Here is a 230,686-nt window from a genome sequence, read left to right as displayed (position 1 = left end):
ACATAGGAGTAAATAGCTTAATGAACAACCATAACTTTTGTAATATAGAATATGTTTGATACATACTTACCTCCCTTATTAATGATATATTATACGATATCATAAAGTAGTCTAATTTAATAGATAAATTCCTTGAGAATTGGGAATTAAATATATAGTATTGATTAGTCTATTATGGATCTATAATTAATGATTTTTTATATCCTAGAACTTCTATTTGTAGTGTTATGCTTCTCATATTAATATGAATGGAGTATGCTAAAAATGAATATATATTTTACAAATTGAATTTTACACTACTGAATTATATCGATTATAATATATATACTATAGTTATATTCTAAGGAGGATACATTGGACATCTTATCTGTACAAGGTTTATTAGCGATGCTTCAGATCATCGTTATCGACATCTTACTTGCTGGTGACAATGCCATTGTAATTGGTATGGCAGCTCGTAACTTGCCAGCACATTTACAGAAGAAAGCTATCTTCTGGGGCACAGCCGGTGCCATTATTTTACGCCTTGTTATGGCATTCCTATTTGTAGAGGCATTGAACAATATTCCTGCACTTCGTTTAATAGGTGGTATCCTCCTCTTATGGATTGGATACAAGCTGGTTGCTGATGATGAAAGCGAGCATAATATCGAAGCTAAGGATAATTTACGCGCAGCCATTACAACTATTGTTATTGCTGACGGTATCATGGGTATCGATAATGTTATCGGTGTAGTGGGTGCTGCAGGTGGTCATATGACAATGGTAGCTATTGGTATGCTCATAACTGTACCAATCATCATTTATGGCAGTACTTTATTTGTGAAAGTTATCGAACGCTTCCCAATTATCCTATACGTTGGCGGCGGTATCCTTGGCTGGGTAGGTGCTGGTATGGCAGTAGAGGATACATTGATTGCTCATAGTGTTGAACCATATGCACTGTTCATCAAAATAGCTGCAGTAATCCTCGTAGTAGGGGCATCTTTGATAGCTAAAAAACTCAAGAAATAATGAAACTTATCTCTTCTCCTAATCATAGGAGGAGAGATTTTTTTATGTAAACTCATACCTCTCTTTTTAGGTGAGAAAATAGAAAAATTATGGTATAGTTAAGGGATAGTTATTGAATTAGTAGACTGAATTGAGGTACGTACAGAATGGAATTTTTAGAAGTTGCCACGTGGGTAACCATTGGTAAGATTATTTTAATTGATATTTTGCTGGCTGGTGATAATGCTGTAGTAATTGGTATGGCAGCAGGTAAGCTAGCTCCAGAACTACAAAAGAAAGCCGTAATTTGGGGTACAGTAGGTGCCATTGTAATGCGCCTTGTATTTGCTACTCTTTTAGTTGAGGCGCTTACTTTAATTCCTCTTATTCACTTAGGTGGCGGCCTTGTACTTGTATGGATTGCCATTCAATTATTAAAAGGTGGCGATGAAGATGCACATATCGAAGCTAAGAATTCATTAATGGGTGCCATTTGGACGATTATTGTAGCTGACGCTATGATGAGTATTGATAATGTCATCGGTGTAGTAGGGGCCGCTAGAGGTCATTTAGAGCTTGTTATTGCAGGTATGTTAATTACTGTTCCAATTATCGTATTTTGCTCTACATTATTTGCTCGAATTATTAATAAATTCCCTGCCATTCTTTGGGCTGGTGGTGCACTCCTTGGCTGGGTTGCAGGCGAAATGATTGTGGAAGATCCACTTCTTATGCCATATATTCAAGGTGAAGAATTACTCGTTAAATTCGGCACTGTATTCTTCGTACTCATTGTGACTGGTATGATTAAAATTTGGAAGAAAAGAGACGCGTAATGAACGGTACAAATCGTACATCTCGTAAGAAGAAATCTAAACAACATAGAAGAAGTAATCGCTCTAATTCACAGCAAGCTATAAACGGCCAATTATCTAAAAAACAACAGGCTATTTTAAATGCGCCTGTTAAGTTTGGTGATGAAGTATTGGTAACTATTCATGGCATCGGTAGTAGCGGTGAAGGGGTAGGTCGTGTAGATGATTTTACAGTTTTTGTTCCTTTTGCTTTGCCAGGGGAAACTGTAAAAGTATCCATCAATATGGTTAAAAAGACGTATGCTACAGGTAAACTCTTAGATATTGTTACTATGGCTCCTAATCGTATCGATCCTAATTGTGACCTTTATGGATTCTGTGGAGGCTGCCAACTACAACACATTACCTATGAAGGGCAGCTTTCACTAAAAACACAAAAGGTAAAGGACGTTATCGAACGTATTGGTCATCAAAATCCAGACCTTGTTAAGCCTACATTAGGACCTAAAGAACCATGGGCATATCGCAATAAGATGCAAATGCCTGTAGGCGGCACTAAAGGCGATATTCAAATGGGATTCTATGCGATGGGATCTCACGATATCGTACAAGGTACAAACTGTCCTATTCAAAATGAAGGAAATAATATCATCGCTCAAGCGTGTTACCAAATCGCTAAAGAATTTGATATTGAACCGTATGATGAACATACAGGAAAGGGTGTGCTGCGCCATATTATTGGACGCATTGGACAATCTGGATGGATGATTATCCTTGTAACGGCAACAGAACAATTACCGCATAAAGAGAAGTGGGTAGAAAAATTAACAGAACGAATTCCTCAAGTAGAAACTATTGTTCATAACGTAAATGGTAAGCGTACTAATGTTATCTTAGGCCCTAAAAATAATATTCTCTATGGGGATGGGACGATTACAGACCATATTAAGGACTTACAGTTTACATTGTCCCCACATTCATTCTTCCAAGTTAATCCAGAACAAACTACAGTACTTTACGACCAAGCTCTTGAGTATGCGGACCTTAAAGGTGATGAAACCGTTATCGATGCGTACTGTGGTACGGGGACCATTTCATTGTTTTTGGCCCATAAAGCTAAACATGTAATCGGTATTGAAATCGTAGAACCAGCCATTATTAACGCTCGTGAAAATGCGAAACGCAATGGCTATGATAATACAGAATTTATCGTCGCTGATGCAGCCGTAGAAATGCCAAAACTTTACAAGGCTGGCGTACGCCCAGACGTGATTGTATTCGATCCGATTCGAGCAGGCTGTAAAGAAGAAGTACTAACCTCTGCGGCTGGCATGGAACCAAAACGTATTGTCTACGTATCATGTAACCCAGCTACCATGGCGCGAGACATTGAAATCCTTACAAATTACGGCTATGAACTAAAAGAAGTACAACCAGTAGACATGTTCCCAATGACCGCTCACGTTGAGGCAGTGGCTTTGCTTACTAGGAACGCAGTGACGCAGTAAGCATTAGCACTGCCCATGTGATTGGAAACGCCGAACCACTGAGGCTAGTGGCTTTGCTCACTAGGAGCGAAGCGACGCAGTGAGTGATAGCACTGCCCATGGCAGGGATGTCCAAGAATTCGAGCGAAGTGAAGAATGATTGGAAACAGCCTACGGCTGAGGCGGTGGCTTTGCTTATTAGGAAGGAAGATTGAATGTATGTTTAAACCTATTCGTAAAAAGATAAATGAAATAGATCGTGCTGCTACAGAAGCTTTATTATAATCTAATCGCAGAGGTATTTTAGCTATGAACGGCGATAATGGGTACCCTTATGCTATTCCTATTAATTATTTTTATGATTGCCATAAGAAGAAAATTTATTTTCATGGAGCTAAAGCTGGTCATAAAGTAGATGCATTGAAAACTTCAGATAAGGTATGTTTTACCGTATATGGTAATGAGCGTATTGATAAATCTGAACCATGGGCGCCGTATGTACAAAGTGTAGTCGTATTTGGAAGATGTCGTTTGCTAGAGGCAGGTCCAGAATCTATAGATCTATTAAAAGAATTTGCTATGAAATATTATCCTAGTGAGCAACTTGTAGATGAAGAGATTGCTCATGCTGGTAGAGCAGTTCAAATGTTTGAAATTACCATTGAACATATGAGTGGTAAACAAGTACAAGAGAAATAATAGATTGGCCCTTCGCTATGCGAAGGGCTTTTACTATACACTCATACTTATAAATGTAATATAATGTAATTAGTGATAATCATTTTAAATATATAGTTCATGGGAGAGTGACATGATACAGTTAAAAGATTTAGGTACATTTGAATCAGTGCCTCATATCGTAACAGATATTGTAACAGGAAATATTAGGGCTTTAGAAAATGCATTAGCCAATGGTTGGGATATTAATATACCTATAGAAATTGGTGAGTATAGTGAGCATACACCTTTAGAATTAGCTCTTGTTATGTGTTGCTTGCCAAGTATTCAATGGTTAGTCGAGAATGGCGCTGATCTTAATGATGAAGAAAATCCAAGTTTCTTATTAGCTGTACGGTATGGTAATAAAGAGATTATCGACTATGTTGTGACTCATGGTGCTAATGTTCACGCCTTGAACCGTGTGAAAGTAGATGCCTTTCAAGCTGCCTTATATGGCAAGAAATATAATCACTTACAGATTATTCATGACTTAGGCCATACGGTACAGAAGTATGGCGGTAAAGCTTTCAGAAATGCCATTACAGATAGAAATTATGAGGTTCTAGATTTCTTTATTCGTAATGGTGTAGATATTAACTACAATAAGCCTGATTCTGTATATCCCTTTAAGCCAACTCCATTGTGCGTAGCAGCACGGTATGTGGATTTAAAGATGTGTAAGTATTTGGTAGAACATGGCGCTGATGTGACCATCACAGAAAAGGATGGTATGCGTCCCTATAGCATTGCTATTGAAAAAGGCGATATGGAAATGGCAGAGTATTTTAAATCATTAGAGCCTACTGAGTTCCATGATATACAAAATAAAATGGATCAATTAAAGCCATTTAAACTACCAAAGGCGTTAGTATCGTTTCTAGAGGGAGATACTCTCTATTTTGAATTGCCAGACTCCGATTTTATATCTATAGAGTTCTTCTCACTTACAGATACGATTCCATTTAAATTAGGTCGTCGTAATCTATTACGTTTATCTAAAGAACTAGGTGAGTATAATGAATGGCAAATTGTGTGGGACCCTAAGTCTAAAAAGATTTCTTGTTATGATATAGAACATCAAGAACTGCGAGAGCTTTGTAAATTTGATGAGTTTATGTCCGATATGGCAGGTCAATTAGAAACCTTGTTTTAGGGTATATCGTAAAGGAAAGGCAAACATATGACAGATACATTTGAGAAAACATATACGGATTGGTCCATTGATGTAGGCACCTATAAATATGAAGGTATTACACTGAATGAAGTTGAACAAAATCTGTATGCTATTGAGGACCAAGAGCAAGACTTCGTAGTTATTTCTCCATCAAAGGCAATCTCCATAGATAATAAACTGTATAACTTTGTACAGGTTTGTAGTGATCGAGATACCGATTTATTACACATAGAGCTTAGTGTAACTAATGATGGTGACCGAGGCGCCATCATATATGGTAAGAATGAGCTGGGCCATCAAGAGGTATTACAGATAATAGAAGATTTTATTCTACATCGTAAGGTTCCTACATTAGATAGTTGGGAAATCGTGTTAGATTTAAGACCGAAGATGGAAAGCCTGTAAAGGATACTGTGGAGCTTATTATGCTATATACACCGAATAACCTTTTGTATAAGTATATTCGCTATCGATTTAGACGAATTCAGATTCAATGTAATATGGTATATGATATAGCACCAGAGGACGAAGATGAGATTTGCCGTAATCTGTTAAAACAGAGAGCGAAGATATTAATTCCAGTTGGTATAGTATATGCATTAATATTTGCCCTTACTTTCGCTTGGCTATTAGGCACAAGTGAGAAATTGAACCCATTAATGCAATGGGAAGTAAGAGTTATTGACTATGTTATACCATTTTTAAATACCATTGATTTTAAGTGGTATGCGTATTCACTGGATTTATTGTGGGCAGCCCTTATATTGGCCCCTGTCGGGATTATTAACGTATCTCCTTATATCATTTTTTCCTATATTATAGATACCATTTTGATACGGCGTGAGGTGAAAGCTTTAATAAAAAAATATTCCATTGATCAAATAAAATGTGGTTAGATTATATCTATTTGTTTAGGAGAGAGTATTATGAGTCATCTAAAAGATTTCAATTGGACTGGATTTTGGAAAGACACCGATTATGCATTTGAGTCCTATATAGGTAGAGAGGTTACCGATGAGGATATTAAGAATGCTGAAGCTAAACTAGGCTATACATTGCCTACAGCATATATAGAGCTACTTAAAAACCATAATGGTGGTGTAGTAAATAAGAATTGTTTTATTAACGATGATGACGATTGTGTATATATAACAGGAATATATGGCATCGATAGAGATAAAAAATACTCTCTTTTAGGTGAGATGGGTAATGAATTTTGGATTTCCAAAGTAAAATATCCCCCTATTGGTATCGTTGTAGCCGATACAATTTCCGGCGGTCACGACATGGTTTTCCTCGATTATCGTGAGTGCGGTCCAACCGGTGAACCTAAGGTAGTCCGTGTAGACCAAGAATGTGATTATTCAATTACGCCGTTAGCAGATAATTTTGGTGACTTTATTAAGAACTTATATTTCAATATAGAAGAAATTACGGATGAAGAGTTTCAAGAATTAAGTGATACAGAAAAGGTTAAGCTCCTTAATGAACAAGAGGGCATCGATTTCAAGCGTGCGATGGAGTTATTAACTAACATAGGCATTGATAATTTGTCGCCTATATTGTTAAGCTCCTTAGGACGTATGTATAACAATAGTGGCCGCGCAGCAGAGGCTATTGATTTATTTGAACGTATCGATGAGGCACATCGCGATTGGTCTTGGTATTATCGTTGTGGCTATGCTCATGGGATGCTAGGGTATGGTAAAAGCTATGAATCTGAACATGTACAGAAGGCATTACAATTAATAGAAACAGGCATAAAAATTACGAAAGAAGCCCATTTAGATAAACAGCTTGTTTGGTGCTGTGAAGTGGTAAAATATCACCTATTTAAAATTAAGCCCAAAGAGTACAAGGTGGATTATCCTTTGGTATACGAAACTATTAAGAATGTCTTTGATAAGAAAAATAGCAAAGATACTATAGAAGATAAAGTTACTACGGAAGGTAAAGTTACTGGAGATATTAATGAATGCGAAGAAGATAAGTATCCTACATATGATGTAGTACATTGGGTATTTAATAAGCAAACATATAGCAGAGAAGAGTTTTCTAAAGAATACAATAAAGAAGTAGAGAAATATGTAGATGATGAAGCAGACGACGATAGATTAGAAGAACCGGAAATTCTAGTAACCTATGAAGCTTGGATTGAAAGTACAGACCAACTTTTTGATAATGAACGTGTAACCGATGAAGAACTATTTGAAGAGGATAAAGAAGATGGTATGTGGCAAGTAGAAATCATGGCTCATCTTGTAGCTGATAATGGTACATATTTTACAAGAGAAGAGTTGCTCTTTAAATTGCATAATCTAATGGCTAATAAAGAACTGGGTGATCACGTATTCTTTGAAGGTATTGAATACGAAGGTCATGAATGTGAAGGTTACGGGCTTATAGATAACGAAGATGGTATACCTGTATTCTATACATGCTGTGGTAGCTAACTAATAGAGATATAATAGATTAGCCCTTCGCTTATGCGAGGGGCTTTTGCTATATACTTAGAAAGTATATACTTTTGTGCTTTGGGCTACGTTATTTTATATAGCCTTCGTGTAAAATATTGAGAAAGTATTTTAGTAATTTGAAATCGAAGCATTGTGATGAGAGAGAGGATGCCTATGAGTGAAAATGAACTCGTATATAATGAGAGATATTGTGATTATAGACTTCTTTATGAAGGCTTAGAATTTTGTTGGGATGAGAAACCATCAGGTGATTATTTAGATACTGTAAAAGTTCTTGCCAAAAATTACCATAAAAATATTGATAAGATTGCTGCTTTTATGCTTGAAGACATTCGAGAAATGTATGATGAATCTATTACTATAGATGATGTGAAAGAACGGATCGGTATCCCTCAAATTGATCCAGAGCTAGGTACGGTAACCTATTGTGAACAAACCTTTGATTATACGCATATATTTTGCTTTGAATTTTGGGACGATGAGTTTGAAGATTTAAATTACTTTGCTATTGATGGCTGATATATTGCCATAAAATGGCAAAACAGCTACTTTAGATACATAGATTAGTTTGGTGTTGTGAAGTAGTAGAGTATTATTAACCTCTATTAGTTCAAAGGATGACAAGGAGGATTATCCTATGATTTTTGATGCCATAAAAAAACTGTTTAACAAGGATGAGAATACTGAGCAGATTGAATATCTCGGTACTGATAAAGATGGTAATAAAATATATGAAGGTTACTATCATGAGTTTAAGGGAATTCCTTGGGTTTTTAATAAAACTACTTATACTAGAGAAGAGTTCGATAAGGCGTTTTATGAATGCTTAGAAGAGCATAATGTTAATCGTGATAATTTACCGCCATTAGTAGAGCCTGAAATTCTTGTAAGCTATGAAGCTTGGATTGAAAGTAAAAGTCAGCTTCACTCTAATGAATACTTATACGAAGACGATGAATTAGAAGAATACGATAAAGAAGACGGTATGTGGCAAGTAGAAATCTATGCTCGCTTCAAAGCAGATAATGGCCAGTACTTTACTACTGAAGAGATTCTTTTCAAGCTACATAACACAATGGCCAATAAAGAGCTCGGTGATCATGTATTCTTTGAAAACCTAGCCTATGATGATCACGAATTCGATGCTGACGATGCCGACGATGTTTCTGATGATGATGAAGGTACTCCTGTATTTGTCGTATGGCTTGGTAGCTAGTAAATAGCTGTTTTTGTTATAAACTATTATTTTAAAATTAGTCAGTTATTGTTTTGTGATTATTATTTTGTGTTGTTTGTTATTATTATGATAAGATGAGTTCATATACATATTAATGATATGAGGGGAAGTGTATTGTATGTCTATGAGTGTTGAGCAATTTTTATCTTTGTCTGATACTGAACAGTTACAAACTATTAAAGATCTTAATGATATCGGTCAAGAGGAAATTATTATCGATGTATTGACGGGGGTTGGTATCGATAACTTATCTGTACCTTTATTAGGCGAGCTTGGTAGAGCCTATAACAATAACGATAAACCAGAAGAAGCTATTAAAGTATTTAAGACCATCGATACAGAACATAGAGATGCAGTGTGGCATTATCGCTGTGCGTACTCCCATGGCTCTATTGCTTCTACTAATCATGAGGCTTATACATCAGAGAACATGCAACAGATGTTAGCTTTAGTAGATAATGGTGTACGATTAGCGACTAAAGAAGGTCGCAATGATATAAAGGAATATTGCTTTGAAGTCATGGATATGTGCCGTCTACAAATGGACTTTGAAAAATGTGAAGTTGACTATCCTGATTTATGCTTAAACTATAGCAAGTATATAGCAGAGAAAAAGAAGAAACGAGAAGGTGTGCCTCGTCAACGAACGATTACTGTAGAAGAAATTTTAGCTACAGATGATATGTGGACTATAAATGAGCCTGCCTATTGGACTATCAATATTTATGGTTCGTATGATAACTATTTAGAATCTGCAAAAGGGTTCACCGTAGAGCAAAGATATCTTAACGCTATATGCTGGTATTTCGCTGAGGTTAATAATGGCGGGCATCATCAGTTCTTCTATAACTCTACAGGTATTGTATGGGAAGATGCTCTTGCGGGGTTACGCCTTTTCAAGATGGATATACTTGCAGATAATTTACAATCCGTAATCGATTACTTTGGTGGGTCTGTTCCATTTGATAGAGAAGAACGATGGACCATTTTAAAAGATTGGGACGATGAGGTATTTGATTTCCTAGATGGAAAAGACGATGTAGTCTATGAATATGAAGGCATCTTTGAAGATGTATTTGTACATGAACATCCTGAACTATTTGTATTTGATGGAACCTATACAGTCTCAGAATAAGATTGGTGTATAATTAACATGTATAGTTGCTTTTACTATGATGTTTACTTTCACCAAATTATATTAGAGGTACTACATGTTAGATAAACAAGGCGTATATGATTGTTTACGTGACCATCATATCGATTTTGAAATTACGGATCACGTACCGTTATTTAGTATGGATGATAAGCCCAATGTAGAGTTGCCATATCCTGAGTGGGATGCAAAGAATTTATTCATTCGAGACCATAAACGGGAACATTATTATTTGATTACCGTTCGTGGTTCTAAGCGTGTGGATCTAAAGCAGTTCCGTAAGGACCATAAGCTTAAAAAGATTTCCTTTGGTTCCGAAGAAGAGCTATGGGATATTTTGAAGATTAAACCAGGTCACGTATCTCCATTTTGTTTGCTCCACGATGAAGAGCGTAAGGTACATTACTACATTGATGCGGATTATAAAGATAATCTAATCGGTATACATCCTAATCAAAATGATGCTACCGTATGGCTACAGGGAAAAGACTTAGTTAAACTTATTGAAGAACATGGTACAATAGTAGAATATATTACATTGTAATCTTGAAGTACTTAGGAGTATTTAAGAACGTCTATGAATAGAACATTATTAAAACGTATGATAATTACATCTGCTATTGCTGTATTAGGTGTTAGTACATCCTTTGCGGCGCTTGTTATGGAACGTGATGAAGGTTTAGACACAGCACCTAGTGTAGGCATGTATCGCTATCAAGTGCCTACAGAGTTACAAGGCACATATAACAGTGCAGGTGTTGCCAATCTAACAGCATCTATGGAGAAAGAACCTAATACATTATCTATGAATGTAGCGCATGTAAAAGGTAATCCATCTGAGTCTTATGTAGTAGAGGTTTATAAAGATTTAGCTGCCATTGATACACATCGCAAATCCGATCATTATCAAGCCTTTGTTAATGAAGTAGGTTCTAAATTAACAAATCGCAAAATGTATGACGTACAGTCTGTACTATTGTTTGAGAAGAAAGATGCTTTATCTATTGTCAATGATGGTAAAGCAGTAGTGACTTTGATAGAGTTTACTGTTAATAGCAATGATATCGACACAGTACAACGTCAATACCAACTCGATATTGAACGGGCCGTACGCGATGATGCGGGTTATAAGGCCGGTTATGTGCTTCGTGAAAGAAATGTAAAAAATCATTGGTATGTTATCCAAATTTATAGTGATCAAGAGGCCTTAACAAAACATTTAAATAGTCCTGGTTATCGATTCATGATGAGCCAAATCCAAGGTAGTCTACAAAATGTTACCACAAAGGTTTTAGATGGGGATGTCCTCGTCAACCATGGGGGTCAAGCATTTGTAAGACCTTAAAACTGAATATAATATAGTATAATATAATCACAGTAAAGTTACTGCTAGCATATACATATGTGCTAGCAGTTTTTTGTTATATATTAGGTGAACGTATAGTCTATAAAAAAAGGAGTTACATATGACACAGCAAGAACGGTTACGCTATTTGGTTGAAGGCTTAGTAGCAGAATACAATGAGCGGCATAACGAACATATAGATATCCCTATAAATGAAGAAGAGCAATTTACTCTCTTTAGATCTTTATGTAATATTCGTCCTGCTGATGGCATGTCTCTTGAATGGATGAAGATAGAGTCTGAATATTTAAATATATTGGCCCATGAAAAGGGAATCGTAACGATTAGTGATATGGAAGAGCGAGAGCCTCAGATTTATTTGTGGCAAGGAGATATTACTCGATTATCTGTAGATGCTATTGTAAATGCAGCCAATAATAAATTGCTCGGATGTTTTGCTCCAAATCATAAGTGTATCGATAATGAAATTCATACCTTTGCTGGTATAGAGCTTCGCATGGAATGTGCTAGAATGACTGAGTATATGGAGATGCCTGAAAAAACGGGTGTGGCTCGTATGACCTATGGGTATAATTTGCCCGCAAAGCATGTACTTCATACGGTAGGTCCTATTATTTATGAAAGTGTAACAGATAAGGAAAGAATTGAATTAGCTTCTTGCTATCAATCCTGTTTAAAGTTAGCTAATGCTTATAACTTACGCTCCATTGCATTCTGTTGTATTTCTACTGGTGAATTTAGATTCCCTAATGAAGAAGCAGCACAGATTGCCATAGATACGGTACGAACCTATTTGAAAGAAACAAATAGTAAAATACAAGTGGTATTTAATGTGTTTAAAGATATAGATTATGACATCTACAACAAATTATTGGGATAAATAATATACTCCTTTTGAAATTCATAAAAATACTGTATCATTTAATAATGACATACAAAAGGTTATGAATGATTTGTTAGTTTAAGAAGGAGATAATGTACTATGAATTATAAATACACCTATGAAAGCCCATTAGGAACTATGATTATGCTTGGTACATTATCATACTTAACAGATTTGTTTTTTATCGATGAAGATTATGCACCAAGTTATGATGATGCGGAGTATATAGAGCAACTAACAGGTCCATTTGAAGTAACTATTATGTGGCTAGACCAATACTTTAATGGTAAAAAGCCTTTTATTACACCACCGATTCAGTTAGAGGGAACAGAGTTCCGTAAGTCTGTATGGTCTATATTACAAACTATACCTTATGGTAAAGCTACAACATATGGAGATATAGGTAAAGAGATTGCAAAACAGCAAGGAAAAGATAGGATGTCTGCCCAAGCTGTGGGCGGTGCGGTAGGTCATAATCCTATTTCGATCATTATTCCTTGTCATCGTGTTATCGGTAGCAATGGTAAACTAACTGGTTATGCAGGGGGCATCGAACGAAAGAAATATATGCTAGACTTAGAGGCAAAGCATAAATAGTACATATTAGATTGTAAAATCATATTTAAATAGACTTATAGAAAAAGAAGAAAGAGATTACTCATGATGGATAGACACATCATAGGTAATCTCTTTTGGTATATATAGGTGGGACTATTTAAATTGATTTACTAAGGTACCAATGCCACTAATCGATATAGATACGGTATCTCCTGATTTTAACCAACCATATCGTTTTTCATTTTTACCAAGTACAACACCACTAGGTGTACCGGTAAAGATAACGTCACCTTCCTGTAGTGTAATATACTGGGATACAAATTCGATAATCGCGTCCGGTTTAAACATCATTTGTTGTAATTTAGCTTGTTGACGCACTTCACCATTGACTGTTGTGGTAATGGTAGCATTTTCAAAATCAAAATCATCTATAGGAACAATAGTAGGACCGATAGGGGCAAAGTTATCTAGTGATTTGCCGAGAATCCATTGAGAGCCTCTGAATTGTAAAGTTCGAGCTGATACATCATTACCTATGGTATATCCTAAGATATGTCCTTTAGCTTGGGCGCGAGATATATTTTTACCCGCCTTACCAATAACAATGACGAGCTCTCCTTCGTAATCATAATGAAGGTTTTCATCTTGAATAGGAACTATATCTTGATGTGACGCCAATGCATTAGATGTTTTCATAAAGATTTCCGGAAAATCATGTGTAGCAAGACTAGTTTCCTCTATATGGTCTGCATAGTTTAAACCGATACAGATAATGTTTTTGGGATTAGTAATTAGGGTACGGTTAGTAGATTCTTTCATAAGAGATACCTCCTTAAGAGATAAGATACATATATTGTAAGTTAATTATAATATAAATCGGTATGTAAAGAATAATTTTATCCTTATGATTTGAAACGAACTAAATTTATTATAGATAAAGACTTAGAGATTATTTATGATACCAATCGTTATAGATATGATGATCCATATGATTTATAAGTCATCAAAATAAGTGGTATTCTATATTTTGTACTTAAGTATACTTAACTTATTACATGTCTAATCTCTGTCCTCTATAGAATATGTTGAAATAACTTGCTCATAGTGTTAAGATTATAAGTATATTAATAAGCATGGAGGTAATTGTTATGAGCAAGAATATCGATTGGGATAATCTCGGTTTTGGTTATGTAGAAACCGACTACCGTTATTTGACTACATATAAAGATGGTAAATGGGACGAAGGCGGATTAATTACTGATGCTAACGTTGTTCTTAATGAATGTGCTGGTGTATTTCAATACGCTCAAACTGTCTTTGAAGGTTTGAAAGCATATTACACTAAAGATGGTCACATCGTATGCTTCCGTCCAGATTTGAATGCTGTTCGTTTGAATCAATCTTGTGAACGCCTTGTAATGCCTACATTACCTGAAGGTCGTTTCCTTGAAGCTGTAAAAGAAGTTGTAAAAGCAAACAAAGACTTTGTTCCTCCTTATGGTCATGGTGCAAGTCTTTATATTCGTCCATACATGATGGGTACAAACTCCGTTATCGGTGTAAAACCTGCAGATGAATATCAATTCCGTGTATTTACTACACCAGTAGGCCCTTACTTCAAAGGTGGCGCTAAACCAATCAAAATTCGTATCACTGATTTTGATCGTGCAGCTCCTCATGGTACTGGTCATATTAAAGCTGGTTTGAATTATGCTATGAGTTTGTATGCTATCACTGATGCTCATAACAAAGGTTATGCAGAAAACATGTACCTTGATGCGGCTACTCGTACACATGTAGAAGAGACTGGTGGTGCAAACTTTATCTTCATCACTAAAGATGGTAAATTAGTAACACCTAAATCCGATAGTATTTTGCCATCCATTACACGTCGTTCTTTGATGTATGTAGCAGAACACTACCTTGGTATGACTGTAGAAAATCGCCCTGTTCATAAAGATGAATTAAAAGACTTTGCTGAAATTGGTCTTTGTGGTACAGCAGCTGTTATTTCTCCAGTAGGTCAAATCGATACTCCAGAAGGTACTATTAATGTACCAGCTGGTATGGATGATATGGGTCCTATCACTAAAAAATTATATGATACATTACTTGGCATTCAACATGGTGAAATCGAAGCTCCTGAAGGTTGGGTAGTTAAAATTTGCTAATCTTTTAATAGATTAATGTAGTAGATTATATAATTTAACACGTAAATAGAAATGGCATCTATCGTTGGATAGATGCCATTTCTGTTTTTTATTTTGTTATGTTAAATTAGAGATTAGGGTATTGTAAAATTAGTTATAGACTATTATTAAATTAGTTATTAGTTAGACTTTGCTCGGCTTACTACTTTAGCCATGAATTTTTCGTTATTAATAACAAATCGTTCATGAGTTCCTCGACCAATGATACCAACGCCGTCAGATGCTTCAATATCAAAGGTTATTTTACGTCCTTCTACAGCACTAACTGTAGCTTTAGCAGTTACTGTTGCACCAAGTGGAGTAGGGGCCTCATGAGTAATGGATAGAGCGATACCTACAGTGCCTTCGCCATCTTCTAAATATGGTTGTACTGCTGCTTGTGCTGCTTCTTCCATTAATGCACACATAGCTGGTGTGGCAAAGACCTCTAAAGAACCGGATTTCATTGTTTTAGCAATATTAGATTCTGTAACTGTTACAGTCGCTGTAGCTGTTTGACCTGCTGATACCATAATATACCTTCTTTCATTAAGAATATTCTCGTTATAATAGTATTATACATCTTTCGATAATTTTTATGCTAATGTAATTATACATATTTTATAGATACTACCAGTTAAAAGTAATTATTTTTAACTGGTAGTATCTATAAAACTAGCCTATATAACTTATAGTCCTAATATTTTTAACTGGTGGTAATTGAAAAATAGCATATAAAAGTATGAATGGTAATATTTTAACGGGTAGTAATTAAAAATAACATATGAAAGTTCTAATGATAATATTTTAGACTGGTAGTAATTAGATAAATAGAATGTTTAGGTTCTTACCTATAACAGTTCTATAGAATCCGTGATATAATAGAACTAGTTTTTTATAAAACGAGGTATATATGAGTACAAAAAAATTAAAGCCTTCTGGTGAAGGTTGGGTACAGTTAATAGCAGGCATTGGTTTTGTCATTCTATTAATTGCCATCAATATAGTAGATCCTACATTTTATCCTACAATGTGGCATTTAGCGACGAGTGGATCCATGGATGAAATAGCAGAGTATATTCAAGGTTTTGGCCCTATGGCCATGGTCGTAAGTATGCTTCTCGATATTTTTGTTAATGCTGTTGGGTTCTTGCCATCTATCTTTATATCTACAGCAAATGGTTTAGTATTCGGTATGTGGCCAGGGATCATTATTTCTTGGCTTGCAGAAACAATTGGTGTAGTCATTAGCTTTTACATTATGCGTTACTTCTTGCGTGATACGGCGGATAAGCTTATTGCTAAGAGTACAGTATTGATGAAAGTAGATGATTTCTCTGGTAAAAACGGTTTTGTGGTCATGTTATTTGCACGATCCTTACCATATTTTCCATCTGGTGTTATTACGGCCCTAGGTGCTATTAGTAAGATTAAACCGAGAGACTACATCTTAGCAAATTTAATTGGTAAGTTCCCATCTACAGCTCTTGAAGTAGCTATCGGTACAGATATTGTAAATTTCCAAGAGAATATGGGGCGATTAGGAATTATTGTTCTTGTTGCAGGTGTTGTATACTTCATTCTTTGGAAAGTATATAAGAACTATATTAATAAGAAGAATGCTGAACAAGAACATGATCCTAATGCGTAATTTTTTAACGTAGTAATATTTTTAACTTAGTAATATTTTTAACTTAGTATATATGAAAGAGGCGATAGTATGAGCTTTTCTCTTCCTGAACGTGTCACTTTAAAAGGTCCAAATTTTATTCGCGAAGTATTTGAACGTGGTGTTGGCGTAGAAGGTTTTATCAGCTTTGGTATTGGCAATCCAGCGCCAGAAGCGATTCCTGTGGAAATCATTGAAAAGGCATTCGATGAAGTGGTTCACTCTAATCCCATGAGTTTATTACAATATGGCCCAATGCAAGGTGATGCACGTTTAGCAGAATTGACATTAGATCGTCTTGTAAAAGCACATAAGATGAATCCAGAAGGACAAGGCCTTATTATTTCTAATGGTGCAGGTCAATTATTAGGTCTTGTGCCAATTACTGTATTGGAACCTGGCGACGAAGTATACATGGATGAATTTACTTTCACAAGTGCTATCAATTCTGTACGCAACATGGGCGGTAAAGCATTAGGTATTAAGACTGATGAGTACGGCATGATTCCTAGTGAATTAGAAAAAGCCGCTCAGTCTGGTAAGGGTAAATATATTTATCTCATTCCGAATTTCCAAAATCCTACAGGTATTACAATGCCATTGGAACGCCGTAAAGAAATTTACGCTATTGCCTCTAAATATGATTTATTCATCTATGAAGATGATCCATACGGTGAGATTCGCTTTGCTGGTGAGTACATTCCAACATTTAAATCCTTTGATACAGAAAATCGTGTTCTCTATGCAGGTTCGTATTCAAAGACATTATCTGCTGGTTTGCGTGTAGGTTTCTTATTTGGCCCAGCTAAAGTTATTGAAGCTATTCAAGCATTAAAAAATAATACGGCAGGGCAAATGCCATTAGTTACGCAAAAAGTGGTAGCTAAAGTGCTCGATACAATCGATTACGACGCACATTTAGAAAATGTACGTAAAGTTTATAAAACAAAATGTGATGCCTTGTTAAATGCTTTTAACAAGTATGCAAGCTCTAAGGTTAAGTTAACACAGCCTACTGGTGGTATGTTCGCATGGATGACGATGCCTGAGGATGTAAATTGTGATGAATTCTTCGAAGCATGTATGGACAGAAATATAGGGATTATTAAGTGTGGTGCCTTTGCAGCTGATGGAGCAGGGGAAGGACATGCATTCCGTTTGAGCTATACAGTACCAACAGTAGAAGAAATTACAAAGGGCATGGAAATTCTTGGAGCTTTAACTAAAGAATTCTGTGGTGAGTAATATATTGATAAAGTTTGATATGACATGATACAATGTAACAGTAGATACATTGTATTTACCATATAAACAAAAGTTTTTACATATAGATGTGAGGTAGTTCCTCAAAGAAAGTAGGTGTTTACTATGGGTTGCGGTAGCAGCAGTGATTGTGGCGGATGCCCATCTCAATCCTCTGGTTGCGGTGGCGGCGCTCCTCAACAACCTCAAGATCTTACAGCTCCATTACACGAGCTTAGTTCTGTTAAACATGTAATCGGCGTAGTATCTGGTAAAGGTGGCGTAGGTAAATCCTCCGTTACAAGCTTAATGGCTATTACTATGGCGCGTAAAGGTTACAAAGTAGGTATTCTCGATGCGGATATTACAGGTCCTTCCATTCCTAAAATGTTCGGCATCAAGGAAAAAGCATATGCTGACGAAATTGGTATGTATCCTGTAAAATCCAAAGGTGGTATTGACGTTATGTCTGTTAACCTTCTTTTGGAAAACGATACAGATCCTGTTTTATGGCGTGGTCCTATTCTAGGCAATGTTGTAAAACAATTCTATACAGATGTAATTTGGAAAGACATCGATTATTTATTCGTTGATATGCCACCAGGAACAGGTGACGTAGCGATTACAGTTTACCAATCCTTGAAATTGGATGGTATCATCATCGTTACATCTCCTCAAGACTTGGTATCCATGATTGTTGAAAAAGCAGTAAAAATGGCTGATTTAATGCAAGTGCCTATTATTGGTGTAGTGGAAAACTACTCTTACTTCCATTGCCCAGATAACGGTAAGGATTACCAAATCTTTGGTGAAAGCCACATTGAAGAAATCCTTCAAAAATACGGTCTATTATTGTTGAATCGTTTGCCAATTGATCCAACTATTGCAAATCTTTGCGACCAAGGTGATATTGAAGCTATTGAGAAAACAAATTTAGAAAACGTATCTTTACCAGAATAGGATTTATATGTTAATGAAAGCTGTGCATACCTAGTGATGCACAGCTTTTTCTCATTTCTTTTTATGTTGTAATATAATATATTTATCATAAGAAGATATAAATATATTTCTAATTTCAAATACTACTGATATATACTGAAGACACCGTATGATAGGGGGCTTAGTATGTGTTTTATAGTCACCTTGCGATGCCTTGATATTTCAGCAGTTATATATTTTAGTTTTTTCCTATGTAGGAGGTATGTGTATGAAAAAACTGTTAAATTGGATTATTCCAGCGGTCTTTGGTATAGGCCTATGGTTTATTCCAACGCCTGAGGGTTTAACACCTCAATCTTGGCATTTATTCGCCATCTTTGTTGCTACTATCGTAGGCTTTATTACTCAGCCATTACCGATTGGTGGCGTATCTATCATTGTAATTACTGTGGCGGCTTTGACTGGTACTTTGAAAATCGGCGAAGCTATCTCTGGTTTTGCTAACTCTGCTATTTGGTTAATCGTAGGTGCGTTCTTATTCTCTCGTGGCTTTATTAAAACTGGTTTGGGGAAACGTATTGCGTATAATTTGATTGCTGCTTTTGGTAGTAGCTCCTTACGTTTGGCTTATGCATTAGCATTATCTGATTTAATTTTGGCTCCAGCAACTCCATCTAATACAGCTCGTGTAGGTGGTGTTATCATGCCAATTACTACAAGCTTGGCAAAAGCGTTCGGTTCTGAACCTCAAGATGGTCCTCGTAAAATTGGTTCCTTCTTGATGCAATCTATTTATCAAGTTAATACAATTACATCTGCTATGTTCCAAACATCCATGGCTGGTAACACATTGGTTGCAGCATTGGCGCTTCAATCTTTTGGTATTGGTATCACATGGGGTGATTGGGCTATGGCTGCCATCGTGCCAGGTATTATTGCATTGATCATTATGCCGTACTTTATTTACAAAGTATATCCACCTGAAATTACAGATGCCCGCGAAGCACAACAAATGATTAAAGAAGAGTTAAAAGGCCTTGGTAAAATGTCTTTCCAAGAATGGGTTATGCTAGGCGTATTTGTTTTGGCTTTAGTATTATGGGCTACTTCTCAATTTACTAAAATTGATGCTACAACTGTTGCATTCTTAGGTATTTCTATTTTGCTTGCTACAAGTGTTCTTGTATGGGACGATGTTAAAAGTGAAAAAGGTGCTTGGGATACATTAGTTTGGATGGGTACATTAATGGGCTTTGCCGGTTTCTTGTCCAAATTGGGCTTCATCAAATGGGCAACAGTACTTGTAGGCGGTTATATTCCAGAAGGATCTTGGATTATTGCCTTCGTTATAGCTGTACTTATTAATACATATTCCCACTATGTATTCGCATCTTTAACTGCACATATTTCTGCAATGTTCGTAGCATTCTCTGCAATTGCTATCTCTGCAGGTGCACCACCAATGTTGACATTGTTGATGATTGCATTCACATCTAACTTGTGTATGTCTTTGACTCACTATGCTGCAGGTCCATCTCCTGTAATCTTCAATACTGGTTATGTTCCTCAAAATACATGGTGGAAACTAGGTTTCTTCGCATCCGTAATCAACTTAATTATCTTTATGGGCCTTGGTTCCGTATGGATGAAAGCAATTGGTATGTGGTAAGACCAGATATCCAAAATTTTATATACTTGTAATACATTAAAAACTATATATGTCATAGTTTGATTATAGTGTGGTTACAAAATATACGAAAAGCCGTCCCCTTTGGGGCGGCTTTTTTGTGATAAAATAAGAGCAGTTAATATATTATTAATGTATATGTTGTAAAATTATACGTAAATGAACTATTCATGGTGAATATACGAATAGCATCATTATTTTACATAGGAGGAATCTATGAAATTTGATAATGAACAGTTATTGAAATATATTGGTGCTTGTACATCTCCGTATCATACAGTAGATACAAGTTTACAAATGTTATTGGATTCAGGTTTCACAGAACTTAATTTAGACGATGAGTGGCAATTAGACTCTGGTTCTTATGTAGTTAATGTGTTTGGTACTACTTTGTTTGCTTTTCATATAGGAAAGAAACCAGAACACACATTACGTATTGCCTCCGCACATACAGATTTTCCTGCAATTCGGGTTAAACCAAATCCTATTACATCAGTAAAAGGTTATACCAAGTTAAATGTGGAAATGTACGGTGGCCTCATTGAAAATACATGGCTTGATCGTCCTTTAGGGGCTGCGGGTACAGTCGTATTAAAAGGTGATAATGCCTTTGATGTTGATTCTGTATTAGTTGATACAAAACGTCCTATCGCAATCGTTCCTAACTTAGCTATACATATGAACCGTTCCGTTAATGATGGTGTTAAATTAAATCGCCAAAAGGAAATGCTTCCTATATTGATGATGGATCGTAAGGAAAAGGAGAATTCTAGTAAATCTTTAAATGATCGGAATAATCCAAGCTTATTCCCAGAATCTGATATTCAATACGATGAGTGGACTACGTTCTTGGCTGATGAAGTCAACTGTGATCCATCTGAAATTTTATCTTATGAAATGACATTATACCCAACAGAACAAGGCTGTGTATTAGGGACTGAAGGCGATTTTATTAGTGCGCCTCGTCTAGATAATTTAACATCTTGCTTTGGTGTACTATCAGGGATTATTCAGGCTCGTAAGGCTAATGCTGATGGTGTACGTTGTGCTATTCTCTTTGATAATGAAGAGGTAGGGAGTCGTACTAAACAGGGCGGAGCAGGGATGCTTTTACCAAACCTTATTAAACGAGTATATGATGCATTAGGATATTCTAATCAAGAGATGGATAGTTTCATTTCAAAAGGATTCATGATTTCCTCTGATGTAGCACATGGTTTGCATCCAAATTATCCTGAAAAAAATGATATCACTAATATTCCTACACTTAATAAAGGGGTGGCTCTTAAAATAGCATGTAGTCAATCTTATGCAGGTGATGCAAGAGCAATTGCTATAGTTAAGGGACTTTGTGAAGAAGCAGGTGCAAATTACCAAATTTATGTAAATCGTTCTGATATACCTGGTGGATCTACAGTTGGGTCTATTTCATCTGCTATGTTACCAATGAGAACAATGGATGTGGGCTTACCGTTATTAGCGATGCATTCTGTACGGGAATTAATGGGTGCAAATGATCAAGAGCAACTTAATCGATTAATGAATCATTTCTTAGGTGATTAATAACGTAGAATATAGAATTAGTTCGATGTGCATCGATAAAAGACATATGAGTTTTTGTCATGTACAGCAACTAATGTATTTTATGATTTCGTAATTAATATAATCCTTTAAATATGTGGAAAATATTGTATAATAGTTATATGTAATTATGAATATAATGCTCATCATAAAAAATGATGAGATATCCAAATATATTATTTTGACTATAAGTATAGGGAATATTCATATATTAATAAAATTGAAAGCTGATAGTTCACATTAGTGGAAGCTAGTAGGAGGCAATACATGAGAAAAATTAAATCCGTATTGGTTGCCAACCGTGGTGAGATCGCAATCCGCGTGTTCCGTGCATGTAATGAAATGGGCATTAAAACTGTAGCCATTTACTCCAAAGAGGATACATTATCCTTGCACCGTAACCAAGCTGACGAAGCCTATCTCGTAGGGGAAGGTAAAAAACCTGTTGAAGCATATCTTGATATTGAAGATATTATCCGTATTGCAAAAGAACATGATATTGATGCTATCCATCCAGGTTATGGTTTCTTGTCTGAAAACGAAGAGTTCGCTCGTCGTTGCGGTGAAGAAGGTATCATCTTTATCGGACCTCATGTAGAACATTTAAATATGTTCGGCGATAAGGTTAATGCTCGTGCACAAGCTAAATTGGCAGATATCCCAATGATTCCAGGTTCTGATGGGGCATTGCGTGATTTTGAACAATTAGAAGAATTTGCAAATACTCATGGTTTCCCATTGATGATCAAAGCCGTAAATGGCGGCGGCGGCCGTGGTATGCGTGAGGTTCATCGCAAAGAAGATCTTCGTGATGCATATGATCGCGCAAAATCTGAAGCGAAAGCTGCCTTTGGCGATGATGATGTATATGTAGAAAAACTTATTGTTGAACCTAAACATATTGAAGTACAAATCTTAGGTGATGAACATGGTAATGTAGTTCATTTACATGAACGTGATTGCTCTGTACAACGTCGTCACCAAAAGGTTGTTGAAATGGCTCCAGCTTTTGCATTGCCATTGGAAACTCGTAAAGCCGTATGTGATGCAGCTGTAAAAATTATGAAAAATGTTGGCTACGTTAATGCGGGTACTGTAGAATTCTTGGTAACTGCTGATGGCTCCTTCTATTTCATCGAAGTTAACCCTCGTATCCAAGTAGAACATACTGTAACAGAAATGATTACAGATATTGATATCGTTCATTCTCAAATCCGTATTGCTGAAGGTTATGACTTACATAGCCCAGAAGTAGGTATTCCAGCACAAGATGAAGTTCCTTGTAAAGGTACTGCAATCCAATGTCGTATCACTACAGAAGACCCTAAAAATAACTTCATGCCTGATACAGGTAAAATCTTGGCATATCGTAGCTCCGGTGGCTTTGGTATCCGCTTAGACTCTGGTAATGCTTTCACAGGTGCCGTAGTAACACCTTACTATGATTCCTTGCTTGTAAAAGCGACTGCATTCGGTCCTAACAACGAAGAAACTATTCGTAAAATGCTTCGTTGTTTAAAAGAATTCCGTATTCGTGGCGTTAAAACTAATATTCACTTCTTGATTAACGTTCTTGAAAATCCTGAATTCCAAAGCGGTAACTACACTGTTAACTTCATTGAAGACCATCCAGAATTGTTTGAATTAAAACCAGACCGCGATCGTGGTACTAAATTATTACGTTACATCGCTGACGTAACAATCAATGGCTACTCTGGTGCAGGTCCTCAAGTGGTACCTGATTTTGAACCAATTCAAATGCCATCTGATTTAGATGTATCTCCAGCAGCTGGTACAAAACAAAAATTTGATGAATTAGGACCAGAAGGCTTCAGTAAATGGTTATCTGATCAAAAACAAGTATTCTTTACAGATACAACATGGCGTGATGCTCACCAATCCTTATTTGCTACACGTTTACGTACCATTGATATGGCACGCGTAGCTGGTCGTGCTGCAAAAGGCGTTCCTAACTTATTCTCCTTGGAATGTTGGGGCGGTGCTACATTCGACGTATCCTATCGTTTCTTACATGAAGATCCATGGGAACGCTTACGTATGTTCCGTCGCGAAGTGCCTAATACATTACTTCAAATGCTTATTCGTGGCGCTAATGCTGTAGGTTACACATCTTATCCAGATAATGTAGTTCGTCAATTTATCCAACGTGCTGCTGCTAATGGTATTGATGTATTCCGTGTATTCGATAGCTTAAATAGCCTTGATAATATGCATGTAGCTATTGATGAAGTTCGTGCACAAAACAAAATTGCTGAAGTAGCATTGTGCTATACAGGAGATATTCTTGATAGCAACCGTCCTAAATACAATTTAGACTACTATGTAAATATGGCTAAAGAGCTTGAAAAAGCGGGTGCTAATATTATTGCTATCAAAGATATGGCTGGTTTATTGAAACCTCAAGCTGCTTATAATCTTGTATCTGCCTTAAAAGATGCTGTTACTGTACCGATTCATTTACATACACATGAAGGTTCTGGCAATGCTATCTATTCCTATGGTCGCGCTGTAGATGCTGGTGTAGACGTTATCGACTTAGCATACTCTGCATTTGCTAATGGTACATCTCAACCTAGCATGAACTCCATGTACTATGCATTGAGTGGACATGACCGTCAACCTGAAATGAACATTGATTACATGGAAGAAATGTCGCATTACTTTGGCAGCATTCGTCCTTACTACAAAGGTGTAGATAAAGCAGAAGCATATCCTAACACTGAAGTATATCAACATGAAATGCCAGGTGGTCAATATTCCAACTTGCAACAACAAGCTAAGATGGTAGGCCTTGGTGATCGTTGGGCTGATATTAAGAAAATGTACCACCAAGTAAACATGATGTTTGGTGATATCATCAAAGTAACGCCATCCTCTAAAGTTGTAGGTGATATGACATTGTACATGGTACAAAATAACTTGACTGAAAAAGATATTTACGAAAAGGGCGATGTATTAGACTTCCCTCAATCCGTAGTTGAATTCTTTGAAGGTCGTCTTGGCACTCCATACCAAGGATTCCCTGAAGAGTTACAAAAAATTATCTTGAAAGGTGCAAAACCAATCACAGTTCGTCCAGGTGCAGTATTGCCTCCAACAGACTTTGAACATGTTCGCAATGAATTGAGTGAAATGGGTGCTCAAACAACTGATGAAGATGTCAGTGCATACTGCTTGTACCCTAAGGTTTACCAAGATTACAATAAATTTAAAAAAGACTTTGGTAATGTATCTGTACTTGATACTCCAACATTCTTTTTCGGTATGAAACGGGGCGAAGAAATTCAAGTAACTATCGAAAAAGGTAAAACACTTATCATCAAAATGAACGGCTTATCTGAACCAGATGAAGATGGTAACCGTATCGTATTGTTCGAGTTCAATGGTCAACCTCGTGGTATTAAAGTTCATGATAAACATGCTAAGACTACTGGCGTTGTTCGTCGTAAAGCGGATGAATCTAACCCTGGTGAAATTGGTGCTACATTGTCTGGTTCCGTTGTTAAGATTCTCGTTAAAAATGGTCAATCTGTAGCTAAAGGTGAGCCATTGATCGTTACAGAAGCGATGAAGATGGAAACTACAATTACTGCTCCTATCGATGGTATCGTAGAAGAAATCCTAGTTCGTGAAGGTAGCCGCATCGAATCTGGCGACTGCTTGCTTCGCGTTGAAGATGCTCCTAAACGATAGTTAGAATAGTAGATAAAATTAAAAATATTATTTCTAAAGTATTTCATAACATAAAATGCTCTAGAATAATGGAAGAATCCCTAGGAAATCCTAGGGATTCTTTGTATTTTAAAGGCTTTCATGGTACTATATATAGTAGAGAAAATGGGCGTATTATGCACTATTTTAGAGTGATTATTAAAAAAGGAGTAGTAACAGATGAGATGTCCTTATTGCCAACACACAGACACGAAGGTAACAGACTCTAGAACGACTGATGAAGGTAATAGTATTCGCCGTCGCCGCGAATGTATCAATTGTGGCCGTCGCTTTACTACCTATGAAATTATAGAAGAAGTACCACTTATGGTATTAAAGAAAAACGGACGTCGTGAATTATTTGATCGCGGTAAATTATTAAATGGTCTATTGCGCTCTTGTGATAAACGTACCGTACCAATGTCTGTGATGGAACAAGTAGTGAATGATGTAGAGCGCGATATTCGTAATGAAATCAACCAAGAGGTGACTACTGATCGTATAGGTGAACTTGTATTGCAACAATTAAAAGATATCGACCAAGTTGCATACGTTCGCTTTGCCAGCGTATATCGTAAGTTTGATAATATTGATAGCTTTATGGAAGAACTGAAAGCATTAAAAAAACTAGATGCTAAAAAACCAAAACGTAGTTAATTACTAATAGTATATGTGAGGCTTTATGATAGATTTACACTGCGATACGATTATGAAGTTAATAGATTATCCTAGTAATGGAGATTTGTATCGTAATACTTGGAAAATCGATATAGAAAAATTACAAAAGGCTCACAGCAAGGTGCAGGATTTTGCATTATTTATCAATCTTGGTGACACAAATGACCCTTATGGTCGTTATGAAGCGATGCGTAATTTATGTACATCACAAATTCATCACTATGGAGAGCACATACAACATGTGCTCTCTTATCAAGATGTAGAGTCTGTATATGAGACTGGCAAGATTGGAGCTCTCATGTCTATTGAAGAGGGCGGCGTACTAGGTGGTGACTTAGATAAACTTAAACAAGCTTATCAAGATGGGGTTCGACTTATTACGCTTACCTGGAATTATCCAAATGGACTGGGTGAGCCACATTGTGGTGAGCAGCATAAAAAATTGACATCAAAAGGCGTTGAATTTGTAGAGGCTATGCAAGATTTAGGGATAATCGTCGATTGTTCTCATCTGAATGATGCTGGTACTGAGCAATTAGGAGATATTTTAGATGTACCATTTGTAGCATCACACTCCAATGCACGTGAAGTTACAGCCCATACTAGAAATCTACCAGATAATTTGATTAAGCTTATTGCTGATAAGGGTGGTGTGATAGGCCTTAACTTTGCCCAATCTTTTTTAGGCACATCACCGATAAGTCGAATTGAAGATATCGTAAATCATGGTTTATATCTTATCAATAAAGGCGGGGAGGATGTAGTTGCATTAGGAACCGATTTTGATGGTATTAAGCCGGATACAGAAATTAAAGACACTTCTGAAATGTATCGATTATACGATGCATTTAAAGAAGCTGGTTTATCTGTGGAACAATGTGAAAAATTATTCTGGAAAAATGCAGATAGACTGTTAAAGGAGATTTTATAATGACTGATTTAAATCCAATCATTGCAGATCGTTTTACGGAGCATTTGGAAGTCTTTGGTAAGACAATGGAGCATATGGATACCATTCAAGAGATTGCATATCGCTGTAAGGCGGCTCTAGAGAATGGCAATAAAATTTTGTTCTGTGGTAATGGCGGTTCTGCTGCTGATTCTCAACATTTAGCAGCTGAATTGATTTGTCGCTTTAAAAAGGAACGACGCTCTCTTGCAGGTATTGCATTGACTACTGATACATCTGCATTAACAGCTATTGCAAATGACTATGATTTTGAATCTGTTTTTGCACGTCAAGTAGAGGGCTTAGGCCGTACAGGTGACGTTCTCATTGGGATTTCTACATCTGGGAACTCCAAGAATGTTGTAAAAGCTGCAGAAATGGCTCGTTCTATTGGTATGCATACTATTGCTTTCACTGGTGAAGGCGGCGGTAAATTAGCCGAATTATGTGACATTACATTAGCAATTCCTAGTAATGTAACAGCTCGCATTCAAGAAATGCATATTTTGGCTGGGCACATTATGTGCGAACTTATTGAAGAGGATTATTAACCTTTAGGTTATACGTGATACATATATGTGGTGCTGATTTAATTCTTATTTTAATCAAGCGCACATGTCATTGGGGTAAGGAATAGGTGGATTATGATAAATGCTACCATTAATCAATTTTTGACAAAACAACTACCCAATCTAAAGATTGCCGTTATAGGTGATGTGATGGTAGATCGTTATGTTTTTGGTGATGTAAGTCGTATTTCTCCGGAAGCACCGGTTCCTGTAAACCGCGTGGCAAAGATGAAAGAAGTGCTTGGTGGCGCTGGTAATGTTGCGTCAAACTTATCAAATTTAGATTGCACAGTATATCTTGGTGCTATTGCTGGTAATGATGACCATGGTCGTTTATTACAACAATTGCTAAAGGCTGATAAGATTGATACAACAGGTTTATTAACGAGTGATGATCGTTCTACCATTACTAAAATGCGTATCTTAGGTGATCGTCAACAAATGATGCGTCTTGATTTTGAAACCATAACAGATTTGACGTCTCATGAGGAACAGAAACTCTCTACATGGTTAGAAAATCTCTGCAAAGTAGGTATCGACGGTATTGTTGTTTCTGACTATGGTAAAGGTGTTTGTACACCAACATTGCTAAAAAAAATCTTTAGTTTAGCTAAGGAGTATGGCGTACAAACGATTGTAGATCCTAAGGGTTCAGACTGGTCTAAATATAATGGCGCCACCTGCATTACACCGAATGTAAAAGAGCTTGGTGAATGTGTGGGCCGTAAATTAGAAAATGATGATGCCACTATTGTTGAAGCCGCTAAGTCAGTACTGGCTAATGTTGATTTAGAGTACATTGTGGCTACTCGTTCCGCAAAAGGGATTACTGTTATTGCAAAGGATGGCCGTACATGGCATAATCCGGCTACACAACAAGAGGTATTTGATGTAAGTGGTGCAGGCGATACGGTTGTATCTATGATGATGACATGCCTTGCGAGCGGCTTATCTATGCGTTTAGCATTACATATTGCAAATGGTGCAGCAGGCATTGTCGTATCCAAGGTTGGTACATATCCAATTCATCGTTCTGAACTATTGGATTTATGGCATTCCTATAAGCATAGTGTTCAATCGAAGCCTTTATACACAAAAGAAGAGATGAAACAGCTTATTACACAATGGCAAAACAAGGGTGAAACTGTTGTGTTTACAAATGGTTGCTTTGACATTCTTCATCGTGGACATATTACGTACTTACAAGAGGCAGCTCAATTAGGTGACCATCTAATTATTGGTTTGAATTCCGATGCTTCTGTTAGACGTCTAAAGGGCGAAACACGTCCCATCGTAAGTGAAGAAGATCGCGCAGCATTATTAAGTGCGTTGCGTTGTATCGATGGTGTGGTTTTATTCGAAGAGGATACACCAGCTGAACTATTAGCTTATTTACGTCCTAATACGCTAGTTAAGGGCGGCGATTATAAAATAGAAGATATTGTTGGACGTGAGTCCGTAGATCATGTAGAGGTACTTTCATTTAAAGAAGGTTACTCTACATCAGATATTGTAGGGAAAATAGCTACTATGGCTAAGGAGGGTAAATTATGATTATCGTAACAGGCGGTGCTGGTTTTATCGGTAGTAACATTGTAAAAGCATTAAATGACCGTGGTCGTACAGATATTCTTATTGTTGATGATCTTACAGATGGTCGTAAAATCCGAAATATTCAAAATTTAGAATTCTTGGATTATATCGATTGTGATGATTTTGATTGTGCTATCGCTGATGGTACATTTGATGTAGGTCCTATCGAAGTTGTATTCCACGAAGGTGCTTGTGCGGATACAATGGAATATAATGGCAAATACATGATGAAGAATAACTATGAAGGTTCTAAAAATCTATTCCACTATTGCCAAGACCGTCGTATTCCATTTATCTATGCATCCTCTGCATCTACTTATGGTAATGGTACCAATGGTTTCGTAGAAAAACCAGAAGCTGAAGAAGCACTTAACCCATATGCGTACTCCAAATTGTTGTTCGATCGCTATGTACGAAAATATGAAGGTGAATATACAGCTCAAGTAGTAGGCTTACGTTACTTTAACGTATATGGTCCTAATGAGGCTCATAAAGATAAAATGGCTTCATTAGTTCGTCAAATGTTCTACAAAAATAAAGAAACTGGTATTATCAATCTATTTGAAGGTACAGATGGCTACGAAGATGGTGGTCAAACACGTGACTTTATCTATGTTAAAGACGTAGTTAATGTAAACTTCTATTTCTGGGAACACCCTGAAATTTCTGGTACTTTTAACTGTGGTACAGGTAATGCTCATAGCTTTAACCAATTTATGCAAGCTGTTATTGACTACAACGGTAAAGGCAAAATTGAATATATTCCGTTCCCTGAGGTATTAAAAGGTAAATACCAAAGCTTTACTGAGGCTGATACTACTAAATTGTTGGCTGCTGGTTATGACAAAGGGTTCCATAAAATGGAAGATGCCGTTAAAGAATATTGTGAACTACTCGATAATAATGAAGGATATTTACGTTAATGCGTAAGGTATTATTTTTAGATCGCGATGGTGTTATCAATAAAGATGTTAGCTATTTATATAAAATCAGCGATTTAGAATGGGTAGATGGAGCTAAAGAAGCACTAGCTTATGCGTATAGCAAGGGCTATGATCTCATTGTAGTGACAAATCAAAGTGGTGTAGCTAGAGGTTATTATAAGGAATCTGATGTTCAGATTTTACATGATCACATGGCTCATGAACTTGATTATAGTGGGGCACCAATTTTACATTTTTATTATTGCCCTCACCATAAAGAAGGCTCTGTCCCTCTTTATGCTGTCGATTGTGAATGTAGAAAGCCAAAGCCTGGTATGATTAATCAAGCTATTAAGGATTATGATGTAGACCCTAAAAGTAGTTTCCTTATTGGCGATAGTCAGCGCGATGTTGATGCAGCAGAAGCGGCTGGTGTAAAAGGCTATCTATTTACAGGTACAAATTTGTTAGATTTTATTAAGACTATTATTTAGCTCATTATTTATTTTACGCTTACTTTAGAGTAAATCAGATTCAACGGTGTTATGAGGCTTTTTAGTTGTGGTGTTGTATTTTGGGAGGCTATATGAAAGATTACAAGAATATACTCATCATTAAGATGAGTTCTTTAGGTGATGTAATTCATGCATTGCCTACCTTGTATGCAGTGCGTAAAAATTGGCCTAATGCGCATATTACATGGGCTATTCATGAACAATTTGAGAGTCTCCTACCTGGTAAACCATGGGTAGATGATGTAATCATTATCGACAAGAAACAACTTAAAAAGCCTGCTTATCTATGGCAGTTACGTAAGGATTTACATAGCCGTCATTTTGATATGACTTTAGACCTTCAATGTATTGCAAAGAGCGCCATTGTATCATTATTATCTGGTGCACCTGAAAAATATGGTTACTGGGAGCTTCGTGAAGGCAGTAATTTAGTTAATAAAGCACTTGTTGGTGAACATAAATACGATCATGTTATCGAACGATACCTCGATACCGTACGTGCTCTTGGCGGCGATGTAGAAGGTGTAGAGTTTCCTATGCCTGCTTATGTGGAGGCGGAGAAGTCCGTTAAGCATAAGTTACAATCTCATGGTGTAGAAGATGAATATGTAGTAGTTGTACCAGGTGCTCGTTGGATTGTTAAGGAGTGGCCACTTCTTAACTTTGGCGAGCTATGTATCCGCTTATGTGAATCTGGTAAAAAAGTTGTTATTGCTGGTGCTCCAGATGATGCAGAAAAAGGAGCTTTCATAGAAAACTATGTAAAAAATAAGAATCTCATCAACCTAGTGGGATCTACATCCATGCCAGAGCTAATTGAGTTGATTCGTCACTGTGAAATTTTCATCAGTGCTGATACGGGGCCTTTGCATATTGCTAATGCTCTAAAGCGGCCTTTGATTGCTTTATTTGGAACCACATCTCCAAAACGAACTGGGCCATATGGCGGTAGCCACGTACATCTTATTATTTCACCGACTTCAAAGGCTACACCTGAACAGCCATTAGTAGATGATCCTGATTGTATGGCTCAAATTCCTGTAGATGCTGTGTGGTCTGTATATGAGCAAGTAATTGGAAAGGAACTATAATGGAACTAGATTATAAGCGCATTGTGGTCACCTTTCTCATGCACTTAGGTGATGTTATTTTAACGACTCCATTCCTAGAGGTGCTACGTAAAGCTGCTCCACATAGCCATATTACGTATGTAATAGATGAAAAACTGCAACAAGTGATGCAATATAATCCAAATATTGATGAACTGATTGTAGTAGATAAAAAAGGGCGTCATAATAGTATTTCTGGGCTCAATGAGGTAGCTCGAGAGATTAATGCAAAGGGTAAACCTGATATCGTTATCAATTTACACCCCAATGAACGTACTTCCTATTTAGCCTGGAAGATTCATGCGCCCATTACGACTGGTATGAGTCATTTTTTATTTAGACCATTTATGACAAAGTATACGCGTTTAGACCGTAAAACTCGCCACGCTGCAGATATGTACATCAATGTACTAGAACAATTAGGTGTAACGGATATTTCTAACTCTGGTTTACAGATTGAAACTTGTGAGGAATGGCGCCGTGAGGCTCAGGAGTTCTATGTTAGTCATGGTTTAACAGATAGTGATACACTTATCGGTTTTAATATTGGTAGTGCTGTTCCTGAGAAGCGCTGGCCTGCTGAACGATTTGCTCATGTAGCTGATCATTTCGGTCGTTTAGGGTATAAGACGGTATTCTTTGGTGGCCCTATGGATCTCGAAATGGTGCAACCTGTAGTGGAACAAATGGAAACGAAACCGATTGTTGCTACTGGAAAATTCCAGTTAGGACCATTGGCGGCGGCTATGAGTCGCTGTAATTTATTGATTACAAATGACTCTGGTCCTATGCATGTAGCAATCAGCCAAAAGGTGCCAATTGTGGCGCTTTACGGTCCATCAAATCCATTCTTTTATGGTCCGTACCAAGCTCATGCTATCGTTCTAGAAACGATGGATTCATACGAGATTGGTAAAAGCATGAAAAAAATTATTAAAGAAGGAAATTACAAAGGGTTATCTGTAATTTCTGAAGAACAGGTTATTAAAGCGGCGGAAACGTTGCTTTCAGAATCGAAATAAACATATGAACTATATTGTATTTGATTTAGAGTGGAATCAACCCTATAGCAATGACATTAGCTTTATGAAGCGCACAAAAATGCCACTAACAGGGGAAATCATTCAAATCGGAGCGGTAAAACTGAATGAAAAGATGGACATTGTAGATCATTTTACAATGTTCATCAAACCACAATACCTGCCACGGATGCATAAACATGTCCGTGAATTGACAGGTATTACATCACGAGAACTCGATCATGGTGTGCCCTTTAAGACGGCTATGCAGCACTTTCAAAACTGGTGTGGTGATGAGTATATGTTGTTATCTTGGGGGTCTGATGACATTCTCATATTGCGTGAAAATCTAATGCTTCATAGGATGAAAGCTTTATCTTATGATCAATGGGTAGATGCACAGATGATTTATGCTTATCAGCGATATGGTACGAGTCAACAGTATTCTGTGGCTCATGCCATGGAGGACCTAAATATATCTACGGAGCATTTATCTGCTCATAATGCATTACATGATGCTGTATTTACGGCTCATATATGTCAAAAGCTAGATATACAACAAGGTATTTTACATTATGATCTAATTCGAAAGGAAAGTAGTAATCCTTTCTTATATCCACCAATTTTAACGTTCTTTATGTATGAGAACTTCCCTGAAAAGAAGCGCATTGTTCATGATAGAAGGGTTCGATTATCATTCTGCCCGTATTGTCAGACCCGCTTGGAAATGACGCGGCCAGAACGATTGCAAGGTGATAAGCATCTCGCTATAGGCGTTTGTCCTAAACATGGCGATTTTGCAGTGCAACTTAAAGTTGGAAAATATACGATTAAGTCCGGTAGTACTAAATTCTACGTTACAAAGGTATTAACGCATTGTACGGACGAAATTCGTTCTCTATATACTCAGAAGTCTGAAATTAATCGAGAGAAAGAGCGAAAATATTTGGAATTTCGCCGGGCGGAACTAGAAAAGGACCGCCAAAAATAATTTTATTAATTCCTGTTCACATCTATAGTTTCTTAATTATTAGCTTGTGAGCATTTAGAAAGGATAGATTATGGAACGCAAATATGCATGGCATAATTACGACGATGCCACTATGGAAAAGGTATATGCCTTAAGTGATACATATCGTCAATTTTTAGATAATGGTAAAACAGAACGTGAATGTGTTGTACAGGCCGTTGAATTTGCAGAAGCAAAAGGATATGTAAATTTAAAAGATATTATTAAATCCAATACACCAATCAAAGCTGGGGACAAGCTTTATTACACACATATGGATAAATCCATTGCTTTATTTAATATTGGTACTGATGATATTGAATTGGGTATGAATATCTTAGGTGCTCATATTGACTCTCCACGTATCGATGTAAAACAAAACCCACAATATGAAGATAGCAATCTTGTGTTTTGGGATACTCATTACTATGGAGGCATTAAAAAATACCATTGGGTTGCTATGCCTCTTGCTATTCATGGCGTTGTAGTAAAAACAGATGGTACTCGTATCAACATCAATATTGGGGATAACGAAAATGATCCTGTATTCTGCATTACAGATTTGTTACCGCATTTGGGACAAGAGCAAATGCAAAAGAATGCAGCTAAGGTAATTGAAGGGGAAGCTCTTGATTTACTCATAGGCAGTCGTCCTGTAAAAGATGAAGAAAAAGAAGGGGTAACTAAATTTATTAACAACCTTCTTGAAAAAGAATATGGCTTTGTAGAACGTGATTTATTATCTGCAGAGCTCGAAATTGTACCAGCAGGTAAGGCTCGTGATATGGGCTTTGACCGCTCCATGGTTATGGCCTATGGTCAAGACGATCGCGTATGCGCGTACACATCCTTAGTAGCTATGCTTGAAGTAGACAATGTTAAACGTAGTACTTGTTGCTTGCTTGTAGATAAAGAAGAAATCGGTTCTGTAGGCGCCACTGGTATGCAATCTCGTTTCTTTGAAAATGCAGTAGCAGAAGTTCTCACACTTATGGGTAAACCTAATTCTGTAAGTGTACGACGCACATTGGAAAATTCTCGTATGTTATCTTCCGATGTTAGCGCTGGCTATGATCCTTTATATGCATCTGCATTCGAAAAGAAAAATGCATCTTACTTAGGTATGGGGGTTGTATTTAATAAATTTACAGGCTCTCGTGGTAAAGCTGGTTCTAATGATGCCAATGCTGAATATATGGGCTTTATTCGTCGTGTCATGGAATCTAACAATGTAACATATCAAACTGCAGAGCTTGGCAAGGTTGATCTCGGCGGTGGTGGTACCATTGCTTATATCATGGCCTTATACGGTATGAATGTTATCGACTGTGGTGTGGCTGTGCTTAGTATGCATGCTCCATGGGAGGTTACATCTAAGGCGGATATTTACGAAGCAAAACAATGCTATGTGGCATTCTTAAATGCAGCTGATGAATCAATCTAAAATTATGGGGCTTTCACCATTGGTGAAAGTCCATTCTATGTGAGGTATATATGAATCAAACAGATTTAGGCGCAGCCATAGAGGCAGCGAAGGGAGAGGCAATAGAGGTTAAGACTGTAAAAGTCGATATTTTTGATATTCCTGAAACAAAGGCTGAAGAATATATTGCTAATCGTGAAGAGGTAGCAAAAGCTGCAGCACAGGTCATGAAACCATACTGTGTAACGGTAAAGCGTGAAACATTAGATCCTGAAGAAGGGGAGGCTGTAGTTGGTTATTATGTAACGGGTGAAATTTTAATGTGTGTCATCCTCGATCCATTTGAAGTGCCCGTTATGAAGGTAGCTCTTGATAAAGGGACCCTTAAAGACTATATTTTAGCAGCTAATGATTTAACAGAAGACATGTTAGCATCTCTTGAAAAATAAGAGGATTTCACATTTTTATGTGTCCTATAAATGGACAAATGTAAAATACTTTAATCTGCTACATTGATGTAGTAAAGAAATTTGTTTATAATAGATGTATTATAGTCATTGCAGATAGGAAGGAAATCCCCATGAACTTAAAAAAAGGTATTGCCCTAGCGCTCACGGCGGCAGCATTGATGGCATTTACAGGCTGTGGCCCCAATGGAACAACATCTAATGGTGAATACAAGGTTGGTGTAGTACAACTGGTAGAACATCCTGCACTTGATGCTGCAAATAAAGGTTTTGTTGATGCTCTAAAAGAGAAAGGCTTAGCTGATAAAATCACTTTTGACCAACAAAATGCACAAGCTGATCAATCTAATTTGAATAGCATTGCACAGCGCTTTGTATCTGATCGTAAAAACTTAATTTTAGCCATTGCTACACCGGCAGCTCAATCTATGGCGAATGCAACTCATGATATTCCAATCTTGGGTACTGCTATTACTGATTACGAAGCAGCAAAACTTGTTAAATCTAATGAAAAACCAGGTGGTAATGTATCTGGTACATCTGATATGAACCCAGTAGAACAACAAGTTGATTTAATTTTACAAGTATTGCCGAACGCAAAAACTATCGGTACTATTTATAGTTCTAGTGAAGTAAATTCTCAAATTCAAGTTGAAAAAATGAAAGCTTATGCAGCTACAAAAGGTGTTAAGGTTGAAGAGGTTACCGTTTCTAACGTAAACGATATTCAACAAGCAGCACAAAATCTTGTTTCTCAACATGTAGATGCAATTTATGTGCCAACAGATAATGTAGTAGCTTCTGCGATGAGCAATCTTGTAGCGATTACCGACCCAGCAAAAATTCCTGTATTTGGCGGCGAAGATAACCACGTAAAAGGTGGTGCTGTAATGTCCTTGTCCGTAGATTACTACAAACTTGGATACCAAACAGGTTTAATGGCAGCTAAAATTTTAACTGGTGAAGCTAAAGTTGAAGATATGCCTATTGAAATGCAAAAAGAATTTAAATTAGTTGTAAGTAAAGATAAATTACAAAAATTGGGCATCACATTACCAGAAGAGTTGATGAACAAAGCAACTATGATTTAATACAGAACTGGTAAGGAGTTACATATGAACTGGAAAAAAGGTATTGCAGTAGCACTTAGTGCTATCTCTATTATGGCTATGGTAGCTGGTTGCGGTTCCAACACAGCAACTAATGATCAAAAGAAAATCGGCGTTATTCAATTGGTAGAACATCCATCTCTTGATGCCGCGAATAAAGGCTTTGTTGATGGCCTTGCATCTAAAGGTTATAAAGATGGGGAAAACATCAAATTAGACCAACAAAATGCTCAAGCTGACCAATCTAATTTAAATAGTATTGCTCAACGTTTTGTATCTGATAAAAAGGATTTAGTATTAGCCATTGCAACGCCAGCTGCACAAACTATGGCAAACGCATCTCATGATATTCCTATCATGGGTACTGCTATTACAGATTACGTTACAGCAAAACTTGTTCAATCTAACGAACATCCAGGTGGTAATGTTTCTGGGACATCTGATATGACACCTGTAGAAAAAGAGGTTGATCTTATTATTGCGTTAGTACCAAATGTAAAACGTATTGGTGCTATTTACACATCTTCTGAAATCAATTCCCAACTTCAAGTTGAAAAAATGAAAGCCTATGCAGCTACTAAAGGTATCACTGTTGTAGAAGCAACTGTATCTAACGTAAATGATATCCAACAAGCGGCTACAAATCTTGTGAACCAAGATGTACAAGCTATTTATACACCAACTGATAATGTATTAGCATCTGCTATGGCTAACTTAGCTCAAATTACTGATGCTGCTAAAATTCCAGTATTTGCTGCCGATGAAGGTATGACAATGACTGGTGGTGTGGCAACATATTCTGTTGACTACTATAAATTAGGTTATCAAACTGGTTTAATGGCGGCAAAAGTGCTTTCTGGTGAAGCTAAAATCTCTGATTTAGCTATTGAAACACAAAAAGATATTAAGTTAACTGTGAATGAAGAACGTGCTAAAAAATTAGGTATTACAATTCCTGAAGCACTTCGTAAAGATATGAAATAATAGAGGAGATTTTGATGTTAGATTTAGTGGTAGGCACCATAACAACTGGCCTTTTATGGTCTTTGTTAGCGGTTGGTGTTTTCATCACCTTCCGTGTATTAGATGTGGCTGACTTAACTGTAGAAGGTACGTTTCCAATGGGGGCAGCCATTTCTGCAATTTTAATTACAAGTGGTATGAACCCAATCCTATCTATCTTGATTGCCGGCATTGGCGGTATGGCCGCAGGTGCTGTAACAGGTTGGATTCATACAAAATTGAAGATACCTGCATTGCTAGCTGGTATCTTAACAATGATTGCTTTATACTCCATTAATCTTCATATTATGGGTAAAGCTAATGTATCCTTGCTTCGTATGGATACAATTTATACAATCATCGGTAGTGTACTTCACACAGCAAACATGTGGTCTGCAGCTATCGTAGGTATCATCGTAGCTGTTGTAGTTTGCTTATTACTATTCTGGTTCTTCGGTACTGAAATTGGTACAGCATTACGTGCAACAGGTGTTAACCCTCAAATGATTCGTGCTCAAGGTGTAAATACTGACAACATGATCGTTTTAGGTCTTTTGATTTCCAACGGTTTTGTTGGTATGTCTGGTGCATTGATTGGCCAATTCCAAGGCTTTGCCGACGTAGGTATGGGTATTGGTACTATCGTAATCGGTTTGGCTTCCGTAATTATCGGTGAGGTAGTATTTGGTACAAAATCCTTCGTACGTAGCCTTATCGCTGTAGTACTTGGTTCTATCGTATATCGTATCGTTATTGCGGCTGTACTCTATATGGGTATGCCACCAAACGACTTGAAATTATTTACTGCTATTCTTGTTGCCATCGCGCTTTCCTTGCCTACATTGAAAGCAAAATGGTTGGCTCGCTAAGGAGGACACTATGTTAGAAGTAAAAAATATGGTAAAAACCTTCTTTAAGGGCACAATCAATGAAAAAACTGCTCTTCAAGGTATTGATCTTCGTTTAGAAGAAGGCGATTTCTGTACTGTAATCGGTGGTAATGGTGCTGGTAAAAGTACATTGCTAAACTCCATCGCTGGTGTATTCCCGGTAGATGAAGGTTCCATTACAATCAATGATATTGATGTCACAAAAATGCCTGAATACAAACGTGCTAAATACATTGGTCGTGTATTCCAAGATCCTATGGTTGGTACTGCAGGCAATATGCAAATTGAGGAAAACTTGATCCTTGCTATGCGCCGTGGTAAAAACTTAGGCCTTAAATGGGCTTTCAAAGATAGCGAACAAGCTTTCTTCAAAGAACGCCTTGCACTATTAGGTTTAGGCCTTGAAGATCGCTTATCTGCTCGTATGGGCTTATTATCTGGTGGTCAACGCCAATCCATTACATTGTTGATGGCTACTATGCTTCGTCCTGAACTTTTATTACTTGACGAACATACAGCGGCTCTTGACCCTAAGACAGCAGAAAATGTTTTGCAATTGACTGATAAACTAGTTGCTGAACATAACTTAACGACTCTCATGATTACCCATAACATGCGTGATGCATTGCGCTTTGGTAATCGCCTTATCATGATGGATGCTGGCCGCATTATCTATGATGTAAAAGGGGAAGAAAAGAAAAAATTAACAGTTGCCGATTTATTACAAAAATTTGAAGTAGCTGGGGAAAACGCATTGAGCGACCGCATGGTGCTAGGTGCGAAATAATAGAAGAGGGCATAAGCCCTCTTTTATTTATGACATACCTTTACAAGTTAAGGAAGATACTGTATACTAAATAAGGTCGTAAGACATATCGTAAGCGAAGTATTCGAATCTCCAACGGTTACTTAAGCTTATCGGGATTATTTATTTTTTTAGGAGGTAACATTAATGTTAACTACAGAAGCTAAATTAGCAGTAATTAAAGAATACGCTACTCATGAAGGTGACACTGGTTCTCCAGAAGTACAAGTTGCGATTTTAACAAGCCGCATCCAATACTTAACAGATCACTTGAAAGAACACAAAAAAGACCATCATTCCCGTCGTGGTTTGTTGAAATTAGTTGGTCAACGCCGTAACATGCTTGACTACCTTCGTCGTAAAGATATCGAACGTTACCGTTCCCTTATCGAACGTCTTGGTCTTCGTAAATAATAAAATTAGCCGTCCTTTTGGACGGCTTTTTTATTTTATTTCTCTATGTTATAATAACGTTAGGCAAAGGGAAACGAATGCCGATATTCAATTGTGGCAACACAAAAAAAGGACAGAGCGGCAACTCTGTCCTTTTTTATTGTGCTAGTTGCTATAATAATTAGCTTATTTTTTATTGATGATATATAATAAGAAGGTATACATATAAGAAGATTTTTAGGAGGAATAGGAATGGAACAATTCCAAATGGACCTAGCTGGTCGTACGCTTACGATCGAGACTGGGGAACTTGCAAAACAAGCTGGCGGTGCCGTAATGGTTGGTTACGGTGATACTCGTGTACTCGTTACCGCTACAGGTTCTAAAGAGGCGAAGGATATCGACTTCTTCCCACTTACAGTAGACTATGAAGAAAAAATGTACGCTGTTGGTCGTTTACCAGGTGGCTTCATTAAACGTGAAGCACGTCCACCTGAATCTGCGATTTTGAATAGCCGTTTGATTGACCGTCCTATTCGTCCATTATTTGATAAAGGTGTACGTAATGAAGTACACGTAGTAGCAACAGTTATGTCCGTTGATCAAGATTGTGATCCAGCAATCTGTGGTATGATTGGCGCTTCCGCTGCTTTATCTATTTCTGATATTCCTTGGAATGGTCCTATTGCAGGCGTTCGCATGGGTCGTATCAACGGTGAATTTGTTGTAAACCCAACAAAAGAACAATTAGAAGCAACAGATCTTAACATTGTTGTAGCTGGTACAAAAGATGCTATCCTCATGGTTGAAGGTGGTGCTCAAGAGGTTCCAGAAGAAACTATTCTTGAAGTCATCATGGCAGCTCATGAAGAAATCAAAAAAATCGTAGCTTTCCAAGAAGATATGAAAGCAAAAGTGGGCAAGGAAAAACGCGTATTTGAAAGCAAAGACGTACCTTCTGAAATTGCGGATGCAGTTCGTGCCTATGGTCATGATAAACTTGATGCAGCAGTTCGTTGTGCAGATAAACAACAACGTGATGCGCAAGAAAGCGAAGTACGTGCCGATGTATTAGCTCACTTTGAAGAAATCTACCCAGATAACTTGGCGGATGTAAATAAAGCATTTGACGCAATGACAAAAGAAATCGTGCGTCATATGATTACAGTAGAAAAAATCCGTCCAGATGGCCGTAAACTTGATGAAGTTCGTCCAATCTCTTGCCGTACAGGTGTATTACCTCGTACACATGGTTCTGGCTTATTTACTCGTGGTCAAACTCAAGTATTGAACGTTGCTACTGTAGCCCCATTGTCTGAAACTCAAACAATTGATGGCATTGGTTTAGAAACAGAAAAACGTTACATTCACCACTATAATTTCCCATCCTTCTCCGTAGGTGAAACTCGTTCCTCTCGTGGTCCTGGTCGCCGTGAAATTGGTCATGGTGCGTTGGCTGAACGTGCATTGGTACCTGTAATTCCTAGTGAAGAAGAATTCCCATATGCATTGCGCTTAGTATCTGAAGTATTGGAATCCAATGGTTCTAGCTCCATGGCATCTGTATGTGGTTCCACATTATCCTTGATGGATGCTGGTGTACCTATTAAAGCTCCTGTAGCTGGTATCGCTATGGGTCTCGTAACTCAAGGCGAACACTATACAATCTTAACTGATATCCAAGGCATGGAAGATGCTCTTGGCGACATGGACTTTAAAGTGGCTGGTACAGCAAAAGGTGTAACTGCTATTCAAATGGATATCAAGATTTCCGGTTTGTCTCGTGAAATCCTTCATGAAGCATTAGAACAAGCTCATAAAGGCCGTATGCATATCATGGGTATCATGCTTGATACAATTGCTGAACCACGTGAACAAATGTCTCAATACGCTCCACGTATTATTACAATGAAAATTGATCCAGATAAGATTCGTGATGTAATTGGTTCTGGCGGTAAAGTAATTCGTGGTATCATTGACGAAACAGGTGCAAAAATCGACATCGAAGATGATGGCACAGTATTCATCGCTTCTGTAGATCAAGATGGTGCTGCTAAAGCACAACAAATCATTGAAAACCTTACTAAAGAAGTTGAAGTAGGTGAAGTATACCTTGGTAAAGTAACTCGTTTGATGGCATTCGGTGCTTTTGTAGAAGTATTACCAGGTAAAGAAGGTCTTGTACACATTTCCAAACTTGCGAAAGAACGCGTTGAAAATGTAGAAGACGTAGTAAATGTAGGCGATGAGATTATGGTAAAAGTTATCGAAATCGATAAACAAGGCCGTATCAACTTGTCCCGTAAAGATTGTTTAAAATAAGAGGTGTTACATGGATATTCGTGGCTTTGAAGTAGTTTCTGCTTTTGAAGAACAAGATATCAATTTACCGACACGTAAAACAACAGAAAGCGCAGGCTATGATATTGAATGCGCTGAAGCTGTTACTTTAGAACCAGGTCAAGTAGTATTAGTGCCAACAGGTATTAAAGCTTTCATGGCATACGATGAATACCTTGCCATTCACATTCGTTCTAGCATGGCCATTAAACGCCATCTAGCACTTGTAAATAGCACAGGTATTATCGACAGTGATTACTATAATAATGAGGACAATGAAGGTCATATCATGATCGCTTTACTCAATTATGGTAAAGAAATAGTTTCCCTTGAAAAAGGTGAGCGAGTAGCGCAAGGTATTTTCTCTAAATACCTTATCACTAACGATGACGATGCTACAGGCATTCGTACAGGTGGTATTGGTAGCACTGGTGCTATGTAAACAACATACAATTCTAAATAGAATGGTGAAAGCCGCTCAACTGACGTTGGGCGGCTTTTTTATGTGTAAAAATTTTAAGATCATTGCTGATACACACAGATGTGAGTATTATAATTACATCATAAGATGAAAGATATCACCAACATGTAGAACAGAAAGACTTAGATTATAACAGCAATCTTATAATATAATAGCTTGATAGAGATGAGTATAGAATCTAGTATAATTTAATAGTTATAGTTTATAATCGATTCATAAGGTTAGACACTAGCAGCAATCCATCGATTAAATAACCAGAAAAAATGATTTTGGAGACCTTTTGGTCTAGAGTATCGTGTCTAGTTTGACTATTGGAACCTTATTTTTGTGTACATAATTTGTGCTATAATGAAGAGTAGGTTTTATAAGGTAACAATCATTTTATATACGAGGAATCATATATGGCAATTAGCAAAGAGATACAAAAATCTAGCGAAATGAAATTTGATGGTAAACTAATTAAAGTTACTTATGATATAGCTGATGTTAATGGTAATGAAGCGTGGCGAGAGGTAGTTCATCATCCAGGGGCAACTGCGATTGTAGTTGTTACGGAAGATAATAAAATCGTAATGGAGCGCCAATTCCGTTATGCTCTGCAACAGCCTTTGCTTGAAATTCCAGCAGGTAAATTGGATCCTAATGAAGAGCCTCTAACTTGTGCTAAACGTGAGTTAGCAGAGGAGACAGGATATCGTGCTAACGAGTGGATTCCATTAGGTACTATTGCAACAAGTCCTGGTTTCTGTAATGAAGTATTACATTTATATTTAGCAAAAGATCTCACTATGGGTGAAACTAATTGGGATCCTGATGAGTATGTAGAGCTTGAGTATTTTACTTTGCCTGAATTATTAGAGGCAATTAAGGGTGAACAAATTAAGGATAGTAAATCTTTGGCAGCCCTTATGCTTGCAATGCCGTACCTCAAATAGTATTACGTAATAGGGGGATATATGTTTAAACGAATTATCCTATTAGTTATGGACTCTGTTGGTATCGGTCATGCTGCTGATGCTGCAAAATTTGGTGATGAAGGTTCTAATACTTTGGGCCATATTGAATCAACGGCTGGTCAGATTCATTGTCCTAATTTAAAATCTATTGGCTTAGGTCGCATTGCTGATATTTCTGATACAGGTGAAAGCATCAAAGGTGCCTTTGGCCGAATGGCTGAGCTCAGTACTGGTAAAGATACGACTAGTGGTCATTGGGAGATGATGGGGCATCCCGTTACAGTTCCATTTCCAACCTTTTATGAAGGTTTCCCAAAAGAATTGATGGATACTTTCACAAAAGAGACAGGCTATGGTTATCTTGGTAATGAAGTAGCATCTGGTACAGAAATTATTGAGCGACTAGGCGCAGAGCACATCAAAACAGGTAAGCCTATTGTATATACCTCGGCAGATTCTGTATTCCAAATTGCCGCTCATGAAGATGTGATTCCTATCGATGAATTATACCGTATTTGCCAAATTACCCGTGATAAGGTATGCATCGGCGATTACTATGTAGGCCGTATTATTGCACGTCCTTTCTTAGGTGAACTAGGTAGTTTTGTTCGCACCTCTAATCGTCACGATTATAGTCGCATGCCTGAGAAAAAGATGGTACAACAAGAGTTACAAGATGCAGGTGTACCAACCGTAGCCGTTGGGAAAATCGGAGATATTTATGCCCATGTAGGATGGGATGAAAGCTACCCAACAAAGACTAATTCCCATGGCATGAATATGGTTCCATACTTACTTGGCTCCTCTTTTGAGCATGGTCTCATGATGGTTAACCTCGTTGAATTTGATAGTCTTTATGGTCATCGCAGAAATGTAGAAGGCTATAAACGTGCTATTGAAGACTTTGATTACCAACTTGGAGGGTTAATACCAATGCTCAATGATGATGATTTATTACTTATCACTGCGGACCATGGCAATGATCCAACTTGGAAGGGAACCGATCATACTCGTGAATTAGTACCTATTCTTGGTTATAGTCCACGTATTGATGGACCCATAGACCTTGGTGATAGAAAAAGTTTTGCTGATATTGGGGAAACTATATTAGAAAACTTTGGTTTAAAACAATGGGATATTGGAACATCGTTTATGAAGAAACTTAGTAAATAATTTACTAATATATTTTTCGTACTTTTAGGTTCAGAATCTATATTACTACCTATGTACGATACTTATATAATTTCAAAATAACAAAATAATATGCTATATATGAGATACTACCAGTTAAAAATAAATAGTTTTAACTGGTAGTATCTTTAAAATAGACAGTTACATCATAATGAAGGACCAATTTATGTATATCATAAGTTGGTCTTTTTATTTGTACTAACATTTTAATCTATACATACAATCTATATTCAAGTCCATATCTAAATCTATATCAATATTTGTATATATACCTATACCTATATCTATATCTATATCTATATCTATATCTATATCTATATCTATATCTATAGTCTATTTCATGTCTAATATTTAGTACATCAACAGGAGATTTATACATTTATGTGGAAATATATTAGTAAGGAGAGATTATTCACATAAGTATGAGAGGAGGATTTTTTATGTCAGCACAAGTGCAACGTAGTACATTAGACAAGTTATTTAAAATTACTGAACGTGGATCATCTGTATCGAGAGAGTTATTTGCTGGGGCTACTACATTTTTATGTGTATCCTATGTATTGGCCGTTAATCCAGCCATTTTAGGTGCTGCAGGAATGGATGTAGGTGCTGTATTTACGGCAACTGCTGTGAGCGCCATTATCATGACATTATTATTAGCGTTCTATAGTAATATACCTTTTGCCGGTTTATCTGGGATGGGTATTAATGCATTTTTTGCGTACACCATTGTAGTTCAAATGGGGCATAGTTTTGCTTTTGCTTTGACGGCGCAGCTTGTAGCGGGGTTAGTTTTTTTGTTCATTGCAGTAACACCATTAAAAGAATATTTATTTAACGCTATACCGCATACTATTAAACTAGCCGTAACAGCTGGCATTGGTCTATTTATTGCTCTTATCGGCTTAAGTAGTGCAGGCCTAGTAGTCAGTAATCCTGCAACGCTTATCAGCATAGGGGATTTACAATCACCGTCTAGCTTAGTAGCTATTTTAGGAGTGATTTTAATTGCTGTTTTTACAGGTCGAAATGTTAAAGGCGGTATCTTCCTTGCCGTTATTATCGCCGCTATAGTAGGCTTTTTCTGTGGTATCACTAAATTACCAGCTACAGTATTTTCCATGCCACCATCTTTAGCTCCAATTTGGTTCCACTATGATATGAGTGAAATACTATCGGTAGATATGTTATTTGTTATTTTTACATTCTTATTTGTAAATCTATTTAATGTAGTAGGTGTATTGATTGGATTAACAAATCAAGCGGAGGTACCACAAGATCAACAAATGGCTGTTCAAAGTTCTTGTATGAAAGTGGCTGCTATAGGTACGATTGTAGGCAGTGCGGTAGGCACATCTCCACACATTGTGGCCGTAGAGTCTGCAGCAGGCATCGCAGAAGGTGGTCGTACAGGTTTAACGGCCCTAACTATTGCCGGTTTATTTATTGCATCTCTATTCTTGGCACCATTGCTTATGGTCATTCCCGTGGCGGCTACAGCTCCTGTATTGATTGTAGTGGGCTTATTTATGATGTCCTCCGTGAAGGATATTAACTTTGGAGACATTTCGGAAGGACTGCCAGCATTTTTGACAATCATTATGATGCCATTTGCTTACTCTATTGGTATTGGTATTGAATGGGGGCTTGTTAGTTATGTATTAATTAAAGTCCTTATTGGTAAATATCGTGATATTTCTGTTGTTATGTATTTCCTAGCACTTATTTTTATTTTGAAAGAGATCTTTATGTAGGAGGTTCCTTATATGATAACGTTCAATACAAAAGTATCTAGAGAGGCTCAAGGCCTTGAGAAAGCTCCTGTTGTATTAAAAGGGGCCTCTGTTTTAAATGTTTTTACCGAAGAGTGGGATGTGGCTGATATTGCCATTCACGATGATACGATTATCGGTGTAGGTACTTATAGTGGTGAAACTGAATATGACTATAGCGGTAAATATATTGTGCCCGGTTTTATCGACAGTCATCTCCATTTAGAGTCTACTTTGGTGAATCCAAAGGAATTGGTGTTTGAAGCATCTCAAGTTGGAACCTTAGGCTTTGTGGTCGACCCTCATGAAGCAGGCAATGTAGCAGGTATTGCGGGCGTTGAATACATGATTAATGAAACGGCTTCTGCTCAAGGTGATGTATATGTTATGGCTCCATCCTGTGTGCCTGCTGTACCTGGTGAGGACAATGGCGCTATTTTAGATGGTGATATGTTACATAAACTGCAAAGTAATCCTCGCATTTTAGGCTTAGGGGAGGTTATGGACTCTTTTAGTGTTATTGATAGAGATCCATACATGGTAAAAAAATTAGATTACTTTAAAGATATGATTATGGATGGTCATATTATTGGGCTTTCACCAAAGCAATTGGCAAGCTATCGTCTAGCCGGTATTACTACAAACCACGAATGTATTTCCTACGAAGAGGCTAAAGAGCAAGTTAGAAGTGGTATCTATGTATGGATTCGCGAGGGGAGTGCGGCTCATAATTTAGAGGCTATTGTACAAGGTATTGTTCATAACAAAGCTAATACAGAATACTATGGTTTCTGTACAGATGATAAACACATTGAGGATATTCGCTCTGAAGGACATATCAGTTATAATATTCGCAGATCTATTGAACTTGGCTTAGACCCTGTGAAAGCTTATAAGATGGCTTCTACAAATACGGCGCTTTGCTATCATTTGAAAGACTTAGGTGCTATTGCCCCAAGCTATAAGGCAAATCTTGTAGTTCTCGATGATGCTAATAGCGTAGCAATATATGAAGTGTTCTATAAGGGAATACCTATTGAACGTGTTCTTGTTAGGAAAGAGAAAGAAGTTCCTAAGGAATTATTACACACTATTAATATAGGGACTTTCACAAAAGATAAACTGGACATTAATATAGACGGTCCTCAAGCTATTATTAATATTGTACCGGGCCAAATCGTTACACAAAAAACGGTTGAAGACGTTCCTGTAGAAAATGGTCTATTTATACCAAATGCAGAGTATAATAAAATTACTTGTATTGAGCGTTATAAAGCCTCAGGCAGAAATGGTGTAGGTATTCTGAAAGGTTTTAATCTTAAAAACGGTGCCATTGCAACATCCTTTGCACATGATTCCCATAATTTAATCGTTGTAGGCGATAATGATGAAGATATGATGGTAGCCATTGAACGGATTCGTGAAATCGGTGGGGGCTATGTCATTACAAGTGAAGGTAAAGTAGTAGAAGAATTAGCCCTTGAAGTAATGGGGTTAATTACAAATCGACCACATGAGGAAGTAGATGCTAAAGTAGCTAAGATGAAAGACATTGCCTACGGCATGGGTGTACCTAAGGGACTAGATCCATTTATCAATCTGAGCTTTCTTGCATTAACAGTAATTCCAGAAATTAGAATTACCACCACTGGTGTAATGGAGTTTTAAGGTTTGTCTTGATAATTAAGAGTTTAAGCATTATAATTACTTAACTAGTGATGCTACATATGATTTAGTAATACTACCAGTTAAAAATAAATATTTTTAACTGGTAGTATCTCAATGAGGCTTTATTATTAAGGAATAAACTATATTTTCCTATAATAAGTTCTTGCGTCACAATATCTTGTATGATATAATCATTCAGGTATAAGAAACGATTTTTAAGGAGGTGACTCAATTGCCAAACATTAAATCCAGTATTAGAAGCGTAAAAACGGATGCTGAACGTCGTGCGAAAAACGCCGCTGTAAAATCTCAAATCCGTACAGCAGCTCGTAAAACCGTTGAAGCTGTTCAAGCAGGCGCAGTAGAAGAAGCAAAACAAGCACTTGTTCATGCTACTAGCGTAATTGATAAAGCAGCCTCCAAAGGTGTACTTCATAAAAACACTGCAGCTCGCAAAAAATCTAATCTTGCAGCTAAAGTAAACGCTTTATAATTTGAGCGTCAACAACCTCTTGTTGCCTAGCGATACGGGGTTGTTTTTTTATATGTACATTTACAAGGGACTCTCCATTGAGAGTCCCTTTTTGCATATATAATAAGTTACCTTATGTTATAATAAAGGATAGAATTAAGCGAGGTGTATTATGAAAAAATTAATGATTATAGATGGCAGTAGTTTGTTATTCCGTGCATTTTTTGCATTACCACCGTTGAAGTCTGCTTTGGGGACTCCAACGAATGCGGTGTATGGTTTCTTAACTATGCTCATCAAACTATACGAAGAAATTAATCCTGATTATATTGCCGTAGCTTTTGATAAAGGTCGTCAGACATTCCGTACTGAAATGTACAGCGAATATAAAGGCAATCGTCCAGATGCACCAGAGGATTTACGCCCTCAATTTAGTCTTATTCAAGATGTATTAAAAGCTTTAGGTGTTTGTGTTATTGAAGAAGAAGGCTTTGAAGGGGACGATATCCTAGGATCTTTAAGTAAGAAATTTGGTACATCAGAGATGGCTGTTCAAATTATTACTGGTGACCGCGATAATCTCCAGCTCGTTACAGAGTATAGTCACGTGTTCTTAACTAAAAAAGGTATTTCTGATATGTTAGAGGTTACTCTTGAAAACATGGAAGAACTCTATGGCTATGGTCCTGATAAGGTTATCGAAATGAAAGCCCTTATGGGTGATTCCTCTGATAATATTCCAGGTGTACCAGGGGTAGGTGAAAAAACGGCCCTTAAATTGATTACAGAATACGGTAATCTTGAGTCCGTATATGACCATATCGAAGATATTTCCGGTAAGAAATTAAAAGAGCGACTTGTCGAAAATAAAGACTTAGCGTTCTTGTCTCGTGAGTTAGCAACTATCAAAACAGATATGGATTTATCCTATAAGGTCGAAGACTTTGTACAGAATTTCCATACCTCTGAGGTACAGCCTTTATTCGAGACCTTGGGATTTACTAAATTAACGCCTCGTATCGTACAAGTAATGGGCGGAGAGGAATCCGATTTTGGTGATCCTGGTTCTTTGTTTGCTCCACAAGAGGAAATTTCTCTACATGATTTAGCAGATGCTAATGCTTTAACCTCTGAGTTCTATACAGATAAAACGGTGGCAGTACATGTTGTGCTAGATGGTAAAACTCCATTTAGAACAGTAACGAATGCGTATTTATCTAATGGTGATACTATTGTAAAAACAGATGATACTAAAGCTGTATTAGCTGTTTTACAAGGTGCAAATGCTATCGTTACTACTCAAACTAAAGAGATTATTGAAGCCTTTGGTGAAGATGCACCAGCTGAGATTTCTTTATTTAACGATGATAAAACCGCTCGTGTTCATGATATGTCTCTTCTTGCGTATTTGTTAGATCCTACGCGTACTAACTATGGGTATCTATATTTAACAGAACGTTTCTCCGTGCCAAGCATTGCTAGTGGTAGTGTAGATGTAGAATGCGTGTCCATGGTGAAAGCTTTACTCGCTATGAACGAAGTAGCTTGTGAATCTGCACGCCGTGAAGAGCTTTGGTCTCTATATGAAACAATTGAGTTGCCATTGATTCATACTTTAGTAGTAATGGAGAAAAATGGTATTTATATTGATACAGAAAAATTAGCTGAAACTACGGCTCGTTTTAAAGAGGAACTAGCGCAAGTACAGCAAGAGATTTACGATATCGCAGGGGAAACTTTCAACATTAACTCGCCTAAACAATTGGGTGTTATATTGTTTGAAAAGATGAACTTGCCAATCATTAAGAAAACTAAGACTGGCTATTCTACAGATGCAGAAGTACTTGATATGCTTCGTCATGAAAGTCCGATTGTAGAGAAAATCTTGGCATACCGTTCTGTAGCTAAGCTAGTATCTACGTATTGTGAAGGATTGGCGGTTCTTATTAATGATAAGACTAAGCGTATTCATACGACCTTTAATCAAATGGTTACGGCTACAGGACGTCTTAGCTCTTCTGACCCTAACTTACAAAATATTCCTGTCCGTACTGAAAAAGGCCGTGAAATTCGTGCCTTATTCTATCCAGGTGCAGGGTACGACACCTTGGTGAGTGCCGATTATTCTCAAATTGAGTTACGTATTTTAGCGCATCTTTCCGGTGATGAAGCGTTAATTAAAGCCTTCGTTGACGGCAAGGATATTCACCGTTTTACTGCGGCGGAGGTACTAGGGAAATCTCAAGAGGACGTTACGAGTGAAGAACGTTCCCATGCGAAGGCGATTAACTTTGGTATCATTTACGGTATTTCTGATTTTGGCTTGTCTCGTGACCTTGGTATTACACGGGGTGAAGCTAAAAACTATATTGATTTATACTTTAGCCGTTATCCAAAGGTTAAAGAGTATATGGATCGCATGGTGCAAGAAGCTCATGAAACTGGTAAGGTTCGCACTATGTTCGGCCGTCAACGTGAATTGCCTGATATTAACAGCCGTAACTTTAACCGTCGCTCCTTTGCAGAACGTACGGCAATGAATACACCAATTCAAGGCACAGCTGCTGATATTATCAAGTTGGCTATGAACCAAGTTGAGAAAAAGCTAGAAGATGGAAACTTTACATCTCGTCTTTTATTACAGGTACATGACGAACTTGTATTAGAAGTGGTGAATTCTGAATTAGAAGCAGTAGAAGAATTATTACGTACTACTATGCAATCCGTTGTGGAGTTACAAGTACCTCTTATTGTAGATGTACATCATGCGGAAAATTGGGCGTTAGTTAAATAATAGTTTCTTAATATTAGTTTATTAAAAATAGAAGGCATATATGTTTAAAATAGGATTAACTGGTGGTATTGCATCGGGCAAGAGTACAGTCCTTACCTATTTTAAGGACAAAGGAATACCTTATATCGATGCAGATATTGTCGCTCGTGAGGTAGTAGAGCCTGGTACTGAAGGTTTAGAAGCAATTGTGGATGCCTTTGGTTCTAATGTATTGCATGATGACGGTACATTAAATCGTGAAGCATTGGGCGCTATTGTCTTTCACAATGAAGAAAAACGACAATTGTTAAATGGATGTCTAAAAACACATATACGCAATCGTATTTTGGAACAAACATCTCAATATGAATCGGTTAATACACCGATTTTAATCTATGATATTCCATTACTCATAGAGGGGGAATGGTATACCATGATGGATGAGGTTTGGCTTGTTTATGTAAACGAGCCTACTCAGATAGATCGCTTAATGAGTCGCAATGGATATACTAGAGAGGATGCTTTGGCTCGCATCAATAGTCAAATGCGACTAGACGATAAACGTTCTTATGCAGATCTAATTATTGATAATAATGGTACGCCTCAGGCTTTGACCGCAAAATTAGATACAATTTGGAGTGAGCGTCTAGAGCCGATTTTACAAAAACCTCAATAATAACAATAGATGTGTCAAAATTTGTATATAAAAAATAGTATTAAATGGTATAATAAGCCCATGAAATTTAGTATTATAGTATCCTAGCATTTGGTTACAGCTAGATTATGGTAAATGTTATAGTAGTTATATGTAGAAAGGGGGATTTATGAAACGTGCAACGGCAACGGCGTTATCGTGCGTCGTACTTGGGTGGTTTTATTTTACTCATTTAGATGATCCTTTAGCGCGTCAAGTGGCGTACCCCTTTAACTATAGAGATGTAGTGATGGCTGCAGCTGAGAAGGAACAGGTTCCACCATCCTTGGTGGCTAGTGTTATCTTAGCTGAAAGCAAATATAAGAATACTGCTGAGTCTGAAACAGGTGCTCTTGGATTGATGCAGCTCATGCCAGATACAGCACGTTGGGTTGCTCAACAAGTTGGTCATGGTAATTATACAGATCGTCAGCTAAAAGAACCTGAAACAAATATCGAGTTAGGAACATGGTATCTAGGCCATTTGTTAAAAGAATTTAATGGCGATGAGGTGCAGGCGTTAGCTGCGTATAATGCGGGACGCGGCCATGTTGAATCCTGGCTTAATGAGAATAAATGGAATGGCATGGTTGATACTATACCATTTCCAGAAACACGTAGCTATGTAAAAGCTGTTTTACAGTATCAACAGAAATATGAGGCATTATATGGAAACGATTATTGAAGCTTGTAAAGCATTAGATTATTCATGGTTGCCTCAGCAGATTGGGGGATTTACCTTAGTAGCATCCAATGAATCTGATTACACTGCGCTACTTGAACGCCTTACAGCAGGTGAAGAGGTATTAAAGGTACCTATTTTCTATTATCAAAATGATCTAGGGTGGCGATGGTCTGCCTTATATGATAAAGAGGTAGAAGACTATACGGTTCATATTGAAATGCCACTCTTTTCCTTTGTGGATATTTCCTTTGTACGGGCTGATTTAGAGTCGTTCTGGAAGGGGTTACAAGATCGATGTGTCAAAGGTTTAACTAATATGTTAATCGAGCCAGCGAATAACTTTACCTTTACGTATCGTCGCCGAGGAATACCTGAATGGGATTTTTCCGAGGTCATGCCTAAAGAATTGGAAGGTTTTATATGTGATGTTGATCCAGCTCACGGAATTCGGATGATTAATGGTTCTTTTATTATCGGTGAATATCGTAAGATGGATGAATGTACTGGATTATTGCTATATTATAACGAATTACGTGATGAGTACTTTGCAGAGCTTCGTTATAAAAACTATCCTGAAATAGACCATCATTTAGATGCTAAAAATTTAGTTGATTTAACCGCTGTTCTTCGTGAGCACCTAGGACCTATATTAAAAGGGTTAAATGAGCGGGTTGACTAATAATTGTAAAGTGTGACTATGCTATTTTTTGAGTTATTTTATATTATATGAAATAATCTAAGTGGGAATGTTTGGTTAAAGCCCATAAGAAAGCGTAGAATTTGTATATACACAGTAAATGTGATATACTATATATGACTTTTATATAAATCTTTTAAAAGAGTGGGCTTATGTCCACTCTTTCATTTATGATTAGCCTAATTTTAAGGTGTTTGTAATCAAGAGATATATACAAGATGTAGTAATGAAGGAGGCGATGGCTATGAAGAGAGAAGCAGTAGAGGAATTTGTATCCTCTGTAGTTGAAGGTATTATAGCCGGCACCGAAATGGAACTAGTCGATGTAGATTACGTTCGTGAACGCGATTGGTATTTACGTGTCTATCTCGACAAGCCAGGTGGTGTAGATTTGGATGACTGTCAGTTGGTTAGCGAAAAACTAAGTGCTGTGCTCGACGAAAAAGATCCAATTACGGAAAACTATTTATTGGAAGTATCTTCTCCAGGCCTAGATCGAGTTCTTAAGAAGGATAAGGATTTGGTTCGCTATAATGGTCGTGATGTTGATATCCAACTATTTAAACCGATTAATGGCAGTAAGCAATTTACTGGTGTATTAGAAGGTTTTACAGACACAACTATCGATTTTACTATCAATGGTGAAAGCATGACATTCGAACGGACTGCCATTGCACAAATTCGATTACATCTTGATTTTTAATATATGGAGGCATACGAGTGAGTCAAGAATTAATTCAAGCGGTAATGGTGCTTACAAAACAAAAAGGTTTTGCTCCTGAGGTTATTTTTGAATCCTTAGAGGCTGCATTGTTGCAAGCATATCGCAAAGAACCAACATCTAATCCAGATGCGTACGTTGTGATTGACCGTGAAACAGGCGTTTACAAAGTAATGGCTAAAAAACAAGTTGTAGAAACTGTGGAATTGCCAGAAACAGAAATTAGCTTGTTAGAAGCGCGCAAAATTGACAAACGTTTTGAAATTGGCGACGTAGTAGAAGTAGATGTTACTCCAGCTAACTTTGGCCGTAGTGCTGCCCATACTGCAAAACAAATGCTTATTCAACGTTTGAAAGAGGCTGAACGCAGCGTAGTATACGAAGAATACTATAGCCGTGAAGGCGATATTATTACTGGCGTTATTACACGTGTTGAAGGTAAAAATGTATTTATCGATTTAGGTAAAACAGAAGCGATCTTGCCTCCTACTGAGCAAATTGCTACAGAAACATATCGCGAAGGAGATCGTATTAAATGCTATATCGTAGAGGTTAAGAAAACTACGAAAGGGCCTCAAATTATGATTTCCCGCACACATCCTGGTTTATTAAAACGCCTCTTTGAGTTAGAGGTACCAGAAATTTATGAAGGTGTGGTAGAGCTTAAATCCGTAGCTCGTGAGCCAGGTATGCGTTCTAAGATTGCTGTTTATAGCCGCGATGAAAATGTTGACCCAGTAGGTGCTTGTGTAGGTCCTAAAGGTCAACGTGTACAACATATCGTTGATGAGTTACATGATGAAAAGATTGATATCGTTAAATGGGATGAAGATCCAGCAATTTATATCGCAAACTCTTTGAGTCCAGCAAAGGTTGTATCTGTTGATGTAAGTGAAGAAGAAAAATCCTCTTACGTTGTAGTTCCTGATTATCAATTATCCTTAGCGATTGGTAAAGCTGGTCAAAATGCTCGATTAGCAGCCAAATTAACTAACTGGAAAATCGATATTAAGAGTGAAACTCAAGCAGCTGAAGAACCTTTTGCAGGTTTTGGCAATGCTGAGGATGGAGAATAGTCATGAAACCGAAATCCCAACCTATGCGCACCTGTGTAGGATGTGGTGAGCCAAAGGTAAAACGTGAATTGATTCGTGTAGCCTTGAGCCCAGACGGTAATATTAGTATTGATCGCACTGGTAAAGCACCAGGACGTGGAGCCTATCTATGTGAATCCATGTCGTGCTTTGAACAAGCCTATAAGGCAAAACGATTAGAACGGTCATTAAAGCATAGTGTATCGAAAGAGATATACGAAGCGTTACAACGTGATTTACAAGAGCATGAGTAATCACTGATATACATGAATGAAGATAAAATTTTGAATCTCTTAGGTTTAGCACAACGAGCAGGCAAAGTTATTTCTGGTGATTTTATCGTAGAAAAGGCTATAAAGAGAAAGGAACCAAAATTGGTGCTTCTCGCTGGTGACTGTGCAGCCAACAATGAAAAGAAATATACTCAATTAGCAGAAACACATCAGATTCCACTTCATAGTATTGCCAATAAAGAGGTGTTAGGAACAGCTATTGGTAAAGAAGTTAGGGTAGTAGTCGCCGTACTAGATGATGGATTTGCAAAGGCAATAGTAAAAGAGATTGATCGATAATAAGGGGGTATGTAGATGTCCAAAAAGCGCGTCCATGAAATCGCCAAAGAGTTCGGCGTAGAAAGTAAGCAGGTTATTTCTATTTTGCAACAACATAATGTAAATGTTACGAAAGCAGTTAATTCTGTAGATGATTCGGGTTATGAAATTGTAAAAAAACAATTGAGTAAGAAATCTGAAGCACCTAAAGTAGCACAAAAAACAGAACAAAAAGTAGAACAAAAATCTGCTCCAACTGCAGCTCATAAACAAGAAGCTGCGCCACATAAACAACAACATCCAAATCGTTCTAACGAACACAAAAAGGATAATCAAAAACAAGGTGGTCAAAAACAAGACGATCAATCTAAACAAAATGACCATAAAAAGGGCAATGTACGTCATGTACAAATCTCTGAACCTACACGTAAATCCGAAGGTAACCAACAATCTGGTGACCGCGCTAACAACCGCCCTAACAATAATAATCGCAATAATGACAATCGCAATAACAATGGTCGTCCTAATGATGCGCGTAATAATGATAATCGCAATAACGATAATCGAAACAATGATAACCGCAATTCTAATAACAATGATCGTCGTAACAAGAAAAATAAAAAAGGTGGTAATAACCGCCCACAATCCTTGTTATCTACATCTATGCAAAAGAAAAAGAATCGCGTAAAACATCGTAACGAACAATACTTACAACAAAAAGCTGAGGCTGAACGTAAGGCTGAAGCAGCGATTGCTACAGAAATCGAATTGTCTGGTCCTTTAACTGTTAAGGAACTAGCTGAAAAAATGGGCCGTGAAGTATCTGAAATCATCAAAAAGTTGATGCTTTTAGGTGTTATGGCTAGCATTAACCAAGAGGTTGATGTTGATACAGCTACAATCGTAGCTGAAGAATTTGGTGTAACTGTAACTGAAGTAGAACCTGAAGAAGATCCTACTGATATCATTGAAATTGAAGATGCACCAGAAACATTGAAACCTCGTCCACCAGTAGTAACTATCATGGGCCACGTTGACCATGGTAAAACATCCTTGTTGGACGTAATTCGTCAAACTAATGTAACAGCTGGCGAAGCAGGTGGTATCACTCAACATATCGGTGCTTACCAAGTTCGTTATAACGACAATAAAATTACATTCCTTGATACTCCTGGCCATGAAGCGTTTACAGCTATGCGTCTACGCGGTGCTAAATCTACAGATATCGCAGTTCTCGTTGTAGCTGCTGATGATGGCGTAATGCCTCAAACTATTGAAGCCATAAACCATGCTAAATCTGCAGATGTACCAATTATTGTTGCTATCAACAAAATGGATAAACCAGGTGCTAACCCAGACCATGTTAAACAACAATTGTCTGAACATGGCCTTTTACCAGAAGAATGGGGCGGCGATGTAATCATGGTTCCAGTTTCTGCTAAACAAAAACAAGGTATCGACGACTTGCTCGAAAATATCTTGCTCGTAGCAGAAGTTATGGAATTAAAAGCGAACCCTAACCGTAAAGCTTACGGCGTAGTTATCGAGGCTCAACTTGATAAAGGTCGTGGTGCTGTATGTACCGTATTAGTACAAAAAGGTTCCCTTCGTGTAGGTGACACTGTACTTGCTGGTACTGCTTATGGTAAAGTACGTGCCATGACAAATGAACGCGGTGAAAAGGTAAAAGTAGCTCGTCCTTCTATGCCAGTAGAAATATTGGGCTTCTCAGAAGTTCCACAAGCTGGTGAAATCATCAATGGTATGGATGATAACGAAGCACGTGCAATCGCAGAAAAACGTATTGCTAAACAACGCGTTCAAGAATTGCAAGCTACTCACAAAGTTACATTGGATGATATCTTCAATCAAATTCAACAAGGTGAGTTAAAAGATCTTAATATCATCATTAAAGCAGACGTTCAAGGCTCTGTAGAAGCATTACGTCAATCTTTGGAAGGCATTAAAAACCCTGAAGTACGTATCGTTATCGTTCATGCTGCAGTAGGTGCTATTAATGAATCCGATATCATGTTGGCGTCTGCATCTAATGCCATCGTTATGGGCTTCAATGTACGTCCTGATGCTAATGTACGTCGCGCTGCTGAGAATGAAAAAGTTGACCTTCGTACATATCGCGTAATCTACGATGCTATTAATGATGTTGAGTCTGCGATGCGTGGTATGTTGGCGCCTCAATTCAAAGAGGTTGTCGTTGGTCGTGCAGAGGTACGTCAAGTTATTTCTACACCAAAAGCTATCGTTGCCGGTTCTTATGTAACAGAAGGTCGTATTACTAACGATTCTGAAGTACGTTTGATCCGTGATGGTATTGTTGTATTTGAAGGTAAGGTTGACTCTTTACGTCGATTCAAAGACGAAGTAAAAGAAGTTAAAACATCCTTCGAATGTGGTATCTCCTTAGAAGGTTACCGCGACATCAAGGAAGGCGACGTAATTGAAGCGTACTTGATGGAAGAAGTTGCACCTCAAATATAGGAGGTTTATATGAGTGACGTTCGTGTCAGAAAATTACAAGAATTCATCAAACAAGAGGTAAGTCAAATGTTGATGCGTGGATTGAAAGATCCTCGCATCGGCTTTACTACTATTACCGATGTTCATGTAACCGGTGATTTACGAGAGGCTACAATTTACGTTTCCTTGTTTGGTTCCGATAAGGAAAAAGAAGATACTCTTATCGCTTTAAAGCATGCAGCAGGCCATATTCGTACTGAGCTTGGCAAAGTACTTAAGTTGCGCCATATTCCTTCTATCACATTTGATAAGGATACGTCTTTAGACTATAGCATGCATATTGAATCCCTTTTGAATGAAATTAAAAAGGACGAAGAAAAAAATTAACACAAAGGATAGAGAACATGAGTAAGATTACTATTAATCAATTACATGTGGCTCTGTGTGAAGCTAATTCTATTATGCTAACCGTCCATGTTAGACCCGATGGTGATGCTATCGGGTCCATGGTGGCCTTTTACGAAGCCCTTGTAGGGCAAGGTAAAACTGTATATATGGTAGTGGATGATGTAGTTCCTGAAAAGTACTCATTCTTACGATATACGGACCACATCCATGATGTAGCGTATTTTGAAACAAATCCTGTTGATATTGATATGCTAATGGTATTGGATGCTAGCACGTATGAGCGAATTGGCAAAGTAGGTGCACTATGGAGTGCACCTATTTTTAATATAGACCACCATATTTCTAATACGGAGTTTGCGGATCATCTATATTTAAAGCCTAATTTTGCTGCTACTGGTGAAATTATTACCTATTTATGTACAAAATGGAATTGGCCTATCACTGAGTCTATGGGCACTGCATTATATATGGCTATTGCTACAGACTGTGGCTTCTTTAAGTTCAGTAATACCACAGCCAATACTTTAGAAATGGCTGCAAAATGTGTAGCAGCTGGTGCTAGACCTAATGTTATTTCTGAAACGATTGAAGCTGTGTCTGCCAGTCGTCTTGAATTAACAAAACAAGTTATGCAAACTATCGAGTTTTACAAGAATAACACCGTGGCTACAATCGAGTTGAATCGTGAAGCCATGACAATTCTTGGGGATGATACGGATGGTTTTGTAGATATTATTAGAAACGTCGATACTGTTGATATAGCTATTTTATTAAAAGCTGAATCCGATGATAGAACGCGGGTAAGCTTGCGTTCTAAAGGAACTGACGTGAATGCTATAGCTAGCAATTTTGGCGGTGGCGGACATATTCGAGCTTCCGGTTGTACCATTAATTTACCATTACAAGAAGCAAAACAAGCTCTTATTGAGGTGATTAAATAATGGATGGCGTTTTACCATTTTTAAAACCTCCTGGAATAACAAGCCATGATGCTGTTGCCATTTGTCGCCGCATATTAAACGAGAAGCGCATAGGACATAGTGGTACTTTAGATCCTATGGCATATGGTGTATTGCCAGTATTTCTTGGTAAGGCTACGCGACTTATTGAATACACTGATGGTTTTGATAAAACCTATGTGGCAGAATGTAAATTTGGGACTTTTACAGATACTGAAGATAGTTCAGGTCAACCAGTATTGCCTGATAATGACATGGTATTGAGAGATGGCGTTCTATTAAATGAATCATCTCAAAGTTCAGAACTTTCTGATGCTATAGTAAAACCGACTTTTGATGAATTAGTCAATACATTGAATACGTTCTGTGGAGTTCAAAATCAGAGACCATCAAAATATTCCGCTATTAAAGTAAATGGTATTCGTGCTTATGAATATGCCCGTAAAGGTATTCCTGTAGAATTGCCATTACGGAAAATTCATATAAAAAATATTGAGCTTGTAGCGTATGGCTTTCCATATTTTACAGTTCGTGTAACATGCTCTGGAGGCACTTATATTCGTTCATTATTACGTGATATATGTGTTTCATTAGGTATACCAGGAACGATGACATCTTTGGCGCGTACTCAAGTAGGGCCCTTTGATATTGGTTCTGCCAAAATGGCTGAGGAATTGATGATTCATGGTGAAAGCCTATTGTTACCAACGGATACAGCAGTTTCACATCTTTCAAAAGTAACGGTAAATAGTGTACAATTAAAGATGATGGTTCAAGGTAAACAATTATCTATTGATAGTGAATTTTCCTATACCAAACCAGATCATTATTATAGAGCCTATGGTCCTCATGGATTCATTGGTATTATGAAACGAACAAACCACACATTAAAGGTGGAAAAAAATATTTTTATTGAAGGATAAGTATGAAGCAATTACATTCGTTTGATGAACTACGTCAAATCAAAGATACAAAAGTATATGCCCTAGGTACCTTTGATGGCATTCATCGAGGTCATCAACGAGTTATACGGAAGGCTGTTGAAGAAGCTGCATCAGTTAATGGTGTTAGCATTATCATTACCTTTGAACATCATCCGTTGACAATTCTACATCCAGAACGTGTTCCGAAGAGGGTTATTCAAGAAGAGGTTATGGATACCGTTCTTGATGCTTTGAATGTAGATTATATTTTGCGATTACCTATGAATGAAGAACTACTTCAAATGAGTGCTGATGAATTTTTAGATGCTCTTTGTACGGATATGAATGTTCAAGCCATTGTAATAGGTGAGAATTTTACATTCGGTGCAAAAGGATTAGGTAATCCTACATATATGAAACAAGTATTGGCTGATAAACATATACAAGTCCTAGTACAGCCTTTATTGCCTTGTGATGGTCTTAGTACACCTATTTCAAGTACTGAAATCAGAAAAGCGATTCGAGAAGGGCGTTTAGAAGATGCTACTGGTTGGCTAGGAAGACCATTTCAATTTAAAGGGACTGTTATTAAAGGTGATCAACGAGGGCGTACATTAGGGTTTCCTACATTAAATTTATTACTTCCTAATGAAATGGCTACACCTCCAGATGGAGTGTATGCTAATCGCGTGTGTATCGATGGCATTTGGTATGATGGGGTAGGTAATATTGGGGATAATCCTACATTTAAAAATCAGTACCATAGATGCGAAGTACATCTGTTTAACTTTGACCAAGATATATATGGAAAAACAGTCCTTGTACAATTTATTTCCTATATTAGAGGAGAAGTTAAATTTAATAACTTACAAGATCTTATTGATCAAATGAAGGTGGATGAAGAACAGGCTTTAGCTATTTTGGCTAATGCATAATAAGGGGGTTCTCATGGATATTAAAGAAGCTCGTAAACAAATAGATAGCATTGATGCTGTATTAGTCGCTGAATTTGAAAAAAGACTATCTTTAATCAAAGAAATTGGTAAATATAAAGATGAACATCATTTACCACTCGTCGATGAAGCGCGTGATGAAAGTATTGTTGCATTGCATACTGCAAATTGCAAAGATAAAACGTTATCACCTTATGTTGAAAATTATATAAAGACTGTTGTTTCTATGAGCAATGAGTTTTTAAAAGAGCATATGCATAAGCATATTTTTCTCATCGGTATGCCAGGCGCTGGTAAGACTACAGTTGGTAAAATGTTAGCCAAGGAATTGGGCCGAGACTTTTACGACTTAGATCAAACAATTCAAGATAAGGTTGGGAAATCTGTACAAAATATTTATATTTATGATGGTAAAGATGCTTTCACCGAGTATGAATACAGTACAATTAAAGAACTAATTCATAATAAGCCATCTGTTATTGCTACCGGTGGTGGTACGGTTACCTATGACAAAACAGTAAAGTTAATGCGTAATAATGGTCTTGTTGTATTTGTTAATCGCGATGTAAATCATATCCTAGATGATTTGGATCTTGAAATTCGCCCACTTGTTAAAGAAAGCATTGAGTATATCTTTAATGTATATGAAGAACGATACCCTTTATATGAAGAAGTGGCACATATTAAAATAGGTAATGAAGGAAGCATTACCGATGCGGTACAAGAAATTATTGAAGCCTTGCCTAATACGGAGAAATAATGGACGTTATACGAGGATTTGTATACCGAACTATATATGAGAATACACAACGTACGTATTGCGTGTTTGTCCTTAAAGATTATAATGAGGAATACATTACTTGTACTGGTAAATTTGAGTCTCCTAAAGAGGGGGAAGATATCGAAGTTCGCGGCCGATATGTAGAACATGAAAAATATGGTCGACAATTTGATGCTACTAGTGTAGAGAAGTTAAAGCCTGATAATATGGGTGCTGCAAAGACCTACTTATTGAACTTAGGGATTAAAGGTTTTGGTGAAAAGTCCGTAGAAAAGGTACTTGATTATTTTGGTATTCGTATATTAGAAATTTTACGAGAGGAACGTCCTGAAGAAATTAAGGATGTTCCTGGTCTTCGAAAAAGTGTTAAGGATGAATTATTTAATACGTTACTTGGTGAAGGTATTTTGTCCGATTTAAATCACTTTTTTGAAAGTCACCATATTTCGTCTAAATGGAGTCGAACTGTATACACTTATTACGGTGTTCAGTCTGTGGCTGTTATTGAAGATAATCCTTATACTTTGTTACGTGTTGCACCAGATATGCTCTTTGGTACGGCTGATACACTGGCGGAACATTTAGGCATTACTGGCAGTGACTCTCGCCGTTTAGAGGCTGGTTTAGAATGGATTTTACGCAGTTTAGATAATCAAGGTCATACTTGTTTGCCTGTAGATCAACTTATTGGCCGTTTAGATGATCTGTTACAAACTGATGCAGATGATATTGCTAACTTTATTGAAGGTCTTTTGGAGCAAGGTGCTTTATATAGTACTTATTATGAAGATATCTTATATATTTACCCTCCAGAAATGTACGTGTCTGAAGTAGAAAGCGTTCATTATACAAAGGATTTCTTATTAGAAGCAGATCCAATTTCTCTAGATATTTCAAGTTTTATAGAGAAATTTGAAGCAGATAATCACATTACATTTGGGGACGCCCAAAAAGAGGCTATCCATTTATCTTTCTTTGAAAAATTTTCTCTTATCACTGGTGGCCCTGGTACGGGTAAAACGACGATTATAAAGGCCCTAGTAAAAGGATTTCAACTTGGTGGATTAGGGCGTATTATTCTATGTGCACCTACGGGACGTGCTGCTAAACGACTTACAGAGGCTACTGAGTTTGAAGCAACAACGATACATCGTTTGTTGGTACCCGTACAGGGAAGTGACTCTTACGACTTTACTAAGAATGAAGATGATCCATTAGATATTGATGTTATCATTATTGATGAAGCATCAATGCTAAATGTACGGTTATTCTATTCATTAATGGCAGCCATTCCAAAGGAAGCTCATGTCATTATTGTAGGTGATGTTGATCAATTGCCACCTATTGGAGCAGGTTTTGTATTAAAAGACTTACTCGATAGTGACTGTGTTCCTTATGCACGACTTAATCAGATTTATCGTCAAAGTTCTGGTAATACTATCGTCGAAAGCGCCTATGCTATTAACCGTGGTGAAATGCCAAATTTGCATAGTGTAAGTGAAGAGTTTTCCTTTATACCTGTTAAGTCTTACGATATGATGATGAAAGCTATCATCGATGTATATAAGCGAGAACAAGAGCATGTAGAGGATGAATTAGATATTCAAATTATTTCTCCTATGCGACGTGGTGAAGCAGGGAGTACTTTGATCTCTCAATATGTTCAACAAGCAGTAAATCCACCAGATAGCTTAAAGGGTGAAGCACGAGTCAACGGTATTACCTATAGGGTAGGAGATAAGGTTATTCAAATTCTTAACGACTATGAATTAGAAGTGTTTAATGGTGAAATTGGTGTAATTTACGCTATTACACGGACCGATATTTGTATCCGTTTTATCCATAAAGAGGTTCGTTTACCTATTGATGAAGCGCATATGATTATGCCTGCTTATGCTATTACAGTTCATAAGAGCCAAGGTAGTGAATACGGTGTAGTTATCATTCCATTTGTTCCACGTTATGGTGGTATGTTACAACGTAATTTGTTGTATACAGCTGTTACGCGTGCAAAACGGAAGGTTATAATTGTGGGTACTTCAAGTGCTGTAGAACGTGCTGTACGTACCGTAAACGGTGATGAACGATATACATTGTTTAAAGAACGACTACAAGGGAGATGTGATTCGTAATGAGTCTTTGGGATTTCCTATTTCCACCTGTATGTCCTCACTGTGGGACTTCTGTAGCAACGCAAGGGGATTGGTGTGAAACTTGTTTTAAAGATCTATTACATATCCGTCACGTGCCACAAAAATTTTTGCATTATGTAGATGATGTATGTGTGTTGGCGGATTATCGTGGTGGTCTAAAGTCTATGATATATGATGTAAAATTTAATGAAAAAAAGGAGCAGTCCAAAGGGGCTGCTCCTTTTTTAGCATCGTACAACTTTTACATGAAATATGATGAGTTTAATATTGTTAATAACAAGTGCTCTGTTATTTATGATTATATTATTCCTGTTCCGTCTAGCGAAAGGAAAAAAGCTAAGAGAGGATATAACCAAGTTGATTTATTTTTTACCAAGTGGGCTAAATCTTTACAAAATATAGATAATAAACATTTTGCTTGGTTAGACTGTTTGTACAAATTTGACACTTCTAATGATATGTGGGCGTTAACGAATAAAGAACGACATCAAAATATTGAGGAGGCTTTTGTCATTGGCGCTAACTATAAAGATATTGAATTAAAGGATAAGACAATACTTATCGTAGATGATATATATACTACAGGGGCTACGATTGAAGCCGTCGCAAAGGTCATTAGGACATATAAACCTTGTAAAATTGATGCATTAACATTAGCTAGCGGTAGTTTTTAAGTATATAAAAAAGCGTTCACCTTATGGTGAACGCTTAATCATGAGACTAACCAAGAACATCGATAAATGCTTTTACTACATCTGGATCGAAAAGGGAGCCAGATGCACTAAAGAGTTCTTCTTTAGCTTTAGCTTTAGTTTTTGCCCAAAATTCAGTAGAAGGATTCACTGTTGTATCGTAATAATCTGCTACAGCGATAATTCTAGCTCCTAATGGGATATTAGCACCACGTAAATGTTTAGGATAACCAGAGCCATCCCATTTTTCGTGGTGATAACGAATATAAGGCAAGATTTGTTGACAACATGGGTAGTTTTCAATCATATTGGCACCGCTCGCAGCATGTTGTTTATACTTGGACATTTCTTGCTTGTTAAGATATGGAGATTTTTGAATTAATGCATTAGGTACCATTAAAAGCCCTACATCATGAAGTAAAGCTGCGTGGCGAATTTGCTCAATTTCATTTAATGGTAAACCCATTTTAGCAGCAATACTAACTGCATAGTTTGAAACTTGGATAGAATGAGTGTATAGATGATAGCTCTTCATTTGTATCATTTGCAAGAGCTGAGCACTAATGGCTTCTAAACTGTCCTTCTCCAGTTCGTACAACCCTGATGGTTGCATTAATGATAACATAAACATAATAAACCCCTTTAACTAACATGTAGAACATATGGTACAACCCCTCGTACTTATGTTCATATCGTACAACTTTAGGCCGTTCTTATTTAATAGTATACAAATTATACACCATAAATAATGTTTTGTGTATGATACGTATGTTCTGTTATACATGTTGTATTCATATTTAGCATACTAAAAATAATTGACATTTTAGGAATGCACTAAATATAGTACCTTGAAATATTAATTTTATAAATATTAAAATAATATGAAGAATATTTTAGGTTTTCTATTACAATTTTCTATACATCGGAAAAAAGGGGTTGCAAAATTTGTTCTCATTTCAATGAGAAATAAACGTTAATATGTTCGATAAAGATACAAGTTTTGTATATTTTATTAAATTATATGTCTTCGTAAATCTAGACATGAATTATGTTATTCTTTATAATACGTCTATACGGGTCTGTGGTTGAAAGTCGATGCCAGTCGCAGGCAAAACGATCCACATAAGCAACCCAAGGGGTTGTGAGCATGGTGCGGCTTAGGTGTAAGTCCTGCCGGTAAAACCGAGAGGAGTAGTAGTGGGGAGTCTCGGACTTATGAGCGAACCTTCCAGCAGGCGAGTGTGGGGGCAAAGACCAGGTCAGCCGTATACGGGCACATGAGGCTTTTCTCATGTGCTTTTTTCTTTTTATACATCTGTATATTAAAAAATCTATAGAAAACCACTACCTATGGGAAAGTTATTATACATTGATATCATAATTATACAATGAGTGCATAAAAATAAAATGCAAATATAGTGATTTATTGATGTCTAAGAATTTTCTATACAAAATTGTTGACATAATTATACTAAGTGATATACTAGTGTAATAAAAATAGTTAGTTTAGTGAACGAGGATGATTTGATGTTAAATAGGAAGTTAAAAAAATTAATCATTGGTGGTTGTATGTTAGTATTGGCTGGTACTGTAATTGGCGGTTGTGGAACTTCTACACAAACAACTTCTAATAAATTAATCGTTGGTACTAATGCCACATTTGTTCCATTTGAATTTAAAGATGAAAAAACTCAAGACTATACAGGCTTTGATATTGATCTTATTCGTGCCATCGGTAAGCGTATCAATAAAGATGTAGAGCTTAAGAATGTTGCCTTTGATGCTTTAATTCCAGCGTTAAATACACATGATATTGATGTAGCAGCATCTGGTATGACTATTACAAAAGCTAGAAGTGAAAAGGTGTTATTCTCTTCTCCATATTATGAAAATGCACTTGCTGTAGTATATAAAGATGGTGCCAATATTACATCCCTTGATGATCTTAAAGGTAAAAAGATTGCTGCTCAATTAGGTACAACTGGTGCTGATTTAGCTCATAAAATTGAAGGTACTAATGTAAAAGAGTTTGACCATAGTAATGAAGCTTTGTTAGAATTACAAAATGGCGGTGCTGATGCAACTGTAATTGACTTGCCGGTAGCTCAATTTTATAGTACTAAACATCCAGACCAACATATTAAATTTATGGCATATCCAAATACGAAAGAATATTTGGGCTTAGCAATCAATAAAGACAACAAAGACTTGCAAGAACAAATTAATAAAGCAATCGCCGATATGAAGGCCGATGGTGAATTTAATACATTATATAAAAAATGGTTTAATGTAGATGCACCAGCTGATATGCCAGTAGTGTTAGAATTTAAATAATAGGAGAGATTATGAGTTTTAATTGGGGGTTAATTGCGGATAATTTACCGCTTCTATTACAAGGTGCACTTGTAACCGTTGAAATTACAGCTATGTCTGTAGGCTGTGGTTTCTTTATCGGTCTATTAGTAGCCTTAGCAAATTTATCTAAATTTACTGTAGTTAGATTATTAGCAAAATGCTATGTAGATATCATTCGTGGTACACCACTATTGGTACAAATCTTCTTAATTTACTTCGCATTGCCAATGATTACTGGACAACGTATTGATCCATTTATTGCTGCTGTTACTGCATGTAGTATTAACTCTGGTGCTTATGTGTCTGAAATCTTCCGTGCTGGCATTCAGTCTATCGATAAAGGCCAAATGGAAGCGGGTCGATCTCTTGGTTTGACTTGGGGCCAAACTATGCGCTATATCATCATGCCGCAAGCTTTCAAAGCAATTATTCCACCATTGGGTAACGAATTTATTGCTATGTTGAAAGACTCCTCATTGGTTTCTGTAATTGGTTTCGAAGAATTGACACGCCGTGGTCAACTAATCATTGCCAAAACATATGCATCATTTGAAATCTGGGGGACAGTTGCTGTTATCTACCTTATTATGACAGTAACAATTTCACAATTGGTTGGTTACCTTGAAAGGAAATATAGCATTAAATGATTAAGTTAGAAAATGTACATAAATCCTTTGGTAAAAATGAAGTATTAAAGGGCATTGATTTACATATCGAAAAAGGTCAAGTTGTAGTTATTATTGGTCCATCAGGTTCTGGTAAAAGTACAGTATTGCGTACTATGAATTACTTAGAAGAGCCTACATCTGGTAAAGTCATTGTAGATGGTATGGATCTTTCAGATAAATCTAAACTTAATGAAGTCCGTGCGGAAGTAGGCATGGTATTCCAAAACTTTAATCTTTTCCCACACATGACTGTAATGGAAAATTTAACCTTAGCACAAACTAAGGTCCGCAAAACATCTAGTGATGAGGCTAAAAAAATTGGTCAATCTTTATTAGATCGAGTAGGTTTGAAAGATAAAGCAAATGCTTATCCTGACTCATTATCTGGTGGTCAAAAGCAACGTGTTGCTATAGCTCGTGCTTTAGCAATGAAACCAAAGGTTATGCTCTTTGATGAGCCTACCTCTGCGTTGGATCCAGAAATGGTTCGCGAAGTTCTGGATGTAATGAAGTCTCTAGCCGAAGAAGGTATGACAATGGTCATTGTTACTCATGAAATGGGCTTTGCAAAAGAGGTTGCAGACCGAGTATTATTTGTAGATGGTGGATTAATTCTTGAAGATGATACTCCTGAAAAAGTATTTGATGCACCAACAAATGATAGAACAAAATTGTTCTTATCGAAAATTTTATAATAATAATTTCTAACATAAAAGGAAGTAAATTCTGTTTACAGAGTTTGCTTCCTTTTTTGACTATTTTTAAAGTTAACTGAATTTGTACATATTAGATTTTATGATATATGAATCTATTTATATCTATTAATATATTTGATAACTTGATGTCAATTCATTCAATTAGCCCCTATAAATAAGCCATTCTAGGTATTAATTAATCTATGAAATACGATTATTGCCATAAATATTTGTGATATATAAATATTTTATACATACATATCTTATGATAATAATTTTTAATTCATATAATTTTATGATTATAAAATTATGCAATAAATTAATATGCTGTTCGCAAATATTTATAACGTTGATAAATAAAGGGTTTTATGTGATTTTTGTAGGGTGGGATACAAATAAGATATCTTTGTATATTCATTAAAAGTGTTAATATTATTGTTTGATATTTTATACATGCTGTGTTATGATACAAGTGTAGTGCAAGACAGTAAGACAATATATATATTTTTAGGAGGATGTTACCATGTTAGGTAAAGTAAAATGGTTTAGCGCAGAAAAAGGTTATGGTTTTATTGAACGCGAAGACGGTAGCGATGTATTCGTACATTACTCTGCGATCCAAGACGAAGGTTTCAAATCTTTGACAGAAGGTCAAAATGTAGAGTTTGATATCGTTGATGGTAACCGTGGCCCTCAAGCTGCTAACGTTGTAAAAGCGTAATTACATACCAAAAAATACATAAAAGCAACATATAGTAAAACTCTGATATCGCATGATATCAGAGTTTTTTTGCTACTACTGAAAGTAATATTTATAATTCTACAAAAAATATAAAAATTTTTTGAAAAAAAAGAGGAGTTTTATATGTGAATGTAGAAATACTAAATATAACACGAGAGATAAGTAAAAAAAAATACTACACACTCGTATCTCGTGGATGATTTTTAGAAAGGGTGTTGACTTATGAAAGTAGCAATCAGAGGTAAGAACATTGAAGTGACAGATGCTCTAAGAGCATACATCGAAAAGAGATTGAGCAAATTAACTCGTTACTTCGATGATGAGTTAGATGCACAAGCGGTTTTATCCGTTGTAAAAGATAAATCTACTGTTGAACTTACATGCTTCGTTAATAAAATTGTTCTTCGGGGTGTAGAAACAAACGATGATATGTATGCTGCTATTGATTTGGTAATAGACAAAATCGTACGTCAAATTCACAAACATAAAACTCGTTTAGCTAAACGCTTTAAAAAACAAGAGGCTTTCCATCCAGAAGCTTTAGCGGCTCCTGTAGAAGAAGAAGCTATCGAAGTTGTAAAACGCAAACGCTTTGCAGTGCGTCCTATGGATGTAGAAGAAGCTATTTTACAAATGAATCTTATTGGTCATGACTTCTTTATGTTCTTCAATGCTGAAACAGAAGCAATGAATGTAGTATATCGTAGACATGATGGATTCTATGGCTTGATCGAGCCAGAATTACAATAACCTATAATGTCGGCTGACAATAATCCTAACTCCTTTCTACTTTTTTAATCAGCCGATTATTATACTAAGGTGGATGACCATTTTGAGTCATCCACCTTTTTTATAAAAACCTATAAATAATCGTGAAATGCCTTGAATTCTTTGACTATTCAAGGCATTTTCGTTATAATAAATTAGATAAAATAATGTAAGATGTCCTATAGAGGAGTGATTTGTTTGTTAAGCTTTTTACAAAGGCTATTAGGCAATAATAACGCAAAAGAAATCAAGAAAATGCGTGCTATTGCTGATCATATTAATGAAATTGAACCGAATTATGTTAAATTAAGTGATGCTAACTTAGTAGCAAAAACCGATGAGTTTAAACGTCGTTTGCAAAAAGGGGAAACGTTAGACGACATTTTACCAGAAGCATTTGCCGTAGTTCGTGAAGCGTCTAAACGCGTGTTAGGCATGCGTCATTTTGATGTACAGTTGATTGGTGGTATTTGCCTTCATAGAGGTAATATTGCAGAAATGCGTACTGGTGAAGGTAAAACATTAGTTGCTACATTACCAGTATATCTAAATGCTTTGACAGGCAATGGGGTGCATGTTGTTACAGTAAATGATTATTTGGCGACTCGCGATAGCGAACAAATGGGGCGTTTATATAACTTCTTAGGTCTTTCTACAGGTCTTATTGTAGCTAATCTCGATTTTAACCAACGTAAAGAAGCATATGCATGCGATATTACATATGGTACAAATAATGAGTTTGGTTTTGACTATTTGCGCGATAACATGGTATCTGATGTATCACAAATGGTACAACGTCCATTGAATTATGCAATTGTCGATGAAGTTGACTCCATCCTTATCGATGAAGCGAGAACTCCACTAATTATTTCTGGTCCTGGTCAACGTTCCACAGATAATTACTATAAGTTAGCTAAAATTGTTCCTCATCTAGTGAAAGATGAAGATTATACAATTGATGAAAAACAAAAAACCATTGCACCTACAGATTCTGGTATTGCTAAAGTCGAAAAAATGCTTGGTGTTGAAAACTTGTATGATTCAGAAAATATTGAGTTAAATCATCTACTTGGTGCATCTCTTCGTGCATATGCTATGATGCATCGCGATACTGACTATGTAGTTAAAGATGGTGAAGTTGTTATCGTCGATGAATTCACAGGTCGTTTGATGTTTGGTCGTCGTTATTCCGATGGTTTACACCAAGCAATCGAAGCTAAAGAAGGCTTGAAGGTTGAACGTGAAAGCCAAACATTGGCTTCTGTTACATTCCAAAACTATTTCCGTATGTATAAAAAGCTTGCTGGTATGACTGGTACAGCCAAAACAGAGGAAAAAGAGTTTATCGATATTTACGGTTTGGAAGTATTACCTATTCCTCCAAATAAACCATTGGCTCGTATAGATTTGCCTGATCAAATCTTTAAAACAAAGGCAGCTAAATATCGTGCCGTAGTACGTAATGCTGTAGAACGCCATCAAACTGGTCAACCAATTTTGATTGGTACTACATCTATTACTCAATCTGAAGAACTTTCAGATATGTTATTACGTGCAGGGGTACCACATAAAGTATTGAATGCTAAACATCATGAAAAAGAAGCGGAAATTGTTGCAGATGCTGGTCAAATGGGTATGGTGACAATCGCTACAAACATGGCTGGTCGTGGTACTGATATCACACTTGGTGAAGGTGTCCCTGAATTAGGCGGTTTGGCTATCTTAGGTACTGAACGTCATGAAAGTCGCCGTATCGATAATCAGTTGCGTGGTCGTGCTGGTCGTCAAGGTGACCCAGGCTCCTCTCAATTCTTCTTATCCTTAGAAGATGATTTAATGCGTATCTTTGGCGCTGATAATATTACAGGTATCATGGATAAATTAGGCATGGAAGAGGATGAGCCTATTGAGCATTCTTTGATTACTAAATCTATTGAACGTGCTCAAAAGAAAGTAGAAGATCATAACTATAATATTCGTAAATATGTCCTTGAGTATGATGATGTTATGAATCAACAACGTGAAGTATTATACGAACAACGTCGTCGTATTTTACGTAACGAATCCTTACGTGACACAATCAATGAAATGATTGATAAACTTGTTACTGAATCTGTAGATGCTTATGCAGATGAAAAATTATATCCAGAAGAATGGGATTATGAAGGTCTTTATAAGCATTTAAGTCAATATTTCTTAACAGAAGAGATTATGTCCTCTCAAGATATGGAAGAGTATAGCCGTCAAGAATTGTTAGAACGTTTACTTGAAATTGCTCATGCTGAGTATCAAGATCGCGTTGATATGCTTGGTGATGCTATGTTTGGCCAACTTGAAAAGGCTATTATGTTGCGCGTTGTTGATAACAAATGGATGGAACATTTGGATAATATGGATATGTTGCGTGAAGGTATTGGCCTTCGTGCTTATGGCCAAAAAAATCCATTGGTGGAATATAAATTTGAAGCCTTTGATATGTTCCAAAACATGATTGCTGCAATTCAAGATGAAACAATCATGGCGTTATACAAAATTCGTGCACAATTGATTCAAGAGATTGAAGAACCAGTTGACCACTTAGAAGGTGCACAACCCCATCATGAAGATGTGTTGGAGCCACAAAACATAGATTAAGATTTGTGAATGGCACGTTGCTCAATGGGATTTCCTTCTGGGCAACGGCCATTTTTCTATTTTATTAAGGTGATAATTTATCGATGTAATAAGCTAATAAGTAAAAGGTGGTGAACATAAATTGTTAGAAGATTTAAAACCGATTATTTCTAATCTTGAAGAACGTATTTATGGAATGAGGGATTCACTTTAACATCGCTCAGAAAGAGGATCGAATCTTTACACTAGATGTACAAATGAGCGACCCTACATTTTGGGACGATCCTGATAAGGCTCGTGAGATTTCTCAAGAGGCTACACAATTAAAGAATGCTGTAGAAAGCTATAAACAACTTGTTAGTGACATCGAAGATGCTAATGTAATGCTAGAGATGGCTATAGAGGAAGATGATCGTTCTCTAGAAGGAGAGATTAAGGATTATGTTCAACAAATAGAAGAAACTGTAGAAAAACAAGAGGTTCTTTTATTGCTTAGTGGTGAGTATGATGCTAATAATGCAATCTTAACATTTCATGCTGGTGCAGGTGGTACAGAAGCACAAGATTGGTGTTCTATGCTCATTCGCATGTACTTACGCTGGGCTGAAAAAGCAGGATTTTCTATTGAATTGATGGACGAACAGCCCGGTGATGAGGCGGGTACTAAATCTGCTACATTTTTAATTAAAGGTGAAAATGCTTTTGGATATTTGAAATCTGAAAAAGGCGTACACCGTCTTGTTCGTATCTCACCATTTGATGCTGCGGCACGTCGTCATACATCCTTTGCTGCTGTTGATGTAATGCCAGAAATTGATGATACAGTAGAAATTAATATAGACATGAAGGATGTACAGGTAGATACATATCGAGCTAGTGGTGCTGGTGGTCAGCATATTAATAAAACAGATTCGGCTGTACGTATGACGCATAGACCAACTGGTATTGTAGTTCAATGTCAATCACAGCGTTCCCAAATGCAAAATAGGGAACAAGCATTACGTTTATTACGAGCAAAATTATTTGAATTAGAATTAGAAAAACAAGCAGAACTTAAAGAGCAAATAGGTGGTACATACCAAGCTATTGAATGGGGCAGTCAAATTCGCTCCTACGTATTCCACCCATATAATCTCGTTAAGGATCATCGTACAGGGGTTGAAACAGGGAATGTACAATCCGTTATGGATGGTAATTTAGATCAATTTATGGAAGGCTTCTTGAAAAAAGAAGCAAATTTAACAGTTTAGGAGTTCTTATGAAAAAGTTTTTACTATTCCTACTAGTGCTGATTATTGCCTTGGCAGCAGCAACACAATTTTTATTACCTTCTTATATTAGTTCTCGTATTGAAAAACAATTAAATGATTCCCTAAAACCATCTGCTCAAACTGTAAATGTTGAGTCTCAACCAGGATTCAAATTACTTTATGGTGAAGCTGATCATGTGTACGGTTCTTTAGATGATGTAAAACTTGGTAAATTAAATTTTGCAAACTTCAAATATGATGCAACACAAATTCTAGTTAATCCAATTTCATTATTGGCTAGCCAAGAAATAGATGTTGTTAGAGTTGGAAACTCAAGTATTGACGGTATAGTTACTAATGAAGATTTAGCAACATTTTTAAGCACTCAAGCTGGCAGTGAAATTCAAGATGTACAAGTAAATATTAGTAAAGATAATATTAGTTTAACTGGCAAGATGAATGTAGGTATGGTATTTAAAGGCGCTGTTAAATTAGATGGTAATTTAGAATTAAAGGATAATACTTTATTATTTGCACCTAAGAAATTCACCATTAATGGTGCTACTATCCCAGGTTTAACATCTAATGTACTAGAAGCTACTGAAATCTATAACTTCAATAACTTCCCTATTCCTGTAAAAGCAGAAAGCTTAACTATCGATAATGGTGAAATTCACATTAAAGTTAAACCAGTGCTCAACTAGAAAGGATTTGTCGTGAATCATCGGAACACCCAGAAAAGTAAGTACTCTTGGATTCTTATATTATGTATTATTGTAGGCCTTGTATCCTCTTTATACTTAGTATTTGAACGCCATCAGATAGAAAAATCTCAAAACCATATAGAAAATATCGTAGATTATGATGCTGTTTTACGGGCTAATGCTTTTGAAAAACGTAGTCAACAAGAGGCCTTTGATGCGCTTCGCAATGCAGGTGTAACAGCATTTGCTATTTATGATCGCACCTTAGAAAAAGCGAAAGATGCGGGTCAAGTTAAGGTATTATCTTCCGAAGAAATGGATTCTGTCCGTGTTAATGGGGCATCCGTGAAACATGGTGCAACTTATGTAGCTTTGATTTCTGGTAAAGAAGGCTATTATAAAGAAATTCGGGAAGATTTATATCATCGTATTGGTAAAGATAAAGTTAAAGAGCTTAATACAAGTATTGGTCCGGTTCTTGAGTTATATGGTGCTACTGCAGATAGCTATCTAAAAATGAATCTTGGTATTTCCAAGCTTCAAGCTCAAGAAGTTGCTAATCGTGGATTTAATGTTATTGTTCGACCTACAAATTACAGAAATGTAACGTCTGAAGATCTTCAATATCTATTTAAACGCCTTGAAGGAATTCCACATGTTACTGGTATGATTTTTGCTGGCAAAGAAGCTCTTGGTGCGCCTAACTTAACTGATGAAACCTTAGAATTATTACATAAAAATCACATTCCTTTAGTTGGTATCGAAGCTGTTAACCAACTTCAATATGAGCCACAACAAGGTTTCTTAGAAATGGCTGCTAAAGAGAATTATAGCGTTGGTCGTGTATATACAATTGCTAAGGACGAATTAAAGAAAATTACTCCTGAAGAAGCAGCACAACGTTTCTATATTAGTGATATTGAACGAAATATTCGTTTCAATTTATTCCCTATGTATGAAACTGGTGTAAATAATGAAACAGTATTACAAACTACCATTAACTATATTGGTATGACTACTGAAAAACTATCTACAAAAGGTTATGAATTTGGTCCTGCTGATATTTATCCAGCATATACACCTAATCCATTGTTAGTAGTTATTACTATGATAGGTGCTATTGCACTTTTCGTTTACGTTGGTCAAATGTTACTTCCAATGCGTAAACATACACAATTGGTCGCATTCTTTGGAATATCTCTTGTATCTGTAGTATTATTCATCATTACAAGTGGCACACTGATTACTCAAATTTGGGCCTTATCTAGTGCTATTATGGCTCCTGTAGGTGCTATGATCCGTTTGATGGAAGAATGGCGTCGTTATGATGGTGCTCGTCCATTAGGTGCTATTAAATCTACCGTATTAGCAGTTCTTTATCTCGTAATTGCTGCACTCTTTGCAGCTATTGGCGGTATGTATATTGCATCTTTGCTAGGAAATACGAAATTCTTTATGGAATTTGCTATCTTTAGAGGTGTTAAATTAACATTTGTACTTCCAGTTGTATTGGTGATTATCGCTTATTTACAACGTTTCCCATTGTGGAAAGGTCGTATGATTAACTCTAAAGAAGAAGCAAAGAAATTTATAGTTGAATTTTTAACAATGGATGTTAAGTTCTACGTATTCTTTGTAATGGCTGCTCTTGGTGGCGTGGCATGGGTATTTGTTGGCCGAAGTGGTCATACAGCAGGTGTTCCTGTACCAGGAGTTGAACTCATGCTTCGTCGTTTTCTTGAAAATACAATGTATGCAAGACCTAGAGAAAAAGAGTTCATTATTGGTCACCCTGCATTAATGTTGGCTACATTTGCATTCCTACGCAAATGGCCTACAGTGATCCATTTCTTATTAACTATTGCTGGTGTTATTGGCATAGCGTCTATGGTTGAAACATTCTGTCATATTAGAACTCCTGTATTCATGTCTATTATGCGTGGATATGATGGTTTGTTAATTGGTGCGCTCTTAGGTTTGCTTCTTATCATTGCTGTACGTTTTATGATGTATGTAACACAATGGTTCCAAGCTCGGGAGGTTGACCATGAGTAATATTGTTATCTCTGGCTATTATGGTTTTGGTAATGCTGGTGATGAAGCAATGCTTTGTGCCATTATCGATGCCATTCGCAAAGAGGAAGCAGATGCGCATATTACGGTTATTTCTGGTAATCCTACAGAGACAAGCAAAAAGCATAACATTCATGCGGTTGGAACATTTTCTGCATTCGGTATTCTAAAGGCTATTGCCAATTCTGATTTAGTAATCAGTGGTGGAGGCAGTCTTTTACAAGATGCTACAAGTATTCGTAATACATATTATTATTTAAGTATTATGGCTTTAGCTAAAATGATGGGAAAAAAGGTAATGCTTTACTCTCAAGGTATTGGGCCTTTAAATCGTCCCTCTACACGAAGAGCTGTTAGCTTTATATTGCGATTTGTGGATACCATAACGGTTCGTGACTCTATTTCAAAATCTGAATTAGAGTCCTTAGGAATTGAGGATGTAGAGGTTACAGCTGATGCTGTTTTGGCTATGCAACCAGCTGATTTATCTATTGGTAAACGTATTTTAGAAGGATATACATCTAAACTACCTAAATCTATAGAGAATCCAAAACGAATTGGTGTTGCTGTTCGTAGTTGGAAAGATGATACAGAGTATCGTGAGTCATTAGCCAATGTGTTAAGCCGATTACAAGAGCAAGATGATGTAGAGATTATATTTACCCCCATGTCTCATCCAGAGGATACAAAAGAAGCTAAAATTATCGCTAGTTATATGCCAAAGGGCGCTATTGTTCTTGAAGGCCCATTCTCTACTGAGGAACAAGTATCCTTATCGGGGAATGTGGACCTAATGATTGGTATACGTCTTCATGCGCTTGTATTTAGCTCTTTAATGGGGAAACCTGTTATCGGTATTTCCTACGATCCTAAAATTACAAGCTTCTTACATATGATTGGTCAGGAACCAATAGGAACTATGACACATCTTAGAGAAGAGGCGCTATATCAACGATGTCATAAGCTCTTAAATTCTAGAGATGAGTATCAATCCTCTTATGATCGTATTGAAGCATTGCGTATAAATTCTCAACGTAATGCAGAAATCGCTATTTCATTACTTAAAGATTATTAATATATTGGATCCAATCCAGAAAGTGAGGTCTCTATGGCTACATTAACACAAGATGTTAAACAACTAGTTCAAGAGAAGGCAAAAGCTATTCGCGTTAGTATTGTTCAGTCTGTAACGGCAGCGAAATCCGGTCACCCAGGTGGTTCTTTATCTATCGCTGATGTGATGGCCTTGTTGTACTATGTAGAAATGAATGTAGATCCAGCAAATCCAAAAGCTCCAAATAGAGATCGTTTTGTCCTTTCTAAAGGTCATGCAGCTCCTGCTTTATATGCTACATTGGCTGAAAAAGGTTATTTCCCTAAAGAAGAACTTTTGAATTTACGTAAAATTGACCATATGTTACAAGGCCATCCTGATATGAAACATACTCCTGGCGTAGATATGTCTACAGGTTCCTTAGGCCAAGGCATTTCTGCTGCATGTGGTATGGCATTGGCAGGTAAAATTGATAATGCTGACTATCGTGTATATTCCATCCTTGGTGACGGCGAGCTTGAAGAAGGTCAAGTTTGGGAAGCTGCCATGTTTGCAGGTCATTATAAGCTCAATAACTTAACTGCTTTTGTTGATTTCAACGGTCTTCAAATTGATGGGGATATTACAAAAGTACTTTCTCCATTGCCAATTCCAGAAAAGTTTAAAGCTTTTAATTGGAACGTTATCGAAGTAAATGGTCATGATCTTGATGAACTTCATAATGCTATTGAAGCTGCTAAAGCTTTCACAGAAGGCCCAACTTGCATCGTAATGCATACTGTAAAAGGTAAGGGCGTAGGTGAAATGGAAGGTCAAGCAGGTTGGCATGGTAAAGCACCAAGTGCAGAGCAAGGTGAAACCTTTGTTAATGAAATTATGGGGGTACAATAATGGGTAAAGCAACACGTGAAGCATATGGTAATGCGTTAGCTCGCATTGGTAAAGAAAATACAAATATTATTGTTTTAGATGCAGATTTGTCTAAATCTACTAAAACTGACACATTTAAAAATGTTTGCCCTGATCGCTTCTTTAACGTAGGCATTGCAGAACAAAACTTGATTTCTGTTGGAGCAGGTTTGGCTGCGTCTGGTAAAATTCCATTTGTTTCTTCCTTTGCAATGTTTGCAACAGGTCGTGCGTTTGAACAAATTCGGAATGCTGTATGTTATCCAAAATTGAATGTAAAAGTATGTGCTACACATGCTGGTATTACTGTAGGTGAAGATGGTGCTACACATCAAAGCTTGGAAGATATTTCTTGTATGCGTACTTTACCTAATATGACTGTAGTAGTACCTGCAGATGAACGTGAAACAGAAGCAGTAGTTGAATGGGCTGCATCTTATGAAGGTCCTGTATATGTTCGTTTAGGCCGTGCTGGAGTAGATGATGTTACTGCGGAAGGTTATACATTCGTACCTGGCAAATCTACTACATTGGTAAATGGTTCTGATGTAACTATCATTGCTTGTGGTGCCTTGGTTGGCCCTGCTGTTGAGGCGGCAAAAAACTTAGCTGAATCTAATGTGTCTGCCCGCGTTATCAATATGGCTTCTATTAAGCCTATCGATGCAGAGGCAATTGTAAAAGCAGCTACTGAAACAGGTGCTATTGTAACAGCAGAAGAACATAATATCATTGGTGGTCTTGGTTCTGCTGTGTCTGAAGTTGTTGTTGCTAATAAGCCTGTTCCTATGGAATTCGTTGGTGTCCGAGATACATTTGGGGAGAGTGGTACACCAAAAGAATTAATGGCTAAATATGGCTTAACAGCAAAAGACATTGTAGAAGCAGTAAAACGTGTAATCACTCGTAAATAATCAAAGGGGATCCCATGATTGAATTTAAGAATGTTAGTAAAGTCTATGATAATGGTTCTGTTGCATTAGACGATGTGTGTTTAACTATAAATGACGGCGAATTTGTCCTCATTTGTGGTCACAGTGGTGCAGGGAAATCAACTCTATTTAAGTTGTTGACACATGAAGTTGTACCAGACACTGGTACAGTTATCGTTGATGACTTTGATGTTACGCGTATGAAGCGTAGTAAAATTCCAAAATTACGTAGAAAACTTGGTGTTGTATTCCAAGATTTCCGATTATTACCGAATAAAACGGTATCAGAAAACATTGCTTTTGCACTTGAAGTAATTGAAGAGAAACCAAAGGTAATTAAAGAAAAGGTAAGTCATGTACTAGAGCTTGTTGGGTTAACAGATAAGGCAAATGATTTACCAGAGGATTTATCTGGTGGTGAACAACAACGTGTTGCTATTGCCCGCGCCATTGTAAATCGACCATCTGTGCTCATTGCTGATGAACCGACTGGTAATCTAGATCCTGATACAAGTAAAGGTATTGTCGATTTGTTTAAACATATCAATAATTTTGGTACAACTGTTATTATGGTTACCCATAATATGGATCTTGTTTCGTATTTAAATAAACGTGTTATTCGTCTTAAAGATGGTCGCGTTCAAAGTGATAATATGAGAGGTGCTGAAATTAATGAAGCCTAGAACATTGAAATACTTTTTTAAAGAAGCCCTCAAATCTATGAAGCGTAACGGTCTTATGACATTAGCATCTATTTCTACAGTGGCTTTATCCCTATTTATGCTTGGGGTATTCCTTTGCGGTGTTATTAATTTGAATAACATGGCATCTAGCTTAGAAAACCAAGTTCAATTGAGCATTTACTTAAAAGATGGTTTAACAACTGACCAAATTATGGCAGTAGGTAAGCAAATTAAAGCTATACCAAATCTTAAGCATTTGGAGTTTGTTAATAAAGAGCAAGCGATGAAGGAATTCAAAGCACGCCTCGGTGATCAACAACAATTAGTAAATGCATTAGGTGATGTAAATCCATTGCCAAACTCTTATGTATTAACCTTTGATAATCCTAGTGATGTTAAGGCAACAGCTAAATTAGCTACTACATTCCAAGGTGTTGAAAGTACACATTATGGTCAAGATATTGTGGAAGAACTCTTCCGTATAACTCAAGTTATCAGAATTGGTGGTATCGTATTAATTGCATTCTTAGCAGCAGCTACATTGTTCATCATTTCTAATACAATTCGTTTGACTGTGTTCGCTCGTCGTAAAGAAATTGCTATCATGAAATATGTAGGTGCAACAAATGGTTTTATCCGTTGGCCATTCTTGATAGAAGGCATGTTATTAGGTTTAGTTGGAGCTATTATTGCCGTTCTTTGTGTAGGTGAATTCTACCATTTCATTACTATGGAAGTTTCTGAGTCTTTAGCATTCTTCCCATTAGTACCAATGTTCCCATTCTTCTATGATGTGGCTATCTATATTTTAGTTGGCGGTATTATAGTAGGTGCTATTGGTAGTACAATTTCTTTAAAACAATACATGAAGGTGTAATGTTTATGAAATACAACACAATCAAATCCCGTCTGGTAGCAACAATTTTAACTGGTATAGTAGTACTGGGAACACCACTATACATCGTTGCGGAAGATGAGGATTTAACGAATCAATTAGATTCAATTCAACAACAAGTTAATCAACAAAACTCTATTAAAGCTGATGCTGAAACTGTTATTGTAAGCGTATCTGAACAGTTGCGTCAAATTGAAGAGCAATTGCGTCAAGCTCAACAACAGTTAGAGTCTATTCAACAACAACGTGTAGCCGTTGAAAATGATATTACTGTTAATGAAAAGTTACTAGCAGAAGCACAAAAACGTTTAGAAGGACGTGAGTCCGTATTTTATAAGCGTGTACGTGATATTTATATCAATGGTCGTCTAAGTTATTTAGATGTTGTTATTGGTTCTAAAGACTTTAGTGATTTTGCAAATCGACTAGAGATTTTAAAACGCATTATTGATTCTGACATTAAATTAATCGATGAAATCAAAAAAGAACGTGCTGAAATTGCTGCACGTAAGCAAGCTCTTGAGCAATCTCGAGCTAAATTAGTGGAGCTTGAAAAGGCAGCAGTAGCTAAACAAGCTGAAATTGAACAAAAAAAGAAAGAACGGGAAGTCGTTCTTCAAAAAGCACAAAATGATCGTGCCACTGCAATGCAAGCTGTGGAAGAACTCAATGCTTCTTCCGCTCAAATTACTGCACTATTAAAAGCACGTCAAGCGGAACGTGCAGCGGCTCGCGCTGCTGCAGAAGCGGCGGCCGCAGCAGCAGCTCAACAGTCTGCACCAAGTTACTCTTGGGTGCAAGGTTCTGGTCAACTGGGGTGGCCTGTAAGTGGTGAAATTACTTCTCCATATGGTTATCGTACACATCCAATTTGGGGAACAACGATTTACCATTCTGGTATAGATATTGGTGTTGATGAAGGTACACCTGTTCATGCTGCTGATGGTGGTACCGTTGTTTGGTCTGGTTGGATGGGCGGCTATGGTTATGCCGTAGTTATCGACCATGGTAATGGCATGTCTACCCTTTATGGCCATAATTCTGAGCTTGCTGTCTCTGAAGGACAAGATGTATCTAAAGGTCAAGTTATAGCCTATGCTGGTAGCACTGGTAATAGTACTGGACCACACGTACATTTTGAAGTTCGTATAAGTGGGGATCCTGTGGATCCTATGGGATATTTATAATATGAAATTTGATACACGTACGGTGTTATGGAGCCTATTGAAATATATAGGCTCTGGCATCGTTATTATGTGGCTCACGTTTTGGTATCTATCTGGTTCATTCTGGGGGTTACCAAGACTATTTGTAGCCTACTATGCTGCGAGTCAAGTCTTTATGACACCTATGTCTAAAGCTACCCTTTATGATGGTATGTTAAAAGGTTTGATTGGCTCTTTGGGAGAGCCTCATAGTGTTTATTTAGATGCTGATGAATTTAAGTCCATGAAAATGCAAACATCTGGTACTTATGCTGGTGTAGGCATGGTTCTTGGGCATGATGATAAAGGTTTATATGCAGTTAGTATTATGGAAGATCAACCAGCTTTCAAAGCGGGTATTAAACCTGGCGACCATATTATTGCTATCGATGGTCAATCTACAAGTGATATAACTGTAGAAGATGCATCCTCTCGAATTCGAGGTGAGGCAGGTACTGTTGTAGCCCTTGATATAGAGCGCAATGGTGAAACATTGCACTTTGATATCACTCGTGAATCCATTGTGTTACCAACTGTTAAAAGTAAAATGCTCACAAGTACAGTGGGATACATTCGTATCAGTCAATTCGCTGAGAATACAGCTGATGATTTTGAAACACAGTTTAAAGAATTGCAATCTCAAGGTATGAAGGCACTGGTGTTAGATCTCCGAGATAATCCTGGTGGTTTGTTATCTACAACAGAAAAGATTTCTAACTATATTATGCCTCCAGGTACACTAGTAACGGTACAAAATCGAGCTGGTAAAAAAGATGTTTATAAGTCGAATGGCCCAGAAGTAGCTATGCCATTAGTAGTTCTTGTTAATAAAGGATCTGCTAGTGCATCTGAAATTATAGCTGGTGCTATTCAAGACCGTAAACTAGGTACTATTTTAGGTACTAATACATATGGTAAAGGTACAGTTCAAACTATTTACCCTAGCCTTGATAATGAAGGCGTTAAGGTAACTATAGCTAAATACCATACACCAAATGACCGTGTTATTGACGGCATTGGTATTAAACCAGATGTAGAGCTTGATCTACCAAAAGGTGTAAATCCATCTAGTACATTAGATGATATTCAAATTAAAAAGGCATTAGAGTTATTACAGCAATAATGCGTAGGAGTTAAAATATGTTTATAGATAGAGCGCGTGTCTTTGTTAAGGCCGGTGATGGTGGGGACGGCATGTCTAGTTTCCGCCGTGAGAAATACGTGCCAAATGGCGGCCCTAGTGGCGGCGATGGTGGTAAAGGGGCAGACGTTATTTTTAAAGCGGACAAGAATATTAATACTCTTGTAGACTTTAGATATAAACGTCAGTTTAAGGCGCCTGCTGGTGGTAATGGTGAAAGCTCCAATAAGCATGGTCGCGGTTCTGAGCCACTTATTATTCCAGTTCCGTTGGGCACTGTAATTAAAGAAGAAGAAACAGGTAAAATTTTCTGTGACCTCGTTAACGATGGCGATACATTTGTTATTGCTAAAGGTGGTCGTGGGGGCCGTGGTAATGCACGCTTCCAAACAAGTGCTAACCGTGCACCGACATTTGCAGAAAAAGGTGAACCTGGCGAAGAGTTCTGGTTACAATTAGAATTAAAAGTATTGGCAGATGTAGGTTTATTAGGCTATCCATCTGTTGGTAAATCTAGTATATTGCGTAAAGTTTCTAAAGCTCAACCAGAGGTTGCGGCCTATCACTTTACTACATTGACACCTGTACTTGGGGTAGTAACAATCTCTGGGGACCGTAGTTTTGTACTAGCTGATATTCCTGGGCTTATTGAAGGTGCTAGCGAAGGTGTTGGTCTAGGACATAACTTCTTGCGTCACGTAGAACGGACTAATATTTTAATTCACGTCCTTGATGTATCTGGTATGGAAGGACGCGATCCAAAAATTGATTTTGATGCTATTAACGAAGAGCTTCGTAAATATTCTGAAAAATTAGCCAATAAAAAACAAATTGTTGCACTCAATAAGATTGATATGGTCTTTGATGATACAACAATTCCTGATACAAAAAAATATTTTGAAGATAAAGGCTACGAAGTATTCCTTATCAATGCATTGAGTGGCGAAGGTTTACCAGAACTTATGGAACGAGCATACTACTATGTAGAAAACTACGAGCCAGAACCGGAAGCAACTGATGATACAGTAGTATACGAAGCAAAACCAGATGTAGAATTCGTTATCACTCGTGGTGACGATGCTGCATTCTATATTACAGGTAAACGTATTGAACGTTTAGTAGCAATGACAAATTTAAGTGATGATCAATCTCTTCGTAGATTCCAACGCATTTGGCGCTTTATGGAGCTAGATGCTAAATTAAAAGAAAAAGGTTGTAAAGACGGTGATGAAGTTGTAATTGGCGATCAACGCTTTACATTCCAAGAGTAGGAGTAATAATGACAGGAAAACAAAAACGGTATTTACGTTCTTTAGCAGCAACAATGCCACCAGTAGTTCAAATTGGTAAAAATGGTTTAGAAAACAGTGTTATTGATAGTGCTCGCGCAGCCTTAATGGCTCGTGAATTAATCAAGGTGAAATTACACAACAATAGCCCTGAAGATAAGACGATTTTCCAAGAGTTAGCCGATATGTTAGGTGCTGAATTAGTCCAAGTCATTGGTTTTAATGGTGTTTTATATAAAGCTAAAAAAGAACCTAAAATTATTTTACCTAAGTAAATCGTCATATTACTGAATTTTATTATTGTGGGAACTTCATAACCTGTTGGCCTAGGAGGTTAATCTATGCGCAGTGCTATCATCAACGCAAAAAGAATAGTAGTTAAAGTAGGCAGTAGTACGCTATGTTATGCTAATGGACATTTAAACTTAGAGCGCATAGAAAGATTAGTACGCCAATTATCAGATTTAGCTAATCAAGGTAAAGAGGTTATCCTTGTTTCCTCTGGTGCAACGGGAGCTGGCCTTGCCCCTCTAGGATTTAAAGAAAAACCTAGAGACCTTGTTTTGAAACAAGCTGCTGCAGCAGTAGGACAAGGTATCCTCATCCATATGTATGAGCGTATGTTTCGTGAATATGGTCGTACAGTAGGTCAAATTCTATTAACAAAAGAAGATAGTACAGGCCGTCATAGTTATCTAAACTTGCGCAATACACTACATACGTTATTGCAACTCAATGTTATTCCTATTATCAATGAAAATGACGTAGTTGCTATTGAGGAATTTAAAATTGGTGATAATGATACTTTATCTGCTACAGTTGCAGGTATTGTAGATGCTGATTTACTTATCATCTTATCCGATATTGAAGGATTATATACAGCTAATCCAGCAACTCATCCTGATGCAACATTGATAGAAGTCGTTTCCGAAATTACTGATGAAACCTATGCTATTGCAGGTGGAGCTGGATCTAATATGGGTACAGGTGGCATGTATACCAAGATAAAGGCAGCCCATATGGCTACAAACTCTGGCGTACCTATGGTAATTACATCCGGTGAGGTGGAGGATTCTGTGCGCCGCGTATGTAAGGGTGAAAATATTGGTACCCTCTTTGAAGCACATGATGCTGGCTTATCAGGAAAACATCACTGGCTTGCCTTTGGTAAACGGTTAAAAGGGTCAATCACTATTGATGATGGTTGCGCTCGTGCTGTATTAGATAAAGGTGCTAGCATTTTACCAGCTGGTATTATTGATGTAGATGGGGCATTTGGGCCTGGTGATACCATCTCTATTTACCATGATGGTAAAGAAATCGGTCGAGGTCTTATTAACTATGGCATCGAAGATATGAAGGCCATTAAAGGTCATAATACAAATGATATAGCTAAAATTTTAGGAATTAATACAACCTATGATGAAGCAGTACATCGTAATAATCTAGTTTTATTACATTGAGGATATCCTATGAACCAGTATGAAGAAATTTGTAAAGATATGGGTCAAAGAGCTAAAGCGGCATCCTTTGAATTGGCTCAAATTGATCAACACACTTTAGATTCTGCATTATTGGCAATTGCAGATGCAGTAGAAGCACAAACTGATGAAATCATGGCTGCCAATAAGTTAGATTTAGACAAATCTGGCGATTATAATGTGCCACAAACCATGATTGATCGATTAACATTAACACCTAATCGTATTGCTCAAATGGCAGAAGGTGTTCGTCAAGTCGTAACTCTTGAAAGCCCTGTGGGATCTGTTATGGAAACGATTACACGTCCTAATGGCTTGACTATAGAAAAAAGAGCAGTACCTTTTGGTGTTATTGGCATTATATTTGAAGCTCGTCCAAATGTAACAATTGATGCAGGGGTCCTCTGTTTAAAAACTGCAAATGCTACGATATTACGCGGTGGTAAGGAAGCCTTCCATACCAACCAAATCATTGTGTCTATTATGCGCAATACCCTAGAAACTCTTGGAATTACGCCAGATGCGATTCAACTCGTGGAGGTTCTAGAGCGAGAGATGGTTGGCGTATTACTGCAACAACGTGAATATATTGATGTTGTTATTCCACGTGGTGGAGCAGGACTCATTCGCCGTGTTGTTAATGAAAGTAGTATTCCTGTAATTGAAACGGGGAGTGGTGTATGTCATACCTTTGTCGATGAATATGCCAATCTAGATATGGCGTTAGAAATTGCTATTAATGCAAAGGTACAGCGTCCATCTGTATGTAACTCTATGGAGACTCTATTAGTACATCAAGCTGTAGCTGCTGAGTTTTTACCTCGTCTTGATGTGGCGTTACAAGAATATGGGGTACGAATTCACGGCGATAATGCTGTAGCTCAATATATGGGTAATACAATTCCTTTAACAGATGATTCTTTCAATACAGAATATAATGATATGGACTTAAATGTACGTATTGTTGATACTCTTGAGGAAGCAATCGATCATGTGAATTTATATTCTACACATCATTCAGAAGCTATAGTAACAGATGAACCAATGCGTGCAAAAGTATTTATGAACTTAGTAGATTGTTCTACAGTTTATCACAATGCATCAACTCGTTTTACTGATGGTTTTGAATTTGGTTTTGGTGCGGAAATTGGTATTAGTACCCAAAAGCTTCATGCTCGCGGACCAATGGGATTACAAGCACTAACATCATATAAATACTTTGTATTTGGAGAAGGCCAAGTTCGAAAGTGAAGACCGTATATTACTTAATAAGGGCATACTACAGATATATTCAGACTCCAAAAGGTCGATACGAATGGATATCCTATGGAAAGGCATTGCTCTTGTTTATCGTTATCAGTGTCATTGTCATTAAGGGTGTGGCATTATTATGGTAGAGAAACGTCGTATAGGAATCATAGGTGGAACATTTAATCCTATCCATTTAGGGCATCTAATGATTGCTGAGGTGGCTTGTGAAAGCTTTAACCTAGAAAAGGTAATTTTTGTACCTGCCAAGGTTCCACCTCACAAACAACATGATGTAATAGATAGTCGTCATCGATATGCTATGACGGCAGCAGCCGTATCAGATAATCCTAATTTTGAGATTTCTGATGTAGAGATGCGTCGAGAAGGCCCTTCGTATACAGTTGATACTATTCAACATTTTAAGGTCCTTTATGGACCAAATGTTGAATTTTACTTTATCGCTGGTACTGATACAATTCGTGCATTACCAACGTGGAAGTTTATTGAGGAATTATTAGATGAGGTCCACTTTATTGGCGCTACAAGACCTGATGGATCAAGTGCAATTGACGAAACATTAACGATTTTAGGCCCTAAAGCACGTGAAAAAATACATCTTATGGAGGTTCCTGAGATGAAATTATCTGCTACGTATTTACGAGAACGTCTACGCTCTGGTAAAACAGTTCGATATATGTTGCCAAAATGTGTGGTGGAATATATTGAGGAACACCATATTTATGGGAAGGAATAAAGGATGTTATCATTTGATGAAATACAACTTAGAGTGAGTCAATGGCTGAGCAAGAAACGATTTAAGCATACTCTTGGCGTTGTGGAATCGGCTACTCATTTAGCTAAGCTTTATGGCGTTGATGTTGAAAAGGCTAGATTAGCTGCATTACTACATGATTGCGCTAAAGAATTGCCTTTACAGGATATGCAAGATCTTGTGAAAAGTGAATCTTATGATGCTGATCAAGAATTATTAAGTAATGGCAATCTTTTACATGGTTTAGCTGGTATGATTCGAGCAAAAAAAGAGTTTTCTATATCTGATGATGAGGTTTTAGAAGCCATTCGAGTTCATACGACTGGAAAGGTACATATGTCTACGCTAGATAAGGTGATATTTTTAGCAGACTATATTGAGCCTAATCGAAATTTTCCCGGTGTGGATGAGTTGCGTAACGTTTCAGAACTAGATTTAGATAAGGCTGTATTGCTTGGTTTTGATAATACTATTATTCATCTTATAGAGCAAAATTTATCGATTTATCCGTTGACCATTCTTGGTCGTAATGATGTGTTACAATCTTGTAAATAATGGAGTTTATATATGGAAGAACGTGAACGAGCAAGAGCTCGCCGTCGTAGAAGAAGACGTCAACAAAAGTCATCTGTTAAATGGCCTAGATTTATAGTAGCTGTTATTGTAGTACTTGCCCTACTTGGGGGTATAGGCTATGGTTTGTATACTGGGGTATCTTATGTGTATAGAGCTGTTACAGGTACTACTGAGACAACTGATACAGCTGTAGATAATGGAAATAAACAAGATGGTAATACTGTATCTGTAGAACAAAAAGGGTTAGATAAACCATTATACATTCTTGTTGTCGGTACTGATGATAATAATCCTAGTCAAAGTGATAGTCTATTCTTGTTATCCATTAATTTAGATCAAAAAACAATGGATGTTATTGGCATTCCTAGTAATAGTAAAATTGATAATAGAGATCAGACAGATGCAAGTATGCTCAATAGCATCTATGAAAAAGGTGGTATTGATCTAACAAAGGCTGTCATTGAAGATATGTTCCATATTTCTATACCATATTATGTTGTAGTTAATCAAAATGCTTTCAAAAAGACTAACGATGTATTAGGAAATCAACAAATCTATGTAGAACAGACTATGGAACACGTAGATGCAGAGGGAAATAAAGATATTGATTTGCAACGAGGATATCAAACATTAGATAGTGATAAGGCTTTATCCTATTTACGGTATTCTGATCCAAAACACGATACATTTACACGTGTACAACGACAAGAAAGATTTTTGAAACTTTGGGTAGAAGAAGAGCATAATTCGTTCTTCTTAACAAATGCATGGCATATTTGGAGAATTTGGGATCATTATGATAGTAATATTTCTACATTAGATGCCATTAAGCTTGTGTATAATGCTAGCAAAATTAATAAGGAAGAGATTCATTTCTATATTCTTCCTGGTGAAAAAGAGTTAGTTGGCGATATGACATATTGGAAGGTAAATCCAACTGAAGCACAACGATTAGTAGGCATTACGATGGGAAATCTACCAGCCAATGAAATGACACAATTTGTTACAGCTCCAACCAATAGCACAGCTAAGGTTGCACCTGAATCAGAACATAATGGCGGTACTATCACAAAGCCATCAGAACCGGGTGATGAGAGTACTAATAAACGTTAAAAGGGGAATAGTATGAAAAATAAAGAAGAAGTTAAACAAATCGTATTACAATTAGCACAAGCTGCTTTTGATAAAAAAGGCAGAGATATCGAAATTCTCGATTTAGAAGGCGTATCTATGTTAGGGGATTACTTCCTAATTGCTAGTGCAAATAATATTAAGCAGTCTCAGAGTATTGCTGATGAAATGGAAGATAAAGCTGCAGAATTGGGCATGACAGTAAATCATAGAGAAGGTTATCGCGAAGGTGAATGGATTTTACTTGATTTTGGCGATATTATTTGTCATGTCTTTGGTGGTGATGAGTTGCGAGAATTCTACGGTTTAGAAGAATTATGGAATGATGCAGTTCGAGTTCCATTTGAAGGAGTATAGTATGGCTACAGAATTGTTGGAAAATACAATTGCCACATTAAAAGTATTGCGTACTAGTGATCAAGGGGCTTTTCTAGATGGTCAAACTGGCAATACAAATGATGATATTTTGCTCCATAAGGATCAACAAACATCTCCTGTTGCCATTGGTGATGAAGTAGAGGTATTTTTATATCGCGATCCAAAGGGTCGTTTGACTGCTTCTATGCGTTTACCAGCGATGAAGGTAGGGCAAATTGGGTATGTTGAGGTAATCAATACTACAAACTTTGGCTGTTTCGTAGAGGTTGGTACTGAGCGTGGTATCTTCATGCCTCACGCAGAAATGCGTGGTCGTCCTCAAGTGGGCGAAAAAGTTTGGGTTCGTCTCTATACAGATAAATCTGGTCGTTTTGCGGTATCTATGGATGTTGATGACGAAATGCGTCGCGCATCTAAGGCTGCTACAGATGCTAAAGTAGGACAACTTGTTAAAGGCGCTATCTACAACTTGACTAGTGATGGGGCATTCTTCATCACTCCTGAACGATGGATTGCTTTTTTACATCGTTCTGAGATGACTAGAAAATTAAATGTAGGAGAAATGGTTGAAGGTCGTGTTACCTTTAAACGTGAAGATGGGCGTGTCAATGTATCGATGCGTCCCACTAAGGAAAAGGCACTCATTTCTGATGGAGACATTATAATGGAGTACCTTCTTAATCGTGGAGGCAAGATGCCATATAGCGATGAGTCTTCTGCGATGTTGATTAAAGATAAATTTAATATCAGTAAAGCTGCCTTTAAGCGTGCTTTAGGGCATTTGATGAAAGAGAAAAAAATTGTTCAAGATAATGGTTGGACATTGTTAACTGAAACAGGACGTCAATGGACACCTCCTGTTGGTAATGAATCACAAGAAGAGGAATAAAGGCGATGAAAATTGTCATTGTAGGTGCTGGTAAGGTTGGCTATTCCTTGGCACAACGCTTGATACAAGATAATCATGATGTATATGTAATTGATCGTTCTCCAGAACGTATACAAAATCTTGAAAATACACTAGATGTTAGCCTTGTTCAAGGAAATGGCAGTGATATACAATTGCTCAACGAAATCGGTATGGATGATGTAGGAATGTTTATTGCTGTTACCGATTCTGATGAAGTAAATATGTTATCTTGTTCTGTAGCTAAAATTACAGGTGTTCCTACAACGATTGCTCGTGTGCGAGATAATACCGTAGCAGAACATATGGATGATGAGATGCGTGCTAAATTAGGGGTCGATTTATTTATCAATCCTGAAATGGTTACGGCTCAAGAGCTTTTACAAATTCTAGAGACTCCATCAGCTATTGATGTAGAAGATTTTGGCCAAGGTACTGTACGCCTTATGGAATTTAAGATTACAGATGATATTCCATTAATAGGTCAACCTTTAAAAGAAATTAAATTCCCTGAAGGTGTTTTACTAGTAGGGGTTTTACGTTATGGTGAAATGATTATTCCCCATGGTGAAAGTATTCTACAAGTTGATGACAGTGTATTCTTCTTAGGCTTAAAAGAGTCTGTTGAAGAAGTGGAAAATCTTTGGTTCCATAATCACACTACATTTTATAAACGGGCTGTTATCATTGGGGCTGGTCTATTAGGTAGAAATCTAACAGTTCTTTTAGAACAAGCTGGATTCTCTGTTAAGGTCATTGAAAAAGATTTTAACCGCTGTGAAAAACTTGCTAATCTTGTGGATAAGTCCATGGTTATCAATGGAGATGCTACAGACTTTGACCTTTTAGAAGCAGAAGAAATTGCAGATAGTGATGTTATAATTGCTGTTACAGATGATGATAAGCTCAACTTGCTCGTTGCTCTTGTAGGCAAGCATATGGGCATACCAAAGACAGTTGTGCGCGTAGGTCGACCTGAATACATTATGCTTATGGAACAAGTGGGGATTGATGTCGTATTCTCGCCACGTTTATTTACAGCGAGTCAAATTTTACGTTTCGTGCGTAGTGGAGAAGGTGTTTTATCTATTTCGACCTTTGAAGGTGGAAAAGCGGAATCTATAGAGGTTGCCATTACAAGTGAATCACCTGTGGCTGGTAAACAATTAAAGGACATCCGTTTACCAGGGAAGGCGTTAGTTGGTGTAATTTTACGTGGTGATGAAGCTATCGTACCACGTGGTAATACTGAAATCTTAGATGGAGATCACATTGTTCTATTTGCGTTACCTGAATCTGTAAGTAAATTACTTAAATATCTTACTTAGTATGGAGGGACTATGCGCATTCAAATTGTCATGTCCTTAGTGGGGCGATTATTATATATCTTTGGGATTTTTACATTAATTCCTTTTATATATGGTATTGTATTTGAAACTGCATATTGGTCGTTTTTGGTTACTACTGGTATTTCATTTGGCTTAGGTGGACTTTTATCCTATTATGGTCATGAAACTCAAAGCTTTAGTCTTCGTGATGGGTTTTTAGTTGTATCAGCTACATGGATATTAACTATTATCTTAGGTTCCTTACCATTTATTCTCAGTGGTATATTAACTAATGTATTTGATGCTCTATTTGAAGCTACATCAGGGATTACAGCAACTGGTGCTACAATTATTAATAGCGTAGATGATTTACCTAAGACATATGTTTTATGGCGTGGACTAATGCACTGGATTGGTGGGATGGGGATTATTGTCCTTATCTTATCGTTCTTAAAGAACTTAGGTGCAGATGCAGCTCATATGTTTAATGCAGAAGCATCGGTACCAAAACCTGGTGTTGTTATGCCCCGTATTCAATCAATGGCCTCTAAACTTTGGCGTTTATATGTTGCTTTTACCGCCATTTGTTTCGTTATGCTATGGGCTGGTGGTATAGAGCCTTTTGATGCATTAAATTATGCATTTTCCATTATTGCTACAGGTGGTTTTGCACCTACATCTGCAGGTACATTTATTTATGAACAAAGCAACTATATCTGTTTTGTATTTATATTTTTCATGATACTTGCTGGTGGTAATTTTGCAGTATATTATAATGCACTGCAAAGAGGCATTCGTGTTTTGATTGATGATTTTGAAACACGTATGTATTGGCTAGTTATTTTTATTGGAATTGCTATAATATCAATTTCGATGGCAGTACAATCAAATATTAATGATCCAATTCAAATCTTTAGAGATGTTTCCTTTAATTATGTATCGATTCAAACTGGTAGTGGATTTGCTGTAAGCGATTATGATTTATGGCCAGCCGCGGCACAGATGATGTTATTTATTTCATCATTTTTTGGTGGTTGTAGTGGTTCTACAACAGGGGGCGTAAAAATTATTCGCCTCATTATTCTAATTAAGAGCAGCATTATTTATTTAAGAAAATCAATTCATCCTGAGATGGTACAAGTCGTGCGCATTAATGGTAAACCGATGCCTACTAAATGGATACAGATGGCACAGCAATTTTTATTTTTATATTTAATGATTTACGTTATATCTGTTTTCCTTATGACTTGTTCTGGAATGTCTACTTATGATGCGATGCAAATTATAACAGCTTTTCTTAGTAATGTAGGCATTGGATTTGGTGGTTTTGGGCCTACAGATGCCTTTGGTAGTATGTCTGATGGTGCTAAATGCGTAGCAATGGCAGACATGTTATTAGGTCGTTTGGAATTATTTACAATTCTTGTTATGCTTCATCCTCAATTCTGGGAAGGGTATTTTATAAAAAAACAATCTACTAAACGGTATCGTATCCTATAGGAGGGCGAATAATATGAATATTATAAAACGCCCTCTAGGGCTTTATAAAGCAAATTGTTATGTATTAATTAAAGATGGAAAATCTCTTATTATTGATCCCGGGTTTCATAGTAAGCATATAATTGAAATGGTAGGAGATTCTGAGCCTATAGCAGTATTATTAACACATGGTCATTGTGATCATGTATCGGCTCTTGATGAGGTTTGTGAGTATTATAATATTCCTGCTTATTTACATCCTTTGGATCAAGAGTTATTACAACTAATCCGACGTAGACCTAGTGTATATAAAAAGAAGATGTACACGAATTGTAAAGATTTAGTGGCCGGTAAATTAGAAGTAGGGCCTTTTAAAATAATGGTACATCATACACCAGGTCATAGTGCTGGCTCAGTTTGTTTGGAGATTGGTGGACATCTATTTTCTGGAGACACTTTATTCAAACAAAATGTAGGAAATACCGACAACTATAAGAGTAATCCCCATGATTTAATCATTAGTTTGAAGCATATATTAACGTTGTCAAAGGATTTAATTGTCGAACCAGGACATAAAGAATCTACAACATTAAAAGATGAAGAAGAATTCATCAAAAATATTGTAGGATAGTGTTGACAAAAGTCCTGATAACCGATATACTAAGCAAGTACTTTGGATACGGCCCCGTGGTGTAGCGGTTAACATGTCGCCCTGTCACGGCGAAGATCGTCAGTTCAAATCTGATCGGGGTCGCCATTCATGCCTCGGTAGCTCAGTTGGTAGAGCAACGGACTGAAAATCCGTGTGTCGACAGTTCGATTCTGTCCTGAGGCACCATGTACATGCGGGAATAGCTCAGCGGTAGAGCACCGCCTTGCCAAGGCGGGGGTCGCGAGTTCGAATCTCGTTTCCCGCTCCAATTTTATATGGCGGCATAGCCAAGCGGTAAGGCAGAGGTCTGCAAAACCTTTATTCCCCAGTTCGATTCTGGGTGCCGCCTCCACAATCGTTACCCATGCCGGGGTGGCGGAACAGGCAGACGCAACGGACTTAAAATCCGTCGGTTGGAAACAACCGTACCGGTTCGATTCCGGTCCTCGGCACCAATTAAGACTAACTTCGGTTAGTCTTTTTTCTTATGTAAATCTAGATTTTAAATGTGTATAATTTAAAAATATGAGAGTGCGTTTGTTATTAGAATGGCATATTTCAAATACGATTATCTATGTTTAATAAAGTTATGAATAATAAAGCAAAATTATTAATTAGTGAATGTCTATGTGGCGTATCCTGTCGTTATGATGGAAAAGATAATCTTATAGAACAGTTACCACTGTTAAAGGATACTTTTGATCTGGTATCCGTATGTCCAGAAGTATTAGGTGGTCTTACCATACCTCGAGACCCTGCGGAACGACAAGGTAAACGTGTATGTACGGCTAATGGAACTGATGTAACCACAGAATTTTATAAAGGGGCTCAAATTGCATTGCATATAGCAATGCAACAGGGATGTAAGCAGGCTCTAATGAAAGCAAAAAGTCCTAGTTGCGGTTATAAGCGTATTTATGATGGTACCTTTAGTAAAACCCTGCGAGAGGGGCACGGATGTACTGTAGAGGCCTTATTAATGAATAATATAGAGGTTTATACGGAAGAAGATATTGACCTATTAATGGAACAAAAAAAGAGATGAGTTTTTAACTCATCTCTTTTTTTCGTGTTAGTGAAACCTAAACTACATTAAACCTAAACTACATTATACTAACATAATAAAATTTTTATATTACTAGAAATGTTAAAGTTTATTTTCCTGCGTTTACAGGATCATTAGTTAATGGTTGTTCCCCTAGTAAGGTAGTTAGGTTGTGTAAATTGAATCGATACTTACCATTACTAAAGTCTCTTGTTACATCATACCGTTGATTAGGTGCGTGCATAAGACCAATCAATGTGTCATATAGCAAATCATTTGTAAAGTATTGATGTTCGTGTTTAGAAAGTTCTTCTGCTGTTTGAGGATACTCAGCACGATATTGAGGTGATAAATATATCCAGAATGGAATATGAGTCATAACAAAGTCAAATGTATCTGGATTATGAGATTTATCCAGGCTTTCACCATGGTCAGAGAAATACACCATGGCTTGCAAGTTTAATTTTTCCTTACCATAAGTATAAATCTGTTGTAATAACCAGTCTGTATATAATTGGCTATTAGCATATGCTTCTTGGCCATCTGGATATGGACCTTGTTTCCATTTACTAAATTCATGTGGATAACGGTCATTGTAGTAAATATGACTACCCATGATATGAATGACGATGAAGTTATTTTTACTTGGATCAACAGACTGTAATAATGGTAAGAGTGATTCATCATAGCGATCAGAGAAAGCATAGGATTCATGTGACCATTTAGTGGTATCTGCTGTTTTAGCCATTAATGAAATAGCTGTATCATATTCGCCAAATACACCTTGGTTACTAAACCAAGAAGTAGTATATCCTGCTTTTTTAGCAACATCTAAAATATTTGCAGAATCAAGGAACGGTTTATCATCATATTGATTACGTTCAGATAGAGCACGTTCGAGGGTAGGTACTGTTTGTACATACGATGAATATGCGTTATCAAAGAAGACAAAATCTTTATTATCTGCACGCATAGTACCTTGCCATGGCGTATCATCATAAGGGAAGTTTGGATTATATACCTTCATATAATCACGAGAACTAGATTCACCGATGACTAATATGATAGTCCCTGGTGTTTTATTAGCAGAGGTTTCCTTTGTATCCAAATTGAAGGAATCGAATACTAAATGATGGTTATCATTATATTGTTGCATTTGTTTTACATAGTCGCCAGCTGCAATCCAGTTTGCTACAATACATGTTTTCGGGAATAAGAAGAATGGTACGTATACTAAGAATGCTACTATGGATACAATGAGCAATGTGGAGCGCATTGGTCGTGTAGTATTTAAGTTTACTACCGCTTTCATTCCTAGATTAGACCAATAGAGCAGATAGGTCCATATTACAAGGCCAATACCAACAGCGATAAGACCAGGAATACCAGCAGCATTTTTTAAGAAACCAAATGCTTCTTCAGGATTTGTCATGTATACTGCTAGTAAACTAGCTGGCGTTAAACAATGCCATGTAGTTAGATAGTATCCTATTTGTAAGAATGGGATAAGGCTCAATATCATGGTAATAATTGCCATGATTAATGATGTAGTTTTATGGAGACGATTCGTTTGGTTCAGTAAAAATTGAATCCCCGATAAACCCATAAAGATTAATAAGCCAAATAAAAAATCATTAGCAAATTCATAAAAATATAAAGGTTTTACATAGGACCAGTGGAACAGAAGTGGGAATGTAAGGGCCCAAAGAATACCGACTAAGCCATATCCCAAAAATGGTCTATGAAAAACGGTACATCCCATAAAATATTGAAATAAAAAAGTACCTACAATTGTTGGTACTGCTAAAATCGTTATATCTTCAACATCTAGACCTAGTGTAATAGGTTCATAGATGAAAAATAGAGCTATATATAAAGCAATACCAATGATACCAAAGCGAAAGATGGGGTTTCTCCCAATTTGCTTTAAACTAGATGACATAATAAATCCCCTCTTGAAGGAATACACAATAATTTATTTCTATAATATATAATAATTACTATAATAAAGATAGCAGATGACTGTAAAAAAAACAATTATTTGAAAGTACTACTATAAATGCTTTATAATTATATAGTTAAAGTATATTTTCTAAGGATTGGGGTTTATGGGAGATTATAATTACAAGTTGGATGTTTTTGAAGGTCCTTTGGACTTGCTTTTGCATCTTATTGAAAAACATAAAATAGAAATCACCGATATTCCTATCGTTGAAATTACGAGTCAATACTTGGAATATTTAGATAATTGGAATCACTTTGATATTCATTATAGTAGTGAGTTTCTTGTAATGGCTTCTACTTTGTTACAGATTAAATCGCGTATGCTATTACCTAAAGCTGAACCTGAGCCAGAGGATGCTGAAGATCCACGTGATGAATTGGTAGCTAAATTAGTAGAGTTTAAAAAAATCAAAGATTTTACAGCTATACTGATGGAACGTACGGCTGTATCCGCCAATATATTTAGTAGACCTGAAGAAACAAGCGTACTTGGGTTAGATAATGTATATAATTTAGAACTTTCCCGATTATATGAGATTTTTTATCAGACCATAAAACGCGCTAAGGAATTACCTGAAGAGGAGCCTATTCGCGAGGTCAAGGTTGAAAAAGATAGTTATAGTCTAGAGGATATGATTTTGTCTTTATCTAGTCGAGTACGACGTGGTGAAAGTTTATATTTTAGGGAATTATTAATAGCAATTGAAACAAAAAGTGGTATGGTAACAATCTTTATGGCTGTTTTAGAATTGTTGAAGCAACAAGTTATGGAAATGCGCTATGAAGAGAATGATATTATATTCACTGCAGCCTTAGAAGGTACCGTATAGAAAGGGGGCTATATGAGCTTACCAACAATGCATTTAGAGGCCGTGTTGTTCTCAGCGGCAAAACCTATATCAATAGAAATGCTTGAAGAAGTATTTGAACTTTCAAAAGAAGAAGTACAAGATTATATAGATACATTACAACGGGAACTAGATGAGCAAAATCGCGGCATCCGTTTGAGAGTATCTGGAGCAGGTATTGAGTTAGTTAGTGCCATGGAAAGTGCTGACTATGTAGGTCATATCCGTAAGAGAGAAGATAAATTATCTAATGCAGCGATGGAAACATTAGCTGTCATAGCCTATAAACAACCTATAACTAAAGCTGAAATTGAAGAAATCCGCGGTGTAAATAGTGATAAGATTATTAAACAATTACTCACTCGATCTCTTATTGCGGAACTAGGTCATAAAGATACTGTAGGAAGACCTATTCTTTACGGAACAACTGACGAGTTTTTAAGGAGTGCTGGCGTAGAATCTATTGAAGCTTTACATCAAGAAGTTTCAGAAACAGAAGGATAATATGGAACGATTACAAAAATTTATTGCTAGTTGTGGTGTAGCATCACGACGCAAGGCAGAAGAATTGATTACAGAAGGAAAAGTTCAGGTTAATGGTCGTAGAATCACTGAATTAGGTGTGAAAATTGATCCTCAAAAGGATAAAGTTAAGGTTAATGGTCAATTATTAGCTCAAGAGAAACCAGTTTATTACTTGTTAAATAAACCAAAAGGGGTTATTACATCTGTGTCTGATCCTCAAGGCCGTGAAACTGTTTTAGATTATATTAATAATGAATCAAAACGAATCTATCCAATAGGTCGCCTTGACTTATATACAGAAGGCTTATTGTTGTTGACCAATGATGGTGAGTTGGCGCAAAACTTAACTCATCCGTCTAAGGGCGTAGAAAAAACATATGAAGTGCGTATTAAGGGCCGTGTTCGTGATGAAGATTTACAGGTTATTGCCAATGGTGTTGAACTGGAAGATGGTATAACAGCTCCTGCAACAATTGTAGATCTCGGTTTTGATGATCATAATGGTGTTCATGAAGTAGAAATTACAATCCATGAGGGTCGTAATCGACAAGTTCGTCGTATGTTTGAACACTTTGGGTACCGTATTCATAACTTAAAACGAATTGCCTATGCTGGGCTTACCTTAGGTGGTGTTAAACGTGGTGGTTCTCGTCAGCTTACAATTCGTGAAGTAAAAGCCCTAAAAGCGTTAGGAGCAGGTAAGGAATGAAACAAATTGTAGTCATAGGCGGTGGTGCAGCAGGTCTTATGTCAGCTGTTATAGCTGGTCGTGAAGGGGCACGTGTCATCTTACTAGAAAAAATGAATATGGTTGGTAAGAAGATGGGCATTACAGGTAAAGGTCGCTGTAATATTACAAATAGTGCAGATATGACCGAGTTCATTAAAAATACGCCTGGTAATGGTAAGTTCCTATATGGCGCTTATGAACGCTTTAGTAATGAAGACTTGCTTGAATTATTACATAGTTGGGGCTTAAAAACTAAGGTTGAACGAGGGGGACGTGTATTCCCAGAATCTGATTCTGCTTTAGAAGTACGCAATATATTCATGAAAATCCTTAAAAAGTATAAAGTACAAGTTCATTTAAATGAACCTGTTACATCTATTACTGTTGAGGATGGTCGTGTTGTAGGAGTTACAACAGATAAGGAACAATATGCTTGTGATGCCGCTATCATCTGTACAGGTGGTGCCTCTTATCCGTTAACTGGTTCTACTGGTGATGGATATGCTTTAGCTAAAAAAGTTGGTCATACCATTACAGATATAAGACCATCATTGGTACCAATTGTAACAGGGGATTCTTGGGTAAAAGATATTATGGGGCTTAGTCTTCGTAATGTTGAGGTATCCGTTATTTCTAAAAATAAGGTACAAGCGAAACAATTTGGGGAAATGATGTTCACTCATTTCGGTCTTACGGGTCCTACAATCTTGTCTTTAAGTCATACAGTAGGCAAATTGTTGCGTAAGAAAAATCCACAAATCACTATTGAAATAAATCTGAAGCCTGCATTAACTGCAGAAGTTTTAGACAAACGCTTACAGAAGGATTTTGATTTATATTCAAAAAAACAATTAGCTAATGGGATGAAAGATTTGTTACCTGTCAATCTGATTCCCATTGTGATAAACCTTGCTGAATTAGATCCAAGCAAACCAATTAATCAAATTACAAAAGAAGAACGTATGCGTTTATGTCATGTATTACAACATATGACATTAACTGTAAAGGAGTTACGCCCTGTGGCAGAAGCAATTGTTACAGCCGGTGGTATTTCGTTAAAAGAGTTTAGTCCTAAAACTATGGAGTCTAAATTGGTAAAAGGCTTATATGGTGCTGGTGAGGTTCTGGATATTGATGCCTTTACGGGCGGCTATAATTTACAAGCTGCGTTTTCTACTGGTTATGTGGCGGCCATGCATGCTGTACATGGTGACGAAGAATAGAGGTTATTATGAATACAAAAAAAATTGCCATTGCTATTGATGGTCCTGCAGGGGCTGGTAAAAGTAGTATTTCAAAAGTAGTGGCCAATGAATTGGGTTATTTATATATCGATACAGGCGCTATGTATCGAGGTGTAACATGGGCGGTTCTTGATAGCCATGTAGATGTTAAGAATCAAAATGATGTAGAGGCTTTACTTCCTACATTAGATTTAACACTAGAGCCTACTGCAAATGCTTGTAAAGTATTTGTAAAAGGTCAAGACGTGACAGATCTAATTCGACAACAACAAATCAATGAGAATGTATCGACTATTGCCTCTTATAAAGGTGTTCGTGAATACTTAGTTGAACGCCAACAAGCTATGGCTGCTGTTGGTGGTGTTATTTTAGATGGTCGCGATATAGGTTCTGTTGTACTACCAAAGGCTGAGTTGAAGATATATTTAACAGCATCAGTAGATGCACGAGCAAAACGTAGATGGCTTGAAGTTCAGGGTACTTCTAATGAACAATCATTAGAAGATATCAAAAATAATGTTGAAAGTCGCGATGCAATGGATAAAAATCGCGATGAATCTCCACTGGTGTGCGTTGAGGATGCTATTGTTGTGGATTCTAGTAACATGACGTTTGATGAAACAGTGGAACATATATTACATCTAGTACAGGAGCGAATCTAAGATGAATAAATTTTCTACATGGCTTTGGCGTACTGCCTTTTGGTTGCGCTATAAAGTCGGCTATGGACTAAAGGTATATGGGCGTGATAATTTTCCTATGGAAGGTCCCGTTATTGTTGTACCAAATCATTTGAGTAACAATGATCCGCCTATCTGTGGCTATGCATTACCTAGACATGTACATTTCATGGCGAAACAGGAATTATTTTTGAATCCCATTTCTCGATTTTTCTGTACATGGCTTGGTGCATTTCCACTAAATCGCGGTGCTATCGACAAGGTAGCTATACGTCATGCCTTAGGATTATTGAAAGACAATAAGGTACTGGGGATATTTGCTGAAGGAAATCGTCAAAAGAGCGGTAAGCTTGGAAGATTTCATGATGGCGCAGCATCAATTGCATTGCGTACAGGCATTGGTATAACACCAGTTGCTATTATTGGATCTCATAATATGAAGAAAAATCAAGTAGCTTGTATTATTGGTAAACAAGTTCCTGTAAATAAAGCTAAACCAACACCTGAAGCAATCAAAGAGGTTAATGACCGCGTTAAAGGTGAAATTCAACGCATGATAGATTCGTATCATGAAAATCGTATAGAGGAGACTTTATGGAAATAATTTTGGCTGAAAATCATGGCTTTTGTTATGGTGTTAAGCGAGCCGTTGAAATGGCTAATGAAGCTGCAGATGGTAAGGGTAAAAGTTATACATTAGGTCCTATCATTCATAATCCTCAAGTTGTAGGTCGCCTTGAAAGTAAAGGTGTAAGTCCTATTCAAGAGGTAGCAGATATTGACGAAGGGACAATGATTATTCGATCTCATGGTGTAGGCCCTGCTATTTATGCAGAAGCTGAAGAAAAGGGATTACATATTTTAGATGCTACATGTCCTCATGTAAAAAAAGCGCAACAAGATGCTAAGTCTGTCATAGAAGATGGAATGACTTTGGTGATTTTGGGCGAAAAAAACCATCCTGAGGTAAAAAGTATCAATTTATGGGCAAATAACAAAGGAATAATCATCGAAGATGAAGAATCCGCCCAAAAACTACAAATTGTGGAAAAAATGGGTGTTGTTGTACAAACAACCTTTTCACAATTCAAATTTAACAGTATAATAGAGATATTAGAGAAAAAATCTAAGAATCTTAAGGTTTTCAAAACGATATGCAATGCAACGCAAGAACGACAGAACTCTGCCGTTGACTTAGCACGTAATGTAGATCTTATGATAGTGATAGGCGGTAAGAATAGCGGCAACACAAACCGATTGGCAGAGGTTTGTCGTGACGTTGGATGTACAACTTATCACATTGAAACTTCTACTGAATTACAACTGGAATGGTTTAACCGAGTACAGACGGTAGGAGTTACAGCAGGAGCATCGACTCCCGACTGGATTATTAAGGAGGTCATTGAGACAATGAAAGATTTTGCAGAATTATTAGCAGCAGAAGGTCAAGAAGAATTTAAGAAAGGGAACGTTGTAGAAGGTACAGTAGTTCAAGTTGAAGATGAACGCGCTTATGTATCTTTTGGCTATAAAACTGAAGCCATTTTGAACAGAACTGAAATTTCTTATCCAGCACCAGAATCTGCCAAAGATGTGTTGAAAAATGGTGATGAAATTAAAGCAGTTATCATGAACCACATCAAAGAAGATAATCCTATTTATCTTTCCATGACTCGCTTGGCTAAAGATGAAGATTGGCAATATGTTATCGAAGCACAAGAAAAAGATGAAGCTATCGTATGTAAAGGTATTGATGCTATCCCAGCAGGTTTGGTAGTAACAGTTAAATCCCTTCGTGGTTTCATTCCATTGTCCCAAGGTGATGTTCATTTCGTAAAATCCTTGGACAACTTGGTTGGTACAGAATTCGAAGCTAAAGTACTTGAAATCGACGAAAAGAAAAACCGTTTGGTTCTTTCCCGTCGTGCAGTATTGGAAGTAGAACGTCAAGCTAAATTAGCTGAAGCATTGAAAAACATCAACGTTGGCGACAACTATAAAGGTATTGTTCGTAAAATCATGCCTTATGGTGCTTTCGTAGATATCGGTGGTATTGAAGGTTTACTTCACATTTCCGACATTTCTTGGCAAAAAATCAAAAAAGTGGAAGATGTTCTTTCCGTTGGTCAAGAAATCGAAGTTAAATTACAATCCTTCGACGCTGAAAGCAACAAATTATCCTTGTCCTTAAAAGCTTTGACTAAGAGCCCATGGGACGTAGCTGAAGAAACATTGCATGTTGGCGATGTTATTAACGGCAAAGTTGTTCGTTTAGTAGCTTACGGTGCATTCGTAGCTGTTAACGACGACATTCAAGGTTTACTTCACATTTCTCAAATTACAAAACAACGTAATGCGAAAGTTGAAGACTACTTAAACCGCGGTCAAGAAGTAGAAGTTAAAATCATTTCTCTTAACAAAGACGAAAAGAAATTGGGTTTGGCTTTAACTGAATTGATGGAAGCAAAAGAAACTGCAGAAGACGCTGAATAATTCATTGTCTAATATAAGGCTAACCAAGGTTTCCTTGGTTAGCCTTTTTGCGTACTTTACGTAGAATATGATAAAATATAGTAATGTATTAGATTAGATAATGAGGTGAAACCATGGCAAAACCATTAGTGGCTGTTGTAGGTCGTCCAAATGTAGGGAAATCTACACTTTTTAATGCCATTGTTAATAAACGAATCTCTATTGTTGAAGATATTCCTGGTGTAACACGGGATCGTATTTACTTTGACGCAGAGTGGTTAAATCGTGAATTTACAATGATAGATACAGGTGGTATCGAATTCATAACAGATAATAGTCATGTTATTCCTAAGATGATGCGTTTACAAGCTGAATTAGCAATTGAAGAAGCGGATGTAATTTTATTTGTTGTTGATGGTAAACAAGGAATTGTTCCTGCCGATGAAGAAGTTGCAAATATATTACGTGCTAGCGGCAAACCTGTAGTTTTAGTTGTTAATAAAATTGACAGTGTTAATCAAGAACCTAATATTTATGAATTCTATAATCTTGGCTTAGGTGATCCAATTGGTATTTCTGCTAAGAATTTAATGAATTTAGGTGACTTGCTTGACGATACGGTTAAACATTTTCCTCCAGTTGGTACAAATGTTGATGATGAAGATACTATTCACGTAGCGGTTATTGGCCGTCCTAATGTAGGTAAATCTTCTTTGACCAATGCATTATTAGGGCAAGACCGCGTAATCGTATCTGATGTGGCAGGGACAACACGTGATTCCATCGATACATATTGGACTCATGGAGATCAAAAATTTGTCCTTATCGATACTGCAGGCATGCGACGTAAATCTAAAATCGAAGAAGCTGTTGAACGATATAGTATTGTGCGTTCTTTACGCTCTGTAGACCGTTCGGATATTGTTGTTCTTGTGCTTGATGCTCAAGATGGTGTTACAGAACAAGATAAGAAAATTGCTGGTTATGCCTATGAAGCAGGCAAGGGTGTAATTATTGTTGTAAACAAATGGGATCTTGTTGAAAAAGATGATAAAACAACACTGCGATTTACTGAAGATATTTATGATGAATTAGGCTTCTTACAGTTTGCGCCGATTCTATTTGCATCTGCATTGACTAAGCAACGTATTCATCGCTTAGCTGATATGTTGAAATTCGTTTCTGAACAACAGTATCGCCGTGTATCTACAGGTACATTAAATCAATTATTGCAAGATGCTCAAACAGTAAATCCTGTACCATCTCGTAATGGCAGAATTCCAAAGATTTACTATATGACACAAGCAAGTGTTAAACCACCTACATTTATTTTGTTTGTAAATGAACCAGAGTTAATTCACTTCTCGTATATGCGTTTCTTGGAAAATAGATTACGTGAGTCCTTTGGCTTTGAAGGAACACCAATTCGTTTAGTGTTGCGTGGTAAGAAACGGGATGATGAAGACTAATGGATATTATGGTTATCGTATATGCTATATTGGCATATCTTATTGGTTCAATTCCTAGTGGTTTAATTATTGGTAAAACCTTCTTTAATACAGATGTACGCCAATATGGTTCTAAAAATATAGGTGCCACTAACACATATCGCGTTATAGGTCTCAAAGCTGCATTACCTGTATTTCTCTGTGATGCCTTAAAAGGCGCGGCTGGGGTAGTATTATTATCCTCTTATGGACCTATGTATATGATCTTAGGTGGTATTCTTGCTATGATGGGCCATAACTGGTCTATATTCTTAGGCTTTAAAGGTGGTCGTGGCGTAGCTACAGGACTAGGTGTATTAATTGCTTTGTCACCATTAGTTGCTTTGATTGCCTTCTTGGTATGGGGCGTTATTGTCTATTTCACTAAGCTCGTATCACTAGGATCAATTATAGCTGCCGCTTTGGTACCAATCTTAATGTATTTTACAGGCGAATCTTATTGGTTCGTTGGCTTTGGCGCTTTGGCTGCTTTATTTGTCATTGTTCGCCATTGGGATAATATCAAACGTTTACTTGCAGGTAATGAGTTAAAAGTAGAACGTATCAAAAAGGATTAATATATGAATGTTGTTGTTGTCGGCTCTGGTAGCTGGGGTACTGCTCTTGCTATTAAATCCGTATTAGCTGGAAATACCACAACTTTATATTGTCGTCGCCCAGAATTTGCAGATCAATTAGCTAAAGATTTGGAGAATAAAGAGTATTTACCTGGCGTAACATTACCAAATGAATTAGTATATAGTTCAGATCTTGCTACCTGTATTAAAGGGGCTGATATCATTCTCATGGTTACGCCATCTGTACATGTACGTACTAGTTTAGAGTCTATTAAGCCATGTGCTCATAAAGAACAATCGTATATACTTTGTTCAAAAGGTGTAGAGCGTACTACTGGTAAATTGCTGACTACAGTTATGAGAGAGGTTCTAGGAACAGTTGGATGTAATCTCGCTGTTTTATCTGGTCCAAACCATGCGGAAGAAATTGGACGAGATTTACCGGCTGCATCTGTTTTAAGTACAGAAGATCTTGATGTGGCCACGATGTTACAGAAAGCATTATGTAGTCAAAACTTTAGAATTTATGCAAATACCGATATTACTGGTGTTGAGTTAGCGGGGGCTACAAAGAATATTATTGCTCTCGCTGCTGGTATTGTAGACGGTCTAAAGTTAGGGGATAACTGTAAAGCATTGCTCTTAACACGTGGGTTGCATGAGATGACTCGTTTTGGTGTAGCCTTAGGTGCTCAAAAAGAAACCTATGCCGGCCTAGCTGGTATGGGAGATTTGATTGCCACATGTATGAGTCCCCATGGTCGCAACCGGGCAGCTGGACAACAATTAGCAGATGGAAAGACGATGGACTATATTATTAATCATACGAATATGGTTGTAGAAGGTTTCTTTGCTACTGACATTATTTATAAAATGGCTTGTGAACATCATATTGAAATGCCAATAACAAAGGCTTTATATGAAGTTTTATATGAAGAAAAATCTCCTGCTTTGGCATTAGCAGAATTGATGGGACGAGATATTAAAATTGAAGTATCATAAATAAAAGATACTTTTAATTTGGTTATTTATATACTATAATTAATGAGTATAATCTTGTGAGGGTTGTATGCGAATTATTGGCGGAACTGCAAAGGGACATACTATAAAAGCACCTAAAGGGGTAGATACTAGACCTACACTTGATCGTGTTCGTGAAAGTGTGTTTAATGTATTATCTAATAGAGGTATATTTGGTACTCATGTATTAGATATATTTTCAGGTACAGGTGCAGTAGCTATTGAAGCCTTAAGTCGTGGTGCAGCACATGCAGTAGCGGTAGACTTTAAAACAGGAAAATTGATTTTGGAGAATGCCAAACATTGTCATGTGGAAGATCGGTTAGAAATCATTCCGAGGAAACTTTCACAATTAAAAAATTATATAATGGGACGACAGTTCGATTATATTTTTTCTGATCCACCATATGAAAATGGATTTATACAAGAAACCATAGATATGGTTGTAGACTGTGATTTATTAAAGCCTGAAGGGGTTTTATTACTAGAGCACCATAAGGACGAGGCATTTACCTTGCCTGAATCATGGAAATGTATAAAAGAACAGAAATTTGGTTATACGATGGTTTCCTATTTTGTAAACACTGCTGAAAGGAGCTAAACCTGTGCGTATAGGTGTGTGTCCGGGTAGTTTTGACCCAGTAACAAATGGACATGTTGATATTTTTGAACGAGGCAGTCGATTAGTTGATAAATTAATCATTGCTGTCAGCTCTAACCCAAATAAAAATTCCTTATTTACCATGGAAGAACGGGTTGAGATGATTCAAAATTCTGTCAAACATATTCCTAATGTTGAAATTGATTGTACAGGTGGTCTACTTAACCAGTATGTTAAATCTAAGAATGCCACTATAATCATTCGAGGATTGCGAGCTTTAAGTGACTTTGAATATGAATTTCAACGTGCGTTGTTTGCAAAATATTTGGATGATGATATTGAAACTGTATTTATTATGACAAATAATAAATACTCTTTCGTCAGCTCCACAGGTATTCGTGAACTTGCAAAATTTGGCGGTAAGCTAGATGGTTTAGTTCCGGATGATGTTAAGGAAAAACTTGAAGAACGCTTTAATACGGTCCATAATAAATAGGGGTGAAATGTATGAAAACAGAAAAATTATTAGAAGATTTAGAGGTTCTTATTGAATCTAGCAGCCGTATTCCTATGACTACAAAACGTATGGTTGAGGAAGACGAAATTATGCGTATTATTGATTCTATTCAAGAGTCTTTACCATTGGAACTTGAAGAGTCTCGTCGTATTGTAGCAGATAAAGATAAAGTACTAGCTGATGCTCAACGTCAAGCTGAAACTTTGATTGATCAAGCTAAAGACTACATTGCTAAATTAACTGCTGAAAGTGAACTAGTTAAACAAGCTCAAGAACAAGCTAATCAAATTATCAATGCAGCTAACCAATCCTCTGAGGAATTGAAATCCAGCTCCATTCAATATGCTGGTGATGTTCTTAAATATGTGGAAAACAATTTAGAAAAAACATTGGAAAGCTTACGTCAAAATCGTGAAAGTTTGAAACAAACTGAACAACGTACAGAAGAAAACCAATAATATTATAAGAAAAGAAGCGAAGGATTTCCTTCGCTTCTTTTTTATTCATTATAATTATCAGGCTTTTTAGGCTCAACGATCATTGTTTGATGAGTGCTAAAAATAACAAAACCAAGTGGAGACCCAGGTGGCTTTTTTATATTTTTAATGTATGTATAATCTACAGGTACTTTGCTGGTTTTACGTGCCTTACTAAAGTAGGCTGCGTATTGAGCGACTTTAGATAGAATCATATCATCAGGCTCTACATTAAGTCTTAATATGAGATGGGAACCTTGAATATCTTGTGTATGGAACCAAATATCTGTTGGTTTGGCAAATCGATGAGTCAAATATTCATTTTGTTGATTGTTACGGCCAATAAATATTTCACCTTCATCGATGGTTAAATGAATGTAATTTGATTTACCTAATTTATATGATAATGGCTTCTTCGATTTTTTAATAATGCCTGCATCCATACATTCTTTACGAATTTCTTCTAAGCTTTCACGGGTAGTGGCTAATGAAATACTATATAAAATTGATTTGAGATATTCAAGTTTTGTAGTACTAGCATTAAGTTGATATTCACCACTGACCATACGATTTTTTAATTTAGTATAGAGCTTATAATACCATTGACCGTTTTCTACAATTGTAAGATTTGGCTTTAGAGGAATTGTTAATAATTCTCCATCTTCAGAAAGAAGATTTGGTAATTGGATAGAAGGTTCATATTGAACTTGTAAGTGAGCATTAATCATTAAGATATCACCATATAGTTTATATGTATCCATTTTATTGGTGTCATCTAATTCATCTTTAATCTTTTGATGACGAACTTCTTCTTTTTTTATGGCTGCTGTTAAGATCTTTTCTAGTTCTTTATCTGCAGTGTGAATGGATTTTGTATTATGAATCGATTCTTCTAAGGCTTCTGAAATCGTACTATATTCTTTAAGGACTTTATAATTTTGTAGGATAAAAGTGGCATGTGCTTTTTTATTATTATCATTAATTAAAGTAAGCAAACCATTACTTTCATTGAGCTTAATTTTTAACTCATATAACGCCTTAGCTAAGGCATCAACTTGCGTGGGAATTAAGTCACTTATGATTTCATTACCACTAAGATCTGAAGTCAATAATACTTCATCCAATAAAGGTTTACCAAAACCGTTAAAGATGGCACGTATAGATTGTTGTACAGTGCCATCACCGAAGGAGGTAAGTAAATTTTTGATTTCATTATAATCAAAATCCATTAAACTCACACGATTAGCATTAGGTGGTAATTCATAGTGTAGTTTAGGACTTATAGAACGTTCACGATTCATTAAAGGCGATACATGAATTAATGATTCTAGAATAACTCCATCTTGAACAAAGATACAGTTTGAATACTTGCCCATTAGTTCCACATATATAAATGTACTCGTAATAGAACCATCCATTTCAAGCTTATCCGTTTGGATACACATGATTCGATCACCATTGATTTGTTCAACCTTTACAATACGGCTACCCTCAATATGTTTACGAAGAAACATACATAGTGAACTAGGTTCCTTTGGTAAATCTTGAAGAGGTTTGCTGAGATACATTGCGGGGGTTGCACCAACAGTGATGACTAGGCTTTGATCTTCGTTAAGTGCACGAATTTTAAATAGTAATGTAGTTTTATCTATTTGATATAATTTTTGTATTTGACCTGTTTGTAATCGCTCATTTAGTTCTTTAGCGAGAACAGACATGGTAAGTCCGTCTAAATTCATAGTACTCCTTTCAATTCTATTTAGAAGTATAGTTTAGTATAACATAATGTACATATAATTCTTAGTATTTAAACACGGAATGTATAATTCGTGGTACAATAATAAAAACTGCTAAGGAGGATATCATATGAAAAGTATGACCGGTTTTGGTTCTGGTACCGCAACCAAAGATGGCATTACCTGTACGGTAGAAATTAAGACTGTAAATGCACGATTTTTGGATTTATTTATACGTAGTCCAAAGCAAATAAACCCTTTTGAAAGTATTATTCGTGGATTAGTACAAGATCGGATTACCCGTGGTAAAGTTGAAGTATCTGTTTCTATTCAGGATGCAGGGGAAAGACCTAAAACTTTTACAATAAATAGTGTATTGAGAAAGCAGATACAAGAATTGCTTGTTCGAGAAGAGTTTTATGATGACCCTAAAAAGGTGCCTTTACAAGCGGTCAATTCCATTTCTAATGAATGGATACAACAACAAGATACTCCGATTGCAGAAGATGTGCTTTCAGAAATAGTACAAGAATCTACAAACCAAGCACTAGATGCCTTAATAACAATGCGTACTATAGAAGGTAAACATATTGAACAAGATTTATTGTCTCGTATCACTACTTTAGAAAATATAATCAAGAGTATTGATGAGAAAAAGGCCGGTGCTGTAGATGCGTATCGTGAGCATATAAAGGGAAAAATTCAAGAATATTTAGTGTCTTTAGAGGCGAGTATAAGTGAAGATCGTTTTTTGCAGGAAATTGCTTTATTAGCTGATAAGACTGATATTACGGAAGAGATTGTCCGATTTACCTCACATGTGGTACAATTAAAAAACACACTTGCAGATGAGAATTCCATTGGTCGTAAGGTGGATTTTATTTTGCAAGAAATGAATCGTGAAGTGAATACAATTGGTTCCAAAGCTATGGATTCAAGTATTACAGAGTTTGTGGTTCAGCTAAAATGTGAGTTAGAGAAAATTAGAGAACAAGTACAGAATGTAGAGTAATAGGAGGTCCATAAATGAGTATTCAGTTATTGAATATAGGCTTTGGTAATATGGTATCTGCTAACCGTGTTATGGCTATTATTAGTCCCGAATCTGCACCGATAAAACGTATGGTTCAAGATGCGCGTGACAAGGGCCTACTCATTGATGCTACATATGGTCGTAAGACTCGTGCTGTATTAGTTATGGATAGTGGTCAAATTGTACTATCTGCAATTCAACCAGAAACCGTAGCACATCGACTTGTGCAATATGATGTAGACGAAGATACAGTAGAATCATAGGAGTACATATGTCAGACAGAGGATTATTAATCGTTATATCCGGGCCATCTGGCGCAGGTAAAGGTACGATTTGTGCGAATATTCGAAAAGAAATGCCTAATTTAGTATATTCTGTTTCAATGACCACACGGGCACCTCGTGTTGGTGAAGTAGAAGGGGTTAATTACTTCTTTCGCTCGAAACAAGAATTTGAAACTCTATTAAGTGAAGATGCATTTTTAGAATATGCAAAAGTATATGATAATTACTACGGTACACCGAAGCAACATGTAATGGATTTATTGGATGATGGTAAAAGTGTACTGTTAGAAATTGATATTCAAGGTGCTATGCAAGTTAAAGAACGTTTTAGTGATGCTGTATTTATTTATATAGTACCACCGTCATTAACTGAGTTATCTGAGCGATTACATAATCGCGGTACAGATGCGAAAGAAGTTATTGATAAACGGTTGTCATTAGCCTGTTCTGAATTGGCATTAGCCCATCGATATGACTATATAGTTGTAAATGATGATCTCGGAGAGGCATCTGAGAAGGTTGCATCTATCTTACGAGCTGAATCCTGTAAGATTAGTCGCAATAAAGAGCAAATTCAATTTATTTATAAACAGTATCAAGAGTCTAAGGAGAAGTGATAGTATGATGGTAAAACCTCCATTGAAAAAATTGGAAAATCAAGTAGATAGTAAATATACTTTGGTAACATTGGCAGCTAAACGTGCTCGTGAACTAACAGATGGCGAACCATGCTTAGCTGAATCTACACATGCAACTGACAAGCCGGTTTCCTTGGCATTCTATGAAATTGCCGAAGGTGAAGTGACTTATAAACGCACTAAAGAAGGCATTAAATAAGAAAAACGATTCCTTGTATCATTGATACAAGGAATTTTTAAAAGGAGAAGAAAATGCGAGGAAAACATATCATTGTCGCTGTATCTGCAGGTATTGCTGCGTATAAGGCAATTGAAGTAGTTAGCAGACTTCGTAAAAAAGGTGCTGAAGTGAAGGTGGTTATGACTCAAAACTCCACTCATATAGCTTCACCTCTTACATTTGGTGAAATTAGTGGACATCCAGTAGCTATCGACATGTTTGAACAAGTTCATCAATGGGATGTGGAGCATATTGCATTAGCTATATGGGCAGATGCATATGTGGTTGTTCCAGCTACGGCAAATGTAATTGGTAAAATATATGCCGGTATTGCAGATGATATGCTAACAACAACAATAATGGCTACTAAGGCTCCAAAATATCTTTGTCCTGCTATGAATACAGAAATGTATAACAATCCGATTACTCAACGTAATTTGGAAGGTTTACGTTCTCTTGGCTACCATATTATGGAACCTGCTGAAGGATGGCTTGCTTGTGGGGTTACCGGTATGGGACGCTTACCAGAGCCCGAAGCCATTGTAGATTGGCTTGAATCACAGATGTGCAAATCTAATGAACTTGAAGGTATTACAGTGCTTGTTACAGCTGGGGGTACACAAGAGAATATCGATCCTGTTCGTTATATTGGTAATCGTTCGAGTGGAAAGATGGGGTATGCTATTGCTGAGCAAGCTGCCCGGATGGGGGCTAACGTTATTTTGGTCAGTGCACCCACATCTTTAGCCGTACCTAGTGGAGTAGATTTTGTTCCTATTGACTCTGCTTTATCTATGCAACATGCTGTTGAATCTCGATATGATGAGGTAGATGTTGTTATTATGGCGGCTGCTGTATCTGATTTCCGAGTTCTTCATAAGGCAGAACAAAAAATAAAAAAAATGGAGTCTATGACTTTAGAACTTGTTAAAAATCCAGATATTCTACAAGGTTTAGGTGCTAAAAAGAAACATCAAATTCTTGTAGGTTTTGCAGCGGAAACTGAGCATGTTATTAAATACGGTCAAGATAAAGTAATTAGAAAAAACTTAGATATGCTTGTAGCAAATGATGTTAGTAAATCTAATGCAGGTTTTAATGTAGATACGAATGAAGGATACTTCTTATATCCTCATAAAGATCCTAAAGAAATGCCGAATATGAAAAAATCTGAATTGGCCCATAATATTATGAAAGAAGTTGTGGAATTAGTAAAAAATAAATAACACGATATATGAGAGAATCTTATGTTTGTAGTTTGTAATTGATAGAAAGATATGTAATAATGACTTGCTTTATCAATGTAAATACACTATAATATTTCTGTAACTCATCAAGAGTAGTGGAGGGATAGGCCCTATGAAGCTACAGCAACCATTCCAAGAGGAAAAGGTGCTAATTCCTATGACAAATGTCGTTAGATGGGAGGGTCTCTCATGAGTACATGAGAGGCTTTTTTTCGTATTAGGAGGATAAAATGGCTGAAAAACATATGTTTTTTACTTCTGAATCTGTTACTGAAGGCCATCCAGATAAAATAGCTGACCAAATTTCTGACGCTGTTTTGGATGCGATTATTGAAAAGGATCCAACTGCTCGTGTAGCTTGTGAAACTTTAGTTACTACTGGTCTAGTTCATGTAGTAGGTGAAATTTCTACTAATACATATGTAGATATTCCTCGCATCGTACGTGATACAGTTCGTGAAATTGGTTATACACGTGCAAAATTTGGCTTTGACTGCGACACTTGCGGTGTACTTGTTTCTATTGATGAACAATCTGCTGATATTGCGATGGGCGTAGATGAAGCTCTTGAATCTAAAGATGGTAATGGTGAAGCACTAGATAAAATCGGTGCTGGTGACCAAGGTATGATGTTTGGTTATGCATCTAATGAAACACCTGAACTTATGCCTATGCCTATTTCTTTGGCTCATCGTTTATCCCGTCGTCTTACAGAAGTTCGTAAAGATGGCACTTTAACATATCTTCGTCCAGATGGTAAAACTCAAGTTACTGTTGAATATGTTGATGGTAAACCAAAACGTATTGATACAATTGTTATCTCTACACAACATAGCCCTGAAGTTACGCAAGAACAAATTAAAGCAGACTTGAAACGCTTTGTTATCGATGCAGCATTGCCTGCTGAATTTGTTGATGAAAATACAAAATATTTCATTAACCCAACTGGCCGTTTCGTAATCGGTGGTCCTCATGGTGATGCTGGCTTGACTGGCCGCAAAATTATCGTAGATACTTACGGCGGTATGGCTCGTCATGGTGGCGGTGCTTTCTCTGGTAAGGATCCATCTAAGGTTGACCGCTCTGCAGCATATGCAGCTCGTTATGTAGCTAAAAATGTTGTAGCAGCAGGCCTTGCTGATAAGTGTGAAGTACAAGTTGCTTACGCTATTGGTGTTGCACATCCTGTATCCGTTTTAGTTGATACTTTTGGTACAGGTCGCATTGAGGAAACTAAAATTCAAGAACTTATTAAGAAACATTTCGACCTTCGTCCAGCAGGTATTATTGAAATGCTTGATTTGTTAAAACCTCATTATCGCAAAACTGCAGCATATGGTCACTTTGGTAGAACTGATGTAGATTTACCTTGGGAGCGTACTGACAAAGCTGCAATTTTAAAAGCTGAAGCTGGCTTATAATACAAAAGGTCTTAGTAGAATTTCTACTGAGACCTTTTATAGTAAATGAAAGGATATAATGTATGCGTGTCGCAAAAGTTATCATCAATAGACCTGCTAAACAACTTCATAAACCGTTAAGCTACTTAATGCCTGAAAAGTTTGGCAATATCTTACCTGGTACACGTGTACTTATTCCTTTAGGCAATAGTCGCGAAGAGGGAATTCTGATTGGCTATGAAGAGTTAAGCGAGCCCCCTGAGTTCACATTGCGAAATATTGTTCAAGTATTAGACAATGAACCTTGGTTCACACCTGAAATGATGGATACTGCTCGTCGTTTAAATGAATATTATTTATTCTCCTATGGCGATGCATTGCGTTTATTTACTGTTAATAAAACTCTAAAATCTTATGAGGCGCCTAAGGAAGAATGGCTTGTGGTTACACCTGCTTTCACGGTAGAACAATTTAGTGAACGAAAAAAGAAACAACGGGAATTGGCTAAATATTTACTTGAAGTGGGTGGCGCATCAAAAGCATTATTATTGGCTAAAGGTTTTTCTCGAATGGTCATTAAACAAGTGAGTGAAGCTAAGGGGATTACTATTGAATCTAGATTTAAAGCTACAAAAACCTCTTTTGATGAACTATTTACAGAAGAAGTAAATATACCATTAACTGATGCACAACAAGCTGTGTATGAACCGATACAAGTGGTGATGAATACACATCAGCATAAAACCTTTTTGTTGCATGGCGTAACAGGTAGTGGAAAAACCCAATTGTACTTAAAAGCTACGGCAAAATGTATTAGCAAAGATAAAACTGCTATTATTTTGGTTCCAGAAATTATTTTGACAGATCAGATAGTGCGTCGTTTTGTAGAAACCTTTGGTGATGAAGTTGTAGTATTTCATAGTAAGTTAACAGTTCAACAACGCAATAATAACTGGGAGCGTTTACGTCGCAAGGATAGTCATATTATCATTGGTGCACGATCTGCGGTATTTGCTCCAGCTGAGGACATTGGACTTATCGTAGTAGATGAAGAGCATGATACTTCTTATAAGCAAGAGGATATGGTTCGTTACCATGCTAGAAATGTTGCATTATGGCGTGGGGAAGCACATGGTTGTCCTGTAATACTTGGTTCTGCAACACCATCTGTAACCTCCTATTACAAAGCTAAGCAAGGGGAGTATCAGTTGCTTGAATTACCACATCGTATTTTTGAACAACCAATGCCAAAAGTAACTATTGTGGACATGAAGGAAGAAATTCTTCATGGTAACTATTCTGTTTTTTCTGATGCTATGAGTAGCTTGATTCAAAAAACATTGAATGAACATAACCAAATGATTATTCTTTTGAATAGACGTGGTTATAGTACCTTTGTAATGTGTCGCGATTGCGGGGAAACTATTATGTGTCCTCATTGTGATGTAGCTATGGTGTATCACCAAGCAGGTGAAGAATTACGGTGCCATTACTGTGAACATCATGAACCAATTCCTACGGTCTGTCCAAAGTGTAATAGTCAACGCATTAAATTCTTTGGATCAGGTACACAAAAGGTGGAGGAAGAGTTGCGACGTCATTTTAAGTCGGCTCGTATTGCCCGCCTTGATCAAGACGTAACTAAAAACAAACAATTAGCAGAAGATATTTTACATGATTTTGGGACTCATAAATATGACATCTTACTGGGAACACAAATGGTGTCAAAAGGTCATGACTTTAAAGATGTAACAGCTGTTGGTATTTTAACGGCTGATTCAGTTTTAAATATTCCTGTATATTCCGCATCTGAAAGAACTTTTGATTTACTTACACAGACATCTGGCAGGGCTGGTCGTGGTGATAAACCAGGCAGTGTAGTAATACAAACATATAATCCTTTAAATTATGCTATAATAAAGAGTAAGGCTCATGATTATGTAGGCTTTTACAATGAAGAAATTCAAAATCGTAAAGCATTAGGATATCCTCCGTTTAGAGAGATGATTCACATGGTAGTGCGTCATCAAAATATGGAGACCTTAGAGGCCATAGCTAATCGTATTGTAAGCGATTTAGAGGTCCATAAAGGTGATACCGATATTCTCATTAATGGACCTTATGAAGTAAGCATCAAAAAAGTACGGGATATGTATCGTTTAGCGATTATGATTCGAGGTACTGACTTATCAAATTTAAAAGAATATATATATAATTCATGGATCTTCACACAAGAAGGACTTTTGATTGATGTAGATCCTGTTTAGTATAGGAGTATAAATGGCAGTATTAGATGTTGTGAAAGCAGGTCACCCCGTTTTAAAACAAATTGCGGAACCTGTAGAACATGTTAATAAAAAACTTAGAGCCCTTATCGATGATATGGCGGAAACAATGTATGAGACTGATGGCGTTGGGCTTGCTGCACCTCAAGTAGCGGTGTCAAAACGAATTATCGTCGTAGATGATCATGCCGGTAGTGGTCTCATTGCATTAATTAATCCTGAAATTACGCATGCTGAGGGATCTCAAGTGGGACCAGAGGGTTGTTTAAGTGTACCAGGGTATTTTGGCGATGTGGAAAGATTCGATAAAATTACCGTTAAAGGTATAGACCCTCATAATAAAAAGGTAACAATTAAAGCTGAAGGATTTTTAGCGCGTATTTTTCAACATGAGATTGATCATTTAGAAGGTCATTTGTTTATTGAAAAAGCAACTAACTTACGATTGATTACTGATCACCCAGAGGAGAAAGAAATTGTCTAATCAAAAACAATTGCGTGTCGTATTTATGGGGACGCCTGATTTTTCTGTTCCTACTTTGGAAGCATTAATAAAGGCTGGTCACTCTATTGTTGGTGTATACTGTCAGCCAGATAAACAAAAAGGTCGCGGTAAACAAGTTCAAATGCCACCTGTAAAAGTGGCAGCTTTAAATCATAATTTACCTGTATTCCAACCGGTAACATTACGTGATGAACAAGTACAAGCAGAATTAGAAGCTCTAAATCCCGACGTAGTAGTGGTTATTGCATACGGTAAAATTTTACCGCCATGGCTTATTCGTTTACCACAATATGGATGTATTAACGTACATGCATCTATTTTACCTAAGTATAGAGGTGCTGCACCAATTCATTATGCCATATTAAATGGTGATACTAAGACAGGTGTTACAATTATGCATATGGATGATGGCCTTGATACAGGCGATATTATCGACATAGTTGAGACTGATATTTTGTGTGGTGAAACAACAGGGCAACTATTTGAACGTATGGCATTACTAGGGGGCAAAACAATCGTTTCCGTATTAACTCGTTGGGTTAATGGAGAAATTGTGGCTACGCCACAAGATGATACAATGGCTACACATACTGCTAAGATTACAAAGGAAATGGGACAGATAGACTGGTCTAAGTCTGCTAATGAAATTGCAAACCTTATTAGAGGACTTAATCCAGCTCCTGGGTGTTATACATATCTCGATGGAAAACGTTTAAAAGTATGGTCAGCAGAAGTAGTTCCTAGTGATACGACTCACGGTTTGATAGCTGTCCATGGTAAACATGTACCAATTGCTATATCAGCCACAACTATACCTGGTACAATCGTATCTAAAATAGCCGGTTTAGGTGTATATTGTGGTGATGGAAATATAATTCTATTGACAGAAGTCCAACCAGAAAATAAAAAACGCATTTCTGCTATTGATTTTATTAATGGACATCAGATAAAGGAAGGTATCGTTTTTGGAGACTCAATATAAGCAGTACGAAACGTATCCGTTATACCTGATATTATCATCAATTACATGTGCCATAATTACTGTAATTATGGGATTCCTAATGTATATATTAGAGCCTGGACTTTCACAATTACATCCTATTGCACCCATAATAAGTACAGTGATTTTTTCTGTATCCATTTGTGTTATATGGTTATTGTGCACGTCCTTGATTATTGCTAGTTTCGGTATACTACGGTTACATCCTATTGTTTTAAGGCTTGCTAACCAGTTTATATATGGACTGTTTCCAGTGTCCCTATTGATTGGTAAAGTGAGAGGGGTTACTAAGGATCAATTGCGTCAGTCTATGATTGACTTGATTAATCATCTAGTGATGCTTGATATGTATACAGTTGATCCAGAACGTATATTGTTATTGACACCTCATTGTTTACAGGAAAGTTCATGTGTTCATAAGGTTACACATGATGTATACAATTGTAAACAATGTGGTAGATGCCAAGTTGGAAGTTTATTGCAAATTGCTAAAGAGTATGGGTGTCAATTTATAGTGGTAACAGGTGGTACATTAGCGCGAATGAAGGTAAAAGAAGCACGACCAAAGGCTATTGTAGCTATTGCTTGTGAACGTGATTTAGCAAGTGGTATGGCTGATGTATTTCCGATACCTGTCATTGGCGTTTTAAATGAAAGACCTAATGGACCTTGTTGCAATACTACAGTAGATCCTGAACGTGTTCGAGCAGCAGTTGAACAATTAATTGGTAGGAAAAACGATGACTGAAGTTAAAACGAATCAACAACTAAATATTCGATTGCTCGCAGTGAAAGCTTTGAGTGATATTAATCGTAATGGTGCTTATGCCAATATCAAGTTACAAGAGTATTTACAAAAATATCATTTATCCGATTTAGATCGAAGATTTTTCACGGAGTTGGTCTATGGTGTCATCCGTAGAAAAAATTATTTAGATGCCATTATTGTTCATTTTGCCAAAAGACCATTAAAGAAATTATCATCCATGGTTGTAGAAATTCTTAGACTTGGCATTTATCAAATTATCTATATGGATAAAGTCCCTGAAAGCGCAGCGGTCAATGAATCTGTAAAATTGGCAAAAAAGTTAACTAGAGGATTATCTGGCTTTGTAAATGCCGTATTACGTTCAGTATTACGTGAAAGTGATAGTATTTCTATTGGTGAACTTGCCAAGTCTGAGGCTGAAGAAATTTCTTTCATTTATAATCAACCTTTATGGTTAGTTAATTTATGGATAAATGAAATGGGGAAGGATAAGACTATAGATCTTTGTGCTTGGTTTAATGAACAACCTCGTTTGACAGCACGTATAAATACTGTAAAAGTATCTATTGAGGATTGTTTAAAAGAACTACGAGATTTAGGTTGGACTGTTGAACAGGACAATGATATTCCAGAAGTAGTTTATATTGATGCACATCAAGGGCACTTGGAAAAAGCAAAACCTGTTATGGAAGGTCATATTACCTTTATGGATAAAGCCTCTATGCTCGTTGCTCATGTAGTTGATCCTAAGCCAGGCGAGCGCATATTAGATTGTTGTGCTGCACCAGGTGGTAAGTCTATGCATATGGCAAGTCTCATGAATAATACGGGTGCTATTATGAGTTGTGATATATACGATCATAAATTAGAGCTTATGAATCAAAATGCTGAACGACTTGGAGTATCCATAGTTTCAACTAAGCTACAAGACGGTCGTTATTTACCCGATAATTGGAAAGAACAATTCGATCGCGTCTTAGTAGATGCACCGTGTTCTGGACTTGGCATATTACAAAAAAAGTTGGATATGCGTTGGCGTAAAACACAATCTTTACTTACTGACTTACCTCCATTACAGCTTGAAATATTAGAAAAAGCTGCTGAAATGGTTAAAGTTGATGGATATTTAGTATACTCTACTTGTACTATCAATAGTGGGGAAAATGAGGATGTACTAGAAAAATTTCTAGCAACTCATAAGAACTTTATCATTGATTCTGTATCATTTGATGGGTTGCCACAAGCTGTAGAGGGTATGATTACAACATATCCGCCACGAGATCAGATGGATGGATTCTTTATGGCTCGTGTAAAACGCATATCATAATAATAGAAATGGAGTACCATGATAGAATTATTGGGTAAGTCTTTAGAAGAGTTACAATCTATCTTTAAGACCCATAATATACAAAAGTTTCGAGCGAAACAGTTAATAGACTATATTTATCATAGATATATATTTGATTTTGAAGAGATGACGCAGTTTCCTAAAGAGTTGCGTCAATGGTTAAGTGATAACTGTGTTATTTCTTTACCAACATTAATTACTGAGTCTGTATCTCCAGATGGGAAGACTCGTAAAATCCTTGTTGAAATGATAGATCAAAGCCGGGTAGAAGCCGTTTTAATGGAGCAACACTATGGATACTCTGTATGTGTTTCTTCTCAAGTTGGCTGTGCCATGGGCTGTGTGTTCTGCGCCTCTACACAGGGTGGTTTATATCGTGATTTAACTGTGTCTGAAATCATTGGACAAGTCGTTATTTTCGGAGCTCTTACAAAAGAGCAAATCCACTCTGTTGTAGTTATGGGGGCAGGGGAACCATTGCAAAACTATGATAATGTTTTGCAGTCACTGCAACTATTACATGATCCTATGATTTGTAATATTAGTTATCGGAAGATGACTATTTCTACTTGTGGGTGGGTTCCAAACATCTATAAATTAGCTGATGAAGGATTACCTATAACTTTGGCACTCTCATTACACGCTACAAATAATGAAGTGCGTCGTAGTATTATGCCAGTTGGGGCTCGTTATGAATTGACGGAAGTCTTAGATGCGGTAAAATATTATTATGATACGACTCAACGTCGTATCACCTTTGAGTATATTCTTATAGATTCAGTAAATGCATCTATGGAGGAGGCTCATGCATTGGGGAAAATCTGTAAAGATTTCCCAAATTGCCATGTTAACTTAATACCTGTTAATGGCAATGAACATATAGAATTATATAAACCATCTATTACAAATATGAATACATTTAAAGACATCGTTGCTTCCTATGGCGTATCTGTAACGGTACGAAAAGAGATGGGCGATGCTATCCAAGCCGCATGTGGGCAATTAAAAGCAGCTCATGGTCGGAAAAAGGAGAATCATGAATAATTTTGTTGGTTTAAGTAAAATTGGACTTGTACGTCAACGCAATGAAGACCGTTTCTTTATTGATGGTAACGTTTGCGCTGTTACTGATGGCATGGGTGGATATAGTGGCGGTGAAATCGCTAGTACCTATGCTGTTGATGAAATTAAAGAGTATTTGGCCTCCCTTGAAACTGTGGGGCAACAAGATTTATGTGATGCTATTATTCATGCCAATGAACGTATAGCTAATCGCGTAGCTCATGAAGAACGTCTTGCTGGTATGGGCACTACTGCTGTTGTTACGGCCGTTAATGGTGACCAATTATACTGGGCAAGTGTTGGTGATAGTCGTTTGTATGTATATAGAGATGGTCTTTTACGACAAATTACTACAGATCATTCTATGGTACAAGAATTATTAACTGCTGGAGAGATTACAAAGGATGAAATGCTAAATCACCCTCAAAGAAACTTATTGACCCGTGCAGTTGGGGTTGATGATACTTTAGAGGTTGATAGTGGTGTAGAATCTATTCTTCCAGGTGATCGTATTTTACTTTGCACTGATGGACTATGTGGTTATGTATCAGATGATGTTATTGCTAGTGCATTACAATCTAATAGTGATGATATGAAGGTTGTAGAATCATTGATGGAAGCCGTATATGATGTCGGAGCAGGAGATAATGTGACCATTGTGGTGGGAACAATCTAATCTAGAAATGGAGAAATAATGAGTACTATGAATATAAAAGGTATACTTCTAGATAACCGCTACCGAATTGTTGATAAAATTGGCGTTGGCGGAATGGCTGACGTATACCTTGGAGAAGATACCTTATTAGGTAGACAAGTAGCAATTAAAGTATTGCATGCTAACTTTGCTAATGATGATGAGTTTGTTACGCGTTTTAAACGAGAAGCACAAGCGGCGGGCAAACTAAATCATCCTAATATTGTAAATATGTATGATGTAGGGTTTGATCAAGATTTACACTATATCATTATGGAATATGTAGATGGTGAAACATTAAAAGAGTATATAACGCGACATGGAAGACTATCCATAGACGAGGCTGTAAAATTCACTATTGCTATCGCAGAGGGCTTAGAACACGCGCATACGATGGGAATAGTGCATTGTGATATTAAACCTCATAATGTCATTATTACTCGTACGGGGCGTGTAAAAGTAACTGACTTTGGTATTGCTCGAGCTATGAATGCTACTAATACAGTTATGTACACGAATTCAATTTTAGGCTCTGCTCACTATTTATCACCTGAACAAGCCAGTGGGAAACCAGTAGATGGTAATACTGATATCTACTCTTTAGGCGTAGTTTTATATGAAATGCTAACAGGTAGAGTTCCTTTTGAAGGGGAGACTCCAATTGCAGTAGCATTAAAACATGTACGTGAAAAAGTAGCTCCTCCAACTCGATATAATCCTTCAATCCCACCGCTTTTAGAAGCTGTCGTAATGAAGGCATTATCTAAAAACCCTGCAGATCGCTTTGAGTCTATTTCTGACATGATAAGTGATTTACGATTGTCTCAAGGCTTTACAATGGGTAAAACTCAACGTCATGAACCATATGATTTTGCAACTCAAATGATTCCAGCTGTTGATCCTGAAGCACTTGAGGATTTCAGTGATATTCAAGAAGAGCAAAAAGATGAGGGTAAAAAGAAGAGTATGTTAAGTAAAATTGCATCTATCCCACAAAAATATATCGTCCTAGGGGCTGCCGTAATTTTTTTAGTAGCCTTCTTAGGTGCCTTCTTGAGTTATGGTAATTTCTGGAGTAACACAACTGTAGATGTACCTAATGTTGTGGGTAAACAAGTTTCTGTAGCTAAAAACATTTTAGAAGATAAACATTTGCGTGTTTCTACAAGCGAGGTTACTAATCCGGATGTACCAGCTGGTCAAGTTATTTCTCAAACACCAGGTGCAGGAGAGAAGGTTAAAGAACAACGTACAATTCATCTTGTTGTATCTAAAGGTGTTGGTGATATTACAGTACCGGATTTGTCTGGTTTAACAGTAGACCAAGCTCGACAACGACTTAAAGATGTTGGGTTAGTTGTTGGTAAAGTAACACAACAGTCTGTAGATAATAAACCTGATGGTGTTATCATAGCTCAAAGTCCATCTGGTGACTCTAAAGTTTCTAAAGGTACAACAATTGATCTCGTTGTAAATAAAGCTAAAGCTAAAAAGATTCAAATGCCAAATGTTATTGGTATGACTTTAAAAGATGCACGAGATACATTGAGTAATGCTCATCTTGGTGTTAATCAAGTCGCTGGTTCTGTAGAGGAAAAATCTATTGTAACAGAACAAAGCATAAAAGCTGGCGATGAAATTGATGAAGGTACTGCAGTAAATCTAACTACTGAATATAAAGATGACAAAAAGAAAAATGATAAAAAATCTGACAGTAGTAGTAATAAAACTACTGGTACAGTAGATATTACAGTGCCGGCAGGCTCTAAAAACCAAGAGCTAAAAATTGTCGTAAAAGATGATGACGGTTCTGCTGTAATCTACGATGATACAAATAAACCTGGTGATCGTATTGTTAAAAAAGTGTCTGGTGTAGGTAATGTTCGCATTGAGGTTTATCTCAATGGTGCATTAGTACAAGAAACAGCATTATAGGGGAATTATGATTACAGGTATTGTTGTCAAAAATATGAATGGTTACTTTTATGTACAAGACGATGCAAGTACTGTTCATGAATGTAAAGTTCGAGGTAGATTAAAGAAAGGTCGCTATAGTTTACTTGTCGGTGATCGTGTTACGATTTCTGAGGATGGATTCGTTGAGTCCATCCTCGATCGTCATAATTCCATGGTTAGACCTGCGGTAGCTAATATTGATCAAGTCGTATTGGTTGTAGCTGCTCATGAACCCGATATTAATGAGCTTTTACTAAATAAAATGCTTGTCATGATTGAACATGCAGATATACCGATTGTATTATGTATTAACAAATGTGATTTGATGGATCCAGATACAGAAGCCATGGTAAAGCTTTATAAGTCTATTGGCTATGAAGTATTGATGACATCTACATATAATATGACAGGTATTGATGAGTTACGTCGTGTGTTAGCGCATAAGGTAACTGCCTTTGCAGGCCCTTCTGGTGTTGGTAAAAGTAGTCTATTAAATGCTGTTGATCCTAAGTTTGCATTCCAAACGGGTGAGGTTAGTGACAAAATAAAGCGCGGTAAACATACCACCCGTCATGCTTCTTTATATAGTTTGGATTCAGATTCTTTTATTATGGATACACCTGGATTTAGTGCAATTGAGTTTAACGATGTTTCATTAGAACGGTTACCTACGTTATTCCCTGAATTTAGTAATTATGTTGATACATGTAAATTTAATCCTTGTTATCATGAGCATGAACCTATTTGTGGCATAAAAGATGCTTTAGATGCAGGCCATATTCATCAAGGACGATATGATGCATATATGTCTATACGTAATGACATAGAAAGTCAACGAAAGAGGTTTTAAAATGATTAAAATTGCACCATCTATGCTCTCTGCAAATTTTGCAACATTAAGCGAAGAAATAAAATCTATTGAATTAGCTGGAGCTGATTTATTGCATATTGATATTATGGATGGTCATTTTGTACCAAACCTAACATTTGGTGCACCTATCGTGAAAGCCATCCGTCCTTATACACAATTACCATTTGATGTTCACTTAATGGTTACAAATCCTGGTGACTATGTAGAAGAATTTGCAAAGATTGGTGTAGAGTATTTTACATTTCATCAAGAAACTGTGCCACATATGCATCGTTTAATCCAACATATTAAACAATGTGGCATGAAAGCAGGGGTTGCACTTAATCCAAGTACACCAGTGTCCTTGTTAGAGGATGTGGCTGCTGATCTAGACATGATTTTAATTATGTCTGTAAATCCTGGCTTTGGTGGGCAATCTTTTATTCCCAATGCTATTAAAAAAGTTAAGCAAACTAAAATGCTACTAGAAGAAGTAGATAATACAACTGCAGTTATTGAAGTAGATGGTGGCATTAATGATATTACATGTGTTCCAATTAAAAGAGCAGGTGCTACTGTTTTAGTAGCAGGATCTGCTGTATTTGGCGCTGATGATCGAGCACATATGATTGAATCTATTCGCAATAATTAATATTTATATTAGTATCGGCGATATAGAATACAAGCTTTAATATAGTCTATTGATGATTCATTCATTAAATTAAAATAAGGAGTGATGGATTCTTAAAGAAATCCTTACTCCTTGCTTGCTTTTACAATAATTATTTGTTAAAATTATCAGGTATGAAAAATATGCACGTCGGTGGACTTCGGTACTGTGCCTAATTTTGGGTGACCCGAAGGATGAAGCGGCGGAGGTTAATTAACAGGAGGTGCCACAATGGCAGTAGTATCAATGAAACAATTATTAGAGGCTGGTGTACACTTTGGTCATCAGACTAGAAGATGGAACCCTAAAATGGCGAAATTCATCTTCACTGAACGCAATGGTATTTATATCATTGACTTGTCTAAAACAGTTAAAAAAGTAGAAGAAGCTTACTCTTTCTTACGCGAAGTTGCTTCCCAAGGCGAAGTAATCTTGTTCGTAGGTACTAAAAAACAAGCTCAAGAAGCTATTAAAGAAGAAGCTATCCGCGCTAACATGTTCTTCGTTAACGAACGTTGGTTGGGCGGTATGTTGACTAACTTCAAAACAATTGAAACTCGTATTAAACGTTTAAAACAATTGGAAGCTATGGCAGAAGATGGTACTTTTGAAGTATTGCCTAAAAAAGAAGTTATCGGTCTTCGTCATGAAATGGAAAAATTGGAAAAATACCTTGGCGGTATCAAAGATATGCCTAAAATGCCAGGTGCTCTTTTCGTAGTTGATCCTAAAAAAGAAAAAATCGCTATTGCAGAAGCTAAAAAATTGGGTATTCCAGTTGTTGCAACAGTTGACACTAATTGTGATCCAGATGAAGTTGAATTCCCAATCCCAGCAAATGATGACGCTATTCGTGCTGTAAAATTATTGGCTGGTAAAATGGCTGACGCTGTTCTTGAAGGTCGTCAAGGCGAATCCTTGGACGGTGCTGAAGCTGCGGAATAATTCTGCAAAGCTACTAAATCATTTCTGATTAGCATTTGAAAGATAAATCTATAACATATATAATTAGGGTAAGGACTATATCCTTACCTTAATTAATACTAGGAGGAACAAAATAATGGCAATTACTGCTGCTTTGGTAAAAGAATTGCGCGACATGACTGGCGCAGGTATGATGGACGCTAAAAAAGCATTGGTTGAAACTGACGGTAATATCGAAAAAGCGGTTGACCTTCTTCGTGAAAAAGGTTTAGCTGCTGCTGCTAAAAAAGCAGGTCGTATCGCAGCTGAAGGTGTAGTACAATCTTACATCCATGCTGGTGGTCGTATTGGCGTATTGGTAGAAGTTAACTGCGAAACTGACTTCGTTGCTAAAACTGATGATTTCCAAAGCTTGGCACGCGATATCGCAATGCAAATCGCAGCTGTAAACCCTACATACTTGAACCGTGAAGAAGTTCCTGCTGAAGTAATCGAACACGAAAAACAAGTATTGTTGGAACAAGCTAAAGTAGAAGCTGAAGAAGACGTAAAAGCTGGCCGTAAACCAAAACCTGAAGCTGTTTTGGAAAAAATGGTTGCTGGTCGTATTGAAAAATTCTATAAAGAGAACTGCCTATTAGAACAAGTATTCATTAAAGATGGCGACAAAACAGTTACAGACATCATTAATGAAAATATTGCAAAAATCGGTGAAAACATCAACGTACGTCGTTTTGTTCGCTACGGTTTGGGCGAAGGCATTGAAAAACGCCAAGATGACTTCGTAGCTGAAGTAATGGCATCTGTTGGTAAATAATTAAGAAATAATAAGAGAACACCGTACAGTGTTCTCTTATTTTGCAATAGAGGAGTAAACACATGGCAAAGAGAAACTTTAGACGTATTGTTTTGAAGTTGAGTGGTGAAGCATTAGCGGGTGAACAAGGTTTTGGTATTAACCCTGATGTTGTTGAAGAATTTGCAAAAGAAATTGCTGCTTTAGCAAAATCCACTGATTTAGAAATCGCAATTGTTGTTGGTGGCGGTAACTTATGGAGAGGATTAGCTGGTAGTAACCAAGGTATGGATCGTGCTACAGCTGACTATATGGGTATGCTAGCAACAGTAATGAACTCCTTAGCATTGCAAGATGCATTAGAACAAGCAGGCGTAGATACTCGCGTTCAAACTGCTATCGAAATGCAAGAAATTGCAGAACCTTATATTCGTCGTCGTGCCATCCGTCATTTAGAGAAAAAACGTATCGTAATCTTCGGTGCTGGTCTTGGTAAACCATATTTCTCTACAGATACGACTGCTGCATTACGGGCTGCTGAAATTGAAGCAGATGCAATTCTGATGGCGAAGAAATTTGCTGACGGTGTATATGATTCTGATCCTAAAACGAATCCTAATGCCGTTAAATTTGATGAATTAACATATAATGATATCATTACAAAAGAATTAAAGGTTATGGATGCAACATCCACAACTTTATGTAAAGATAACAATATTCCTATTATCGTATTTAGCATGGACATTCCGGGTAACATTACAAAAGCCGCTAAAGGTGAAGAGATTGGTACCATTGTTCGAGGAGAATAATTCAAATGGAAATTAAAGAATTGTTACAACAAGCAGAAGAACGCATGAATAAGTCTATTGAGGCTTTAAAACATGAATTCGCATCTATTCGTACAGGCCGTGCTAGTGTAGCATTGCTTGATAAAGTAATGGTTGATTATTATGGTAGCCCTACTCCAATTAACCAAGTTGCGAATATCTCTGTACCTGAGCCTCGCATGATTGTAATTGCACCTTGGGATAAAACTATGATTGGTGCCATTGAAAAGGCAATTTTACAATCTGATCTTGGTTTAAACCCAGGTAATGATGGTGCTCAAATTCGTTTAACTATTCCTCAATTAACTGAGGAGCGCCGTAAAGAAATCGTTAAGGTTGTTCATAAAAAAGCTGAAGATGCTAAAGTTGCAGTACGTAACATTCGTCGTGATGTAAATGATGCATTGAAAAAAGAAGAAAAAGCTAAAACAATTACTGAAGATGATGCTAAAGACGGTTTAGATCAAATCCAAAAACTTACAGATGCTAAAATTAAGCAGATTGATGAGTTAAAAGCAGTAAAAGAAAAGGACGTATTAGAAGTATAATGTTAGATTCTAATAGCCTTATTGGAATGCCATGGCAGCTTGCAAAGTCTCGTTTGCAGGCTGCCCATATTCCTTTTAAGGTAATGATTGGGGGATCCTTTAATCGCTTTTTTGATATTGCCGATAAAGGACTTTATGTAGCACGTATTACCAAGGTTGATGAGTGTTTACATATACTAGTGTATAGACCAATGATTGCCAGCGACTTCGGAAATTCTATCGAGGTAGACTATGCTAAAGAAATTATTTAACCGTAAACCATCTGATACGCCTGATATTGATAGTAATGCAATACCAAAACACGTTGCTATTATTATGGATGGCAATGGTCGTTGGGCTAAACGAAGAGGGATGCCACGATCTATGGGGCATCGTGCAGGAGCCGACGTATTAAAGCAGATTGTTATTGCTGCAGATGAGATTGGAATTAGAGCTCTTACGGTATATGGTTTCTCCACAGAGAACTGGAAGCGTCCTGAACAGGAAGTTTCTTTACTTATGGCTCTCATAAAAGAATACTTAAACAATAATGTTAAGTATATGCATGAACATAATGTACGCATTCGCTTTATTGGATATATTAGTGCTCTTTCTGATGAGCTTCAAAAGATTATTTGCGATGCAGAATTATTAACTCAGAATAATACAGGCCTTACCTTACAGTTAGCTATAAACTATGGTGGGCGTGATGAAATAGTAAGAACTATCCGCAACATTACAAACTCTGTTGCAGATGGAACTATAACTACAGACGATATTACAGAAGACTATGTTAGCTCCCAACTTTTCACGAAGGAGTTTAGTGATGTAGACTTATTAATTCGTCCAAGTAGTGATTTTAGAATTAGTAACTTTTTATTGTGGCAGCTAGCTTATGCTGAATTCTGGTTTACTGATTTACATTGGCCGGATTTCACTAAAGAAACATTATTGGAAGCTGTTGCAGCATATCAAAAACGAGAACGCCGATTTGGTGGCTTACGTGATGAGGAATAAAAAATGTTAAAAACACGTGTTATAACCGCTGTTATAGGTTTTATTATTGCCTTAGGGGCCATTACATTAGGCGGATCTGTGTATGATGTTCTTATTACATTATTAGCTCTATTGGGATGGCGTGAGTTTGTTTTACTAGGTAAAGCTAAACATGTGCGAATGTCCATTTTATGGGGTTATATTAGTATTTTATTATTGATGATTGCCTTTGCATGTCATCAGTATATTTTAGCAATTGCTATAGTAGTATTGAGTTTATCAGCCAATTATATGTTATGTACATTTGGTGAAAATAAATACTCTTTAGCTAGCGTTTCTTTTAGTGTATTTGGTTTATTATATGTTGGTATTGGCATGATTTCTTTGCTCATGATTCGTCATGACTCTATTTACATGTCTTTATCAATGCCCTTTGAATTATATAATTGGGGAACAATTACTCTTTGGCTAGTATTGTTTACCACATGGGCTAGTGATACTTTTGCGTACTTTGCGGGTCGTGCCTTTGGTAAACATAAAATTGTTCCATCCATTAGTCCTAATAAAACATTAGAAGGTTTTATTGGTGGCTTTATTGGCTGTATTATTACAGGTGCTGTATTTTCGTATATCGTGGGTATTCCATGGTGGATGGGTATTCATGTTGGTATGATTAGCGGTATACTTGCACCATTAGGTGATTTATTTGAATCAAAGATTAAACGATTATGTAATGTGAAAGATTCTGGTACCTTATTACCAGGTCATGGCGGTGTATTAGATCGGTTTGATAGCTTATTATTTACGGCACCTATTACATTGATTTATATATTACTATTCTCGTTCTAATCTAATAGAGGTAAGCTTATGAAATACCTAAGTATTATTGGCAGTACTGGCTCAATCGGTACACAGACACTAGATGTGGTGTCTCAACATCCAGATCAATTCAAGGTGGTTGCCCTAGTGGCACATCATAATATTGACCTCTTAGAAAAACAAATTAAAGAATATCAGCCATTAGTAGCCGGTCTAGTTGATGAAAGTGCTTTTAAAGAGCTACAAGGACGCTATACAGGTCCTACAAAACTTGTGGGCGGTAAGGAAGCACTCATAGCTGCTGCTACGATTCAAGAAGCGACTATGGTTGTAACTGCTATTGTTGGTGCTGCAGGTATTGAACCTACTGTAGAGGCTATAAAGAAACGTAAGACTATAGGTCTAGCTAATAAGGAAACATTAGTTGCTGGTGGACCATTGATTACATCTTTGGCTAAGGAGTATGGCGTACAAATTCTACCTATTGATAGTGAACATAGCGCAATATTCCAGTGTTTAGAAGGTCAAAATCGCGAGAATGTTGATTCCTTAATTGTTACCGCTTCTGGTGGTCCTTTACGCACTTGGGATTCTGATAAAATTCAAACTGCCACAGCTGCTGATTGCCTACGTCATCCAACTTGGAATATGGGTAACAAGATTACGATTGACTCTGCATCTCTATTTAATAAAGGGTTAGAAGTAATTGAAGCTCATTGGCTATTTGGTTTTGATTTTGATCATATTGACGTAGTGGTACATCCACAAAGCATTGTTCATTCAATGATACGAATGAAAGATGGGGCCATCTTAGCACAAATGGGGAATCCCGATATGAGGGAGCCTATTCAGTATGCTTTGACATATCCTAAACGTGAAACTTTACATATGAATCATCTAGATTTTTCAAAGGCTTTACAATTAGAATTCTTGCCACCTCGATATGATGATTTCCCGGCTCTTCGTCTTGCTTATGAAGTGGGCCAATCAAGCGGTTTTAAACCAGCTGTGTTTAATGCTGCAAATGAAACTGCAGTTTATGCATTTTTAGATGATAAAATCGCCTTTGGTGATATTTATAAAGTCGTCACATCAGTCCTTGAATCTATGGGACCTGAAGATGACTTTACATTAGACAATTTATTGGCCATCGATAGATGGGCTCGAGAAAAGGCCACATCATTGATGGTATAGGAGTATATATGACAACGGCATTAGCCACAATATTTGTATTTGGTTTAATCGTGTTTATTCATGAATTAGGCCATTTCATTACAGCAAAAATGTCAGGTATGCAAGTAGACGAATTTGCCATTGGTTTTGGACCTGCCATATTCAAGGTTCAAAGAGGGGAAACATTATACTCGATTCGTATCATTCCTCTTGGTGGATTTAATCGTATTGCAGGTATGACACCTGACGAGCCTCTTAATGAGCGCTCATTTTATACTAAACCTGCATGGAAGAAATTTATTGTTATTTCTGCAGGTGCTGTATTTAACTTTTTATTGGCCATAGTTTTATTCTTTGGTCTCAATGCAACAGTAGGTAATCTCACGTATACAAATGATCCTGTTATCGGTAATATCATCCCAGGTAGCGCTGCTGAACAGGCACATTTACAATCTAACGATAGAATTCTTACCATCGATGGTAAGAAAATCTCTACATGGGATGAAATCCGTCCTAGCCTACAAGGTACTGCCAATCATGGTGTTACTGTTGTAGTAGATAGAGAAGGGGAAACTGTAGAAACTACAGTGATTCCAAAAATGGAACAGGATAGTCCTAAAATTGGTATTTATCCTAGTTATACTCGAGAAACTTATAGTATTGGAGAATCTTTTAGTTTAGCCGTTACTCGCACAGGTCAAACAATTGTTGCTATGTTAAGTGGCTTATATGATATGATTCGAGGCACACAGGCAGCAGAGCTATCTGGCCCTGTAGGGATTTCACAAATGGCTGGTACTATTGCACAATCTGGCTTTGCGCCACTATTAAGTTTTGCAGCATTTTTAAGTATTAACTTAGGGGTTATTAATCTTTTGCCATTACCTGTATTAGATGGTGGTCATTTAATTATTATTTTGGCTGAAGCTATCACAGGTCGTAAGTTACCTGCTAAGGCACTTATGTATATTCAAATGGTTGGTGTTGCTTTGATGGTAGCATTATTCTTATATGTAACAACTCAGGATATATTCCGATTACTATAAGATAGATGGGAGATTACAATGATTGTACGTAAACCAACAAATGGTATCTATGTAGGTACAGTTAAAATAGGTGATTATGCACCGGTAAGCATTCAATCTATGATTACCACTGATCCGGTTCACACGGAAAAGGCTATTGCTGAAATAAATCATTTAGCTGAGGCTGGTTGTGAATTAGTACGTGTTGCAGTACCTACAATGGCATCTGCAAAAGCTTTAAAAGCAGTTCGTGCTGGTATCGATATTCCTTTAATTGCTGATATTCATTTCGACTATAAATTAGCTTTAGAAGCTATTGAGAATAATGTTGATGGATTGCGTATCAACCCAGGAAATATTGGCGGAGAGGATAAAGTGTTAGCTGTTATTGAAAAAGCTAAACCTAAACAAATTCCAATTCGTATAGGTGTCAATGCTGGTTCTTTACCTAAGCATATCCTCGATGCTCATGGTGGTCATCCTACAGCAGATGGTATGGTAGAGACTGCATTAGAACATGTGCGAATTCTCGAAAAGCTCGACTATCGCCAAATGAAATTATCCATTAAAGCAACGGAAGTTCCTTTAATGGTAGAAGCCTATCGTAAGTTATCCGATAAGATTCCTTATCCTTTACATTTAGGTGTTACTGAGGCTGGGACGATAAAACAAGGTACCATTAAGTCTGCTATGGGCATTGGTGCTTTATTATTAGACGGTATTGGTGATACATTACGGGTATCTTTAACGGGTGACCCAATACATGAAATAGAAGTAGGCCGAAGTATTTTAAGTAACTTGGGATTACGCAACTTTGGTGCTACAATGATTTCCTGCCCTACATGTGGCCGATGCCAAGTTAATCTGTTTGACATGGCGGGAATTGTAGAGGAGCGCTTAGCATCTATTAAAGCTCCGATTAAAGTTGCTGTTATGGGATGTGTTGTAAATGGGCCCGGTGAGGCTCGTGAAGCTGATTTTGGTATTGCTGGTGGTAATGGTCAAGGTATTGTTTTCCGAAAGGGTGAAGTTATCAAGACTGTACCAGAAGCTGAATTAGTAGATACATTATTTAGAGAAATTGATCAATATTTAGAAAGCTTAAATGAGGAGTCTTTATGTTAGCCACTAAATTATATGCACCTACATTGCGTGAGGTTCCATCTGACGCTGATGTAGTTAGCCAACAGCTTATGCTTCGCGCAGGTTTTATGCGCAAAACTGCAAATGGTTTATATAGCTTTTTGCCATTGGGGTGGAGAAGTATCAAAAAAATTGAAGCCATTGTACGTGAAGAAATGGATCGTGCTAGTGCTCAAGAAATCATGATGCCTATCTTACAACCTGCAGAAATTTGGAAAGAGTCTGGCCGTTGGAACGCATATGGCGCAGAAATGATGCGTATTAATGATCGTCATGATAATGAATTCTGCTTGGGGCCAACTCATGAAGAGATGATTACAACTCTTGTAAAAAATGAGATTAACTCCTATCGTCAATTACCAGTAAATTTATATCAAATCCAAAGTAAATTCCGTGATGAACGTCGTCCACGTTATGGTTTGATGCGTAGTCGCGAATTTATTATGAAAGATGCATATTCTTTTGATGTAGATGAAGCTGGTTTAGACGAATCTTATAAATCTATGTATGATGCATATACACGTATTTTTACGCGTTGTGGGCTTACATTCCGTCCTGTAGAAGCTGATAGTGGTGCCATCGGTGGTAGTGGAACACATGAATTTATGGCAATTGCTGAAGCTGGTGAAGCTGATATTGTATATTGCACAAAATGTGACTATGCTGCAAACATTGAAATTGGTAAACCTGGTATTATGAAACAGGAAGAAGAAGCACTACAAGAGTTATCCGTTGTGGACACTCCAAATGCAAGTACTATTGAAGCTGTGGCGGAAATGTTGAACTTACCACTACATAAAACTATCAAAGCTGTAGTATTCTCCATTGATGGTAAAGTGGTATTAGCAATTGTTCGTGGTGATCATGAAGTCAATGAAGTGGCAGTACAACATGCAGTTTTGGGTTCTGTAGAACCTGAAATGGCTACACCTGAAGAATTAGAAAAAGTTGGCTTAACAGCTGGCTTCATTAGTCCAGTAGGATTAAAACAAACAGAGGAGTTTGCTATTGTTGTGGATGAATCTGTTATGGAATCTTACAATGTTTGTGGCGGTGCCAATAAAAAAGATGCGCACTATGTTAATATCAACCCTAAACGTGACTTTAATGTAGAAGATATTATTGTTGCACCAATTCGTTTAATTACAGATGACGATGTTTGCCCAACTTGTGGTGGTGCATTAGAACATGCTAAAGGTATTGAAGTTGGTCAAGTATTTAAATTAGGCACAAAATATTCTGAAGCATTACAAGCTACATTCTTAGACCAAAACGGTCGTCCTAATCCAATGATTATGGGCTGTTATGGCATTGGTGTATCTCGTACATTAGCTGCAGCTATTGAGCAATACCACGATGAAAATGGTATTATTTGGCCTCGTTCTATTGCACCATTTGAAGCTGTTATCGTACCGATTAATGCTAAAGACGAAGCGTTGATGTCTACAAGTCAAACCATTTATACTGCATTACAAACTGTAGGTGTAGATGTGTTACTTGATGACCGCAAAGATCGCGCTGGTGTAAAATTTAAGGATGCTGATTTAATTGGTTATCCACTTCGTATTACAGTAAGTAAAAATACACTTGAAAATAATGAAGTAGAAATTCAAATTCGTAAGTCTGGAGAAGCCATTACATGTGCTATTGATTCTGTAGCAACTAAGGTTACTGAATTGCTTCAAGATTTATAATTAAATTGCGATTCTAGTGAATACTCATTAGGGTCGCAATTTTTCTTTCTAAACTTGAATTAATAGACTAAATCGGTCATAATTAAAAGATAGGATATTTGTAATGGGAGGTGCTCTATGCTTGTAGATTTTCACATGCATTCCGTTTATTCCGATGGTATTAAAACTCCAAAGGAATTATTGCGTCATGCCTTAGATTGCAATGTATCTATGATGGCTTTAACTGATCATGATGAAATTGATGGAATTAAAGCATTGCGTACCGCACAACTAGAATTAGATCCTAATGAAACGATTAAAATTATAAACGGCTGTGAATTTAGTGCTGATTATAAAGATAAGTCTATCCACATTTTAGGATATTGTTTTGATGAAAATAATGAAGAGTTAAATGATTTTATTACGTTCTTCAAAAGAAAACGTGAAGAACGTATTGATGAAATTATAAGACGCTGTAATATCGAAGGTTATTATATTACAAAAGAAGATTTAATCAAACAATTTCCTGATACTAAAGCTTATGGACGTCCACATATAGGTACACTTTTAATCAATGGTGGATATGCTAAGGATGTTAATGAAGTCTTTAGAGGGATCCTTCGTAAGGATAGTCCTTGCTATGTGCCTAAGGTTAAGGTTGAGGTTCCATATATTATTGATATTATTCATAAAGCTGGAGGCCTTGCCGTTATGGCTCATCCTAAATTAGTATCTAGTGATGAGTATGTAGTAGAAATGTTAGCTTATGATTTTGATGGTATGGAGGTTTACCATACTAAACATAACGCGGATGATGTGAAACGATATAAAGCATTAGCTACAGAACATAACTTGTTTATTACAGGTGGTTCTGATTATCATGGTATTCCAGGAAAGGCACCAGATAAATTTGGAGACTACTTGGTATCATCTGAGAATGTATCAGAATTTATTAGTTTGTTATAAATAATGAGGTTGACTATGGAAGTCATTGCATTTGTAGGTAGTAGTGGCACTGGTAAAAGCCATCGTGCGCTCGTAGTTGCTCATGAAAACAATATTGAATGTATTATCGATGATGGCATTTTAATTCACGATAATAAGATTGTAGCTGGTTTTTCTGCTAAGAAGGAATCTAGCCGATTAAAAGCTGTTCGTCGTGCTATTTTCCAAGATGAAGTGCAAGTAAAATCAGTACGTGAGCAATTAGATAAAATCAATCCTAATAAACTTATGATTATTGGTACATCCGATAATATGGTTAAGAAAATTACTAAAGCATTAGGCTTGCAAGATCCTGATCGGTATATTCGCATTGAGGACGTTGCTACACCTAAAGAAATTGAAAGGGCACAACATGCTCGTCTAAAAGAAGGTAAACATATTATTCCAGTTCCAACGATGGAATTGAAACCTCACTTTAGAGGGTACTTAATTGATCCAATCAAAACTATGTGGCGTCGACGTACATTAAAAAAACAAGACCAAGATACATTGGGGCAAATTGGGTCAGAAGGCTTTGAACGTTCTGTAGTACGCCCTGCTTTCAGCTATTATGGACGACTCACCTTTGATGATGATGTAATTATTAAATTGATTCGCAATGGCCTTAAAAAAGTAGCTGGTGTTGACGAGTCTAGTGTTATTTCTTTCAAAAAAGGTGATAAAGGCCAAAATGGTCTCGTTGTTGATATGGCTGTTGTTATTGAACATGGTTATCCTGTAAAAACATTGATGCAGCAAGTACAAAAATCTGTACGTAATGAGATTGAATACATTACAGGCATGTCTATAGAACGGATGTCCATAAAAGTTAAAAATATTATAGAAACAAAACGTAAGATTGTTAAAGTATAGGAGTTAGAATGAAGTCTTATTATATTTACACCTATGGTTGTCAAATGAATACTGCTGATTCTGAGCGCTTATCGCATCAGTTAGAATCTGTTGGCTATACACCTACAGAGGACGTAGAAACTGCAGATTTAATATTATTAAATACTTGTGCAGTACGTGAGAATGCAGAAACAAAAGTCTATGGCCGCATAGGTGAGCTAATGAGACTGAAGAGAAAAAATAAAAACTTAATTCTTGCTGTTACAGGATGCATGGCACAGAAGAATCAAGCAGAAATGTTTAAGCGCGCTCCCCATATTGATATTGTCTTAGGTACTCATAATATTCAACATATTAATGAAATGATTGAAGAGGTACAACGAGGTCATACACACCAAATCAATGTAGATATGGATAATTCCGTGTTACCTGAATTGGAAGCAAAACCTAATGGTACCTTTTATGCATGGGTACCTATTATGAATGGGTGCAATAAGTTCTGTACGTACTGCATCGTTCCTCACGTTCGTGGTAGAGAAATTAGTCGTCCTGTAGAGGCCATCGTAAAAGAGGTAACCGAACTAGGGGCAAAAGGGTTTAAAGAGATTACTTTGTTGGGGCAAAATGTAAACTCTTATGGCTTAGATTTTAAAGATGGTACTGATTTTGGTACATTAGTGGACGCTCTTGATGGTATTCCAGGTATTGAACGTATTCGTTATATGACAAGTCATCCTCAAGATATGACTAAATCTATGATAGATGCCCTTGGTCGATCTTCTAATATTGTTACTCATTTACATTTACCGATTCAATCTGGTTCAGACCGTATTTTGAAGAAGATGAACCGTCATTATACGGTGGAGTATTATAAAGAATTACTCTCTTACTGTCGTGAGAAAATTAAAGATGTAGTAGTTACTACAGATATTATCGTAGGTTTCCCGGGTGAAACAGAGGAAGATTTCCAAGCTACACTACAATTATTAAAAGATGTACGTTATGATATGGCGTATACGTTTATCTATTCCAAACGTTCTGGAACGCCAGCAGCGACTATGGATGATCAAGTACCAGAAGAGGTTAAACGCGTACGTTTACAAACATTGATGGATGTGCAAAATGAAATCTCTTATGAATTAAATAAACCTATGGAAGGGCAAGTGTTTGATATTATTGTAGAGGGGCCAAGTCCTCGTGATGAAGATATGTGGTTTGGTCGCACATCAGGAAATAAAATGGTATTATTCCCGAAAGACGATTCTTTATCAATTGGCGAAACTGTACCTGCATATATTGATAAAGCACAAACTTGGGTTTGCTACGGTACAATACAAAAGGGGTAAGTATGGCAAAAAAGCAAACACCTATGATGGAGCAGTATTTAGATATTAAATCTAGATATTCTGAAGAATTACTGTTCTTTCGGTTAGGTGACTTTTATGAATTATTTAATGATGATGCATTAATTGCATCTCGTGAACTTAATATAACCTTAACCGGTCGCCCAACAGGAGATGAGGAACGCACACCAATGTGTGGCGTTCCTTTTCATGCTGCTGAGAGTTATATAGAAACATTGGTAAAAAAAGGTTATAAAGTTGCTATTTGTGAACAATTAGAAGATCCTAAAGCAGTTAAGGGTATTGTTAAGCGTGACGTTATTAAGGTTATTACACCGGGAACTGTAATGACTGAAAATGGTAATGATGCACGGTCAAACAATTTTTTATCGTTATTTTATATGGTAAAAGATGCATGGATACTCGTATTTTCAGATGTATCTACTGGGGAAGTTATTTGGCATCGTATTACTGATTGTGAAAAACGAAGTGATATGTTTGATGCACTCAGTATGTATCGTCCAAGTGAAATTATATTGCCTGAAGGAACTGTATTACCGCAAGATATAAAAGACTTTATGGATAATCAATTCAGCAATATTGTATTATCTCCATTTAGTACATATCATACACAACGAGAGGTAGCGGAAAAAGCAGTTACTCACTTTGGTGATTTAGGCCTTATGGAAGAGGATGTATGGGAAGCATTAGGGTATATGCTTTTATATTTAGAGGATATTATTAAGACTGAAATTTCCCATATTAACTATGTACATCAATTGAGTGTAGGTAATCGTCTAATCTTAGATACATCTTCCTTACGTCATCTTGAAATTACCCATAATTTACGTGATGGCGGTCAAAAAGGTACATTACTCGATGTACTTGATCGAACATTGACACCAATGGGGGCGCGCCTATTAAAACAATGGCTTGAAAGTCCGTTGACTGATGTAAATCAAATTCAACGTAGACAAGCTGCCGTAGCAGAACTTATTACACGCGGTGCTGAACGGTCTCATATGCGTAGCTTATTAGATTGTATTTATGATTTTGAGCGCATCGTAGGTCGTGTAGAAACAGGTTCTGTGTCACCTAGAGATTTAACGGCTCTTCGTGAATCTCTAGCAGTATTGCCAGATATTAAAAATGTATTAGGTACATGCTCAAGTTTAGCATTAACATCTATTAATGACCGCATCCAAGATCATAAAGACATTTATGATTTATTATGTCTTGCTATTGCTGACCAACCAGCATTGACATTAAAAGAAGGCCGAGTTATTAAAGATGGTTTCAATCCAGATTTAGATGAACTACGTTCTTTAGCTACTAATAGTGAGCAATGGCTAGCTAAGATGGAAGCTGATATTAAAGAGGCTACTGGTTTATCTAAAATTAAAACTGGTTATAATAAGGTATTTGGATATTACTTTGAAGTATCCCATAGTAAATCTGAACAAGTACCTGATTACTTTATTCGAAAACAAACTTTAGCTAATGCAGAGCGTTATATTACGCCTGAGTTAAAGGAATTTGAAATCAAAATTCTTAGCGCTAAAGACAAGATAATCGCTTTAGAGCATGAATTATATCAACAATTACGAAATGATATAAAACTTGTTATTAAAGATGTACAAGAAACAGCTCGTGCTCTTGCTGAGCTTGATGTATTGTGTTCTTTGGCACTAGTAGGTTACGAAGAAAATTATATTTGCCCTACCATCGTAATGAATGGCCAAATCAATATTCGAGATGGTCGTCATCCTGTAATTGAAAAATTCTTGAAGCGTGAAGTTTTTGTACCAAATGATATCGTTTTAAATCATGATGATGAGGAATTCTTGCTCATTACAGGTCCTAATATGGCCGGTAAATCAACATATATGCGTCAAGCTGCTATTTTGATGATTATGGCTCAAATAGGCTCCTTTATTCCTGCCCGTGAAGCATCTATTTCTCCAGTGGATCGCATCTTTACCCGTGTAGGTGCTAGTGATGATATTTCTACTGGTCAAAGTACGTTCATGGTAGAAATGAAAGAGGTAGCCTATATTTTAGAGAATGCTACACATAACAGCTTAATCATCTTAGATGAAATTGGTCGTGGCACTAGTACATTTGATGGTTTAAGTATCGCTCAAGCTGTAGTTGAGCATATTTGTAAGCATATTCACGGCAAGACATTATTTGCTACCCATTACCATGAGCTAATTAGTTTAGAAGAAAGCTATAGTAAATTAAAGAATTACACTGTAGCTGTAAAAGAAAAAGGTAAGGATGTTGCATTCTTGCGCCGCATCATCAGAGGTGGCGCAGATCGAAGCTATGGTATTCATGTAGCGAGATTGGCAGGATTGCCAAATTCTGTGTTAAAACGTGCAGAGGTAATTTTGGAATCTTTGGAAGACCAAAGTCATGATGCTAGTGATTTAAATAATCGTGTTATGGGAGCTCAACTTAATAATGTCGTGAAGCCAGTTACTAAACAAGTGAGTGATTCTTCACTAGGTAACTTATTTACTCATTCTGTAGTCGATAGCTTACTCGAAGTGGATGTAATGAGTATGACACCGATTGAAGCATTAAATAAATTATATGAACTACAAGAGGAGGCTCGTAAAGGAGGCGGGAAATAATGGCAACCATTCATGTATTGGATGAAACCACAATCAATAAGATAGCTGCTGGTGAAGTTGTGGAACGTCCCGCATCAGTTATTAAAGAGCTCATTGAAAACTCCATTGATGCGTCCGCCACTAATATTGAGGTTGAAATCGGCGATGGCGGTGTAGCTTACATGAGGATTACCGATAATGGTATCGGTATGACAGAGGAAGATGCACGCCTGGCAATTTTGCGTCATGCTACCTCTAAAATACAACAGGTAGAGGATTTATTTGATATAGCATCCCTCGGCTTTCGTGGGGAGGCTTTGGCTAGTATTGCCTCGGTGTCTCATTTTTCTTTGACTACACGTAAAGCTGACTCTGATTTGGGCACTCGTATTACCGTAGATGGTGGTACTTTCACCGATTGTATTCCTTATGGTGTGGCACCTGGTACGACAATTGAAATTAAAGATTTGTTTTATAATACGCCAGCCCGTCGCAAATTCTTGAAAACAGAGCGTACCGAATCTTCTAAAATTCAAGATATTGTAGGCAAACTGGCCCTTAGTAACCCACATATTTCTTTTAAACTCATCGTAGATGACCGTGTGGCTATTATTACGCCTGGAAACGGCATTATTGGTGATACGGTAGCCGCATTATATGGCTATAAAACGAAAGATGATATTTTCACGGTTGCTTATGAAAGTGACTCTATTTATATCGATGGTGTAGTGAGTAAACCAACACTTCTTAAAAGTACAAGAATTTGGCAAACTATTATCGTTAATAACCGTGTTATTTCCGATAAAACAATAATGAAGGCTATCGATAATGCTTACCATGCATTATTACCTAAAAACGGTCATCCTTTAGTGGTACTTAATATTACTGTACCTGCTGGTATGGTTGATATTAACGTTCATCCACGAAAGAGTGAAGTAAAATTCTCAGATGATAAGATAATATTTAAAGCTGTTTATCATGGTATTTTAAACGCCTTAAATAATCCTCTCCATGAGCGATACGAACGAGAATCATCTTCTTATATAAATGGCACAATTAATAATGGAGCTGATTTCCGTAATAACGAAACCAATAGTAATGACGTAAATACTAACAGGAATGCTACAGTTACTAATTCTAGTTCTTATGGTAGTTTATCTCATCATGGCAATAGTACATATGATTCGTATAGAATACCTTCTGTTGTACAAGATGAGATACAGTCTGCTGAGCATATAGCTACTGCGGTAGATTATGACAAAGTATTTGGTAGTCGCCGTACTAAAGGATACGAAGTCATGCGCGGTGAGACTACACAGTTTGTAGAGAGTCTTAAAACTAAGGGTTTTACACCACCTCCGCCAAAGACTACTTATGAACAGTCGTCCTTTACAGACGAAAGCTTCGATGCTGTTCCTACTGAATATACTAGTTATACGAAGGAAGACGTTGATAAATTTAAGTCTTTAGCTCAAGATATTCGTAAAGAAAATACAGAGGAGCGTACTATTCAAAATTCTGGATTCTTACCTATGGGGCAAGTCGCTTCTTGTTATATTTTGGCTAAAAAGGGTGATGATCTCTACATAATAGACCAACACGCAGCTCATGAACGTGTACGTTATGATAAACTTTGTAAGTCTTCTGAATCCATTCCTATGCAATCTATTCTGGTGCCTCAATATAGTGAGGCTACAGATGATGAAATGAATTTGGTAGAGGAAGAGCGTGAAACCTTACTAGATCTTGGGTTTGATGTAGAGTTAGGTGGTCCTACGAAAATAAAATTAGTAGGGGCGCCTGTAGATTTAGTAGAGTCAAAGGCTTTTGAAATTCTCCAATATGTATTCTCTTACTTACATGAACATCAACAGCCTACTAAGGCTCAGTTACGTCATGAAATGCTAGCGTATGCATCTTGTAGAGGGGCCATTAAGGCAGGTCATAATTTAAATATGTATCAAATGACTACCTTAATTGAGGATCTCTTTAGTACTGAGAAACCGTACGTATGTCCTCATGGCCGTCCAACGATAATCAAGTTTACACCTGATGAATTAGGTAAATTATTCTTACGGTCTTAATATGAATATACTAACCACATCTCAAAAATCTAATGAGGTCATTCAGGAGGAAGCCAAAGCACTGGCTTCCTCTATGCATATGACATATATTAAACGAGGTAAAACATCGATACCAGCCTTATTCGGTAAGTATCAATGCGAATATATTGCGGTTCTTGCTGGTTCTGGATTAACGATTCATTTCCCAGATAATCAACAACATACCTTTCATTTGTCTATGGCTCAATTACGTATATTACGTTTACAACGCGGTGAAGGCGATCATCTCGTTAATGCGGTACAAGTCATATTAGATAAAAAAGGATTATCTAATAGAGATAAATTTACGTTTTTAGACTGTACAATTGGCCTTGGTAGTGACAGTATGGTAGTGAGTTATGGTTACCCACAGGCTCAAATAACTGGCCTAGAAGGGTCTTTACCTATATGGCTTGCTACTAGTCATGGCTTAGCTCATTATATTCATAGTGAGGATAGTGTAACGAATGTATTACGACGTATTAAAGTAAATCATGATACCTTTGAGCACTATTTACCAAACCTACCTGACAATAGTATTGATATTATTTATTTTGATCCTATGTTTGAAGTTCCTGTAGAGGAAAGTCCTCAATTCAAACCTCTTCGGGGACATACGGTGGAAAGTCATATAGATGATAAAATCATGGCACAGGCTATGCGTGTTGCCACGTATGGTGTTATTATTAAAGAACGACCATTTAGTTCGGTCTTTCAAAAGTATCCACCGCATCAATGGGTGGGCGGAAAATATAGTCGTATAGGCTATGGTGTATATATGAAGGAGTTAATGTGAATCCCTTAATTACCATTGTTGGACCAACGGCGGTAGGAAAAACAGATCTTACCTTGGACTTAGCAGAACAGCTACATGCTGAGGTTATTTCTGGTGATGCTTACCAAGTATATAAACAACTCAATATTGGTACCGCCAAACCATCGGCAGATGAACTTAATCGGGTAAAACATCATCTTATCGATATATTAGAACCAAATGATTCATATTCAGTATCTATTTTCCAAAATCAATCAAAAGAGATAATTGGTAGGTTAAATGATAGGAATATTCTACCTATTCTATCTGGTGGTACAGGGTTATATGTTCAATCGTTATTAGAGAACTATAACTTTAATGACGTTAAGCCTGATGAAAGTTTACGATCAGAACTAGATGAGCTATTTAATACTAGAGGTATTGATGGTTTACGAGAATATGCTTTCGCCTTAGGAAAAGAACATAATATAGAAATTCAATATAGTGATAAGCATCGTTTGTATCGAGCTATTGAGATATTGCATCATGGTGATGTAGATTCGTTACGTAATCAGACTAAAAATGGTATATCTTATAAAGGGCCTGTTATTGGTCTTATGAGAGATCGTGATCAGTTATATGAGCGCATTAATTTACGCGTTGATATGATGTTTGATGCAGGTTTAATTGAAGAGGTTGAGCAACTTGTTAAGTCCGGTGTAAATCCTGATTGCCAAGCCTTTAAGGGGATTGGCTATAAAGAGGTTGTAGACTATATAAATGGCACTATTAATCTTGATGAATGTAGAGATTTAATTAAGAAAAATACTCGTCATTTCGCAAAGCGACAAATCACTTGGTATAAGCGCATGCCATATATTGAATGGATTCATATTGATAATAATACATCTAAAGATTTTATATTTAATAAAGCTATGGAATTAATTCGTAGAGAAGGATTAGCATGACATTAGAAGAAATACGCAGTAAAGCCCTTGAGCTGGCTGAACCAGAATTTAAGAAATTTGAACCTATTGCATTAGCCAATACAAAAAAGGTATTAGAAGCCTTTAAAGAGTGCCAAGTATCTGATTATCATTTTACAGGTACTACTGGTTATGGCTATAACGATGTGGGCCGTGAGAAGTTAGATGAAGTATTCGCCTATGTATTTAAAGGTGAAAAAGCCATCGTTCGTCCCCATTTTGTTTCTGGTACTCATGCACTAGCAACAACTTTGATTTCTTTAATGGGGAATGGTTCAAAAGGGACCGAATTTATCTATGCAGTTGGGGCTCCTTACGATACGATGCAATCTGTTATCGGTGCATCTCGTGAAGTGCGTGGATCTCTTGTAGAAAAGGGGTTTACCTATACTGAGGTGCCTTTAAAAGATAATACGTATGATGTAGAAGCCATCGCTAATGCTGTTAATGACAATACGCGAGTAGTAGTGATTCAACGCTCTCGTGGTTATAGTACGCGTGAACCATTATCTATTGCAGATATTAAAATTATTGTAGATGCTGTAAAAGCTAAAAACTCGAATACTATTTGTTTTGTAGATAATTGTTATGGTGAATTTACAGAACTGCAAGAACCTTTAGAAGCAGGTGCAGATATTATGGCTGGTTCGCTCATTAAAAATGCAGGGGGCGGCTTAGCACCAACAGGTGGATATATTGTAGGTCGTGAAGACTTAGTTGAAGATGCAGCGTACCAACTCACTGCTCCAGGACTTGGTGATCATATGGGCTCTTATGCGCCTGGTTACCGATTATTCTTCCAAGGCTTGTTTATGGCTCCTCATGTAGTATTACAAGCTCTTAAAGGGGCTGTATATACAGCTGCAGTAGGTGAATTGTTAGGATATGATGTCTTCCCTAAGGTAAATGCTGATCGCTATGATTTAATTCAAGCTATTAATCTAAAAAATGGAGAAGAAATGGAGCACTTCTGTGTAGGTATGCAAGCATATTCTCCTGTAGATGCTCACGTACATCCTATTCCTGGTGATATGCCTGGGTACGAAGATAAAATCATCATGGCCGGTGGTACCTTTGTACAAGGCTCTTCTATTGAATTAAGTGCAGATGGTCCTGTTCGTCCTCCGTATACGATTTTCATGCAAGGTGGACTTGTATTTGAACATTCTATGCTAGGTATTTTAGGTGCTGCAGAAGAATTACTAAAACATAGATAATAATTAGAATCTCTTTCTTTTGATGAAAGGGATTCTTTTTATTTCAAATCTTTTCAATATACCTAATTCTAGGCTATAATATAAGTTGCTATAATTTCATAGCAATACTACTCGGACTTTTACACCGAACTAGTGTTTTACACGTCAGGCTTTCACCCTGATTAGTTTTATGATCAAGAGATCATTAAAAGGAGAAAGTATGGAAAAAGTTATCGCTGTAGCTATGAGTGGCGGCGTAGACAGTTCTTTAACTGCTGCAATGCTACTAAAACAAGGCTATAAAGTATTTGGTATTACCCTATGGCTGTGGGTGAGTGGTACACCTTATGATTCAGTGCCTCTCGCTGTAACAGATGCTAAGAAGATGTGTGATTTTCTTGGTATTGAGCATCATGTTATCGATGCTCGTGATGTATTCTACGATAATGTAGTAGATTACTTTGTAAAAGAATATGCCTATGGTCGTACACCAAATCCTTGTGTATTTTGTAACAAAAATATCAAGTTTGATTTGATGCTCAACCGTGCTCTTGAACTTGGTGCCACACATATGGTTACAGGCCATTATACACAGGTTAATTATAATGAACAAACAGGTTTATATGAGTTACATAAAGGTGTTGATCCTACAAAAGACCAAAGTTATGTTATGTACAATATGAACCAACGCATTTTGAGTCACCTCATGTTCCCACTAGGTGGTCAATGTAAGACTGAAACACGTAAATTAGCTGCTGAATACGATTTACCAGTAGCTAAAAAACCAGATAGTGTAGATATTTGTTTCTTGCCTCACGGTAACTACCAAAAACTCGTAGTAGAAGAAATGAAGGATAAACCAAAGTCTGGTAATATCGTTACTGAAGATGGTGAGGTATTAGGTAAGCATAATGGCTTATTTAATTACACTATTGGCCAACGTAAGGGCCTTGGAATTGCATATAAGCATCCATTATATGTAATTGGCTTTAATGGTGAACGCAATGAAGTCATTGTAGGTTCTAATGATCGACTTTTTACGAATCGTATGATTTGTAAGTTCTATAATTTCCTGGATGATACGATTCATAAAGAATTAAAAGCAGAAGGTAAAATTCGCTATGCAGCAAATCCTTCACCTTGTACTGCACGTATCTTAGATGATGATACGATGGAAGTTATCTTCGAAGAACCACAACGGGCTATTACACCAGGTCAGTCCGTAGCCTTTTATAATGGCACTCAACTATTAGGAGGTGCTGTTATCGATCGCGTATGTTAGAAAGGAGAATACAAGTTCCTTGAACTTGTTTACATAGTATGTCAACGAAAAAGATTAGAAACTTCTGTATTATAGCTCATATTGACCATGGTAAATCTACCATCGCCGACAGATTAATTGAATATACTGGCACATTACAAAAACGAGAAATGGAAGCGCAAGTCCTAGACTCCATGGATTTGGAACGAGAACGTGGTATTACTATTAAAGCGCAATCTGTTCGAATTTTGTATAAAGCACAAGATGGAGAAGAGTATACTTTAAACCTTATCGATACTCCTGGCCATGTGGATTTCAGCTATGAAGTATCTCGTTCTCTTGCAGCTTGTGAAGGTGCATTACTAGTAGTAGATGCTGCACAAGGTGTAGAGGCTCAAACGTTGGCGAATGTGTATCTCGCTTTAGAACATGATCTTGAAATTATTCCTGTTATCAATAAAATAGATTTGCCTTCTGCCGATCCTGATCGGGTTAAACATGAAATTGAAGATATCATTGGTTTAGACGCATCAGAAGCAGTATTATGTTCTGCTAAATCTGGCATTGGCATTCCAGATATTTTAGAAGCCATTGTAAATAAGGTGCCTGCACCACCAGATAAATCTGATGAACCAACAAGAGCATTGATTTTTGATAGCCGCTTTGATGCTTATAAAGGTGCTATTGCTTATGTGCGCGTAAAAGAAGGTACTATTAAAACAAAAGATACCATTCGCATGATGCATGATAATAAGGATTTTGATGTAACAGAGCTCGGTATCTTTACACCAAATCTTGTGCCTGTTCAGGAATTACCATGTGGTTCTGTAGGTTGTATTGCGGCAAGTATTAAGAATGTAGCGGACTGTCACGTAGGTGATACGGTAACATTAGCTGATAATCCTGCACCAGAACCATTACCAGGCTATCGCAAAGCCGTATCCATGGTATATTGTGGCTTGTATCCAACAGATTCTAAGGACTATGAAAATCTTCGTGATGCATTAGAAAAGTTACAGCTTAATGATGCTGCTTTAGAATATGAAGCTGAAACATCTTTAGCATTGGGTTTTGGTTTCCGTTGTGGCTTCCTTGGTCTGCTACATATGGATGTAATTCAAGAACGGTTAGAGCGTGAATATAACTTATCCCTTATTACAACAGCTCCATCTGTAAACTACAAGGTTTATAAGACGAATGGAGAAATGCTTGAAGTGGATAACCCTGCTAAATTGCCACCTCCTACAGAAATCGACTACATTGAAGAACCGTATGTAAAAGCCACAACTATTGTGCCTAAAGACTTTGTTGGTACTATTATGGAGTTATCTCAAGATAAACGTGGTGAATATCAATCCATGGAATATTTGGATGAAACACGTGTATCCGTTGTGTATCACTTGCCTTTGAGTGAAATTATTTACGACTACTTTGATAAATTGAAATCCGCTACAAAAGGTTATGCATCTCTTGACTATGAGTTGATTGGGTATAAACAATCTCCAATGGTTAAGATGGATATTCTGTTAAATGGTGATCCTGTGGATGCATTGTCTATTATCGTACATAAAGACCGTGCTGCTACACGTGGTCGTGCGTTAGCTGAAAAATTAAAAGAATTGATTCCTCGTCAAATGTTTGAAATTCCAATTCAAGCAGCGGTAGGCACGAAAATTGTGGCTCGTGAAACCGTAAAGGCTTGGCGTAAAGACGTTTTAGCAAAATGTTATGGTGGCGATATTTCTCGTAAACGTAAACTCTTAGAAAAACAAAAAGCCGGTAAGAAACGTATGAAGTCAGTGGGCTCTGTAGAGATTCCACAAGAAGCATTCATGGCTATTCTCAAGGTTGAGGACTAATATAATGAAAACAGATTCTAATACTTTGAATCTGTCTACACTTGGGGATATGGGCTTGTATGTCCATATCCCTTTTTGTAAACAGAAATGTATGTATTGTGATTTTCCAGCCTATCAAAATTTACAAGATTATTACGAAACTTATGTCTATGCATTAGTACAAGAAATGGATTTGTGGATTTCGGAACACCCCGAGTCTAAATCTAAACCTATTGATACTATTTATTTTGGTGGTGGAACACCTACTGAATTATCAATTCAACAGTTACAGATGATTGTAGATAAAATCAAAAGTACTTTTACTATTACTGACGATTGTCATATGACTATAGAGTCTAATCCTGGTGAAGTAGATCTACAGTATCTAACTAAGTTAGTTAAACTAGGCTTTAATCGTATTAGTTTTGGCGTTCAAACCTTTGATGATAAGGCGCTTACTATGTTGTATCGTAGTCATGATGGAGAAAAGGCCATACAAGCCGTATATGATGCTAAAGAGGCTGGATTTACAGATATTAATATTGATTTAATCTATGGCTTGCCACGACAAACCTTAGAGGATATTCAGCATAATTTAAATATTGTAAAAGATTTACCAATTAATCATATTTCTACGTATGGTTTACAAGTTGAGGTAGGCACTTATTTATATCATTTAGTACAAAAGAACTTGATCTCTATTCCTAGTGAAAGTATAGATGAGTCAATGTATGATACGATGATGGCTGGTTTAAAAGAACTAGAGTTTGAGCGATACGAGATTTCAAATTTCGCGAAGGGTAATTCCTATAGTCGTCATAATTTAAAATATTGGCACTATATAGACTATTTAGGCTTTGGTGCTGGAGCTCATTCCTTCTATGATGGTATACGCCGTAGTAACAATCGAAATGTAATGCCTTATATACAGTCCGTTGATCGATATATTATGCCCACTATCGATACGGAGACGATTACTGTAGAACGAGCGCAAGAGGACTTTTGCTTCTTAGCGCTTCGTACTAAGTGGGGCCTTGATGAGCAAAAATTTGAGGATAGATTTGGCGTATCTGTTCATAATTTATTTGGTAATATATTAGAAGAATTAGTTACTAAAGGCTTATTAGAGTATCAAAATGGTAGTTATCATTTAAGTTCTGAAGGGGCTAAGCATGGTAACTATGTATTTAGTCAATTTATTCGAGAGTAATTTCTCACAGTTTCTCAAAATCTAATATGTTAGTATAAATAGGATGATGATGAATAAGCATGCTAGATTTGAGGAGGAACGATGAAGACATCTGTTATTTTACATGGTTTACATAACGAATTTACTTTAGATCAAATGAAGGCATGCATAGAATTAGCTGAAAAATATGGTGGATCTTTCCGCCATGTTGTAACAGGTATACAAATTACAGGTATTGAAAAAGACGATAAGGAACAACTTATCTCTGAATTACCAGAAGGTGTAACCACTGTTATTCATAGAGGTGTTAATTCCTTAATTGCTTGCGTAGGTAAAGGCTATTGTAAAAATGGCCAAATGGAAACTAAAGAATTGGCTGATTATGTAGAGAGAAAACATTACGGCCGAAAAACATCTCACAAGTGCAAAATTGGAATTAGTGGCTGTGGTCGTAACTGCCCGGATGCAATGGTAAAAGATATTGCTTTTATTGGTACATCCCAAGGTTTTATGCTGGCTGTTGGTGGCAATACAGGAATGCGACCAGAGGCTGGTAAAATATTGGCTAGAAAGCTTACTGTTGAGCAATCCAAAAAAGCTGTAGATATCTTAGTAGATTGGTATGCAGAACATGGCGAGCCCCGTGAGCGTATGGGAAAATTATTAGAACGCCTAGGTAATCCCTTAGAAGGTGTAGAACTATAAGTTGCTATGTTTTAAGTGCTAATGGTTTTATAGTTCTTAATCTGTACATTTATCTAGAGAGTTATTAGTTTTTCTCCAATTTTTAGTAACAATTAAATTATGACATATATAAACACTTATACTATTTTATGGTTTTAATAATAAAAATTTTATTAGACCATCATATTCTACTATTTAGATTTTAGAATATGACATAAATGTAGATAGTATAAGTGTTTTCTTATTATTACACTTTGATTTTTTGACTAATTAATTTAAAATATTCAATTGTCTTTTTGACTAAATAGATATTATTTGACTTTTTAAGGATTTTTTTGCTTGACAATTTTTTCCTATGTGATAATATTATACATGCGATTAGCACTCAAAGTTTATGAGTGCTAACAAGAGGTGTCATTATGGATGAAAGAAAACAGCGCATCTTGCGAGCCATAATTGAAGACTACGTTAAATCTGCTGAACCTGTAGGTTCCAGGACGATTGCAAAGAATTATAATCTTGGTATTAGTCCTGCAACAGTAAGAAATGAAATGTCCGATTTAGAGGAGTTAGGCTATTTGGAGCAACCTCATACATCGGCGGGACGTATTCCTTCAGCTAAAGGCTATCGCTTATATGTTGATTCTATGTTGAGTCAACAACCTGTTCCATTACAGGATGCTGAGAAAATTGAAATGTTATGGAAACATTCTAATGGATCTACCAGTGAGCTCTTCTTAAATATGGCTAAATTATTATCACAAGTGAGCCATAGTATGAGTCTGTTCTTAGCTCCAGCCCATGATAGAGCATTAATCAAATACATTCATGTATTACCGCTAGATTCACATCAAGCTGTCATGGTTGTTATTACTGAGACTGGTGCTCTTGATAATGAATTAATGTACTTTACTGAAGGGGTTTCACCTGATGTATTACAAAGTTTAGCTATGCAATTTAGCAATGCTTTACAGAATATAGGTATTGGTCATGTAACGGCTGAAGCGTTAGGAACACTATTGATTCATATGGAAGGTCCACAAGGGATTTTGATGATCCTTTCAGAAACATTATTACGAGCAATTAATAAACGTAAGTTGTTCTATTCTGTAGGTACCACAGAGTTGTTAAATCAACCAGAGTTTAAGTCTGTTGAAAAGGTACAACCCTTACTTTCATTAGTGGAAGAACAAAATCAATTGGGGCAACTATTAAAAGATGATTCACCTACACCTGTAAAGGTAAAGATTGGCAATGAAAATGATACCGAAGCACTTCAATCAATGAGTGTAGTACAAGCTGATTTTACAAATCAAGATCAACCTATCGGTACTCTTGCTATTCTAGGACCGACACGAATGGAATATGGTCGTATCATTGGCATGTTGTCTCATATGAAACATATAATGGAATCTATGGTAAAAGAACAAAAATAGAAAGGGCATATAATGGCTGAAGAACAAGACATTAAACAAGAAACAGTTGACGAAACAGTGGAAACTACAAATGTAGAGACGCCAGCTGTTGAGGAAGCCGAAGAAGTTGTGGCGGACGCAGCTCAAGTATTAGAGGAGCTCAAAGCAGACTTTGATAATCGCTATAAGCGTTTACAAGCGGACTTCGACAACTTCAAACGTCGTACTAATCAAGAAAAAGAGCAACTTGCAGGATATGTTAAAGGGGATGTACTTACAGATTTACTTCCTGTATTAGATAACTTTGAACGAGCTGTTCAAAGTCCAGTAGAAGGTGATGCAAAGGTATTCCTTGATGGATTTATCATGATCCATCAAAACTTGATGGCTATGTTATCTAAACACGGTTTAGCCGTTATCGATGCGGTAGGTAAACCATTTGATCCAAATTTCCATCAAGCAATTATGCGAGTGCCGTCAGATGAATATGAATCTGATACGGTATGTGAAGTATTGCAAACTGGCTATACTGTTGATGGTCGTTGTATTCGTCCAGCAATGGTAAAAGTTGTTGAATAGATTATAAAGGTTTTAGGAGGCATATATTATGGCAAAGGTAATTGGTATTGATTTAGGTACTACAAACTCTTGTGTTGCGGTTATGGAAGGCGGCGAACCTACGGTTATTACTAACCAAGAAGGCGCTCGTACTACTCCTTCCGTTGTTGGTTTTGCAAAAAATGGCGAACGTTTAGTAGGTCAATTGGCTAAACGTCAAGCTGTATCTAACCCAGAAAACACAATTATTTCTATTAAACGTCACATGGGTACAGACTACAAAGTAACTGTAGAAGGTAAATCTTATACTCCTCAAGAAATTTCTGCAATGATTCTTCAAAAAATCAAAGCTGATGCAGAAGCTTACTTGGGCGAGCCTGTTAAACAAGCCGTTATTACAGTTCCTGCTTACTTTACAGATGCTCAACGTCAAGCTACAAAAGACGCTGGTGCCATTGCAGGTCTTGAAGTACTTCGTATCATCAACGAACCAACAGCAGCTGCTCTTGCATATGGTGTAGATAAAGATGAAGACGGTAAAGTTCTTGTATTTGACCTTGGCGGTGGTACATTCGACGTATCCATTCTTGAACTTGGTGATGGCGTATTTGAAGTATTAGCAACATCTGGTAACAACCATCTTGGTGGTGATGACTTCGACCAACGCATTATGAACTACCTTATCGAAGAGTTCAAAAAAGAAACAGGTATCGATTTATCCAATGATAAATTAGCTGATCAACGTTTAAAAGAAGCTGCTGAAAAAGCTAAAATTGAATTGTCTGGCGTAGCAAGTACAAATATCAACTTGCCATTCATCACAGCTGATGCTACAGGTCCTAAACACTTGGATGTAACATTGACTCGTGCTAAATTCGAAGAATTGACTGCTGATTTGGTACAAGCTACTATCGAACCTACTCGTAAAGCTATGAACGATGCTGGTTTATCTGCATCCGATATCGATAAAGTATTGTTAGTTGGTGGTTCTAGCCGTATTCCAGCTGTACAAGAAGCTATTAAAAAAGTATTGGGTAAAGAACCAACTAAAAACGTTAACCCTGATGAATGTGTAGCTATTGGTGCTGCTATTCAAGGTGGTGTATTAGTAGGTGAAGTAAAAGACGTATTGTTGCTTGATGTAACTCCATTGTCTCTTGGTATTGAAACAATGGGTGGTGTATTCACACGTATTATCGATCGTAACACTACAATTCCTACATCTAAATCTCAAGTCTTCTCCACTGCAGCAGATAATCAACCATCTGTAGATATCCATGTATTACAAGGTGAACGTGAGTTCGCAGCAGATAATAAAACATTGGGTCGCTTTAACTTGGATGGTATTCCAGCAGCTCCTCGTGGGGTTCCTCAAATCGAAGTAACATTCGACATCGATGCTAATGGTATCGTACATGTAAAAGCAAAAGACTTGGGTACTCAAAAAGAACAAAAAATTACAATCACTTCTTCTAGCGGTTTAAAAGAAGACGAAATCGATCGCATGGTTAAAGAAGCTGAAGCACATGCAGCAGAAGATAAAGCTAGAAAAGAAGAATTAGATGTTAAAAACAATGCAGATTCCTTGGTATACCAAGCTGAAAAAGCATTGAAAGAACTTGATGGTAAAGGCGACACAGCTTTGTTGAAAGAAGTTGAAGAAGCAAAAGATAAATTGAAAAAATCTATCGAAGCTGGCAACATTGAAGACATCAAAAAAGATAGTGAAGCTTTGGAACAACCATTACATAAATTAGCTGAGCAAATGTATGCAGCAGCACAACAAGCTCAACAAGCAGCTGGTGGTGCAGAGCAAGGTCAACAACAAACAAAATCTGATGACAATGTAGTTGATGCTGATTACACAGTAGTGGATGACGATAAGAAATAAGAAGGGTTGGTAACTAATGGCACGTGATTATTATGACATCTTAGGGGTCAGTAAAAATGCCTCTCAAGATGAAATCAAAAAGGCCTTCCGTAAAAAGGCACGCCAATACCATCCAGATGTAAATAAAGATAATCCAAAGGAAGCAGAAGCAAAGTTTAAAGAAGCGAACGAAGCTTACGAAGTATTGTCTGATGAAACTAAAAAAGCTCAATATGACCAATTCGGCCACGACGCCTTCAAACAAGGAGGCGGCGCTGGCGCCGGTGGTTTCCAAGGTGGCTTTGGCGGTTTCGGTGGTCAAGCTGGAGGCTTTGGTGATATCTTTGGCGATATTTTTGGTGGCATGTTTGGCGGTGGTCGCCAGCAACAAGGACCTCAAAAAGGTAATGATTTGCGCGAAGATATTGATATTTCCTTTGAAGATGCAGCCTTTGGTAAATCTATGGAAATAGAAGTGCATCGTCATGAAGAATGTGATCACTGTCATGGTACTGGTGGTGAACCAGGGTCTCGTGTCGATACTTGTCCAAACTGTCATGGTTCTGGTCAAGAAGCGGTTATTCAAAATACTCCATTTGGACGTATGCAGTCCGTTCGCACTTGTTCTCGCTGTCATGGTACTGGTAAAAGCATTGAAAAACCTTGTTCTAAATGCCGTGGTACTGGTGAAATGCTTGCTAAGCGCAAGATTTCTATCAAGATTCCAGCTGGCGTAGACAGCGGTTCTCGCTTACGTGTAGCTAATGAAGGGGAACCAGGTATTTTGGGCGGTCCTAAGGGTGACCTTTACGTATATATCTTTGTTCGTCCTCATAAGGAATTTGAACGAAATGGTAATGACGTTATTAGCCGTGTAAATATTAGTTTTGCTCAAGCTGCATTAGGTGCTACTATACAAGTTAACACCTTAGATGGTAAAGTAGAGTTAAAGATCCCAGAAGGTACTCAAACGGGAACGGCATTCCGCGTAAAGGGCAAAGGTATTCCATATTTGCGTAACCCTAAGCAACGAGGGGACCAACATATTGTGGTAACTGTTCAAACGCCTAAGAAGTTGACAGATACTCAACGTGAGTTGTTATTACGCTTTGCAAACGAAAGTAACGAAGATGTAAATAACTTACAAGTGAGCAAAAGTCTTTTTGAAAAAATTAAGGACGTTTTGACTAAATGAACAGCTCATGTGAAGGAATGGTTTGTTCCGTCACATTCCCTATAAAGGAGCATATATGCAGTGGATAGAAGTATCCATTGTCTGTGAAAGAGTAGCCACCGATGAGGTGACTACTCTTTTTGACGATTATGCAGACAATGGAATTATAGAAGAAGATGTAGAAAATCAACCAAATTTAATTAAATTAACTATGTATGCAGATCCATCATTGGACTCTAATACAATTAAGTCAGACTTAGAAAAACGTCTTACAGAAGCAAATATTAGTGTCACATCCGTTGATACAAATATATTAGATGAATCTACATGGCTTAATTCTTGGCAGCAATATATTGAACCTACAGAAATTCTACCTAATTTAATTATTAAACCTGCTTGGCAAGAATATGATAACGTCCACAATAAAACAATTATAGAAATCGATTCCGATATTTCCTTTGGTACTGGCTCTCATGAGACAACACGTACATGTGCCGAACTATTGAAATCTTATTGTGAATCCATGGATCTTAATCAAGTTACTTGTTTAGATATTGGTACAGGAACGGGTATTCTCTTATTGGTAGCAGCACATTTAGGGATCAAGCATTTGGTTGGGATTGATATTGAGGAATATGCTGCCAATCAAGCTCGCGTTAACTGTGAGAATAATCATGTATCTGCAGAGATTATTTGTGGTAATTTGGATAGTGATTTCAATGGTACTGCCCAATTAATTTTAGCTAACTTAACAGTGGATCCACTTAAAATACTATTACCTCAAATTGGTAAAAAACTAGAGGATAAGGGGATTTTAATTATAAGTGGCATTATAGATGATCGGCATGATGAGATTATGCCATATATTGAGGCTGATTGGCATATTATTGAGGAGCGCATTGCAGGGCCTTGGCATACATTTGCGCTAGAAAAGCGATGAAAAAGATTTTTATTCCTACACCATTAGATGAAAGAATAGAATTACCGAAAGATGTGACACATCATGTGTTACATGTATTTCGTTATAATATGGAGAAACCCATTACTGTAACGGGCGGTGATAATCGTTGTGGTATCTATCAGATTACCGATGAAGTGGATGGTATAGCACAGGCTAAACTTATTGAATATGTAGCGTCTGATGTATCGTCGTATCGAACTATTCTAGTTCAATCCTTATTGAAAGGTGAAAAGTTAGAATGGGTATTACAAAAGGCGACGGAGTTAAATGTAGATACCATTTATCTTGTATCTACGGCAAACTGTGTAGCTAAATATGATGATAAGAAACTACAATCAAAAGTCAGTCGTTGGGAAAAAATTATGCTAGAAGCAGCCCAACAGTGTGGACGCAATCAACTGCCCACACTTGTAGTAGGTGAAACGCTTTCACAAGTATTAACAATCGAAGCTGACGCATTAAAACTAGTAGCCTATGAAAATGAAGATGGTCATACTATTAAAAATGCACTACAATCAGTACACACTAATCAAACTATAACTGATATTCTAATCTGTGTTGGTCCTGAAGGGGGCTATCAAGAGAAGGAAATCAATGCTATTATAGAGAGTGGTGGCAAATCAGTATCGCTGGGCAATACTATTTTACGAGCTGAAACTGCTGCCATTGGATCATTAGCGATGATTCAATATGAATTAGAACTATAAATTAAATAAGAATAGAGAGGTGCAATGAAAACCGTTGCTTTTACAACCTTGGGCTGTCGTGTCAATCAGTATGACACAGATGCTATGAAAGGTTTATTTTTACAAAATAATTACGAAGCAGTAGACTTCGATGAAAAAGCTGATATATATGTAATTAATACATGTTCTGTAACCAATATGGGGGAAAAGAAATCCCGTCAATTGATTCGGAAAGCAAAGCGTCAAAATGAAGATGCTTATGTAATCGTTACTGGTTGTTATGCTCAGCTTGATCCAGATGCGATTGCTGCTATTGACGGTGTTAACCTTGTTATTGGTACCAATAATAGATCTAAAATCGTTGAGCTAGTAGAGCAATTAGAATCTACAGAACGTCAAATCAATGCTGTTAGAGATATTATGAACGAGTCTAACTTTGAAGAAATGCCATTATATGGTAATGAATCTGATAAAGCTCGTGCTTTCATGAAAATTCAAGAAGGTTGTAATAACTACTGTGCCTTTTGTATCATTCCGTATACTCGAGGAAAATTAAAATCTCGTAAAGTAGATGATATTGTACAAGAAGCAAAACGTTTAGTAGACCATGGATTCCATGAAATTGTATTAACAGGTATACATTTGGGGAATTATGGTGTAGAATTGCCAGGTCGCCCTACATTAGCCGATGTAGTAAAAGCTTTATTAGAGATTCCTAATTTATATCGTATTCGTTTCGGGTCTATTGAGTCTGTAGAGGTTTCTGATGAGTTAGTAGAATTAATGGCTACTAATAAACGTGTTTGTCCACATTTACATTTACCACTACAAGCTGGTTCTGATCATGTATTAAAGTTGATGAAACGCCATTATACATTGCAAGAATATAAAGACTTGATTGCAAGTTTGCGTTCTCGTATTAAAGATTTATCTATTACGACTGATATAATTGCAGGTTTCCCGCAAGAAACAGATGAAGACTTTGAAGAAACATTAAATACAGTACGGGAAATTGGGTTTACCCATATTCATGCATTCCCATACTCTATTCGTGAGGGCACACCTGCAGCTACTATGCCGGATCAAGTACCTGAAGCTGTAAAGAAAACTCGTGTAGCGCTTTTAAATGGTCTTAGCCAATCTGGCTATGAAGCATACGCAAAATCTCGCATTGGTAAGCCTGGTGAGATTCTCATCGAAAAAGAAGAGAATGGATATTATATGGGCTTAACAAATGAGTATGTAAATGGTAAAGTAAAGTCTGATGGATTACATAAGATTGGTGATCTAATCGGAGGTACTGTTGTAGGTTTAGAAGATAATTATTTAATTATTGAATAAGGAGTTATCGTATGAGTGACTGCATTTTCTGTAAAATTATCAATGGTGAAATTCCATCTAAAAAAGTATTAGAAAACGATAAATTTTATGCATTCCATGATATTGAACCAGTGAAAAAAGTACATGTTCTTATTGTGCCAAAAAATCATGTAGCTAACATTGCTCATCTTACTGAAAAAAATGAAGACTATGTGGAAGGTTTATTGCCATTCGTACGTGATGTAGCAAAAGAACTAGGTATTTCTAAAGATGGTTATCGTTTGATCTTTAATACTGGCGCAAAAGCAGGTCAAACTGTATTCCATATGCATGCACATCTTTTAGGTGGCGAAGAAATGGGCTGGCCTGAAGCTTAAAATGGAGTATAATGTATTCTTTTTATAATACTTATTAAAATTCCTATAAAATATACCGGAAAATATTGACAACATCTATACCTATACATATAATATTATATGTGCGTATGTAAATTATCAGCACTTCCCGAGATTATTTTTGGAGGGAGGGATATAGATGTCTGAAATCAAAGTCGGTAAAAACGAAACGCTTGAAAGTGCTCTTCGTCGATTCAAACGCTCCTGCCAAAAAGCGGGTGTTTTGTCTGAAGTAAGAAAACGCGAACACTACGAAAAACCAAGCGTAAAAAGAAAGAAAAAATCTGAAGCAGCAAGAAAACGCAAATTCAGAGCATAAGATGATTACCCTAATTCTGCCTTTTCATGGCTTCATGAAATCCAGAATTAGGGTTTCTTTATATATAAAATAGGAGGAACTATGAGCTTAAAAGATCAATTAAAAGAAGATATGAAAGCGGCTATGAAAGCGCGTGAAGAAGGTAAAACCGCTCTTTCTGTAATTCGCATGGTTAATAGTGCTATTAAAAATACAGAAATCAATGATAAAGTAGAACTTGATGATAATGGTATTCTTGGTATTTTGGCAAAAGAAATGAAAACTCGTCAAGACTCGTTAACCGAGTTTGAAAAAGCTGGCCGTGAAGATTTGGTCTCTCATGTAAAAGAAGAAATGGCTGTACTTCAAAAATATTTACCAGCTCAAATGAGTGAAGATGAAATCCGTACTGTTGTAAAAGAAGCGATTGCAGCATGTGGCGATGCTGTAAACATGGGTAATGTTATGAAACATGTAATGCCAAAAACTAAAGGCCGTGCAGATGGTAAAGTAGTTAATAATATCGTTAAAGAATTACTTGGATAATCAATTATAAATATAGAAGTAAACATTTCATATAGTTAGTATTTTCGATACATCAAAATTGAACTCTTAACCCCATAGTTAAGAGAATCATGAAATTCTATAGAAAATTATTGACATGTATTTTCACTATATGATATTATGATTTCAACAAAATAATTGGTCAACGAAGACTCCACTTTAGATATATGGAATATATATCTATTTGTTGGAGTCTTTTTATTTTTAGGAGGAACCATTATGACAAGTACTAAAGATTTATTGTATTACATTCCAGCAGGTCAATATGGTAAAGAAGGTGTTCTTGCACTATTAGAACAACATCCAGAAATTAAATTTGTATCTCTTGTTGGTATTGATTTAGCTGGTAATGATACAGATGAAAAAATCCCTATGGCAGCATTCTTTGATGATTATGAAGCATTCTTCGAAGGTCGTGCCGTTCAAACAGATGGTTCTTCTGTAGTACTTACAAATATCGCCACATTGAATAATGCACGTGTAGATATGTGGGGCGATCCAAGTGTAAACTGGTTCGTTGATTATAACTATGAAAATATCGATGAAGCAACAGGTTTACCAACTGGTACACTTCGTATTCCTGCATTCTTGATGCATAACTACCGTTATGTTGACTCTCGTTCTATCTTAAAAAACAGCTGTGATTATGTTCGTGCAGAACTATTATCCTTGATCAAAGAACATGGTCTACCTGGTATGCCTCATGTGAAAGCTGATGACGTTGTAGACATTATCTTTACATCTGCTACAGAATTGGAATTCTGGGTAAAAACTCCATCTAGAACAGTTACCAAAAAAGAATTATCTGTATCTCAAAAATTACAAGAACAATACTGGCAACGTACACATGGTACAGTTCGTACTGCATTAGAACAAGCAGTTGAACGCTTAGACCAATACGGTATGGTTGCAGAAATGGGTCATAAAGAAGTAGGTGGCGTTAAAGCTAAACTTGATGAAGATGGTCATGAAGCAGTTGTACTAGAACAATTAGAAATCGACTGGAAATTCTCTAATAACCCATTACAAACAGCAGATAATGAATTACAAGCTCGTATTATTGTTCGTGAAGTGTTCCGTGAAAATGGTCTTGATGTAACATTCAATGCAAAACCTATTATTGGCGTAGCTGGTTCTGGTGAACATACACACTTTGGTGTTATGGCTAAATTAAAATCTGGTAAACTTGTAAACTTGTTTAGCCCAGAAGATATGCGTAAAGAATCTGCTAGCTCCTTGGGTATTGGTGCTATCATGGGGTTATTGAAACACTATGAAGCAATCAATCCATTTATCAGTTCTACAACAGACTCCTTAAATCGTTTAAAACCTGGTTTCGAAGCTCCAGTATGTATCGTTACATCTTTAGGTACTGATCCTTCCGAACCAAGCCGTAACCGTACAATCCTTTGTGGTTTGATTCGTGATATCGATAATCCTATGGCTACACGTTATGAATTGCGTTCTCCAAACCCTTACACAAATACATATACTGCATTAGCATTGATCTTCATCTCTGCATTTGATGGTATGAAATATGCTATTACATCTGGTAAAACACAAGCACAATTAGAAGCAGAGCTTTCCAAAGAAGTGGGTGAATCTGCTGATTATCTTGCTACAAATCGTGCATATCGTACAGAAAAAGACGTATTCGATGATTTCACTCAAGAAGAACGTAATCAAATGTTTGGTGTTGCACCAGCCACTGTATGGGAAAACATTAAAGGTTACCATAACAATCCTGAATTAGTTGAAACATTAGCTCAAGGCAATGCATTCGCAAAAGATTTGATGGATTCCTTTATCGCATCTATCTTGAAACGTTGGAAGCTTGTATTGGCTCACCGCTTAATTCCTGATAATCTTGATACAGTTCGTAAGATGGTAGCTATTCATACTGATAGCCGTAATAGTGTAGATGATAAACGTTTTGCAGAAGTTAACGACTTACGTTTCTATCTTGCTAAAGATAGCGATGATCGCAAATCTTTATTCACTCGTTTAATCGATGCACTTAACTCTGGTGAATATGACTTAGCATCTCAATTGCAAATTGAAATGAACGATAAAATGGAAGAATTAGAAGCTAAATATGCTAACTATGCAAAAAACATCTTCTAATATCGGTTGATTCTATTACTCAAAAAGGGCTCCTACATTTGTAGGAGCCCTTTTATTCATATTAACTTTTTATAATTTAGTCGTTAAAGCTATTACTCGTTATGTCCTATAAACTTTTCTACTAGTACTAAGCTACATACAAGTACAAAAATTGCAACAGACCAGATTAAATTATCATATGACGATTCATGATCGATGATTAGCAGTCTAACAATTGCAGTTATGCCAATATATAAAAAGAAATTAAGCGGGAAGTGGAAGTTATTTTTAAAGTATTTTACGATGAGTGCAATAAACTCAAAGTATAAGAAGAAGGTAATTAATTCTTCAATTAATAAATAGTAAGTGCTATAACCTTGGATATTTGCCCACGTAATAAATCCTAGGCTAATTAAGGTATTAATGAGGGCAATACAAAGTGCAATACCTACACCAACAAGAGCTATATTTTTTATAGTTAATAATAATTTAGAAATACGTATCCACATATATAATTCACCTACAATAAATATCTAAATACTATACCACATAAAAAAGACCGTACACCGTACGGTCTTTTTACGATTACACCACAGTATAATCAAGAGAATATCAAAGGATTAGATATCAGCTTTAATTGCTTCTAATGCAGCATCGAAGTTAACTGCTTGAGTTACTTCAGGAACGTATTCAACATAAGTTACTTTATTTTCTTTGTTGATTACTACTACGCCACGAGTTAAAAGACGAAGTTCTTCAATCAAGAAGCCATAGTTTTCACCGAAGGAAGCGTCTTTGTGGTCAGACAAAGTAATAACTTTATCTACGCCAGCAGCGCCACACCAACGTTTTTGAGCGAAAGGTAAGTCCATAGAGATTGTCAATACTACAACATCATCAGAAAGTGCTGTAGCATCTTGGTTGAACCAACGAGTTTGAGCGTCACAAACGCCTGTATCAAGGGAAGGAACAACGGAGATAACTTTTACTTTACCTTCGAAATCTTTTAATGTTTTAGGTTGTAAGTCGTTGCTTAAAACTGTGAAGTCAGGAGCTTGTTGACCTACTTTAACTTCTGGACCAACCAATGTGATAGGGCCACCTGCAAATGTTACTACGCCAGTACGTTTTTCCATGTTGTATTCCTCCTAAGAGTTTTAATTCTAATTTATGTAAGGATACGTTTTGTATCTATGCATAGTATAACACTTACATTACCATAAGTAAACTAAAAAATTCGATATAGTATTTTTTAGGGAATAAATAGTATATCATTGGCTTCACAATCAAGAAAATATCTTATAACTACATTATATACGTATAGGTGTATTAAGATATATGAAAAAATTGTGTATACTATAAGGAGTATATTTAAATAATGATAATCCTGTAATATAGAAATTTAACAGAGAGGTACTATGAAACCTATAGAGCTATTTATGCAGTTTTTCCGCCGAGAAGGCTGGGTGTATGCCATCGGATTAACTATGCTAATTGCTATTGATATAGCATTTTTATTTGTTCCACAATTCATTGGTAATGCCATTGATACACTAAGTCACAATAAAGAGGGATTAGTCAATTATATTATTTACTTTATTTTATTATTTATTATTATAACGATTCTAAAAGTTATTTCGCGACGCACCTTACTTGGTTCCATCCGTCGTATGGAGTACCTTTTTCGTGAAATCTTGTGTAGAAAAGCATTACAAATAAAAACAACATATTATGAGGCAAATGGACCTGGTAAAGTTATGGCGTTGATGACAAATGATGTTACATCTCTTCGTGTAGCGTTAGGTTTAGGTGTAATGATCGTGGTGGATATTATATTTTATTCCATTGTAGGATCTATTATTTTAATACAAAAAATAGATGGTCTATTAGCTTTTAAAATCATGACACCTGTATTCTTCATTATTGTTGCAATATTTGTGTTGGGCAGAAAATTACGTGCTAAACAGCGTAGTGCTCAAGCTACTTATAGTGATATGACAGAATTTGGGCAAGAATTATTCCAAGGTATAGATATAATTAGAGCCTTTAATCGAGAACGTATTATTTCTGACTCTTTTGAAAAAATAAATAAACTAAATTATAAGAAGAATATGGAGGTTGCCTTACTAGACTCTGTACTAACACCGTTAACGAGAATTGCACCGTTTATTTGTATTAGTATCAGTATTTTCATATGTGGTCACCTAGCTGTAGATGGTCAAATGTCCATAGGTGAATTTGTAACTATCAATTCATTCATTATGCTAATCGTAGGACCTTTAATTGGCTTTGGTGGACTTATTTCGATTGTACAAAAAGGCTTGGCATCTTTAGATCGTATTACCGATTTCTTACGACTACCAATAGAGTCAATTGATGACTCAACTGAAGTATTACCACTTGAGGATATTAATATACGATATTTAGATTTTAATTATGAAAATTCTAAAGGTCATGCATTGTCTCAAGTATCTACAACTATTCGTAAAGGCTCTTTTATAGGCATTGTTGGTAAACCTGGATCTGGTAAAAGTACTCTCTTTAAATTACTCATTGGTTTGCAAGAGTGTCCGCCTAAGTCTATATATTTTGGAAATCAAGATATATCAGATATACCATTATCTAAGCTTAGAAACTCAATTGCTTATGTGCCAACTCAATCTTATTTATTGAGTACTACTATTGAAGATAATATTAAATTTGGTAAAGAATTACCTATGCATGAATCCGTAGAGGTGGCTGCAAAAAAAGCCGACCTATATAGAGATTTAGGTAATCTATTAGATAATGACTTACATACTCTTGCAGAAGAAGGACATGATTTATCTGGTGGTCAAAAGCAACGTATTAATATGGCTAGAGGTTTTTATAAAAATGCACCATATTTATTATTAGATGATTGTTTCTCAGCTTTAGATGCAGTAACAGTAAATACTATTTTAGAGACATTACATACGGTAAATGCACAAACTATATTGTGCATTTCACAGCGTTTAGAGGTTATAGAAAAAGCAGATAAAATCCTTGTATTTGATGAGGGCCGTATTGTAGAAGAAGGTACTCATGAAGAATTATTAGCTAAAAAAGGCTTATATCACACCTTATATGAAGCGCAGAAAGGAGGGGCTAGTAATGAAAAAGCGTAATTTTAAAAATGATTGGGCTTTGTTCTCCTATATAACTGCGTATATTAAGCCTTATTTGGGGATTTTATTATTAGCTACCATTGCGCTAGCTGGCAATTTAGTACTTTTACTTTTAAGACCTTATATAACTAAGCAAGTTATTGATCTCGGCTTTGCTACTAATGATATTAATGTTATCGAATATTATGCTGTAATATATGGTCTTACTATTATTGGTAGTGTGTTATGTATATTTGTAGAAAATTATTTTTTGAAAAGCTTTGGACAAAAAATTATTTATAATATACGTGCCATTGTATTTCAAAAGATACTTCATAAGTCCCATGATGAGTTTTATAAATTACCCATTGGTAATTGGGTAACTCGTATTACTAATGATGTAGAATCACTTCGTACCTTATATACAGACGTACTATTGAATTTAGCGAGTAGCGGCTTAATGATTATCGGTATTTTAGGATTCATGTATGCTATTAATGTACCGTTAGCAATTATCATGACGATTTTATTACCAATCATGGGCGTAATCATATGGGTATTCCAAAAGTTTTCTCGTAAAGCATTCCGTCAAGTTCGCCGTTCTGTAGCTGCCTCTAATGCGAGTATTAAAGAGCTATTAAACTACATAGTCATTGTCAAATCTTATAGCGGTGAAAAAGAAATTGAGGAGCGTTACAATACGGTTAATAAAGGTTTTTTAGAAGCCGGTCTTTTTGAAGTAACAACATTTTCTATTTTCAGACCTCTCGTTGATGGCTTGTTTTTTGTAGCTTTAATCGTCATATTTACTACTACTAATTTGGTAGATTCTGTAGCCGATGCAGGTACTGTATTTGCTTTCATTCAATATATGGATCGATTCTTTCAACCATTAAAGGACATTGCAGACAAATATAATTCCCTGCAAAGTTCATTAGCTGGTGCAGAACGGTTAGTTCCATTATTAGAGGAAAAAGAGCGAAATATGGTAGATGAAGTTCCAAAGGAACTGATTCCAGTAGAATCAATTGAATTTGATCATGTTTGGTTTTCCTATGAGAATAACGATGTCTATGCATTACAAGATTTCACCTTACATATTAAAGCTGGTGATTTTACTGGTATTGTAGGACCATCCGGTAGTGGTAAGTCCACATTATTGTCCTTACTAATGGGTATCTATAAACCTACAAAGGGTTCCATCTACATTAATGGTATTGATATTTCAAAATATGATAGTTCTGTACTTCGTCATTTAATGGGCTATGTATTCCAACAAGCTTACTTATTTAAAGGTTCTATTAAAGATAATCTTACACTTTTTGATAACTCTATATCTCATGATGAAATGGTAAAAGCTGCAAAACAAGTAAATTTAGATTCTATGATTGAACAATTACCTGAAGGCTATAATACACCTGTTGGGTACTTAGGTTCTTTATTATCAGATGGACAAAAGCAATTACTAGCCTTTGGTCGTACATTAATAAGAAATATACCTATTTTATTATTAGATGAAGCAACTGCTAATATTGATAGTCATACGGAAAAACAAATACAAGCAAGTATCGAAAATATCCGTGGCAGTAAAACAATCGTAAGTATTGCTCATCGGCTATCCACCGTACAAGACGCCAATGAAATTGTTTATATTGAATATGGTAAAATAAAAGAAAAAGGTTCTTTCAACGAATTGATTGAGTTAAAGGGCGCCTTTTATAATCTATGGATTCGTCAAAAAAGTGGGAGTTAGCATGGAATTTATCCAATCTAAAGATAATAAAACTATAAAGCATATAGTTTCTCTAGGGCAACGCAAAAATCGTAGTAAATATGGTGAATACATTGTAGAAGGGATTCGTTCCATTCGTGATATTTCAACTATGGGAGTAATAAAAGCAATTGTTATACGCGAATCTAAATGTAAAGATAAAAATATAGAGGCATTATTATCCTTAGAGTCGATGCAATCGATACCTACTTATATTGCTCAAGATCCAGTATTTGATAAAATTGATAACACCGTAAATGGACAAGGTATCGTTGCAATAGTATCTAAACCTAAACATAGTATGGAATCAATTTCTATTGAAGATGGTGTATATATTACATTAGATGGCGTACAAGACCCGGGTAATCTAGGTACGATTTTACGTACCGCTGTAGCGGCAGGTGTGAAGGGGATATTTTTAATGAAAGGTACTGTTGATCCATATAATGATAAGACTGTACGTAGTACAATGAGTGCATTACATAAAATACCAGTTTATGAAGATGTTACATTATCTATGCTTAATGATCTTATTGCAGAATCTAATATGTCTACCTATGTAACTGCCCTAGATAATTCAAAACCATACCATATGGTGGCCTATGATAAACGATGTATGTTGATTTTAGGCAATGAAGGGAATGGTGTAACACCAGAGGTTATGAATCTATGTAAACACCGTATTATGATTCCTATGTATGGAGATATAGAATCCTTAAATGTGAGTGTGGCAGCAGCTCTATGTATGTATAAAGCACAAGAACAATTGATGTGCTAATTAAAATATATTAGGGTTGAATTATGTATTTATGATAAAAATTTATAAGTATATCGAAAGTCCTCTACTAGTATACAAGTAGAGGGCTTTTGTATTGATTTTTTAGCTCTGTATTTGGTACAATAACATATATCCTTTGTGGGAGAACAAAGTTCTCCCTTTTTTTTATGAAAAGGAAGTAAACTATGTCCAAATTAATAGTAAATGCAGATGACTTTGGTCTTCATAGTGCAGTTAATGCTGCCGTCATTGATGGTCATCGTACAGGTATCATTACGAGCACCTCTCTATTAGCGGGAGGCGAAGCTTTTTCAGAAGCCATAAGTATGGCAAAAAATAACCCTAAGTTGGGCATTGGTGTTCATATCGCCTTAGTAGGTGGACTTAAACCGGTATGTAATCCTGCTGAAGTACCATCGCTGCTAACCTCTGAAGGCGTATTTCCAGAAACATATATCGATTTTATGAAGCGAATTTATACTGGAAAGATTAATTATAGTGAATTGCGCAAAGAAATTCACGCTCAAATGGAACGTATTATGGAATCTGGTTTACATGTAACGCATATTGATGGTCATCAACATATGCATGTATTACCGACGGTACTACCAATCGTAATAGAGCAAGCTAAACAGTATGGTATTAATGCTATACGCATTCCAGATGAATCTTCTTTATTTGTCAATTATATGTACTCTCCGGTGCGATTGTTAGGTAAGGTGGGGTTATCCACTGTGGCTGCAAAAGCACGTCCTACAATACGTGATAATGGCATGTATTCCACACAATATTTTTGGGGTATGGTAAATGGGGGACACATTAATCAAAAAACGTTAATGGGTATATTAAAATCCGTATCTAAAAAATCGGGTACTCATGAATTGATGATTCATCCAGGTTTAAATAATACGCTTCTTGGAAATCAATATAAATGGGGCTATCATTGGGAAGATGAATTACAAGCTGTATGTTCCAACCATACGCATTTATATATTAGACAACATAATATTGAGCTAATTAATTATGGAGATTTGATATGAGTAAAATGATGAAGAAAGGCATTTTTATGTTTCTCTTACTATTGGCTGTGTCAATTGGTATCATTTACTACACTATTGATCTAGATGCATTAAAAACAATTTCATCATTTAATAGTATTTCTTTATTATTGGCTTTAGTGGCCTTAATAGTAGGCATGTATTTTGACGGTTTACGTTTACAAAGACTCGTAAAAATCGGAGGATATAAGCTATCTATAAAGGCTGTACTTCGTGTAATCTTTAGTAATTATTTCATGGCTATGTTAACCCCAGGTGCTAGTGGGGGTGCTGTTGCTCAAGTATTAGTATTACGGAGTTATGGTGTGCCAATATCTAAAGGGACTCCTATTGTGTTAATACGTACCGTATTTTCTATTATGTTCCTTGTTATTATGTTACCCTTCGTATTCTTAAGAGATGCTATTGAAATTCCATATATTTCAAGAGATATGCTATTGATTTTTGCAGTAGTATCTGTTATTGCAATGCTGGTAGGTACTTATATCTTACAAACTAAATATATGCGTCAATTCGTATATAACTTAGCACAACGGTTTAAAGCACATAAAACGAAAGATTGGCTTTCTAAATTAGAAACATTGAATCAAGGTTTAGGATTACTATATAAACAACCAATTCAATCGTTTATTGTATTTATTGAATCTGGGTTGAGTCTATTATGCTTATACTGTATTGCGCCAGCATTAATGTATGCTTTTACACCAGATATTCCGATCATTGATATATTAGATCGAATGATTCTATTGAATCTTATTTTATATTTTGCACCAACACCAGGGGGAACAGGGATTGCAGAAGGACTATTTGTAGTATTGTTTAGTACCTTTGTCCCTAATGGAACGGTTGGTATTGTTGCTGTAGCATGGCGCGTTATGGCAGAGTATTTGCCATTTTTTGTCGGCATGTATGCGGTATTAACATTATATGGGCGTCAATTTGTAGCCCAAGAAACTTCAACAGAACAATAAGGGAGTGTGTGTTCTATGACTAAACCAAAAAAAGATAAGTTTTATCTGGTGCAAGAAGATATTTTACCAGAAGCGATAAAAAAGACGATTAAGGTAAAAGAAATTTTGAAACTAGGTGAGGTTAAAACTATTAACGAAGCAGTGGAAAAGATGGATTTGAGTCGTTCTGCATACTATAAGTATAAAGACTATGTATTCCCATTTTTTGAAATTGCTCAAGGTAAAATTGTAAGCATTTATGTTTCAATGTCTAATGAATCAGGTATGTTATCTAGTGTGTTAAAAGCAATTGCAGAACGCAATGGTAGTATACTGACTATCAATCAAGACATTCCTCTACAAGGTATAGCTAATAGCAGCATTTCCTTTGAAACTAAAGACTTACAAGGTTCATTAGAAGATTTATTATTAGATATTCGCTCTATGAAGGGCATTATTAAAGTAGAAATTTTAGGCCAAGCATAGGCTAATTAAGAGAGTAGGACAATTATGACCACTATAAAAATTGCGTTATTAGGTTTTGGTACTGTTGCACAAGGTACATTTAATTTATTGCAAGATAATGCTGAGTTAATTAGAAATCGTACAGGTGTTAATGTTGAAATTTCTAAAATCTTTGTACGTAATCCTGATAAATATAGCCATATTACATTGCCTGAAACAGCTCAATATGTAACAGATATTGAGGAAGTACTAAAAGATGATTCCATTCAAATGGTTGTGGAATTAATGGGTGGTACAACCTTTGCTAAAGATTGTGTAGAAGGTGCTTTAAAGGCTAAAAAAAATGTAGTAACTGCAAATAAAGATTTGTTAGCAGAATCCGGCCCATATCTATTAGACTTAGCTAGCAAAAACGGCGTAGATTTACGCTTTGAAGCATCTGTATTAGGTGGGATTCCAATTATCCGTACATTATATGAGTCCTTAGCTGGCAACCGTATTACAGAGCTCATCGGTATTATGAATGGTACTACAAACTTTATTTTAACTAAAATGTCTGAAGAAGGTTTAAGCTATCAAGACGTACTAAAGGAAGCGCAAGATCTTGGTTATGCTGAGGCCGATCCTACAGCAGACGTTGAAGGTCTAGATGCGGCACGTAAACTTGCTATCCTTGCATCTATTAGTTTCAATCGTCGCATTTTCTTTGAAGATGTATCCGTAGAAGGTATCACTTGCATTGATACGGAAGATATTAAATTCGGTAAAGAATTTGGTTATAATATCAAGCTATTAGGTATTGCAAAAGAAACTAGTCAAGGTTTATCTCTAAATGTATACCCAGCATTTATTCCTACCACACATCCTTTAGCATCTGTTCGCGGTTCTTATAATGCGATTTATGTAAAAGGTAATGGTATTGATGATGTAATGCTATACGGTCGTGGTGCTGGTAGCTTACCTACAGGTAGCTCTGTAGTATCCGATATTATGGAAGTAGCTAAAAATGTTTCATACAACGAAACAGGTCGATTGAAACCATTCTATTATGACCAAAAGAATATTTACTCCCCTGGTAAGATTCAATCTAGCTATTACTTACGTTTGGAAGTAGATAATAAAACAGGTGTATTAGCTAAAATTTCTGCCAAATTAGCAGAACAAAAGATTTCTGTTTTATCCATCGTTCAAAGAAATATGGATCCAGAAACTGCTGTATTAGCGATTGTAACATCTAAATGTCCTAGATCTTATATTTTAAATCTTATCGATTCCTTTAACAGCTTGCGTTCCGTTAAGTCTGTTAATAGTGTAATTCGTATTATGGAAGCTTAAACTATGAACACTGTTCGCGTACAAGTACCAGCCACTAGTGCTAACTGTGGACCTGGTTTTGATTGCTTAGGTTTGGCACTCAATCTATACAACATTTTTAGCTTTATACCTGATGTAAAAGCTACAGAATACACCTATACTTTTGAAGGTTTTGGCGCAGACATTTTACGTGCTGAAGATCCTAAAAAAAATCTTATTGGCTTTGCGATGGATCAAGTTTTTGCTACTGTGCAAGAACCAATTCAATATGGACATATTACGTCTGAAACTTTAATTCCTCCATCTCGTGGGCTCGGTAGTAGTAGTACAGCAATTGTAGGCGGCTTATTATTGGCTAACGCGTTAGTTAAACACCCACTTTCAAAAGAGGAATTGTTAGTCATTGCAAACCGTATGGAAGGTCATCCAGATAATGTGGCACCTGCTATTTTCGGTAATTTATGCTGTGCTACAGGCTTAAAAACAAAGGTATTAAATACGGTTATCTCTGTTCCATCTGAATTGCATTTTGCCGTAGTCGTACCTGAGGTTATGGTTTCTACAGAATACGCTCGTTCTGTGTTACCTAATCATGTACCATTTAAAGAGGCTGTGCAAAATGTGAGCCATGCATCTTTATTTGTAACTAGTTTGATTACACATCAATTAAGCAATTTATCTGTTGCATTAGATGATAATTTGCATGTACCATATCGTAAAACATTAATACCACATTGTGAGGCAGCCTTTGAAGCAGCTAAAGCTGCTGGTGCATATGGTGCAACTATTAGTGGATCTGGTTCCACTCTAATTGCCTATGTAGATAAAGCCCACGTACAAGCTGTGGCAGATGCTATGGGTGCTGTATTTACATCTAATGGAATTGAAAATAGAACATATTGCTTAGAAGCCGATAGTAAAGGAGCATCAATTATTTAGTTTGTGGTATAATTATAGTGTTAGGCATAGTCCATAACTATAATTGGAGGAAACTATGAACAATATAAAAACAACGCTTTTATTAGCGACTTTGACGGCCATTTTAGTGGTCTTAGGTGATATGATTGGCGGTAGAAGTGGTATGATGATTATGTTCGTTATATCCATGGGCATGAATTTTATGTCCTATTGGTATAGCGACAAAATCGTTTTAGCACAATATGATGCACAACAAGTTACGGCACAATCTAACCCAAAATTATATGGCATGGTAGAACGTTTGGCTAAGAATGGTAAGTTACCAATGCCAAAAGTGTATATCATTCCAAGTGATGTACCTAATGCATTTGCAACAGGCAGAAATCCGAGTCATGCAGCAGTTGCTGTTACAGAAGGTATTCAACGACTATTAACAGATGACGAGCTAGAAGGTGTTCTAGGACATGAATTAACCCATGTTAAGAATCGTGATACATTGATCAGTACTATTGCTGCTATGATGGCAGGCGCAATTTCTATGATTGCTTATGTGCTTCAATTCTCAGCGATTTTTGGTCGTTCAGATGACCGTGAAGGCTCTAACCCGTTAGAGTTAATAGGCGCCATAGTTATTGCACCTATCGCAGCAGGACTCATTCAAATGAGTATCTCTCGAGCTCGTGAGTTCTTAGCTGATGAGGGGGGCGGAGAGATGTGTCGCAATCCTTTAGCTTTGGCATCTGCCCTTGCAAAAATTGATTACTATTCAAAACATGGTGCATTGCCAAATGCAAGTAATGCAACAGCCCATATGTTTATCATCAACCCTATGGTTGGTATTGGTGAAAGCTTGAGCAATCTTTTTAGTACACATCCTCGTACAGAGGAACGTATTGCAAAATTGAAACAACAAGCAATGAATCCTAAATATAAAGAGAAAGCATTATTTTAATTAATATCTACAGGAGGATATCATGCAAGAAACATTAGTTTTAATAAAACCAGATGCAGTTAAGCGTCAATTAAGTGGTGAAATTATTAGCCGTTATGAACGTAAAGGTCTTGTCATTAAAGCGTTAAAACTTTTACAAGTACCTCGTGAATTAGCGGAAGAGCATTATGCTGAACACAAAGAAAAACCATTCTTCGGTGAATTAGTTGATTTCATCACATCTGGTCCAGTTCTTGCTTTCGTATTGGCCGGAGACAATGCCATCGTATCTGTACGTGCTTTAAACGGTGCCACAAATCCTGTAGATGCTGCCCCTGGTAGTATTCGTGGTGACTATGCCCTAACAATGGATGCAAACGTAGTACATGCGTCTGATTCTCCAGAGGCTGCTGCTCGTGAAATTCATCTTTGGTTCCCAGAATATAAATAATCTCAAGGTTGAGAACATGTAGCTTTTTATTCTACATTTATGTATTTCTATAGGAGGTAATACATATGGCAAGTAGTGTTTATACAAAAACAGGCGATGCTGGTACAACTGGTTTATATACCGGTGAACGAGTACCTAAATCCTCTTTACGCGTAGAAGCTTATGGTACAATCGATGAATTACAAGCCTTTTTAGGCTTGGCTCGTTCCTATGCTGAAAATCCACGTGTTGCTACTGAATTATATGATATTGAGCGCAACTTATGGACTTTAATGGCAGATATTGCTAGTTTAAATGCGGCGCCAGTCATTACAGAGCAACATGTTAAACATTTAGAAAAGGTTATTGATCGCTTTGACGAAAAGCTTGAACCATTATCCAATTTTGTGATTCCTGGTGAAAAACAATCTTCAGCTTATTTACATGTAGCGAGAACGATCACTCGACGTGCTGAACGTGATTTATGGCGTGTATTAGATGCTGGTGAAAGCGTTCATGAATCTAATTTAAAATATTTAAACCGTCTATCCGACCTTTGCTTTATTATGTGTCGCGTAGAAGAGGAAATTGGAGCTGAATAAACAAAAAAAGCTATGTATTTTACATAGCTTTTTGCTCGTTATAGACCTTATTGTGAAATTGTTTGATTTAAAACATCATGAGGACTTGGATAGTAGAAGAAAATATGAGGAATTTCATAACGGAATTTTTCTCTCAATAGATCAGAAAGTGTTGTTTCGAAGTTTATAATCTTATCAGCTCCGAAATCGAAATCTTCTACTAAAACCAATAACTGTGGTTCTACTTGAGGTGCATTTTCTGGTAACATTTCTGGTGGTAGTGGAACATTTACTACTACACGTGCGGTGCCAATATATTTACCTTGTCCATCGTCGATGGCAACACGATAGGTATTATCCCATAAAGTAGCCATCATTTTTAGTTTCATATTCATAATTTCCATAGTATCGCTCCTTTGTTATACTTATAATGATACTGAAATTATAAATTCTTGTATAGGTGCATTATGAAATCACAAATTATATTATGTTCCGGTGGGGCACGAAGTGGAAAAAGTGAATTTGCAGAACGTTTAGCCCTTGCTACAGAAGGTCGAAAAGCTTATGTAGCAACAGGACAAGCTTTTGATGATGAAATGGTTGATCGTATAAAGAAACATCAAGAGCGACGTGGTAATATATGGACGAATTTTGAAATACCATTATATTTGGCCGAAGAGTGGCAACATATTAGCAGTGTAGCGGATGTAATACTCATAGACTGTTTAACCATGTTTACAACAAATCATATGATGGCTCATGGGTCAATTCAAGGCCAAGAAGATGCAAATCGGTTAGAAGATATGGTACTTTCAGAATTAGAAGCATTATTAAATCTAATCAAAGCAAGTGATGATAAAATAGTTATATTTGTAACTAATGAAATTGGTCTAGGTATTGTACCAGATAATAAGCTAGCAAGATATTTTAGAGATATTGCAGGCCGCGTCAATCGAACAGTAGCAACTGAGGCTGACAAATTATACTTAACGATTAGTGGCGTTACCATTGAATTAAAATCCCAGGAGGTTCATATAAATGGCTAAGAAAATTATGTTCCAAGGAACAAGTTCCAATGTAGGCAAAAGTATTTTATGTACTGCATTATGCCGTATCTTTTATAGAAGAGGTTTTAAAACTGTTCCCTTTAAAGCTCAAAATATGGCCCTCAATTCTTATGTGACAAAATGGGGCGATGAAATTGGTCGTGCTCAAGTAGCGCAAGCTGAGGCTGCTGGCATAGATCCAATTGTACAAATGAACCCTGTGTTATTAAAACCTACAGGTAATCAATCTTCTCAAGTTGTATTGATGGGGAAACCTGTGGGCGTTTATAGTGCTAAAGAATACCATACAAAATATTCCTTAACCGCTCTTGATAAGGTAAAAGAATCTATCGATTTCTTAGATTCCAATTTTGATATGATGGTTATTGAAGGTGCAGGTAGCCCTGCAGAGGTAAATCTCAAGGCTAATGATATCGTAAATATGCGCATTGCCAAGATGACGAAAGCACCTGTATATCTCATCGCTGATATCGACCGTGGTGGTGCCATAGCATCTATCGTTGGTACCTTAGAATTACTAGAACCAGAAGAACGAGATCTTATTAAAGGTATTGTTATCAATAAATTCCGTGGTGATATTAAACTATTAGAACCTGCACTTACCTTCATTGAAGAAAAAACAGGAAAGAAGGTAGTTGGTGTCATTCCTGCTATTGAAAACCTTGATATTGATGAAGAAGACTCTGTTGCACTGGAAAACAAACGCAATAGTGGAGCTAAAGAAATTCAAGTAGTGGTTATGCAAACACCTAAAATTTCTAACTTTACTGACTTTGATGCATTAAATTATGAACCAGATGTATCTGTTCGATTCGTCGGCCCTGGCGATGTTATTGGCAATCCGGACTTAATCATTTTACCGGGCTCCAAAAATACACTAGCAGATCTTACATATCTTCGTAACTCTGGTTTTGCCGATGAAATAAAAAAACTTGCTGACAAAGGTACACCTGTTATTGGTGTATGTGGGGGCAATCAAATGTTGGGCAAAACAATTTATGATCCGCATCATATGGAAGGAGATATTGAAGAAATTGAAGGCCTTGGTTTAGTCGATTCTTCTACGACTATGAAGGATCAAAAAACAACACATCAAGTAGAATTCAATGTTTCAAATCTTCAATTTTTAAATGGTACATTTACAGGTGAAAAACTAGTAGGCTATGAAATCCATATGGGTGATACTACACCATTAGTAGATACTGTGCGCCGTTGTTTCACCATTACAAGTCGCAGTGAAGAAGCCGTTAATGTAGTTGATGGTTTTATCGATGGTAATCACCAAGTAATGGGGACATATATTCATGGTGTGTTTGATAATGATGAATTTAGACGCTTTATTATCAATCAGTTGCGTGAACGTAAGGGGTTAGAACCATTAGATGTAGTATTCCATTATTTCGAACACAAGAATGCAGCTTATAATCGATTAGCTGATATTGTAGAAGAACACTTAGATATGGATTATATTATGTCTACCTTGGGGTAATAGGGGAGATATATGGAACATTTAACAATCTTGCATTGGTTTACAAAGTATAGCTTTGTATGTATACCAGTCTTAGCATTTTTATTAGATTTACTCATTGGAGATCCTAATAGTAAATACCATCCTGTAGCTATTATTGGTCGCATTATATCTTTTTTTGAAGCAGTTCTCTATAAAGATACTGATAACGATACTAAAAAATTATGGTACGGTGGTATTGCGGTTGGCTTAATCCTCGTTTCTGTATATATTATAGTGTCTTTAATATTGTGGCTTGGTGGCGTAATTGATGAATGGGTAGAATATGCTCTTGAAGTAATTATTTTATATATTGCTATATCTCCACGTTCACTAGCTGGTGCAGGCTTTACTATTAGCCAATTAATTAAACAAGATAATATTGTAGAAGCACGCAAGCGATTATCTTGGATTGTAGGTCGCGATACAGAAGAATTAGATGAAAGTGAAATCACACGAGCTACGGTAGAAACCATTGCAGAAAACACAGTGGATGGGATTATTGCTCCGTTATTCTTCTTTATCCTTGGCGGTCCAATGGGTGCAATTCTATATAGAACTGCCAATACTATGGACTCTATGCTTGGGTATAAGAACCAAAAATATTTATACTTTGGTCGAGTAGCAGCTCGCTTTGATGACGTGCTCAATTGGATTCCTGCACGCATTACCTTTATATTATTAATAATTTCTGCATTCTTTTTACGCTTTGATGCTAAAAAAGCCCTACAAATTGGCTTGCGTGATGCCCATAAGCATCCAAGTCCTAATGGCGGTTATGCAGAAGCACCAGTTGCAGGAGCCTTACATATTCGATTAGGTGGTTACAACCAATATTTCAAAAAAATGACCTTCCGTGAATACATGGGAGATCCCATTGAAAAATTAAATCGTAACCACATTACACGTACAATTTATATGATGTATTTTACGACTATACTAATGATTATAATTAGTACAGCCATTACTTATGGGATGAATGTATAATGACACCTTTTTTCATAGCATTACAGTTTCTAACACGTTTAAAAATCGTTAATCAAACAGAATGGTCTGTAGAAGATTTTGGTAAATCCGTTGTAGCCTTTCCCTATGTAGGCTTAATTATTGGCCTTATTTTAGCATTATTGTATGGTATATTATCACCATTTATACCGTTAGTACCATTGATGTTAATCCTTGTTATAGCGGAATTCTTAATTACAGGTGGTCTCCATGCTGATGGCCTAATGGACACCAGTGACGGTTTATTTTCTGGACGTGAAAGGGACCGTAAGTTAGAAATTATGAAAGATAGCCGTATAGGCTCTTTTGGTGTTGTTGCTTTTGTATTTGTTACACTTTTAAAATGGCAATTATTAACAGCGATTCCAACAGCGGAATTTATTCCAATGGCACTAATTATGATGCCATTAATGAGTCGTTGGTCCATTGTTTTGAGTATTCGATCCTATCCCTATGCACGAGAGCAGGGGATGGGGGCTGCATTCGCTAATTTAGCACCAAAGCATGTTATTACGTACAATACACTTTCAACCTTCTTTATGCCTATTGTAATATTACTAATTGGTGTAATTTTATATACCCTTTTATATGGTGTATATTCTATTTTTTCCATAGCTGATGTAGGCTATGTTGTTGGATTAGGTGTATTGGTTTACGCTACATTAGGTATTTTTCAAATCAATATTGTAAGTATGATTATTACCTATATTATCAATCGTATACTCAACCATTATATTGTTAAGCAACTTGGTGGTACTACAGGTGATACTTACGGATTTGTTGTTGAAGTTACAGAGGTTTTATTACTTTTAATTTATATTATTATATTATCTGTATTATCTGCTTCTGTGGCTTCTAATACTACGATGTTTTAATACTTATTTATCCATTGTTTTATAAAAACAATTACTGTTTTTGTTTAATGCGAAAGGAGTTTAATGTGACCTATTATGTAAGAGCCCCAGGTACATGTGGGGAATTTCTACAAGGTTCTATTAATGGCCAGTCATTTTTAGTGACTTGTCCTATTAATCGTTACTCCTACGCATTAAGTAATGTAAAACATCCATTTTCACAACATTATTGTGCATTACAACCTAAGTCAGCTCTGGCAAGACAATTAGTACAACGATTATTAGAGAAAAAAAATAAAGATCAAACTTGTCCACCTGTATATGTACGTTCTGACATTATACAAGGTAAAGGGATGGCTTCAAGTTCTGCTGATATTTCTGTAACGGCTATGGCTACCGCTTTAGCTATGGATTATAATTTATCACTAAAAGAACTAGAGCAAATCTGTTTATCCGTAGAACCTACAGATGCTTCATTTTATCAAGGTGTTACGCAGTTTGATTATATTAAAGGTACCATTTCTCAACCACTAGGAATGTGTCCGCCATTGAAAATTCTTGTATTTGATGAAGGCGGTAGTATAGATACAATTACCTTTAATCAACAAGTAGATTTACAAACTAAAATTTTAGAAAAAGAGCCTATTATACGTGAGTCACTAGATTTATTTAAACAAGGCTTAAAAACACATGATATCAATTTAATTGGTCAAGCAGCTACATTGAGTGCTTTTGGTAATCAACGCATACTATATAAAGCAAACTTATATGATTTTCACGATATAGGAAATTACTATAACAGTGTTGGTACAATCATAGCTCATAGTGGTACTATTATGGGACTGCTATTTCCAGTAGATTACAGTCGCATTGATGATTGTAAGCAAGAAATCATACGTAAGTTACCTCACTTATCCTATGTGGATACAGTAGAAACAACAAATGAAGGATTAACCTATATTAAACGATAATATATTTAATAGAAAGAGAATTATATGTCTAAGATACATGGGGGCAATATATTTCAGTTTGCCCATGAACAACGAATTGAACCATATGAGGTGGTCGACTTTAGCGCTAATATTAATCCCCTTGGACCTAGTCAACGTGGATTAGACGCATTAAATGCACAATTGCGCTACATTTCTCATTACCCTGATGCTACCAATGATGATGTATTAAATGCTATTGCTGATACATATGGAATGGATAAACATCAAATTATAGTTGGTAATGGTGCAGCCGAGCTATTATATGCTATTTGCCGTTTACCTGGATATACAGGTGCTTTTGTACCAGCACCAGGATTTTCTGAGTATAAAGAGGCTCTTGAAGCAAGTAAGATTCCTGTACGTGATATTTTTTATCGACCTCGGGAAGATGATAATGGAAAACCTTATTTTGAGGTACCATATTTGGCATTAGAAACCTTTGCAGCTGAACTAAAAGGGCAAGATGGTCGCATCATTGTATTTTTAGGTAATCCTAATAATCCAGATGGTACATTACTTGATAAAGATCATATTCGCACTGTAGCGAGCATGTTGAAAGATGCAAATAGCTTACTTGTTATAGATGAATCATTTATCGATTTTGTTGGAAATGATCCATTACAAGATAATGAGCATTCTATGCGCTCTTTAGTAAATGAATTCGATAATATCATCGTAGTTCATTCCTTCACAAAATTCTATGCTGTACCTGGTTTACGCATTGGTGCCGCTTTTGCTAACGAAACATTAATTACTCAATTACAGCAATATATTCCTAGTTGGTCTGTAAACACATTAGCGCAAGCATATACAAAGGCGGCCTTGAATGATGTGGATTACATTAAGCGAACTAAACAAGAATTAAATGACGAAAGAGCATTTATGTACAATGCATTAGATGATATAGAAGGAATTACTGTATATCCACCTTCAGCTAATTTTATTTTGTTCCAAGTTAATCAAGAAGGAATTACAGCAAACTATATTAATGAAGAGCTAAAAAAATATAATATGATTGTGCGCAATTGTGACTCCTATGTAGGTTTAACTAATCACTGGGTACGCATTGCTATTAAAGATCATGATACTAATATTAAACTGGTGGATAAACTGACAAATATTTTGAAAGTATAGGAAGATTATGAAGACATTATATATTGTGCGTCATGGTGAAACTGATTGGAATAAAATGGGTAAATATCAAGGTATTACAGATATTCCCCTCAATGAAAACGGTTTGAATCAAGCTAAAGCATGTGGTAATGCCCTTAAAGATGTTACCTTTGACCGTATCTTATCTAGTGATTTAAGTCGTGCCTTAGTTACAGCCGAAACGATTCGAGGTGACCGCACAACATCTATCAAAGTAGATAAACGATTGCGAGAGCTTAATTTTGGTGACTGGGAAGCTATGCTATTTTCAGACATTGAAGCGCGTTGGCCCGGCCTTATTGATGAGATGTATTTGCGTCCTCATCTTGTAAAAGTACCAAATGGCGAAAGCTTTAAAGATTTGCAAGATCGTGCCTGGGCAGGTCTGGAAGAATTCCTCAATGTTAATGATGAGGAAGAGACTCTTTTAATAGCATGTCATGGCGGAACAATTAGAACCTTATTATGTAAATTATTAGATATTTCTATTAGTCATTGTTGGAATTTTAGCCAAGGTAATACAGCTATTAACCGTATTTTCTATAATGGTATGGGCGAATATGATCATAATATTTTGAATTTGCTCAATGATACAGCTCATGTTGAATTACTCCAAGGACATGTATGATGCGACTCGATAAATTATTAGCTAATAAAGCTTATGGCAGTCGAAAAGAAGTTCATCAACTCTTAAAGGATCAAAGAGTTACTATTAATGGTGAAATAACAACAAAAAAAGATATCCACGTTGATATTGAATCTGATGTAATAACAGTTGATGGACAAGTGGTTAATACTAAGCAGCAGTATTATGTAAAATTTCATAAACCCAAAGGCTATGTTACAGCTGTGGAGGATGCAAATCATCCTGTTGTAATGGATTTATTGCCACCTGAATATATTAAAATGGGTGTGGTCCCTGTGGGAAGATTAGACAAGGATACAGAAGGATTACTGTTGCTTACCAATGATGGTGTTTGGGGACACTCAATCATCAATGGTAATAAACATGTATCCAAGGTTTATTACGTAGAATATGATGGTGAGTTAACAGAAGAAGGAATTCAACGTATAAAAGAGGGGATTGTACTAGGTGACGGAACCCATTGCAAGCCTGCTTTAATTGATGTTGTATCTTCTCAATCTCTGCATATTACCATTGAAGAAGGCAAATATCATCAAGTAAAACGTATGATTGGTGCTGCAGGCGGTACTGTTACATATTTAAAACGGTTAACTATAGGCCATATAGATTTAACAGGCATAGAAGAAGTTGGTTCTGTACAGGACTTAACCATTGGTGATATAGAGGCTTTCAAAAAATAGCATAAAATTCTATTCAATATAGGTATTTTATGGTAAGATTAATTGTACTTTATAGACTAGGAGCATGATTATGAATGGTTTAAATCTGCTACAACAGTATATTAAAGAGCAAGAATTAACAGGCGTCATTTTGATGAGCCCTATAAATTTACATTATTTTGCTGGTTTTACTGGTACTACAGGCTTTGCTATCATTACACAAGATAAAGCCTTTATGATTACTGATTTCAGATATACTGAACAAGCTACAAAACAATGTGAAGGATATACAGTCATTCAATATGAATCCTCTGTTATGGATACTCTTGTAGATATATTCAATGAGCATCATATTCACGAAGGTTTATTCGGTATTGAAGGCAAGCAAATGCCGGTAGATACGTATGAAACCTTATGTGATACATTAGATGAACGCTTTAATTTTACTTCTATCAATTTTGCTAAACTACGAGCAGTTAAGCGAGAAGATGAATTAGAATTATTGCGAAAAGCTGCTAAAATTGGTGACGACGCCTTTGCTGCATTATTACCACAATTAAAGGTAGGAATGACAGAAAACGAAGCGCGCATCATATTAGAAACAGAAATGTTAAAACGTGGATCAGAGGAACCTTCCTTTGCAACCATCGTTGCTTCTGGTAACCGTTCTAGTATGCCTCATGGTGTAGCTAGTGATAAGGTCATTGAAGCAGGTGATTTTGTTACCTTCGACTTTGGCTCCGTATATAAGGGTTACCATTCCGATATGACTAGAACTATTGTAATGGGTCCTGCCTCTGAATTGCAAAAAAAGCTGTATAGTATAGTTTTAGAAGCACAAAAACGCGGCGTAGCTGCTGTTCGGGCTGGTATTACCGGTAAAGAACTCGATGCAGTATGTCGTGATTATATCAAAGAACATGGATATACCAAGGAATTTAATCACGGTACTGGTCATGGCGTAGGTCTTGAGATTCACGAAGAACCAGTGGCTAATACAAAATCCGATACGGTATTTACAGAAAATATGATCATTACGGTAGAGCCCGGTATTTATATTACAGGTACTATCGGATTGAGAATAGAGGATAGTGTCATCGTCAAATCTGACGGCTATGAGGTGTTGACACATAGTCCAAAAGAGTTAATTGAAATAGGTATTTAGAAGGAGAAGAGTTAGATGATTTCCAGTAATGATTTTCGTCCAGGTGTAACCGTTGAAATCGACGGTAATGTATGGCAAGTAGTTGATTTCCAACACGTTAAACCAGGTAAAGGTGCTGCATTCGTACGTACTAAAATGAAAAATTTGCAAACTGGTTCTGTAGTAGAACGTACGTTCAATGCTGGTGAAAAAGTTCCTAAAGCACATGTTGACCGTCGTCGTATGCAATACTTATACGAATCTGATGGCGCTTATACATTCATGGATAACGAAACTTATGATCAAGTTGAACTTAACCTTGAACAACTAGGTGATGCTAAAAACTTCCTTCTTGAAAATATGGAAGTATCCATCATGTTCTTCCAAGGTATCGTAATCGGTATCGATTTACCTGTAGCTGTTGAACTTCGAGTAGTTGAAACAGACCCTGGTATCCGTGGTGATACTGCTACTGGTGGTAACAAACCAGCTGTATTGGAAACAGGCTACACTGTAAAAGTACCTCTCTTCATTGAAGTAGATGATGTACTTCGTATTGATACTCGTACAGGTCAATACATCGAACGTGCCTAATACTTATTGATATGTATTGGGGCTAGATCTTTTCATGGAATCTGATTCCCCATATATCTAACATTTGCACTGTAAGCACTTGTCGTCTATGTAATTATATATAGGGACAAGTGCTTTTTTTGAAAGAGGCCAGTATGACCAAGAAAAATACTGAACTAGAGTCGGGTAAAATTAAGATTAGTGAAGATGTATATGCTACGATTGTCACTATAGCTGCACTTGAAACGAAGGGTATACATCATATGAGCTCCACCTTTAATGATGGTGTTAATACCTTCTTTAGACGTAAATCTGATCATGAAGGTGTAAAGATATCATTTAATGATGAAGGAGCAATTTCTGTTACTTTATATGTTTGCATTCAATATGGGTATCGTATCCCTGATGTGGCCTTACGTTTACAAGAACGTATCAAAACAGCTTTAGTTTCTTATACAGAAATTGAGGTACAAACCATTGATGTAGTGGTACAAGACATTATTTTTGATGATTTAGTAACACCATCACAGCCTTAGGAGGGTATCTATATGAGTTCAGACAATCAATTAAACTATGGATTAGATATGGATACCATTGATATTGCAGACTCTGTCATCATCGATGTAGCTACTAAAACGTTAGCTACGATTCCAGGTATTCATTCTTTAAGCCCTCGCTTTTACGATGAATTAGTAGAGGGCATTACACATGCCTTTGGTCAACGTAGTTTACCAGGTATCAATGTTAAACATCGTAAAGGTTTTATTGAAATCAATATTTATATTAAAGCCTTGTATGGATACAATCTTATTGAATTATCCAAACAATTGCAGTTAGAAATCAAACAAACCTTAAAGAATATGCTTGATCTTGATCATGTTAAGGTTGATGTTCATATTGAAGGTATTGTTAAAGAAAAGGAGCCAACTCCACATGGTAATTAAGCGAAATCGACGTGAAGCACGTCAATACGCATTTCAAATGTTATATGCTAATGAATTTCATGTAGACCAAAGTGATGTTCAATTTCCAGAAGGACATATGCATAAATCTATGGATAAGGCCTATGCGAATAACATTATAAATGGTGTATTATCCGCTTCTGAAATTATAGATGCCGCATTACAGCCATTTTGTAAATCACGTAAAGTTGAAAACTTAGACAAGGTTGATCGTGCTATTTTACGTATTGCTCTATGGGAAATGACAAATGAAGATGAACCTTTAGAACCATCTATAGCTATTAATGAAGCTATTCAATTAGCTAAAGATTTTGGTTCTGATTCTTCCTATAAATTAATTAATGCAATTCTAGATGCATATAATAAGAGTAAATAATGAAACGATATTACTTAGGCATTGATACTAGTTGCTACACTACAAGTTGTGCCATTATAGATAGCGACTTTCAAATAGTTGGGGAAGCTCGCAAAATATTAGAGGTCAAACAGGGTGAGCGAGGACTACAACAATCAAATATGGTCTTTCAACATACAAAGGCATTGCCTAAGTTGATATCTGAATTGCCACAACTACCAATTAGCGGTATCGGTGTTAGTGGTTTTCCTAGACGTGAGGAAAATTCCTATATGCCAGCCTTTATGGTAGGGCTAGGGTATGGTCAATCTCTAAGTCATATGATGAATGTACCGCTACACGTTTTTGCACATCAAGAAAATCATATTTTAGCTGCCCTTCGAGAATTAAAAACAATTCCCAGTGAACCATTCTTAGCACTTCATTTATCAGGTGGTACTACGGAGCTCGTGTATTGTCATTATAAAGGTGAAGGCATTTTTGATTCTCATATTATCGGTGGTTCTAAGGATTTACAAGGCGGTCAATATGTAGATCGCATCGGTGTAGCTATGGGCTTGCCATTTCCAGCAGGGAAGCATCTTGAAGCATTAGCATTACAAACTACCGAATATGAACCGTTGCCATCTTCGGTAAAAGAAGGTTGGATCAGTTTTGCTGGTCCATGTAGTGCAGCTATGCGACGTATAAGTGATTCTATGAATGATACAGAAAAGTCTAACTTAGCGAGAGCTGTATTCACATCCATAGGAAATGCATTAGAAAAAATGATTACCTATCATTTACAAAATAAACCGGTTCAAACATTAATTGCCGTTGGTGGTGTAATGAGCAATAGCTTACTTCGTCATCGTATGGAGCAGTATTGTAGACGTAACCATCTTACATTACATGTAGCACAGCCACAATTTTCTGTTGACAATGCCACTGGCAATGCTTTTGGCGCAGCTTTTTTACAAGAAACTAGAGGATAATCGTGAATGTATTAACCATTACACAATTAAACAATCTTATAAAGCGCACCTTAGACCGTGAATATCTCCTTAAGAATGTCTATGTTAGCGGTACTATTATTAACGCAAAACGCCATAGTAGTGGTCACATGTATTTCTCGTTAAAAGACGAAGAATCTGCTATTGATGTTACCATGTGGTCTAGTACTGTTATGCAAAAGGGCCTTGCCAATGCCATTCAGAATGGTTTATTAGTGACTGTAAAAGCATCTGTTAATTTTTACAATAAAATGGGCCGTTTAAATCTTATTGCATCCGATATGCAAATAGGGTCTAAAAGCCCATTACAGCTCGAATTTGATGCGTTAAAACGAGAGTTAACGGCGCTAGGATACTTTGATGACAGCCACAAACAAAGTCTTCCGTACATGGCAAGTTGCATAGGCATTGTTACATCTCAATCTGGTGCTGTATTACATGATATTTTACATGTCAGTGAGAGACGTAACCCACTAGTGCAATTTAAGTTATTCTCTGTTCCGGTCCAAGGCAATACTGCAGGACCTGTTATTGCCAAAGGTATTGCTGCTGCCGATACTGATCCTGATGTAGATGTCATCATCGTTGGTCGTGGCGGTGGATCTATGGAAGACCTATGGTGTTTCAATGATAGATCTGTTGTAGAGGCGATTTATAATGCTAATACACCAATTATTTCAGCAGTAGGTCATGAAACAGATTATACCTTATGTGATTATGTAGCAGATGCTCGTGGAGCAACGCCAAGTCACGCTGCAGAAATGGCTGTACTTCCTATCATTACACTACAAGATCAATTAACAGAAAAAGAAGAATACCTACACGAGTTTATACGTTATACATTACAGCAAAAACGTACAGATTTGACATTGCTCTTTAATCGTAGATTAGGTATTCCAGCTCTACAATTTTTGCATAAACAGAAAACGCAATTACAAGAGCTTTCACAGTCTTTAACCAATGCCACAAAAGAACGATACAATACAGAGAAACATAGTCTAGCATTGTTAGCTCAACAATTAGAATCTCTAAATCCATTACAAATGATGGTAAAAGGATTTGCAAAGGTTGAACATAAGGATAAACCTATAACGTCTGTTACACAATTACATCCAAAGGATGATATACGAGTTACACTTGCTGATGGTTATGTGAATGCTATGGTAAAGGAGGCGCACAAAGATGGCCGCATCACTAAAAAGTTATGAAAAGAAATATAAAGCCTTAGAGGATATCGTGAAGCAATTAGACGATGGTGATATGACCATCTCTGAACTCTTAACTCAATATAAAAAGGGCTTAACATTAGTAAAAGAATGTGCAGAAATGCTCGATTCGGTTGAAAATGAAGTTCAACAAATTATCGAAGAAGTCCGCATCAGCGAATAAGGAGATTCTATGTTCAAAGATTATTTAGGGTCTAGCAAACAACATATTGAACAATGGTTAGGTGAGGTCTTAAGTAGCCCAAATCAAGAATTTAAACCTCTTTATGAATCCATGAGTTATAGCTTAATGCAAGGCGGCAAGCGAATCCGACCAATCTTATCTAAAGCTGTGTTAGAAATGCTTCATAAAGATCCAGCTGATTATAAGGAATTTCTATGCGCCATGGAGTGTATCCATACATATTCCTTAGTACATGATGATTTACCCGCTATGGATAATGATGATTATCGCAGAGGTAATTTAACAAATCATAAAGTTTATGGTGAAGGTATGGCGATTCTAGCTGGTGATGGTTTATTAACTTATGCTTTTCAGCTAATGACTGAGAATAAAACTGCTACGCCTCAGCAAAAAATAGAGGCCATTCAATGTGTAGCTACTGCAGCAGGCCCGGAAGGCATGGTCGGTGGTCAAGCCTTCGATATGCTCAGTGAAAATAAGCATATCCCACTAGAAGAGTTAAAGGTTTTGCACAGTGGAAAAACGGGTGCATTATTTAATGCATCAGTAGAATTAGGCCTTATTTTAGGCAATGCAGATACGACTACTCGAAAAGCGCTTATGGATTATGCTAATTGTTTAGGATTGTTATTCCAAATTACTGATGATATTCTAGATGTAACTGGAACAATTGAAGAATTAGGAAAAACTCCTGGTAGTGATATTCGACAACATAAATCGACGTATGTATCTTTCCTTGGTTTAGAAGGAGCAAAAGAGCAAGCCCTATTAGTTGGCAAACAAGCTCACGATGCATTAAACTCTGTTTCTTATGATACATCTATATTATCTGCTCTAATTGATTATCTTTTAGAACGAACTAATTAATTGGTATTACCTGAAGAAGGTATAAATAATGATTGATATATTACCACAAATAGCACACAACTACATAGCACAAGCTGCATTTTGGGGATGGTTTACTGCGCAGGCTATCAAATTTGTATGGCAACTAGTTCGACATGGCAAATTTCGTTCAGAACGGCTTGTAGGATCTGGAGGATTTCCCAGCTCTCATACATCTTTCGTAATTGCTACAACCACAGCCATATACCTAAAAAATGGAGCATCTGATCTTTTTATACTATCTCTAGTATTCTCTATTGTAGTCATGTATGATGCATCAGGCGTACGATTAGAGGCTGGGCGTCAAGCTCAAATTCTAAATCAAATTGTAGACTATTTTACAAAGAAAAATATACCTGTTGCCATCACTCGTAAAGAGGCCTTAAAAGAGTTATTAGGCCATACACCAATAGAGGTATTTGGGGGATTAATTCTTGGCATTCTTGTAGCATGTATTCAATTTTATTATATTTATAATGGTGTTATATGAGCAGTAAAGAACGTTTAGACATACTCCTCGTTAACCGAGGACTTTTTGAAAGTAGAGAAAAAGCCAAAGCGGCCATAATGGCTGGCCAAATCTTCATGGATACTACGCGTATTGATAAAGCAGGTACAAAAATTCCTGTAGATGCCAATATTGTAGTAAAGGGCAATACGTTGCCTTATGTTAGTCGCGGTGGATTAAAGTTAGAAAAAGCCATTCAAACGTATCCTATCAACTTACAGGATGCTGTTATGGTTGATATAGGTGCTAGTACAGGTGGTTTTACAGATTGCGCCCTACAAAATGGTGCATCTAAAGTCTTTGCCATTGACGTAGGCTATAATCAATTGGCTTGGAAATTGCGTCAAGATCCGCGTGTGATTAATATGGAAAAGCAAAATATCCGTACTGTTACACCTGAGCAACTTGGTGAACTTGTGGACTTTATTTCTATTGATGTAGCATTTATTTCTTTGGACAAGGTTCTGCCAGTTGCAACTACCTTATTAAAGGATACAGGAGCTCTTGTTGCTTTGATTAAGCCTCAATTTGAGGCGGGCAAAGAGAATGTAGGTAAAGGCGGTATTGTGCGAGATCCTAAAATCCATAAAGAAGTTTTACATCGTATCTTACACGTTGCTCATGATTGTGGATTATATATTCACGGCTTAACATTCTCACCAATTAAAGGCATGGAAGGCAATATTGAGTTTTTAGGTTATTTTAAAAAGTACGAAGAAGGGGCTTTAGCCATTGATGATGCTTTAATTGATACAGTGGTTGCAGAAGCCCATTCATTATAGGAGATTACTATGCGTATCGGATTCTTCCCAAACATGGGGAAAAGCAATATTATGGCAGTTTTAAAAATGGCTGCACATATTTGTAAAGATGAAGGTATCGAAGTATTTTTGCCAGATGATCTCGAATCAGATGCACCTGCACGAGTACTTAAGATTCCTGAAACTCACATTTTAAGTCGTCCAGAAATCTTTAAACAAATTGATATTGCCTTTAGTTTTGGTGGTGATGGTACCATCATCCATTTGGCAAGACAAATTTACCCATATAATGTACCTGTTTGTGGTATTAACCTTGGTGAACTCGGCTTTTTAAACCAAATTGAAGTTCATCAAATGCAAAGTCATATTAAACGTATTGCAAATGGTGATTATAATATAGAAAAACGTGGACATTTATATGCATATATTGACCGAAATAATGGTAATGAAGAAGAATTAGTACCTATAATTAATGAAATCGTTATTACCCGTGCTGAACCAGCAAAAATGGCACGTATTAACATGTCTATCAATAATCAACATACACAAATGTATCCTTCAGATGGCTTGATTATTTCCTCTGCAACTGGGTCTACGGGATATAATCTATCTGCAGGTGGTCCTATTATGAAGCCTGATAATAGATCCATTATTGTTACACCTGTAGCGCCACATCTGATTCAAGGTGTTTCACTTGTATTAGAAGAGCATGATACAATTCAAATCACGATGCCAGAACGTGAACCACAATTACATATCTGTATAGACGGTACATTTGACTATACGTTTACCAATAAAGAAACACTACATATAAGCTCTAATCCTGTATATTGTTTATTCGTACGTTTTAAAGATCAATGTTTCTTCGGTACATTATTTAAAAAACTAGCATCTCGTCGTGACGAGTTGTTGTAATACTAAAATCTCAAGTGGGGTGATTTTGTGATTAACATTAACAATGCTGTTCAGTTTCAACATTTAATCTGGGATCGAGTAATGAAACACGCTAATATAGTAGTAGATGCAACATGTGGTAATGGCCATGATTTACTATATTTGGCAGAACGAGCAAAAAAGGGCTGTCATTTATATGGCATCGATATTCAAATGAAAGCGATTAATAGCAGCCAAGAGTTATTGCAGTCAAATGATATAGCACAAGATGTAAGTCTAACATTTATTCATGACTCCCATGATCGTGCATTAGCTAATCAATTAAAAGATGAAGTTATTGATTTAATGATCTTTAACCTAGGCTATTTACCAGGTGGTGATCATCAAGTTATAACTAAACCGCATCAAACTATTGATGCCATAAATGAAGGCTTAGAAAAATTATCGAAGTCTGGAGTTATCACAATTGTTGCTTACCCTGGAACAACAGAAGGGTTTGAAGAAATGCAGATGCTTAAATCGTATTTATCAGATTTAGAACAAAAATTGTATAATGTATGTCATTGGCATCCAATGAATCAAATCAATAATCCACCTGAGTTATTCATATTGCAAAAACGATAAAACGAAATATATCTTTATTCATTATGAATAAAAGTCATAAGAAATATGTAAAAGCCCCTTTATAGGGGCTTTTATTTATACATGTATAATCTTCTAATTTTAAATTATTAATTTCATATAAATAGATGAAGCCTATAGGATATGTGTTTATACGCTATCAGTATATAGAAAATTAACAATATTTTAAATATTAATATAATATGCATAACTAGTATGAGACATGCAATTTATACCATATATTAATTATGAATATATGGTATAATAATAGCAGAAAGATACTATTCTCTTTTATGTGCAAGGTTTAAAAAAGGGAGTTCAAAATGAAACGCTATCGCTATAACAAAATCAAAGAAATCGTGCAGTCCAAGGCGATTGAAACTCAGGAGGAATTAGCAGCGGCCTTATTAGAAGAAGGTATTGAAGTAACGCAAGCTACAGTTTCTCGTGATATTAAGGAATTGATGTTAATCAAAATTCCTACAGGCGATGGACACTATCGATATGCATTATCTCCAGAAGAAAATGTAGTTCTATCTCGTAGTCGAATCAATCGATTATTCCAAGATTCTCTAATTAAGGTAGATCACAGCTTAAATCAAGTTGTATTACATACAATTCCTGGTTCAGCTCAATCCGTGGCATTTTCCATTGACCATGCAAAATGGTCTGAAATTATTGGTACATTAGCTGGTGATGATACAATTTTGTTAATTGCAAAATCTGAAGCTGAAGTTCCAGCGATTTTAGCTAAAATTCAAGATTTAATGAAGGACTAAATAGATGTTAACGCAAATGAGCATTCGCAACTTTGCGTTGATTGAGCAAATGAATATTTCATTTAATGATGGCATAACTATCTTTACCGGCGAAACTGGGGCAGGGAAATCCATATTAATGGATGCCTTTAGTATCCTTTTGGGAGAACGCGCAAGCAGCGAGTTCATTCGTCACGGTAAAGATAGTTTTGTTATAGATGGAATATTTGATATTGCCGATCACCAAAGTATACAAGAGCTATTAGAATCTAAAAATATTATGGTTGAAGAAGGGGAATTAATTCTCTCCCGTTCATTTAATCGCAATGGTAAATCTACTATCTTAGCTAATGATCAACCTATACCATTAAAAGCATTAAAAGAAATTGGTCAACATTTAGCAGATATTCATGGTCAATATAGCAATCAACGATTGTTAGATGCAGATACTCATCATGAATATTTGGATACGTATAATAAAGAAGGGCAAGTAGCTTATAAGGCCTATTTAGATGCTTATAAAGTATATAAGCAAGCTAAACAAGATGTGGATCACTTACAAGAAAATATGTCTGAACGAGCACGTGAGCTCGATATGCTACGATATCAAATTGATGAAATTGAAGAAGCCGGTCTCACTATGGGTGAAGATGTCTCTATTGCAGAAGAATTAAAACGTCTTGATAGCTTTGAGCATATTGATAAGGTATTAGGTTCTTGTTATGACGCCTTCTATAATGGACGCCAACCATTACTAGACACTATTAACTCTATCAAGGTAGAGGTTAATGATCTTGTAAAGTATGATAGTGAATTAAAGGAAGTATCTGAAATGGTTGACTCTGCTTATTTTCAATTAGAGGAAGCAGCCCAATCATTAGATCGCTACAGAGATACTATCAGCTATGATGAAGAGCGCTATAAGTATTGCCAAGATCGTGACACATTACTTTATGGGTTAAAGAAAAAATATGGTGAAACCATAGAAGAAATTCTAGCATACGAAGAAAAAGCACAAGCCCGTTTAGAAGAACTTGAAAGCCTTGTATTTGCACAAGATGAATTAGAGGATCGTCTTCATAAAGCGCAAAAAGTGGCAGAAGAGGCTTTAACGGTTTTACATGACATTCGTCAAAAAAATGCAAAAGCTATAGCTAGTGCATTACATCAAGAATTAGTAGATTTAGGAATGCCAAAAGGTGATATTCAGTTCCATATAGAGGATGGCGAAGGATTATCTCCTTTAGGTGCTAAATCAATTGAACTACTATTTTCTGCCAATAAAGGGGAGCAATTATTACCGCTTCACAAGGTAGCCTCTGGTGGTGAATTAGCTCGTATTGCGCTAGCCTTCAAATCTGTATTCCGTACTGACACTTTCAAAACAATGGTATTTGATGAAATCGATGTTGGTATCAGTGGAGATATAGCGTTAAAAGTAGCTGAAAAGATTCTACATCTATCTAAAACTAATCAAGTATTCTGTATCACTCATTTACCTCAAACTGCGAGTATTGCTAAGCAACATTATCACTTGTCTAAAATAGAGCAAGATGACCGTACAGTTTCAACATTATCTGTACTTAATGAGGATGAACGCGTTACGCAAATCGCTTCCATGATGTCTGGTCGAGGTATGTCCTCAACAGCATTAGCAGCGGCAAAAGAACTAATTGCCCATTTTAATTGACTAAAATCGCATAATTACTTATACTAATAGTATTAAGTGAATATGTTGATAGAGGTGCGAGTATAAATAGTAATCATGAGGAGTAGGCATGCATTGATCCATGATAAAAGGGATGCTTGCCGAAGTTCGGTGATTGCGACTCATCGTTCTGGTTGTCTATTTAATAAATGGACGACTGTCATCAATTTGAATTGGTGGAGTGCTATCATTGAGCTTTTAGTAACAGTTATAAGCTATATAAACTATAAGGCCAGTGGATGCATCCACTGGCTTTTTTGGAGGTATATATGATTCGAGTAATGGTAAATGGCGCTGGCGGTAAAATGGGCCGCGAAGTAGTCAAAGCAGTACATAATGATCCTGAGTTAACATTAGTAGGCGGTATCGATCCTACTAAGGCAGGTCAAGATGTAGGCTCCGTAGCGGGCATCGAACAATTAGGAATTACAATGAATGCCTCCATCGATGAGGTTCTAGATACTAATAAACCTGATGTAATTGTAGATTTTACAAATCCTGCTGTTATTTATGAAAATGCTAAAAAAATGTTATCTGCAGGTATTCATGTAGTTATTGGTACTACAGGTTTAACTGCGGAACAACGTGACGAATTAGATGCTATTGGTCGCCAAAATAATGCAAACTGCCTTGTAGCACCTAATTTCTCTCTTGGTGCAGTTATGATGATGAAGGTTTCTGCAGAATTAGCACCATATTTCCCTAATGTAGAGATTATTGAATTACATCATAACCATAAATACGATGCCCCATCTGGTACATCTATTTTAACAGCTAAATTAATTAACGAAGCTAAACAAGCGGCGAATGCAACGCCTGATGAGGATTTGACTCGTGAAAGTTTACCAGGTGCTCGTGGCGCTAAGGTTGATGACGTAACAATCCACAGCGTTCGTTTACCTGGTTACGTAGCTCACCAAGAAGTACTATTTGGTGGCTATGATGAAACGTTAACAATTCGTCACGATAGTTTAAGCCGACTTTCCTTTATGCCAGGTGTAGTATTAGCATGTAAAAAAATTAGTGCTAAAACTGGTTTAACATACGGCTTAGAGCATTATTTATAATATTAGAGCAAGGAGATATAGTAATGAAAAAACCTAATGTTGCAATTCTTGGTGCTACTGGTGCAGTAGGTGCTGAATTTATTACACTTATTGAAGAGCGTAATTTCCCATATGAAAATTTAAAATTGTTGGCATCTGCTCGTTCTGCAGGTACTGAACTTACAGTGAATGGAAAAACATATGTAGTAGAGGAAGCAAAGCCAGAATCCTTTGAAAATATTGATATCGCATTATTTGCAGGTGGTTCTATTTCTAAAACATTAGCACCAGAAGCTGCTAAACGTGGTGCAATTGTTATCGATAACTCTAGTGCATTCCGTATGGATCCTGAAGTACCTCTAGTTGTACCGGAAGTAAATCCAGAAGATATCTTAAAACATAAAGGTATTATTGCTAACCCAAATTGCTCTACTATTATTATGAGCTTAGGTTTAAAACCACTACATGATATTTCTCCAATTAAACGTATCGTTGTAAGTACATATCAAGCAGTATCAGGTGCTGGTAAAGAGGGTATTGAAGAACTTGAAAACCAAGTAAAACAATATACTGCTGGCGAAGAAATGACTGCAAACTTATTGCCAACAGGATCTGCCCCTAAACATTATCCTATAGCATTTAACTTATTGCCACAAATTGATGTGTTCTTGGACAATGATTACACAAAAGAAGAAATGAAAATGGTCAATGAAACACAAAAAATTCTTCATGACGACACAATTCAAGTAGTACCAACTACTGTACGTGTTCCAGTGTATCGTTCCCACTCTGAATCTGTTTTAGTAGAAACAGCTGAACCAGTTTCTGTAGAAGCTTTCAAAGCAGCATGTGAAAAATTCCCTGGTTTACAAGTAAAAGATAATCCTGCAGAACAAATTTATCCTATGCCATTATATACGTCTAATCAAAACGACTGTGAAATCGGCCGTATTCGTAAAGACTTATATAACGACAAAGGTATGAATTTCTGGATTGTAGGGGACCAAATTCGTAAAGGTGCAGCACTTAATGCGTTGCAAATTGCTGAGTACTTGGTAGAAAAACAAGCATTTTAATCTATCAAGGGGAGGACAGATATGAAAACCTTTGGTCGAGTATTAACGGCTATGATTACATCATTTAATAATGATGGATCCCTTAATATAGAAAATAGTGTAGCTATTGCTCATCATTTATTAGATAATGGATCCGATGGACTCGTTGTATGCGGTACAACAGGGGAAAATCCATCCATGTCAAAAGAGGATAAATTAGCATTATTTACAGCGATTACTAAAGAATGTGGTCATAAAGGTTCTATTATTGCTAATGTAGGTTCAAATGACACAAAAGCTTCTGTAGACTTTGTAAAAGAAGTATCTAAAATTGATGGAATCGATGGTTTATTAGTTGTAGTACCTTACTACAATAAACCTAATCAACAAGGTCAATACTTACACTTTAAAGCTATTGCAGAGGCTACTACACTGCCAATCATGGTATATAATGTACCAAGCCGTGTAGGAACAGGCATTTTCCCAACAACACTAGCACAATTACATAGTGAGTATCCACATGTATGCGCGATTAAAGAGGCCAGTGGCAATCTTATGATTTCATCTGAAATTAAACGCTTAATGCCTGAGGATGACTTCATGGTATATAGTGGAGATGATGGTCTTACATTGCCAATGCTATCTGTAGGCGCATGCGGTGTTGTATCCGTAGTTTCTCATATAGCGGGCAAAGATATGAATGCTATGATTCAAGCTTATGAATCTGGTCATAATCACGAAGCACTTCGTATTCATCAAAGCTTAGCAGATATCATAAAAGCTATGTTTATTACTACAAATCCTATTCCTGTTAAATATGCAGTCCGTAAAATAGGTTTACCTGCTGGCGTATTTAATTTACCAATGTGTGACCCTAGTGCCGAAGAAGCAGCATATATTGATAAAGCTTTAACAGAATATGTAAAATAAACTAAAAAAAAAGCAGGAGCTATTTAATATAGCTTCTGTTTTTTTTACAAGTCTTAAGTATAATAAAAAACCGGCAACCCAAGTTGCCGGTTTTTTCTATATTCTGTCTCGTACAAGACCAATGACAAGACCTTCAATATGACAGTCATCCACAATAATAGGATCAAAATTATCATTTTCAGGTTGTAAACGAATATGACCATTTTCTTTATAGAAACGTTTTACTGTAGCTTCGTCATCGATACGTGCTACAACAACATCACCATTATCAGCCGTATTTTGATGGCGTACGATGAGCATATCACCTTCATACATACCAATATTCATCATGGATTCGCCTTGAACGCGTAGTAAGAAGCAGTCAGAATCACCAGTTAATTGAACAGGTAATGTAAGAGTAGACTCTAAATTTTCTACCGCTGTAATAGGCATACCTGCTTGTACAGTACCAATAAGAGGAACTTGTTTTAAACCAGCACCTAAGAACTCAAAATTATCAGAACTTGATGTTTCATTACCATCTACAGAAATAGAAGGTTTTGTATCCTCTAGTACTGTAATAGCACGATTTTTATTAGGATCCCGTTTAATATAACCAAACTTTTCAAGAGCATTCAAATGAGATTGCACAGTAGAAGTAGAACTAAGGCCTACATGGGTACAGATTTCTCGAACAGTAGGACAACGATATTCATTATGTAATGAGTCCTTAATAAAATCTAATATACGGCGCTGTTTAGTATTAATATCTGTAGCAGGGCGTCTCACGATGAACCTCCATAGTCAATGTAATGTCAAAATAATATTAGTATATATGTGGAAAAATTTACTCATTTCGTACTATATAATAAAGACATAAGATAATTACTTATCTTATATACCTATTATAGGCAATTTTAAAAGTTTTTGCAAACATTTGTTCTAAAACACTTGACCGAACATTCGTTCGTGTGCTAATATAAGCATGTAAACAAACAAATGTTCTCAGATATTATGTTCGATGTAAATGTGAGGTATGAGATGAAAAATATATTGATGATGGTAGGAATGTGCTTAACAATCTTGTTCGGCTATAATATGACAAATCCTGTAACAGCTACAAATACACATGCAGTACATGAAGTAAAGGTACAAGCAGGCGATACTATGTGGGATATTGCAGCTCGCACAGCTCATAAAGATATGGATGTTCGAGAAATGGTATATGCCATGAAAGAACTCAACAACATCAGTGATTCTGGTACACTTGTACCTGGTACAGTATTAAAGGTACCAGCACATAATTCTGATAGTCCAGTTAGAGCTTTGGACTATGTGGCTCAAAACTAAATATATATGGGTATAACCCACACGAAAAAGCAGCTACTCCATAGAGATAGCTGCTTTTTGTTATCTAATGTATGTTATTATACGATTTATAGATATTATCTTAATCAACTGATTTATAATTATCATCTAAATCGTTTTTCAAAAATTGTAGAAATAGGATTATCTACAAACTTATTGGCTTCATTAATATAACGACGAACCATGTTAACACTATGATGACGTGTTTGTCTCATAATATTACGTTCTTCAACACCATAAGCTGCGGCAGTTGTTGCAAAGCCATGACGTAAACTATGGGCACCATACATAGATGGATCAAGACCAATGAGAGAAATATATTTCTTTACAATTTCTGCAATCATTTTATCGGATATGGCTGTTTTACGAAGTGACATATTTTTAGTAAAACCTCTAAATACAGGACCTTCAGTAATACCAGCGGCACGTAACCATTGCTGTAGGGCACGTACTGCATCTAATGGAGAACCAGATAGATGAGGAATCGCTACAACAGCACCTTGACCTTCTTGGTCTGCTTTTGAAGATGGTACAAAGATTTCAACACCTTGTGGAGAAAACTGAAGATGTTCTACAGTAATGGCCGCAATTTCACTACGACGAAAAGCGCCCATAAATCCAATTAAGAGAATCGCTTTATCACGTAATAATTGCAACTCAGGCACATCTAGTTTATCCATACACTCTAGAATATCTTCAATGTCTTCTAGAAGAACTGGTGTTTTACCTTGTTGGAAAGTACCTTTTAAACGTCTAATCCCTCGTAAGGCTTGTTTTACTATAGGTGCCATACAAGGATTATCTCTATGACCAGAGGCATTATAATTCTCTGAGATAGCACTAATACGACGAGAGATTGTATTTGCCTTAGCATAATCAGCAAGATCATTAATATAGTTTACTATAGTTTCTGGTGTAGCTGGAAAATAAGGTACCTTTTGATAAGTACACCAATCAACGAAATCATCCCAATCCGATTCGTAAGCATCAACAGTATTCTCAGCCTTAGATAACAATATACTTTGTTTAGCTTTCATAGACAACTTGGTACTATTCATAAGCGCATCATTATTACGCAAATAGAAATGTTTTTGTTGTTCCTTAGATTCTGACATAATTCACCCTTACCCCTAAAATTATCAATATAATTGTACCATAGATTAGACCGTAATATGCTATAATTAGAGAATATGATAACTAATTCGGGAGAGTTTATAAATAATGACGAAGAAATATATTTTAGTAGGAACTATGCTTGTCCTCTTGGGGACGAGCGGCTGTTCATACATTCCAACAGAAAATATTTCTTATGGTGTATATTACAATGATACAGATTTATCTAATACACCTAAGAATGAATTACAGGCTCGCTTACAAGAGTTAAATAGTAAAATTCCTCAAACTATATCTATTGATATGGGCAATAATAAAAAACAACAGGCTACCTATCATGATTTAGGGATCCAAATCGATACAGATGCTATGGTAAAAGCTATTTCTACATATGGCTATGAAGATGATATGTGGACACTACTTTCAAATCGATTTAATGCCTTATTCTACGGTTATCATTTTAAGCCACAATATAAGCTTGATGAGGTAAAAGGTAAAACCTATCTAAGTGAATTGGCTAAAACAATTGACACGCCAGGACATGATGCATACCTTACCATTGAAAATGGACAAGTTGTATTACACCCTGCAAAAGAGGGTAAGCGTATCGATATTGATGCTACCCTTAAGAAATTAAAAGATGATTTACAGTCCGGTGATAGTATTAACTCCTTATCTATGGTATTTACTACACAAAATACTGTAAAAGTAAGTGATGCCGATTTAAAACCATTGAATACGGTATTAGCTTCTTACACTACAGAGTATGATCCTAGTAATGAAAGTAGAACCCATAATATTCAATTAGCATCTGATAAAATAAACGGTACCCTAATTAAGCCTGGTGCACAATTCTCCTTTAACGATGTTGTAGGTGAACGTACTGCAGAGGCTGGCTATGATGATGCACCTGTTATGATTGATGGCAAATTAGTTCCAGGTATTGGCGGTGGTATTTGCCAAGTAAGTTCTACCATATTTAATACAGCTTTACTATCCGGTATGAATATTATCGAGCGTACACCTCACTTTGAACCTGTTGGATATATTCAAGCTGGTCGTGATGCTACAGTAGCTTGGGGCTATTTAGACTTTAAGTTTAGAAATCCTTACCAACAATCTATTTATATCCTTAGTGTTATGAACAACGGAACATTAACGATTTACATTATAGGTACGGCTCAAGATAAGCCTAAAAATGTTTCTATTTCTGTAGGAGACTATGGCGAAATTCCTAACAAGACTATCACTAAGGTAGATCCTTCATTAAAAGAAAAAGAAGTGCAGGAGGGGCATGTAGGTTTAACGATGAATACGTATAGAACCATTACATATGGTAACTGGGTTACACAAACTGATACTTTTGAATCTGTATATGATCCAGTAGATACGATTATAACAATGCCTCCAGAAGGTACTACTAAAAAAACAGATAAAAAGAAACCATAATTAAAGATTTTATTAAATATAGCCTAAGCTATTGACCATGATGTATAAATAGTTTAGGCTATTATTTGGATGTAAATGAGAAAGTGATATATACATAGTATAAAGTATATAGAAATCCAATAAAGAATATTGAGGATATAATCTACATTCATCCATTCTCAATAATTATCATTTAATAAAATAGAAGAGGAAGCTATGGACACAATCTTACAATTTGATCACTCTTTGATCTTCTATGTACATGATCACCTTGTATATAGTTTTTTAACGCCTATTATGGCATTTATTTCAAAAATTACTGGCAGCGGTGCTTTATGGATTGTAATTGCCTTATTATTAATGTTACAGAAAAAATATCGTGTATTAGGCGTAGCTATAATAATTGCATTAGGATTTGTATTAATCATCGGTGACCAAGGATTAAAACCACATGTAGCTAGATTAAGACCATTTGTAGATTTTCCTAATGTAACGGTTCCATTAGAATCTGCATTACCAAAAGCAAATAGCTATTCATTCCCGTCAGGCCATAGTTTTGGTTCATTTGCGTCAGCCATGACTATTTACCTAGGCTTGAGTCAAATAGCGCCTCAGAAGCGATATTTGGGAATTATAGCATTACTGGGGTCATTAGTAGTAGCATTTTCGAGAGTATATCTATTTGTACATTATCCAACAGATGTATTAACAGGCTTAGTATTGGGAATCATCGTAGGCTTCATTGCTTGGAAGCTTGCAAGAATTGGTTGGAACTGGTGGACTAACCGCCATAATGATGTAGAATACGAACCATATACATTTAAACGTAAATAAGCTTAAATAGCTAAAAAACTAGATAACATAAGAGATTGGGCCATTTAGGCCCAATTTTCTTATCATAATTACTTCCGATAATATATCGTTATCGGAAGTAATTTAAAAACAAATAAAAACTAGCCTATATTTCTATAAGCTAGTTTATATTAGTTAGTTCAAATAATAAGTTAAAAATTAATCATTTATCATATATGTATCTATTTATTACATATAATATAGATTAAACACCTAGATCATACTTAAACAATGTAATTTTTGTATAACTTTTGTCGCTGACTCCGCATCGCAAGTGGTTTTATGATTTGCTACTATGTTATTAACGAATTTAAAGACAATAAAGTTTTTTTCTATTGTCTTCAAATATTTTACTTTTTCAATAATATAGGTTTATATGATGTATTATTTAAATTATATGCAATACAGTCTAACATATAAAACCCACACCGAAATTCCTGTTCATACTCATTTCCTATTAAATCAGAATACTTGATTTTGAATCTAAAAAAATCATTGATTTTTTCTTCATTTTTTAAATCCACTTTAACTTTGAATGTTACTTTTTCTCTTGTAGTTGCATAATACTGACTTAAATATTCATTAATATAATACACTTTCTTAGGATACCCTTCACTATAAATATATCCTTGCAATCCTTCATCTGGAAATCTTGGTACTAGCTGTATATTTGTCGCACTTTCTTTTCCTATATTTATGAAACCTATTTCTAAAATTAAGCTATTTTTTTCATTTTTAATCTTATTATCCTCTAACACTATATTGAAATATGGGATAATTGATGCTCGAATATTCTGCTCAGATAACAAATTTTGAATTAAAATATCTTTTTGTCTATTTTCTTCTTTGTATATATCAAAATTTTTCTTCCAATTATAATTTTCTTCATTAATTTTTTCAGCGTGCTTTAAGCGTTTATCAGAATAATAATTTTTTATAATTGTATATACCAACGATATAGCTGAAATCACAATTGGAATCCATGTCGCTACATCTAAATGTCTTAAGAATTCATGCATCCATATTTCTCCATCTTTTTATCAATTAGATATGAAATATTATATCAAAATTAAATTACAATATGAAATTGAATTGTATTCAACCCTATAATTTTATTAACTACTTCAAAAAAGATCTTCAATAGAGGCTATAATTTAGAATCTTACATAGTTTTAATATATATCAAAGCAACTTAACACTTAATAATCCTTATTTTACGAGGATCTATGGTTCCTACAGTTTTATTATTATAGATATATGTATAGAATTATTATTATTTAATTTTAAATACATATTGAAATTTTTGATATAACGTTGTAAAATAAGCATATAAATTATGTAATTTACTCATATTAACTCTCATGGAGGTATTATATGTGCTGGTGTGATATCGTAAGTAAAGCTAAAATTGGCAGTTTAAAACATTTAGGTAATGGTATGGAAGGTTCTTTAAGATTTTTAGCAGAAATCATTGTAGGTCTTAGTATTCTTCGTGTATTCGTAAACTGGATTTTTGGCATTTAGACCTTACAATTAAATAGGAATATATAAAAGACGCTTAGATTACTAAGCGTCTTTTTTAGTATGTTATTAAGTTATCAAGCTTTATATATCTATATATATCGCTAGATTATATTATTGATATGCTTCGCTGCAATCAATATATTCCATAATCAATTGGCAGATTTGACCATCTTTATCAAATGCCCAGTATACAGGATATAAACCATCACCAAATCCCGATTGAATCATCGGCACAGTCAATTCGGTTTCAGGAATTGTAAAGTTGATCCAGTCCCCTTTAGAACGTTGGTATTGCGGATATGCTAATGCATTTAATTGGAACAAATCACTGTAGTAATCATCATAGATATTTTTGTCAGGATAGTTTGCATGCCATTGATCATAAAACTTTCTATAGGTTTCAATAGTTTCTGCATCAACCACGGTAGCAAGTCCAGAATCCACAGGGAAGCCGATGTAGCTTTCACCATCATCAAGATCTGTTAAATCTTCTGTACCTTTTAATGCTAATTCATAGTTCACAGGCTCATTACCACTAAAAACAACGCGGCTTGCTACATAACGGTATTCATTAGGTTCCATTTCAATGATTTTTGTTTCCAACAAGTACGTACCTGGTTCTACCGTTCTAATATATGTATCCGGTTTATTATGTAGTGTCACCAAGGGATCACAGCATGTAATATGGCCTGTTGGGAATGTTACAGTCCACATAGGTAATGTATGCAATGGAAATCCTTTTAGCTCTTTACGGTTAAATAAATCATGATATGGTACGGTAGGTTTTAATTTACCTTCAGAACCTAAACGATTAAACTCTTGAATCCATTCACTTGTTAATTTAGATTGATCCATGTTACTCCTCTGCTTCGTGTTTACAATGTACATATTCGCCTTCTAACACTTCGTAGGCTGCGGTTTTACGAATAATTTGTTTAACTAATGTATCTAACTTTGAACCATTTCTATAGTCTGCAGGTGCATAATAACGTATGCGGTGATGACGCATCATCTTATACACCTTATCTTTATCCTTCTTAACAGGATCATAAACACCTATAGAATGACCGCCATTAGCATTAACCAAGCTCATGCAAGGAATATCTGTATCACTATCCCCAATATATATCATATTACGGAACGGTACACGTTGATCTTCAGGCTTAACATAATCATTAACACCTGTGTCATTGATATCTAAAATTCCTTTTTGAATACGGAATAAAAACTGTGTTTTATTTGTATAATTAATGGCTTGTGCAGGCCATACTGCTACTCCTTTGTCGTCGAACATGAATGCACTGGCATAGATTTTGGTGAAAGCTCCCTCTCTTGCCATTTCAGTACCTTCTATCATCTCTTTTAAACCAGAAGATATGATGTAATGTTCAATGCGTACACCGTGTTCTAAACCATATTCACGAATACGCTCAAACCAAGTGCGAACACCTTCATATAGTTCCACTTGATTCCCATATTCCATAAGCTTTTCTCGAGTTACATAAAAACGACCCACTGCTTCTTGAATCATCTTGTACATATAAGCCAAGTTATTATCCATATCATTTTTCTTAGCCAGCTGATTAGATTCTTGCCAGAACTGTTTGATTTGCTCTTCATCATAGCCAACAGATTGGATAAAGCCTTGTGCCTGCATATCATCAGGTGTTAAAGTCTTATCAAAATCATAACACATAGCTAGTACTGGCATAGACGATTCAGATGATTGTAATGATGCTTTACTGTCAGTCTTATAGGTGATCATACTCCACCTCCTTGTAATAATAAAACAATAAACAAAAATAGTCTTTACACTCTCTTATATTCCTAAGATGTCCCATTGACAACCCCTTTTGTCTATATTTTACACGATACGTCAACGCTATAGGCGTAAAAGCAGGTCATAATTCTCCTTAAAATAAAGAATCTTGTGTATAATTTGTATCTACAATCCAGCTTTTTTCCGTACTCTCCTTAACAATTGCTGTTTTTGAAAGTGTACCAATAAGCAAGCTAGAGTTCGGATCATGTAATAAGCGATTTTGATGAACTGCAGCCTGATTACTATTAGCATAACAATAGCGACAAAAATGGCTACAAGTATCATAGGCACCTATATCACCATGTAAATAGCAATTACACTCTGGTCTAGCTGATGTACGTTTTGGTGCTTTTAATTTTACGTTCCAAGCACGTTCATAACAGTCTAGCGTAAGACAGCCCTCTGTATTAACACCTAATTCTTTGAAAACGTCCCCTTCTCCACAGGTTTTAAGTATCATATGATGAGAATGAGCTATAGATACTAATTCTTTAATGATCTTCATTTGAATATCTAAACTCGGTCTATAACCTTCGGGAAAATTCTGAGCTACCTTCTCAAAAATATCTAAGAAACTTACAACTACCGTATCTGTATATCCTTCGAGGGCTTTAGCCATTTTATAAAAGCTTTCAAAATGAAAATCAACTGTATAGTTGTGGGTTAAAATAATAGGATCATAACGCCACACCATGGACTGAGGATTACGTTTTGTAGATATGTGTTTAAATCCGTCTATTATTAAATCCACTTGTGGTACATTAGTCTCTATATCTGTTCCATATGGAGTTATAGTCATATGCCAATACTGTCTATAATCATTTATTTCATGTAAGAGCGGAATGAAAGGCAACGGATTCTTTGTACAAAACGCAATACCATCTACAACCTCATGATTGATAGGATATCGTGTTATCTGCATCGGATTATAGGGATTGCGTACATCAACAAATCCTTGGCGGATGCGATTAATTAACCATTGCCCATAAAAGGCAGGAATATCCGTACGCTGTCCCGTCTGTAAAATCATTATCCTGCCCTTTCATAAAACAAAAATATAGATGTATTATATCATACTCAATATTAATTATTTATGGAGTAAGTGTGATATTTATAGTATGGTACATTCTCATTTTATGGTACTATTAAGTGTATTTAAAATGAGGAGAACTAAAAAATGAATGATATATTTGAAAAAAATCATCCTATGAAGGATGATAAAAAGTTTATTACCTCCTATTGGAGTGACCGAGCTCGTGATTTTGGCTCTTTACGAGCTAAAGAATTAGAAAGCCCTAAACTTAAACTTTGGCGTGATGAGTTAATGAGTCATATTTTTGATTCTGACCGTTCTTTACGTATTTTAGATATTGGTTGTGGTGCAGGTTTTTTCAGTATTATTCTCTCTGAATTGGGTCATACAGTACATGGTATTGATATTACCCCAAATATGATTGATGAAGCTAATCAACTAGCCGAATCACTAAATTCTGATGCTACCTTCTCTGTTATGGATGCTGAAAATTTAAGTTTTGATACGAATACATTTGATATTGTTGTAGCTCGTAATGTAACATGGAATTTACCACACCCAGATAAAGCCTATGCTGAATGGTTGCGTGTCATCCGTCCTGGCGGATTAATTCTAAACTATGATGCGGAACATGCACGCAATCATCATAATTTACCACAATCCGTACATCATGCTCATGAACACGTTAGCAATGAATTAAAGGAACGTTGTCATACCATTTATCATATGCTAGAGATTTCATCCTACACACGTCCTCAATGGGATAAAGAACTACTCACTAAAATGGGTGCTAGCTCAGTATCTATTGATCCTACAGTAGGTCCTCGCATTTATAGTGAAGAAGATGAATTCTATATTCCAGTACCTATGTTTTTGGTAAAAGCCATTAAATAGATATTGTATAATAGCTCAGTAAAATTAATATTACATAATACAAAACCCACTCCATGAAGTATCATGAGTGGGTTTTCTTTATATACTAATCAATATATTAGCCCATTGATAAGTTAATAGTAATTAATATATATTAGTTTCTAAAATATTCTTGAGCTTTTGTAATTTCTGCGCGAAGTTTTTCTTCGTCAATTGTAAGCAATTCTTTGTCTTTCATAAGGACTTTACCGCCTACAATTGTAGTATTAGCATCAGAACTGTTTGCGGAGTATACAAGTGCTGCTAAATCGTTGTAACGAGGCATCCAGTGCATACCAGTTACGTCATATAATACGATATCTGCGCGATACCCTTCTGCTAAAACACCAAGGTCTGTATAGCCTAATGCTTTTGCACCTTCTACAGTGCCCATATTCCAAGCTGCTTGTGCAGGAATGGCTTTAGGATCGTAGAGACGTGCTTTGTGTAAGGTAGCAGCAAGGCGTACTTCTTCGAGCATATCCGCATTATTATTAGAAGCAGAACCGTCTGTACCGAGACCAACAGTAATACCTTTAGTAATCATTTCAGGAACTGGTGCAATACCACTTGCTAATTTAAGGTTAGATTGTGGATTATGAGCAACAGCTACATTGTTTTCTGCCATAATATCCATATCTTCGTCTGTTACATGAACACAGTGTGCAGCTAATGTAGTATTCCAGAATAACCCTAAATCATGCATATGAGCAATTGGTGTCTTACCAGTAGCTTTTATAACATTCTCTACTTCCCCTTTTGTTTCGGACAAGTGCATATGAATGCCACAATTTAGTTCATGAGATAAAGCGATAACCTTTTCCATGTACGCATCTGGACAAGTATATGGTGCATGCGGTCCAAGTAATACCTTGATACGGTCATTATCAAAGCCATTCCATGTGCGGAATAAATCAGCATTTTCAACTAATGCTTGATCTGCTGTTGGGGATACACCTGCTAAGCCACGAGATAGTACGGCGCGAATACCAGTTTCTTTTACTACCTCAGCAGTAGTATTCATGAAGAAATACATATCACTAAAGGTTGTTGTACCAGAACGCAACATTTCAGCGATGCCAAGTTGTGTGCCATACCGTACATATTCATCGTTAAGCTTTGCCTCAGTTGGCCAAATAGCCGTTTCTAGCCAGTCCATGAGCTCAAGATCATCTGCATAGTTTCTAAATAAACCCATTGCAATGTGCGTATGTGTATTAATAAGACCTGGAGCAGCCAATTGCCCTTTCCCATCTAATACATCCTTAGCAGACTCTTTAGCCTTTTCTACTTCACTATTCTTTACAATAGCTGTAATAAAGCCATTTTCAATTTCAATGGCATGATTCTTGAGAACGCCCTCATTAGTTAAGACGTCTACATTGGTAATCAATAAATCAGACATAAGGTTCCTCATAGGTATAACCGAGCTGAAATAGCTCGGTTATATTTGGTTAATTAATTTACTTTTGTAAGGTAATCGATTTGTTCTTGTGTTAAAGAATCTAAGTCGTAACCCATGGAGTTCAATTTAAGTTTTGCAATTTCCGCATCTAATTCATGAGGCAATACATATACTTTAGGGTCCATATCTTTACCATTATGTAAAATATGTTCTGCTGCAAGGGCTTGCATAGCAAAGGATAAATCCATAATTTCTGCAGGGTGACCATCACCAGCAGCAAGGTTAACAAGACGACCTTCAGCTAATACGTAAAGCTTGCGACCATCTGCCATAGTATAGCCTTCGATGTTTTGACGAACACGTTCATGACTTACTGCAAGTTCTGTAAGATCAGCTACATTAACTTCACAATCAAAGTGACCAGCATTACATAAGATAGCTTTATCTTTCATTACTTCATAATGTTCTTTCACAATTACATCTTTGCAACCTGTAACAGTACAGAAAATATCCCCTACTTTAGCAGCTTCAATCATAGGCAATACTTTGAAACCATCGAATACAGCTTCAATAGCTTTGATTGGATCTACTTCTGTTACATATACATGAGCACCAAGGCCTTTTGCACGCATAGCAACGCCTTTACCACACCAACCATAACCAGCAACAACCACGTTTTTACCTGTTACTGTTAAGTTTGTAGTACGCATAATACCATCCCAAACGGATTGGCCTGTACCATAACGGTTATCAAAGAGATATTTACAGTAGGAATCGTTTACTGCAATCATAGGGAATGTCAATTGTTTAGCATTCTCTAATGCATATAGACGATGTACACCTGTTGTAGTTTCTTCACTACCACCTAACAAACGTTCTTTTGCATCTTGACGTGTTGTGTGTAACAAATTTACCAAGTCACCACCATCATCGATAATAATGTGCGGTTTATGATCAAGAGCCTTGTTAAGGAAGTTGAAATATTCTTCCTCAGTACAATCATACCAAGCATATACAGTTAGGCCCATATCAACGAGACCTGCAGCTACATCATCTTGTGTAGATAATGGGTTTGAACCAGTTACGATAACATCTGCGCCACCGCGTTTTAAAACAGTAGCTAAGTATGCTGTTTTTGCTTCCAAGTGAACACTTACAACAATTGTTTGACCTTTAAAAGTTTGTTCTGCTTCAAAGCGGTCACCTAATGTATTTAATGTAGGCATAAAGTTGGAAACCCAGTCAATTTTCTTACGGCCTTCTGCGGCTAAATTAATATCTTTAATTAAAGATTGCATAATATCTCCTTTTACTCATACAAGTAGATTCAATAAAAATATGTATGGTTAATCCACTTGGATTTTTTTGTTATTTAGATTCTACAATCTGACGTAGCTTATCAATAGACTCTTCGTAGTTTGGTTTTAATACACCTTCTTCAGTAATGATAGCAGTCACTAATTCATGTGGTGTAACATCGAAGGCTGGATTTAGTACATCAATACCCTTAGGTGCTGTTTGAACACCATGTAACGATGTTACTTCATAATCATCGCGCATCTCAATAGGAATATCGCTACCATTTTCTAAGGTAAAGTCAAATGTACTATACGGTGCCGCCACATAGAATGGAATGTTATGGAATTTAGCTAACACAGCCACACCATAAGTACCGATTTTATTAGCTACATCACCTTTAGTAGTGATGCGGTCTGCGCCTACGATAACTGCATCAATAAGGCCATGCTGCATCGCATAAGCAGCCATATTGTCTGTTTCCAATGTTACAGGAATGCCATCCTCATGTAGCTCAAATGCAGTAAGTCTAGCACCTTGTAATAATGGTCGTGTTTCATCCGCATAGACTCGTTCTAATTGACCATTTTCATGAAGCTTACGAACAACACCCAGTGCTGTACCTAGACCACCTGTAGCTAATGCACCGGCATTACAATGGGTCAAAATACGAATATTCTTTTGACCTTCAAATAATGTAGCCCCTGCTTCGGCCATACGACGATTCAAAGATACGTCTTCTTCATGAATAATAATGGCTTCCTTCGTAATGAGGTCTACCACATCACTCATAGAGGACATGCTTTCAACTTGACCTTTTACTAAAAAAATCACCCGATCTACGGCCCAAGCTAAGTTAATTGCTGTAGGACGAGTTTCTTTTAAAGTCTCGCTAAATTCATATAAGCTTGTAAGTTGTTCACTAAATGGAGCCTCTAAACGGCCTGCTTCCATAGCAGCTAAAATTAAACCATAACTAGCAGCTACACCAATGGCAGGTGCCCCACGAACGCGAAGCATTTTAATAGCCTCAGCCACTTGACGCCAATCCGTGCAGTGAACATAAGTAATTTCAGTAGGTAATTTAGTTTGATCTAATAGCACTAGAGTATCTTTACGCCATTCAATATTAATCATACATTCTCCTTCGATGAACTATTGCGTATCGTTATGAATGGATTATAGTTTAAAGCCACCATATTCATGCATGCGATTATGCGCATCATAACGAGCATCTACATCGATTACATCAATAGCACCTAAAATGAGAGCTTTAAGCTGAGCTGCCATGTCGCCCATCATTTCTACCACTTCACTATGTGTTAGAGCAGATTCAGAAATACCTGCAGCATAGTTGGTAATCATAGAAATCGTAGCATATGCCATTTCAGCTTCATTAGCTAAATTTACTTCAGGTACATTTGTCATGCCTACTGTATCCCCACCAAGCATGTGGAACATTTTAATTTCCGCTGGTGTTTCAAAGCGTGGACCTTCTGTACATACATAAGTACCACCATTGTGAACAGACAAACCTTGTTCAGTACCAACCTTTTGAAGAATATCCCGTAGTTCTGGACAATACGGATTTGTTACATCCAAGTGTGCTACTGGACGGTCACCACCTTCATAGAATGTAGTGATGCGGTTTTTAGTAAAATCTAAGAACTGATCAGTCAAAACGAAATGACCTGGTTTAAAGTTTTCATTTAAAGAGCCTACAGCTGTTGTAGAGATAATAAATGAAACGCCTAATTTTTTGAGGCCCCAAATATTAGCACGATAGTTAATTTTGTGTGGAGGAATTGTATGATCTTTGCCGTGACGAGCAACAAAGATTACTGTTTTCCCATGGTATGTACCTTGTACATAATCTATTTCACCATATGGTGTCATTAAGGATTCTTCATGAATATTTTCAAAGATGGACGGATCATAAACACCAGTACCACCAATTACGCCAATTGCACTCATTGTGACCTCCTATTATTAATAACTCTTATCTTTTATTTTCTCATAGAATACAAAAACAGGCTATAGGAAAAACCATATAGCCTGTAATTTTTATAAAGGTTATTTAATTCTTAATAGTAATTATTGTAAAGGACCTTTTGGTTCGAACATATCTTGTAGTTCTTCACGACTAAAATGATACTTTTCATTACAGTAATGGCATACAAGTTCTGTTACTTCATCTTCCAAAATAGCCTGTTTATCTTCTTCTCTTAATGTCATAAGTACGGCACCAAAGCGATCCCGTCCACAACGACATTGGAAGTGAATTGGTTCATTATATACTTCATTCACAGTCAAGCCATCAAGAACGCGTTCCATAAGTCCCTTACCATCTGGATGAGCTTTTAAATATTCTGTAATAGGACCAAGTTCGTTAATATTCTTTTCTACTTGTGCTAATGCTTCATCTGTAGCATCTGGCAAAGCTTGTACGATAAAACCGCCTGCCACAACCGTATGATAATCTGGGTCTACCAATACACCTAAGCTAATAGTAGAAGGCACTTGCTCAGAAGCATATAAATAGTAAGCCAAATCTTCTGCAACTTCACCACTTTGAATAGGACTTGTGGAGGTATAATCTTGTGCTAATTGTGTGAAGCGAGTCACTTGGACTTCCCCATTATGACCTACTGCAGCACCTACATCAAGCTTACCAGCACGTTTTAAAGGTACATCTACATGTGGCTCATCCACATAGCCACGAACTGTATTATCTGCAAAAGCATCTACGTGGACAACGCCTAGAGGACCATCACCTTTGATACGAAGACTTACATTTTCATGGTTTTTAAAGTCTCCAGCCAATAAAATAGCTCCTGTCATAGCACGACCTAAAGCAGCCGTTGCTACAGGCCACAAATCGTGACGTACGCGAGCCGTTTCAACGGTATCTGTTGTTACCGCTAAAGACATACGAACCCCTTCTCGGGTCGTAAAACGTTTTATATAATCCATTCTATCATTCCTTATTTCTAATTAATAAATCATGCACACTTAATAGTGCTTTTATAGTATATCATGTCATAGATTTACTTTTCAATAACAGGGAATATATGTTCGTCTACTCTAACTTTAAGTTAAAAGAACATATTTTCGATAATATAAAAACACTCAGCATCATAAGACACTGAGTGTTTACTATGTAATTATTAGAATTGATCGATAAGATTAACCATTTCGATAGCGCCCATAGCACAATCGTAACCCTTATTGCCAGCTTTAGTACCAGCACGTTCAATCGCTTGTTCAATATTTTCAGTAGTTATTACACCGAACATAACAGGAATACCAGTTTCCAAGGAAACATGAGCAATACCTTTAGCTACTTCATTACATACATAGTCATAATGAGTTGTAGCACCACGAATAACAGCACCAACGCAGATAACCGCATCGAAGCGACCAGATGAAGCAGCTTTTTTAGCGATTAATGGAATTTCATAAGCACCTGGTACCCAGATAACAGTGATATCCTCTTCTTTTACATCGTGACGCAATAAGCAATCTTCAGCGCCACCAATTAATTTGGATGTAATGAACTCGTTAAAACGAGAACCGATAATAGCAAATTTTTTACCGCTACCTAATAAATTACCTTCTTGAACCTTCATTATGTTGACCTCCTATATTCCTATAAAGGAAATTCTTATGTGTCGAGCAATTTGTTAAATAAAACTAAATGATTAGTCTTCTAGCATATGACCCATTTTTTCTTCTTTTGTCTTTAAATACCCTGCATTAAATTTATTGGCTGCAATGATGAGCGGTACACGGTTAGTTACATCAATCCCCCAATGTTCTAAGCCATGACGTTTTTCTGGATTGTTTGTCAACAATCGAATACTCTTAATACCTAAGAAACGAATAATTTGAGCTGCTAAGGAATATTCGCGCATATCTGCAGGGAAACCTAATTGTTCATTAGCCTCTACAGTATCTAAACCTTGCTCTTGTAAAGCATAGGCTTTAATTTTATTTGTTAAACCGATACCACGGCCTTCTTGACGCATATAGACTACAACGCCTTTGCCTTCTTTTTCGATGGCACGTAACGCATGATCTAATTGCTCACCACAATCGCAACGTTTAGAACCAAATACATCGCCTGTTAAACATTCAGAGTGAATACGTACAAGAACATCGTCACAGTTTTGTACATCACCTTTAACGATAGCTAAATGCTCTTTTTTATCTAATTCATTTTTGAAAACAAAGATATTAAAGTCACCAAATTTAGTAGGTAATTTAGAACAAGCACCGAGTTCTACCATGTCTTCATGTTGTTTACGATACTCAATAAGTTCTGCTACAGATGCAATTTTAAGATTATATTCTTTAGCAAATTGTAATAGATCTGGCAAACGAGCCATATCGCCATCGTCTTTTGTGATTTCACAAATAACAGCAGCCTCTTGTAAGCCTGCTAAGCGACAAAGGTCGATAGATGCTTCTGTATGGCCTTGGCGAACTAATACGCCACCCTCTTTATATACTAGAGGGAATACGTGACCAGGACGACGGAAGTCTTCTGGTTTAGCATTAGGATCTAATAATTTTTGAATTGTATAAGCACGTTCTGCTGGAGATACGCCTGTTGTAGTATCTACGTGGTCAACAGTAACAGTAAAAGCGGTTTCATGATTGTCTGTATTTTTAGCAACCATTGCTGGAATACCAAGCTTTTCTAATGCTTCACGGCGCATTGGTGTACATACAATACCGCGCGCGTATTTAACCATAAAGTTAATATTTTCTTGTGTAGCAAACTCTGCAGCGATGATAAGATCGCCTTCGTTTTCACGGCTTTCATCATCAACGATAATAACAGGTTTACCAGTTTTAAGGTCTTCTAAGACCTCTTCAATTGAATGTAATTGTTCGCTCATAGGAACGCTCCTTACTTTTATATAAATCCATTCTCTACTAAGAGGGATTGCATAGATTTCTTAGGTTTTTCTTCGGTAGGTTCACTGCCGAGATTCATAAAATGACGAATATATCGACCAGCGATATCCGTTTCTAAATTAACCTCTGTACCAATATGGGCAGAGCCTAAAATAGTTTCGCCCAACGTATGAGGAATGATAGATACGGAAAAACTGCTGTCCGTTCGTCGCATGATGGTGAGGCTAATACCATCGATGGTAATAGAGCCCTTATAGATGACGTAATCCATTACGGATTTAGGGGCCTCTACGGTAAAGATAATAGCATTATCCGTTTGTTCGCGATCAATGATGCGGCCTGTACCATCTACGTGACCTGCCACAATGTGACCGCCAAATCTACCGTTGGCGAGCATAGCACGCTCTAAGTTGACTAGTTGATGGACTTTTAAATTTGTGAAAGTAGTCATCTTAATCGACTCTGGCATTACATCTGCGGTAAATACGCCATTACCAATCGTTGTAGCCGTCAAACATACACCGTTAACAGCTACGGAGTCACCTATTTTTAAATCACTAAATATTTTATTCCCCCGAATTGTTATGGCTAAGGATTTAGGGCCCTTTTTAATGCTCTCTACACGGCCGATTTCTTCAACGATTCCCGTGAACATAAGCGCCCCTCCTTCCTTCACGATACGCTTCAATGCGAATGTTATTATCTAATACTTTAGTTTTTGTAAAAGTTAACTGTGGAGAAGATTCTAAACTTTCAAAGCCACGACCACCTACAGCAGGTGTAGCCTCTATTCCACCGATTATTGTATTACCAATATAAGTAACTACCTTATCAAAGTTCAATGTTTCTACAAATGAACTTATAATGGCAGAGCCACCTTCAACTAATAATGAAGTATAACCAAAATCGCCCAACTTCGTAAGAATATCATCAATAGATAGTTTTTTAATATCTATTACGATATCTGTACTTTTACTTTTACGAGTAGATACTGATTCAACAACAGTAACAAGAGCCCCTACTTGTTCCAGCGCCTGTATTCGTTCTTTAGGACAGCCTTTCGATACAAATATATGTACCTTGCGAGTATCTACTTCAAATACATGACTTGTGGTAGGTGTTCGACCTAGACTATCTAAGATGATTACATCAGGCTGATGAACATGAATCGGTTCATCAAGTATGCTTGTATCTAATAAAGTCTCTGATAATTCAGTATCAGTTAAACGACAGTTTAATTGAGGATTATCTGCCAAAATTGTACCGATACCAACGAGCATGGCATCATGAGTAGCACGCAGTATATGTCCATCTCGGCGGGAGGACTCATTCGTAATCCATTGGGATTGGCCGGTAAAAGTGGCAATCTTACCATCAAGGGACATAGCACTTTTAATAGTTACAAAAGGTTTACCTGTCTGTATATATGTAAAGAAATGCTCATTTAGTTCAGCACATTCCTCACTACATACGGGGCAAACAACCTCTATGCCTGCTTCACGGAGTAAATCCATACCCTTTCCCGATACTAGTGGATTAGGATCTGTACTACCTACAACGACCTTAGCTATGCCAGCCTCGATAATACGCAGCGCACAAGGTGGAGTTTTACCATAATGAGAGCATGGCTCTAAGGTTACATATAAAGTAGCACCCTTAGCATTATCACCAGCTTGGTTTAAGGCATGAACCTCAGCATGAGCCGTACCAGCCTTATGATGATAACCTTCACCGATTATTGTATTGTCTTTAACCACTACGGCACCAACCAAAGGATTTGGCGAGGTGTAACCTGTGGCTAATTTTGCCAGTGCAATGGCGCGTTTCATATATGCTACGTCATCCACCATATCACCTCAATAAAAAAAGGACTATATACATAGTCCTTGGGTAATCATAAATACGCACGTCAAATGTGCTTCGTCTTTTCTCATCCAGACTGTACTGTCGGTATCGGAATTGCACCGATTCATACCTAAAAGGTTCGCGGACTATACCGCCGGTAAGGAATTTCACCTATCCCCAAAGACTCATCTATTTTGTTTCTGAATTAATAGTAACACTTTTATTAACGTTATGCAACAATAAGAGTTTTGTATTGAGAAATATTGTTAAAAAGTAAAGAAGGAATAAAATATATATTATCATAGTTCAATATATAATAGATTAAAAATTTATTAATCATAACAATATAAACATATATAAATTATGTATACATAAAATGGTAACATTTATCACATAATTACACTACAAAGAGGTCTAATATAATAATATATGGTTTTATAACAATATTTAATTGATATTATTTATTAAATATAGGTGATAATATGGCAAAAAAAAGAATTTCTGATGTACTGATAGATGTCTTAGCCAATGCGGGCATCGAACGCATTTATGGTATCACTGGCGATAGTTTAAACTCTGTAAACGATAGTCTACGCCGCAATGGTAAGATTGCTTTTGAACATGTTAGACATGAAGAAACTGCAGCCTTTGCTGCAGGTGCAGAAGCAGCCTTAACTCATAAATTAACTGTCTGTGCTGGTAGTTCTGGTCCTGGTAATTTACACTTAATCAACGGTTTATTCGATTGTCATCGCAATCGTGTTCCAGTATTGGCTATTGCGTCTCATATTCCGCAATCTGAAGTAGGGTTAAATTATTTCCAAGAAACACATCCAGAAAACTTATTCAAAGAATGTTCTTGTTTCTGTGAACTTGTTTCTAATCCAAAACAAATGCCGGAAATCCTTTTCCGTGCTATGAATGCAGCAGTTGGTAATCAAGATGTTGCTGTTATCGTCCTTCCTGGGGACGTAGCAGTTATGGAAATGGAAATCGACGAGTTACCGGTTTGGAATCAACCTCGTTTACCTCATATCGTTCCACAACGCGATGATATTGAAGAAATGGCTGCCCATTTAGAAACAGGTAAACGAATTACCCTCTTCTGTGGTGCAGGTTGTGAAGGTGCACATGATGAGGTCGTAGAATTAGCAAAACGCCTACAAGCTCCTGTAGTGCATGCTTTCAGAGGCAAAGAATGGGTTGAATGGGATAATCCATATGATGTAGGTATGACAGGCCTATTAGGCTATACATCTGGTTATCGTGCTATTGAACAATGCGACACACTCGTTATGCTTGGTACAGACTTCCCTTACCGTCCATTCTATCCGGAAAATGCTAAGGTAATCCAAGTTGATAGAGATCCTAGTGCATTAGGTCGTCGTGTTCCTCTTACACAAGGTATTATTGGTACTGTAAAAGATACATTGAAAGAATTATTACCTCTAGTCAGCCAACGTGGTGATACTGAGTTTATCGATACTGTACGTAAAGCGTATACTAAATTTAGAGGCGATCTAGATAGCTATGCTGTATCTGAACCAGATGGTGTTGCAATTCATCCACAATATTTTGTTAATCGTTTGAATAAATTAGCTGCTGAAGACGCTATCTTTACCTTTGACGTAGGTACTCCAGTTATTTGGACTGCTCGTCACTTAAAAACAAATGGTAAACGCCGCATCTTGGGTTCCTATAACCATGGCTCCATGGCTAATGCTATGATGCATGCTATTGGAGCTCAAAATGCATGTCCAAACCGCCAAGTCATTTCCCTCTCCGGTGATGGTGGTTTCACAATGATGATGGGCGAAATGTTAACATTAAAACAACTTAACTTGCCAGTTAAAATCTTTGTATTCAACAACGAGGAACTTAGCTTCATCGCTATGGAAATGAAAGCTTCTGGCTACCTAGACTATGCTACAGACTTTGTAAATCCAGACTTTGGAAAACTTGCAGAAGCGGCTGGTATTAAAGGTGTGAGCATTCAAAATTCTAGTGAAGTAGACGAAAAAATTATGGAGGCTCTTAATCATAATGGTCCTGTTATCGTCAATGTTCACGTAGATAAACAAGAACTTGCTATGCCTCCAAAAATTGCTTACCAACAAGCAAAAGGCTTCAGTAAATACTTGATTAATGCAATCCTTGATGGCCGTGGTACAGAACTTAAAGAAATGGCCAAAACAAATTGGATGAAATATAAATCTCTATACTAAAATCTGCCAAATATTCAAACTCTGTCAAAATAAATAAACTGCAAAACTTTCAAAAAGAGGTGTCATCAAATGATGACACCTCTTTTTTTCTTAATTTAATCATATACTGTTATAAAACCTTCAGTCCATCCCCTTAAATTAAGAGTGACAGGAGCTATTCCTAGACACTCTATGCCATGTACTTTAAATATATCCCAGGTTTTATACCACTCTATTGCTTTCTCTGCATATTTTAAAGTACTAAATAAACCTATGTATCCTGAACATGTATAATAATCATCTATATCATAATCATACCAAACACCATAAATTTTGTTGTTTATGATTTTATAACTAACATCATCACCTATATGCGCACAATCATTTAAATAATGAGTTGTTATCGAAAATGAATCATCAGCCAAATCAGAAAAACCTATCAAATTTTTTGACTCAGTTAATGCCATTTCTGCTAATGATAATTTAGAAAAAAAGCCTAGGCAAAAATACTCTGTATATGGTAACTCATTATTCCTTTTATAGTGAGCTACAGCTTCATATATTGGAACTCTCATAATCAACCAACTCGTTACAAAATAAAAACAATATAAATATGACACTCTAATAATTTCTATCTATAATAATCGTCCTCGTAATCGTCTTTATACCGTATTGCATCTACCTCTGATGGGGATAGCACATTCCCCTCTTCATCAACATATTCCCTAAATTCATTAAAGTATACACCTGGAATATCTGATTCTTCTAACTCAGGTACATCCTCGGGCTCAATGTCCCAAAATTCTATTTCCACAGATTGATTTTCATGCTTATTTATCATTTCCTAACACTCCCTTTATCAGAGAAATTTACTTAAATACAAGAAAATTAACAAAAGTATTGAGTACAATAATAAAGATAATTCGACTATAGATGTTTAATCTACTAATAACATCAGTTAATTTATAAGGCATATTGGTTTTAGTATTAATCTCTTTATTTACAATCTTCTTCAAATAAACCAATTTAAGCATTTCGGATATAGATACTAAGAATAGAACTATAGCAAATATTTTATTACTATAATCAGCAAAAATTAAACCTAAATAAATTACTAAAACTTGGAAGATTTGTATAAATAAAAAAGATTTACTTCTTTTAAAAGAAGCCGATACAAAATATATTTCTTTTGATTTAGCTAGAATTACTACTGTAATAACAGCCATTAATGTTAAAAAAAGAAAAATCATTTTCTCCTCGTAGTATAGTTATAATGGGTAATATTATTAATTGTATTTTAGCAAAATATAGAAAAATAAGCACTATATCCAATTTTGGATATAGTGCTTATTTTGTATTTAAGTTTTATCTTGTGTTTTATTATGCCCCAAAGAGTGACATTTGTTCGTCTTCTGGTAATTCACCACAGCATTTAAGTTCTTTCATAAGATCAATGATGGTGTTAGATACTTTACAACGACGTTGCAAGTCTTTTAAAGATGTAAACGGACGTTCTTCTCGTTCAGCTACGATAGCATCTGCTACTGTTTCACCTAAAGAGTCAATAGCCAAGAATGGCGGCAATAAAGCACCATCTTTAATGCTAAAGCGTCTAGCTTCGGAGTGTTGAATATCTACATTAACAAAACGATAGCCCCGTTGGTACATTTCCATAGATACTTCTAAGGCACTCATAAGATCCTTATCTTTAGGACTGGCACTACGATCAAGAGCCTTAATACGATTGAACTCAGTCATTTGCGTTTTAAGGTCTCCTGTCATGATGCGCAAGTCAAAGGCCTTGGCACGAATGGAGAAGTAGGCAGCATAGAATGCCAATGGATGGTACACTTTAAACCAGGCTATACGGAACGCCATCATAACATAGGCTACCGCATGGGCCCGTGGGAATAGATAGGAAATCTTCTTACAAGATTCAATAAACCATTCAGGAATATTGTTTTCCCGCATTTCTGCTTCAAACTCAGTCGTCGCTTGACCTTGTTTATTCCGTTTTTCAATCCCTTTCCCTTTACGTACGTTTTCCATTACGAAGAAGCTATGCTTTCTATCCATACCGCGATGGATTAAGAAGTTCATTACGTCGTCACGGGTAGAAATGGCTTCGTTCAATTTACAAGTACCATTTTTAATGAGGTCTTGCGCATTGTCGAGCCATACGTTTGTACCATGAGAGAAACCAGAGATACGAACTAAGTCAGAGAATGTTTGAGGACGAGAGTCTTCCAGCATGCCCCGTACGAACTTCGTACCACATTCTGGAACGGCCAAACTAGCAACTTGGTCACCTTGTAATTGCTCAGGTGTTAAACCAATACCCTCTGTAGAAGAGAATAAGCTCAATGTCTTTGGATCATCAAATGGGATTGTCTTAGCATCTATACCTGTCAAATCCTCTAGCATACGAATAATTGTCGGATCATCATGGCCCAGAATATCGAGCTTAGTCATACGGCCTTCGATGGAGTGATAGTCAAAGTGTGTTGTTAATACACCACTTTCCTTCTTATTCGCTGGATGTTGTATAGGTGTAAAGTGATGCACATCCATATCGCGAGGACATACCATGATACCTCCAGGATGTTGGCCAGTAGTATTCTTAACATTGGTAAAGCCTTTTGCTAAATGTTCAAAGAAACCACTACGAGCTTGTATATCTCGAACTTCGGCGTATTTTTTAACATAACCAAATGCTGTTTTGTCCGCAATAGTACCGATTGTACCCGCTTTAAATACATTGTCACGTCCAAATAGTTCTTCTGTATACTTGTGTGCCTTTGCTTGGTAGTCACCAGAGAAGTTTAGGTCAATATCTGGAACCTTATCACCTTCGAAACCAAGGAAGATGGCAAACGGAATATCATGGCCATTAGTTTGCAGCGCATGACCACACTCAGGACAGTCCTTACGAGGCAAGTCAAAGCCACCTGCGTATTCGCCCGTTTCAAAGAATTCAGAATGTTTACAATTAGGGCAAACATAATGTGGCGGTAATGGATTTACCTCTGTAATCTCAGACATGGTAGCTGCAAAAGAAGAACCTACAGAACCACGTGAACCTACGAGATACCCATCATCAAGAGATTTTTTTACCAGTTTATGTGCAATGTAATACAATACACCATAACCATTGGAGATAATACAATCCAATTCATAGTCTAAACGTTCTTGTACTACGCGAGGCAATGGATCACCATAAATAGCCTTCGCATTTCTATAACACATTTCTGTGAAAGCTTCATCAGCACCTTCGATCTTTGGTGAATATGTGCCATCTGGAACTGGTTTAATATCTTCAATGCTATCATTAATTGCACGAGTATTAGTAACAACTACTTCATAGGCCTTTTCTTCACTTAAGTAAGGGAAGGATGCCAACATTTCATCGGTGGTACGTAAATGTAAATCTGGTTGTTCATCTGCATCTGGATAACCACAGGCAGTCAACATGATTTCACGGTAAATCTTTTCTTCTGGTGTTAAATAGTGAACGTCACACGTTGCACAAACAGGCTTATTTAATGCATCCCCTAATTCAATAACCGTTTTGTTCATATCGATAAGGGCTTGCTCATCTGGCATAAGTCCTTTACGAACCAAGAACATATTATTTGTATGTGGCTGAATTTCAAGATAGTCATAGAAAGATGCAATCTCTAATAGTTCTTCCTTTGTAGCGCCGCGAACAATGGATTGCATAAGTTCACCAGCTTCACAAGCAGAACCGATAATAATGCCTTCACGATGTTCTTCAATAACAGAACGAGGCAAACGAGGACGTACCTTATAGTGTTCAAGGTGAGAAATAGATATCATCTTGTACAGATTGCGCAAACCTACCATATTTTTAGCTAATAAGATAATATGGTAACGTTTATCTTTTTCTTTTTTCTTCTTCTTATCTACTACAGGCTCTTCATCACGAGCAACAATTTCATCATCAATGAGATAACCTTCTACACCATAGATAACCTTAACGCCCAACTCTTTACCAAGAGCTTGGGCTTCTGGAAAGGCTTGTACAACGCCGTGATCTGTAATAGCTACCGCAGGATGACCCCATTTTTTTACTGTTTTAAATAGGTCTTTAACAGATACAAGGGCATCCTTATCACTCATCTTAGTATGCAAGTGCAGCTCTACACGGGAGTCTGGACGGTTTTCAGTGCGCTCCACGCTATTAGTTTCCATAGCTTCAATGCTTCGAATAGATAAGATATAATCCTTATCAAATCGATCATCAAAGCTGACGCTACCATGTACGCGTACACGTTGTAAACCTTTTAATTGTTTAAGTAGCGCATCCCCTTCTTCAGGGCTGTTCGTAAACTTGATAAATTTGATGCTATTCGTATCGTCTACGATGCTACCGTTAACGATACTTTTACCAGTCTTAGTATCACGTTTATCTAGACCAACAAATACACCTTCAAAAATAACACTAGGCGTATCCAAAGTGCCCATAATTTTAGAGGTCACTCCCTCAATTTTAGGCCCTAAAATCATGCCTTCATCAGTAGGAGCATCCTTCGGGGCACGACGAGGATATTTACTATCCCCTTCACTACCTTTAGAAGTAGATTTTGTAGTACTTTTATGTGCAAAACCTTTACTTGCTTTAGGTGTACTGCTCACAGCTGCGACAGTATCACTATTGCTAGATGCGGCAGCCGTTTGATTAGAACGAGATACAACGACAGGACTATTATTAAAGTAGCCCAGCTCAACAGCCTCTACAAACGGGGCAAAATCATCTTCGTCAACATCATCATATTCATCTTGTTGATCATATCCTGCAAAGGACTTGCCTCTAGGGGCTTGATTTTTAGCCTCTTCAGCCTCACGTTGCGCTTCTGCCGCTTCAATCCATTCACCAGCACCACAGCCTCCACCATAATAATAGGTATCCAACCCTTCCCCAGTTTCAGTATCTACCTTCCAAGCAAAACAGCATGCTGTATCAGTATTTGTTGGAATATCATCAAAAGATATATTCTTCTCCTTATACCATGCAGATAATCTGTCACGTAGGCTCAGCAGCGTAGAAAATGCAGAGTCTGCAGCTTGTATCGTCACATGTTGGCTATGACAGTTTACATAGAAGGATGATTTCTTATTCTGTTTTGGTACAACACGATAACGTACTTTCATTTTTATCCTTTATACCCACAATAGGTAATACATAAATCTCTAAATCGCCAAATATCGCCCTTACTGCTACGGCTATCTAAAATAATCTCATAGAGCCCTTTTAATAAAGCTCGTAAGGCCTTAACTGAAATTCTAGGACTTGCTTCATAAGCCAACTTAATCGGATATGGTTTAAATGACGAATCATGATCCTTACATAAGTTTTGTATGGCTTGAACAGACATTCCCGCTTGGCGACATTCGCTAACCAGTAGCTGCAAACGTAACTGCCCCTCAATATAGCTCATAGCACGATCTAATTCTTTATAGCCGAACATAAACGGAAATAATTCAAGCAATGTATCAATATCTCGTTTCAACAAAGCCTCTTTAAAGGTGAAAATATTTTTAGCACCATAGTCACTACCATTCTCTTCAAGGAATTCTTTCGTAATGACTTTATCGCCTGTTATCTGTAAAAAATAACGATCAAATTCGGTTTTCATAAATGAAACCGGTACATCTTGCCACAAATCGATGAGATGAGCCACATATTCTTGTGCATCAGGAGTCATTTTAAATCCATTAGATGTACAATATTGACGAATCCACATCACTAGGTCAGCCCCTTCAAGACGCTTACATTGATGATTTGGTATTTTATCTAAAATTTCTTTATTCTGTTTGATTCGTTTATCAATCATATCATGATAAATCAAAAGGATAGGATTATCCCCATTATATTCCATAAGGAGTTCATACAATGGAATCCAGGCATCACTATTTTTACCGCTTTTACGAATAATAGGCAAGTTAACTAAACAGAATACCTTTTGATCGCCAAAGAGAGAATCTTCACATAGTTTTTCACTTATCTTCTGTGGCCCAGCTTCATCATCTAATACGGTCACTGGAAGGTCAGGATAGGCACTAAGAAACTTGCGTTTTTCTTCTTCAATTAATTGTGGCTCATCGCCATAGATGAGTTTAATTTCAGCCATACATCCTCCTTTCACAGATACATATCTTCAATAAAACTGTACCCCATAATATACATATATTCTGATGATGGATCCACATCGCGTAAAGCCCCATGTGGACTGCCAAATAGAACTATATTATGCGGCAGTAATCTGCCAATTTCATTCATTGAACTAGATCGACTCGTAATAAATAATGTATTAGTCTTATCTTTTAATTTTAGATTTTTTTCTCCTCTTTGTCCATTATATACATCGATTTCTTTCATACTATTTTTATATATTGTTTTTGCAGATCCGTTACTATGAAAGTAGTCTATCTTTACAACTTTTGGATTCACACCATATGCCCTTATAGCTTGATTGATAAGCCTTTCATTAGGCGTCGTTTTAATATGGTCTGGCGCATCAATTAATAGATGAGCCCCTTCATGATTAGGTTCTATGCAAAGCAATACATTGCATTGCTTCATTGGAATATAATGAACTAATATTTCCTTATGGTGATGCGTAACATAATAGGAAGCACCAAAGGTCAAAATCATTAAAGATAATGATATTACTATATGTACAGTATATCTTTTTCTATGCGTCAAAAAGTACGTAAATAAACCTAATATCACATAATATATATAAGCACAATAAGGATGCATCATCCCTAGCCAAAGTAAACTGCCACTACGACCTAATACATGATTTAAATATAACGATATACGTAATAATGTATCTATCAAAGACCATAGAAACGGTATAGGCATAACATAGCTAATAACAGTACTTATAAAGATTAAAATGATGGATACATCTAATATAGGTGCTACTATACAAGCTGCTAACAAACTAGCAATACTGATATAGTGAAAGTAATACAGCTGTAGTGGCAAAATAAGTAACTGTGCCGACACACATAATACAAGGGGTGTTTTAATCCATTTTGGTAGCCATTGAATACGATCATATAATACCGTTCCCCATATGAGCAATCCATAGGTCGCACCAAACGATAGCTGAAAACTTACATCAAATACAGAAAAAGGATCATATACTAGACATAGAATAGCGCATATACATAGCGCCTGCTTAGCTTGATATAGTCGCCCTTTTACATAGGCTATGCACATGAGTATACTCATCATCGTAGCACGTAGAACAGGTGCATCGCCACCAACGACACCACAATACATGATAGCCAGTAAAATCCCCATAATCAAACTGGTTCGTTTTTTTAATTTAATAAGTCGTCCAAGTCCATATACCAGTGCTAATAAGAGAGCAATATGCGAACCTGATATAGATAGAATATGGATAAGTCCTGTATAGGAAAAATCCTTCATTGTATCTTCTCCTAGCTCACTATAATGTCCACCTAAGGCTAACGCTTGAGCCAATACTTGTTGTGGCCCCTCTAAATGATGAGCAATAGTTTTATCTATAGACGCTTGTATTGAACCACAAATAAATAAGAGTTTCCTATATAGTTTTTCAGAAAAGGTTTCTTTATAGCAAAATGCTTGTAAGTCTTTATTACTAGCCACTCGGTATATACCATCATAGATACGTCCTCGAGTATTAGAGCTCATATAACGGCCTCTAAGATTAATACGACCTTCCTCTTCAATGAGAAATAAGGGCTTTGGTGTACCTTCAATAATTGCATATTCTCCTAGTCGTATTGGATAGTTCGTAGCAGATTCCTTTGAGTAAACTTGTAAACGCCCCTGTGCTTTAATATAGTCATTTTTTGCAGTATTTTTATAGGGGTGTAAGCCATGGACTTCAATAGTATATTTGTAATACTCCTGTCCGTTCAAACTTATCCTTTCAGGCGCAGTTACAACCGTACAAAGATATTCGCCTTCTTGCTGTAAATAATATGATGTATAACTATTGAAATGTATAATCCGTAAATCTGTTTGATAATAAGATAAACCAACTAAAACAAGGACTAAACCGATTAACTTAGTAAGTGAATACCATCTATTAGACGATTGAAATGCTTTAAAAATACCTACAACTATAATAGCTAACCCAATAGCAAAGATGTATCGCATCTGATTAAGTACTGGATAATACTGACCATAGCCTAATATTGTACCCATAATTATAGAACTCAATATAATATGTGCCCATTGGCTATGGGTTAAAACCTTACTGTTCCCATTAATATCATTTACATCATGGAAGAGCCCATTATTGTTGCTATCTTGATGACTAAATTGTAATTTTATCTTTAATTTTCTTAAATACGCCGTCACCAATTCCCTTCACCCCCTTGATACTTTCAACAGATGTAAAGGGGCCTTTTTGTGAACGATACTCTTCAATTCTCTTTGCCATAGTAGGACCAATGCCGGGCAACGCATCTAGTTCTTTAGCAGTGGCGGTATTAATATTTATCTTATTACCACGCAATAACGCTTCAGGATTTCCGTGAAAGTTAAAAACTACGTGGATATGATCTCCTCCAGTCACAGATTTAGCCATATTAATAGACTCTACATCTGCATACGGTAATAGTCCTCCTGCTAGCTTGATAACATCTCCTACTGTTGCTGAGCTTTCAAGCTCATATAGACCAGGTGAAACTACGGCACCCGTAATATAAGCAATCGGTTTATTAGATATTTCTGATACATTTGATATAGAAGAATTTCCATCTACTCCCCCTTCAGCACGGACAGAATCGCTTTCATCTGTTATAATAGGCCATAGGAAATAAATTCCTACTAAAATACATAGGATTAATATAATTATCATATACGGCTTCAATTTATATTTCATAGTGCACCTCCTACTGAAGGATTTCCCTATGAAAAATATAACTCCTACCCATGACTCTATTAGTCACACAAGCAGGAGTTTAACAATTGATGTCGAATAAAAGGAGAATTTATGAATCAAGAAACATTAAAAAAATACGCCCATACATTACTAAAGTACGGCGTAAATTTACAACAAGACCAAACATTAGTTATTTCTGTTGATGTAGAAAATAAAGATTTTGCAGTAATCGTTACTGAAGAAGCCTATGAGCTAGGCGCAAAAGAGGTTGTTCTTAACTGGAGATGTTCTCCTATCGCTCGTCAACGCTTATTACATGCTAACGAGTCTGTTTTAGAAAAACCTGCTAACTGGATTCCTGAATTCTACAAACAGTATATCGATGATAAGGCAGCATTTTTATCTTTAATCAGTGCTAATCCTAAAGCATTGGAAGGTATCCCAACAGATCGTATTTCCTTACAATCTCGTAACTTAAACAAAGCATTATCCTTCTATCACACAGCTATCATGAACTCTTCTGTTACATGGTGCGTTGCATCTGTACCGACCGTTCTAT

228 protein-coding genes, 5 tRNA genes and 3 riboswitches (2 of these 236 cut by a window edge) are annotated in these 230,686 nt (G+C 36.5%); of the genes, 202 read left to right on the top strand and 31 right to left on the bottom strand.

All coding sequences use genetic code 11. From position 1 onward, the window contains the following. Positions 1 to 64, bottom strand: partial view of an MATE family efflux transporter gene (locus tag MOQ65_RS03275; RefSeq protein ID WP_257846627.1) — the start only. The gene continues 1,280 nt to the left of window position 1, outside the view; the window shows 64 of its 1,344 coding nt (coding positions 1–64); its start codon is at positions 62 to 64; the stop codon falls past the left edge of the window. 290 nt (positions 65 to 354) lie between these two features. On the opposite strand from MOQ65_RS03275, the gene MOQ65_RS03270 reads away from it, so the two are divergent. From MOQ65_RS03270 to MOQ65_RS03200, 15 genes are all read left to right on the top strand, one after another. Further along, complete coding sequence (locus tag MOQ65_RS03270; RefSeq protein WP_257846626.1) at positions 355 to 1,014, top strand: TerC family protein; 660 nt, start codon at positions 355 to 357, stop codon at positions 1,012 to 1,014. 146 nt (positions 1,015 to 1,160) lie between these two features. Next, positions 1,161 to 1,829, top strand: coding sequence for a TerC family protein (locus MOQ65_RS03265; RefSeq protein ID WP_005386950.1), 669 nt, complete (start codon positions 1,161 to 1,163; stop codon positions 1,827 to 1,829). Further along, on the top strand, positions 1,829 to 3,316 hold the full coding sequence (rlmD, locus tag MOQ65_RS03260) for a 23S rRNA (uracil(1939)-C(5))-methyltransferase RlmD (protein WP_257846625.1): 1,488 nt from the start codon (positions 1,829 to 1,831) through the stop codon (positions 3,314 to 3,316). The genes MOQ65_RS03265 and rlmD overlap by 1 nt, the downstream gene beginning before the upstream one ends. Positions 3,317 to 3,595: 279 nt before the next feature. Further along, positions 3,596 to 3,994, top strand: coding sequence for a pyridoxamine 5'-phosphate oxidase family protein (locus MOQ65_RS03255; RefSeq protein WP_444492975.1), 399 nt, complete (start codon positions 3,596 to 3,598; stop codon positions 3,992 to 3,994). Positions 3,995 to 4,106: 112 nt separating this feature from the next. Next, entirely contained in the window at positions 4,107 to 5,168 is a 1,062-nt protein-coding gene (locus tag MOQ65_RS03250; protein WP_257846623.1) for an ankyrin repeat domain-containing protein, read from the top strand. 27 nt (positions 5,169 to 5,195) lie between these two features. Next, positions 5,196 to 5,594, top strand: coding sequence for a bacteriocin (locus MOQ65_RS03245; RefSeq protein WP_257846621.1), 399 nt, complete (start codon positions 5,196 to 5,198; stop codon positions 5,592 to 5,594). Between the two features lie 20 nt (positions 5,595 to 5,614). Next, on the top strand, positions 5,615 to 6,085 hold the full coding sequence (locus MOQ65_RS03240) for a glycosyl transferase family 4 (protein ID WP_257846620.1): 471 nt from the start codon (positions 5,615 to 5,617) through the stop codon (positions 6,083 to 6,085). Between the two features lie 30 nt (positions 6,086 to 6,115). Beyond that, on the top strand, positions 6,116 to 7,642 hold the full coding sequence (locus MOQ65_RS03235) for an SMI1/KNR4 family protein (RefSeq protein WP_257846619.1): 1,527 nt from the start codon (positions 6,116 to 6,118) through the stop codon (positions 7,640 to 7,642). A gap of 177 nt (positions 7,643 to 7,819) precedes the next feature. Beyond that, entirely contained in the window at positions 7,820 to 8,185 is a 366-nt protein-coding gene (locus MOQ65_RS03230; protein ID WP_195186011.1) for a hypothetical protein, read from the top strand. A gap of 118 nt (positions 8,186 to 8,303) precedes the next feature. After that, complete coding sequence (locus MOQ65_RS03225) at positions 8,304 to 8,882, top strand: hypothetical protein (protein ID WP_257846618.1); 579 nt, start codon at positions 8,304 to 8,306, stop codon at positions 8,880 to 8,882. A 139-nt stretch (positions 8,883 to 9,021) separates the two neighbouring features. After that, complete coding sequence (locus tag MOQ65_RS03220; protein WP_257846617.1) at positions 9,022 to 10,038, top strand: DMP19 family protein; 1,017 nt, start codon at positions 9,022 to 9,024, stop codon at positions 10,036 to 10,038. A gap of 76 nt (positions 10,039 to 10,114) precedes the next feature. Then, the gene (locus tag MOQ65_RS03215) at positions 10,115 to 10,600 is read left to right on the top strand and encodes a prolyl-tRNA synthetase associated domain-containing protein (RefSeq protein WP_257846616.1); all 486 of its coding nucleotides are present in this window, start codon (positions 10,115 to 10,117) and stop codon (positions 10,598 to 10,600) included. A gap of 33 nt (positions 10,601 to 10,633) precedes the next feature. Then, entirely contained in the window at positions 10,634 to 11,401 is a 768-nt protein-coding gene (locus MOQ65_RS03210; protein ID WP_257846615.1) for a putative quinol monooxygenase, read from the top strand. Positions 11,402 to 11,522: 121 nt separating this feature from the next. Further along, positions 11,523 to 12,302, top strand: a complete 780-nt coding sequence (locus tag MOQ65_RS03205) for a protein-ADP-ribose hydrolase (RefSeq protein WP_257846612.1) — start codon at positions 11,523 to 11,525, stop codon at positions 12,300 to 12,302. 102 nt (positions 12,303 to 12,404) lie between these two features. Continuing rightward, entirely contained in the window at positions 12,405 to 12,902 is a 498-nt protein-coding gene (locus tag MOQ65_RS03200) for a methylated-DNA--[protein]-cysteine S-methyltransferase (protein WP_257846611.1), read from the top strand. Between the two features lie 114 nt (positions 12,903 to 13,016). Here the strand turns inward: MOQ65_RS03200 and MOQ65_RS03195 are convergent, their stop codons facing one another. Next, positions 13,017 to 13,682 (bottom strand): fumarylacetoacetate hydrolase family protein, encoded by a 666-nt coding sequence (locus tag MOQ65_RS03195; RefSeq protein WP_257846610.1) that lies wholly within the window; start codon positions 13,680 to 13,682, stop codon positions 13,017 to 13,019. Between the two features lie 329 nt (positions 13,683 to 14,011). Here MOQ65_RS03195 and MOQ65_RS03190 point away from each other — a divergent pair, with 329 nt between their 5' ends. Then, entirely contained in the window at positions 14,012 to 15,034 is a 1,023-nt protein-coding gene (locus MOQ65_RS03190) for a branched-chain amino acid aminotransferase (protein WP_213466935.1), read from the top strand. A 158-nt stretch (positions 15,035 to 15,192) separates the two neighbouring features. Here MOQ65_RS03190 and MOQ65_RS03185 read toward each other — a convergent pair whose 3' ends face one another. Beyond that, on the bottom strand, positions 15,193 to 15,585 hold the full coding sequence (locus MOQ65_RS03185; RefSeq protein ID WP_213466932.1) for a thioesterase family protein: 393 nt from the start codon (positions 15,583 to 15,585) through the stop codon (positions 15,193 to 15,195). Between the two features lie 380 nt (positions 15,586 to 15,965). Between MOQ65_RS03185 and MOQ65_RS03180 the strand changes: the two genes are divergently transcribed. From MOQ65_RS03180 to MOQ65_RS02960, 45 genes are all read left to right on the top strand, one after another. Further along, positions 15,966 to 16,703, top strand: a complete 738-nt coding sequence (locus MOQ65_RS03180) for a TVP38/TMEM64 family protein (RefSeq protein ID WP_178885137.1) — start codon at positions 15,966 to 15,968, stop codon at positions 16,701 to 16,703. Between the two features lie 69 nt (positions 16,704 to 16,772). Continuing rightward, positions 16,773 to 17,966, top strand: coding sequence for an aminotransferase-like domain-containing protein (locus tag MOQ65_RS03175; protein WP_178885135.1), 1,194 nt, complete (start codon positions 16,773 to 16,775; stop codon positions 17,964 to 17,966). Between the two features lie 123 nt (positions 17,967 to 18,089). Continuing rightward, positions 18,090 to 18,923: an Mrp/NBP35 family ATP-binding protein gene (locus tag MOQ65_RS03170; RefSeq protein WP_257846609.1), complete on the top strand. Its 834-nt coding sequence runs from the start codon at positions 18,090 to 18,092 to the stop codon at positions 18,921 to 18,923. 247 nt (positions 18,924 to 19,170) lie between these two features. Continuing rightward, a complete protein-coding gene (locus tag MOQ65_RS03165) occupies positions 19,171 to 20,571 on the top strand; it encodes an anion permease (RefSeq protein WP_105094253.1) in 1,401 nt (466 codons plus the stop codon). Positions 20,572 to 20,805: 234 nt separating this feature from the next. Beyond that, positions 20,806 to 22,152, top strand: a complete 1,347-nt coding sequence (locus MOQ65_RS03160) for a M18 family aminopeptidase (protein ID WP_257846607.1) — start codon at positions 20,806 to 20,808, stop codon at positions 22,150 to 22,152. Between the two features lie 285 nt (positions 22,153 to 22,437). Beyond that, complete coding sequence (locus MOQ65_RS03155; protein ID WP_257846606.1) at positions 22,438 to 25,884, top strand: pyruvate carboxylase; 3,447 nt, start codon at positions 22,438 to 22,440, stop codon at positions 25,882 to 25,884. A gap of 198 nt (positions 25,885 to 26,082) precedes the next feature. Next, the gene (nrdR, locus tag MOQ65_RS03150; protein WP_105081086.1) at positions 26,083 to 26,559 is read left to right on the top strand and encodes a transcriptional regulator NrdR; all 477 of its coding nucleotides are present in this window, start codon (positions 26,083 to 26,085) and stop codon (positions 26,557 to 26,559) included. 25 nt (positions 26,560 to 26,584) lie between these two features. Then, entirely contained in the window at positions 26,585 to 27,511 is a 927-nt protein-coding gene (locus tag MOQ65_RS03145) for a dipeptidase (protein WP_257846603.1), read from the top strand. Further along, the gene (gene gmhA / locus MOQ65_RS03140) at positions 27,511 to 28,080 is read left to right on the top strand and encodes a D-sedoheptulose 7-phosphate isomerase (protein ID WP_257846602.1); all 570 of its coding nucleotides are present in this window, start codon (positions 27,511 to 27,513) and stop codon (positions 28,078 to 28,080) included. The genes MOQ65_RS03145 and gmhA overlap by 1 nt, the downstream gene beginning before the upstream one ends. A 93-nt stretch (positions 28,081 to 28,173) precedes the next feature. Then, a complete protein-coding gene (gene rfaE1, locus MOQ65_RS03135; RefSeq protein WP_257846600.1) occupies positions 28,174 to 29,652 on the top strand; it encodes a D-glycero-beta-D-manno-heptose-7-phosphate kinase in 1,479 nt (492 codons plus the stop codon). Beyond that, entirely contained in the window at positions 29,649 to 30,614 is a 966-nt protein-coding gene (gene rfaD, locus MOQ65_RS03130; protein WP_005386892.1) for an ADP-glyceromanno-heptose 6-epimerase, read from the top strand. Before rfaE1 ends, rfaD begins: the two co-directional genes overlap by 4 nt. Then, entirely contained in the window at positions 30,614 to 31,108 is a 495-nt protein-coding gene (locus tag MOQ65_RS03125) for a D-glycero-alpha-D-manno-heptose-1,7-bisphosphate 7-phosphatase (protein WP_257846599.1), read from the top strand. The genes rfaD and MOQ65_RS03125 overlap by 1 nt, the downstream gene beginning before the upstream one ends. A 92-nt stretch (positions 31,109 to 31,200) precedes the next feature. Next, the gene (locus MOQ65_RS03120) at positions 31,201 to 32,220 is read left to right on the top strand and encodes a glycosyltransferase family 9 protein (protein WP_024066227.1); all 1,020 of its coding nucleotides are present in this window, start codon (positions 31,201 to 31,203) and stop codon (positions 32,218 to 32,220) included. Then, the gene (locus MOQ65_RS03115; protein ID WP_257846598.1) at positions 32,220 to 33,260 is read left to right on the top strand and encodes a glycosyltransferase family 9 protein; all 1,041 of its coding nucleotides are present in this window, start codon (positions 32,220 to 32,222) and stop codon (positions 33,258 to 33,260) included. Before MOQ65_RS03120 ends, MOQ65_RS03115 begins: the two co-directional genes overlap by 1 nt. Before the next feature lie 4 nt (positions 33,261 to 33,264). Beyond that, positions 33,265 to 34,248 carry a 3'-5' exonuclease gene (locus MOQ65_RS03110; protein WP_060924698.1) on the top strand — a complete coding sequence of 328 codons (984 nt, stop codon included), beginning with the start codon at positions 33,265 to 33,267 and terminating at the stop codon, positions 34,246 to 34,248. A gap of 70 nt (positions 34,249 to 34,318) precedes the next feature. Continuing rightward, positions 34,319 to 35,710 (top strand): aminopeptidase, encoded by a 1,392-nt coding sequence (locus MOQ65_RS03105; RefSeq protein ID WP_105094262.1) that lies wholly within the window; start codon positions 34,319 to 34,321, stop codon positions 35,708 to 35,710. A 50-nt stretch (positions 35,711 to 35,760) separates the two neighbouring features. Further along, positions 35,761 to 36,138: a hypothetical protein gene (locus tag MOQ65_RS03100; RefSeq protein ID WP_257846597.1), complete on the top strand. Its 378-nt coding sequence runs from the start codon at positions 35,761 to 35,763 to the stop codon at positions 36,136 to 36,138. A gap of 131 nt (positions 36,139 to 36,269) precedes the next feature. Next, positions 36,270 to 37,247, top strand: a complete 978-nt coding sequence (locus MOQ65_RS03095) for an ABC transporter substrate-binding protein (RefSeq protein ID WP_257846596.1) — start codon at positions 36,270 to 36,272, stop codon at positions 37,245 to 37,247. Between the two features lie 24 nt (positions 37,248 to 37,271). Then, positions 37,272 to 38,249: an ABC transporter substrate-binding protein gene (locus MOQ65_RS03090; RefSeq protein WP_119206686.1), complete on the top strand. Its 978-nt coding sequence runs from the start codon at positions 37,272 to 37,274 to the stop codon at positions 38,247 to 38,249. A 14-nt stretch (positions 38,250 to 38,263) separates the two neighbouring features. Next, complete coding sequence (locus MOQ65_RS03085; RefSeq protein WP_024066234.1) at positions 38,264 to 39,136, top strand: ABC transporter permease; 873 nt, start codon at positions 38,264 to 38,266, stop codon at positions 39,134 to 39,136. Positions 39,137 to 39,146: 10 nt separating this feature from the next. Continuing rightward, positions 39,147 to 39,944, top strand: coding sequence for an ABC transporter ATP-binding protein (locus tag MOQ65_RS03080; protein WP_024066235.1), 798 nt, complete (start codon positions 39,147 to 39,149; stop codon positions 39,942 to 39,944). 165 nt (positions 39,945 to 40,109) lie between these two features. After that, the gene (rpsO, locus tag MOQ65_RS03075) at positions 40,110 to 40,376 is read left to right on the top strand and encodes a 30S ribosomal protein S15 (protein ID WP_005386879.1); all 267 of its coding nucleotides are present in this window, start codon (positions 40,110 to 40,112) and stop codon (positions 40,374 to 40,376) included. A gap of 231 nt (positions 40,377 to 40,607) precedes the next feature. Beyond that, positions 40,608 to 42,677 carry a polyribonucleotide nucleotidyltransferase gene (locus MOQ65_RS03070; protein WP_257846595.1) on the top strand — a complete coding sequence of 690 codons (2,070 nt, stop codon included), beginning with the start codon at positions 40,608 to 40,610 and terminating at the stop codon, positions 42,675 to 42,677. A 10-nt stretch (positions 42,678 to 42,687) separates the two neighbouring features. Next, complete coding sequence (gene dut, locus MOQ65_RS03065) at positions 42,688 to 43,137, top strand: dUTP diphosphatase (protein ID WP_257846594.1); 450 nt, start codon at positions 42,688 to 42,690, stop codon at positions 43,135 to 43,137. Between the two features lie 440 nt (positions 43,138 to 43,577). Then, positions 43,578 to 44,111, top strand: a complete 534-nt coding sequence (locus MOQ65_RS03060; protein ID WP_105085501.1) for an NUDIX hydrolase — start codon at positions 43,578 to 43,580, stop codon at positions 44,109 to 44,111. A 21-nt stretch (positions 44,112 to 44,132) separates the two neighbouring features. Beyond that, positions 44,133 to 45,305, top strand: a complete 1,173-nt coding sequence (locus tag MOQ65_RS03055) for a phosphopentomutase (RefSeq protein ID WP_257846593.1) — start codon at positions 44,133 to 44,135, stop codon at positions 45,303 to 45,305. A gap of 458 nt (positions 45,306 to 45,763) precedes the next feature. Beyond that, complete coding sequence (locus tag MOQ65_RS03050) at positions 45,764 to 47,077, top strand: NCS2 family permease (RefSeq protein ID WP_257846592.1); 1,314 nt, start codon at positions 45,764 to 45,766, stop codon at positions 47,075 to 47,077. A 12-nt stretch (positions 47,078 to 47,089) separates the two neighbouring features. Next, the gene (gene ade, locus MOQ65_RS03045) at positions 47,090 to 48,763 is read left to right on the top strand and encodes an adenine deaminase (protein ID WP_257846591.1); all 1,674 of its coding nucleotides are present in this window, start codon (positions 47,090 to 47,092) and stop codon (positions 48,761 to 48,763) included. Between the two features lie 232 nt (positions 48,764 to 48,995). Further along, positions 48,996 to 49,256 (top strand): 30S ribosomal protein S20, encoded by a 261-nt coding sequence (gene rpsT, locus MOQ65_RS03040; protein WP_004692998.1) that lies wholly within the window; start codon positions 48,996 to 48,998, stop codon positions 49,254 to 49,256. A gap of 151 nt (positions 49,257 to 49,407) precedes the next feature. Next, positions 49,408 to 52,029, top strand: a complete 2,622-nt coding sequence (gene polA / locus MOQ65_RS03035) for a DNA polymerase I (protein ID WP_257846590.1) — start codon at positions 49,408 to 49,410, stop codon at positions 52,027 to 52,029. A 40-nt stretch (positions 52,030 to 52,069) separates the two neighbouring features. Next, a complete protein-coding gene (gene coaE / locus MOQ65_RS03030) occupies positions 52,070 to 52,684 on the top strand; it encodes a dephospho-CoA kinase (protein WP_257846589.1) in 615 nt (204 codons plus the stop codon). 148 nt (positions 52,685 to 52,832) lie between these two features. After that, the gene (locus tag MOQ65_RS03025; protein WP_105094289.1) at positions 52,833 to 53,387 is read left to right on the top strand and encodes a lytic transglycosylase domain-containing protein; all 555 of its coding nucleotides are present in this window, start codon (positions 52,833 to 52,835) and stop codon (positions 53,385 to 53,387) included. Beyond that, positions 53,371 to 54,066 (top strand): hypothetical protein, encoded by a 696-nt coding sequence (locus MOQ65_RS03020; protein ID WP_257846588.1) that lies wholly within the window; start codon positions 53,371 to 53,373, stop codon positions 54,064 to 54,066. The genes MOQ65_RS03025 and MOQ65_RS03020 overlap by 17 nt, the downstream gene beginning before the upstream one ends. A gap of 262 nt (positions 54,067 to 54,328) precedes the next feature. Next, positions 54,329 to 54,787 carry a ribosome maturation factor RimP gene (rimP, locus tag MOQ65_RS03015; protein ID WP_257846587.1) on the top strand — a complete coding sequence of 153 codons (459 nt, stop codon included), beginning with the start codon at positions 54,329 to 54,331 and terminating at the stop codon, positions 54,785 to 54,787. Between the two features lie 17 nt (positions 54,788 to 54,804). After that, on the top strand, positions 54,805 to 55,881 hold the full coding sequence (gene nusA, locus MOQ65_RS03010; protein ID WP_105085509.1) for a transcription termination factor NusA: 1,077 nt from the start codon (positions 54,805 to 54,807) through the stop codon (positions 55,879 to 55,881). Positions 55,882 to 55,883: 2 nt separating this feature from the next. Next, entirely contained in the window at positions 55,884 to 56,153 is a 270-nt protein-coding gene (rnpM, locus tag MOQ65_RS03005; RefSeq protein ID WP_105085510.1) for an RNase P modulator RnpM, read from the top strand. 12 nt (positions 56,154 to 56,165) lie between these two features. After that, positions 56,166 to 56,471, top strand: a complete 306-nt coding sequence (locus tag MOQ65_RS03000) for a L7Ae/L30e/S12e/Gadd45 family ribosomal protein (RefSeq protein WP_105085511.1) — start codon at positions 56,166 to 56,168, stop codon at positions 56,469 to 56,471. A gap of 15 nt (positions 56,472 to 56,486) precedes the next feature. Beyond that, positions 56,487 to 58,949, top strand: a complete 2,463-nt coding sequence (gene infB / locus MOQ65_RS02995; protein WP_257846585.1) for a translation initiation factor IF-2 — start codon at positions 56,487 to 56,489, stop codon at positions 58,947 to 58,949. A 9-nt stretch (positions 58,950 to 58,958) separates the two neighbouring features. Further along, complete coding sequence (rbfA, locus tag MOQ65_RS02990; RefSeq protein WP_005386857.1) at positions 58,959 to 59,315, top strand: 30S ribosome-binding factor RbfA; 357 nt, start codon at positions 58,959 to 58,961, stop codon at positions 59,313 to 59,315. A gap of 17 nt (positions 59,316 to 59,332) precedes the next feature. Then, positions 59,333 to 60,277: a DHH family phosphoesterase gene (locus tag MOQ65_RS02985; protein WP_257846584.1), complete on the top strand. Its 945-nt coding sequence runs from the start codon at positions 59,333 to 59,335 to the stop codon at positions 60,275 to 60,277. Beyond that, positions 60,277 to 61,218 (top strand): tRNA pseudouridine synthase B, encoded by a 942-nt coding sequence (locus MOQ65_RS02980; protein ID WP_257846583.1) that lies wholly within the window; start codon positions 60,277 to 60,279, stop codon positions 61,216 to 61,218. The genes MOQ65_RS02985 and MOQ65_RS02980 overlap by 1 nt, the downstream gene beginning before the upstream one ends. A gap of 2 nt (positions 61,219 to 61,220) precedes the next feature. Next, positions 61,221 to 62,153: a riboflavin biosynthesis protein RibF gene (gene ribF / locus MOQ65_RS02975; RefSeq protein WP_257846582.1), complete on the top strand. Its 933-nt coding sequence runs from the start codon at positions 61,221 to 61,223 to the stop codon at positions 62,151 to 62,153. A gap of 13 nt (positions 62,154 to 62,166) precedes the next feature. Continuing rightward, complete coding sequence (locus tag MOQ65_RS02970) at positions 62,167 to 62,931, top strand: shikimate kinase (RefSeq protein WP_060924678.1); 765 nt, start codon at positions 62,167 to 62,169, stop codon at positions 62,929 to 62,931. Next, a complete protein-coding gene (gene recD2, locus MOQ65_RS02965; RefSeq protein WP_257846581.1) occupies positions 62,931 to 65,084 on the top strand; it encodes an SF1B family DNA helicase RecD2 in 2,154 nt (717 codons plus the stop codon). Before MOQ65_RS02970 ends, recD2 begins: the two co-directional genes overlap by 1 nt. Next, complete coding sequence (locus tag MOQ65_RS02960) at positions 65,084 to 65,779, top strand: ComF family protein (RefSeq protein WP_257846580.1); 696 nt, start codon at positions 65,084 to 65,086, stop codon at positions 65,777 to 65,779. The genes recD2 and MOQ65_RS02960 overlap by 1 nt, the downstream gene beginning before the upstream one ends. Before the next feature lie 46 nt (positions 65,780 to 65,825). On the opposite strand, the gene MOQ65_RS02955 is transcribed toward MOQ65_RS02960, so the two are convergent. After that, positions 65,826 to 66,428: an HD-GYP domain-containing protein gene (locus tag MOQ65_RS02955; protein ID WP_004693025.1), complete on the bottom strand. Its 603-nt coding sequence runs from the start codon at positions 66,426 to 66,428 to the stop codon at positions 65,826 to 65,828. Between the two features lie 896 nt (positions 66,429 to 67,324). On the opposite strand from MOQ65_RS02955, the gene MOQ65_RS02950 reads away from it, so the two are divergent. The 34 genes from MOQ65_RS02950 (at position 67,325) to MOQ65_RS02785 (ending at position 96,773) form a co-directional block, all read left to right on the top strand. Continuing rightward, the gene (locus MOQ65_RS02950) at positions 67,325 to 68,131 is read left to right on the top strand and encodes a basic amino acid ABC transporter substrate-binding protein (RefSeq protein WP_257846579.1); all 807 of its coding nucleotides are present in this window, start codon (positions 67,325 to 67,327) and stop codon (positions 68,129 to 68,131) included. An 11-nt stretch (positions 68,132 to 68,142) separates the two neighbouring features. Further along, positions 68,143 to 68,799, top strand: a complete 657-nt coding sequence (locus MOQ65_RS02945; RefSeq protein ID WP_105089103.1) for an amino acid ABC transporter permease — start codon at positions 68,143 to 68,145, stop codon at positions 68,797 to 68,799. Further along, positions 68,796 to 69,515, top strand: a complete 720-nt coding sequence (locus MOQ65_RS02940) for an amino acid ABC transporter ATP-binding protein (RefSeq protein WP_105085521.1) — start codon at positions 68,796 to 68,798, stop codon at positions 69,513 to 69,515. The genes MOQ65_RS02945 and MOQ65_RS02940 overlap by 4 nt, the downstream gene beginning before the upstream one ends. A 523-nt stretch (positions 69,516 to 70,038) precedes the next feature. After that, positions 70,039 to 70,236 carry a cold shock domain-containing protein gene (locus MOQ65_RS02935; RefSeq protein ID WP_005386847.1) on the top strand — a complete coding sequence of 66 codons (198 nt, stop codon included), beginning with the start codon at positions 70,039 to 70,041 and terminating at the stop codon, positions 70,234 to 70,236. Positions 70,237 to 70,479: 243 nt separating this feature from the next. Continuing rightward, complete coding sequence (gene hpf / locus MOQ65_RS02930; RefSeq protein ID WP_024066679.1) at positions 70,480 to 71,007, top strand: ribosome hibernation-promoting factor, HPF/YfiA family; 528 nt, start codon at positions 70,480 to 70,482, stop codon at positions 71,005 to 71,007. A gap of 216 nt (positions 71,008 to 71,223) precedes the next feature. After that, positions 71,224 to 73,659, top strand: coding sequence for a preprotein translocase subunit SecA (gene secA, locus MOQ65_RS02925; RefSeq protein ID WP_119208227.1), 2,436 nt, complete (start codon positions 71,224 to 71,226; stop codon positions 73,657 to 73,659). A 121-nt stretch (positions 73,660 to 73,780) separates the two neighbouring features. Beyond that, positions 73,781 to 74,888 (top strand): peptide chain release factor 2 gene (prfB, locus tag MOQ65_RS02920; RefSeq protein WP_231723933.1). Its coding sequence is split into 2 segments (ribosomal slippage): positions 73,781 to 73,837 and positions 73,839 to 74,888, totalling 1,107 coding nucleotides; the frame shifts between segments, so codons are not numbered across the junction. A gap of 8 nt (positions 74,889 to 74,896) precedes the next feature. Then, on the top strand, positions 74,897 to 75,592 hold the full coding sequence (locus MOQ65_RS02915; protein WP_024066682.1) for an LmeA family phospholipid-binding protein: 696 nt from the start codon (positions 74,897 to 74,899) through the stop codon (positions 75,590 to 75,592). 12 nt (positions 75,593 to 75,604) lie between these two features. Next, entirely contained in the window at positions 75,605 to 77,647 is a 2,043-nt protein-coding gene (locus MOQ65_RS02910; protein WP_119208225.1) for a DUF5693 family protein, read from the top strand. Beyond that, on the top strand, positions 77,640 to 78,740 hold the full coding sequence (gene csaB, locus MOQ65_RS02905) for a polysaccharide pyruvyl transferase CsaB (protein WP_257846578.1): 1,101 nt from the start codon (positions 77,640 to 77,642) through the stop codon (positions 78,738 to 78,740). The genes MOQ65_RS02910 and csaB overlap by 8 nt, the downstream gene beginning before the upstream one ends. A 33-nt stretch (positions 78,741 to 78,773) precedes the next feature. Next, positions 78,774 to 79,610 (top strand): transketolase, encoded by an 837-nt coding sequence (locus MOQ65_RS02900; protein WP_257846577.1) that lies wholly within the window; start codon positions 78,774 to 78,776, stop codon positions 79,608 to 79,610. Then, positions 79,610 to 80,542, top strand: a complete 933-nt coding sequence (locus MOQ65_RS02895) for a transketolase family protein (protein WP_257846576.1) — start codon at positions 79,610 to 79,612, stop codon at positions 80,540 to 80,542. Before MOQ65_RS02900 ends, MOQ65_RS02895 begins: the two co-directional genes overlap by 1 nt. 14 nt (positions 80,543 to 80,556) lie before the next feature. Beyond that, a complete protein-coding gene (gene ftsE, locus MOQ65_RS02890; protein ID WP_105085528.1) occupies positions 80,557 to 81,243 on the top strand; it encodes a cell division ATP-binding protein FtsE in 687 nt (228 codons plus the stop codon). Continuing rightward, entirely contained in the window at positions 81,233 to 82,120 is an 888-nt protein-coding gene (gene ftsX, locus MOQ65_RS02885; protein ID WP_024066929.1) for a permease-like cell division protein FtsX, read from the top strand. The genes ftsE and ftsX overlap by 11 nt, the downstream gene beginning before the upstream one ends. Further along, positions 82,120 to 83,325, top strand: coding sequence for a murein hydrolase activator EnvC family protein (locus MOQ65_RS02880; protein ID WP_156440659.1), 1,206 nt, complete (start codon positions 82,120 to 82,122; stop codon positions 83,323 to 83,325). The genes ftsX and MOQ65_RS02880 overlap by 1 nt, the downstream gene beginning before the upstream one ends. Before the next feature lies 1 nt (position 83,326). Next, the gene (locus MOQ65_RS02875; RefSeq protein WP_257846575.1) at positions 83,327 to 84,466 is read left to right on the top strand and encodes a S41 family peptidase; all 1,140 of its coding nucleotides are present in this window, start codon (positions 83,327 to 83,329) and stop codon (positions 84,464 to 84,466) included. A 17-nt stretch (positions 84,467 to 84,483) separates the two neighbouring features. After that, entirely contained in the window at positions 84,484 to 85,755 is a 1,272-nt protein-coding gene (gene obgE / locus MOQ65_RS02870) for a GTPase ObgE (RefSeq protein WP_119208216.1), read from the top strand. A gap of 8 nt (positions 85,756 to 85,763) precedes the next feature. Then, the gene (yhbY, locus tag MOQ65_RS02865) at positions 85,764 to 86,048 is read left to right on the top strand and encodes a ribosome assembly RNA-binding protein YhbY (RefSeq protein WP_024066152.1); all 285 of its coding nucleotides are present in this window, start codon (positions 85,764 to 85,766) and stop codon (positions 86,046 to 86,048) included. Positions 86,049 to 86,114: 66 nt separating this feature from the next. After that, positions 86,115 to 87,236, top strand: a complete 1,122-nt coding sequence (gene proB / locus MOQ65_RS02860; protein ID WP_257846574.1) for a glutamate 5-kinase — start codon at positions 86,115 to 86,117, stop codon at positions 87,234 to 87,236. 9 nt (positions 87,237 to 87,245) lie between these two features. Beyond that, positions 87,246 to 88,505, top strand: a complete 1,260-nt coding sequence (locus MOQ65_RS02855) for a glutamate-5-semialdehyde dehydrogenase (protein WP_257846573.1) — start codon at positions 87,246 to 87,248, stop codon at positions 88,503 to 88,505. Positions 88,506 to 88,644: 139 nt separating this feature from the next. Beyond that, positions 88,645 to 89,259 (top strand): nicotinate-nucleotide adenylyltransferase, encoded by a 615-nt coding sequence (gene nadD / locus MOQ65_RS02850; RefSeq protein WP_257846572.1) that lies wholly within the window; start codon positions 88,645 to 88,647, stop codon positions 89,257 to 89,259. Between the two features lie 3 nt (positions 89,260 to 89,262). Beyond that, a complete protein-coding gene (gene yqeK, locus MOQ65_RS02845) occupies positions 89,263 to 89,832 on the top strand; it encodes a bis(5'-nucleosyl)-tetraphosphatase (symmetrical) YqeK (RefSeq protein WP_257846571.1) in 570 nt (189 codons plus the stop codon). 12 nt (positions 89,833 to 89,844) lie between these two features. Beyond that, a complete protein-coding gene (locus MOQ65_RS02840; protein ID WP_119208207.1) occupies positions 89,845 to 90,966 on the top strand; it encodes an LCP family protein in 1,122 nt (373 codons plus the stop codon). A gap of 12 nt (positions 90,967 to 90,978) precedes the next feature. Then, entirely contained in the window at positions 90,979 to 91,341 is a 363-nt protein-coding gene (gene rsfS, locus MOQ65_RS02835; protein ID WP_024066146.1) for a ribosome silencing factor, read from the top strand. Between the two features lies 1 nt (position 91,342). Next, positions 91,343 to 92,251, top strand: coding sequence for a CvfB family protein (locus MOQ65_RS02830; protein ID WP_213467788.1), 909 nt, complete (start codon positions 91,343 to 91,345; stop codon positions 92,249 to 92,251). A gap of 5 nt (positions 92,252 to 92,256) precedes the next feature. After that, positions 92,257 to 93,597, top strand: coding sequence for a Trk system potassium transporter TrkA (gene trkA, locus MOQ65_RS02825; RefSeq protein WP_060924664.1), 1,341 nt, complete (start codon positions 92,257 to 92,259; stop codon positions 93,595 to 93,597). A 12-nt stretch (positions 93,598 to 93,609) separates the two neighbouring features. Next, a complete protein-coding gene (locus MOQ65_RS02820) occupies positions 93,610 to 95,097 on the top strand; it encodes a TrkH family potassium uptake protein (RefSeq protein ID WP_156719762.1) in 1,488 nt (495 codons plus the stop codon). A 13-nt stretch (positions 95,098 to 95,110) separates the two neighbouring features. Next, on the top strand, positions 95,111 to 95,707 hold the full coding sequence (locus MOQ65_RS02815) for an MBL fold metallo-hydrolase (protein WP_257846570.1): 597 nt from the start codon (positions 95,111 to 95,113) through the stop codon (positions 95,705 to 95,707). A gap of 50 nt (positions 95,708 to 95,757) precedes the next feature. Further along, positions 95,758 to 95,833, top strand: a tRNA-Asp gene (locus MOQ65_RS02810). A gap of 5 nt (positions 95,834 to 95,838) precedes the next feature. Beyond that, positions 95,839 to 95,914 (top strand) — tRNA-Phe (locus MOQ65_RS02805). Positions 95,915 to 95,921: 7 nt separating this feature from the next. Next, positions 95,922 to 95,996: transfer RNA gene (locus MOQ65_RS02800), tRNA-Gly, on the top strand. 9 nt (positions 95,997 to 96,005) lie between these two features. Continuing rightward, positions 96,006 to 96,080 (top strand) — tRNA-Cys (locus tag MOQ65_RS02795). Between the two features lie 14 nt (positions 96,081 to 96,094). Continuing rightward, positions 96,095 to 96,183, top strand: a tRNA-Leu gene (locus MOQ65_RS02790). A 134-nt stretch (positions 96,184 to 96,317) separates the two neighbouring features. After that, positions 96,318 to 96,773: a 2-thiouracil desulfurase family protein gene (locus MOQ65_RS02785; protein WP_295233527.1), complete on the top strand. Its 456-nt coding sequence runs from the start codon at positions 96,318 to 96,320 to the stop codon at positions 96,771 to 96,773. Positions 96,774 to 96,882: 109 nt separating this feature from the next. On the opposite strand, the gene MOQ65_RS02780 is transcribed toward MOQ65_RS02785, so the two are convergent. Then, entirely contained in the window at positions 96,883 to 98,715 is a 1,833-nt protein-coding gene (locus MOQ65_RS02780; RefSeq protein WP_119208200.1) for a phosphoethanolamine transferase, read from the bottom strand. A gap of 166 nt (positions 98,716 to 98,881) precedes the next feature. Between MOQ65_RS02780 and MOQ65_RS02775 the strand changes: the two genes are divergently transcribed. The 13 genes from MOQ65_RS02775 to MOQ65_RS02715 all read left to right on the top strand — a co-directional run bounded on the left by MOQ65_RS02775 (position 98,882) and on the right by MOQ65_RS02715 (position 109,937). After that, the gene (locus MOQ65_RS02775) at positions 98,882 to 99,607 is read left to right on the top strand and encodes a segregation and condensation protein A (RefSeq protein WP_257846568.1); all 726 of its coding nucleotides are present in this window, start codon (positions 98,882 to 98,884) and stop codon (positions 99,605 to 99,607) included. Positions 99,608 to 99,619: 12 nt separating this feature from the next. After that, positions 99,620 to 100,129, top strand: a complete 510-nt coding sequence (scpB, locus tag MOQ65_RS02770; protein ID WP_257846567.1) for an SMC-Scp complex subunit ScpB — start codon at positions 99,620 to 99,622, stop codon at positions 100,127 to 100,129. Between the two features lies 1 nt (position 100,130). After that, positions 100,131 to 100,859 (top strand): pseudouridine synthase, encoded by a 729-nt coding sequence (locus MOQ65_RS02765; RefSeq protein ID WP_257846566.1) that lies wholly within the window; start codon positions 100,131 to 100,133, stop codon positions 100,857 to 100,859. Beyond that, positions 100,856 to 102,103 carry a BaiN/RdsA family NAD(P)/FAD-dependent oxidoreductase gene (locus MOQ65_RS02760; protein ID WP_257846565.1) on the top strand — a complete coding sequence of 416 codons (1,248 nt, stop codon included), beginning with the start codon at positions 100,856 to 100,858 and terminating at the stop codon, positions 102,101 to 102,103. Before MOQ65_RS02765 ends, MOQ65_RS02760 begins: the two co-directional genes overlap by 4 nt. An 8-nt stretch (positions 102,104 to 102,111) precedes the next feature. Next, a complete protein-coding gene (cmk, locus tag MOQ65_RS02755; RefSeq protein ID WP_257846564.1) occupies positions 102,112 to 102,786 on the top strand; it encodes a (d)CMP kinase in 675 nt (224 codons plus the stop codon). 1 nt (position 102,787) lies between these two features. Further along, positions 102,788 to 103,408, top strand: coding sequence for a lysophospholipid acyltransferase family protein (locus MOQ65_RS02750; protein WP_257846563.1), 621 nt, complete (start codon positions 102,788 to 102,790; stop codon positions 103,406 to 103,408). After that, the gene (locus MOQ65_RS02745; RefSeq protein WP_105085549.1) at positions 103,399 to 105,297 is read left to right on the top strand and encodes a bifunctional 4-hydroxy-3-methylbut-2-enyl diphosphate reductase/30S ribosomal protein S1; all 1,899 of its coding nucleotides are present in this window, start codon (positions 103,399 to 103,401) and stop codon (positions 105,295 to 105,297) included. The genes MOQ65_RS02750 and MOQ65_RS02745 overlap by 10 nt, the downstream gene beginning before the upstream one ends. 113 nt (positions 105,298 to 105,410) lie before the next feature. Next, the gene (gene der, locus MOQ65_RS02740; protein WP_060924659.1) at positions 105,411 to 106,745 is read left to right on the top strand and encodes a ribosome biogenesis GTPase Der; all 1,335 of its coding nucleotides are present in this window, start codon (positions 105,411 to 105,413) and stop codon (positions 106,743 to 106,745) included. Then, positions 106,745 to 107,341, top strand: coding sequence for a glycerol-3-phosphate 1-O-acyltransferase PlsY (gene plsY, locus MOQ65_RS02735; protein WP_024066174.1), 597 nt, complete (start codon positions 106,745 to 106,747; stop codon positions 107,339 to 107,341). Before der ends, plsY begins: the two co-directional genes overlap by 1 nt. A 3-nt stretch (positions 107,342 to 107,344) precedes the next feature. After that, positions 107,345 to 108,343, top strand: coding sequence for an NAD(P)H-dependent glycerol-3-phosphate dehydrogenase (locus MOQ65_RS02730; RefSeq protein WP_257846562.1), 999 nt, complete (start codon positions 107,345 to 107,347; stop codon positions 108,341 to 108,343). Positions 108,344 to 108,410: 67 nt separating this feature from the next. Next, on the top strand, positions 108,411 to 108,962 hold the full coding sequence (rsmD, locus tag MOQ65_RS02725; protein WP_060924657.1) for a 16S rRNA (guanine(966)-N(2))-methyltransferase RsmD: 552 nt from the start codon (positions 108,411 to 108,413) through the stop codon (positions 108,960 to 108,962). Between the two features lie 4 nt (positions 108,963 to 108,966). Further along, the gene (coaD, locus tag MOQ65_RS02720; protein WP_024066177.1) at positions 108,967 to 109,458 is read left to right on the top strand and encodes a pantetheine-phosphate adenylyltransferase; all 492 of its coding nucleotides are present in this window, start codon (positions 108,967 to 108,969) and stop codon (positions 109,456 to 109,458) included. 11 nt (positions 109,459 to 109,469) lie between these two features. Then, positions 109,470 to 109,937 (top strand): hypothetical protein, encoded by a 468-nt coding sequence (locus MOQ65_RS02715; protein ID WP_005386756.1) that lies wholly within the window; start codon positions 109,470 to 109,472, stop codon positions 109,935 to 109,937. A 41-nt stretch (positions 109,938 to 109,978) separates the two neighbouring features. Here MOQ65_RS02715 and MOQ65_RS02710 read toward each other — a convergent pair whose 3' ends face one another. After that, positions 109,979 to 111,694, bottom strand: a complete 1,716-nt coding sequence (locus MOQ65_RS02710) for an Rqc2 family fibronectin-binding protein (RefSeq protein ID WP_105094321.1) — start codon at positions 111,692 to 111,694, stop codon at positions 109,979 to 109,981. Positions 111,695 to 111,821: 127 nt separating this feature from the next. Between MOQ65_RS02710 and MOQ65_RS02705 the strand changes: the two genes are divergently transcribed. The 50 genes from MOQ65_RS02705 (at position 111,822) to MOQ65_RS02460 (ending at position 164,727) form a co-directional block, all read left to right on the top strand. After that, entirely contained in the window at positions 111,822 to 112,703 is an 882-nt protein-coding gene (locus MOQ65_RS02705; RefSeq protein ID WP_257846561.1) for a YicC/YloC family endoribonuclease, read from the top strand. A gap of 14 nt (positions 112,704 to 112,717) precedes the next feature. Beyond that, positions 112,718 to 112,987 carry an extracellular matrix/biofilm regulator RemA gene (gene remA / locus MOQ65_RS02700; RefSeq protein WP_005386753.1) on the top strand — a complete coding sequence of 90 codons (270 nt, stop codon included), beginning with the start codon at positions 112,718 to 112,720 and terminating at the stop codon, positions 112,985 to 112,987. An 8-nt stretch (positions 112,988 to 112,995) separates the two neighbouring features. Continuing rightward, on the top strand, positions 112,996 to 113,625 hold the full coding sequence (gene gmk, locus MOQ65_RS02695; RefSeq protein WP_060924654.1) for a guanylate kinase: 630 nt from the start codon (positions 112,996 to 112,998) through the stop codon (positions 113,623 to 113,625). A gap of 4 nt (positions 113,626 to 113,629) precedes the next feature. Further along, positions 113,630 to 113,845 (top strand): DNA-directed RNA polymerase subunit omega, encoded by a 216-nt coding sequence (gene rpoZ / locus MOQ65_RS02690; RefSeq protein ID WP_060924653.1) that lies wholly within the window; start codon positions 113,630 to 113,632, stop codon positions 113,843 to 113,845. A gap of 53 nt (positions 113,846 to 113,898) precedes the next feature. Continuing rightward, a complete protein-coding gene (gene coaBC, locus MOQ65_RS02685; protein WP_257846560.1) occupies positions 113,899 to 115,092 on the top strand; it encodes a bifunctional phosphopantothenoylcysteine decarboxylase/phosphopantothenate--cysteine ligase CoaBC in 1,194 nt (397 codons plus the stop codon). Positions 115,093 to 115,193: 101 nt separating this feature from the next. Then, a riboswitch (SAM riboswitch) is annotated at positions 115,194 to 115,294 on the top strand. 49 nt (positions 115,295 to 115,343) lie between these two features. Next, positions 115,344 to 116,534 (top strand): methionine adenosyltransferase, encoded by a 1,191-nt coding sequence (gene metK / locus MOQ65_RS02680; RefSeq protein WP_060924651.1) that lies wholly within the window; start codon positions 115,344 to 115,346, stop codon positions 116,532 to 116,534. Positions 116,535 to 116,596: 62 nt separating this feature from the next. Beyond that, positions 116,597 to 118,780 (top strand): replication restart helicase PriA, encoded by a 2,184-nt coding sequence (gene priA / locus MOQ65_RS02675; RefSeq protein ID WP_257846559.1) that lies wholly within the window; start codon positions 116,597 to 116,599, stop codon positions 118,778 to 118,780. A 13-nt stretch (positions 118,781 to 118,793) separates the two neighbouring features. Next, positions 118,794 to 119,282: a peptide deformylase gene (gene def / locus MOQ65_RS02670; RefSeq protein ID WP_105094326.1), complete on the top strand. Its 489-nt coding sequence runs from the start codon at positions 118,794 to 118,796 to the stop codon at positions 119,280 to 119,282. Then, on the top strand, positions 119,275 to 120,285 hold the full coding sequence (gene fmt / locus MOQ65_RS02665; protein WP_257846558.1) for a methionyl-tRNA formyltransferase: 1,011 nt from the start codon (positions 119,275 to 119,277) through the stop codon (positions 120,283 to 120,285). The genes def and fmt overlap by 8 nt, the downstream gene beginning before the upstream one ends. Then, entirely contained in the window at positions 120,269 to 121,051 is a 783-nt protein-coding gene (locus tag MOQ65_RS09535) for a DUF116 domain-containing protein (protein ID WP_156719079.1), read from the top strand. Before fmt ends, MOQ65_RS09535 begins: the two co-directional genes overlap by 17 nt. Continuing rightward, on the top strand, positions 121,044 to 122,399 hold the full coding sequence (gene rsmB / locus MOQ65_RS02655; RefSeq protein ID WP_105094329.1) for a 16S rRNA (cytosine(967)-C(5))-methyltransferase RsmB: 1,356 nt from the start codon (positions 121,044 to 121,046) through the stop codon (positions 122,397 to 122,399). The genes MOQ65_RS09535 and rsmB overlap by 8 nt, the downstream gene beginning before the upstream one ends. 18 nt (positions 122,400 to 122,417) lie before the next feature. Further along, complete coding sequence (rlmN, locus tag MOQ65_RS02650; RefSeq protein WP_257846556.1) at positions 122,418 to 123,464, top strand: dual-specificity RNA methyltransferase RlmN; 1,047 nt, start codon at positions 122,418 to 122,420, stop codon at positions 123,462 to 123,464. Next, entirely contained in the window at positions 123,457 to 124,158 is a 702-nt protein-coding gene (locus tag MOQ65_RS02645; protein ID WP_213467807.1) for a Stp1/IreP family PP2C-type Ser/Thr phosphatase, read from the top strand. The genes rlmN and MOQ65_RS02645 overlap by 8 nt, the downstream gene beginning before the upstream one ends. A gap of 27 nt (positions 124,159 to 124,185) precedes the next feature. Next, the gene (pknB, locus tag MOQ65_RS02640; protein WP_257846706.1) at positions 124,186 to 126,111 is read left to right on the top strand and encodes a Stk1 family PASTA domain-containing Ser/Thr kinase; all 1,926 of its coding nucleotides are present in this window, start codon (positions 124,186 to 124,188) and stop codon (positions 126,109 to 126,111) included. Positions 126,112 to 126,118: 7 nt separating this feature from the next. Further along, positions 126,119 to 126,982 carry a ribosome small subunit-dependent GTPase A gene (rsgA, locus tag MOQ65_RS02635; RefSeq protein WP_213467808.1) on the top strand — a complete coding sequence of 288 codons (864 nt, stop codon included), beginning with the start codon at positions 126,119 to 126,121 and terminating at the stop codon, positions 126,980 to 126,982. Position 126,983: 1 nt separating this feature from the next. Beyond that, on the top strand, positions 126,984 to 127,634 hold the full coding sequence (gene rpe / locus MOQ65_RS02630) for a ribulose-phosphate 3-epimerase (RefSeq protein WP_257846555.1): 651 nt from the start codon (positions 126,984 to 126,986) through the stop codon (positions 127,632 to 127,634). 249 nt (positions 127,635 to 127,883) lie between these two features. Further along, the gene (rpsB, locus tag MOQ65_RS02625; RefSeq protein WP_060924643.1) at positions 127,884 to 128,597 is read left to right on the top strand and encodes a 30S ribosomal protein S2; all 714 of its coding nucleotides are present in this window, start codon (positions 127,884 to 127,886) and stop codon (positions 128,595 to 128,597) included. Positions 128,598 to 128,712: 115 nt separating this feature from the next. Then, a complete protein-coding gene (gene tsf, locus MOQ65_RS02620; RefSeq protein ID WP_156719085.1) occupies positions 128,713 to 129,393 on the top strand; it encodes a translation elongation factor Ts in 681 nt (226 codons plus the stop codon). A gap of 62 nt (positions 129,394 to 129,455) precedes the next feature. Continuing rightward, positions 129,456 to 130,181, top strand: a complete 726-nt coding sequence (gene pyrH / locus MOQ65_RS02615) for a UMP kinase (RefSeq protein WP_024066541.1) — start codon at positions 129,456 to 129,458, stop codon at positions 130,179 to 130,181. A gap of 5 nt (positions 130,182 to 130,186) precedes the next feature. After that, complete coding sequence (gene frr, locus MOQ65_RS02610; RefSeq protein WP_024066542.1) at positions 130,187 to 130,747, top strand: ribosome recycling factor; 561 nt, start codon at positions 130,187 to 130,189, stop codon at positions 130,745 to 130,747. Continuing rightward, entirely contained in the window at positions 130,747 to 130,998 is a 252-nt protein-coding gene (locus MOQ65_RS02605; RefSeq protein WP_105085568.1) for a hypothetical protein, read from the top strand. The genes frr and MOQ65_RS02605 overlap by 1 nt, the downstream gene beginning before the upstream one ends. After that, entirely contained in the window at positions 130,979 to 131,743 is a 765-nt protein-coding gene (gene uppS, locus MOQ65_RS02600; RefSeq protein WP_213467809.1) for an undecaprenyl pyrophosphate synthase, read from the top strand. The genes MOQ65_RS02605 and uppS overlap by 20 nt, the downstream gene beginning before the upstream one ends. A 3-nt stretch (positions 131,744 to 131,746) precedes the next feature. Beyond that, positions 131,747 to 132,571: a phosphatidate cytidylyltransferase gene (locus MOQ65_RS02595; RefSeq protein WP_105094335.1), complete on the top strand. Its 825-nt coding sequence runs from the start codon at positions 131,747 to 131,749 to the stop codon at positions 132,569 to 132,571. 18 nt (positions 132,572 to 132,589) lie between these two features. Continuing rightward, entirely contained in the window at positions 132,590 to 133,735 is a 1,146-nt protein-coding gene (locus MOQ65_RS02590) for a 1-deoxy-D-xylulose-5-phosphate reductoisomerase (RefSeq protein ID WP_257846554.1), read from the top strand. A gap of 8 nt (positions 133,736 to 133,743) precedes the next feature. Further along, on the top strand, positions 133,744 to 134,760 hold the full coding sequence (gene rseP, locus MOQ65_RS02585; protein WP_060924640.1) for an RIP metalloprotease RseP: 1,017 nt from the start codon (positions 133,744 to 133,746) through the stop codon (positions 134,758 to 134,760). 18 nt (positions 134,761 to 134,778) lie between these two features. Next, complete coding sequence (ispG, locus tag MOQ65_RS02580) at positions 134,779 to 135,864, top strand: flavodoxin-dependent (E)-4-hydroxy-3-methylbut-2-enyl-diphosphate synthase (RefSeq protein ID WP_129822990.1); 1,086 nt, start codon at positions 134,779 to 134,781, stop codon at positions 135,862 to 135,864. Further along, positions 135,858 to 137,576, top strand: coding sequence for a proline--tRNA ligase (locus MOQ65_RS02575; protein WP_257846553.1), 1,719 nt, complete (start codon positions 135,858 to 135,860; stop codon positions 137,574 to 137,576). The genes ispG and MOQ65_RS02575 overlap by 7 nt, the downstream gene beginning before the upstream one ends. A gap of 117 nt (positions 137,577 to 137,693) precedes the next feature. Then, entirely contained in the window at positions 137,694 to 138,521 is an 828-nt protein-coding gene (locus MOQ65_RS02570) for a PHP domain-containing protein (protein ID WP_105094337.1), read from the top strand. Positions 138,522 to 138,536: 15 nt separating this feature from the next. Then, positions 138,537 to 139,412, top strand: a complete 876-nt coding sequence (locus MOQ65_RS02565) for an Asp23/Gls24 family envelope stress response protein (RefSeq protein WP_257846552.1) — start codon at positions 138,537 to 138,539, stop codon at positions 139,410 to 139,412. 8 nt (positions 139,413 to 139,420) lie between these two features. Then, on the top strand, positions 139,421 to 140,737 hold the full coding sequence (miaB, locus tag MOQ65_RS02560) for a tRNA (N6-isopentenyl adenosine(37)-C2)-methylthiotransferase MiaB (protein ID WP_257846551.1): 1,317 nt from the start codon (positions 139,421 to 139,423) through the stop codon (positions 140,735 to 140,737). 2 nt (positions 140,738 to 140,739) lie between these two features. Then, the gene (gene mutS, locus MOQ65_RS02555; RefSeq protein WP_257846550.1) at positions 140,740 to 143,373 is read left to right on the top strand and encodes a DNA mismatch repair protein MutS; all 2,634 of its coding nucleotides are present in this window, start codon (positions 140,740 to 140,742) and stop codon (positions 143,371 to 143,373) included. Next, positions 143,373 to 145,436, top strand: coding sequence for a DNA mismatch repair endonuclease MutL (mutL, locus tag MOQ65_RS02550; RefSeq protein WP_257846549.1), 2,064 nt, complete (start codon positions 143,373 to 143,375; stop codon positions 145,434 to 145,436). Before mutS ends, mutL begins: the two co-directional genes overlap by 1 nt. Position 145,437: 1 nt before the next feature. Next, the gene (locus tag MOQ65_RS02545) at positions 145,438 to 146,250 is read left to right on the top strand and encodes a class I SAM-dependent methyltransferase (protein ID WP_257846548.1); all 813 of its coding nucleotides are present in this window, start codon (positions 145,438 to 145,440) and stop codon (positions 146,248 to 146,250) included. Further along, on the top strand, positions 146,247 to 147,176 hold the full coding sequence (miaA, locus tag MOQ65_RS02540) for a tRNA (adenosine(37)-N6)-dimethylallyltransferase MiaA (protein ID WP_257846547.1): 930 nt from the start codon (positions 146,247 to 146,249) through the stop codon (positions 147,174 to 147,176). The genes MOQ65_RS02545 and miaA overlap by 4 nt, the downstream gene beginning before the upstream one ends. Further along, complete coding sequence (locus MOQ65_RS02535) at positions 147,173 to 148,411, top strand: methionine gamma-lyase family protein (protein WP_257846546.1); 1,239 nt, start codon at positions 147,173 to 147,175, stop codon at positions 148,409 to 148,411. Before miaA ends, MOQ65_RS02535 begins: the two co-directional genes overlap by 4 nt. A 199-nt stretch (positions 148,412 to 148,610) precedes the next feature. After that, positions 148,611 to 149,672, top strand: coding sequence for a tRNA 2-thiouridine(34) synthase MnmA (gene mnmA, locus MOQ65_RS02530; RefSeq protein WP_257846545.1), 1,062 nt, complete (start codon positions 148,611 to 148,613; stop codon positions 149,670 to 149,672). A gap of 38 nt (positions 149,673 to 149,710) precedes the next feature. After that, entirely contained in the window at positions 149,711 to 151,510 is a 1,800-nt protein-coding gene (gene lepA, locus MOQ65_RS02525) for a translation elongation factor 4 (RefSeq protein WP_257846544.1), read from the top strand. A 4-nt stretch (positions 151,511 to 151,514) separates the two neighbouring features. Then, complete coding sequence (gene hemW, locus MOQ65_RS02520) at positions 151,515 to 152,699, top strand: radical SAM family heme chaperone HemW (RefSeq protein ID WP_257846543.1); 1,185 nt, start codon at positions 151,515 to 151,517, stop codon at positions 152,697 to 152,699. An 81-nt stretch (positions 152,700 to 152,780) separates the two neighbouring features. Then, positions 152,781 to 153,383: a nitrite/sulfite reductase domain-containing protein gene (locus tag MOQ65_RS02515; protein WP_105094347.1), complete on the top strand. Its 603-nt coding sequence runs from the start codon at positions 152,781 to 152,783 to the stop codon at positions 153,381 to 153,383. 398 nt (positions 153,384 to 153,781) lie between these two features. Next, complete coding sequence (gene hrcA / locus MOQ65_RS02510) at positions 153,782 to 154,798, top strand: heat-inducible transcriptional repressor HrcA (RefSeq protein ID WP_105089163.1); 1,017 nt, start codon at positions 153,782 to 153,784, stop codon at positions 154,796 to 154,798. 12 nt (positions 154,799 to 154,810) lie between these two features. After that, positions 154,811 to 155,356 carry a nucleotide exchange factor GrpE gene (gene grpE / locus MOQ65_RS02505; RefSeq protein ID WP_105089164.1) on the top strand — a complete coding sequence of 182 codons (546 nt, stop codon included), beginning with the start codon at positions 154,811 to 154,813 and terminating at the stop codon, positions 155,354 to 155,356. Between the two features lie 28 nt (positions 155,357 to 155,384). Further along, the gene (gene dnaK / locus MOQ65_RS02500) at positions 155,385 to 157,226 is read left to right on the top strand and encodes a molecular chaperone DnaK (RefSeq protein WP_105085587.1); all 1,842 of its coding nucleotides are present in this window, start codon (positions 155,385 to 155,387) and stop codon (positions 157,224 to 157,226) included. Positions 157,227 to 157,242: 16 nt separating this feature from the next. Next, positions 157,243 to 158,400: a molecular chaperone DnaJ gene (gene dnaJ, locus MOQ65_RS02495; RefSeq protein WP_105085588.1), complete on the top strand. Its 1,158-nt coding sequence runs from the start codon at positions 157,243 to 157,245 to the stop codon at positions 158,398 to 158,400. A 55-nt stretch (positions 158,401 to 158,455) separates the two neighbouring features. Next, entirely contained in the window at positions 158,456 to 159,319 is an 864-nt protein-coding gene (locus tag MOQ65_RS02490) for a 50S ribosomal protein L11 methyltransferase (protein ID WP_105085589.1), read from the top strand. Beyond that, complete coding sequence (locus MOQ65_RS02485) at positions 159,316 to 160,047, top strand: RsmE family RNA methyltransferase (protein ID WP_213467821.1); 732 nt, start codon at positions 159,316 to 159,318, stop codon at positions 160,045 to 160,047. Before MOQ65_RS02490 ends, MOQ65_RS02485 begins: the two co-directional genes overlap by 4 nt. A gap of 24 nt (positions 160,048 to 160,071) precedes the next feature. Continuing rightward, positions 160,072 to 161,367, top strand: a complete 1,296-nt coding sequence (gene mtaB / locus MOQ65_RS02480; RefSeq protein ID WP_105085591.1) for a tRNA (N(6)-L-threonylcarbamoyladenosine(37)-C(2))-methylthiotransferase MtaB — start codon at positions 160,072 to 160,074, stop codon at positions 161,365 to 161,367. Between the two features lie 11 nt (positions 161,368 to 161,378). After that, positions 161,379 to 161,723 carry a histidine triad nucleotide-binding protein gene (locus MOQ65_RS02475; RefSeq protein WP_024063776.1) on the top strand — a complete coding sequence of 115 codons (345 nt, stop codon included), beginning with the start codon at positions 161,379 to 161,381 and terminating at the stop codon, positions 161,721 to 161,723. Between the two features lie 157 nt (positions 161,724 to 161,880). Then, positions 161,881 to 162,060 carry a 30S ribosomal protein S21 gene (gene rpsU / locus MOQ65_RS02470; protein ID WP_004695751.1) on the top strand — a complete coding sequence of 60 codons (180 nt, stop codon included), beginning with the start codon at positions 161,881 to 161,883 and terminating at the stop codon, positions 162,058 to 162,060. 81 nt (positions 162,061 to 162,141) lie between these two features. Then, positions 162,142 to 162,585 carry a GatB/YqeY domain-containing protein gene (locus MOQ65_RS02465; RefSeq protein WP_257846542.1) on the top strand — a complete coding sequence of 148 codons (444 nt, stop codon included), beginning with the start codon at positions 162,142 to 162,144 and terminating at the stop codon, positions 162,583 to 162,585. A 237-nt stretch (positions 162,586 to 162,822) separates the two neighbouring features. After that, positions 162,823 to 164,727: a type I glutamate--ammonia ligase gene (locus MOQ65_RS02460; RefSeq protein ID WP_060924618.1), complete on the top strand. Its 1,905-nt coding sequence runs from the start codon at positions 162,823 to 162,825 to the stop codon at positions 164,725 to 164,727. A 92-nt stretch (positions 164,728 to 164,819) separates the two neighbouring features. Here the strand turns inward: MOQ65_RS02460 and MOQ65_RS02455 are convergent, their stop codons facing one another. Both MOQ65_RS02455 and tpx read right to left on the bottom strand, forming a co-directional pair. Continuing rightward, positions 164,820 to 165,215, bottom strand: coding sequence for a phosphate-starvation-inducible protein PsiE (locus tag MOQ65_RS02455; RefSeq protein WP_024066740.1), 396 nt, complete (start codon positions 165,213 to 165,215; stop codon positions 164,820 to 164,822). Positions 165,216 to 165,326: 111 nt separating this feature from the next. Further along, the gene (gene tpx, locus MOQ65_RS02450; RefSeq protein ID WP_024064190.1) at positions 165,327 to 165,842 is read right to left on the bottom strand and encodes a thiol peroxidase; all 516 of its coding nucleotides are present in this window, start codon (positions 165,840 to 165,842) and stop codon (positions 165,327 to 165,329) included. 282 nt (positions 165,843 to 166,124) lie between these two features. Between tpx and MOQ65_RS02445 the strand changes: the two genes are divergently transcribed. From MOQ65_RS02445 to MOQ65_RS02395, 11 genes are all read left to right on the top strand, one after another. Beyond that, the gene (locus tag MOQ65_RS02445; protein ID WP_257846541.1) at positions 166,125 to 167,852 is read left to right on the top strand and encodes an ABC transporter ATP-binding protein; all 1,728 of its coding nucleotides are present in this window, start codon (positions 166,125 to 166,127) and stop codon (positions 167,850 to 167,852) included. Next, positions 167,839 to 169,584 carry an ABC transporter ATP-binding protein gene (locus MOQ65_RS02440; RefSeq protein ID WP_213467824.1) on the top strand — a complete coding sequence of 582 codons (1,746 nt, stop codon included), beginning with the start codon at positions 167,839 to 167,841 and terminating at the stop codon, positions 169,582 to 169,584. The genes MOQ65_RS02445 and MOQ65_RS02440 overlap by 14 nt, the downstream gene beginning before the upstream one ends. Before the next feature lies 1 nt (position 169,585). After that, positions 169,586 to 170,380, top strand: a complete 795-nt coding sequence (locus MOQ65_RS02435) for a TrmH family RNA methyltransferase (RefSeq protein ID WP_105085595.1) — start codon at positions 169,586 to 169,588, stop codon at positions 170,378 to 170,380. 185 nt (positions 170,381 to 170,565) lie between these two features. Then, a complete protein-coding gene (locus tag MOQ65_RS02430; protein WP_156719112.1) occupies positions 170,566 to 171,420 on the top strand; it encodes a ChbG/HpnK family deacetylase in 855 nt (284 codons plus the stop codon). Further along, the gene (locus tag MOQ65_RS02425) at positions 171,417 to 172,409 is read left to right on the top strand and encodes a lysylphosphatidylglycerol synthase transmembrane domain-containing protein (protein WP_257846540.1); all 993 of its coding nucleotides are present in this window, start codon (positions 171,417 to 171,419) and stop codon (positions 172,407 to 172,409) included. The genes MOQ65_RS02430 and MOQ65_RS02425 overlap by 4 nt, the downstream gene beginning before the upstream one ends. Before the next feature lie 15 nt (positions 172,410 to 172,424). Continuing rightward, positions 172,425 to 172,874: an ACT domain-containing protein gene (locus MOQ65_RS02420; RefSeq protein WP_005386672.1), complete on the top strand. Its 450-nt coding sequence runs from the start codon at positions 172,425 to 172,427 to the stop codon at positions 172,872 to 172,874. Positions 172,875 to 172,898: 24 nt separating this feature from the next. Then, complete coding sequence (locus MOQ65_RS02415; RefSeq protein ID WP_227720922.1) at positions 172,899 to 174,188, top strand: homoserine dehydrogenase; 1,290 nt, start codon at positions 172,899 to 172,901, stop codon at positions 174,186 to 174,188. 3 nt (positions 174,189 to 174,191) lie between these two features. Next, on the top strand, positions 174,192 to 175,106 hold the full coding sequence (thrB, locus tag MOQ65_RS02410; RefSeq protein ID WP_257846539.1) for a homoserine kinase: 915 nt from the start codon (positions 174,192 to 174,194) through the stop codon (positions 175,104 to 175,106). Between the two features lie 55 nt (positions 175,107 to 175,161). After that, on the top strand, positions 175,162 to 176,037 hold the full coding sequence (htpX, locus tag MOQ65_RS02405; protein WP_105089179.1) for a zinc metalloprotease HtpX: 876 nt from the start codon (positions 175,162 to 175,164) through the stop codon (positions 176,035 to 176,037). A gap of 22 nt (positions 176,038 to 176,059) precedes the next feature. After that, on the top strand, positions 176,060 to 176,467 hold the full coding sequence (gene ndk, locus MOQ65_RS02400; RefSeq protein ID WP_105089180.1) for a nucleoside-diphosphate kinase: 408 nt from the start codon (positions 176,060 to 176,062) through the stop codon (positions 176,465 to 176,467). 65 nt (positions 176,468 to 176,532) lie between these two features. After that, the gene (locus MOQ65_RS02395) at positions 176,533 to 177,048 is read left to right on the top strand and encodes a cob(I)yrinic acid a,c-diamide adenosyltransferase (RefSeq protein ID WP_005386667.1); all 516 of its coding nucleotides are present in this window, start codon (positions 176,533 to 176,535) and stop codon (positions 177,046 to 177,048) included. A gap of 47 nt (positions 177,049 to 177,095) precedes the next feature. On the opposite strand, the gene MOQ65_RS02390 is transcribed toward MOQ65_RS02395, so the two are convergent. Next, the gene (locus MOQ65_RS02390; RefSeq protein WP_105085603.1) at positions 177,096 to 177,431 is read right to left on the bottom strand and encodes a hypothetical protein; all 336 of its coding nucleotides are present in this window, start codon (positions 177,429 to 177,431) and stop codon (positions 177,096 to 177,098) included. A 63-nt stretch (positions 177,432 to 177,494) separates the two neighbouring features. Here MOQ65_RS02390 and cobU point away from each other — a divergent pair, with 63 nt between their 5' ends. The 26 genes from cobU to dapA all read left to right on the top strand — a co-directional run bounded on the left by cobU (position 177,495) and on the right by dapA (position 199,511). Further along, positions 177,495 to 178,073 (top strand): bifunctional adenosylcobinamide kinase/adenosylcobinamide-phosphate guanylyltransferase, encoded by a 579-nt coding sequence (gene cobU, locus MOQ65_RS02385; protein WP_257846538.1) that lies wholly within the window; start codon positions 177,495 to 177,497, stop codon positions 178,071 to 178,073. Next, the gene (locus MOQ65_RS02380) at positions 178,066 to 179,583 is read left to right on the top strand and encodes a cobyric acid synthase (RefSeq protein ID WP_257846537.1); all 1,518 of its coding nucleotides are present in this window, start codon (positions 178,066 to 178,068) and stop codon (positions 179,581 to 179,583) included. Before cobU ends, MOQ65_RS02380 begins: the two co-directional genes overlap by 8 nt. Positions 179,584 to 179,595: 12 nt before the next feature. Next, positions 179,596 to 180,588: an adenosylcobinamide-phosphate synthase CbiB gene (cbiB, locus tag MOQ65_RS02375; protein WP_105094364.1), complete on the top strand. Its 993-nt coding sequence runs from the start codon at positions 179,596 to 179,598 to the stop codon at positions 180,586 to 180,588. Then, a complete protein-coding gene (gene cobS, locus MOQ65_RS02370; protein WP_257846536.1) occupies positions 180,588 to 181,481 on the top strand; it encodes an adenosylcobinamide-GDP ribazoletransferase in 894 nt (297 codons plus the stop codon). The genes cbiB and cobS overlap by 1 nt, the downstream gene beginning before the upstream one ends. A 65-nt stretch (positions 181,482 to 181,546) precedes the next feature. Beyond that, positions 181,547 to 182,431 (top strand): GHMP family kinase ATP-binding protein, encoded by an 885-nt coding sequence (locus tag MOQ65_RS02365; RefSeq protein ID WP_156719120.1) that lies wholly within the window; start codon positions 181,547 to 181,549, stop codon positions 182,429 to 182,431. 24 nt (positions 182,432 to 182,455) lie between these two features. Next, positions 182,456 to 183,586 carry a pyridoxal phosphate-dependent aminotransferase gene (locus tag MOQ65_RS02360; protein WP_213467830.1) on the top strand — a complete coding sequence of 377 codons (1,131 nt, stop codon included), beginning with the start codon at positions 182,456 to 182,458 and terminating at the stop codon, positions 183,584 to 183,586. A 7-nt stretch (positions 183,587 to 183,593) separates the two neighbouring features. After that, positions 183,594 to 184,232 (top strand): histidine phosphatase family protein, encoded by a 639-nt coding sequence (locus tag MOQ65_RS02355; RefSeq protein ID WP_257846535.1) that lies wholly within the window; start codon positions 183,594 to 183,596, stop codon positions 184,230 to 184,232. Continuing rightward, on the top strand, positions 184,232 to 184,930 hold the full coding sequence (locus MOQ65_RS02350) for a pseudouridine synthase (protein ID WP_195185934.1): 699 nt from the start codon (positions 184,232 to 184,234) through the stop codon (positions 184,928 to 184,930). The genes MOQ65_RS02355 and MOQ65_RS02350 overlap by 1 nt, the downstream gene beginning before the upstream one ends. 70 nt (positions 184,931 to 185,000) lie before the next feature. Further along, a complete protein-coding gene (locus tag MOQ65_RS02345; protein WP_156719123.1) occupies positions 185,001 to 186,074 on the top strand; it encodes a M24 family metallopeptidase in 1,074 nt (357 codons plus the stop codon). Positions 186,075 to 186,089: 15 nt separating this feature from the next. Continuing rightward, positions 186,090 to 186,647 carry an elongation factor P gene (gene efp, locus MOQ65_RS02340; protein WP_060924599.1) on the top strand — a complete coding sequence of 186 codons (558 nt, stop codon included), beginning with the start codon at positions 186,090 to 186,092 and terminating at the stop codon, positions 186,645 to 186,647. Between the two features lie 134 nt (positions 186,648 to 186,781). Beyond that, entirely contained in the window at positions 186,782 to 187,162 is a 381-nt protein-coding gene (locus tag MOQ65_RS02335; protein ID WP_060924598.1) for an Asp23/Gls24 family envelope stress response protein, read from the top strand. Between the two features lie 12 nt (positions 187,163 to 187,174). Continuing rightward, positions 187,175 to 187,570, top strand: a complete 396-nt coding sequence (locus MOQ65_RS02330) for an Asp23/Gls24 family envelope stress response protein (RefSeq protein ID WP_129823021.1) — start codon at positions 187,175 to 187,177, stop codon at positions 187,568 to 187,570. Then, on the top strand, positions 187,560 to 187,964 hold the full coding sequence (nusB, locus tag MOQ65_RS02325; RefSeq protein ID WP_213467831.1) for a transcription antitermination factor NusB: 405 nt from the start codon (positions 187,560 to 187,562) through the stop codon (positions 187,962 to 187,964). Before MOQ65_RS02330 ends, nusB begins: the two co-directional genes overlap by 11 nt. After that, a complete protein-coding gene (locus MOQ65_RS02320) occupies positions 187,964 to 188,917 on the top strand; it encodes a Kae1-like domain-containing protein (RefSeq protein ID WP_227720912.1) in 954 nt (317 codons plus the stop codon). The genes nusB and MOQ65_RS02320 overlap by 1 nt, the downstream gene beginning before the upstream one ends. A 2-nt stretch (positions 188,918 to 188,919) precedes the next feature. Then, positions 188,920 to 190,143, top strand: a complete 1,224-nt coding sequence (gene xseA, locus MOQ65_RS02315) for an exodeoxyribonuclease VII large subunit (protein ID WP_257846534.1) — start codon at positions 188,920 to 188,922, stop codon at positions 190,141 to 190,143. After that, positions 190,118 to 190,324, top strand: a complete 207-nt coding sequence (xseB, locus tag MOQ65_RS02310; protein WP_105085617.1) for an exodeoxyribonuclease VII small subunit — start codon at positions 190,118 to 190,120, stop codon at positions 190,322 to 190,324. The genes xseA and xseB overlap by 26 nt, the downstream gene beginning before the upstream one ends. Before the next feature lie 9 nt (positions 190,325 to 190,333). Continuing rightward, positions 190,334 to 191,212, top strand: a complete 879-nt coding sequence (locus MOQ65_RS02305; protein ID WP_257846533.1) for a polyprenyl synthetase family protein — start codon at positions 190,334 to 190,336, stop codon at positions 191,210 to 191,212. A gap of 28 nt (positions 191,213 to 191,240) precedes the next feature. Further along, entirely contained in the window at positions 191,241 to 191,720 is a 480-nt protein-coding gene (locus tag MOQ65_RS02300) for a divergent PAP2 family protein (RefSeq protein WP_257846532.1), read from the top strand. Then, positions 191,717 to 192,520: a TlyA family RNA methyltransferase gene (locus MOQ65_RS02295; RefSeq protein WP_178884967.1), complete on the top strand. Its 804-nt coding sequence runs from the start codon at positions 191,717 to 191,719 to the stop codon at positions 192,518 to 192,520. The genes MOQ65_RS02300 and MOQ65_RS02295 overlap by 4 nt, the downstream gene beginning before the upstream one ends. Positions 192,521 to 192,529: 9 nt before the next feature. Next, entirely contained in the window at positions 192,530 to 193,414 is an 885-nt protein-coding gene (locus MOQ65_RS02290) for an NAD(+)/NADH kinase (protein ID WP_105085621.1), read from the top strand. Between the two features lie 27 nt (positions 193,415 to 193,441). Next, entirely contained in the window at positions 193,442 to 194,017 is a 576-nt protein-coding gene (gene mnmM / locus MOQ65_RS02285) for a tRNA 5-(aminomethyl)-2-thiouridylate-methyltransferase MnmM (protein WP_060924590.1), read from the top strand. A gap of 320 nt (positions 194,018 to 194,337) precedes the next feature. Then, positions 194,338 to 194,793, top strand: coding sequence for an arginine repressor (gene argR, locus MOQ65_RS02280; RefSeq protein WP_024065706.1), 456 nt, complete (start codon positions 194,338 to 194,340; stop codon positions 194,791 to 194,793). 4 nt (positions 194,794 to 194,797) lie between these two features. After that, positions 194,798 to 196,462 carry a DNA repair protein RecN gene (gene recN / locus MOQ65_RS02275; protein WP_257846531.1) on the top strand — a complete coding sequence of 555 codons (1,665 nt, stop codon included), beginning with the start codon at positions 194,798 to 194,800 and terminating at the stop codon, positions 196,460 to 196,462. Positions 196,463 to 196,503: 41 nt separating this feature from the next. After that, a riboswitch (Lysine riboswitch) is annotated at positions 196,504 to 196,675 on the top strand. Positions 196,676 to 196,749: 74 nt separating this feature from the next. Next, a complete protein-coding gene (gene dapB / locus MOQ65_RS02270; protein ID WP_105094374.1) occupies positions 196,750 to 197,547 on the top strand; it encodes a 4-hydroxy-tetrahydrodipicolinate reductase in 798 nt (265 codons plus the stop codon). 23 nt (positions 197,548 to 197,570) lie between these two features. Beyond that, entirely contained in the window at positions 197,571 to 198,602 is a 1,032-nt protein-coding gene (locus tag MOQ65_RS02265; protein WP_257846530.1) for an aspartate-semialdehyde dehydrogenase, read from the top strand. A gap of 21 nt (positions 198,603 to 198,623) precedes the next feature. Then, positions 198,624 to 199,511 (top strand): 4-hydroxy-tetrahydrodipicolinate synthase, encoded by an 888-nt coding sequence (gene dapA / locus MOQ65_RS02260; protein WP_257846529.1) that lies wholly within the window; start codon positions 198,624 to 198,626, stop codon positions 199,509 to 199,511. A 96-nt stretch (positions 199,512 to 199,607) separates the two neighbouring features. Here dapA and lexA read toward each other — a convergent pair whose 3' ends face one another. Further along, entirely contained in the window at positions 199,608 to 200,279 is a 672-nt protein-coding gene (lexA, locus tag MOQ65_RS02255) for a transcriptional repressor LexA (protein ID WP_257846528.1), read from the bottom strand. A 252-nt stretch (positions 200,280 to 200,531) separates the two neighbouring features. Between lexA and MOQ65_RS02250 the strand changes: the two genes are divergently transcribed. After that, the gene (locus tag MOQ65_RS02250; protein ID WP_257846527.1) at positions 200,532 to 200,840 is read left to right on the top strand and encodes a LysM peptidoglycan-binding domain-containing protein; all 309 of its coding nucleotides are present in this window, start codon (positions 200,532 to 200,534) and stop codon (positions 200,838 to 200,840) included. Between the two features lie 122 nt (positions 200,841 to 200,962). Here the strand turns inward: MOQ65_RS02250 and MOQ65_RS02245 are convergent, their stop codons facing one another. Beyond that, complete coding sequence (locus MOQ65_RS02245; RefSeq protein ID WP_257846526.1) at positions 200,963 to 201,973, bottom strand: site-specific integrase; 1,011 nt, start codon at positions 201,971 to 201,973, stop codon at positions 200,963 to 200,965. Positions 201,974 to 202,079: 106 nt separating this feature from the next. On the opposite strand from MOQ65_RS02245, the gene MOQ65_RS02240 reads away from it, so the two are divergent. Together MOQ65_RS02240 and MOQ65_RS02235 are read left to right on the top strand one after the other, a co-directional pair. Then, positions 202,080 to 203,420, top strand: a complete 1,341-nt coding sequence (locus MOQ65_RS02240) for a VanW family protein (RefSeq protein WP_257846525.1) — start codon at positions 202,080 to 202,082, stop codon at positions 203,418 to 203,420. A 195-nt stretch (positions 203,421 to 203,615) separates the two neighbouring features. Continuing rightward, positions 203,616 to 204,233: a phosphatase PAP2 family protein gene (locus MOQ65_RS02235; RefSeq protein WP_119207183.1), complete on the top strand. Its 618-nt coding sequence runs from the start codon at positions 203,616 to 203,618 to the stop codon at positions 204,231 to 204,233. A gap of 368 nt (positions 204,234 to 204,601) precedes the next feature. Here the strand turns inward: MOQ65_RS02235 and MOQ65_RS02230 are convergent, their stop codons facing one another. After that, positions 204,602 to 205,270: a hypothetical protein gene (locus MOQ65_RS02230; protein WP_257846524.1), complete on the bottom strand. Its 669-nt coding sequence runs from the start codon at positions 205,268 to 205,270 to the stop codon at positions 204,602 to 204,604. Between the two features lie 355 nt (positions 205,271 to 205,625). Between MOQ65_RS02230 and MOQ65_RS02225 the strand changes: the two genes are divergently transcribed. Continuing rightward, entirely contained in the window at positions 205,626 to 205,775 is a 150-nt protein-coding gene (locus tag MOQ65_RS02225; RefSeq protein WP_024066213.1) for a hypothetical protein, read from the top strand. 111 nt (positions 205,776 to 205,886) lie between these two features. On the opposite strand, the gene MOQ65_RS02220 is transcribed toward MOQ65_RS02225, so the two are convergent. From MOQ65_RS02220 to MOQ65_RS02210, 3 genes are all read right to left on the bottom strand, one after another. Then, complete coding sequence (locus MOQ65_RS02220) at positions 205,887 to 206,630, bottom strand: DUF4241 domain-containing protein (RefSeq protein WP_257846523.1); 744 nt, start codon at positions 206,628 to 206,630, stop codon at positions 205,887 to 205,889. Between the two features lies 1 nt (position 206,631). Beyond that, entirely contained in the window at positions 206,632 to 207,540 is a 909-nt protein-coding gene (locus MOQ65_RS02215; protein ID WP_257846522.1) for a haloacid dehalogenase-like hydrolase, read from the bottom strand. A gap of 148 nt (positions 207,541 to 207,688) precedes the next feature. Beyond that, positions 207,689 to 208,627 carry a DUF1848 domain-containing protein gene (locus MOQ65_RS02210; protein WP_257846521.1) on the bottom strand — a complete coding sequence of 313 codons (939 nt, stop codon included), beginning with the start codon at positions 208,625 to 208,627 and terminating at the stop codon, positions 207,689 to 207,691. Positions 208,628 to 208,774: 147 nt separating this feature from the next. Between MOQ65_RS02210 and MOQ65_RS02205 the strand changes: the two genes are divergently transcribed. Next, positions 208,775 to 209,524: a class I SAM-dependent methyltransferase gene (locus MOQ65_RS02205; RefSeq protein WP_257846520.1), complete on the top strand. Its 750-nt coding sequence runs from the start codon at positions 208,775 to 208,777 to the stop codon at positions 209,522 to 209,524. A gap of 133 nt (positions 209,525 to 209,657) precedes the next feature. Here the strand turns inward: MOQ65_RS02205 and MOQ65_RS02200 are convergent, their stop codons facing one another. From MOQ65_RS02200 to ribD, 9 genes are all read right to left on the bottom strand, one after another. After that, the gene (locus tag MOQ65_RS02200) at positions 209,658 to 210,947 is read right to left on the bottom strand and encodes an amidohydrolase (protein WP_257846519.1); all 1,290 of its coding nucleotides are present in this window, start codon (positions 210,945 to 210,947) and stop codon (positions 209,658 to 209,660) included. A 53-nt stretch (positions 210,948 to 211,000) separates the two neighbouring features. Then, positions 211,001 to 212,245, bottom strand: a complete 1,245-nt coding sequence (locus MOQ65_RS02195; protein ID WP_024066206.1) for an adenosylhomocysteinase — start codon at positions 212,243 to 212,245, stop codon at positions 211,001 to 211,003. A gap of 70 nt (positions 212,246 to 212,315) precedes the next feature. Continuing rightward, on the bottom strand, positions 212,316 to 213,380 hold the full coding sequence (gene mtnA, locus MOQ65_RS02190; RefSeq protein ID WP_257846518.1) for an S-methyl-5-thioribose-1-phosphate isomerase: 1,065 nt from the start codon (positions 213,378 to 213,380) through the stop codon (positions 212,316 to 212,318). 42 nt (positions 213,381 to 213,422) lie between these two features. Further along, positions 213,423 to 214,217, bottom strand: coding sequence for an S-methyl-5'-thioadenosine phosphorylase (gene mtnP, locus MOQ65_RS02185; protein ID WP_257846517.1), 795 nt, complete (start codon positions 214,215 to 214,217; stop codon positions 213,423 to 213,425). A gap of 120 nt (positions 214,218 to 214,337) precedes the next feature. Then, positions 214,338 to 215,216 carry an Hsp33 family molecular chaperone HslO gene (gene hslO / locus MOQ65_RS02180; RefSeq protein ID WP_024066203.1) on the bottom strand — a complete coding sequence of 293 codons (879 nt, stop codon included), beginning with the start codon at positions 215,214 to 215,216 and terminating at the stop codon, positions 214,338 to 214,340. A gap of 194 nt (positions 215,217 to 215,410) precedes the next feature. Beyond that, positions 215,411 to 215,872 (bottom strand): 6,7-dimethyl-8-ribityllumazine synthase, encoded by a 462-nt coding sequence (gene ribH, locus MOQ65_RS02175; RefSeq protein ID WP_257846516.1) that lies wholly within the window; start codon positions 215,870 to 215,872, stop codon positions 215,411 to 215,413. A 72-nt stretch (positions 215,873 to 215,944) separates the two neighbouring features. Beyond that, positions 215,945 to 217,147, bottom strand: coding sequence for a bifunctional 3,4-dihydroxy-2-butanone-4-phosphate synthase/GTP cyclohydrolase II (locus MOQ65_RS02170; protein ID WP_257846515.1), 1,203 nt, complete (start codon positions 217,145 to 217,147; stop codon positions 215,945 to 215,947). 17 nt (positions 217,148 to 217,164) lie between these two features. Continuing rightward, positions 217,165 to 217,821: a riboflavin synthase gene (locus tag MOQ65_RS02165; RefSeq protein WP_257846514.1), complete on the bottom strand. Its 657-nt coding sequence runs from the start codon at positions 217,819 to 217,821 to the stop codon at positions 217,165 to 217,167. Continuing rightward, positions 217,802 to 219,016 (bottom strand): bifunctional diaminohydroxyphosphoribosylaminopyrimidine deaminase/5-amino-6-(5-phosphoribosylamino)uracil reductase RibD, encoded by a 1,215-nt coding sequence (ribD, locus tag MOQ65_RS02160; protein WP_257846513.1) that lies wholly within the window; start codon positions 219,014 to 219,016, stop codon positions 217,802 to 217,804. The genes MOQ65_RS02165 and ribD overlap by 20 nt, the downstream gene beginning before the upstream one ends. Before the next feature lie 68 nt (positions 219,017 to 219,084). Continuing rightward, a riboswitch (FMN riboswitch) is annotated at positions 219,085 to 219,200 on the bottom strand. 293 nt (positions 219,201 to 219,493) lie between these two features. Between ribD and poxB the strand changes: the two genes are divergently transcribed. Beyond that, positions 219,494 to 221,236: a ubiquinone-dependent pyruvate dehydrogenase gene (poxB, locus tag MOQ65_RS02155; RefSeq protein WP_257846512.1), complete on the top strand. Its 1,743-nt coding sequence runs from the start codon at positions 219,494 to 219,496 to the stop codon at positions 221,234 to 221,236. A gap of 95 nt (positions 221,237 to 221,331) precedes the next feature. Here the strand turns inward: poxB and MOQ65_RS02150 are convergent, their stop codons facing one another. The 7 genes from MOQ65_RS02150 to MOQ65_RS02120 form a co-directional block, all read right to left on the bottom strand. After that, positions 221,332 to 221,790, bottom strand: a complete 459-nt coding sequence (locus tag MOQ65_RS02150) for a hypothetical protein (RefSeq protein ID WP_227720488.1) — start codon at positions 221,788 to 221,790, stop codon at positions 221,332 to 221,334. Between the two features lie 56 nt (positions 221,791 to 221,846). Beyond that, positions 221,847 to 222,056, bottom strand: coding sequence for a hypothetical protein (locus MOQ65_RS02145; protein WP_119209216.1), 210 nt, complete (start codon positions 222,054 to 222,056; stop codon positions 221,847 to 221,849). Positions 222,057 to 222,084: 28 nt separating this feature from the next. Further along, positions 222,085 to 222,465: a hypothetical protein gene (locus MOQ65_RS02140; RefSeq protein WP_257846511.1), complete on the bottom strand. Its 381-nt coding sequence runs from the start codon at positions 222,463 to 222,465 to the stop codon at positions 222,085 to 222,087. Positions 222,466 to 222,595: 130 nt separating this feature from the next. Beyond that, positions 222,596 to 226,387 (bottom strand): PolC-type DNA polymerase III, encoded by a 3,792-nt coding sequence (locus MOQ65_RS02135; protein WP_257846510.1) that lies wholly within the window; start codon positions 226,385 to 226,387, stop codon positions 222,596 to 222,598. A gap of 2 nt (positions 226,388 to 226,389) precedes the next feature. After that, entirely contained in the window at positions 226,390 to 227,367 is a 978-nt protein-coding gene (gene holA, locus MOQ65_RS02130; RefSeq protein WP_257846509.1) for a DNA polymerase III subunit delta, read from the bottom strand. 11 nt (positions 227,368 to 227,378) lie between these two features. After that, entirely contained in the window at positions 227,379 to 229,601 is a 2,223-nt protein-coding gene (locus tag MOQ65_RS02125; protein WP_257846705.1) for a ComEC/Rec2 family competence protein, read from the bottom strand. Next, positions 229,558 to 230,127: a ComEA family DNA-binding protein gene (locus MOQ65_RS02120; RefSeq protein WP_257846508.1), complete on the bottom strand. Its 570-nt coding sequence runs from the start codon at positions 230,125 to 230,127 to the stop codon at positions 229,558 to 229,560. Before MOQ65_RS02120 ends, MOQ65_RS02125 begins: the two co-directional genes overlap by 44 nt. Positions 230,128 to 230,238: 111 nt before the next feature. Between MOQ65_RS02120 and MOQ65_RS02115 the strand changes: the two genes are divergently transcribed. Next, positions 230,239 to 230,686, top strand: partial view of an aminopeptidase gene (locus tag MOQ65_RS02115; protein ID WP_257846507.1) — the beginning only. 782 nt of this gene lie beyond the right edge of the window; only the first 448 of its 1,230 coding nucleotides appear in the window; it begins with the start codon at positions 230,239 to 230,241; its stop codon lies beyond the right edge, outside the window.

It is taken from the genome of Veillonella faecalis (genome assembly GCF_024677885.1).
GTDB classification, from domain to species: Bacteria; Bacillota; Negativicutes; order Veillonellales; family Veillonellaceae; genus Veillonella; species Veillonella nakazawae.
The sequence above is the reverse complement of the archived record's forward strand: the minus strand, read 5'-3'. Positions and strand labels throughout refer to the sequence as shown.

Coding starts and splice junctions, on each gene's coding strand:
- metK (WP_060924651.1), top strand. CDS start 115,344: ATGGCTGAAAAACATATGTTTTTTACTTCTGAATCTGTTACTGAAGGC.
- MOQ65_RS03125 (WP_257846599.1), top strand. CDS start 30,614: ATGCGTAAGGTATTATTTTTAGATCGCGATGGTGTTATCAATAAAGAT.
- pknB (WP_257846706.1), top strand. CDS start 124,186: ATGAATATAAAAGGTATACTTCTAGATAACCGCTACCGAATTGTTGAT.
- MOQ65_RS03250 (WP_257846623.1), top strand. CDS start 4,107: ATGATACAGTTAAAAGATTTAGGTACATTTGAATCAGTGCCTCATATC.
- MOQ65_RS02485 (WP_213467821.1), top strand. CDS start 159,316: ATGAAAAAGATTTTTATTCCTACACCATTAGATGAAAGAATAGAATTA.
- rsmD (WP_060924657.1), top strand. CDS start 108,411: ATGCGAATTATTGGCGGAACTGCAAAGGGACATACTATAAAAGCACCT.
- dnaK (WP_105085587.1), top strand. CDS start 155,385: ATGGCAAAGGTAATTGGTATTGATTTAGGTACTACAAACTCTTGTGTT.
- ribD (WP_257846513.1), bottom strand. CDS start 219,016: ATGGTGGATGACGTAGCATATATGAAACGCGCCATTGCACTGGCAAAA.
- MOQ65_RS02950 (WP_257846579.1), top strand. CDS start 67,325: ATGTTAAATAGGAAGTTAAAAAAATTAATCATTGGTGGTTGTATGTTA.
- infB (WP_257846585.1), top strand. CDS start 56,487: ATGTCCAAAAAGCGCGTCCATGAAATCGCCAAAGAGTTCGGCGTAGAA.
- MOQ65_RS02235 (WP_119207183.1), top strand. CDS start 203,616: ATGGACACAATCTTACAATTTGATCACTCTTTGATCTTCTATGTACAT.
- MOQ65_RS02880 (WP_156440659.1), top strand. CDS start 82,120: ATGTTTATGAAATACAACACAATCAAATCCCGTCTGGTAGCAACAATT.
- ftsX (WP_024066929.1), top strand. CDS start 81,233: ATGAAGCCTAGAACATTGAAATACTTTTTTAAAGAAGCCCTCAAATCT.
- MOQ65_RS02330 (WP_129823021.1), top strand. CDS start 187,175: ATGAGTTCAGACAATCAATTAAACTATGGATTAGATATGGATACCATT.
- MOQ65_RS02440 (WP_213467824.1), top strand. CDS start 167,839: ATGAAAAAGCGTAATTTTAAAAATGATTGGGCTTTGTTCTCCTATATA.
- MOQ65_RS02645 (WP_213467807.1), top strand. CDS start 123,457: ATGAATAATTTTGTTGGTTTAAGTAAAATTGGACTTGTACGTCAACGC.
- rsgA (WP_213467808.1), top strand. CDS start 126,119: ATGATTACAGGTATTGTTGTCAAAAATATGAATGGTTACTTTTATGTA.
- MOQ65_RS02715 (WP_005386756.1), top strand. CDS start 109,470: ATGAAAACAGAAAAATTATTAGAAGATTTAGAGGTTCTTATTGAATCT.
- MOQ65_RS02590 (WP_257846554.1), top strand. CDS start 132,590: ATGAAATACCTAAGTATTATTGGCAGTACTGGCTCAATCGGTACACAG.
- uppS (WP_213467809.1), top strand. CDS start 130,979: ATGCTAAAGAAATTATTTAACCGTAAACCATCTGATACGCCTGATATT.
- cobS (WP_257846536.1), top strand. CDS start 180,588: ATGACACCTTTTTTCATAGCATTACAGTTTCTAACACGTTTAAAAATC.
- MOQ65_RS03120 (WP_024066227.1), top strand. CDS start 31,201: ATGAAAGATTACAAGAATATACTCATCATTAAGATGAGTTCTTTAGGT.
- MOQ65_RS02465 (WP_257846542.1), top strand. CDS start 162,142: ATGAGCTTAAAAGATCAATTAAAAGAAGATATGAAAGCGGCTATGAAA.
- MOQ65_RS02780 (WP_119208200.1), bottom strand. CDS start 98,715: ATGTCATCTAGTTTAAAGCAAATTGGGAGAAACCCCATCTTTCGCTTT.
- rfaD (WP_005386892.1), top strand. CDS start 29,649: ATGATTATCGTAACAGGCGGTGCTGGTTTTATCGGTAGTAACATTGTA.
- MOQ65_RS03025 (WP_105094289.1), top strand. CDS start 52,833: ATGAAACGTGCAACGGCAACGGCGTTATCGTGCGTCGTACTTGGGTGG.
- recD2 (WP_257846581.1), top strand. CDS start 62,931: ATGGACGTTATACGAGGATTTGTATACCGAACTATATATGAGAATACA.
- MOQ65_RS02120 (WP_257846508.1), bottom strand. CDS start 230,127: ATGAAATATAAATTGAAGCCGTATATGATAATTATATTAATCCTATGT.
- MOQ65_RS03175 (WP_178885135.1), top strand. CDS start 16,773: ATGAGCTTTTCTCTTCCTGAACGTGTCACTTTAAAAGGTCCAAATTTT.
- MOQ65_RS02745 (WP_105085549.1), top strand. CDS start 103,399: ATGGAAATAATTTTGGCTGAAAATCATGGCTTTTGTTATGGTGTTAAG.
- xseB (WP_105085617.1), top strand. CDS start 190,118: ATGGCCGCATCACTAAAAAGTTATGAAAAGAAATATAAAGCCTTAGAG.
- MOQ65_RS02320 (WP_227720912.1), top strand. CDS start 187,964: ATGAAACGATATTACTTAGGCATTGATACTAGTTGCTACACTACAAGT.
- MOQ65_RS02195 (WP_024066206.1), bottom strand. CDS start 212,245: ATGCAATCTTTAATTAAAGATATTAATTTAGCCGCAGAAGGCCGTAAG.
- MOQ65_RS02785 (WP_295233527.1), top strand. CDS start 96,318: ATGAATAATAAAGCAAAATTATTAATTAGTGAATGTCTATGTGGCGTA.
- MOQ65_RS02955 (WP_004693025.1), bottom strand. CDS start 66,428: ATGTTTATGTTATCATTAATGCAACCATCAGGGTTGTACGAACTGGAG.
- MOQ65_RS02445 (WP_257846541.1), top strand. CDS start 166,125: ATGAAACCTATAGAGCTATTTATGCAGTTTTTCCGCCGAGAAGGCTGG.
- hslO (WP_024066203.1), bottom strand. CDS start 215,216: ATGGATTATATAAAACGTTTTACGACCCGAGAAGGGGTTCGTATGTCT.
- argR (WP_024065706.1), top strand. CDS start 194,338: ATGAAACGCTATCGCTATAACAAAATCAAAGAAATCGTGCAGTCCAAG.
- MOQ65_RS02765 (WP_257846566.1), top strand. CDS start 100,131: ATGGAACGATTACAAAAATTTATTGCTAGTTGTGGTGTAGCATCACGA.
- MOQ65_RS02215 (WP_257846522.1), bottom strand. CDS start 207,540: ATGATCACCTATAAGACTGACAGTAAAGCATCATTACAATCATCTGAA.
- MOQ65_RS03145 (WP_257846603.1), top strand. CDS start 26,585: ATGATAGATTTACACTGCGATACGATTATGAAGTTAATAGATTATCCT.
- cmk (WP_257846564.1), top strand. CDS start 102,112: ATGAATACAAAAAAAATTGCCATTGCTATTGATGGTCCTGCAGGGGCT.
- gmk (WP_060924654.1), top strand. CDS start 112,996: ATGTCAGACAGAGGATTATTAATCGTTATATCCGGGCCATCTGGCGCA.
- plsY (WP_024066174.1), top strand. CDS start 106,745: ATGGATATTATGGTTATCGTATATGCTATATTGGCATATCTTATTGGT.
- ribH (WP_257846516.1), bottom strand. CDS start 215,872: ATGAAGGTTCAAGAAGGTAATTTATTAGGTAGCGGTAAAAAATTTGCT.
- MOQ65_RS02545 (WP_257846548.1), top strand. CDS start 145,438: ATGAATATACTAACCACATCTCAAAAATCTAATGAGGTCATTCAGGAG.
- rimP (WP_257846587.1), top strand. CDS start 54,329: ATGAAGAGAGAAGCAGTAGAGGAATTTGTATCCTCTGTAGTTGAAGGT.
- MOQ65_RS02265 (WP_257846530.1), top strand. CDS start 197,571: ATGAAAAAACCTAATGTTGCAATTCTTGGTGCTACTGGTGCAGTAGGT.
- rpsU (WP_004695751.1), top strand. CDS start 161,881: ATGTCTGAAATCAAAGTCGGTAAAAACGAAACGCTTGAAAGTGCTCTT.
- MOQ65_RS02820 (WP_156719762.1), top strand. CDS start 93,610: ATGCGCATTCAAATTGTCATGTCCTTAGTGGGGCGATTATTATATATC.
- MOQ65_RS03190 (WP_213466935.1), top strand. CDS start 14,012: ATGAGCAAGAATATCGATTGGGATAATCTCGGTTTTGGTTATGTAGAA.
- MOQ65_RS03210 (WP_257846615.1), top strand. CDS start 10,634: ATGAATAGAACATTATTAAAACGTATGATAATTACATCTGCTATTGCT.
- MOQ65_RS02430 (WP_156719112.1), top strand. CDS start 170,566: ATGTCCAAATTAATAGTAAATGCAGATGACTTTGGTCTTCATAGTGCA.
- MOQ65_RS03220 (WP_257846617.1), top strand. CDS start 9,022: ATGTCTATGAGTGTTGAGCAATTTTTATCTTTGTCTGATACTGAACAG.
- rseP (WP_060924640.1), top strand. CDS start 133,744: ATGACAACGGCATTAGCCACAATATTTGTATTTGGTTTAATCGTGTTT.
- rnpM (WP_105085510.1), top strand. CDS start 55,884: ATGAAACCGAAATCCCAACCTATGCGCACCTGTGTAGGATGTGGTGAG.
- MOQ65_RS02935 (WP_005386847.1), top strand. CDS start 70,039: ATGTTAGGTAAAGTAAAATGGTTTAGCGCAGAAAAAGGTTATGGTTTT.
- cbiB (WP_105094364.1), top strand. CDS start 179,596: ATGGAACATTTAACAATCTTGCATTGGTTTACAAAGTATAGCTTTGTA.
- dapA (WP_257846529.1), top strand. CDS start 198,624: ATGAAAACCTTTGGTCGAGTATTAACGGCTATGATTACATCATTTAAT.
- nadD (WP_257846572.1), top strand. CDS start 88,645: ATGGTAGAGAAACGTCGTATAGGAATCATAGGTGGAACATTTAATCCT.
- cobU (WP_257846538.1), top strand. CDS start 177,495: ATGAAATCACAAATTATATTATGTTCCGGTGGGGCACGAAGTGGAAAA.
- MOQ65_RS03185 (WP_213466932.1), bottom strand. CDS start 15,585: ATGGTATCAGCAGGTCAAACAGCTACAGCGACTGTAACAGTTACAGAA.
- MOQ65_RS02750 (WP_257846563.1), top strand. CDS start 102,788: ATGAATAAATTTTCTACATGGCTTTGGCGTACTGCCTTTTGGTTGCGC.
- MOQ65_RS02915 (WP_024066682.1), top strand. CDS start 74,897: ATGAAAAAGTTTTTACTATTCCTACTAGTGCTGATTATTGCCTTGGCA.
- MOQ65_RS02200 (WP_257846519.1), bottom strand. CDS start 210,947: ATGTCTGATTTATTGATTACCAATGTAGACGTCTTAACTAATGAGGGC.
- MOQ65_RS02425 (WP_257846540.1), top strand. CDS start 171,417: ATGAGTAAAATGATGAAGAAAGGCATTTTTATGTTTCTCTTACTATTG.
- mutS (WP_257846550.1), top strand. CDS start 140,740: ATGGCAAAAAAGCAAACACCTATGATGGAGCAGTATTTAGATATTAAA.
- rlmD (WP_257846625.1), top strand. CDS start 1,829: ATGAACGGTACAAATCGTACATCTCGTAAGAAGAAATCTAAACAACAT.
- nusB (WP_213467831.1), top strand. CDS start 187,560: ATGGTAATTAAGCGAAATCGACGTGAAGCACGTCAATACGCATTTCAA.
- ribF (WP_257846582.1), top strand. CDS start 61,221: ATGAAGCAATTACATTCGTTTGATGAACTACGTCAAATCAAAGATACA.
- MOQ65_RS02245 (WP_257846526.1), bottom strand. CDS start 201,973: ATGTCAGAATCTAAGGAACAACAAAAACATTTCTATTTGCGTAATAAT.
- lepA (WP_257846544.1), top strand. CDS start 149,711: ATGTCAACGAAAAAGATTAGAAACTTCTGTATTATAGCTCATATTGAC.
- MOQ65_RS02570 (WP_105094337.1), top strand. CDS start 137,694: ATGCTTGTAGATTTTCACATGCATTCCGTTTATTCCGATGGTATTAAA.
- MOQ65_RS02225 (WP_024066213.1), top strand. CDS start 205,626: ATGTGCTGGTGTGATATCGTAAGTAAAGCTAAAATTGGCAGTTTAAAA.
- MOQ65_RS03195 (WP_257846610.1), bottom strand. CDS start 13,682: ATGAAAGAATCTACTAACCGTACCCTAATTACTAATCCCAAAAACATT.
- MOQ65_RS02220 (WP_257846523.1), bottom strand. CDS start 206,630: ATGGATCAATCTAAATTAACAAGTGAATGGATTCAAGAGTTTAATCGT.
- MOQ65_RS02455 (WP_024066740.1), bottom strand. CDS start 165,215: ATGTGGATACGTATTTCTAAATTATTATTAACTATAAAAAATATAGCT.
- MOQ65_RS03105 (WP_105094262.1), top strand. CDS start 34,319: ATGGAACGCAAATATGCATGGCATAATTACGACGATGCCACTATGGAA.
- mtnP (WP_257846517.1), bottom strand. CDS start 214,217: ATGAGTGCAATTGGCGTAATTGGTGGTACTGGTGTTTATGATCCGTCC.
- MOQ65_RS02230 (WP_257846524.1), bottom strand. CDS start 205,270: ATGCATGAATTCTTAAGACATTTAGATGTAGCGACATGGATTCCAATT.
- scpB (WP_257846567.1), top strand. CDS start 99,620: ATGAGCTTACCAACAATGCATTTAGAGGCCGTGTTGTTCTCAGCGGCA.
- MOQ65_RS02595 (WP_105094335.1), top strand. CDS start 131,747: ATGTTAAAAACACGTGTTATAACCGCTGTTATAGGTTTTATTATTGCC.
- MOQ65_RS02135 (WP_257846510.1), bottom strand. CDS start 226,387: ATGAAAGTACGTTATCGTGTTGTACCAAAACAGAATAAGAAATCATCC.
- MOQ65_RS03070 (WP_257846595.1), top strand. CDS start 40,608: ATGGAACAATTCCAAATGGACCTAGCTGGTCGTACGCTTACGATCGAG.
- MOQ65_RS03115 (WP_257846598.1), top strand. CDS start 32,220: ATGGAACTAGATTATAAGCGCATTGTGGTCACCTTTCTCATGCACTTA.
- rpsO (WP_005386879.1), top strand. CDS start 40,110: ATGTTAACTACAGAAGCTAAATTAGCAGTAATTAAAGAATACGCTACT.
- coaBC (WP_257846560.1), top strand. CDS start 113,899: ATGCGAGGAAAACATATCATTGTCGCTGTATCTGCAGGTATTGCTGCG.
- yqeK (WP_257846571.1), top strand. CDS start 89,263: ATGTTATCATTTGATGAAATACAACTTAGAGTGAGTCAATGGCTGAGC.
- MOQ65_RS02730 (WP_257846562.1), top strand. CDS start 107,345: ATGAATGTTGTTGTTGTCGGCTCTGGTAGCTGGGGTACTGCTCTTGCT.
- MOQ65_RS03110 (WP_060924698.1), top strand. CDS start 33,265: ATGAACTATATTGTATTTGATTTAGAGTGGAATCAACCCTATAGCAAT.
- MOQ65_RS03085 (WP_024066234.1), top strand. CDS start 38,264: ATGTTAGATTTAGTGGTAGGCACCATAACAACTGGCCTTTTATGGTCT.
- MOQ65_RS02210 (WP_257846521.1), bottom strand. CDS start 208,627: ATGATTTTACAGACGGGACAGCGTACGGATATTCCTGCCTTTTATGGG.
- der (WP_060924659.1), top strand. CDS start 105,411: ATGGCAAAACCATTAGTGGCTGTTGTAGGTCGTCCAAATGTAGGGAAA.
- MOQ65_RS02305 (WP_257846533.1), top strand. CDS start 190,334: ATGTTCAAAGATTATTTAGGGTCTAGCAAACAACATATTGAACAATGG.
- MOQ65_RS03215 (WP_257846616.1), top strand. CDS start 10,115: ATGTTAGATAAACAAGGCGTATATGATTGTTTACGTGACCATCATATC.
- efp (WP_060924599.1), top strand. CDS start 186,090: ATGATTTCCAGTAATGATTTTCGTCCAGGTGTAACCGTTGAAATCGAC.
- MOQ65_RS02295 (WP_178884967.1), top strand. CDS start 191,717: ATGAGCAGTAAAGAACGTTTAGACATACTCCTCGTTAACCGAGGACTT.
- MOQ65_RS02900 (WP_257846577.1), top strand. CDS start 78,774: ATGGCTACATTAACACAAGATGTTAAACAACTAGTTCAAGAGAAGGCA.
- yhbY (WP_024066152.1), top strand. CDS start 85,764: ATGACAGGAAAACAAAAACGGTATTTACGTTCTTTAGCAGCAACAATG.
- MOQ65_RS03235 (WP_257846619.1), top strand. CDS start 6,116: ATGAGTCATCTAAAAGATTTCAATTGGACTGGATTTTGGAAAGACACC.
- MOQ65_RS03200 (WP_257846611.1), top strand. CDS start 12,405: ATGAATTATAAATACACCTATGAAAGCCCATTAGGAACTATGATTATG.
- mtnA (WP_257846518.1), bottom strand. CDS start 213,380: ATGATTAATATTGAATGGCGTAAAGATACTCTAGTGCTATTAGATCAA.
- def (WP_105094326.1), top strand. CDS start 118,794: ATGGCAGTATTAGATGTTGTGAAAGCAGGTCACCCCGTTTTAAAACAA.
- MOQ65_RS02395 (WP_005386667.1), top strand. CDS start 176,533: ATGGCAAGTAGTGTTTATACAAAAACAGGCGATGCTGGTACAACTGGT.
- MOQ65_RS02775 (WP_257846568.1), top strand. CDS start 98,882: ATGGGAGATTATAATTACAAGTTGGATGTTTTTGAAGGTCCTTTGGAC.
- MOQ65_RS02980 (WP_257846583.1), top strand. CDS start 60,277: ATGGATGGCGTTTTACCATTTTTAAAACCTCCTGGAATAACAAGCCAT.
- MOQ65_RS02335 (WP_060924598.1), top strand. CDS start 186,782: ATGACCAAGAAAAATACTGAACTAGAGTCGGGTAAAATTAAGATTAGT.
- priA (WP_257846559.1), top strand. CDS start 116,597: ATGCGTGTCGCAAAAGTTATCATCAATAGACCTGCTAAACAACTTCAT.
- tpx (WP_024064190.1), bottom strand. CDS start 165,842: ATGGAAAAACGTACTGGCGTAGTAACATTTGCAGGTGGCCCTATCACA.
- hrcA (WP_105089163.1), top strand. CDS start 153,782: ATGGATGAAAGAAAACAGCGCATCTTGCGAGCCATAATTGAAGACTAC.
- MOQ65_RS02415 (WP_227720922.1), top strand. CDS start 172,899: ATGACCACTATAAAAATTGCGTTATTAGGTTTTGGTACTGTTGCACAA.
- MOQ65_RS03020 (WP_257846588.1), top strand. CDS start 53,371: ATGGAAACGATTATTGAAGCTTGTAAAGCATTAGATTATTCATGGTTG.
- MOQ65_RS02575 (WP_257846553.1), top strand. CDS start 135,858: ATGTTAGCCACTAAATTATATGCACCTACATTGCGTGAGGTTCCATCT.
- MOQ65_RS03055 (WP_257846593.1), top strand. CDS start 44,133: ATGTTTAAACGAATTATCCTATTAGTTATGGACTCTGTTGGTATCGGT.
- MOQ65_RS03165 (WP_105094253.1), top strand. CDS start 19,171: ATGAAAAAACTGTTAAATTGGATTATTCCAGCGGTCTTTGGTATAGGC.
- MOQ65_RS03090 (WP_119206686.1), top strand. CDS start 37,272: ATGAACTGGAAAAAAGGTATTGCAGTAGCACTTAGTGCTATCTCTATT.
- hpf (WP_024066679.1), top strand. CDS start 70,480: ATGAAAGTAGCAATCAGAGGTAAGAACATTGAAGTGACAGATGCTCTA.
- MOQ65_RS03265 (WP_005386950.1), top strand. CDS start 1,161: ATGGAATTTTTAGAAGTTGCCACGTGGGTAACCATTGGTAAGATTATT.
- mtaB (WP_105085591.1), top strand. CDS start 160,072: ATGAAAACCGTTGCTTTTACAACCTTGGGCTGTCGTGTCAATCAGTAT.
- MOQ65_RS02515 (WP_105094347.1), top strand. CDS start 152,781: ATGAAGACATCTGTTATTTTACATGGTTTACATAACGAATTTACTTTA.
- MOQ65_RS02250 (WP_257846527.1), top strand. CDS start 200,532: ATGAAAAATATATTGATGATGGTAGGAATGTGCTTAACAATCTTGTTC.
- MOQ65_RS03245 (WP_257846621.1), top strand. CDS start 5,196: ATGACAGATACATTTGAGAAAACATATACGGATTGGTCCATTGATGTA.
- MOQ65_RS02360 (WP_213467830.1), top strand. CDS start 182,456: ATGTCTAAGATACATGGGGGCAATATATTTCAGTTTGCCCATGAACAA.
- ndk (WP_105089180.1), top strand. CDS start 176,060: ATGCAAGAAACATTAGTTTTAATAAAACCAGATGCAGTTAAGCGTCAA.
- MOQ65_RS02435 (WP_105085595.1), top strand. CDS start 169,586: ATGGAATTTATCCAATCTAAAGATAATAAAACTATAAAGCATATAGTT.
- MOQ65_RS03225 (WP_257846618.1), top strand. CDS start 8,304: ATGATTTTTGATGCCATAAAAAAACTGTTTAACAAGGATGAGAATACT.
- MOQ65_RS03180 (WP_178885137.1), top strand. CDS start 15,966: ATGAGTACAAAAAAATTAAAGCCTTCTGGTGAAGGTTGGGTACAGTTA.
- MOQ65_RS02240 (WP_257846525.1), top strand. CDS start 202,080: ATGACGAAGAAATATATTTTAGTAGGAACTATGCTTGTCCTCTTGGGG.
- MOQ65_RS03060 (WP_105085501.1), top strand. CDS start 43,578: ATGGCAATTAGCAAAGAGATACAAAAATCTAGCGAAATGAAATTTGAT.
- miaB (WP_257846551.1), top strand. CDS start 139,421: ATGAAGTCTTATTATATTTACACCTATGGTTGTCAAATGAATACTGCT.
- MOQ65_RS02475 (WP_024063776.1), top strand. CDS start 161,379: ATGAGTGACTGCATTTTCTGTAAAATTATCAATGGTGAAATTCCATCT.
- MOQ65_RS02970 (WP_060924678.1), top strand. CDS start 62,167: ATGGATATTAAAGAAGCTCGTAAACAAATAGATAGCATTGATGCTGTA.
- MOQ65_RS03170 (WP_257846609.1), top strand. CDS start 18,090: ATGGGTTGCGGTAGCAGCAGTGATTGTGGCGGATGCCCATCTCAATCC.
- rsfS (WP_024066146.1), top strand. CDS start 90,979: ATGAAAAATAAAGAAGAAGTTAAACAAATCGTATTACAATTAGCACAA.
- MOQ65_RS03155 (WP_257846606.1), top strand. CDS start 22,438: ATGAGAAAAATTAAATCCGTATTGGTTGCCAACCGTGGTGAGATCGCA.
- MOQ65_RS03050 (WP_257846592.1), top strand. CDS start 45,764: ATGTCAGCACAAGTGCAACGTAGTACATTAGACAAGTTATTTAAAATT.
- trkA (WP_060924664.1), top strand. CDS start 92,257: ATGAAAATTGTCATTGTAGGTGCTGGTAAGGTTGGCTATTCCTTGGCA.
- MOQ65_RS03160 (WP_257846607.1), top strand. CDS start 20,806: ATGAAATTTGATAATGAACAGTTATTGAAATATATTGGTGCTTGTACA.
- MOQ65_RS02145 (WP_119209216.1), bottom strand. CDS start 222,056: ATGATAAATAAGCATGAAAATCAATCTGTGGAAATAGAATTTTGGGAC.
- gmhA (WP_257846602.1), top strand. CDS start 27,511: ATGACTGATTTAAATCCAATCATTGCAGATCGTTTTACGGAGCATTTG.
- dnaJ (WP_105085588.1), top strand. CDS start 157,243: ATGGCACGTGATTATTATGACATCTTAGGGGTCAGTAAAAATGCCTCT.
- MOQ65_RS02350 (WP_195185934.1), top strand. CDS start 184,232: ATGCGACTCGATAAATTATTAGCTAATAAAGCTTATGGCAGTCGAAAA.
- MOQ65_RS02300 (WP_257846532.1), top strand. CDS start 191,241: ATGATTGATATATTACCACAAATAGCACACAACTACATAGCACAAGCT.
- MOQ65_RS02420 (WP_005386672.1), top strand. CDS start 172,425: ATGACTAAACCAAAAAAAGATAAGTTTTATCTGGTGCAAGAAGATATT.
- MOQ65_RS02140 (WP_257846511.1), bottom strand. CDS start 222,465: ATGATTTTTCTTTTTTTAACATTAATGGCTGTTATTACAGTAGTAATT.
- MOQ65_RS02390 (WP_105085603.1), bottom strand. CDS start 177,431: ATGGAAATTATGAATATGAAACTAAAAATGATGGCTACTTTATGGGAT.
- MOQ65_RS02490 (WP_105085589.1), top strand. CDS start 158,456: ATGCAGTGGATAGAAGTATCCATTGTCTGTGAAAGAGTAGCCACCGAT.
- MOQ65_RS03095 (WP_257846596.1), top strand. CDS start 36,270: ATGAACTTAAAAAAAGGTATTGCCCTAGCGCTCACGGCGGCAGCATTG.
- dapB (WP_105094374.1), top strand. CDS start 196,750: ATGATTCGAGTAATGGTAAATGGCGCTGGCGGTAAAATGGGCCGCGAA.
- MOQ65_RS03080 (WP_024066235.1), top strand. CDS start 39,147: ATGTTAGAAGTAAAAAATATGGTAAAAACCTTCTTTAAGGGCACAATC.
- rpoZ (WP_060924653.1), top strand. CDS start 113,630: ATGATGGTAAAACCTCCATTGAAAAAATTGGAAAATCAAGTAGATAGT.
- MOQ65_RS02290 (WP_105085621.1), top strand. CDS start 192,530: ATGCGTATCGGATTCTTCCCAAACATGGGGAAAAGCAATATTATGGCA.
- dut (WP_257846594.1), top strand. CDS start 42,688: ATGGATATTCGTGGCTTTGAAGTAGTTTCTGCTTTTGAAGAACAAGAT.
- MOQ65_RS02460 (WP_060924618.1), top strand. CDS start 162,823: ATGACAAGTACTAAAGATTTATTGTATTACATTCCAGCAGGTCAATAT.
- rpe (WP_257846555.1), top strand. CDS start 126,984: ATGATTAAAATTGCACCATCTATGCTCTCTGCAAATTTTGCAACATTA.
- recN (WP_257846531.1), top strand. CDS start 194,798: ATGTTAACGCAAATGAGCATTCGCAACTTTGCGTTGATTGAGCAAATG.
- holA (WP_257846509.1), bottom strand. CDS start 227,367: ATGGCTGAAATTAAACTCATCTATGGCGATGAGCCACAATTAATTGAA.
- rfaE1 (WP_257846600.1), top strand. CDS start 28,174: ATGATAAATGCTACCATTAATCAATTTTTGACAAAACAACTACCCAAT.
- proB (WP_257846574.1), top strand. CDS start 86,115: ATGCGCAGTGCTATCATCAACGCAAAAAGAATAGTAGTTAAAGTAGGC.
- obgE (WP_119208216.1), top strand. CDS start 84,484: ATGTTTATAGATAGAGCGCGTGTCTTTGTTAAGGCCGGTGATGGTGGG.
- rbfA (WP_005386857.1), top strand. CDS start 58,959: ATGAGTGACGTTCGTGTCAGAAAATTACAAGAATTCATCAAACAAGAG.
- csaB (WP_257846578.1), top strand. CDS start 77,640: ATGAGTAATATTGTTATCTCTGGCTATTATGGTTTTGGTAATGCTGGT.
- mnmA (WP_257846545.1), top strand. CDS start 148,611: ATGGAAAAAGTTATCGCTGTAGCTATGAGTGGCGGCGTAGACAGTTCT.
- MOQ65_RS02355 (WP_257846535.1), top strand. CDS start 183,594: ATGAAGACATTATATATTGTGCGTCATGGTGAAACTGATTGGAATAAA.
- mutL (WP_257846549.1), top strand. CDS start 143,373: ATGGCAACCATTCATGTATTGGATGAAACCACAATCAATAAGATAGCT.
- rsmB (WP_105094329.1), top strand. CDS start 121,044: ATGACTGAAGTTAAAACGAATCAACAACTAAATATTCGATTGCTCGCA.
- MOQ65_RS03240 (WP_257846620.1), top strand. CDS start 5,615: ATGCTATATACACCGAATAACCTTTTGTATAAGTATATTCGCTATCGA.
- coaE (WP_257846589.1), top strand. CDS start 52,070: ATGTTTAAAATAGGATTAACTGGTGGTATTGCATCGGGCAAGAGTACA.
- poxB (WP_257846512.1), top strand. CDS start 219,494: ATGGCAAAAAAAAGAATTTCTGATGTACTGATAGATGTCTTAGCCAAT.
- MOQ65_RS02170 (WP_257846515.1), bottom strand. CDS start 217,147: ATGAGCGAACAATTACATTCAATTGAAGAGGTCTTAGAAGACCTTAAA.
- polA (WP_257846590.1), top strand. CDS start 49,408: ATGAAAAAATTAATGATTATAGATGGCAGTAGTTTGTTATTCCGTGCA.
- MOQ65_RS03230 (WP_195186011.1), top strand. CDS start 7,820: ATGAGTGAAAATGAACTCGTATATAATGAGAGATATTGTGATTATAGA.
- MOQ65_RS02815 (WP_257846570.1), top strand. CDS start 95,111: ATGAATATTATAAAACGCCCTCTAGGGCTTTATAAAGCAAATTGTTAT.
- MOQ65_RS02380 (WP_257846537.1), top strand. CDS start 178,066: ATGGCTAAGAAAATTATGTTCCAAGGAACAAGTTCCAATGTAGGCAAA.
- grpE (WP_105089164.1), top strand. CDS start 154,811: ATGGCTGAAGAACAAGACATTAAACAAGAAACAGTTGACGAAACAGTG.
- nrdR (WP_105081086.1), top strand. CDS start 26,083: ATGAGATGTCCTTATTGCCAACACACAGACACGAAGGTAACAGACTCT.
- MOQ65_RS02710 (WP_105094321.1), bottom strand. CDS start 111,694: ATGAATTTAGACGGACTTACCATGTCTGTTCTCGCTAAAGAACTAAAT.
- ftsE (WP_105085528.1), top strand. CDS start 80,557: ATGATTGAATTTAAGAATGTTAGTAAAGTCTATGATAATGGTTCTGTT.
- MOQ65_RS02165 (WP_257846514.1), bottom strand. CDS start 217,821: ATGTTCACGGGAATCGTTGAAGAAATCGGCCGTGTAGAGAGCATTAAA.
- MOQ65_RS02565 (WP_257846552.1), top strand. CDS start 138,537: ATGGAAGTCATTGCATTTGTAGGTAGTAGTGGCACTGGTAAAAGCCAT.
- hemW (WP_257846543.1), top strand. CDS start 151,515: ATGAAAACAGATTCTAATACTTTGAATCTGTCTACACTTGGGGATATG.
- MOQ65_RS03100 (WP_257846597.1), top strand. CDS start 35,761: ATGAATCAAACAGATTTAGGCGCAGCCATAGAGGCAGCGAAGGGAGAG.
- MOQ65_RS02840 (WP_119208207.1), top strand. CDS start 89,845: ATGGAAGAACGTGAACGAGCAAGAGCTCGCCGTCGTAGAAGAAGACGT.
- MOQ65_RS02830 (WP_213467788.1), top strand. CDS start 91,343: ATGGCTACAGAATTGTTGGAAAATACAATTGCCACATTAAAAGTATTG.
- remA (WP_005386753.1), top strand. CDS start 112,718: ATGAGTATTCAGTTATTGAATATAGGCTTTGGTAATATGGTATCTGCT.
- MOQ65_RS02875 (WP_257846575.1), top strand. CDS start 83,327: ATGAAATTTGATACACGTACGGTGTTATGGAGCCTATTGAAATATATA.
- htpX (WP_105089179.1), top strand. CDS start 175,162: ATGAACAATATAAAAACAACGCTTTTATTAGCGACTTTGACGGCCATT.
- pyrH (WP_024066541.1), top strand. CDS start 129,456: ATGGCAAAGAGAAACTTTAGACGTATTGTTTTGAAGTTGAGTGGTGAA.
- thrB (WP_257846539.1), top strand. CDS start 174,192: ATGAACACTGTTCGCGTACAAGTACCAGCCACTAGTGCTAACTGTGGA.
- rpsB (WP_060924643.1), top strand. CDS start 127,884: ATGGCAGTAGTATCAATGAAACAATTATTAGAGGCTGGTGTACACTTT.
- MOQ65_RS02605 (WP_105085568.1), top strand. CDS start 130,747: ATGTTAGATTCTAATAGCCTTATTGGAATGCCATGGCAGCTTGCAAAG.
- MOQ65_RS02960 (WP_257846580.1), top strand. CDS start 65,084: ATGAGTCTTTGGGATTTCCTATTTCCACCTGTATGTCCTCACTGTGGG.
- MOQ65_RS02945 (WP_105089103.1), top strand. CDS start 68,143: ATGAGTTTTAATTGGGGGTTAATTGCGGATAATTTACCGCTTCTATTA.
- MOQ65_RS02940 (WP_105085521.1), top strand. CDS start 68,796: ATGATTAAGTTAGAAAATGTACATAAATCCTTTGGTAAAAATGAAGTA.
- frr (WP_024066542.1), top strand. CDS start 130,187: ATGGAAATTAAAGAATTGTTACAACAAGCAGAAGAACGCATGAATAAG.
- MOQ65_RS02535 (WP_257846546.1), top strand. CDS start 147,173: ATGACATTAGAAGAAATACGCAGTAAAGCCCTTGAGCTGGCTGAACCA.
- MOQ65_RS02895 (WP_257846576.1), top strand. CDS start 79,610: ATGGGTAAAGCAACACGTGAAGCATATGGTAATGCGTTAGCTCGCATT.
- rlmN (WP_257846556.1), top strand. CDS start 122,418: ATGATAGAATTATTGGGTAAGTCTTTAGAAGAGTTACAATCTATCTTT.
- ispG (WP_129822990.1), top strand. CDS start 134,779: ATGATTGTACGTAAACCAACAAATGGTATCTATGTAGGTACAGTTAAA.
- MOQ65_RS02345 (WP_156719123.1), top strand. CDS start 185,001: ATGAATGGTTTAAATCTGCTACAACAGTATATTAAAGAGCAAGAATTA.
- MOQ65_RS02705 (WP_257846561.1), top strand. CDS start 111,822: ATGAAAAGTATGACCGGTTTTGGTTCTGGTACCGCAACCAAAGATGGC.
- MOQ65_RS02205 (WP_257846520.1), top strand. CDS start 208,775: ATGAATGATATATTTGAAAAAAATCATCCTATGAAGGATGATAAAAAG.
- MOQ65_RS03000 (WP_105085511.1), top strand. CDS start 56,166: ATGAATGAAGATAAAATTTTGAATCTCTTAGGTTTAGCACAACGAGCA.
- MOQ65_RS03205 (WP_257846612.1), top strand. CDS start 11,523: ATGACACAGCAAGAACGGTTACGCTATTTGGTTGAAGGCTTAGTAGCA.
- MOQ65_RS02985 (WP_257846584.1), top strand. CDS start 59,333: ATGAGTAAGATTACTATTAATCAATTACATGTGGCTCTGTGTGAAGCT.
- tsf (WP_156719085.1), top strand. CDS start 128,713: ATGGCAATTACTGCTGCTTTGGTAAAAGAATTGCGCGACATGACTGGC.
- MOQ65_RS02855 (WP_257846573.1), top strand. CDS start 87,246: ATGAACCAGTATGAAGAAATTTGTAAAGATATGGGTCAAAGAGCTAAA.
- MOQ65_RS02150 (WP_227720488.1), bottom strand. CDS start 221,790: ATGAGAGTTCCAATATATGAAGCTGTAGCTCACTATAAAAGGAATAAT.
- ade (WP_257846591.1), top strand. CDS start 47,090: ATGATAACGTTCAATACAAAAGTATCTAGAGAGGCTCAAGGCCTTGAG.
- MOQ65_RS02760 (WP_257846565.1), top strand. CDS start 100,856: ATGAAACAAATTGTAGTCATAGGCGGTGGTGCAGCAGGTCTTATGTCA.